This is a genomic window from Bradyrhizobium sp. 191 (assembly GCF_023100985.1).
Lineage (GTDB): Bacteria > Pseudomonadota > Alphaproteobacteria > Rhizobiales > Xanthobacteraceae > Bradyrhizobium > Bradyrhizobium diversitatis.
The window spans coordinates 4,832,336-5,061,895 of record NZ_CP064692.1 but is presented as its reverse complement, the minus strand read 5'-3'; the positions used below and the strand labels follow the sequence as shown (position 1 = coordinate 5,061,895).

Annotated in this window: 196 protein-coding genes, 1 tRNA gene, 4 pseudogenes, 1 riboswitch and 1 other annotated feature (2 of these 203 only partly in view); of the genes and pseudogenes, 93 read left to right on the top strand and 108 right to left on the bottom strand. The window is 64.8% G+C overall.

Annotated features, from left to right (window positions below; genetic code table 11):
* The 4 genes from IVB23_RS23440 to IVB23_RS23425 all read right to left on the bottom strand — a co-directional run.
* A protein-coding gene (locus IVB23_RS23440) for a nucleotidyltransferase domain-containing protein (RefSeq protein WP_247800204.1) crosses the window boundary here: on the bottom strand, positions 1-221 show its 5' portion. Its footprint begins 76 nt before the window's first position; 221 of the gene's 297 nt are visible here — the first part of the coding sequence; its start codon is at positions 219-221; its stop codon lies beyond the left edge, outside the window.
* A 62-nt stretch (positions 222-283) separates the two neighbouring features.
* The gene (locus IVB23_RS23435) at positions 284-796 is read right to left on the bottom strand and encodes a TIGR02281 family clan AA aspartic protease (RefSeq protein WP_247800203.1); all 513 of its coding nucleotides are present in this window, start codon (positions 794-796) and stop codon (positions 284-286) included.
* Between the two features lie 127 nt (positions 797-923).
* Positions 924-3,398 carry an ATP-dependent helicase HrpB gene (hrpB, locus tag IVB23_RS23430; RefSeq protein WP_247800202.1) on the bottom strand — a complete coding sequence of 825 codons (2,475 nt, stop codon included), beginning with the start codon at positions 3,396-3,398 and terminating at the stop codon, positions 924-926.
* A 128-nt stretch (positions 3,399-3,526) separates the two neighbouring features.
* Positions 3,527-4,843: a UDP-glucose/GDP-mannose dehydrogenase family protein gene (locus IVB23_RS23425; RefSeq protein WP_247800201.1), complete on the bottom strand. Its 1,317-nt coding sequence runs from the start codon at positions 4,841-4,843 to the stop codon at positions 3,527-3,529.
* Positions 4,844-5,036: 193 nt separating this feature from the next.
* Between IVB23_RS23425 and IVB23_RS23420 the strand changes: the two genes are divergently transcribed.
* A complete protein-coding gene (locus IVB23_RS23420; RefSeq protein WP_247800200.1) occupies positions 5,037-6,104 on the top strand; it encodes an acyltransferase family protein in 1,068 nt (355 codons plus the stop codon).
* A 5-nt stretch (positions 6,105-6,109) separates the two neighbouring features.
* On the opposite strand, the gene IVB23_RS23415 is transcribed toward IVB23_RS23420, so the two are convergent.
* Positions 6,110-7,081: a quinone oxidoreductase gene (locus IVB23_RS23415; RefSeq protein ID WP_247800199.1), complete on the bottom strand. Its 972-nt coding sequence runs from the start codon at positions 7,079-7,081 to the stop codon at positions 6,110-6,112.
* Between the two features lie 96 nt (positions 7,082-7,177).
* On the opposite strand from IVB23_RS23415, the gene IVB23_RS23410 reads away from it, so the two are divergent.
* From IVB23_RS23410 to IVB23_RS23400, 3 genes are all read left to right on the top strand, one after another.
* Positions 7,178-8,020, top strand: a complete 843-nt coding sequence (locus IVB23_RS23410) for a LysR family transcriptional regulator (RefSeq protein WP_197966470.1) — start codon at positions 7,178-7,180, stop codon at positions 8,018-8,020.
* Positions 8,021-8,118: 98 nt separating this feature from the next.
* Entirely contained in the window at positions 8,119-11,166 is a 3,048-nt protein-coding gene (polA, locus tag IVB23_RS23405) for a DNA polymerase I (RefSeq protein WP_247800198.1), read from the top strand.
* 142 nt (positions 11,167-11,308) lie between these two features.
* Positions 11,309-11,944 carry a LysE family translocator gene (locus IVB23_RS23400; RefSeq protein ID WP_197966468.1) on the top strand — a complete coding sequence of 212 codons (636 nt, stop codon included), beginning with the start codon at positions 11,309-11,311 and terminating at the stop codon, positions 11,942-11,944.
* A 151-nt stretch (positions 11,945-12,095) separates the two neighbouring features.
* On the opposite strand, the gene IVB23_RS23395 is transcribed toward IVB23_RS23400, so the two are convergent.
* On the bottom strand, positions 12,096-12,722 hold the full coding sequence (locus IVB23_RS23395) for a glutathione binding-like protein (RefSeq protein WP_197966467.1): 627 nt from the start codon (positions 12,720-12,722) through the stop codon (positions 12,096-12,098).
* 172 nt (positions 12,723-12,894) lie between these two features.
* On the opposite strand from IVB23_RS23395, the gene pyrE reads away from it, so the two are divergent.
* Positions 12,895-13,458 (top strand): orotate phosphoribosyltransferase, encoded by a 564-nt coding sequence (pyrE, locus tag IVB23_RS23390; RefSeq protein WP_028176382.1) that lies wholly within the window; start codon positions 12,895-12,897, stop codon positions 13,456-13,458.
* Positions 13,459-13,705: 247 nt separating this feature from the next.
* The gene (locus tag IVB23_RS23385) at positions 13,706-14,461 is read left to right on the top strand and encodes a DUF2865 domain-containing protein (RefSeq protein ID WP_247800196.1); all 756 of its coding nucleotides are present in this window, start codon (positions 13,706-13,708) and stop codon (positions 14,459-14,461) included.
* 61 nt (positions 14,462-14,522) lie between these two features.
* On the opposite strand, the gene IVB23_RS23380 is transcribed toward IVB23_RS23385, so the two are convergent.
* From IVB23_RS23380 to IVB23_RS23350, 7 genes are all read right to left on the bottom strand, one after another.
* Positions 14,523-14,954 (bottom strand): hypothetical protein, encoded by a 432-nt coding sequence (locus IVB23_RS23380; protein WP_061879623.1) that lies wholly within the window; start codon positions 14,952-14,954, stop codon positions 14,523-14,525.
* Between the two features lie 117 nt (positions 14,955-15,071).
* Complete coding sequence (pdeM, locus tag IVB23_RS23375) at positions 15,072-15,770, bottom strand: ligase-associated DNA damage response endonuclease PdeM (RefSeq protein WP_247800195.1); 699 nt, start codon at positions 15,768-15,770, stop codon at positions 15,072-15,074.
* A 158-nt stretch (positions 15,771-15,928) separates the two neighbouring features.
* Positions 15,929-18,517, bottom strand: a complete 2,589-nt coding sequence (locus tag IVB23_RS23370; RefSeq protein WP_197966463.1) for a ligase-associated DNA damage response DEXH box helicase — start codon at positions 18,515-18,517, stop codon at positions 15,929-15,931.
* A gap of 255 nt (positions 18,518-18,772) precedes the next feature.
* Positions 18,773-19,138 carry a nuclear transport factor 2 family protein gene (locus tag IVB23_RS23365; RefSeq protein ID WP_061879625.1) on the bottom strand — a complete coding sequence of 122 codons (366 nt, stop codon included), beginning with the start codon at positions 19,136-19,138 and terminating at the stop codon, positions 18,773-18,775.
* 112 nt (positions 19,139-19,250) lie between these two features.
* Positions 19,251-19,601, bottom strand: a complete 351-nt coding sequence (locus IVB23_RS23360) for a RidA family protein (protein ID WP_027575148.1) — start codon at positions 19,599-19,601, stop codon at positions 19,251-19,253.
* Positions 19,602-19,724: 123 nt separating this feature from the next.
* Positions 19,725-20,642: a PHB depolymerase family esterase gene (locus tag IVB23_RS23355; protein ID WP_156505055.1), complete on the bottom strand. Its 918-nt coding sequence runs from the start codon at positions 20,640-20,642 to the stop codon at positions 19,725-19,727.
* A gap of 3 nt (positions 20,643-20,645) precedes the next feature.
* Positions 20,646-22,304: an FAD-binding dehydrogenase gene (locus tag IVB23_RS23350; RefSeq protein ID WP_247800194.1), complete on the bottom strand. Its 1,659-nt coding sequence runs from the start codon at positions 22,302-22,304 to the stop codon at positions 20,646-20,648.
* Between the two features lie 263 nt (positions 22,305-22,567).
* Here IVB23_RS23350 and IVB23_RS23345 point away from each other — a divergent pair, with 263 nt between their 5' ends.
* From IVB23_RS23345 to IVB23_RS23325, 5 genes are all read left to right on the top strand, one after another.
* Positions 22,568-23,089 (top strand): hypothetical protein, encoded by a 522-nt coding sequence (locus IVB23_RS23345; RefSeq protein ID WP_061879628.1) that lies wholly within the window; start codon positions 22,568-22,570, stop codon positions 23,087-23,089.
* A 110-nt stretch (positions 23,090-23,199) separates the two neighbouring features.
* The gene (locus tag IVB23_RS23340) at positions 23,200-23,394 is read left to right on the top strand and encodes a hypothetical protein (protein ID WP_131871839.1); all 195 of its coding nucleotides are present in this window, start codon (positions 23,200-23,202) and stop codon (positions 23,392-23,394) included.
* A gap of 24 nt (positions 23,395-23,418) precedes the next feature.
* The gene (locus IVB23_RS23335; RefSeq protein ID WP_197966460.1) at positions 23,419-24,009 is read left to right on the top strand and encodes an SCO family protein; all 591 of its coding nucleotides are present in this window, start codon (positions 23,419-23,421) and stop codon (positions 24,007-24,009) included.
* A gap of 213 nt (positions 24,010-24,222) precedes the next feature.
* Positions 24,223-25,158, top strand: coding sequence for a transporter substrate-binding domain-containing protein (locus tag IVB23_RS23330; protein WP_247800192.1), 936 nt, complete (start codon positions 24,223-24,225; stop codon positions 25,156-25,158).
* Positions 25,159-25,308: 150 nt separating this feature from the next.
* Complete coding sequence (locus IVB23_RS23325; protein ID WP_247800191.1) at positions 25,309-26,949, top strand: lysine--tRNA ligase; 1,641 nt, start codon at positions 25,309-25,311, stop codon at positions 26,947-26,949.
* Positions 26,950-27,064: 115 nt separating this feature from the next.
* Here IVB23_RS23325 and IVB23_RS23320 read toward each other — a convergent pair.
* Both IVB23_RS23320 and IVB23_RS23315 read right to left on the bottom strand, forming a co-directional pair.
* A pseudogene (locus IVB23_RS23320) lies at positions 27,065-27,818 on the bottom strand (carbonic anhydrase family protein).
* Between the two features lie 138 nt (positions 27,819-27,956).
* Entirely contained in the window at positions 27,957-28,613 is a 657-nt protein-coding gene (locus IVB23_RS23315) for a helix-turn-helix transcriptional regulator (RefSeq protein WP_247800190.1), read from the bottom strand.
* Between the two features lie 275 nt (positions 28,614-28,888).
* Between IVB23_RS23315 and IVB23_RS23310 the strand changes: the two genes are divergently transcribed.
* Together IVB23_RS23310 and IVB23_RS23305 are read left to right on the top strand one after the other, a co-directional pair.
* Complete coding sequence (locus IVB23_RS23310; RefSeq protein WP_061879635.1) at positions 28,889-29,233, top strand: DUF952 domain-containing protein; 345 nt, start codon at positions 28,889-28,891, stop codon at positions 29,231-29,233.
* Positions 29,230-30,327, top strand: coding sequence for a quinone-dependent dihydroorotate dehydrogenase (locus tag IVB23_RS23305; RefSeq protein WP_061879636.1), 1,098 nt, complete (start codon positions 29,230-29,232; stop codon positions 30,325-30,327). Before IVB23_RS23310 ends, IVB23_RS23305 begins: the two co-directional genes overlap by 4 nt.
* A gap of 85 nt (positions 30,328-30,412) precedes the next feature.
* On the opposite strand, the gene IVB23_RS23300 is transcribed toward IVB23_RS23305, so the two are convergent.
* The 5 genes from IVB23_RS23300 to IVB23_RS23280 form a co-directional block, all read right to left on the bottom strand.
* Positions 30,413-31,792, bottom strand: a complete 1,380-nt coding sequence (locus IVB23_RS23300; RefSeq protein WP_247800189.1) for an MATE family efflux transporter — start codon at positions 31,790-31,792, stop codon at positions 30,413-30,415.
* Between the two features lies 1 nt (position 31,793).
* Positions 31,794-32,528: an MBL fold metallo-hydrolase gene (locus tag IVB23_RS23295; protein ID WP_247800187.1), complete on the bottom strand. Its 735-nt coding sequence runs from the start codon at positions 32,526-32,528 to the stop codon at positions 31,794-31,796.
* Positions 32,529-32,549: 21 nt separating this feature from the next.
* Positions 32,550-32,855 carry a DUF6460 domain-containing protein gene (locus IVB23_RS23290; RefSeq protein WP_028181545.1) on the bottom strand — a complete coding sequence of 102 codons (306 nt, stop codon included), beginning with the start codon at positions 32,853-32,855 and terminating at the stop codon, positions 32,550-32,552.
* A gap of 289 nt (positions 32,856-33,144) precedes the next feature.
* Positions 33,145-35,022: a cisplatin damage response ATP-dependent DNA ligase gene (locus IVB23_RS23285; protein WP_247800185.1), complete on the bottom strand. Its 1,878-nt coding sequence runs from the start codon at positions 35,020-35,022 to the stop codon at positions 33,145-33,147.
* Positions 35,019-36,056 (bottom strand): ligase-associated DNA damage response exonuclease, encoded by a 1,038-nt coding sequence (locus tag IVB23_RS23280; protein WP_247804954.1) that lies wholly within the window; start codon positions 36,054-36,056, stop codon positions 35,019-35,021. The genes IVB23_RS23285 and IVB23_RS23280 overlap by 4 nt, the downstream gene beginning before the upstream one ends.
* 65 nt (positions 36,057-36,121) lie before the next feature.
* Here IVB23_RS23280 and IVB23_RS23275 point away from each other — a divergent pair, with 65 nt between their 5' ends.
* Positions 36,122-37,048 (top strand): methyltransferase domain-containing protein, encoded by a 927-nt coding sequence (locus tag IVB23_RS23275; RefSeq protein ID WP_247800183.1) that lies wholly within the window; start codon positions 36,122-36,124, stop codon positions 37,046-37,048.
* Positions 37,049-37,163: 115 nt separating this feature from the next.
* Complete coding sequence (locus IVB23_RS23270) at positions 37,164-38,393, top strand: ABC transporter substrate-binding protein (protein ID WP_061879642.1); 1,230 nt, start codon at positions 37,164-37,166, stop codon at positions 38,391-38,393.
* Positions 38,394-38,814: 421 nt separating this feature from the next.
* Here the strand turns inward: IVB23_RS23270 and IVB23_RS23265 are convergent, their stop codons facing one another.
* From IVB23_RS23265 to IVB23_RS23220, 10 genes are all read right to left on the bottom strand, one after another.
* A complete protein-coding gene (locus tag IVB23_RS23265; protein WP_247800182.1) occupies positions 38,815-39,657 on the bottom strand; it encodes an amidohydrolase family protein in 843 nt (280 codons plus the stop codon).
* Between the two features lie 3 nt (positions 39,658-39,660).
* The gene (locus tag IVB23_RS23260; protein ID WP_247804953.1) at positions 39,661-40,638 is read right to left on the bottom strand and encodes an aldo/keto reductase; all 978 of its coding nucleotides are present in this window, start codon (positions 40,636-40,638) and stop codon (positions 39,661-39,663) included.
* 107 nt (positions 40,639-40,745) lie between these two features.
* Positions 40,746-41,678 (bottom strand): sugar-binding protein, encoded by a 933-nt coding sequence (locus IVB23_RS23255; RefSeq protein WP_061879645.1) that lies wholly within the window; start codon positions 41,676-41,678, stop codon positions 40,746-40,748.
* Positions 41,679-41,772: 94 nt separating this feature from the next.
* A complete protein-coding gene (locus IVB23_RS23250) occupies positions 41,773-42,855 on the bottom strand; it encodes an ABC transporter permease (protein ID WP_061879646.1) in 1,083 nt (360 codons plus the stop codon).
* Positions 42,855-43,613 (bottom strand): ATP-binding cassette domain-containing protein, encoded by a 759-nt coding sequence (locus IVB23_RS23245; RefSeq protein ID WP_247800181.1) that lies wholly within the window; start codon positions 43,611-43,613, stop codon positions 42,855-42,857. The genes IVB23_RS23250 and IVB23_RS23245 overlap by 1 nt, the downstream gene beginning before the upstream one ends.
* A 12-nt stretch (positions 43,614-43,625) precedes the next feature.
* Positions 43,626-44,948, bottom strand: coding sequence for a xylose isomerase (gene xylA / locus IVB23_RS23240; protein WP_247800180.1), 1,323 nt, complete (start codon positions 44,946-44,948; stop codon positions 43,626-43,628).
* Positions 44,945-46,402, bottom strand: coding sequence for a xylulokinase (gene xylB / locus IVB23_RS23235; protein WP_247800178.1), 1,458 nt, complete (start codon positions 46,400-46,402; stop codon positions 44,945-44,947). The genes xylA and xylB overlap by 4 nt, the downstream gene beginning before the upstream one ends.
* Positions 46,403-46,483: 81 nt before the next feature.
* Positions 46,484-47,527 (bottom strand): LacI family DNA-binding transcriptional regulator, encoded by a 1,044-nt coding sequence (locus tag IVB23_RS23230; protein WP_061879650.1) that lies wholly within the window; start codon positions 47,525-47,527, stop codon positions 46,484-46,486.
* Between the two features lie 94 nt (positions 47,528-47,621).
* The gene (locus IVB23_RS23225; RefSeq protein ID WP_061879721.1) at positions 47,622-48,095 is read right to left on the bottom strand and encodes a GNAT family N-acetyltransferase; all 474 of its coding nucleotides are present in this window, start codon (positions 48,093-48,095) and stop codon (positions 47,622-47,624) included.
* Between the two features lie 24 nt (positions 48,096-48,119).
* A complete protein-coding gene (locus IVB23_RS23220) occupies positions 48,120-48,701 on the bottom strand; it encodes an XRE family transcriptional regulator (RefSeq protein ID WP_247800177.1) in 582 nt (193 codons plus the stop codon).
* A 177-nt stretch (positions 48,702-48,878) separates the two neighbouring features.
* On the opposite strand from IVB23_RS23220, the gene IVB23_RS23215 reads away from it, so the two are divergent.
* Positions 48,879-49,871, top strand: coding sequence for an alpha/beta hydrolase (locus tag IVB23_RS23215; RefSeq protein ID WP_247800175.1), 993 nt, complete (start codon positions 48,879-48,881; stop codon positions 49,869-49,871).
* Positions 49,872-49,876: 5 nt separating this feature from the next.
* Here IVB23_RS23215 and IVB23_RS23210 read toward each other — a convergent pair.
* A tRNA-Gly gene (locus IVB23_RS23210) sits at positions 49,877-49,950 on the bottom strand.
* Positions 49,951-50,123: 173 nt separating this feature from the next.
* On the opposite strand from IVB23_RS23210, the gene IVB23_RS23205 reads away from it, so the two are divergent.
* The 4 genes from IVB23_RS23205 to IVB23_RS23190 all read left to right on the top strand — a co-directional run bounded on the left by IVB23_RS23205 (position 50,124) and on the right by IVB23_RS23190 (position 52,590).
* Positions 50,124-50,699: a methylated-DNA--[protein]-cysteine S-methyltransferase gene (locus tag IVB23_RS23205; RefSeq protein WP_247800174.1), complete on the top strand. Its 576-nt coding sequence runs from the start codon at positions 50,124-50,126 to the stop codon at positions 50,697-50,699.
* Between the two features lie 94 nt (positions 50,700-50,793).
* Entirely contained in the window at positions 50,794-51,633 is an 840-nt protein-coding gene (locus IVB23_RS23200) for an AraC family transcriptional regulator (RefSeq protein WP_061879653.1), read from the top strand.
* 57 nt (positions 51,634-51,690) lie between these two features.
* Positions 51,691-52,050, top strand: a complete 360-nt coding sequence (locus IVB23_RS23195) for a VOC family protein (RefSeq protein WP_061879723.1) — start codon at positions 51,691-51,693, stop codon at positions 52,048-52,050.
* Positions 52,051-52,188: 138 nt separating this feature from the next.
* Positions 52,189-52,590, top strand: coding sequence for an SRPBCC family protein (locus tag IVB23_RS23190; protein ID WP_247800172.1), 402 nt, complete (start codon positions 52,189-52,191; stop codon positions 52,588-52,590).
* 15 nt (positions 52,591-52,605) lie between these two features.
* Here IVB23_RS23190 and IVB23_RS23185 read toward each other — a convergent pair whose 3' ends face one another.
* The 4 genes from IVB23_RS23185 to IVB23_RS23170 all read right to left on the bottom strand — a co-directional run bounded on the left by IVB23_RS23185 (position 52,606) and on the right by IVB23_RS23170 (position 57,076).
* Positions 52,606-54,048 carry an MATE family efflux transporter gene (locus IVB23_RS23185; RefSeq protein WP_247800169.1) on the bottom strand — a complete coding sequence of 481 codons (1,443 nt, stop codon included), beginning with the start codon at positions 54,046-54,048 and terminating at the stop codon, positions 52,606-52,608.
* Between the two features lie 165 nt (positions 54,049-54,213).
* Positions 54,214-55,263 (bottom strand): hypothetical protein, encoded by a 1,050-nt coding sequence (locus tag IVB23_RS23180; protein ID WP_197969057.1) that lies wholly within the window; start codon positions 55,261-55,263, stop codon positions 54,214-54,216.
* Positions 55,264-55,368: 105 nt separating this feature from the next.
* Complete coding sequence (locus tag IVB23_RS23175) at positions 55,369-55,782, bottom strand: PAS domain S-box protein (RefSeq protein WP_247800167.1); 414 nt, start codon at positions 55,780-55,782, stop codon at positions 55,369-55,371.
* 187 nt (positions 55,783-55,969) lie between these two features.
* Complete coding sequence (locus IVB23_RS23170; RefSeq protein WP_247800166.1) at positions 55,970-57,076, bottom strand: 2'-deoxycytidine 5'-triphosphate deaminase; 1,107 nt, start codon at positions 57,074-57,076, stop codon at positions 55,970-55,972.
* Positions 57,077-57,186: 110 nt separating this feature from the next.
* Positions 57,187-57,266: riboswitch (SAM riboswitch) on the top strand.
* Positions 57,267-57,341: 75 nt separating this feature from the next.
* Here IVB23_RS23170 and IVB23_RS23165 point away from each other — a divergent pair.
* Positions 57,342-58,529, top strand: coding sequence for an O-succinylhomoserine sulfhydrylase (locus IVB23_RS23165; RefSeq protein WP_247800165.1), 1,188 nt, complete (start codon positions 57,342-57,344; stop codon positions 58,527-58,529).
* Positions 58,530-58,600: 71 nt separating this feature from the next.
* Here IVB23_RS23165 and IVB23_RS23160 read toward each other — a convergent pair whose 3' ends face one another.
* From IVB23_RS23160 to IVB23_RS23150, 3 genes are read right to left on the bottom strand one after another with little or no spacing between them, the layout of a single operon-like run.
* Complete coding sequence (locus IVB23_RS23160; protein ID WP_061879658.1) at positions 58,601-59,593, bottom strand: SGNH/GDSL hydrolase family protein; 993 nt, start codon at positions 59,591-59,593, stop codon at positions 58,601-58,603.
* 12 nt (positions 59,594-59,605) lie between these two features.
* Positions 59,606-60,379, bottom strand: a complete 774-nt coding sequence (locus tag IVB23_RS23155) for a lipolytic enzyme (protein WP_061879659.1) — start codon at positions 60,377-60,379, stop codon at positions 59,606-59,608.
* Complete coding sequence (locus IVB23_RS23150) at positions 60,379-61,635, bottom strand: OpgC domain-containing protein (protein WP_028179013.1); 1,257 nt, start codon at positions 61,633-61,635, stop codon at positions 60,379-60,381. The genes IVB23_RS23155 and IVB23_RS23150 overlap by 1 nt, the downstream gene beginning before the upstream one ends.
* 199 nt (positions 61,636-61,834) lie before the next feature.
* Between IVB23_RS23150 and apaG the strand changes: the two genes are divergently transcribed.
* Positions 61,835-62,227, top strand: a complete 393-nt coding sequence (gene apaG, locus IVB23_RS23145) for a Co2+/Mg2+ efflux protein ApaG (RefSeq protein WP_024337101.1) — start codon at positions 61,835-61,837, stop codon at positions 62,225-62,227.
* Between the two features lie 185 nt (positions 62,228-62,412).
* Here the strand turns inward: apaG and IVB23_RS23140 are convergent, their stop codons facing one another.
* The 3 genes from IVB23_RS23140 to IVB23_RS23130 form a co-directional block, all read right to left on the bottom strand.
* Positions 62,413-63,411 carry an Hsp33 family molecular chaperone gene (locus IVB23_RS23140; protein ID WP_247800164.1) on the bottom strand — a complete coding sequence of 333 codons (999 nt, stop codon included), beginning with the start codon at positions 63,409-63,411 and terminating at the stop codon, positions 62,413-62,415.
* 315 nt (positions 63,412-63,726) lie between these two features.
* Positions 63,727-64,662 (bottom strand): ornithine carbamoyltransferase, encoded by a 936-nt coding sequence (gene argF / locus IVB23_RS23135; RefSeq protein ID WP_061879661.1) that lies wholly within the window; start codon positions 64,660-64,662, stop codon positions 63,727-63,729.
* Positions 64,662-65,870 carry an aspartate aminotransferase family protein gene (locus IVB23_RS23130; RefSeq protein WP_247800163.1) on the bottom strand — a complete coding sequence of 403 codons (1,209 nt, stop codon included), beginning with the start codon at positions 65,868-65,870 and terminating at the stop codon, positions 64,662-64,664. The genes argF and IVB23_RS23130 overlap by 1 nt, the downstream gene beginning before the upstream one ends.
* Positions 65,871-66,328: 458 nt before the next feature.
* Here IVB23_RS23130 and IVB23_RS23125 point away from each other — a divergent pair, with 458 nt between their 5' ends.
* A complete protein-coding gene (locus tag IVB23_RS23125; RefSeq protein WP_061879663.1) occupies positions 66,329-66,838 on the top strand; it encodes a GcrA family cell cycle regulator in 510 nt (169 codons plus the stop codon).
* A gap of 268 nt (positions 66,839-67,106) precedes the next feature.
* Here IVB23_RS23125 and phoB read toward each other — a convergent pair whose 3' ends face one another.
* The 10 genes from phoB to IVB23_RS23075 all read right to left on the bottom strand — a co-directional run bounded on the left by phoB (position 67,107) and on the right by IVB23_RS23075 (position 77,136).
* Entirely contained in the window at positions 67,107-67,814 is a 708-nt protein-coding gene (gene phoB / locus IVB23_RS23120) for a phosphate regulon transcriptional regulator PhoB (RefSeq protein WP_008143479.1), read from the bottom strand.
* Positions 67,815-67,846: 32 nt separating this feature from the next.
* Positions 67,847-68,563 carry a phosphate signaling complex protein PhoU gene (phoU, locus tag IVB23_RS23115; RefSeq protein ID WP_061879664.1) on the bottom strand — a complete coding sequence of 239 codons (717 nt, stop codon included), beginning with the start codon at positions 68,561-68,563 and terminating at the stop codon, positions 67,847-67,849.
* Between the two features lie 11 nt (positions 68,564-68,574).
* A complete protein-coding gene (gene pstB, locus IVB23_RS23110; protein ID WP_061879665.1) occupies positions 68,575-69,396 on the bottom strand; it encodes a phosphate ABC transporter ATP-binding protein PstB in 822 nt (273 codons plus the stop codon).
* A complete protein-coding gene (pstA, locus tag IVB23_RS23105) occupies positions 69,393-70,238 on the bottom strand; it encodes a phosphate ABC transporter permease PstA (RefSeq protein ID WP_061879666.1) in 846 nt (281 codons plus the stop codon). The genes pstB and pstA overlap by 4 nt, the downstream gene beginning before the upstream one ends.
* A 4-nt stretch (positions 70,239-70,242) precedes the next feature.
* Entirely contained in the window at positions 70,243-71,232 is a 990-nt protein-coding gene (pstC, locus tag IVB23_RS23100; protein WP_061879667.1) for a phosphate ABC transporter permease subunit PstC, read from the bottom strand.
* Positions 71,233-71,410: 178 nt separating this feature from the next.
* Positions 71,411-72,424 (bottom strand): phosphate ABC transporter substrate-binding protein PstS, encoded by a 1,014-nt coding sequence (pstS, locus tag IVB23_RS23095; RefSeq protein ID WP_061879726.1) that lies wholly within the window; start codon positions 72,422-72,424, stop codon positions 71,411-71,413.
* 144 nt (positions 72,425-72,568) lie between these two features.
* The gene (locus IVB23_RS23090; RefSeq protein ID WP_061879668.1) at positions 72,569-73,867 is read right to left on the bottom strand and encodes an ATP-binding protein; all 1,299 of its coding nucleotides are present in this window, start codon (positions 73,865-73,867) and stop codon (positions 72,569-72,571) included.
* A gap of 61 nt (positions 73,868-73,928) precedes the next feature.
* Positions 73,929-74,984 (bottom strand): lysylphosphatidylglycerol synthase domain-containing protein, encoded by a 1,056-nt coding sequence (locus tag IVB23_RS23085; RefSeq protein ID WP_028179025.1) that lies wholly within the window; start codon positions 74,982-74,984, stop codon positions 73,929-73,931.
* A 452-nt stretch (positions 74,985-75,436) separates the two neighbouring features.
* A complete protein-coding gene (locus tag IVB23_RS23080; RefSeq protein ID WP_061879669.1) occupies positions 75,437-75,739 on the bottom strand; it encodes a hypothetical protein in 303 nt (100 codons plus the stop codon).
* Between the two features lie 2 nt (positions 75,740-75,741).
* Positions 75,742-77,136, bottom strand: coding sequence for an OmpA family protein (locus IVB23_RS23075; RefSeq protein WP_247800162.1), 1,395 nt, complete (start codon positions 77,134-77,136; stop codon positions 75,742-75,744).
* Between the two features lie 165 nt (positions 77,137-77,301).
* On the opposite strand from IVB23_RS23075, the gene IVB23_RS23070 reads away from it, so the two are divergent.
* From IVB23_RS23070 to IVB23_RS23055, 4 genes are all read left to right on the top strand, one after another.
* Entirely contained in the window at positions 77,302-78,360 is a 1,059-nt protein-coding gene (locus IVB23_RS23070) for a polysaccharide deacetylase family protein (RefSeq protein ID WP_247800161.1), read from the top strand.
* A gap of 282 nt (positions 78,361-78,642) precedes the next feature.
* On the top strand, positions 78,643-79,455 hold the full coding sequence (locus tag IVB23_RS23065; protein WP_061879672.1) for an SDR family NAD(P)-dependent oxidoreductase: 813 nt from the start codon (positions 78,643-78,645) through the stop codon (positions 79,453-79,455).
* Between the two features lie 545 nt (positions 79,456-80,000).
* Positions 80,001-83,336: an adenylate/guanylate cyclase domain-containing protein gene (locus tag IVB23_RS23060; protein ID WP_247800160.1), complete on the top strand. Its 3,336-nt coding sequence runs from the start codon at positions 80,001-80,003 to the stop codon at positions 83,334-83,336.
* 160 nt (positions 83,337-83,496) lie between these two features.
* Positions 83,497-84,882, top strand: a complete 1,386-nt coding sequence (locus tag IVB23_RS23055) for an FAD-binding oxidoreductase (protein WP_246515891.1) — start codon at positions 83,497-83,499, stop codon at positions 84,880-84,882.
* 385 nt (positions 84,883-85,267) lie between these two features.
* Here IVB23_RS23055 and boxB read toward each other — a convergent pair whose 3' ends face one another.
* The 4 genes from boxB to IVB23_RS23035 all read right to left on the bottom strand — a co-directional run bounded on the left by boxB (position 85,268) and on the right by IVB23_RS23035 (position 91,294).
* Positions 85,268-86,719 carry a benzoyl-CoA 2,3-epoxidase subunit BoxB gene (gene boxB / locus IVB23_RS23050; protein ID WP_247800159.1) on the bottom strand — a complete coding sequence of 484 codons (1,452 nt, stop codon included), beginning with the start codon at positions 86,717-86,719 and terminating at the stop codon, positions 85,268-85,270.
* Positions 86,720-86,869: 150 nt separating this feature from the next.
* A complete protein-coding gene (gene boxC / locus IVB23_RS23045; RefSeq protein WP_247800158.1) occupies positions 86,870-88,558 on the bottom strand; it encodes a 2,3-epoxybenzoyl-CoA dihydrolase in 1,689 nt (562 codons plus the stop codon).
* 125 nt (positions 88,559-88,683) lie between these two features.
* Positions 88,684-89,496, bottom strand: a complete 813-nt coding sequence (locus IVB23_RS23040) for an alpha/beta hydrolase (RefSeq protein WP_197969210.1) — start codon at positions 89,494-89,496, stop codon at positions 88,684-88,686.
* A gap of 256 nt (positions 89,497-89,752) precedes the next feature.
* Complete coding sequence (locus IVB23_RS23035) at positions 89,753-91,294, bottom strand: benzoate-CoA ligase family protein (protein WP_247800157.1); 1,542 nt, start codon at positions 91,292-91,294, stop codon at positions 89,753-89,755.
* 121 nt (positions 91,295-91,415) lie between these two features.
* On the opposite strand from IVB23_RS23035, the gene IVB23_RS23030 reads away from it, so the two are divergent.
* The 4 genes from IVB23_RS23030 (at position 91,416) to IVB23_RS23015 (ending at position 94,658) form a co-directional block, all read left to right on the top strand.
* Positions 91,416-92,324, top strand: a complete 909-nt coding sequence (locus tag IVB23_RS23030; protein ID WP_247800156.1) for a helix-turn-helix transcriptional regulator — start codon at positions 91,416-91,418, stop codon at positions 92,322-92,324.
* A 253-nt stretch (positions 92,325-92,577) separates the two neighbouring features.
* A complete protein-coding gene (locus IVB23_RS23025) occupies positions 92,578-92,973 on the top strand; it encodes a group II truncated hemoglobin (protein WP_061879677.1) in 396 nt (131 codons plus the stop codon).
* A gap of 292 nt (positions 92,974-93,265) precedes the next feature.
* On the top strand, positions 93,266-94,093 hold the full coding sequence (locus tag IVB23_RS23020) for a helix-turn-helix domain-containing protein (protein ID WP_247800155.1): 828 nt from the start codon (positions 93,266-93,268) through the stop codon (positions 94,091-94,093).
* Between the two features lie 130 nt (positions 94,094-94,223).
* Positions 94,224-94,658: a VOC family protein gene (locus tag IVB23_RS23015; RefSeq protein ID WP_247800154.1), complete on the top strand. Its 435-nt coding sequence runs from the start codon at positions 94,224-94,226 to the stop codon at positions 94,656-94,658.
* Between the two features lie 91 nt (positions 94,659-94,749).
* Here IVB23_RS23015 and IVB23_RS23010 read toward each other — a convergent pair whose 3' ends face one another.
* Positions 94,750-94,983, bottom strand: a complete 234-nt coding sequence (locus IVB23_RS23010; RefSeq protein WP_247800153.1) for a hypothetical protein — start codon at positions 94,981-94,983, stop codon at positions 94,750-94,752.
* Here IVB23_RS23010 and IVB23_RS23005 point away from each other — a divergent pair.
* A protein-coding gene (locus IVB23_RS23005; protein ID WP_247800019.1) for an IS3 family transposase occupies positions 94,982-96,213 on the top strand; the annotation gives its coding sequence in 2 pieces (ribosomal slippage) (positions 94,982-95,273 and positions 95,273-96,213; 1,233 coding nt in all). The genes IVB23_RS23010 and IVB23_RS23005 overlap by 2 nt on opposite strands.
* Positions 95,266-95,382 (top strand) — a sequence feature (AL1L pseudoknot). Its footprint overlaps the gene before it by 117 nt.
* 38 nt (positions 96,214-96,251) lie before the next feature.
* Here IVB23_RS23005 and IVB23_RS23000 read toward each other — a convergent pair.
* Positions 96,252-96,408: pseudogene (locus IVB23_RS23000) on the bottom strand (PRC-barrel domain-containing protein); the annotation flags it as partial.
* Between the two features lie 74 nt (positions 96,409-96,482).
* On the opposite strand from IVB23_RS23000, the pseudogene IVB23_RS22995 reads away from it, so the two are divergent.
* Both IVB23_RS22995 and IVB23_RS22990 read left to right on the top strand, forming a co-directional pair.
* A pseudogene (locus tag IVB23_RS22995) lies at positions 96,483-96,737 on the top strand (glutamine synthetase); the annotation flags it as partial.
* Between the two features lie 96 nt (positions 96,738-96,833).
* Positions 96,834-97,274, top strand: coding sequence for a hypothetical protein (locus IVB23_RS22990; RefSeq protein WP_247800152.1), 441 nt, complete (start codon positions 96,834-96,836; stop codon positions 97,272-97,274).
* Positions 97,275-97,361: 87 nt separating this feature from the next.
* Here IVB23_RS22990 and IVB23_RS22985 read toward each other — a convergent pair whose 3' ends face one another.
* From IVB23_RS22985 to IVB23_RS22955, 7 genes are all read right to left on the bottom strand, one after another.
* Positions 97,362-98,075, bottom strand: a complete 714-nt coding sequence (locus IVB23_RS22985) for an ABC transporter ATP-binding protein (protein ID WP_247800151.1) — start codon at positions 98,073-98,075, stop codon at positions 97,362-97,364.
* Positions 98,068-98,835: an ABC transporter ATP-binding protein gene (locus IVB23_RS22980; RefSeq protein WP_247800150.1), complete on the bottom strand. Its 768-nt coding sequence runs from the start codon at positions 98,833-98,835 to the stop codon at positions 98,068-98,070. Before IVB23_RS22980 ends, IVB23_RS22985 begins: the two co-directional genes overlap by 8 nt.
* On the bottom strand, positions 98,828-99,772 hold the full coding sequence (locus tag IVB23_RS22975) for a branched-chain amino acid ABC transporter permease (RefSeq protein WP_061879683.1): 945 nt from the start codon (positions 99,770-99,772) through the stop codon (positions 98,828-98,830). The genes IVB23_RS22980 and IVB23_RS22975 overlap by 8 nt, the downstream gene beginning before the upstream one ends.
* Complete coding sequence (locus IVB23_RS22970) at positions 99,769-100,686, bottom strand: branched-chain amino acid ABC transporter permease (RefSeq protein WP_036042790.1); 918 nt, start codon at positions 100,684-100,686, stop codon at positions 99,769-99,771. Before IVB23_RS22970 ends, IVB23_RS22975 begins: the two co-directional genes overlap by 4 nt.
* A gap of 294 nt (positions 100,687-100,980) precedes the next feature.
* Complete coding sequence (locus IVB23_RS22965; protein WP_247800149.1) at positions 100,981-101,199, bottom strand: hypothetical protein; 219 nt, start codon at positions 101,197-101,199, stop codon at positions 100,981-100,983.
* 1 nt (position 101,200) lies between these two features.
* Entirely contained in the window at positions 101,201-101,860 is a 660-nt protein-coding gene (locus tag IVB23_RS22960) for an acyl-homoserine-lactone synthase (protein ID WP_247800148.1), read from the bottom strand.
* An 82-nt stretch (positions 101,861-101,942) separates the two neighbouring features.
* On the bottom strand, positions 101,943-102,671 hold the full coding sequence (locus tag IVB23_RS22955; protein WP_061879686.1) for a LuxR family transcriptional regulator: 729 nt from the start codon (positions 102,669-102,671) through the stop codon (positions 101,943-101,945).
* Between the two features lie 167 nt (positions 102,672-102,838).
* On the opposite strand from IVB23_RS22955, the gene IVB23_RS22950 reads away from it, so the two are divergent.
* The 9 genes from IVB23_RS22950 to IVB23_RS22910 all read left to right on the top strand — a co-directional run bounded on the left by IVB23_RS22950 (position 102,839) and on the right by IVB23_RS22910 (position 112,034).
* Complete coding sequence (locus tag IVB23_RS22950; protein WP_061879730.1) at positions 102,839-103,015, top strand: hypothetical protein; 177 nt, start codon at positions 102,839-102,841, stop codon at positions 103,013-103,015.
* 377 nt (positions 103,016-103,392) lie between these two features.
* Positions 103,393-104,331: a LysR family transcriptional regulator gene (locus IVB23_RS22945; protein ID WP_061879687.1), complete on the top strand. Its 939-nt coding sequence runs from the start codon at positions 103,393-103,395 to the stop codon at positions 104,329-104,331.
* Between the two features lie 132 nt (positions 104,332-104,463).
* A complete protein-coding gene (locus IVB23_RS22940; protein WP_247800142.1) occupies positions 104,464-105,339 on the top strand; it encodes a shikimate dehydrogenase in 876 nt (291 codons plus the stop codon).
* 56 nt (positions 105,340-105,395) lie between these two features.
* On the top strand, positions 105,396-106,526 hold the full coding sequence (locus IVB23_RS22935) for an ABC transporter substrate-binding protein (RefSeq protein ID WP_247800141.1): 1,131 nt from the start codon (positions 105,396-105,398) through the stop codon (positions 106,524-106,526).
* Between the two features lie 178 nt (positions 106,527-106,704).
* Entirely contained in the window at positions 106,705-107,580 is an 876-nt protein-coding gene (locus IVB23_RS22930; protein WP_197969221.1) for a branched-chain amino acid ABC transporter permease, read from the top strand.
* Positions 107,577-108,575 carry a branched-chain amino acid ABC transporter permease gene (locus tag IVB23_RS22925; RefSeq protein ID WP_061879691.1) on the top strand — a complete coding sequence of 333 codons (999 nt, stop codon included), beginning with the start codon at positions 107,577-107,579 and terminating at the stop codon, positions 108,573-108,575. Before IVB23_RS22930 ends, IVB23_RS22925 begins: the two co-directional genes overlap by 4 nt.
* Complete coding sequence (locus IVB23_RS22920; RefSeq protein WP_247800140.1) at positions 108,572-109,315, top strand: ABC transporter ATP-binding protein; 744 nt, start codon at positions 108,572-108,574, stop codon at positions 109,313-109,315. Before IVB23_RS22925 ends, IVB23_RS22920 begins: the two co-directional genes overlap by 4 nt.
* A 113-nt stretch (positions 109,316-109,428) precedes the next feature.
* A complete protein-coding gene (locus tag IVB23_RS22915) occupies positions 109,429-110,166 on the top strand; it encodes an ABC transporter ATP-binding protein (protein WP_247800138.1) in 738 nt (245 codons plus the stop codon).
* Positions 110,163-112,034: a sugar phosphate isomerase/epimerase and 4-hydroxyphenylpyruvate domain-containing protein gene (locus IVB23_RS22910; protein ID WP_247800137.1), complete on the top strand. Its 1,872-nt coding sequence runs from the start codon at positions 110,163-110,165 to the stop codon at positions 112,032-112,034. The genes IVB23_RS22915 and IVB23_RS22910 overlap by 4 nt, the downstream gene beginning before the upstream one ends.
* Positions 112,035-112,283: 249 nt before the next feature.
* Here IVB23_RS22910 and IVB23_RS22905 read toward each other — a convergent pair whose 3' ends face one another.
* Together IVB23_RS22905 and IVB23_RS22900 are read right to left on the bottom strand one after the other, a co-directional pair.
* Entirely contained in the window at positions 112,284-113,555 is a 1,272-nt protein-coding gene (locus tag IVB23_RS22905) for an IS110 family transposase (RefSeq protein ID WP_247799878.1), read from the bottom strand.
* Between the two features lie 378 nt (positions 113,556-113,933).
* Positions 113,934-115,106, bottom strand: a complete 1,173-nt coding sequence (locus tag IVB23_RS22900; RefSeq protein WP_247800136.1) for an ABC transporter substrate-binding protein — start codon at positions 115,104-115,106, stop codon at positions 113,934-113,936.
* Positions 115,107-115,419: 313 nt separating this feature from the next.
* On the opposite strand from IVB23_RS22900, the gene IVB23_RS22895 reads away from it, so the two are divergent.
* Positions 115,420-116,682 (top strand): NAD(P)/FAD-dependent oxidoreductase, encoded by a 1,263-nt coding sequence (locus tag IVB23_RS22895; RefSeq protein WP_247800131.1) that lies wholly within the window; start codon positions 115,420-115,422, stop codon positions 116,680-116,682.
* A 165-nt stretch (positions 116,683-116,847) separates the two neighbouring features.
* Here the strand turns inward: IVB23_RS22895 and IVB23_RS22890 are convergent, their stop codons facing one another.
* Genes IVB23_RS22890 through IVB23_RS22880 form a run of 3 tightly spaced genes read right to left on the bottom strand, consistent with a single transcriptional unit; the run spans position 116,848 to position 119,660 of the window.
* Positions 116,848-118,059: an ABC transporter substrate-binding protein gene (locus tag IVB23_RS22890; protein WP_247800129.1), complete on the bottom strand. Its 1,212-nt coding sequence runs from the start codon at positions 118,057-118,059 to the stop codon at positions 116,848-116,850.
* A gap of 58 nt (positions 118,060-118,117) precedes the next feature.
* Positions 118,118-118,441, bottom strand: coding sequence for a 2Fe-2S iron-sulfur cluster-binding protein (locus IVB23_RS22885; protein WP_247800128.1), 324 nt, complete (start codon positions 118,439-118,441; stop codon positions 118,118-118,120).
* A gap of 10 nt (positions 118,442-118,451) precedes the next feature.
* Positions 118,452-119,660 carry a cytochrome P450 gene (locus tag IVB23_RS22880; protein ID WP_247800127.1) on the bottom strand — a complete coding sequence of 403 codons (1,209 nt, stop codon included), beginning with the start codon at positions 119,658-119,660 and terminating at the stop codon, positions 118,452-118,454.
* Positions 119,661-119,743: 83 nt separating this feature from the next.
* On the opposite strand from IVB23_RS22880, the gene IVB23_RS22875 reads away from it, so the two are divergent.
* Positions 119,744-120,250 carry a MarR family winged helix-turn-helix transcriptional regulator gene (locus tag IVB23_RS22875; RefSeq protein ID WP_247800126.1) on the top strand — a complete coding sequence of 169 codons (507 nt, stop codon included), beginning with the start codon at positions 119,744-119,746 and terminating at the stop codon, positions 120,248-120,250.
* 408 nt (positions 120,251-120,658) lie between these two features.
* Here the strand turns inward: IVB23_RS22875 and IVB23_RS22870 are convergent, their stop codons facing one another.
* Entirely contained in the window at positions 120,659-122,509 is a 1,851-nt protein-coding gene (locus IVB23_RS22870; protein WP_247800125.1) for a feruloyl-CoA synthase, read from the bottom strand.
* A gap of 150 nt (positions 122,510-122,659) precedes the next feature.
* Between IVB23_RS22870 and IVB23_RS22865 the strand changes: the two genes are divergently transcribed.
* Positions 122,660-123,166 (top strand): MarR family winged helix-turn-helix transcriptional regulator, encoded by a 507-nt coding sequence (locus tag IVB23_RS22865; RefSeq protein ID WP_247800124.1) that lies wholly within the window; start codon positions 122,660-122,662, stop codon positions 123,164-123,166.
* A 195-nt stretch (positions 123,167-123,361) separates the two neighbouring features.
* Positions 123,362-125,167, top strand: coding sequence for an allophanate hydrolase (atzF, locus tag IVB23_RS22860; protein ID WP_247800123.1), 1,806 nt, complete (start codon positions 123,362-123,364; stop codon positions 125,165-125,167).
* Positions 125,168-125,370: 203 nt separating this feature from the next.
* On the opposite strand, the gene IVB23_RS22855 is transcribed toward atzF, so the two are convergent.
* The 10 genes from IVB23_RS22855 to ugpB form a co-directional block, all read right to left on the bottom strand.
* Positions 125,371-126,093, bottom strand: coding sequence for a GntR family transcriptional regulator (locus tag IVB23_RS22855; RefSeq protein WP_061879702.1), 723 nt, complete (start codon positions 126,091-126,093; stop codon positions 125,371-125,373).
* Between the two features lie 4 nt (positions 126,094-126,097).
* Positions 126,098-126,490: an oxalurate catabolism protein HpxZ gene (hpxZ, locus tag IVB23_RS22850; RefSeq protein ID WP_061879703.1), complete on the bottom strand. Its 393-nt coding sequence runs from the start codon at positions 126,488-126,490 to the stop codon at positions 126,098-126,100.
* A gap of 1 nt (position 126,491) precedes the next feature.
* Complete coding sequence (locus tag IVB23_RS22845; protein WP_247800122.1) at positions 126,492-127,886, bottom strand: AtzE family amidohydrolase; 1,395 nt, start codon at positions 127,884-127,886, stop codon at positions 126,492-126,494.
* A gap of 7 nt (positions 127,887-127,893) precedes the next feature.
* Positions 127,894-128,085, bottom strand: coding sequence for a DUF4089 domain-containing protein (locus IVB23_RS22840; protein WP_247800121.1), 192 nt, complete (start codon positions 128,083-128,085; stop codon positions 127,894-127,896).
* 98 nt (positions 128,086-128,183) lie between these two features.
* Positions 128,184-130,031 (bottom strand): ABC transporter ATP-binding protein, encoded by a 1,848-nt coding sequence (locus IVB23_RS22835; protein WP_247800120.1) that lies wholly within the window; start codon positions 130,029-130,031, stop codon positions 128,184-128,186.
* A 200-nt stretch (positions 130,032-130,231) separates the two neighbouring features.
* The gene (locus tag IVB23_RS22830) at positions 130,232-131,131 is read right to left on the bottom strand and encodes an ABC transporter permease (RefSeq protein ID WP_247800119.1); all 900 of its coding nucleotides are present in this window, start codon (positions 131,129-131,131) and stop codon (positions 130,232-130,234) included.
* A gap of 9 nt (positions 131,132-131,140) precedes the next feature.
* The gene (locus tag IVB23_RS22825) at positions 131,141-132,154 is read right to left on the bottom strand and encodes an ABC transporter permease (protein WP_061879735.1); all 1,014 of its coding nucleotides are present in this window, start codon (positions 132,152-132,154) and stop codon (positions 131,141-131,143) included.
* 197 nt (positions 132,155-132,351) lie between these two features.
* Entirely contained in the window at positions 132,352-133,974 is a 1,623-nt protein-coding gene (locus IVB23_RS22820; protein WP_247800118.1) for an ABC transporter substrate-binding protein, read from the bottom strand.
* A 381-nt stretch (positions 133,975-134,355) separates the two neighbouring features.
* Complete coding sequence (locus tag IVB23_RS22815; RefSeq protein WP_247800117.1) at positions 134,356-135,315, bottom strand: aminoglycoside 3'-phosphotransferase/choline kinase family protein; 960 nt, start codon at positions 135,313-135,315, stop codon at positions 134,356-134,358.
* Positions 135,316-135,539: 224 nt separating this feature from the next.
* Complete coding sequence (gene ugpB, locus IVB23_RS22810; protein WP_247800116.1) at positions 135,540-136,862, bottom strand: sn-glycerol-3-phosphate ABC transporter substrate-binding protein UgpB; 1,323 nt, start codon at positions 136,860-136,862, stop codon at positions 135,540-135,542.
* Positions 136,863-137,066: 204 nt separating this feature from the next.
* On the opposite strand from ugpB, the gene IVB23_RS22805 reads away from it, so the two are divergent.
* From IVB23_RS22805 to IVB23_RS22760, 10 genes are all read left to right on the top strand, one after another.
* Entirely contained in the window at positions 137,067-138,062 is a 996-nt protein-coding gene (locus IVB23_RS22805; RefSeq protein WP_197968694.1) for a TRAP transporter substrate-binding protein, read from the top strand.
* A 6-nt stretch (positions 138,063-138,068) separates the two neighbouring features.
* Positions 138,069-140,147: an ATP-binding protein gene (locus tag IVB23_RS22800; protein WP_210343556.1), complete on the top strand. Its 2,079-nt coding sequence runs from the start codon at positions 138,069-138,071 to the stop codon at positions 140,145-140,147.
* A complete protein-coding gene (locus IVB23_RS22795) occupies positions 140,117-141,862 on the top strand; it encodes a DUF3369 domain-containing protein (RefSeq protein WP_197968693.1) in 1,746 nt (581 codons plus the stop codon). The genes IVB23_RS22800 and IVB23_RS22795 overlap by 31 nt, the downstream gene beginning before the upstream one ends.
* Positions 141,863-141,872: 10 nt before the next feature.
* A complete protein-coding gene (locus IVB23_RS22790) occupies positions 141,873-142,607 on the top strand; it encodes a response regulator (protein ID WP_061879740.1) in 735 nt (244 codons plus the stop codon).
* Between the two features lie 311 nt (positions 142,608-142,918).
* Positions 142,919-143,530: a sigma-70 family RNA polymerase sigma factor gene (locus tag IVB23_RS22785; protein ID WP_035674686.1), complete on the top strand. Its 612-nt coding sequence runs from the start codon at positions 142,919-142,921 to the stop codon at positions 143,528-143,530.
* Between the two features lie 331 nt (positions 143,531-143,861).
* The gene (locus IVB23_RS22780; protein ID WP_247800114.1) at positions 143,862-144,560 is read left to right on the top strand and encodes a cytochrome c biogenesis CcdA family protein; all 699 of its coding nucleotides are present in this window, start codon (positions 143,862-143,864) and stop codon (positions 144,558-144,560) included.
* A gap of 31 nt (positions 144,561-144,591) precedes the next feature.
* A complete protein-coding gene (locus tag IVB23_RS22775; RefSeq protein ID WP_247800113.1) occupies positions 144,592-145,155 on the top strand; it encodes a thioredoxin family protein in 564 nt (187 codons plus the stop codon).
* Positions 145,156-145,257: 102 nt separating this feature from the next.
* Positions 145,258-146,232 (top strand): hypothetical protein, encoded by a 975-nt coding sequence (locus tag IVB23_RS22770; protein WP_247800112.1) that lies wholly within the window; start codon positions 145,258-145,260, stop codon positions 146,230-146,232.
* Between the two features lie 365 nt (positions 146,233-146,597).
* Positions 146,598-147,191, top strand: a complete 594-nt coding sequence (locus IVB23_RS22765; protein ID WP_131874707.1) for a L,D-transpeptidase — start codon at positions 146,598-146,600, stop codon at positions 147,189-147,191.
* A gap of 130 nt (positions 147,192-147,321) precedes the next feature.
* Positions 147,322-148,359 carry an amino acid ABC transporter substrate-binding protein gene (locus tag IVB23_RS22760; protein WP_061880242.1) on the top strand — a complete coding sequence of 346 codons (1,038 nt, stop codon included), beginning with the start codon at positions 147,322-147,324 and terminating at the stop codon, positions 148,357-148,359.
* A 237-nt stretch (positions 148,360-148,596) separates the two neighbouring features.
* Here IVB23_RS22760 and IVB23_RS22755 read toward each other — a convergent pair whose 3' ends face one another.
* Together IVB23_RS22755 and IVB23_RS22750 are read right to left on the bottom strand one after the other, a co-directional pair.
* Positions 148,597-149,736: an acyl-CoA dehydrogenase family protein gene (locus IVB23_RS22755; protein WP_247800111.1), complete on the bottom strand. Its 1,140-nt coding sequence runs from the start codon at positions 149,734-149,736 to the stop codon at positions 148,597-148,599.
* 128 nt (positions 149,737-149,864) lie between these two features.
* The gene (locus IVB23_RS22750) at positions 149,865-151,064 is read right to left on the bottom strand and encodes an acyl-CoA dehydrogenase family protein (protein WP_247800110.1); all 1,200 of its coding nucleotides are present in this window, start codon (positions 151,062-151,064) and stop codon (positions 149,865-149,867) included.
* Positions 151,065-151,197: 133 nt separating this feature from the next.
* On the opposite strand from IVB23_RS22750, the gene IVB23_RS22745 reads away from it, so the two are divergent.
* The 3 genes from IVB23_RS22745 (at position 151,198) to IVB23_RS22735 (ending at position 154,114) form a co-directional block, all read left to right on the top strand.
* Entirely contained in the window at positions 151,198-151,743 is a 546-nt protein-coding gene (locus tag IVB23_RS22745; protein WP_247800109.1) for a carboxymuconolactone decarboxylase family protein, read from the top strand.
* A gap of 323 nt (positions 151,744-152,066) precedes the next feature.
* The gene (locus tag IVB23_RS22740; protein ID WP_247800108.1) at positions 152,067-152,561 is read left to right on the top strand and encodes a VOC family protein; all 495 of its coding nucleotides are present in this window, start codon (positions 152,067-152,069) and stop codon (positions 152,559-152,561) included.
* Between the two features lie 281 nt (positions 152,562-152,842).
* Positions 152,843-154,114 (top strand): IS110 family transposase, encoded by a 1,272-nt coding sequence (locus IVB23_RS22735; RefSeq protein WP_247799878.1) that lies wholly within the window; start codon positions 152,843-152,845, stop codon positions 154,112-154,114.
* A gap of 122 nt (positions 154,115-154,236) precedes the next feature.
* Here the strand turns inward: IVB23_RS22735 and IVB23_RS22730 are convergent, their stop codons facing one another.
* Together IVB23_RS22730 and IVB23_RS22725 are read right to left on the bottom strand one after the other, a co-directional pair.
* The gene (locus tag IVB23_RS22730; protein WP_247800107.1) at positions 154,237-155,469 is read right to left on the bottom strand and encodes an MFS transporter; all 1,233 of its coding nucleotides are present in this window, start codon (positions 155,467-155,469) and stop codon (positions 154,237-154,239) included.
* A gap of 227 nt (positions 155,470-155,696) precedes the next feature.
* Complete coding sequence (locus IVB23_RS22725; RefSeq protein ID WP_247800106.1) at positions 155,697-156,944, bottom strand: MFS transporter; 1,248 nt, start codon at positions 156,942-156,944, stop codon at positions 155,697-155,699.
* Positions 156,945-157,151: 207 nt separating this feature from the next.
* On the opposite strand from IVB23_RS22725, the gene IVB23_RS22720 reads away from it, so the two are divergent.
* On the top strand, positions 157,152-159,218 hold the full coding sequence (locus tag IVB23_RS22720; protein ID WP_247800105.1) for a prolyl oligopeptidase family serine peptidase: 2,067 nt from the start codon (positions 157,152-157,154) through the stop codon (positions 159,216-159,218).
* A 116-nt stretch (positions 159,219-159,334) separates the two neighbouring features.
* Here IVB23_RS22720 and IVB23_RS22715 read toward each other — a convergent pair whose 3' ends face one another.
* Positions 159,335-160,009 (bottom strand): DUF938 domain-containing protein, encoded by a 675-nt coding sequence (locus IVB23_RS22715; RefSeq protein ID WP_247800104.1) that lies wholly within the window; start codon positions 160,007-160,009, stop codon positions 159,335-159,337.
* Between the two features lie 231 nt (positions 160,010-160,240).
* Between IVB23_RS22715 and soxX the strand changes: the two genes are divergently transcribed.
* From soxX to IVB23_RS22660, 11 genes and pseudogenes are all read left to right on the top strand, one after another.
* Positions 160,241-160,591 carry a sulfur oxidation c-type cytochrome SoxX gene (gene soxX, locus IVB23_RS22710; protein ID WP_061879753.1) on the top strand — a complete coding sequence of 117 codons (351 nt, stop codon included), beginning with the start codon at positions 160,241-160,243 and terminating at the stop codon, positions 160,589-160,591.
* Positions 160,592-160,616: 25 nt separating this feature from the next.
* Positions 160,617-161,108, top strand: coding sequence for a thiosulfate oxidation carrier protein SoxY (gene soxY, locus IVB23_RS22705; RefSeq protein WP_061879754.1), 492 nt, complete (start codon positions 160,617-160,619; stop codon positions 161,106-161,108).
* A gap of 15 nt (positions 161,109-161,123) precedes the next feature.
* Positions 161,124-161,435, top strand: coding sequence for a thiosulfate oxidation carrier complex protein SoxZ (soxZ, locus tag IVB23_RS22700; RefSeq protein ID WP_247800103.1), 312 nt, complete (start codon positions 161,124-161,126; stop codon positions 161,433-161,435).
* A complete protein-coding gene (gene soxA / locus IVB23_RS22695) occupies positions 161,435-162,298 on the top strand; it encodes a sulfur oxidation c-type cytochrome SoxA (RefSeq protein WP_247800102.1) in 864 nt (287 codons plus the stop codon). Before soxZ ends, soxA begins: the two co-directional genes overlap by 1 nt.
* Positions 162,295-162,600, top strand: coding sequence for a hypothetical protein (locus tag IVB23_RS22690; protein WP_247800101.1), 306 nt, complete (start codon positions 162,295-162,297; stop codon positions 162,598-162,600). The genes soxA and IVB23_RS22690 overlap by 4 nt, the downstream gene beginning before the upstream one ends.
* A 54-nt stretch (positions 162,601-162,654) precedes the next feature.
* Positions 162,655-164,406 (top strand): thiosulfohydrolase SoxB, encoded by a 1,752-nt coding sequence (gene soxB / locus IVB23_RS22685; RefSeq protein ID WP_247800100.1) that lies wholly within the window; start codon positions 162,655-162,657, stop codon positions 164,404-164,406.
* A pseudogene (locus IVB23_RS22680) lies at positions 164,403-164,860 on the top strand (hypothetical protein). The gene soxB and the pseudogene IVB23_RS22680 overlap by 4 nt, the downstream one beginning before the upstream one ends.
* Before the next feature lie 291 nt (positions 164,861-165,151).
* The gene (locus IVB23_RS22675) at positions 165,152-166,189 is read left to right on the top strand and encodes an MBL fold metallo-hydrolase (RefSeq protein WP_061879758.1); all 1,038 of its coding nucleotides are present in this window, start codon (positions 165,152-165,154) and stop codon (positions 166,187-166,189) included.
* A 93-nt stretch (positions 166,190-166,282) separates the two neighbouring features.
* On the top strand, positions 166,283-166,441 hold the full coding sequence (locus IVB23_RS22670) for a hypothetical protein (RefSeq protein ID WP_061879759.1): 159 nt from the start codon (positions 166,283-166,285) through the stop codon (positions 166,439-166,441).
* Positions 166,442-166,612: 171 nt separating this feature from the next.
* On the top strand, positions 166,613-167,818 hold the full coding sequence (locus IVB23_RS22665; RefSeq protein WP_247800099.1) for an MFS transporter: 1,206 nt from the start codon (positions 166,613-166,615) through the stop codon (positions 167,816-167,818).
* Positions 167,819-168,015: 197 nt separating this feature from the next.
* Positions 168,016-169,731: an amidohydrolase family protein gene (locus IVB23_RS22660; RefSeq protein WP_247800098.1), complete on the top strand. Its 1,716-nt coding sequence runs from the start codon at positions 168,016-168,018 to the stop codon at positions 169,729-169,731.
* 232 nt (positions 169,732-169,963) lie between these two features.
* Here the strand turns inward: IVB23_RS22660 and IVB23_RS22655 are convergent, their stop codons facing one another.
* Positions 169,964-171,301 carry an MFS transporter gene (locus IVB23_RS22655; RefSeq protein ID WP_247800097.1) on the bottom strand — a complete coding sequence of 446 codons (1,338 nt, stop codon included), beginning with the start codon at positions 171,299-171,301 and terminating at the stop codon, positions 169,964-169,966.
* A gap of 143 nt (positions 171,302-171,444) precedes the next feature.
* On the opposite strand from IVB23_RS22655, the gene IVB23_RS22650 reads away from it, so the two are divergent.
* Genes IVB23_RS22650 through IVB23_RS22635 form a run of 4 tightly spaced genes read left to right on the top strand, consistent with a single transcriptional unit; the run spans position 171,445 to position 176,043 of the window.
* Positions 171,445-172,098, top strand: a complete 654-nt coding sequence (locus tag IVB23_RS22650) for an ABC transporter ATP-binding protein (protein ID WP_247800096.1) — start codon at positions 171,445-171,447, stop codon at positions 172,096-172,098.
* The gene (locus IVB23_RS22645) at positions 172,095-174,557 is read left to right on the top strand and encodes an FtsX-like permease family protein (protein ID WP_247800095.1); all 2,463 of its coding nucleotides are present in this window, start codon (positions 172,095-172,097) and stop codon (positions 174,555-174,557) included. Before IVB23_RS22650 ends, IVB23_RS22645 begins: the two co-directional genes overlap by 4 nt.
* The gene (locus tag IVB23_RS22640; RefSeq protein ID WP_247800094.1) at positions 174,547-175,629 is read left to right on the top strand and encodes a lipocalin-like domain-containing protein; all 1,083 of its coding nucleotides are present in this window, start codon (positions 174,547-174,549) and stop codon (positions 175,627-175,629) included. The genes IVB23_RS22645 and IVB23_RS22640 overlap by 11 nt, the downstream gene beginning before the upstream one ends.
* A 27-nt stretch (positions 175,630-175,656) precedes the next feature.
* Complete coding sequence (locus IVB23_RS22635; protein ID WP_247800093.1) at positions 175,657-176,043, top strand: MAPEG family protein; 387 nt, start codon at positions 175,657-175,659, stop codon at positions 176,041-176,043.
* A 213-nt stretch (positions 176,044-176,256) separates the two neighbouring features.
* Here IVB23_RS22635 and IVB23_RS22630 read toward each other — a convergent pair whose 3' ends face one another.
* The 3 genes from IVB23_RS22630 to IVB23_RS22620 form a co-directional block, all read right to left on the bottom strand.
* A complete protein-coding gene (locus IVB23_RS22630) occupies positions 176,257-177,447 on the bottom strand; it encodes an ABC transporter substrate-binding protein (protein WP_035674734.1) in 1,191 nt (396 codons plus the stop codon).
* 305 nt (positions 177,448-177,752) lie between these two features.
* Positions 177,753-180,917: a multidrug efflux RND transporter permease subunit gene (locus IVB23_RS22625; RefSeq protein ID WP_247800092.1), complete on the bottom strand. Its 3,165-nt coding sequence runs from the start codon at positions 180,915-180,917 to the stop codon at positions 177,753-177,755.
* Entirely contained in the window at positions 180,914-182,119 is a 1,206-nt protein-coding gene (locus tag IVB23_RS22620; protein WP_061879767.1) for an efflux RND transporter periplasmic adaptor subunit, read from the bottom strand. The genes IVB23_RS22625 and IVB23_RS22620 overlap by 4 nt, the downstream gene beginning before the upstream one ends.
* 310 nt (positions 182,120-182,429) lie before the next feature.
* Between IVB23_RS22620 and IVB23_RS22615 the strand changes: the two genes are divergently transcribed.
* From IVB23_RS22615 to IVB23_RS22580, 8 genes are all read left to right on the top strand, one after another.
* Entirely contained in the window at positions 182,430-183,584 is a 1,155-nt protein-coding gene (locus IVB23_RS22615) for an iron-containing alcohol dehydrogenase (RefSeq protein WP_061879768.1), read from the top strand.
* Between the two features lie 18 nt (positions 183,585-183,602).
* Complete coding sequence (locus IVB23_RS22610) at positions 183,603-185,153, top strand: AMP-binding protein (RefSeq protein ID WP_197968668.1); 1,551 nt, start codon at positions 183,603-183,605, stop codon at positions 185,151-185,153.
* A gap of 392 nt (positions 185,154-185,545) precedes the next feature.
* A complete protein-coding gene (locus IVB23_RS22605) occupies positions 185,546-187,144 on the top strand; it encodes an ABC transporter substrate-binding protein (RefSeq protein WP_197968667.1) in 1,599 nt (532 codons plus the stop codon).
* Between the two features lie 42 nt (positions 187,145-187,186).
* The gene (locus IVB23_RS22600) at positions 187,187-188,134 is read left to right on the top strand and encodes an ABC transporter permease (protein WP_247800091.1); all 948 of its coding nucleotides are present in this window, start codon (positions 187,187-187,189) and stop codon (positions 188,132-188,134) included.
* A 199-nt stretch (positions 188,135-188,333) separates the two neighbouring features.
* Positions 188,334-189,227: an ABC transporter permease gene (locus IVB23_RS22595; protein WP_035673039.1), complete on the top strand. Its 894-nt coding sequence runs from the start codon at positions 188,334-188,336 to the stop codon at positions 189,225-189,227.
* Positions 189,227-190,234, top strand: a complete 1,008-nt coding sequence (locus IVB23_RS22590) for an ABC transporter ATP-binding protein (RefSeq protein ID WP_061879771.1) — start codon at positions 189,227-189,229, stop codon at positions 190,232-190,234. The genes IVB23_RS22595 and IVB23_RS22590 overlap by 1 nt, the downstream gene beginning before the upstream one ends.
* Entirely contained in the window at positions 190,231-191,217 is a 987-nt protein-coding gene (locus IVB23_RS22585) for a dipeptide ABC transporter ATP-binding protein (protein WP_247800090.1), read from the top strand. The genes IVB23_RS22590 and IVB23_RS22585 overlap by 4 nt, the downstream gene beginning before the upstream one ends.
* Before the next feature lie 286 nt (positions 191,218-191,503).
* Positions 191,504-193,345 (top strand): tetratricopeptide repeat-containing glycosyltransferase family protein, encoded by a 1,842-nt coding sequence (locus IVB23_RS22580; protein WP_247800089.1) that lies wholly within the window; start codon positions 191,504-191,506, stop codon positions 193,343-193,345.
* A gap of 125 nt (positions 193,346-193,470) precedes the next feature.
* On the opposite strand, the gene IVB23_RS22575 is transcribed toward IVB23_RS22580, so the two are convergent.
* From IVB23_RS22575 to IVB23_RS22535, 9 genes are all read right to left on the bottom strand, one after another.
* Positions 193,471-193,974, bottom strand: coding sequence for a hypothetical protein (locus IVB23_RS22575; RefSeq protein ID WP_247800088.1), 504 nt, complete (start codon positions 193,972-193,974; stop codon positions 193,471-193,473).
* Between the two features lie 291 nt (positions 193,975-194,265).
* On the bottom strand, positions 194,266-195,063 hold the full coding sequence (locus IVB23_RS22570; RefSeq protein WP_247800087.1) for a hypothetical protein: 798 nt from the start codon (positions 195,061-195,063) through the stop codon (positions 194,266-194,268).
* A 170-nt stretch (positions 195,064-195,233) separates the two neighbouring features.
* Complete coding sequence (locus tag IVB23_RS22565; protein WP_247800086.1) at positions 195,234-197,210, bottom strand: acetyl-CoA carboxylase biotin carboxylase subunit; 1,977 nt, start codon at positions 197,208-197,210, stop codon at positions 195,234-195,236.
* Positions 197,207-198,823: an acyl-CoA carboxylase subunit beta gene (locus tag IVB23_RS22560; protein WP_247800085.1), complete on the bottom strand. Its 1,617-nt coding sequence runs from the start codon at positions 198,821-198,823 to the stop codon at positions 197,207-197,209. The genes IVB23_RS22565 and IVB23_RS22560 overlap by 4 nt, the downstream gene beginning before the upstream one ends.
* A 121-nt stretch (positions 198,824-198,944) precedes the next feature.
* On the bottom strand, positions 198,945-199,811 hold the full coding sequence (locus IVB23_RS22555; protein WP_247800084.1) for a 3-keto-5-aminohexanoate cleavage protein: 867 nt from the start codon (positions 199,809-199,811) through the stop codon (positions 198,945-198,947).
* A 193-nt stretch (positions 199,812-200,004) separates the two neighbouring features.
* Positions 200,005-200,805 carry an AraC family transcriptional regulator gene (locus tag IVB23_RS22550; RefSeq protein WP_247800083.1) on the bottom strand — a complete coding sequence of 267 codons (801 nt, stop codon included), beginning with the start codon at positions 200,803-200,805 and terminating at the stop codon, positions 200,005-200,007.
* Between the two features lie 192 nt (positions 200,806-200,997).
* On the bottom strand, positions 200,998-201,654 hold the full coding sequence (locus tag IVB23_RS22545) for a glutathione S-transferase family protein (protein ID WP_061879779.1): 657 nt from the start codon (positions 201,652-201,654) through the stop codon (positions 200,998-201,000).
* A complete protein-coding gene (locus IVB23_RS22540) occupies positions 201,654-202,817 on the bottom strand; it encodes an acyl-CoA dehydrogenase family protein (RefSeq protein WP_247800082.1) in 1,164 nt (387 codons plus the stop codon). Before IVB23_RS22540 ends, IVB23_RS22545 begins: the two co-directional genes overlap by 1 nt.
* Before the next feature lie 126 nt (positions 202,818-202,943).
* Entirely contained in the window at positions 202,944-204,080 is a 1,137-nt protein-coding gene (locus IVB23_RS22535; RefSeq protein ID WP_247800081.1) for an acyl-CoA dehydrogenase family protein, read from the bottom strand.
* Between the two features lie 263 nt (positions 204,081-204,343).
* Between IVB23_RS22535 and IVB23_RS22530 the strand changes: the two genes are divergently transcribed.
* Complete coding sequence (locus IVB23_RS22530; RefSeq protein ID WP_247800080.1) at positions 204,344-205,894, top strand: long-chain fatty acid--CoA ligase; 1,551 nt, start codon at positions 204,344-204,346, stop codon at positions 205,892-205,894.
* A 75-nt stretch (positions 205,895-205,969) separates the two neighbouring features.
* Entirely contained in the window at positions 205,970-207,193 is a 1,224-nt protein-coding gene (locus IVB23_RS22525; protein ID WP_197969659.1) for an ABC transporter substrate-binding protein, read from the top strand.
* Positions 207,194-207,278: 85 nt separating this feature from the next.
* Here IVB23_RS22525 and IVB23_RS22520 read toward each other — a convergent pair whose 3' ends face one another.
* Positions 207,279-208,040, bottom strand: a complete 762-nt coding sequence (locus IVB23_RS22520; protein WP_197965446.1) for a helix-turn-helix transcriptional regulator — start codon at positions 208,038-208,040, stop codon at positions 207,279-207,281.
* Positions 208,041-208,227: 187 nt separating this feature from the next.
* On the opposite strand from IVB23_RS22520, the gene IVB23_RS22515 reads away from it, so the two are divergent.
* The 4 genes from IVB23_RS22515 to IVB23_RS22500 all read left to right on the top strand — a co-directional run bounded on the left by IVB23_RS22515 (position 208,228) and on the right by IVB23_RS22500 (position 214,610).
* The gene (locus tag IVB23_RS22515; protein WP_247800079.1) at positions 208,228-210,492 is read left to right on the top strand and encodes a marine proteobacterial sortase target protein; all 2,265 of its coding nucleotides are present in this window, start codon (positions 208,228-208,230) and stop codon (positions 210,490-210,492) included.
* 172 nt (positions 210,493-210,664) lie between these two features.
* A complete protein-coding gene (locus IVB23_RS22510; RefSeq protein WP_247800078.1) occupies positions 210,665-211,234 on the top strand; it encodes a class GN sortase in 570 nt (189 codons plus the stop codon).
* A 140-nt stretch (positions 211,235-211,374) separates the two neighbouring features.
* Complete coding sequence (locus tag IVB23_RS22505; RefSeq protein ID WP_247800077.1) at positions 211,375-213,591, top strand: acetate--CoA ligase family protein; 2,217 nt, start codon at positions 211,375-211,377, stop codon at positions 213,589-213,591.
* A gap of 197 nt (positions 213,592-213,788) precedes the next feature.
* A complete protein-coding gene (locus IVB23_RS22500) occupies positions 213,789-214,610 on the top strand; it encodes an MlaD family protein (RefSeq protein WP_247800076.1) in 822 nt (273 codons plus the stop codon).
* Positions 214,611-215,021: 411 nt separating this feature from the next.
* Here the strand turns inward: IVB23_RS22500 and IVB23_RS22495 are convergent, their stop codons facing one another.
* From IVB23_RS22495 to urtA, 7 genes are all read right to left on the bottom strand, one after another.
* Positions 215,022-215,399: a zinc ribbon domain-containing protein gene (locus IVB23_RS22495; protein WP_131874440.1), complete on the bottom strand. Its 378-nt coding sequence runs from the start codon at positions 215,397-215,399 to the stop codon at positions 215,022-215,024.
* 195 nt (positions 215,400-215,594) lie between these two features.
* On the bottom strand, positions 215,595-216,824 hold the full coding sequence (gene fmdA, locus IVB23_RS22490) for a formamidase (RefSeq protein WP_131874441.1): 1,230 nt from the start codon (positions 216,822-216,824) through the stop codon (positions 215,595-215,597).
* Positions 216,825-216,852: 28 nt separating this feature from the next.
* Positions 216,853-217,542: an urea ABC transporter ATP-binding subunit UrtE gene (gene urtE / locus IVB23_RS22485; protein WP_061879789.1), complete on the bottom strand. Its 690-nt coding sequence runs from the start codon at positions 217,540-217,542 to the stop codon at positions 216,853-216,855.
* A 222-nt stretch (positions 217,543-217,764) separates the two neighbouring features.
* Positions 217,765-218,520 (bottom strand): urea ABC transporter ATP-binding protein UrtD, encoded by a 756-nt coding sequence (gene urtD / locus IVB23_RS22480; RefSeq protein WP_061879790.1) that lies wholly within the window; start codon positions 218,518-218,520, stop codon positions 217,765-217,767.
* Between the two features lie 10 nt (positions 218,521-218,530).
* Positions 218,531-219,673 carry an urea ABC transporter permease subunit UrtC gene (gene urtC, locus IVB23_RS22475; RefSeq protein ID WP_247800075.1) on the bottom strand — a complete coding sequence of 381 codons (1,143 nt, stop codon included), beginning with the start codon at positions 219,671-219,673 and terminating at the stop codon, positions 218,531-218,533.
* 17 nt (positions 219,674-219,690) lie between these two features.
* Entirely contained in the window at positions 219,691-220,617 is a 927-nt protein-coding gene (gene urtB, locus IVB23_RS22470; protein ID WP_247800074.1) for an urea ABC transporter permease subunit UrtB, read from the bottom strand.
* 127 nt (positions 220,618-220,744) lie between these two features.
* On the bottom strand, positions 220,745-222,004 hold the full coding sequence (gene urtA, locus IVB23_RS22465; protein ID WP_194390427.1) for an urea ABC transporter substrate-binding protein: 1,260 nt from the start codon (positions 222,002-222,004) through the stop codon (positions 220,745-220,747).
* A gap of 169 nt (positions 222,005-222,173) precedes the next feature.
* Between urtA and IVB23_RS22460 the strand changes: the two genes are divergently transcribed.
* Both IVB23_RS22460 and IVB23_RS22455 read left to right on the top strand, forming a co-directional pair.
* Complete coding sequence (locus IVB23_RS22460) at positions 222,174-225,545, top strand: ATP-binding protein (RefSeq protein ID WP_247800073.1); 3,372 nt, start codon at positions 222,174-222,176, stop codon at positions 225,543-225,545.
* Positions 225,535-226,455, top strand: coding sequence for a response regulator (locus IVB23_RS22455; RefSeq protein WP_247800072.1), 921 nt, complete (start codon positions 225,535-225,537; stop codon positions 226,453-226,455). Before IVB23_RS22460 ends, IVB23_RS22455 begins: the two co-directional genes overlap by 11 nt.
* Before the next feature lie 250 nt (positions 226,456-226,705).
* Here the strand turns inward: IVB23_RS22455 and IVB23_RS22450 are convergent, their stop codons facing one another.
* A complete protein-coding gene (locus IVB23_RS22450; RefSeq protein WP_247800071.1) occupies positions 226,706-228,208 on the bottom strand; it encodes an NAD(P)/FAD-dependent oxidoreductase in 1,503 nt (500 codons plus the stop codon).
* Positions 228,209-228,334: 126 nt separating this feature from the next.
* The gene (locus tag IVB23_RS22445; protein ID WP_247800070.1) at positions 228,335-229,093 is read right to left on the bottom strand and encodes a trypsin-like serine protease; all 759 of its coding nucleotides are present in this window, start codon (positions 229,091-229,093) and stop codon (positions 228,335-228,337) included.
* 110 nt (positions 229,094-229,203) lie between these two features.
* On the opposite strand from IVB23_RS22445, the gene IVB23_RS22440 reads away from it, so the two are divergent.
* Positions 229,204-229,560 carry the 5' portion of an HAD-IA family hydrolase gene (locus tag IVB23_RS22440; protein ID WP_247804952.1) on the top strand. It continues 279 nt past the right edge of the window, so only the first 357 of its 636 coding nucleotides appear in the window; it begins with the start codon at positions 229,204-229,206; its stop codon lies off the right edge, out of view.

Here is a 229,560-nt window from a genome sequence, read left to right as displayed (position 1 = left end):
ACGGGCTCGTCAAACAGCTTGGCAATATACTCCTTGAGCTCGACATAATCGAAGACCGTGATCCGCGCATCGGGATCAATCTCGACCATGATATCGAGGTCGCTGCCGGAATGATTTTCATCCCTCGCCACCGACCCGAACAACGCAGCATGCACAACGCCCCGCTGGCGCAGGGCAGGCTCGAACTGTCGCAGAATCGCTATCGCATCGGGGCCGTTCATGGATGGAATATAGCACCCCGCTCGCCCCGGCGGGAGGCCCTCCTTCGGGCGCGACGGCGAGCCTACTGCTCCAGCACCATCTGGCCGTTGGAATATTCGAAGCGCTTCAGGCGCGACAGGAAGGAGAGACCGAGCAGGTTCTCCGACAAGGCCGCGTCCGGCAGCACCATGGCATCGACGTCGCGCACGATGAGGTCGCCGACCTCTAACATGGCGATACGGGTGCGCGCGGCCTTGATGGTGCCGTTGGCCGTGGAGACGGTGGCGGTGTACTCGCCGCGCGAGGGACGCAGGCCGAAGCGGGCGGCCGAGGTCTCGTTCAGCGCAACGACGGAGGCGCCGGTATCGATCATGAAACCGATGCGCTGGCCGTCGATGCGGCCCTCGGTCTGGAAATGACCGCGGCCGTCGCGCGAAATGCTGAGGCTGCGGCCGCCGGCCGGGGCGGTGGAGGCAACGGCCACCGTCGTGCGGGGGACCGAGGTGGCGGAGGCGGAGTTCATCTTGTCCGCCATCTGGGCCATGAAGGTGCCGAGGCCGATCATCACGGCCGCGAAGATCATAATGTTACGCATCACACCACTTCCGAGCCGGAAAGCTCGATTTCATCACGCAGCGTGCCCGGCGGCGAGCGAAGCCGCGGTCAGAGAGCTGCTATTTTGACGAAAAGCATGAGCGGACGGTTAATGCGCGATCGAACTTTCACGTCCCGCGCGGCTTTGCCCGCCGGGTCGGCAGCGCATTGGCAGGGTCGTCCGGCCAGGGGTGGCGCGGATAGCGGCCGCGCAGGTCGGAGCGCACGGCGGCGTAGCTGCCGCGCCAGAAGCCGGGGAGATCACGCGTCACCTGCACCGGGCGCTGCGCTGGCGACAGCAATTCCAGCACCAGCGGCACCTTGCCGGCGGCAATCGAGGGATGGGTGTTGAGGCCGAACAGTTCCTGGAGCCGTACCGCGATGGTCGGCCCCTGCTCGGCCTCGTAATCGATCGCGAGCGCGCTTCCGGTCGGCGCTTCGAAATGGGTCGGCGCCTCGCGATCCAGCCGCGCGCGCATGTCCCAAGGCAGCAGCGCCATCAACGCGTCGGAGAGATCGCCCGCTGAGATATCCTTGAGCGCGATCTTGTCGTAGAGCGCCGGCACCAGCCAATCCTCGCGCCGCGCGATCAGCCCGTCGTCGGAGAGATCGGGCCAGGCCTCGCCCTCGGCCTTGCGCAGGAACATCACGCGGTCGCGCCATTGTTTTGCGGTCTTCGACCAGGGCAGCCGGTCGAGACCGGCCGCAATCAACCCATCGGCAAGGATGCGCGCGGTCTCCTCCGAGGGCGACACGGCAAGTGTCGCCTCGGACAGCGTGATGGCATGCAGCACGCGCCTGCGCCGCGCGCGCAGCGCCATCGCGCCGCGATCGAACGAGATCTCATCGGCGGTCTCGATATGCTCGGCGAAATGCCGCTCGATCTCGTCCTGGGTGATTTGCGCGGCGAGCAGGATGCGTCCGCTCGCCGCCGTCCCCGTCATCTCGCCGATCGCGATGTAGGGCGCGCGGGCGAGCGAAGAGGTCTGCTGGACCGAAGCGCCGCGGCCGTTGGCGAGCACGAAACTGCCATTGCCGCGGTTGCGTGCGACACGGTCCGGAAAGGCATAGGCGAGCATCAGGCCGGTCGAGAGATCTTCCTGCTGCCCGGCTTTCTCCGACGCCGCGACCTGCGAGGCCCAGCGCCGCGCCAGGTCGCGCGCGCTGGACGCACGCGGCGAGCGGTCACGGCGAAACTGGTCGCGCCGGTGTTCGAGATCGACACTGTCGCCCCCTAACCCGCGCTCGGTGATGATGGCGGCGATCTCGGCGGCGGCCTCGCCGCCGCCTGCACGATGCGAATCCACGATCATGCGCGCCAGCCGCGGCGGCAGCGCCAGCGAACGCAGGCTCTTGCCCTCTGCGGTAATGCGGCCGTCGCCATCGAGCGCGTTGAGCTCGGACAGCAGGCTTTTTGCTTCCTTCCAGGCCGGCTGCGGCGGCGGGTCGAGGAACGACAATGCGCCGGGATCAGTGACGCCCCATTGCGCGAGGTCGAGCACCAGCGAGGACAGATCGGCGCTGAGGATTTCCGGCTGGGTGTAGGGCGCAAGCGCGGCCGTCTGCGGCTCGTCCCAGAGCCGGTAGCAGACACCGGGCTCGGTGCGGCCGGCGCGGCCGCGGCGCTGGTCCACCGCCGCGCGCGAGGCGCGCACGGTCTCGAGGCGGGTCAAGCCGATGTCGGGCTCGTAACGCGGGACGCGGGCGAGACCGGAATCGACCACGATGCGCACGCCTTCGATGGTGAGCGAGGTCTCGGCGATCGAGGTCGCCAGCACCACCTTGCGCGAGCCCCTGGGTGCCGGCGCGATGGCGCGGTCCTGCACGGCGGCATCGAGCGCGCCGAACAGCGGCACGATCTCGATGGAGGCGTCGTGCACGCGCTCGCCGAGAAAGTTCTGAGTGCGGCGGATCTCGGCGGCGCCCGGCAGGAACGCCAGCACCGAGCCGCTGTCGGCGCGCAGCGCCGATGCAATCGCGTCCGCCATCTGCCGCTCGATCGGCGCATCGGCCTTGCGGCCGAGATAGCGCGTCTCGACCGGAAACGCGCGGCCCTCGCTTTCGACGACGGGCGCATCGCCGAGCAATTTGGCCACGCGCGCGCCGTCGAGCGTGGCCGACATCACGAGGATGCGGAGATCCTCGCGCAGGCCGGTTTGCGCATCGCGCGCCAGCGCGAGGCCGAGATCGGCATCGAGCGAACGCTCGTGGAATTCATCGAACAGGATCGCGGCGACGCCTGAAAGCTCGGGATCGTCGAGAATCTGGCGGGTGAAGATGCCCTCGGTCACCACCTCGATGCGCGTGGCGCGCGAGATCTTCGAGCCGAAGCGGACGCGATAGCCAACGGTCTCGCCGGCCCGCTCGCCGAGCGATTTGGCCATGCGATCGGCGCTGGCCCGCGCCGCGATGCGCCGCGGCTCCAGCACGATGATCTTCCTGTCCTTCGCCCAGGGCGCATCGAGCAGTGCCAGCGGCACGCGCGTGGTCTTGCCGGCGCCGGGCGGCGCCACCAGCACGGCGGCGTTGTTAGCCTCCAGCGTGCGCGACAGATCGTCGAGCACGGCATCGATCGGGAGGGGCGTGTCGAAGCTGCGGGGCAAGGTCTATCCACTCGTCATGCCCGGCCTTCGTGCCGGGCATCCACGTTCTTTCAGGCGAGAGTGAACAAGACGTGGATGGCCGGGACAAGCCCGGCCATGACGGCTTCTTTCAACGAGAAATGCAGCTATCAGCCCTGCACAGGGGGCCGGCCGACGCTCTCGTAGGTGAAGCCGGCGGCTTCCATGTCTTCGGGGCGATAGATGTTGCGGAGATCGATGAGGACGGGCTGCGCCATGGTCTGCTTCAACCGATCGAGATCGAGCGCGCGGAACTGCACCCATTCGGTGACGATGACGAGCGCGTCCGCGCCTTCCGCGCAGGAATAAGCGTCCTCGCAGTAGGTGATGCTGGGCAGCTCGCTTTTTGCCTGCTCCATGCCGACGGGATCGAACGCCTTGACGGTCGCACCCATGTCGATCAGGCCTGTCACCAGCGGGATCGACGGCGCGTCGCGCATGTCGTCGGTGTCGGGCTTGAAGGTGAGGCCGAGCACGGCGATGGTCTTGCCGCGCAGCGAGCCGCCGAGCGCCTGGCTCACTTTCCGTGCCATCGCGCGCTTGCGGTTCTCGTTGACCGCCAGCACGGATTCGACGATGCGCAAGGACACGTCATAGTCCTGCGCGATCTTGATCAAGGCCTTGGTGTCCTTCGGGAAGCACGAGCCGCCGAAGCCTGGGCCTGCATGCAGGAATTTTGTGCCGATGCGGTTGTCAAGGCCAATGCCGCGCGCGACCTCCTGGACGTTGGCGCCGGCTTTTTCCGAGAGATCGGCGATCTCGTTGATGAAGGTGATCTTGGTCGCCAGGAACGCGTTGGCGGCGTATTTGATCATCTCGGCGGTGCGGCGCTCGGTGAACATCAGCGGCGCCTGGTTCAGCGACAGCGGACGGTAGATGTCGCCCATCACCTTGCGGCCGCGCTCGTCCGAGATGCCGACCACGATGCGATCGGGGAACTTGAAATCGCGGATCGCCGCGCCCTCGCGCAGGAACTCGGGGTTCGAGGCGACCACGACGTCGGCCGCAGGGTTCGTCTCGCGGATGATGCGCTCGACCTCGTCGCCGGTGCCGACCGGCACGGTCGACTTGGTCACCACGACGGTGAAGCCGGTGAGCGCTTGCGCGATCTCGCGGGCGGCGGCGTAGACGTAGGACAGATCGGCGTGGCCATCGCCGCGGCGCGAGGGCGTGCCAACCGCGATGAACACGGCATCAGCATCCGCGACCGGCTTGGTGAGATCGGTGGTGAAGTCCAGCCGCTTGGCCTTGACGTTGGTCGCGACCAGTTCGTCGAGGCCGGGCTCGTAGATCGGGATCTCGCCGCGATGGAGCGCCGCGATCTTCTTCTCGTCCTTGTCGACGCAGGTGACGTCGTGGCCGAAATCCGCAAAGCAGGCTCCGGAAACCAGTCCCACATAACCCGTGCCGATCATCGCGATGCGCATGAAAAATCCTGTCCCAGCTTGGTTAACGGAAGCCCAATTCGCGGCGGTTTAGCATTTTCCCGAGGTCATGGAACAGTCCGGATGCAAAAACCGGCCCGCGATTTGAACGGGTAAAGAAGTCGGAAACCACCGGGCTCCAAACTGCCCCACACCCATACAGGGACGGGCGGAACACGCCTCGAAAGGGGACATCATGGCACGATCAGACACAATCGCGGCGGCCGGGCTTTCCAACGCCCCTTCTGCCGCGCGTGTCGACTGGGTCGACTACGCCAAGGGCATCTGCATCGTCATGGTCGTGATGATGCATTCGGTGCTTGGGGTCGAGCTCGCCGCCGGGCAGACCGGGTTCATGCATGTCGCCGTGGCCTTCGCAAAGCCGTTCCGGATGCCGGACTTCTTCCTGATTTCGGGCCTGTTCCTGTCTGTCGTGATCGATCGGGACTGGCGAACCTATCTCGACCGCAAGGTAGTGCATTTCGCTTATTTTTATGTCGTCTGGGTGACAATCCAATTCGGCTTCAAGGCGCCCGCCTTCGCGGCGGAGACAAGCTGGCGCGACGTCGGCCTCTTGTACCTCGAATCCTTCATCGAGCCGTTCGGCACGCTGTGGTTCATCTATCTGCTGCCGATCTTCTTCGTCGTCACAAAACTGACACGCAAGCTTCCGCCGCTCGCGATCTGGCTTCTCGCCGCCGCGCTGGAGACCGCACGGATCACGACCGGCTGGACCGTCATCGACGAATTCTGCTCGCGCTTCGTCTATTTCTATTCGGGCTACCTGTTCGCGCCTTACGTGTTCGCCGTTTCGGATCGTGCACGAAAGCATCCCGCGCTCGCGCTCGGAGCGCTCGCGGCCTGGGCATTGATCAATGCCGGCCTGGTCGCGCATGGGGCCAGCGAATGGAAGATCGTCTCGCTCGCGCTCGGCTTTGCCGGCGCCTGCGCCATCATCACGACGGGCACGCTGCTTGCGCGCGCGAAGTGGCTCAATTTCCTCCGCTTCTGCGGCGAGCATTCGATCGTGATCTACCTCGCCTTCTTCCTGCCGATGGCGGCGACGCGGACGCTGCTGCTGCGCACGGGCGTCATCCCCGACATCGGCACCGTGTCGCTGATCGTCACCATCGCCGGCGTGCTCGGCGCGCTGGCGATCTGGCAGGTGGCGCTGCGGCTCAATGCGCGCTTTCTGTTCGAGCGGCCGGATGCGTTCTGGATCGCGCCGAGGAAGGCGGCAGCCACGCTACAGCCCGCGGAATAGGCCACTTAGGGACGCAGATACAAAGCTCCCGTCGTCAGACCGGCCTCGAGTTCGGCCTGAGCCAACGCTGCATCCCGCAGACTGTAGGCTTTCCCGCTCACCTGCAGCACGCCATCGGCCATCGCAGCCAGCACACGCTCGGCGGAACGGCGATACGCATCGACATCGTTCATGTGGGCCATGACACTCGGCCGCGCCAGCATCAAGCTGCGTCGCGGCCCGAGATCGTGGACATCGACCAGCGGGATCGGCCCGGCCGACTGGCCAATGCTCGCGACCACGCCGAATGGCCGCACGCAAGCGAGCGTCTTCTGCAACGTCGTCCCCCCAACACCGTCATAGGCGACATCGACGCCGCGCCCTGCAGTGAGATCGGCAACGGCTGCGGCGAAATCGGCGTCGCGCCCGACGATCACGTGAGACGCACCAGCAGCGCGAGCCGCCTCGACCTTCGCCGGTGAACCCACGGTCCCGATCACGACCGCCCCAAACGCGCTGGCCCAGCGCGTCAGCAACTGCCCCAGCCCTCCGGCTGCGCTATGCACGAGAATCGTCGTCCCACGGACGACAGGGAAAACGCGGCTGAGCAGCATGTCAGCCGTGACACCCTTGACGAACGCCGTCGCGACCGTCTCGTCCGGCAAGCCCGCCGGAAGCTTCACGCCGCGCCAGGCCGGCAGATTGCGCTCGGACGCGTAAGCGCCGACGGGCGCACCCGCATAGGCGACACGGTCGCCGACCTCGAGGCAGGTCACCTCCGCACCCAGCGCCGCAACGACCCCGACCGCCTCGACGCCCGGAATTCGCTCGGACGGAAGGGCGTACAGACCCATGCGCTGATAGATGTCGATGGAATTGACGCCGATCGCGGTCTGCCGCAGCCGGATTTCGCCGCGGCCTGGCGGCGGCAGATCGGCGCTCAAGAGTTCGAGTTGGTCTACGCCGCCGGGCGCCTTCAACCTCACGATCACGGCCATGTCGCATTCTCCTGTCGTTAACAGAAGAACTATGGAATGACTTGGAAATCTGCGAAACTGCTCAAAAGTGAGATCTAGTTGTGAGAATTCGCACAGATGGACTGGACGGACCTGCAGCATTTCCTGGCGCTCGCGCGTGAGGGCACCCTGTCCGCCGCAGCAAGGAGCCTCGGCGTCGACCACGTCACCGTGGCCCGCCGTGTCGCCGCCCTGGAAGCGGCCATGTCGCTCAAGCTCGTGGACCGCAGACCACGCAGCTACGAACTCACCGAGGACGGCAAGCGCATCGCCAAGATCGGCGCGCCGATGGCAGAGACGGCGTTTGCACTGGAGCGCGCCGCGCAAGCCTCGAAATCGGAAGTTAGCGGCGAGATCACTATCAGCGCGCCGCCGTCGCTGGCCAACCTCCTGATCGCGCCAAAACTGGTTCTGCTGCGGCAACAGCATCCCGGCATCACGATCAAGCTGATCGGCGAGAAACGCACGGCCTCGCTCAATCGCCGCGAAGCCGACCTGGCGCTTCGCCTGTCGCGCCCGACCGAGCCGGGGCTGATCGCCCGCAAGATCGGCTATTTCGAGTTCGCTCTCTACGGCTCGCCCGGCTATCTGCAGGCGACAGCCCCGCATGCCTTCGCGTTCGTCGCTTATGATTCCAGCATGGACGAGGTACCCCAGCAGCGATGGCTGATGCGCTTCGCCGGCACGCGCGAGATCGTGCTTCGCACCAACGACCTTGAGAACCAGGCGGCAGCCGCCAGGACCGGAATTGGGCTGGCGGCCCTCCCAGAATTCCTGGGCGAGGCCGACCCGCGGCTGCAGCGCCTTGACATCGGTGGCCGTCCGGTCGGGCGCGAGGTCTGGCTGGTGCTGCATCGCGACCTGCGCCGCACACCGGCGGTACGCGCGGTGGCGAGCTTTCTCGAAGACTGCCTGGCCTGATCCCACGCCTTTGCGAGGCCATGAATTGCCTGTGCGAGTCGGCAAAATTGCCGTCTGTCGAGGCTGTCTTTTACCGCAAAAATTCATACATTGCGGCCATGCCAAAAACCTTCCCGAAGAATTCCGCCAAAGCCGATACCAAACAAGCTGCGACAGCTGCTGCCAAACCGGTTGCTGCGAAGGCGGCCGGCAAGGGCGATCATGTGTTCCTGGTCGACGGTTCCTCCTACATCTTCCGCGCCTATCACGCACTGCCGCCGCTGAACCGCAAGTCCGACGGGCTGCAGGTCAATGCCGTGCTCGGCTTCTGCAACATGCTGTGGAAGCTCTTGCGCGAGATGCCCGAGGACAACCGGCCGACGCATCTGGCGATCATCTTCGACAAATCGGAGATCACCTTCCGCAACAAGATCTATCCGGACTACAAGGCGCACCGGCCGCCGGCGCCTGACGACCTGATCCCGCAATTCGCACTGATCCGCGAGGCCGTGCGTGCCTTTGACCTGCCGTGCCTGGAACAGACCGGCTTCGAGGCCGACGATCTCATTGCGACCTATGTGCGACAGGCCTGCGAGCGCGGCGCCAGCGCCACCATCGTGTCCTCCGACAAGGATCTGATGCAGCTCGTGACCGACTGCGTCACCATGTACGACACCATGAAGGATCGCCGCATCGGCATCCCGGAGGTGATCGAGAAGTTCGGCGTGCCGCCGGAGAAGGTGGTCGAGGTGCAGGCTTTGGCCGGCGATTCCACCGACAACGTGCCCGGCGTGCCCGGCATCGGCATCAAGACCGCCGCACAGCTGATCACCGAATATGGCGATCTCGACCAATTGTTGTTCCGCGCCGGCGAGATCAAGCAGCCCAAGCGGCGCGAGGCGCTGCTTGAGAACGCCGAGAAGGCGCGCATCTCGCGGCAGCTCGTGCTGCTCGACGACAAGGTCGACCTGGAGGTTCCGCTGGACGATCTCGCCGTCCACGAGCCCGACGCGCGCAAGCTGATCGCCTTCTTGAAGGCGATGGAGTTCACGACGCTGACGCGACGTGTCGCCGAATATTCGCAGATCGATCCCGCCAATGTCGATGCCGACCCGGGCTATGCCAGCGGCGCCAGCGTATTCACGACGCTGCCGCCCTCGGACGTCGTGCCCACACCGGGAACCGGCACGCCGGCGCAAGCCGCGCCGGGCAAACCCAACAAGTCGGCCGGCAAGGAGGACAAGGCTGCGAGCCCGAAGGGTGCGCCCATCTCGCTCGCCGCCGCGCGCGAAGAGGCGCTGCGCAAGCTTCCGGTCGATCGCAGCAAATACCAGACCATCAAGACGCCTAAGGAGCTCAACGCGTTCATCGCGCGCATCCATGATGCCGGCCATGTCGCGATCGAGACGAGAGCGAACTCGATCGATCCGATGCAGGCCGATCTCTGCGGCATCGCGCTGGCACTGGCGCCGAACGAGGCCTGCTACGTGCCGCTGGCGCACAAGCAGTCCGGCGGCGGCGCCGGCCTGTTCGACGCGGGCCTCGCACCGGATCAGGTCAAGCATGCGGAAGCGATCGAGGCGCTGCGACCGGTGCTGGAATCGTCAGGCATCCTCAAGATCGGCTTCGACGTCAAATTCACCGCCGTGATGCTGGCGCAGCACGGCATCACCCTGCGCAACATCGACGATGCGCTCCTGATCTCCTACGTGCTCGACGCCGGCCGCGGCTCGCAGGCGCTGGAATCGTTGTCCGAGCGCTGGTTCGGCCATGCCATGCTGAAGGAAAGCGAGCTGCTCGGCAGCGGCAAGGGCAAGATCACCTTCGACCAGGTGCCGGTCGACAAGGCCGCGCCACTGTCGGCCGAAGGCGCCGACGTCGCGTTGCGCGTCTGGCGCGTGCTGAAGCCGCGCCTGGTCGCCGAGCACATGAGCGCCGTCTACGAGACCCTGGAGCGGCCGCTGGTCTCCGTGCTCGCCCGCATGGAGCGGCGCGGCATCTCGATCGACCGCCAGGTCCTGTCACGGCTCTCCGGCGACTTTGCCCAGACCGCGGCGCGCGTCGAGGCAGAAATCCAGGAGATCGCCGGCGAGCCGGTCAATGTCGGCAGCCCCAAGCAGATCGGCGACATCCTGTTCGGCAAGATGGGACTGCCCGGCGGCACCAAGACGAAGACCGGAGCGTGGTCGACCACCGCACAGGTGCTGGACGAGCTCGCCGAGCAGGGTCACGACTTCCCAAAGAAGATTTTGGAGTGGCGCCAGGTCTCCAAGCTGAAATCTACCTACACCGACGCGCTGCCGACCTATGTCAACCCGCAGACCCATCGCGTGCACACGACCTATGCCTTGGCCGCGACGACGACGGGGCGGCTATCGTCCAACGAGCCGAACCTTCAGAACATTCCGGTGCGCACCGAGGATGGCCGCAAGATCCGCCGTGCCTTCATCGCCGCGCCGGGACACAAGCTGGTTTCGGCCGACTATTCGCAGATCGAGCTGCGGCTGCTCGCCGAGATCGCCGACATCCCCGTGCTGAAGCAGGCGTTCCGCGACGGCCTCGACATTCACGCCATGACGGCATCGGAAATGTTCGGCGTGCCGATCAAGGGCATGCCGAGCGAGATCCGCCGCCGCGCCAAGGCGATCAATTTCGGCATCATCTACGGCATCTCGGCGTTCGGCCTCGCCAACCAGCTCGGCATCGCGCGCGAAGAGGCCTCCGCCTACATCAAGAAGTATTTCGAGCGCTTCCCCGGCATCCGCGCCTATATGGACGAGACGCGCGATTTCTGCCGCAGCCACGGCTACGTCACCACGCTGTTTGGCCGCAAGTGCCATTACCCCGACATCAAGGCCTCCAACGCCTCGGTGCGCGCCTTCAACGAGCGCGCCGCGATCAACGCGCGGCTTCAGGGCACCGCCGCCGACATCATCCGGCGCGCCATGACGCGCGTGGAGGACGCGCTGGCCGAAAAGAAGCTGTCGGCGCAGATGCTGCTCCAGGTGCATGACGAATTGATCTTCGAGGTGCCGGACGCCGAGGTCGAGGCGACGCTTCCCGTCGTGCAGCACGTGATGCAGGACGCGCCGTTCCCGGCCGTGCTGCTCTCGGTGCCGCTCCACGTCGATGCGCGCGCGGCGAACAATTGGGACGAGGCGCATTGATCTCTTCCTCTCCCCGTAAGAACGGGGCGAGGGAGCGTACCGAATGCGCGGCGAGATACTCAATTGTCCTCCGAGCAATTGCGCGATGGTCCGGCACGGACTCGCATAGTAGAACCAGTTCATCTCCCGCACCGGTTCATCCATGCCCCATGCCTCCGCCCTGCTCGGCTTTGCCCTGGTCAGCCTTGGCCTCGTGCTCACGCCGGGACCGAACATGATCTATCTGATCTCGCGCTCGATCACGCAGGGGCCGGCGGCCGGCATCGTCTCGCTCGGCGGCGTGGCGCTCGGCTTCGTGTTCTACATGCTGTGCGCAGCGTTCGGCATCACGGCGCTCTTGCTCGCCATTCCATTCGCCTATGACGCGCTGCGCTTTGCCGGCGCCGGATATCTGCTGTGGCTCGCCTGGCAGGCGGTGAAGCCGGGCGGGCGCTCGCCGTTCCAGGTGAGGAAGCTCGCGGTCGACAGCCCACGCAAATTGTTCGCGATGGGCTTCGTCACCAATCTGCTCAACCCGAAGATCGCGATGCTGTATCTGGCGCTGCTGCCGCAGTTCATTGATCCCGCCGCCGGCAGCGTGCTGGCGCAGTCGGTGGCGTTAGGAGCGATCCAGATCGCGATCAGCGTCAGCGTGAATGCGATGATCGCGCTCGCGGCGGGATCGATCGCACTGTTCCTGGCCAACCGGCCGAGTTGGATGCTGGTGCAGCGCTGGCTGATGGGTACGGTGCTGGCCGGGCTCGCGGTGCGGATGGCGGTGGAAGCGAAGAAGGTGTGATTTTCACCTCTCCCCGCTTGCGGGGAGAGGTCGGATCGCTCCTGCGATCCGGGTGAGGGGGTACAGGTCTCACGTCGATCTCACACGCCGAGAGATGCCCTTCACCCCAACCCTCTCCCCGTAAGAACGGGGAGAGGGAGAAAAAGAAACCTCAATCCAGCTTGGCTTCCATCCCGCGCTTCACCGCCGGGCGCGCCATCAGGGCCTCGTACCAGCGCTTGACGTTGGGGAAGTCGGCCAGATCAACCTTGTGGCGAGGGTGGCGCCAGGCCCAGCCCAGGATGGCAAAATCGGCAATCGAGAGCTCGCCGGCGACGAAGTCGCGCCCCTCGAGCCGCCGGTCCAGCACGCCGTAGAGCCGGCGCGTCTCCGCCATGAAGCGCTTCAGGCCGTAAGCGCGCTCCTGCTCATTCTCCAGCGCGATGAAATGGTGCACCTGGCCCGGCATCGGGCCGAAGCCGCCCATCTGCCACATCAGCCATTCGTAGACGGGAATCCGCTCGCTCAGCGATTTCGGCAGGAATTTGCCGGTCTTTTCGCCGAGATAAAGCAGGATCGCGCCTGATTCGAAGATGCTGACGGGCTTGCCGTCGGGCCCCTCGGGATCGACGATCGCGGGAATCTTGTTATTGGGGGAGAGCTTGAGGAACTCGGGGGCCATCTGCTCGCCCTTGGTGATGTTCACCGGGATCACCTTGTAGGGCAGTCCCATCTCCTCCAGCGCGACCGAGATCTTGCGGCCGTTCGGCGTGTTCCAGGTGTAAAGCTCGATGGTCATTCCGTTTCCTTCCCCAGGAGGCTTGCCCCCTCACCTACTCCAGAAGGTTGCGCCCCCACAACCGGCGGTCCGGGATGGCCGATCCCTGTTGACGGGAGACGCCCCCTCTGGAATGTCGCGACTGTGCCGGATAAATTCCGCCTCCACCAAAGACGCTGTTCGAGGGACCGCCGTGTCGAAATCTGCCTCCCGCGCCCGCCTGTTCGAAATCATCCGCCGGCGCTCATTCGGCCGCGGCGAGGTGACGCTCGCGTCGGGCCGCAAGAGCGATTTCTATTTCAACCTCAAGCCGACCATGCTCGACCCTGAAGGCGCGACGCTGCTCGCCGAGCTGACCTATGAGGCGCTCAAGGACGATCAGCTCGACTTCATCGGTGGGCTCGAGATGGGCGCCGTGCCGCTCGCCGGCGCGCTGGCTCAGATCTCCTGGATCAAGGGCCATCCGATCGCGGCCTTCTTCGTGCGCAAGAAGCCGAAAGAACACGGCGCGAAGCTCGCGATCGAAGGCCTGCCCAAGGGCGAGACGCTGGCGGGCAAGCGCGTCGTGATCGTCGAGGACGTCACCACCACGGGCGGTTCGGCGATGAAGGCGGTGGAATCGGTGCGCGAGGCCGGCGCCAATGTGGTGCTGGTGCTCACCATGGTCGACCGCGAGGAAGGCGCCACCGACACCTTCGGTGCGGCCGGCCTGCCGTTCCGCTCGCTGTACAAGGCGTCGGAGTTCCTGAAGGCGTAAGAGAGGACGATAGATTCTCCGTCGGCATGCCAGAGCGTGCCCCGGGAGCAACGCCGTCCGTGAAAGCTGCGCGCGGCCATAAAGAGATCACCGCCTCGTCTTGAAACCGCCGCCACGCAACCGCTCATTTACCATCGCGGATTACGGTGAATCGTGTGCTGGAGACCTCGAACGGTCCTGACCGGTTCCGTAGTGTCGGGTGGAGTGAGCTGTGCGTACAAAGTTGTCCCATACGCAGCGTCGCGCAATGCTCGCAGCCGTCATGGTTGCGGTTCCCATGCTTGCGGCCCCGGCCCCGGTTTCGGCCGAAGGCCTGTTCGACTTCCTGTTCGGCGGAATGCAGCGGCCGCAACCACAGCAGCCGAACTCCTCCTCCGATCCCTTCACAGGCCAGCAGAATCCGCAATATGTGCCGCCGACACGCTCGGCCGCAGCCGGTGGCTCAGGCCCGGCTTTCTGCGTGCGCAGCTGCGATGGCAAGTATTTCCCGCTGATGCGAGGCATGGTCTCACCAGCGCAGATGTGTCAGGCCTTCTGTCCCGCCACCGCCACAAAGATCTATTTTGGATCCAGCATCGACGGTGCCTATTCGCAGACCGGCGAGCGCTACGCCGACAGCGAGAACGCGTTCGCCTATCGCAAGGCGCTGCGCCCCGACTGTACCTGCAACGGCCGCGATCCGGTCGGCCTCGCCCCGGTCGATCTTGCGCTGGATTCGTCGCTGAAGGCCGGCGACGTGATCGCCACCACCGACGGCCTCGTCGCCTATACCGGCATCCGCGTCGGCAATGACCAGGCTGCGGACTTCACCCCGGTTGCCTCCTATCCCGGCCTCACCGCCCAGGTCCGCGCGCGCCTCGGCGAGATGAAAGTGGCGCCGGTGCGGGCAGAGACGGTGTCGACGGACGCTCCGGCCCCTGCCGAGATCGTGCGCGAGGTGCTGCCTGACGTGACGGTGCCGAAAACGGCCGCCAAGCCCGCCAAGCGCGCGGGGCTGGATTGATCTCGTGTCCCGGACGGCGGCGCATCGCGTGGCGCGCTGCGCTTTGTCCGGGGCACGGCCGTCACCTCCCGATAATCACCCCGATCACGTTCGGCGCCGCCAGATATTTCTCCTCGATCGCCGCGCGCGCGGCGGCGCGGTTTTCCGGCGTCAAGAGGCCGCGCTTCTCGGCCAAGATCATCCAGCAAAAGCCCCACCAATCGGTCAGCATGCCCGCTTCGTCGACAAGGTCGTAACCCTGCTCGGCCGCGAAGATGCGCGCATGAGCCTCGTCCAACGTGTCGAGAAACTGATGATCCTCGGTCGAGAACAGATCGTCGCTGATGTCGTCTATGGTGTAGCCCCAGATCGACTGGCACACCGCGTTGAATTCGCGATCGAACTGGTCGTCATCGACGGCATAGCGCCGGGCCGCCTGGTGCAGCCGTGACAGCGAGCGCGCGAAATCGGCGATCCGGGTAAGGGCAAATTGGTCGAAGGCAACGGTGGACATGTAGTCCTCGCAAAGTCGGACAGACGCTAGATATTGTGTCGGCAAAGCACCGAATCACAATGATATATCAAAGACTTGCTAAAGTGTTCTTAATTTGTTCCGAGGCGCGACGACGTCTCAATAGCAGCGCGAGGCCGCGATGGCATGGACCCGACGGTCGCCGAGCAGATGGGCGACGAAGCCGTTCTTCGGAAAGATTCTGGCGAAGGCAGCGTCGCGGATGCTGAGGCCGCCGGCATAGGCGCCGAAGGCGGGCATCACGGCACGCATCCCGTCACTGGCAAAACAGCGGCGCTCCATCGAGCGACCGCGCGCGGAGACGCGCGCCTTCGGATGCAGATGGCCGGCGATCTCGCCACTTGCGCCGGTCGGCTCGTGGCGGAAGGTGATCGGGCCGATCGTGACCTCGTCCGCGACGGTGCCGCCGAGATCACGCGGCAGCATGGGATCGTGATTGCCTGAGATCCAGATCCAGTCGCGGCCGCCCTGGAGCGCCGCGACGGCATTGCGATCGTCGGGCGACAGGCGCTCATGCGCGGTGCGGTCATGAAAGCTGTCACCGAGCGCGACGACGATCCGCGGATCATGGCGGGCGATGACGGCGGCGAGCCGGCCGAGCGTCGCGAAGGTATCGTAAGGCGGCAGCAGCACGCCGCGCATAGCGAAACTCGAACCCTTTTCCAGATGCAGGTCGGAGACGACGAGCAGGCGATGCTCTTCCCAGAACAGCGCGCCGGAGAGATCGGCGTGCAGCGCGATGCCTGCGACGTCAACGTGCCGCGTCGAAGTTATCGATACCGCCACATTCTCCGTCATGGCCGGGCTTGTCCCGCCTGCGCGGCCGAAGCGGCTTCGGCGCGGCGAAGGCCCGGCCATCCACGTTCTTGCCGCAGAGACAAGGACGTGGATGCCCGGAACAAGCCCGGGCATGACGTGGAGAGAATTGAGCCCCCAAAAAACATCGCTACAGCAGTCTACGACATCGCCTCTTTGACGAGTTCGTCGGCCGCTTCGGCCAGGAGCTCGTCTGCAGCTTCGCCATAGACTGACTCGCGGCCGATTTCCAGCATTACGGGAACTGCCAGCGGGGAGACGCGGTCGAGTTCCCAGTGCGTGATGCGGCCGTGGATTCGGGCCAGCATGTCGCCGAGACGGCGCAGGTCGAGCAGGCCGGTGGCGGCATCGGCACGCGCGGCGCGCAGCAGCACGTGGTCGGCCTGGTGCTTGCGCAGCACGTCGTAGACGAGGTCGGTCGAGAACAGCACCTGACGGCGGCTCTTCTCTTCGCCGGTGTGGCGGCGCGCGATCAGGCCGGAGATGATGGCGCAGTTGCGGAACGTGCGCTTCATCAGCGCGGATTCGGCGAGCCAAGCCTCGAGGTCGTCGCCGAGCATATCAGGGTCGAACAGCGCGTCGAGGTCAATCCGGCCGTCCCGGATCATGAAGGAGAGATCGCCGAGCGCCCAGATCGCCACGGCATATTCGTTGGCGACGAAGCCGAGCGGCCGCGCGCGGGCGCGCTCCAGCCGGCGCGTCAGCAGCATGCCGAGGGTCTGATGCGCGAGACGCCCCTCGAAGGGATAGCAGACCAGATAATGCTTGTTGGCGCGTGGGAAGCTCTCGACCAGGAGCTCGCGCACCGCCGGCACGCGCGAGACGTCCTTCTGCAGCGACAGCCAGTCGCGCACCTGCTCCGGCAAGCCGCCCCATGCGCGGCCGTCGTCGAGCAGCCGGCGCACGCGCTCGGCGAGATAGGTCGAGAGCGGAAACTTGCCGCCCATATAGGACGGCACCTTCGGGTCCTTGTCGTGCGCGCGCGAGACATAGACCTGGTCCTCGACCAGGGCCTCGTAGCGCACCACCTCGCCTGAGAACACGAAGGTATCGCCGGGGCTGAGGCCCTCGATGAAGGCTTCCTCGATCTCGCCGAGCAGCCGGCCACCGCGCGCGATCACCCCGGTCGAGCCGCCTGCCTTTCCCTGGCCGCCGCCGCGCGAGCGCACCAGCCGCACCTTCAGCATGTCGTCCTCGACGATGGTGCCGACATTCATGCGGTAGCTCTGCCGCACCTTTGGATTGGCGACGCGCCAGCGCCCCTCCTTGTCCTGCTTGATGCGGGCGAAGCGCTCATAGGTCTTCAACGCGTAACCGCCGGAGGCGACGAAATCGACGACATCGTCGAAATCCTGCCGCGACAGGTCGGCGTAGGGCGCGGCGGTGCGCACTTCGGCATACAGATCATCGCTAAGGAACGGCTCCCCGCAGGCACAGCCCAGCACATGCTGAGCCAGCACGTCGAGGGCGCCCGTGCGCAAGGGCGGCGTGTCCTGCGCGTTCTCCGCAATGGCATCGATGGCGACGCGGCACTCCAGCACCTCGAAGCGGTTGGCCGGCACCAGTACCGCCCGCGAGGCTTCGTCGAGTCGGTGATTGGCGCGGCCGATGCGCTGCATCAGGCGCGAGGAGCCCTTGGGCGCCCCGATATTGACGACGAGATCGACATCGCCCCAGTCGACCCCGAGGTCGAGCGAGGAGGTGCAGACCACGCCGCGCAGTCTGCCCGCCGACATGGCGTCCTCGACCTTGCGGCGCTGGGCGACGTCGAGCGAACCGTGATGCAGCGCGATGGCAAGGCCGTCGTCGTTCATGCTCCAGAGATTCTGGAACAGCATTTCCGCCTGGCTGCGGGTGTTGACGAAGACCAACGTGGTCTTGTTCGCCTTGATCAGCTCGTAGATTTCAGGGAGCGCGTGCCGCGCGCTGTGGCCGGCCCAGGGCAGCCGCTCGCGCGTATCGAGCATCTCGACCACGGGCGGCGCGGCACCGCCGGCGACGACGATGTCGGCGGCGGCTTCCTTGCCGTCGGGCTGCGGCACCAGGAAGCGCGCGAGCTGATCCGGCTCGGCCACGGTCGCCGACAGGCCGATCGCGCGCATCTGCGGCGCAAGGCGCCAGAGCCGTGCCAGCCCGAGCGAGAGCAGATCTCCGCGCTTGGACGTCACCAGCGCATGCAGCTCGTCGAGCACAATGCGCTTCAGGGAGGAAAACAGGAACGGCGCGTCGTCGGAGGAGAGCAGCAGTGCGAGCTGCTCGGGCGTCGTCAGCAACACGTCCGGCGGATAGCGCCGCTGCCGCTGCCGCCGCGACACCGGCGTGTCGCCGGTGCGGGTCTCGACCTTGATCGGCAGCGCCATCTCCGCGATCGGCCGCTCCAGATTGCGCGCGATGTCGACGGCAAGCGCCTTGAGCGGCGAGATGTAGAGGGTGTGCAGGCCGCCGGCGCGCTGCACGCTGCGGCCGGTGGAGACGAGGTTGTTTTTCGAGCCCGCGTCTCGTTTGACCGACTGCGCCGACAGCTCCACCAGCGTCGGCAGAAATCCGGCGAGGGTCTTGCCGGCGCCGGTCGGCGCAATCAGGAGCGCCGAGCGGTCCTCGCGCGCCTTCTCCAGCAGCGCCAGCTGATGCGCACGCGGCGACCAGCCGCGGGCTGCGAACCACGCCTGGAAGCGATCCGGCAGCAGCGCGGCCGGCTCGGCCGATGTTTGGAGGATACGGGGCGGCACGGCATGACAGGTAAGCCGTAGGGGTGGCTTCGTCGAGGGGTAGCCCTCCCCGCCCGCGGCAGGGCAATCGTAGATGCGCTGTCCATTTGAGGCACGCTGGTCTCCACATCGTCATGGCCGGGCTTGTCCCGGCCATCCACGCCTTGCACACAGCACGAAGAACGTGGATGCCCGGGACAAGCCCGGGCATGACGACCTCCTGTGAAAGTCCGAATGCAATTCCCCATCCGCCTGTGGCGAGAAGGGCACGAGGTCTCACGCCCCAGCCGGAACTTGGTCCAGAAATCCGGTCACGCTTCTGATGCGGCCGTCCTTCAGCACGGCAAAATCGGTGCCCTTGATCGGGCTGTCGGCGCCATCGGGACCAAGTCCCCACGAAAAGCGGATGTGATCGCCATAGCCGTCGGGCTCGCCAATCAGCTTGAATCTGAAATCGGGAAAGCGCTGCTGCACACCCGCGATCAGCGCCTCGATGCCGTCCCGGCCGTCGCCCTTCATCAAGGGATCGACATAGCGCGCATCCGTCGTCCAGTCTTCGCTGAGCAACTCGCGGCGCCGGCCGGCCGTGCGCTCGTTCCAGAGTTCGATGTAGCGGTGGGCGATGGTGACGGGGTCGGTCATGCTGCTCTCCTTCGATGGCGCCGTGTTGTCCGGCTGACCGCGACTATCGAAGGTTCACGCGCGTTGATCGATTACCTCGGAGGTCATCAACGCGCGTGAGGTTTTCGCAAAATTACTTCGCCGCCGTCACCATGATCTCGACGGTGTATTGCGGGGCAGCCAGCTTGGCTTCGACGGTGGCGCGCGCCGGGGTGTTGCCGGGCGACACCCAGGCGTCCCACACCGCGTTCATCTCGCCGAAGGTCTTCATGTCGGTGATGTAGATCGTTGCCGACAGCAGCTTCGACTTGTCGGTGCCGGCCTTGGCGAGGTGGCCGTCGATGGTCGCCAGGATGTCCTGGGTCTGCTTCGTCACGCTTTCGCCGGCCGCCTTGTTCGCGACGACGCCGGCGAGATAGACGGTGTTGCCGTGCACGACGACCTGGCTCATGCGCGGACCGGTTTCAAAACGCTGAATGCTCATTGGGATCTCCTGGTGGAATGGCGGCCCTGTCTAGCCCAGCACCTCGCGCTCTGCCACCCCGGGCACGCATGCGTGGCCGGGCACGCATGCGGCGGATGGGTCGCCGCCGATGCAAGCGTCGCTTTACGGAAACCGGCTGAAGAACGTCCAGATCGTCTCGGCAGCGTCGATGTCAGCGTTCTGCGGCCCCAGCAGGCCGGCGGCGACCTTCGGGAAGCGGGCATCCGGAGAAAATCCGGGCACGCGATGGCCGCCATGGTTGACACGATAGAGCACGACGTCGTGCCCCCGGGGACAGCGTGAGGAGATCCGCGTGACCGTGGAATGGTCTGCGGGCGCCCTGTCCGGCAAATCAGTCGTCTCGGCGTCGTCGGTCTCGCAGCCATTGAGCCTGCGCCAGAACGCCAGCGTCTCGTCGGTCGACCAGAATCCGTCTGCGGCAAAATAGCTCGTTCCGTGTCCACCGCCGTAGGGGACCAGCAGGTCGGCGGTGCCGTTCATGAGCAGCATCGGGACCGGCCGCGACGGATGGCACGTGACGGCGGCCTCGTCGGTGAGATTCATGATCACACTCGCAGCTGCCGCAAACAAATCGGCGCGCGCACAGGCCATGGTCATCGCCATGGCGCCGCCATTGGAGATGCCCGCGATGAAGACGTGCCTTGCATCGGCCGTGCCGTCGGCCACCAGCTTCTCGACGAGCTTTGCGATGAAGGCGACGTCATCGGTCCCTGCCGGCGGTCCACGCAGGGCGGGCCCGGCCTTCGTTCGCGCGTCCGCCCACGCATTGTTGAGCCCGTCCGGAAAGACCACGGCCAGGCCCTCGCGCTTTGCAACCTGCGGCCAGGCCGTCCGCGTGATCATGTCGGCACCGCGCTGGGTCTTGCCATGCAGCACGATCACGAGCGGTGCAGGCCTCTTGGCCGGCAGTTGCGCGGTGTAGGACCGCTTCACACCGTTGACGTCGATCGTAACGGCGGATGCAGATGAAGCTGCCGCCAATGAAGCGGCCAGCGCCGCGATGCGCATCCATCGCAGCATGATCTAATCCACCGCCTTGGCGGCGGCACGGCCCGCATTGCGGCCCGAGAACAGGCAGCCGCCAAGAAAAGTGCCCTCCAGCGAGCGGTAGCCATGCATGCCGCCACCGCCGAAGCCGGCGGCCTCGCCGACGGCGTAGAGGCCGGGAATGACGCGGCCCTCCTCCCCGAACACGCGGGAGTCGAGATCGGTTTCGAAGCCGCCCAGCGTCTTGCGGGTGAGGATGTTGAGCTTCACCGCGATCAGCGGCCCATGCGCGGGATCGAGGATGCGGTGCGGGGAGGCGGTGCGGATCAACTTGTCGCCGATGTAGCGGCGCGCATTGTGGATGTTCATGACCTGCGCGTCCTTGACGTAGGGATTGGCCATCTCGCGGTCGCGCGCCTCGATCTGCATCTTGATGTGCTCGAGCCTCAGGAGATCGCTGCCGGCGAGCTTGTTCATGGCCGCAACGAGGTCATCGAGCTTGTCGCGGACGATGAAGTCGATACCATGGCTCTTGAACGCCTCCACCGGCGCCGGAGCGCCCTTGTTGGTGGCACGGCGCAAGGTCATGCGCCAGCTCTTGCCGGTCAGGTCGGGGTTCTGCTCCGAGCCCGACAGCGCAAACTCCTTCTTGATGATGCTCTGGGTCAGGATGAACCAGGAATAATCATACCCCGTGGACATGATGTATTTGAGCTGGCCGAGCGTGTCGGAGCCCGGGAACAGCGGCGCCGGCAGCCGCGTACCCGTGGCGTCGAACCACATTGAGGAGGGACCGGGCAGGATGCGGATACCGTGGCGCGGCCAGATCGGATTCCAATTCTGGATGCCCTCGACATAGTGCCACATCCGGTCGCGATTGATCAGCCGCGCGCCGGTCGTTTCCGTGATGCCGATCATGCGGCCGTCGACATGCTCGGGCACGCCGGAGATCATGAATTTCGGCGGCTCACCCAACCGCTTCGGCCAGTTCTGCCGCACCAGCTCATGATTGCCGCCGATGCCGCCGGAGGCGACGATCACCGCCTGCGCCTTCAGTGCAAACTCCCCGACGACGTTGCGGGAGGAGCTCTTGCCGCGCTCGATCGTGTCGGGCGCAAGGACGGCGCCGCTGACGCCATCCACGGTGCCATTGGTGATCGAGAGCGCATCGACACGATGGCGGAACCTGAAGCTCAGCCGGCCGCCCTTGGCAGCCTCGCGCGCGCGGCGCTCGAACGGCTCGACGATGCCGGGGCCAGTGCCCCAGGTGACATGGAATCGCGGCACCGAATTGCCGTGGCCCATCGCGTCATAGCCGCCGCGTTCGGCCCAGCCGACCACGGGGAAGATGCGATGGCCCATCGCGCGCAGCCAGCCTCGCTTCTCGCCGGCCGCGAACGCCACATAGGCCTCGGCCCATTTTCGCGGCCAGAAATCCTCGTCGCGGTCGAAGCCAGCGGTGCCGAGCCAGTCCTGCATGGCCAAGTCGAAGGAATCCTTGATGCCGAGCCGGCGCTGCTCCGGCGAATCGACCAGGAACAATCCGCCGAACGACCAGAACGCCTGCCCGCCCAGCGATTGCTCGCCTTCCTGGTCCACGACGATCACGCGCTTGCCCGCGTCGGCGATCTCGGTGGCGGCAACGAGGCCCGACAGTCCCGCGCCGACGACGATGACGTCCGTTTCCTCAGCCATGCATGTCCCCTCCATGAGTTCCCCCCTGTAGTTGCCCGGGATTGAAGCCAGCGGTTGCAACTGAGATCAAGGGTGCGGCGCGTAAGTCCTCATTAACTTGTTCCGCTTTGGGATAGAGACCGGCCGAGTGCAGCGCGGACGCAACACTGGATTTGAATTTGTTTTGATCGCGCCGGGCTGCCTAGACAAAACCTTGGTTACGACAGACGCTAGCTGTGCATCACCACCTGACACGCAGATTCGAATTCGCTGGGGCGGGGACAATGAAGTTTCTGACGGGATTGCTTGCGGCGGTTGTCCTGATCGCGGGCATGGGGGCTTCTCACGCGGTGGTTCGGATCGCGGATGACCGCGGCGGCCGGATTGGAACCTACGTCGACAAATACCAGGACCTCAGGCAATCGGGCGAGACGGTCATCATCGACGGCCTCTGCGCCTCCGCCTGCACCATCGTCCTCGGCGCAATTCCGCACGACCGGATCTGCGTGACCTCGCATGCGACGCTCGGCTTCCACGCCGCCTGGGATTTCGGCTCCAACGGCCGCGCCATCACCAATCCCGAAGCAACCCAGATGCTCTATGCGATGTATCCCTCGCAGGTGAAGCGCTGGATCGGCCAGCGCGGCGGGCTGACCCCACGCATGCTCTTCCTGAGGGGCAAGCAGCTCGAGGCCATGTACAAGCCCTGCTACCTGGACGCGCAGGCCTCGACGGCCAGGCCCTCGCGCCGATCGCTCCCAAAAACCGAGCAGCTCGAATCCGCTCGGGGTCAGATCCTTCACTGATATTCGCAGCCTGACGGGACCCTTTTGCACCGCCGGCGGCGGCTTGCCCGCAGGCGGCACAACGCCTATCTGAAAGCCTGGGAACCGGGACCGTCGTCCCGATCGTTGTCATGGCTCAACCACTGCATCCAGCGCATCGGCTATCGGACAATTCGCCCACTGCCGGCCGGATGCCATCCGTGCTGCTGTGGGCTGGCGCGGCAATCGGCAGTCTCGTCATGATCGGCGCGCTGGCGCTCTGGTTCCACTATGGCAGCCAGGTGTTCTTTGAAATGATCCGGACCGGCTTTGCCGCCTGCTTCTGACTTGCGATAGGAAGTTTTCCGCCCATGAGTTCCGCCACCCGTCCGCTGGTGATCGCGACCGCCTTCGCTGCAAGCCTCATTGTCGGGCTCCTGATCATGTTCTGGGCGATGGGCGGGGTCAGCAAGGTGGCGCAGCCGGCCGCGATCGGCGGCCCGTTCCAGCTGACCGACCAGAACGGCAAGGCCGTCACCGACAAGAGCCTGAAAGGCAAGCCGACCCTGATCTTCTTCGGCTACACCCATTGCCCCGACGTCTGCCCGACCTCGCTGTTCGAGATCTCGGAAGTGCTGCGCGTGATGGGCAAGGATGCCGACAAGGTCAATGCCATCTTCATCTCGGTCGATCCCGAGCGTGATACGCCGGCGACGATGAAGGACTACCTGTCGAGCTTCGATCCGCACCTCCAGGGCTTGTCCGGTGACCCCGCCGAGACCGCCAAGGTCGTCACCTCCTACCGGGTCTATGCCAAGAAGGTCCCGACCAAGGACGGCGACTACACCATGGACCACACCGCGCTGATCTATCTGATGGACCGCGACGGCCGCTTCGTCTCTCCGTTCAATTTGAAGCGGACGCCGGAAGAGGCGGCGGCGGATTTGAAGAAGTATCTTTGAAGGCTGCGTTCGGGCCCAACTGCTTCCACACCGTCATGGCCGGGCTTGATCCGGCCATCCACGTTGGGCGCGACGGCAAAGTACGCGGATGCCCGGGACAGCCCGGGCATGACGGCCGAGGGACCTTCACCCAGCCACATTCCGCGCTCGCGTTCCCGGCGGGATGGTCTATAAGGCCCTCCGATCCCAACGAAATTCGTTCATCTCCGGCCGATGGCTCCATCGCAACAGGCGAAATCGTCTAAATCTGCCCGTAGCTTGCTGACGGGGCTGGCCGTCGGCGCGTGCCTGCTCATCGGCCTACCGGCCGCGAATGCCCAGGCGCCCGCCAAGCGGCCCCCGGCGGCCCCTCAGGCCACGCCGCAGGTCGTGCCTCAGGCAGCCCCGCAGGCCGTGCCCAGCTTCTGGGACCCGCGCCGGCGACCGGAGCGGCCGGACCTGTCGCGCCTGACAGTGATCCGCTTCCTGACCGAGACCGACTATCCGCCGTTCAACTACACTGGCGCAGACGGCAACCCGGCCGGCTTCAACGTCGATTTCGCCCGTGCGCTTTGCGAGGAGATCAAGGTCACCTGCACGGTGCAGATGCGCCGCTTCGAGACGCTGGTGGACGCGCTCACCTCCAACCGGGGCGATGCCATCATCGCCTCGATGGCGGTAAGCCCGCAGTTGCGCGCCCGCGTCGACTTCACCGATCCCTATTACCGCGTGCCGGCGCGCTTCGTCTCGCGCAAGGACGCGGTGATGCCGGAGATCCGGCCCGAATATCTCGAGGGCAAGAAGGTCGGCGTCATCGCCGGCTCCGCGCATGAGGCCTACCTCAAGGCGATGTTCACCGACGCCGAACTGCATGCCTATCCCAGTGACGATGCGATGCGCGCGGCTTTGCGCAGGGGCGAGGTCGATTTCATCTTCGGCGACGCCATCTCGCTGGCGTTCTGGATCAACGGCACGGATTCCGGCGATTGCTGCGCCTTCTCCGGCGGCCCCTTCGTCGAGAGCCGCTTCTTCGGCGAAGGCATCGGCATCGCCGTGCGCAAGGGCAACGACGTGCTGCGCCAGGCCCTGAACTGGGCGATGTTCCGCGTCTGGGAAAAAGGCCGCTATACCGATCTGTGGCTGCGGTATTTCTCGGTCAGCCCGTTCTAACCATCGATCGTCATTCCCGGGCGCGCGACGCGCGAACCGGGAATCTCGAGATTCCGGGTTCGATGCTGCGCATCGCCCCGGAATGACGACCAAGACCATTTTTGCATTCTGCCGGGAAATCGCTATTTTCCGCGGCCCGGAGGCCCCCTGATGTCCGTTATCGATCTTGCCGCGAACCCGAGCGACCTGCGTGCGCTCGCCGAACAATCCAACGCCTGGCCGTTCGAGCAGGCGAAGGCCATCGTCGCGCGGCTGAAGAAGAGCCCGAAGGACGAGGTGCTGTTCGAGACCGGCTACGGTCCCTCCGGCCTGCCGCATATCGGCACGTTCGGCGAGGTCGCACGCACCTCGATGGTGCGCCATGCCTTCCGCGTGCTGACCGAGGACAAGATCAAGACCCGCCTGCTCGCCTTCTCCGACGATATGGACGGTCTGCGCAAGGTGCCTGACAACGTCCAGAACAGAGCGCCGCTGGAAGCCAATCTCGGCAAGCCGCTGACGCGCGTGCCTGACCCTTTCGGTACGCATGACAGCTTCGGCGCGCACAACAATGCGCGGCTTCGCGCCTTCCTCGACCATTTCGGCTTCGATTACGAGTTCGCGAGCTCGACCGACTACTACACGTCGGGCCGCTTCGACGCGACGCTGCTGAAGATGCTCGCCGCCTACGACAAGATCATGGCGATCATCCTGCCGACGCTGGGGCCCGATCGCCGCGCCACCTATTCGCCGTTCCTGCCGATCAGCCAGACCACCGGCATCGTGCTGCAGGTGCCGATGATCCGGCGCGACGTCGCGGCCGGCACAGTGACCTATGTCGACCCCGATACGAACCAGGAAGTCGAAACGCCGGTCACCGGCGGCAACGTCAAGTGCCAGTGGAAGGCCGACTGGGCGATGCGCTGGGTCGCGCTCGGCGTCGACTACGAGATGGCCGGCAAGGACCTGATCGATTCCGTGAAGCTGTCCGGCGCAATCGCCAGGGCGCTCGGCGCCACGCCGCCGGAGGGTTTCAACTACGAGCTCTTCCTCGACGAGAAGGGCCAGAAGATCTCGAAGTCGAAGGGTAACGGCCTCACCATCGACGAATGGCTGCGCTACGCCTCGCCGGAATCGCTGTCGCTGTTCATGTATCGCGAGCCGAAGGCGGCCAAGCGGCTGTATTTCGACGTCATTCCGCGCAACGTCGACGACTACCAGCAATTCCTCGATGGCTTTGCCAAGCAGGACGGCAAGCAGCAGCTCGGCAATCCGGTCTGGCACATCCACAACGGCAAGCCGCCGAAGGGCGACATGCCCGTGACCTTCCAGCTGCTTCTGACGCTGGTGTCGTCGTCGAACGCGGAGAATGCCGAGACGCTGTGGGGCTTCATCGGTCGCTATCGTCCCGGCGTGAGCCCGCAGACGCATCCGAAGCTCGACGCGATGGTCGGCTACGCCATCAACTACTATCGTGACTTCGTCGCGCCGACGAAGCAGTTCCGGGTGCCGACAGACAGCGAGCGCGCCGCGCTCCAGGATCTACGCGATGCGCTGTCGCAGTTGGCGCCGGACGCTTCGGCCGAGGACATCCAGAACGTCGTCTACGAGGTCGGACGCCGCGAGCCGTTCCTCGATCAGGTCAAGAAGGGCAAGGACGGCCGCCCCGGCGTCACGCTCGACTGGTTCAACATGCTCTACCAGGTTCTGCTCGGCCAGGAGAAAGGTCCGCGTTTCGGCTCCTTCGTCGCCGTGTACGGCGTGCAGAACGCGGTGAATATGATCGACGGCGCGCTGGCGCGGAGCGCGTGACGTAAGTCGCGGACGTGTAGCCCGGATGAGCGCAGCGACATCCGGGTCTGTGCATGCCGCACAAGCAGTCCCGGATGTCGCTGCGCTCATCCGGGCTACGGGCCTCCGCTTTTGCTCAGGTCGACCTCAGCACGTAGCGGCGATTGTCCTTCTGCACCGGGCGCGCGTTCATTGGATAGAGCTTTGCGAACGCCGCGACGTCGGCGCTGGCGACCTGGATCGGGTCGGTCAGCAGCAGCCATTCGACGACCTCCGAGCAGGGCGGCGTCGTCAGCGAGCCGGGATAGCGGAAATAGCTGAGCTTCTGTGGCAGCATGGCGTGAGGATCGATGGTCGCGTCGGCCTTCACGGCAGGCCCTTCCGCCGCCGGCATGGTCTTGACGACCTTGCCGAAGGCCGGGTTCGGTCTGCCCTCGGTCATCAGCACGCCGACCACGGCGAGCCAGCCCGGCCTCGTTGCGATGGACGAAATGCGCCTCCATCGGAAAATTCTTGCCGCCGATCATGTGCTCGCTCGGCCGGTGGAAGTGCACCTGAAGCAATTTGTACTTGACGTTGCCGAGCATCAAGCTGCTGCCTTCGGCGAAGTTGAGCTGGATCGTGTGCCCGTTGTTGACGATGGTGTCGGCGCTCTTGCCCCAGTTCAGCTTCAGAACGGGCAATTGCGACTTGATCGTCGCCTCGATGTCGATCGGCGACTGTTGCAGGCCGACCGCGCAGGCCTGGTTGGCCGCATCGAGATCGCCCCATTTGGCCGGACCGCCGACGCCCTCATAACTCCAATGCGTGCCTTCGGCGGCGAAAGCCGGCTTGCAGAGCGGACATAGCGCAAGACCCGCCAGGGCCTTCAATGCGTGACGGCGATTCATCTTTATCCCCCAAAGACTAACTGGATCGACAATATCGGCTGCAGCCTATGCAAGAGGAGCGGTGAGTCGCAAGGTCGCTGGCTGCAGGCTGCGGCGCGGTGGTGTCACCGCACCTGGCACCATGCCGACGGAAGGCAATCACTGGCTCGCCCACAGGATCCGCGCAATCCACGCCACATCGCTCGCCGCCATCGCGCGTTCGACCGGTGTCCCATCGAGCGGCTGAAGCTCCAGCACCTTTGCAGTGCGGCGCTTCAGCGTCGCGACCGTCACCTCACCCGCTTTGCTTCTCACCACCACGCGATCGCCTTTGCGGATCTGCGCGCCGGGCGAGACCAAGACGATGTCGCCGTCGCGATAGACGGGTGCAAGCGCATTGCCCGAAATCTCCAGCGCAAAGGTGTGGCCGTCCTCAGTGGCGGGAAGCGCGATCTCGGTCCAGCCCCTGCCTGATGGTAGGCCGGCCTCGTCGAAGGCGCCGCTCATCCCGGCCTGCGCGAAGCCGAGCAGCGGCACCGAGCGCCCGTCGCCCGCGCCGTCATGGTCGATCAACTTCGCAAAGCTGTCGATCGAGGCGCCGGCCGCGGCCAGCGCCTTTGCGATCGATTCGGTCGAGGGCCAGCGCTCGCGCCCGTCGGCGGTGATGCGCTTGGACCTGTTGAAGGTGGTGGGGTCGAGCCCGGCACGCTTGGCAAGCCCGGACGGCGACAACCCGGCGCGCGCCGCCAACCGATCCAGCGCGGCCCAGATCTGGTCGTGAGTCAGTATCCTCTGCGCTTTGGCTTGTCTGACCATGGCAGGTCCAGCCCGTCGCAACTCAGGAAAACTATCCTCAAATCAACCGGTTTTCCGTTTTTCGCGCAAGAGGTGGCGAAGTGGTACCGGTTCGCGTCACGAAAACGCGTCAAAACAAGGATCCAGAGCCCCGTTCCGATTTCATCGGACCGGAAAAGACTCTAGGTCTTGAGTTCGGAAGGGACGGCCTTTACGGTCGCGCCCGGGGTTTTGCGGACCCGCGTGAGACGAAAAAACCCAAAGAACTCAAAGAACAAACAAGGCCTGCGAAAGCGGTGGTCAAGATCTACAAAATCTGTCCGGCCTCGGCCTGGCGCGAGGCGGAACGGCAGGGTGTCTACCGGGGCAGCGCGGATGACGCGCGCGACGGATTCATCCATTTTTCGACCGCTGCCCAGGTTCCCGAGACCCTGCGCAAGCACTATTTCGGGCAGCGCGCGCTGTTCCTGGTCGAGGTCGACGGCGACGTGCTCGGCAGCGAGCTGCGCTGGGAGCGCTCGCGCAACGACGAGCTGTTTCCGCATCTCTATGGCGAGCTCGATGTCGGCGCGGTGATCGCGGTGATCAACCTCAACATACGCTCCGACGGCGGTCACGATGTTCCGGAGCTGCTGCCGTGATCCGCGCGTTCGACGCCTTTTCTCTGCCGGTGCTGCGCTGGCTCGATCCCGAGGATGCGCATCGCCTCGCGATCCAGGGCCTGCGCTTCCTGCCGCCGGCCAAGCCGCGTGCCGATGATCCCAAGCTCGCGGTGCGCGCCTTCGGGCTGAACTTTCCCAATCCGATCGGCATGGCCGCGGGCTTCGACAAGAGCGCCGAGGTTCCGGACGCACTGCTGCGACTCGGCTTCGGCTTCGTCGAGATCGGCTCGGTGACGCCGAAGCCGCAAGAAGGCAATCCGCGGCCGCGGCTGTTCCGGCTCGAGCGCGACGAGGCGATCATCAACCGGATGGGCTTCAACAATGACGGTGCGGAGGCGGCTCTGCGCCGGCTTGCAGCGCGTGCGCAGCACGGCGGCATCGTCGGCGTCAATGTCGGCGCCAACAAGGATTCGCCGGACCGTGTCGCCGACTACGTCAAGCTGATCGAGACCTTTGCGCCGGTGGCGAGCTATTTCACCGTCAACGTCTCCTCGCCGAACACGCCGGGCCTGCGCAACCTTCAGGAAGGCGCGCTGCTCGACGATCTCCTCGCACACGTGATTGACGCCCGCGAGCGGGTGCGCCAGAAGGCGGGCGACACGCCGGTGCTGCTCAAGATCGCACCGGATCTGAGCCTTGCCCAGCTCGACGACATCGTGCAGGTCGCGCGTTCGCGCCGAGTCGACGGCATGATCGTGTCGAACACCACGATCGCACGGCCAAGCACGTTGCGCGAGCAGGTGCGGGCGAAGGAGCAAGGCGGCCTGTCCGGCCGACCGCTGTTCCGTCTGTCGACGCGCATGGTCGCGGAAACCTATGTGCGCGTCGAGGGTGCGTTCCCGCTGATCGGCGTCGGCGGCGTGGACTCGGGCGGCGCCGCGCTGACGAAGATCCGCGCCGGCGCCAGCCTGATCCAGCTCTATTCGTCGCTGGTCTACAAGGGTCTCGGCCTCGTCGACGAGATCAAGCGCGACCTGACCTCGACGCTGCTCCGCACGGGGCGGGACTCGCTGGCCGAGATCGTCGGCGCCGACGCGGCGACGCTGACGGCGGAAGACTGGCCGGGGATGTAGTTCTTCGCCTCTCCCCGCTTGCGGGGAGAGGTCGGAATTTGCGAAGCAAATTCCGGGTGAGGGGGACTCTCCGCGCGTCCAACTCTCACCGTCCTTGCGGAGACTCCCCCTCACCCCAACCTTCTCCCCGCAAGCGGGGAGAAGGAGAAGAAAACGTCGCCCGATACAGCACCGGATAGCGCGCCCCCTGCAAGCCGCCGCGGGCGACGTAGAACGCGATCAGCGCGCACCACAATCCGGCATTGCCGAACGATTGCAGCGCCAGCCAGACGCCGAAAAAGATCGCGAGCGACAACAGCATCAGATTGCGCATCTCGCGCGCCCAGGTCGCGCCGACATAGATGCCGTCGAAGCCGAAGGCGAACACACCGGGGATCGGCGCAAGCACGATGAACGGCAGAAACTCGCGCGCGGCGCGGCGAACGTCCTCACTGGCCGTCATGACATTGATCAGGTTGGGGCCGAACAGCGCGAACAGCACGGCGACGACCAGCGCGAAGCCGAGGCCCCAGAGCAGCACCAGCCTGGTCGAATCCGCAAATCCCCTGGCGTCGCGCGCGCCAAAGCTGCGGCCACAGAGCTGCTGGGCTGCGTTGGCGAGGCCGTCGAGGAAGAAGGCGCTGACCAGGAGGAAATTGTTGAGCACGGAATTCGCCGCCAGCGTGACGTCGCCGGCGCGCGCGCCCTTGGCGGTGAAGAACAGGAACACGGCGATCAGCGCCGCCGTGCGGATCATGATGTCGGAGTTCACCGCCAGCAGACGCATCAGTTTTGCGCGATTGAACAGCGTAGCCCTGGGCACCCTGAAGCCACCGTCCGCATAGCGGCGGCAGACGACCACGCCCAGCACGAAGCCGATCGTCTCCGAGAGCAGCGCGGCGACCGCCGCGCCGGCAATGCCGGTGTCGTAGACCAGCACCAGCAGGATCGTCGCCACCATGTTGATGAGGTTGATGACGACCTGAAGCGCAAGGGCGGGATTGGCGCGGGCCTGCCCGACCAGCCAGCCGAGCACGACGTAATTGGCGAAGGCGAATGGCGACGACCAGATCCGGATCATGAAATAGGTTTTCGCCGCGCGCGTCACGCCTTCGCTGCCGCCCATCAGGTCGAACAGTGCGCCGGCCAGCGGAAGCTGCAGCGCGATCAGCGCCGCGCCGATCAGGCCGGCGACGATGAAGCCGCGTACCAGGATCGCGGTCTGCTCGCGCGTCGCGCCGGCGCCCAGCGCCTGTGCGGTGAAGGCGAGCGTGCTCATGCGCAGGAAGCCGAACAGCCAGAACAGGCAGTCGAAGATGACGGAGGCCATCGCGACGCCGCCGAGCAGCGCGGCATCGTCGAGCCGTCCGATCGCGGTGGTCGAGACCACGCCGATCAGCGGCGTGGTCAGGTTCGCGACCATCGCCGGTCCCGCGATGGAGAACACCTGTCGGGAACTGATGCTGGGATGAACCGGCGCGTGCATGTCAGAACACGAGCACCATGCCGTCCTCTGCAGCGAGATGCGGCACTTCGCCCAGACGCGACAGCATGTCCTCGCTCATATGGGTGAGGACGAGCCGCTTGGCGCCGATCGCGGGCAGGTGCTGTTCCAAGGTCTTCAGGCTGAGATGGTTCTTGACCACCTTCTCGTACATGTAGGCTTCCGCGATGAAAAGGTCCGCGCCATGCGCCAGCGGAATGAGCGTCTCCGTCCATTCGGTATCGGCGCTGTAGGCGAGCGTGCGGCCCTCGGCCTCGACGCGATAAGCCAGGAAAGGCCCGCCGGATTCGCCGTGCACGACCGGATAGGGTGTCACCGTCACCGCGCCGAAGCTTCGGCCTTGCTCGGGGGCGAGTTCGACCACGTTCAGCTCGAACCGCTGTTGGGTGCTTGAGGAATGCTCGAACAGCGCTTCCATCACCTGGGCAAGCCGCGCCGCGATGCCTTTCGGACCCGCGATCGTCAACGGCCGCGACCGCCGCGAGAATTGCGCGTCGAGCAGGACAAACGGTAGCCCGCCAAAATGGTCGCCGTGGAAATGCGTGATCAGGATCAGATCGATCTCGTTGCAGTCGATCTCGAGCCGCTTCAGCGCCGGCAGTGCCGACGCGCCGCAATCGATCAGGAAATTGGCCTCGCGCCCGGAGACGTGGAAGCAGGTGTTGAGCCTGCCGCCGGAGCCGAAAGCATCGCCGCAGCCGACAAAGCGCAATTGCATCGGCCGCGAGCCTTCAAAATCTCACCGGCCGCGCGGCGCGCCGAAGACGCGCGAGAGCAGCCAGATCGGGATGACGATGACGGCGCCGAGCAGGAAGTAGCGCCACAGCCAGTTCACGGCATCGAAGCCGAGATCCCAGAGACGCTGGAACAGGAGACGAATGCTGGTGATGATGTTCCAGGGGTCGAAGCCGATCGCGGCCAGCACGACGCCGACCAGGATCGAGAGCAGGACCAGGCGAAACGCGACCGCCAGCGGGGAGCCGCCGAGAAAGCGGTGCAGGCCGTCGCTGCGGCCGGCCGGCAAATCTCTGACGTCTTGGACCATCGCAAACTCCTCAGGGGATTCGACCCCATTATAGGGCACGGCGAGGCACATGGGGAACCCGCAAGCGAGCGTCAATCGGGTTACCAGGGTTTAATTCGGGCAAACGTGTGCCGCGAGCTCCCTGTAACCTTTCCCGCTTGCGGAAGAGGTCGCGCCGAAGGCGCGGGTGAGGGTTCTCGCCTTGGGGGAATCCCACTGCGGAGACAGCCCTCTCCCCACCCCTCTCCCGCAAGCGGGAGAGGGAGCGGACTGCGTTCGCAGCGGCGATCGAACCTGACCTCAGAACGCTTCACATTTCGATCTCCGCCGCTTCCGATTTCAACATCTTCTCCAGCGTTTCCAGCCGGTCGGCCTCGCGCGGCGGCTTGTCCCAGCGCAAGCGGCTGATGCGGGGAAAGCGCATGGCGACGCCGGACTTGTGTCGTGGCGAACGTTGCAGACCCTCGAACGCGACCTCCAGCACGAGCCCCTTGTCGCCCTCGTGCACGACATGACGCACGGGGCCGAACTTTTCCGTGGTGTTGCGGCGGACGAAGCGGTCGATCTGGAGCAGCTCCTCGTCGGTGAAGCCGAAATAGGCCTTGCCGACCGGCACCAGTTCGTCACCGCCATCGCCCTCGGTCCAGACGCCAAAAGTGTAGTCGGAATAATAGGACGAACGCTTGCCGTGGCCGCGCTGCGCATACATCAGCACGGCATCGATGATGTGCGGGTCGCGCTTCCACTTCCACCATTGGCCCTTCGGCCGCCCGGGCAGATAAGGCGCATCGCGCCGCTTCAGCATCACGCCTTCGACGGCGTCCGCATCCTCGCCGGCACCTGCGCTCGCCGGATCAGCGCGCGCGGCGGTCAGCGCGTCCCAGCTTGTAAAAGGGACCGTGGGCGACAGGTCGATCCGGGGATCGTCGAGCTTCCCAACGAATCTCTCCAGCCGTTCGCGTCGCTCGACAAAAGGCAGCTCGCGCAGATCATTCTCGTCGTAGCCAAGCAGATCGTAGGCGCGAAGGTGGATCGGAAACTCCTTGATCAGCTTCGGCGAGACGACCTTGCGATTGAGGCGCTGCTGCAGGACGTTGAAACTCTGCACGCGGCCCTCGCGCAGGATCAGGAGCTCGCCGTCGATGGCGCCGGGCAGGTGCAGCGACGGCACGAGGTCGGGAAAGCTCCCCGTGATGTCCTCGCCGGTGCGCGAATAGAGCCGCGCCGTGATGTGGCCGCGATCGTCCCGCCCCGCGACCGCCTGCACGCGGATGCCGTCCCACTTCCATTCGGCGATGTAGTCGGCGGGATCGAGCGCGGCGAAATCCGTGTCCTCGATCGCATGCGCCAGCATCACGGGCCGGAACGGCGCGGGATCGCGATTGACGGGCTTTTCGGCGCGTCCCTCCAGCCAGGCGAACAGGTCGAGATAGGGCGGGATGAGGCCTGGCCAGATCAGCTCGACCTCATGCGGATCCTTGTCGCCGAGTGCGGCAGCCGCGGTCTTGGCGAGGCGCGCGGAGATGCCGATGCGCAGCGCGCCGGTGACGAGCTTGAGCAGCGCCCAGCGGCCGGTCTCATCCAGCTCGTCAAGCCAGCGCTCGAGCTGCTTCGGCAACTCGGTCTTTCCGAGCGTGCGCAGCGTGGAGACCACCTCGGTCAGGGTCGGTGGTGGCGGGTTGTTGTGGTTGCTTGGATGGAGCGCATCATTGCCATCTCGCCCGCGGTACCCCCCTCCCTGCCCCTCCCCCACAAGGGGGGAGGGAACGGAAAGAGTTTTGCCTCCATCACTCGCTAAACAATTCTCAGCTGTGGTTCTCACTGAAAGCGCGGCACTCCGCTGCGCTCCCTCCCCCCTTGTGGGGGAGGGCGGGGGAGAGGGGTAGCCCGGAAAAGATTCGCTATTGTTTGCGTCGCGCCGAGGCCACATCAGCGCCACCGTCTCCGAGAGGTCGCCGACATAGTCGTAGCTCAGCCCGAACAGCACCGGGTCGGTGCGCGCCGCGATGAGATCGCGGATCAGCGCGGGCTTGGCATGCTTGAAGCTGAGCGCGCCGGTCAGCGCGGCCAGCGCATAGCCGCGGTCGGGATCGCCGACCTCGCGGAAATAGCCGGTGATCAGCCGCAGCTTGTTGTTTCGGCCGGGCTCGTAAGCGAGGCGGTCGAGCAGTTCGGCGAAGCGATTCATGCTTCGGCCTCGTCTGGAATCGGCGTCTCGCTCTCCTCCTCGTCGCCATAGCCGACGAGATCGAGCGGCCGCGCTTTCAGGCCTTTGCTCCGGCACCAATGCACCAGCGCATCTTCCTGGCCGTGAGTGACCCAGATCTCGCCCGCGCCGGTCGCGGCGATCGTCGAGGTAAGGCCGTCCCAATCGGCGTGGTCGGAGATCACCAGCGGCAATTCCACGCCGCGCTGGCGCGCCCGGGCGCGCACGCGCATCCACCCTGACGCGAAGGCGGTGACGGGATCGGGAAAACGCCGCGTCCAGAGATCGGAAGTCGCCGAGGGCGGCGCCAGCGTGATGGTGCCGGCAAGGGCCGACTTCTTCACGCCCTTCACCGGCCTCAGCTCGCCGAGCGCGATCCCGCGGCTCCGGTAGTAGTGCGTGATCTTCTCCATGGCGCCATGCAGGTAGATCGGGGCGTCATAGCCGGCCTGCCGCAGCAGCGCGATCACGCGCTGCGCCTTGCCGAGCGAATAGGCGCCGACCAGATGCGCGCGCTCCGGAAACAGCGCAACGGAGGCCAGCAGCTTCTTCACCTCGTCGGCGGCGTCGCCATGGCGGAATACCGGCAAGCCAAAAGTGGCCTCGGTAATGAAGACGTCGCAGGGCACCAGCTCGAACCGGGCACAGGTCGGATCGGCCGCGTCCTTGTAGTCGCCGGAGGCGACGATGCAGGTCTCCTGGCACGTCACCGCGACCTGCGCCGAACCCAGCACGTGGCCGGCCGGGTGAAATCTGACGCGGACGTCGCCGAGCCGGATCTCCTCGCCATAGCGGATGGCTTGCGTCGAGCCGGCAAAGTTCTCGCCGTACCGCAGCCGCATCATGTCGAGCGTTTCCTGCGTCGCCAGCACCGCGCCATGGCCGGCACGGGCATGGTCGGAATGGCCGTGGGTGATCACGGCGCGCTCGACCGGCCGGACAGGATCGATATGAAAGCCGCCGGGCTTGCAGCACAGGCCGGCAGCAGTTGGCAGCAGGATGTCTTGCGGACGCATGCCTGCTATATAGGTCGCGTCACCGCATCTTCGAGTCATCACCGCTTCGTTCCCCCGGTTCCTCAATGCCCCTGCGCCTGTTCCTGTCCTCCGGCGATCTCATGGCCGATCGCCGTTTCGAGTTCGCGCGCGATCTCCAGCTCAAGGATGATCTGCCCGCGGCCGCGGACCTGCTGGAGCAGGCGATCGAGCTTGCGCCGAACTTCACCTCCGCCTGGTTCACGCTCGGCGAGATCCGTCGCCAGCTTGGCGAGCGCGACAAGGCGATCGCGGCTTTTCGCAAGGCGCTCGACTCCGATCCCGAGGACCGGCACGGCGCCGGCCTGCACCTGATGCGGCTCGGCGACGCACAGATGGCGGAGATGCCCAAGGCCTATGTGCAAACGCTGTTCGATCAATACGCGCCGCGCTTCGAGCACACGCTGATCAACGATCTCGGCTATCGCGGCCCGAGCCTGATCTTCAAAGCGGTGCTGGCCGCGCGCGGCGCCGCCAAGAAGCCGGCCTACTTCAAGCGCACGATCGATCTCGGCTGCGGCACCGGGCTTGCGGCCGCCGCCTTCGCCAAGCAGGTCGACCACTTCATCGGCGTCGACCTGTCACCGCGCATGATCAAGGAGGCTCGCGCGACCAACCTCTATGCCGAGCTCGAGATCGCCGACATGATCGAAGGCTTGCGCACCAAGGCGGACGCGAGCGCAAATCTCGTCGTCGCTGCGGACGCCTTCGTGTATCTCTCCGATCTCGCACCGGTGCTGACCGAAGCTAGGCGCGTGCTCGCGTCCAGCGGCGTGCTCGCCTTCACGCTGGAGACTCATGACGGCGGCGGCATCGTGCTAGGCGAAGGCCTGCGCTATGCCCATTCCGCGGAATATGTCCGCGACGCGATTGCCAAGGCCGGCCTCGAGCTGCTGACACTGGAGCTGGCTTCGCCGCGCATCGAGAACAACGAGCCGGTGCGCGGCCTCGTCGTCGTCGCCGAGAAAACTTGAGTCTAGGCGCTAGCACCGCGCAATTTGAGCGTCATTGCGTCGCAAAGCTGCGACTTCCCACTTGCGAGCTGCGCTGCGATGTCAGCACAATGCCCTCGCTAGGGAGAAACAAATAATGACGAAGAATCCATCGCGGCGCGATTTCAGCGCCGCCGCGCTCGCCACCATCGCCGCATCCACCTTGCCCGCGCCTTATGTCTGGGCCGCAGAGAAGAAATACGACGCGGGCGCCAGCGACACCGAGATCAAGATCGGGCAGACCGTGCCGCATTCTGGCCCCGGCTCGCTCTATGGCGTGCTCGGGCGCATCGGCGAAGCCTACTTCCAGATGCTGAACGAGAAGGGCGGCATCAACGGACGCAAGGTCAAGTTCCTCACCATGGATGACGCCTACAGCGCGCCGAAATGCGTCGAGGCGACGCGGCGCCTGGTCGAGCAGGAGGAAGTGCTGGCGCTGTATGGCTCGCTCGGCACCGCGCCGCAGACCGCCGTGCACAAATACCTGAACTCCAAAGGCGTGCCGCAGCTCCTGCTCAACACCGGCGCGTCGAAGTGGAACAACCCGAAAGAGTTCAAATGGACGATGGCGGGGCTGCCGCTCTATCCGACCGAGGCGCGCATCCTGGCCCGGCACGTCGTCAGCGTGAAGCCGAACGCGAAGATCGGCATCCTCTACCAGAACGATGATTTCGGTCGCGACTTCCTGGGGCCGTTCAAGAAGGTGCTGGCCGATGCCGGCGGCACCGCTCAGGTGATCATGGAGCAGACCTACGATCTCACCGAGCCGACCGTCGATTCCCAGCTCATCAACCTCTCGAAATCGGGCGCCGACGTCTTCTACAACATCTCGACCGGCAAGGCGTCGTCGCAGTCGATCCGTAAAGTGGCCGAGCTCGGCTGGAAGCCGCTGCAGCTTCTTTCCGCCGGCTCGACCGGCCGCTCGATCCTCAATGCCGCGGGCCTCGAGAACGCCACCGGCATCGTCGCCATCCGCTACAACAAGGAGGTCGGCCTTCCCAAATGGGAGAAGGACCCCGACGTGATGGCGTTCGAGGAGCTGCGCAAAAAGTACACGCCGGCGATCGACCCCGACAACACCATCGCCTTTGCCGGCTACGGCCAGGCCGCGACCATGGGCGAAATCCTGCGCCGCTGCGGCGACGAGCTCACCCGCGCCAACGTGCTGAAGCAGGCATCGACGCTCGCGGGCTTCCACTCGCCCTACTTCCTCGACGGCGTCACCTACAGCTACACGCCCGAGAACTACACGCCGATGAAAACGCTGTTCATCTCCACCTTCACTGGCAAGGACTGGGACATCTCCGACAAGCCGATGTCGGAGTAGGCCTGGGGCACGAGGCGAGCGCCGCCGTCTCTTCCCTTCTCCCTTTATGGGAGAAGGTGGCAGAGGCGGCCTTCGGCCGCCGTTATTTACAACGCCGAAGCGAAGCTTCGGCTATGGCGCCGGATGAGGGGCTGCTTCGGCAAACTCACATGTGAAGGTGCTCGCGGAGAGACACCCCTCACCCGTCTCGCCGCTGTGCGGCGAGCCACCCTCTCCCACAAGGCTACGAGATGCACACACCTTTGGAGCGGTCTTTTGCGGCGGGCAAAAAGCCGAGTCTCTTCAATGACCGCTGAGCCGAGGACGTACCTATCTTTCGGTGACCGGGGGTCATCTAAGTCCTTGTCTTTGAGTCGGTTTTCGAGACGTGTGAATCTCGTAGCCCACAAGGGGAGAGGGGAAAAGCGTGCATCCACTGCAATTAGCCCAACCTATACGCAGCCTTGGCATTCACGCCAAACGCCTTGTCCCGCACACGCGGGCCGAGCCTCGCAAGGCAGGCCTCCAGCGCACTCTTGATCTCGCCGTAACCTCCCGCAAGCAGGCACACTGGCCAGTCCGAGCCGTAGATCAGCCTGTCCTCCCCGAAACATCTTGCGGCGTGCTCGACGAACGGAAACAGCCGCTCCGCATCCCAGTCATTCCAGACCGCCTCGGTCGCCAAGCCTGAGATCTTGCACCAGACGTTGCCGCAAGCCGCCAATCCTGCGATACCGTCGGTCCATTCGGCGCTGCCGCCGTCGGCGATCGGCGGCTTGGCAGCGTGGTCCAGCACGAAGCGCGCCTGCGGAAAGGCCTGCGCCGTTGCGATCGCGGCCGGCAGCTCGCGGGTGCGGACGAGAAGATCGTAGGCGAGATCGCGGGCGAAAACAGCCGTGAGGCCGCGCTGCACATCCTCGCGGAGCAGCCAATCCGGATCGGCCTCGTCATGGACCTGGTGACGAATCCCCACCAGCCTGCCGCCGCCAGGCAAAGAGCGCAGGCGATCAAGCGTTTCGTCGAGGGCGCCATCCGTCAGATCGGCCCAACCAACGACGCCGATGACGAAGGGATTTTCGTGCGCGATGTGCAGGAACTGCTCGGTCTCCTCCAGCGCGGAGCGGCATTGCACCAGGATGCTTGCGTCGATGCCGTTGGCCTTCATGAGCGGCGCGAGATCGGCGGGACCGAAGGCGCGGCGGATCGGGCCGAGCTCGTCCGCCTCCATCCAGGGATAGTCGGCGCGTGCCGGGTCCCAGAAATGCTGGTGGCCGTCGATGATCATGCCTTACACTCCGCCCGGCAGCGGCGCCCGGACGTCGACGGACTTACTCGCACGCAGCTCCTGCCAGAACGCGGCCGGCACCGCTTTCTCCGACATTGCGATGTTGTCGCCCACTTCCACGGCATTGCGCGCGCCCATCACGGCGACCGTCACGGCCGGATGCGCCATGCAGAACTGGAGCGCGGCGGCTTTCAGCTCGGTGCCGTGCCTGCGGCAGAGCGCGTCGAGCTCGAGCGCACGCGCGACGAGCGCCGGATCGGCGTCCTGATAGTTGAATTTCGCGCTCGTGTGGGGATTGGCCAGGATGCCGCTGTTGTAGATGCCGCCGAGCAGAATGCCGATATCCTTCGCCTGACAGACCGGAAACAGCGCATCCAGCGCGCCCTGGTCGAGCAACGTGTAACGCCCGGCGAGCAGGAAGCAGTCGACCGGCACGGCCTCGGCGAAGCGCACCAGCATCTCCGACTGGTTCATGCCGGCGCCGATCGCCTTGACCGTGCCGTCCTCGCGCAGGCGCTGCAGCGCGCAGAAGGCGCCGGCGACGGCGGCGTCGTAGTGGTCGTCGGGATCATGCACGAGCAGGACGTCGACGCGGTCGAGCCCAAGGCGCACCAGGCTCTCCTCGACCGATCGCATCACCCCGTCATGGCTGAAATCGAACACCGGCCGCTCCCGCGGCGTGCCCTTGTAGTGCTCGTCCTCGGCGGCAGCGCCATCCGGTGCGCGCAGCAGACGGCCGACCTTGGTCGAGATGACGTAGGAGTCGCGCGGCTGCTGCCGCAGGAATGCGCCCAGCCGCCGCTCGGCAAGGCCAAAGCCATAGAGCGGCGCGGTGTCGAAGAAACGGATGCCGGCCGACCAGGCGCGCGCGATCGTCGCCTCCGCATCGGCATCGCTGACGGGAGTGAACAATCCGCCGAGCGGAGCGGAACCGAGACCGATTGAAGTAACGTCGAGGGAGCCGAGCCGCGAGCGTTTCATTCCCATTTGCCTTCCAGCAGTCTTCTTCCAACAATCCGGATCATCTCTCCCGCTTGCGCAAACCGCAAGCGGGAGAGGCATGCAGGAGCGCTGGGCCGGCGGCGCGCCTACTTCAACATCTGTGCGACGTTGTCCTTGGTGACGAGATCGAGGCCGGTGTAGACGATCTCCGGCACTTTCTCGCCCTTCTTGATGGCGAGCAGCGTGTCCATCGCCTTCTCGCCCATCTCGAACGGACGCTGACCGACCAGTGCATTGGCATAGCCGTCGCGCAGCAGCTCGAGCTGCATCTTCAGCGTATCGGCCACGACCAGCGTGAACTTGCCGGAATCGATGTCCTTCTTGTTCCTGGAAGCGAAGGCCTTGAAGCCCTCGGGAGCGAACATCGGCCAACCGCCGATCGGAACGATGGCGGCAAGGTCGGGCGTTGCGGTGCGCATGTCCGTCATTTGCTGGACCGCGAGCGCGGGATCGTCGTTGCAGAAGGTCGGGGAGCCCGCGACCTCGGTCCATTTCGAGCCCTTCAGTGCCTCGCGCACGCCATCGACGCGCTCGGCGAGGTTCTTGGCGCCGGGACCGCCCGAGACCATCGCGTATTTGCCGCCATCGGGCCGCATCTTCAGGAGCTGCTTGCCGAGAGCCAGGCCGAACTCCTTGTTGTTGGTGCCGATATAGGCGATGCGCTTGGAGCCCGGTGCGTCAGCATCGAAGGTGATGACGGGGATGCCGGCCGCGGTTGCCGCCTCGATCGACTTGGTCATGGCAGCGACGTCGGCGACCGAGATGGCGAGGCCGTCGACCTTCTGGGTGACGAAGTCCTGGATGATCTGGGCCTGCGTCGCAGGCTCATGCTCCACCGGCCCCTTGTAAATGCACTCGATGTTGCCGAGCTCCTTGGCGCGCTTCAGGCAGCCGTCGCGTGCAAAGTCGAAGAACGGATTGTTCATCGCCTTCGGCACAATCACGAAGCGGTAGTTCGCGGCAAATGCCGGCGTTGCCATCATCGCAACGGCGATGCCGGCAAGAAGAAGTTTCCTCATTGTCTCCTCCACCCTTCTCTAGCGCCCGTCCTGTCAGAAGCGTCCGGGAAGCGGACGGGCGGCATCTTGGTTGCCCTCCCGGAACGACGTCACGTCAATTCATCCGCGAGCGGATACGGTCGACCAGCACGGCAAGGATGATGATCACGCCCACCAGCGTCTGCTGCCAGTAGGAGCTGACCTGCGCCAGCACGAGACCGTTGCGGATCACTTCCAGCAGCACGCAGCCGACGATGGCCCCGAGCGGGCCGCCAATGCCGCCGGCGAGGTTGGCGCCGCCGATCACGGCCGCCGCGATCACGTTGAGCTCGTAGGATGTCGCCATGTTGGCCGGCGCCGACCCGAGCCAACCGGAGATGATGATGCCCTGGAGCCCCGCAGCGAGCGCGCAGATCACGTAGACCTCGATCTTCACCCGCACCACCGGAATGCCGGTGAGCTCGGCCGCCTTCTCGTTGCCGCCGAGCGCGAAGACGTGGCGGCCGAACGAAGTGTGGTGCAGCACCACGGCCATCGCCAGCGCGAGGATCACGAGATAAATGAAAGGCACGGGTACGCCGAGCACATCGCCCGAGGTCGCTGCGTAGAAATAGTCGGCGTCCGGTCCACCCGGAAAGCTGCCACGGCCGTTGGATACGACGTAGCCGAGCCCGCGCACGATCGAGAGCATGCCGAGCGTGGTGACGAAGGGCGACAACCCAAGCACGGCGATGCAGAATCCGTTGACGAGGCCGGCGATCAGCGCCACGCCGAGGCCGGCGACGATCGAGACCAGCAGGATCAGCCCGGGCACATTGGCGAGCACGGTCTTGCCGTCGGCCGCCATGTGCACGAACAGCGCGCCCGCGGGCGAGCCGGGCGTCGACAGCTCGGTCATCACCATCGAGGTGATCATGGCGGAGAAGCACATCATCGAGCCGACCGAGAGGTCGATGCCGCCGGTGATGATCACGAAGGTAACGCCGAGCGTCGCAATGGCGATGAAGGAAAAATTCTTCGCCACGTTCTGCATGTTGCCTTGCGTGAAGAAGTAAGGGCTGGCGAAATGCATGATCACCAGCAGCACCGCCAGCGCGAGCAGGACATAGCCGGTCTGGGAGGCGAAGATGCCGCGCTGCCACCACCTGATCTTGCCGACATTGGTGAAGGTGATCGGGGATTCCATGGGCATGGCCATCATGCCGCCTCCTTCGCGCCGGTGATGAGAGCGGTGACTTCCTCCGGTGAGGTCTGGTGGATCGGCTTGTCGGCCCGCTTCTCGCCGCGACGCATGACGATGACGCGGTCGCACACCGCGAACACGTCGGGCATGCGATGCGAGATCAGCATCACGGCGCCCCCCTGCTCCTTCAGCCGGTGAATCAGGCCGAGCACCTGCTCGACCTGGCGCACCGAGATGGCGGCGGTCGGCTCGTCCATCATCACGAGTCTGGCGTTGGACAGCCGCGTCCGCGCGATCGCGACCGCCTGGCGCTGGCCGCCCGACATCTGCTTGACGAGATCGTCGGGGCGCGTCTCCGAGCGCAGCTCGCCGAACAGCTCCAGCGCGCGCGCCGCCATGGCCTTGTGATCGAGCAAGGCGATGGGTCCGAATTTGCGCTTCAGCTCGCGGCCGAGGAAGACGTTGGCTGCGGCCGTCAGATTGTCCGATAGTGCGAGGTCCTGATAGACCACCTCGATGCCGACAGCGCGGGCATCGACCGGGCGGTTGAAGTGGACCGTGCTGCCGGCAAAGCGGATCTCGCCGTGGGTGGGGCGAAAATTGCCGGCGATGATCTTGACCAGCGTCGACTTGCCTGCGCCGTTGTCGCCCATCAGCCCGACCACCTCGCCGGGGCAGACCTGCATGTCGACGTCGTGCAGCGCGCGGATCGCACCGAACTCCTTGCCGATGCCGGTCAGCTCGAGGACCGGTGTTGCGTCGGACTTTGCCATCAGCGGTCCTCCTCAGACGTAGCGGTTGACGAGGGATTCCAGGTATTCCTGCCGGCCCGAGCGCGGCTGCGGGTCGAAGCCGGGGCTCATGGCACGGTCGGCGAGATCGGCGAGCGAGCGCTGGCCGCCGAGAATGGCGCGCCCCTCGGGGCTGGCCCACCCGTCGTAACGCCTGGCAAGCGGCTCAGTGAGAACGGCGGCATCGATCATGTCGGCGGCGGCGAGGAAGGCACGCGCGCAGGCATCCATCGAGCCGACATGGGCATGGATCAAATCGTCGGGGTCAATAGACTGACGGCGGATCTTGGCGTCGAAATTGAGTCCGCCCGAGGTGAAGCCGCCGCGGTTCAGGATCTCGTGGAACACCAGCGCAAGCTCGCCCACGTTCATTGCGAACTGGTCAGTGTCCCAGCCGAGCAGATCGTCGCCGCGGTTGATGTCGAGCGAGCCGAAGACACCGAGCGCCTCGGCGAGCGCGACCTCGTGATGGAAGGAATGGCCGGCGAGGATGGCGTGGTTCTGCTCGATGTTGAGCTTGACGTCGTTCAGGAGATCGTAGCGCTCGAGAAAGCCGTAGCAGGTGGCGACGTCGAAATCATATTGATGCTTGGTCGGTTCCTTCGGCTTCGGCTCGATCAGGATCGGTCCCTTGAAACCGATCCTGTGCTTGTGCTCGACGACGAGCGAGAGGAAGCGGCCGAGCTGGTCGAGCTCGCGCTTGAGATCGGTGTTCAGCAGCGTCTCGTAGCCCTCGCGCCCGCCCCACAGCACGTAGTTCTCGCCGCGGAGCCGGTGCGTCACCTCCAGCGCGGCGCGGACCTGGCCCGCGGCATAGGTGAAGATATCAGGGTCCGGATTGGTCGCCGCGCCCGCCATGTAGCGGCGGTGTGAGAAAAGGTTTGCGGTGCCCCAGAGCAGGCGCACTTTTGCCGAGGCCATCTTCTGTTCGAACAGATCGGCGATCGCATTGAGGTTGGCGACCGATTCCGCGAGCGTGGCGCCTTCCGGCGCCGCATCGACGTCGTGGAAGGTGAAGAACGGCACGTCGAGCAGGCGGAACAGCTCGAAGGCGACGTCAGCCTTGGCGCGTGCCATCGCCATCGCGTCGGTGCCGTGGTGCCAGGGCCGCAGGAACGTCTCGCCACCGAAGGGATCGCCGCCCGGCCAGCAGAAGGAATGCCAATAGCAGACTGCAAAGCGCAGATGATCCTCGAGCCTGCGGCCATGCACGAGCCGGTCCTTGTCGTACCAGCGGAAGGCGGGCGCGTTTGCGGCTTCCTTGCCGGCAAAGGCGACGGGTGCGCTTGCATCGAAGAATTTGGCTGACGCGTTCACTTAACGGACTCCTTCAATGCTGGATAAAGCGCGCGCCACCGCCGATAGGCCTCGTCATAGGCCGAAACGACGGATGCACGGGGCGTGAAGGTCGCGAGCCGCCGCGGACGGGTGCAGACCTCCGCTGCGGCTTCGCCGGTGGCCGCGATGCGGGCGAGCCGTGCAGCGCCGAGCGCGGCTCCGACCTCGCCTTCCTCGACGCGGTGAACGGGAATGCCGAGCACATCGGCGCAGATCTGCGCCCACAGCGCTGAGCGCGAGCCGCCGCCGACGAGATCGACTTCGGCAATCGGCCCGCTCGCCGCGCTCAGCGCCGCCAGATTGTCGCGCGCGGCAAAGGCGACGCCCTCGAGCACGGCCTGGACGATCTGGCTCCGGCCGGTCGCACCGCGCAAGCCGACAAGGGCGCCGCTGGCTGCGGCATCGTTGTGCGGCGTGCGTTCGCCATCGAGATAGGGCAGGAATCTGATCGGGCTTGGTCCATCGACGCGCTCGCCGAGCGGCGCCAGCAGCGCTGCAGCCGGCGTCTCCATCACGCCAGACAGCCAGGCCAGCGACGCTGCCGCCGACAGCATTACGCCCATCTGGTGCCAGAGGCCGGGCAGCGCGTGGCAGAAGGCATGCACGGCCGAAGCGGGCGCCGGGGCGAAGCGATCGGTGACGCGGAACAGGACACCCGACGTGCCCAGCGACAAGAAGGCGTCACCCGGTGCGATGGCGCCGAGCCCGATCGCGCTGGCCGCATTATCGCCAGCGCCGCCCGCGACCACGACATCCTTCTGCATGCCCCAGCGCCGCGCGTAATCAGGCGCGAGCACTGCGCTCACCTCACTGCCCTCGACCAGGCGCGGCATGTGGTGAAGATCGAGCCCGGTGGCATGCAGCAGCAGGGCCGACCAGCGACGCAGGCCGACATCCAGCCACAGCGCGCCGGCCGCGTCCGACATGTCCTCGACCATCTCGCCGGTGAGGCGATAGCGGACATAGGCTTTCGGCAACAGCACCTTCGCCACGCGGTCGAAGATTTCGGGTTCATGCCGCGCGACCCATAGCAATTTCGGGGCGGTGAAGCCGGGCATCGCCAGATTGCCGGTGATCGTGTGCAGCGAGGGACAGCGCCGCTCCAGCGCGACGCATTCGGCCTGCGAGCGACCATCGTTCCAGAGAATGGCCGGACGCAGCGGCCGGCCATCCTTGCCGAGCAGCGTCGCGCCATGCATCTGACCTGACAGCCCGATGCTACGAACCTGCGCAACCTCGCGCGGCTGGCGCGCAGCGAGATCGTCGATGGCGCCGATGGCCGCATCGACCCAGGCGTCGGGATCCTGCTCGGACCACAGCGGTGCGGGGTGCGACAGCGCAAGCTCGCGCGTTCCCGTCGCGACGACCGCGCCGGCTTCGCTCACGAGCACCGCTTTCACACCGGACGTGCCGATGTCGATCCCGAGATACACGTTATCCTCCCTTTTGCCTGCGGCGGTGCGCGATCTTGCGTCGCTTTCCCCGCAACGGGCCGTTCCGAAATCCGCCTGCCGCTAAGGCAGATTGTCCCGCATCACGATGTCGATCCTGATCTTCTCCTGTTCGCGCAAGATCGGCTCGCCGCGGGCGAGCGCCAGCAGCACGCGCACGGCCGCGCGCGCTTCATGTCCGGGGTTCTGCGAGATCGCAGCATCCATCACGCCCTGCAGCAGCAATCGGCGCGTCAGCGCCGTGACGTCGTGTCCGACGAACACCACCTGCTTGTCGCGGCCGGCCTCGCTCAACGCTTTGGCGACGCCTTGCGTGCCGGCGCCGACGTTATAAAGACCGACAATGTCGGCATGGCTGCCGAGCAGCTGCCCCAGCAGTTGCTCCGAACGGTCGTCCTCGTCGCGCCCTTCCAGTACGGGCAACACGCTGAGATCGGGGAATTCCGTCGCCATCACCTGGTTGAAGCCGAAGATGCGCTCGGCATGATCGCGCAGGCCCTGCGAGCCCGCGACGATCGCGACCTTGCCGGACCTTTGGCCGACCAGCCGCCCGACCAGCGCGCCGGCGGTGCGCCCCGCCGCGATATTGTCGATGCCGACATAATGGTGCCGGCGCGAGGACGGTACGTCCGAGACCAGCGTCACGACCTTGGTGCCGGCATCGACGAGATCGTTGATGGCGGCACGCACGGCGGGATGATCCAGCGCCACCACGGCAACGCCGTCGCAATCGCCCGACAATGCCTCCAGCGAGGCCGCGAGCGCGGAAGCGTCGAACACGTCGGTTGCGACCGTCTCGACGCTGAGGCGGCGGGCCGCCAGCCAGGCTGACATCTCGCCGAGATAGGCCTCGATCTGCTGCATGAACGGGTTTGGCCCCGACGGCATCACAAAGGCGAAACGGCGGGCGCGGCCGCGGGCGAGCTCGGCGGCGGCCACATGCGGCTGGAACGAATTGCGCTCGATCGCCGCCTTGACGCGCTGCACCGTGTCCGGCCGCACGCCCGGACGATTGTGCAGGACGCGGTCGACCGTCGCGAGGCTGACGCCTGCCTCGCGGGCGATGTCCTTCAGGGTCAGCGCGGTCGGGGTGAGCGTCTCGGCCATGGCTGAAGGCTAGCAGAGGTGTTTTGAGGTACGCAACTCATTTTGAGGCGACCTCGCTGATTTGCGTACCTTTGCGAGGAAGCGCGCTCCTGAGCTAACGGCGCGCCGGCGCCGACAGGTCGAGCGCCAGGAACAGGCTGTTGGGATCTTCGACATAGCCCTCGAACGGGCCACAGACGATGAAGCCGTGCGCAAGGTAGAGCGCGTGGGCCGGCTTGAAATAGTCCCACGACCCGGTCTCGAGGCTGAGCCGCGTCATGCCGCGCGCGCGGGCTTCCGCGATGATGTGGCGCAGCATCCGGCCGCCATAGCCGCGCCGCCGCGTGGTCTGCAGCGTGTGCATCGACTTGACCTCGCCGTGGCTCGCCGAAAGCATCTTCAACGCGCCGGTGGTGACCAGTGTCTCGCCGTCCCAGCCTGTCCAGAACGCGACATCGGGTGCACGCAAGCCCGCGAGATCAAGCGCATGGGCGCTGCCCGGCGCCGTCTGCGCCCGCGCGGCCGTGACGTGGTGATCGAGCAGCGCGACGACGCGGGGATCATAGGTGTCGCCGGTGCGGATCTGCATCGTGCTCGTCTCCATGCCCTGCCCTCACATCTTGCCGTAGGACGCGCCGCGCCTGATGATGATGACGTAGCGCGCGTCCTGCCTGGTTTCGTTCTCGAAGATCACGGCGCGCATCACGTCGAAATCCAGACAATCGCCCTCGCGCAGCCGCACCGCCTTGGCATCGATATGCACGGCGATCGCGCCCTCCAGCATCAGCAGCTGCTGGGTGAAGGCGTTGCGGCCCCAGGGGCTGTAGGAGACGCGGGCGCCGGCCGGAAGGTCGACGACGATGATCTCGATGCCGCTGGCCGCATCCGGCGGCGAGGCATGACGCCGGCGATAGCCGCTGTCGGGATCGCGCCAGAGCGGCTGGTCCGCAAGTCGCACCAGGCGCTCCGGCGGCTTCTCCGCCAGCGCGACGACATCGCTGAGCGTGACATCGAGCGCCGCGCAGAGCTTGTTCAGCAGCGCCGCCGTCGCACTGCTCTGCGCCCGCTCCACCCGCCCGATCATGGCCCGGCTGACGCCGGAGCGTGCCGCGAGTTCGTTCAGCGTCATGCCTGCCTGCGTCCGCAGCGTCTTCAGACGCCGACCGATCGCGCGATCGAGTTTCTGCTGGTCCATGGCCTTCATCCGAACATCACCCGACACGAGGACCGCACCCATCGGCGCAAGAGCAGCCTAGCGCGCACAGAGGCAAGCGCCGGGAGCGGGAAGACCAATATATTAGAATCTTTGCTGAGCACGTTGGGCCGATTAGGATGGGCACCAACCACACAATCACCAATCGGAGGCGACGATATGGGCGAGCCGACGCAGCGGACGATCAAAACCAACGGCATCAGCCTCAATGTCGCCGAGCAGGGTGAGGGGCCAATGGTTCTGCTCTGCCACGGCTTTCCGGAAGGCTGGTACTCCTGGCGGCATCAGCTCGAGGCGTTGGCTGCGGCCGGCTACCACGCGGTTGCACCCGACATGCGTGGATACGGAAAGAGTGACCGGCCCGAAGCAATTGATCAATACACGATCCTCCACATGGTCGGCGACCTCGTCGGCGTGCTCGAAGCCTTCGGGGCGAAGGATGCCGTCATCGTCGGCCATGACTGGGGTGCGACGATCGCCTGGCACACGGCGCGCCTGCGGCCCGATCGCTTCCGCGCCGCCGCTATCCTCAGCGTACCCTATCGACCGCGCAGTCCAGTGCGGCCGACGAGCGTCATGCCGCAGACGGCGGATGCGCAGTTCTATCAGCTGTACTTCCAGGAGCCGGGTATCGCCGAAGCGGAGTTCGAACGAGATCCTCGCGCAACGCTCCGTGCCATGCTCTTTGGCGGTTCCGGCGAAGGAGCCGCGGCGATCCGCGCCAATGCCGAGCGTCAGGGACGGACCGTTGGCGTCGGCATGGTTTCGCGCAAGGACGGAATGTTGCCGAAGATGCAGGTGCCGCTGCCCTCGTGGCTGAGCGCCGCCGATCTCGACTATTATGACGCCGAATTTACGCGCAGCGGCTTTCGCGGGCCACTCAATTACTACCGCAACATCGATCGCAATTGGGAATTGATGGGGGCCTTCGAGGGCGTGAAGGTGGTGGTGCCGTCGCTTTTCATGGCAGGCGACCACGATATGGTCATCGCCTTCCCCGGTGCGGCCGATCATCTCGCCCACATGAAGCAATGGGTGCCGCAGCTCCGCGAGATCATAATGCTGCCCGGCTGCGGACACTGGACGCAGCAGGAGCGGCCGGCGGAGGTAAACGCGGCGATCGTGGAGTTTCTGCGAAGGTTGCCGGGCTAAAGTCTTGGAGCGGGCGAAGGGAATCGAACCCTCGTATGCAGCTTGGGAAGCTGCCGTTCTACCATTGAACTACGCCCGCTTATGCGCGCTTCGCGCCCCTCCTGATTAGCCGAGACGGCGCCTCCCGCCAAGCGCTTTGGCGCGCCCGGCCCGACGGTTGTTAACGTCCTGACAAGATTCCAGATGCGCCGGATTGTGGCGGTGTTATGATTTCGTGTCTGGGGCGAAACGTGCACTGAGTGGGGCGTGTGCATGGCAGGGCGTGCTTACGCGATATTCGATACGGCGCTGGGGCGCTGCGGCATCATCTGGAGCGGCACCGGCGTGGTCGCCGTGCAATTGCCGGAGGCGCGGGAGATCGACACCCGCCGCCGCATTTTCCTGGCCCATCCCGAGGCCCGGGAGCAGCGGCCCTCCGAGAACGCCGAGCTGGCGATCGAGGGAATCGTCGGCCTGCTGCAAGGCGGCGAGCCGGATTTCTCCGACGTCAGCCTGGACGCCGGCGGGGTGCCCGGCTTCAACCGGCGGGTCTATGAGTACACCTGCACGATCCCGCGCGGGGAAACGCGCACCTACCACGAAATCGCCAAGGCACTGGGCGCCTCCGGCGCCGTACACTCGGTGGCGCAGGCGATCGCCAAAAATCCCTACATGCTGATCGTGCCCTGTCACCGGGTGCTGGAGGCCGGCAATTACACCGACCGGCTTTCCCCCTATGCCGGCATGATCTCCAGGCGGCGGCTGCTGGCGCTCGAAGGTGCCCAACCCGTCGCCAGCAAGACGCTGTTCGAGGTGCTGCTGCCCGTTGCTCCGCCCCGCGCCAGCTAAGGCGCGATCCTGATCGCACCTTAGCTTTGTTTTTTGGCATGATCTCGTCGGAAAACCGCTACACACTTTTCCGGATCATGCCTAGATAGGCCGGATGGATGCGACCACGCTGCTGACGACGCCATCGATGACGGTCTCCGAATTTCGCTGCGATGCGGGACCGGACGATACGCCGTTTCCCGAATGCCGCACCGGCCATTCCATCGCCTATGTCCGCGCAGGGAGCTTCGGCTGCCATTGCCGCGCCGGTTTCTTCGAGCTGGTGGCAGGCTCGATGCTGGTCGGCGCCCCCGGCGAGGAATACACCTGCACGCATGAGCACGTGTCCGGCGACGTCTGCCTGTCGTTCTTTCTCAGCGAGGATCTGGTCGAGACTCTCGGTGGGCAGCGTGAGGTCTGGCAGGTCGGCGCGACGCCGCCGCTGCCCGAACTGATGGTGCTGGGCGAGCTCGCTCAGACGGCAGCAGATGGCAACAGCGACCTCGGCCTCGACGAGATCGGCCAGATCCTCGCCGGCCGCTTCATTGACGTCGTCTCGGGCAAGGCGCGCAAGCCAGCCACCCCCACCGCGCGCGACCGCCGCCGCGCCGTCGAGGCTGCGCTGTGGATCGACGACAACTCGCATGCCGAACTCGACCTCGAGCAGGCCGCGCGTCAGGCGGGCCTCAGCCCATTCCATTTCCTGCGGTTGTTCTCGAGCGTGCTTGGCGTCACCCCGCATCAATATCTGGTGCGCTCGCGGCTGCGGCACGCGGCGCGGCTGCTGACTGACGACGACATCGCGGTCACCGACATCGCCTATGACGTCGGTTTCGGCGATCTCTCCAATTTCGTCCGCACCTTCCACCGCGCTGCCGGTGTATCCCCGACCAAATTCCGCCAGGCCTCGAAGGGACAGCGCAAGATTCTCCAAGAGCAGCTTGCCCTCAACTAACTAGGGTCGTCTCCGGCGCGTGCCCCCTCTCGGCACGCTTCTGCAATGGAGACGAATATGTACGACCACATCGGATTGCGTGTTGCGGACCTCGACGCTGCGACACACTTCTACACCGCAGTGCTCGCGCCGCTCGGCTATGTCCTGTGCTCGAGCGGCGACGGTTATGCCGGCTTCGGGCCGAAGGGCCAGCCGGCGCTGTGGCTGCACCTGAACAAGGGCCGGACGGCCGACGGCGCCCATATCGCCTTCCGCGCCAAGGATCATGACGCCGTCAAGGCGTTCCATACCGAAGGGCTGAGGAGCGGAGGCCGCGACAATGGCGGCGCCGGGCCGCGCAAGGACTACAGCCCGACCTATTATGCGGCGTTCTTGATCGACCCCGACGGCAACAATGTCGAGGCGGTTTGCGTGTGAGCTCTCTCCTTCGTCATTGCGAGGAGCTCTCGCGACGAAGCAATCCAGGCTGTCCCCGCGGAAACATTTCTGGATTGCTTCGCTACGCTCGCAATGACGATGCCCGTGGCACCACTTATCACAATCAAGGATACGTTCATGGCTTCCATCCGCAACGACATTCCCCTCCCCGCCTCCGCACACGATGTCTGGGACGCGGTGCGCGATTTCGGCGCGCTGCACCAGCGGCTGGTGCCGGGCTTCGTCACCGCCTGCACGCTCGACGACGATGCGCGCATGGTCACCTTTGCCAATGGTTCGGTCGCACGCGAGGTGCTGGTCGATTGCGACGATGCGCGACAGCGCCTCGTCTATGCGATCAGCAACGAGCGGCTGAAGCATTACAGCGCCTCCGTGCAGGTGATTGCCGAGAGCGATACGCGCTGCCGGCTGGTCTGGATCATCGACGTGCTGCCGAACGAGCTCGCGGCCTACATTGAAGGGCAAACGAAGGAGGCCGTCGGCGCGATCCACAGGGCATTCCCGCCCGCGGCTGCATGATTTTCGCATCGCGCATCAGTCGGCAGTCGAAAGCGCCGGCCTGATCGCAGCTTTCGCCTTGCGCGGCCCCCAGCGTGTCAGCACGACGCTGGAGCACGACAGCACGCCGAGCACGACCATCGAGCTTGCGGCCAGCCAGAAGAAGCTCTGCGCGCTGGCATCGTGCGTCGACAGCCACCAGCCGACAGCGGCGATATAGATCAGCCGCGCCGTCTGCGCCAGCACCGGGCCGATCACCTTGGCGGCGCCTTGCGAGGAGAAATACATCGTCGTTGCAAGGCCGAAGAAGGCGTAGAACGGCCCAACGGTGGAGAGATATTGATGGCTCGCCGCGCGCACGGCCACGCTGTCGGTGAACATGTTGACCCAGAGATCCGGGAACATCGCAACGAGGCACGCAGGCGCGCCGACCGCCACGAAAGCGGCCGCACTGGCGATCCAGGTGATGCGCCGGGCGCGTGCGATGCGGCCTGCGCCGATCGCCATCCCGACCATCGGCACACAGGCGATGCCGAACGAGAACGCGATCGAGGTCAGCAGAAACTCGAGCCGCGCGCCGATGCCGTAACCGGCGAGGATCGCGGTGCCGAACTTCGCCAGCATGTGAGTGAAGATCGAGATCGTCAGCACCGATTGCAGCGGCGAGAAGCAGGCGATGGCACCGACCTCGAGGATGTCGAAGAACATCGCCCATCGGATGCGCAAGCCGCGCAACCTCAGTACGATCCGCGCGCGGCCGGAGAACAGGTACCAGCCCATGATGCAGATGTTCATGGAATAGGCGATCAGCGCGCCGGCCGCGACGCCGCGCATGCCCAGCTGCGGCACCGGTCCGAGCCCGAGACCCAGCGTGCCGCCGAGCACGATCTGCCAGGCCGCGGAGTTGAGGATGAGGAACGACGGCAGCTTCATGTTGCCGGTGCCGCGCAGGACGCCCGCCATGGTGTTGAGCAACCAGGGCAGCACGGCGCCGCCGAAAAACACCTGCGTGTAGGCGATCGCATGCGTCAGCACAGCGCCGCGGCCGCCAAGTATTTCGAGCACCCTCGGTCCGAAGATCAGCATGCCCAGCATGAAGACCAGGCCGAAGCTGATGCCGATCAGCATCGCATGCACGGCGAGCGTGCCAGCGCGTTCGCGATCACCGGCGCCGAGCGCACGCGCGATGGCCGAGGCCACCGCGCCGCCCATGGCGCCGCCCGACATCGTCATGGTCAGGATCACGGTCGGAAACACCAGCGCCATCGCCGCCAGCGCCTCGACACCGAGCCGACCGACATAAGAGGTCTCCGCGATGACCACGCAGATGCCGGCCGACAAGCCGATCACGTTCGGCCAGGCGAGCGAGAGCAGCGTGCGCAGGATCGGCCCGTCGGTCAGCGCGCTCTTAACGGAGCGCGGCGGCGGCGGCAACGGGCGCTCCTGTTCACCGACCGGGATCTCGGCGATGTCCGTCATGTCCTCTCCCGGGCAGAAGCGCCATTTGCGGCGCGGCAATGAAAAGGTGTGCCAATCAATCTATTCGCGCGCAGGGCGCGGCGGGGACTTGTTAACACGGGGCGCGCCGATTCCTCCTGCGTCGGGTGCAGGCGTGCCCTGCGGCAGCGCTCCCAATCGGTGAACTTACCCGATCGTCCAGACCAGGGGCGGACGGCCAGCGGCCGCAGAGCGCATCTGCACGCCAATGTGCCGTCCGCAACCCGCGGCGAGCCCCTCGAACAATCCCGCCAGCACCTGCGCACAAGCGGGGTGATGGTCGGCGACATCGTCCATCAGCTTCCAGCTCTGCTGGTGGATTTCAAACGTGGCTTCTGATTGCGTGGTCTCGGCCGCATCATCCTGCGCGGCAAACAACGCGCTCAGGAACGATGCGAACTCGCTCGCGCCGCCGCGGGGCATCGCCAGCGCCGAGGCAACCTCGTCGAAATATTGCATGCCGATCAGCTTGCCGGTGAGATGCAGGAGATAGCCGGCATCCTCCGGACCGAACAGCTGCACCATCACGGGCGCGGCGGTGCGGACATATTCCATGGCGTAGTTGCGATAGGCTTTTTCCAGCCGCGGCTTCGGCCAGCTCGCGACCGGCAGCGCCGGTGCGGTCTTCGCATCGAACAATGGAGCTTCCAGATGCCGCGCGAACACCAGGCGCTGGTCGAGCTCGAGCGGATCGTCGTATTGATGATAATAGCCTTCGAGCCCATCCTGGCCGTCGACGCTCTGCTTGGTGCAGACGAAGCCGAGCCTGAGATCACCAAGCGCAACGCCGTTGTTGGCGTGCCAGCCGCGCAGCATCGCGCGGCTGACCTCGCCCGGCACGCCGCAGATCGCGGTGCCTTTCCAGATCCAGCGCGGCGGCGGATAGCGGATCCAGGCCTTGGTGTCGCTCTCGTACATGTATTCGACATGCACGCCGCCGATCCAGTTGGAGAGATAGTGATATTGCGCCGCAGCCACCGCGGGCGGCAGACCTTTAAGCCCGAGCTTCTCGAGCCCGGGCAGGAAACGCTCCTGCTGCTGGCGGCGGAACACACGGAAAACGAACTCGGCGGCGTCAGCGGTACCGCGCCGCGTCACGACCGTGAGAATCAGACCGGTGAAGTAGGCGTGATAGAGATCCGCGACCGCGCGCCAGCGCTTCCATTGAGCTTCCCGTGCGGCGTCAGCTTGAGCCATGTTCGCTCCCCGATCATTGTTGTGATCGAGTGTGTCACCGCCCCCGGGGACAGGCAACCTGACGCTCGCGCAGGGCGCCCTGCACGCCGGCCCGTCAATTCCGCATCACGAATTTTGCGCAAGCTTCGCCGCGCGCTCGCGCTCGACGCGCTCGGTGACGTCGCGCGCCATCGCGACCGATCCCTGCACGGACCTGCCGGCGTCACGCACCAGCGCGAAGGTCATCTCGATGTAGAGCTTGCGCCCGCTCTTGTGCAGCGCGCGGGTCAGTGTCGGCTTGCCCGCCAGCTTCATCACCCCGCTCGCCAGCGCGGCCTCGAAGCCTTTCCAGTGCGCGGCGCGCAGATGCTCGGGAATGATCAGGTCGAGGTTCTGGCCCAGCGCGTCCGCGGCGGAGAAGCCGAACAGGGCGGCGGACGCGCGATTCCAGCGCATGATCGTGCCGGAGCGATCCGAATAGATCAGCGCGTCCGCAACGTCTTCGATGATGCTTGCGTCGAGATCGGATGGATTGCTCATCTCGTCACCTCGCATGGGGCCCTGATTTGCGTCGCGTCCTGACACACATTCGGTGTCATCGGTCGCCTTGTGCGCACCTGCGCACTGCGGCGGGCGATCCAGCATTCCGAGGCGTCAGTGATCAAATCGAGAGGCTGCGGCGTACTGATGCCCCGGTCAAGCCGAGGCATGACAGTAGAGGGTGTCGTCACACCCGGAAATGCTTCGATAGTTTGAGGCCCTGCGCCTGGTAGTTGGAACCGATGCGCTGGCCGTACATCGCGTCGGGGCGGGCGAGCATCTTTTCATAGACGAGGCGGCCGACGATCTGGCCGTGCTCGAGGATGAACGGCACTTCGCGCGAGCGCACCTCAAGCACGGCGCGCGCGCCCTGCCCGCCGGCGCCGGCATAGCCGAAGCCGGGGTCGAAGAATCCGGCATAGTGCACGCGGAACTCGCCCACCAAAGGATCGAACGGCACCATCTCCGCGGCGTAGTCGGGCGGCACCTGCACAGCTTCCTTGGAGGCGAGGATGTAGAACTCGCCGGGATCGAGGATGAGGGTGCCGTCGGGGCGGGCCGAGATCGGCTCCCAGAAGTCTTCGACCGCATAGCCGGAGCGGCGATCGACGTCGACGACACCGGTGTGGCGCTTGGCGCGATAGCCGACGAAGCCGCTCGCCTTCTCGCCGGAGAGGTCGACGGAGACGGCGACACCGCCGGAAAGGTCGGCATCGTCGATGTCGACGAGACGCTCGCTGGCGTGCAGCGCATCGAGCTCGTCGGCATTGAGGATGGCATCGCCGGTGCGGAAGCGCACCTGCGACAGGCGCGAGCCTTCGCGCACCAGCACCGGAAAGGTCTTCGGGCTGATCTCGGCATAAAGCGGGCCATGATAGCCGGCGCCGATCATGTCGAAGCGGCGGGTGCCGTCGGCGATCACGCGCGTGAAGACGTCGAGCCGGCCGGTCGAGCTTTTCGGATTGGCGGCAGCGACGATCTCCGGCGGCAGCGCCAGGCTTTCCAGCAGCGGCACGATGTAGACGCAGTTGGTCTCCAGCACCGCGCCGTCGGCGAGGCTGAACTCGTGCAGCTTCAATTCATCGATGCGTTCGGCGACCGTGGCGCCGGGACCTGGCAGGAAGCTGGCGCGGACGCGATAGGCGATATCGCCCAGACGTAAATCGAGGCTCGCCGGCTGGATCTGGCTTTCGACGAAGTCGTATTCGGGCAGGATGAGGCCCGCTTCCGCCATCGCCGCGATCATGCGGTCGGGCAGGATACCATTGGCGTCGGCGGCGACCGTGAACGTCAACCGGGGGTCCTCATCAGGGCTCGCTTGCATCCCAACATGCGGGAAATATCAGCCTTTTACGGCTAGCCGATGGATGTCTTGACGGAAAGGGCATTGCGGAATATGAGCATCACTTATCCCGTGGTGATTTGAGCCGGCCGGCTTGCAGCCACGTTAAATAAATCGCTAAACAGGCCGGGGACCTCTGTGATCCCGGCCAGTGGAGATATCCAGGCCGGTTTTTTTGTGACCGTTTGCGTGTCGAATGGTCATGTCGGAGGGTCCTATGTCGAAGTCGCCTACCAACTACCGTCCCGAAACCCGCCTGGTCCATTCCGGGACCCTGCGCTCGCAATTTGGCGAGACGTCGGAGGCGCTGTTCCTCACCCAAGGCTACGTCTACAACAGCGCCGAGGAGTGCGAGGCGCGGTTCAAGGGCGAGGACCCCGGCTTCATCTATTCGCGCTACTCCAACCCCACCATCGCGATGTTCGAGCGCCGCATGATCGAGCTCGAGGGCGCCGAAGCCGCCCGCTCGGCGGCGACCGGCATGGCCGCGGTGACGACCGCGATCCTCGCACCGCTCAAAGCCGGCGATCACGTCGTGGCTTCGCGCGCCCTGTTCGGCTCGTGCCTCTACGTCATCCAGGACTTGTTGCCGCGCTACGGCATCGAGACCACGCTGGTCGACGGGCTCGATCTCGACCAATGGCAGCGCGCGCTGAAGCCCAACACGAAAACGTTCTTCCTGGAGAGCCCGACCAACCCGACCCTCGACGTGCTCGACATCCCCGGAATCGCCGAGATCGCGCACAAGGGCGGCGCGCGTCTCGTGGTCGACAACGTGTTCGCGACGCCGATCTGGCAGAGCCCGCTCGCGCTAGGGGCCGACGTCGTGGTCTATTCCGCGACCAAGCATATCGACGGCCAGGGCCGCTGCCTCGGCGGCATCATCCTGTCGTCGGAAGCCTTTATCGCCGAGCACATCCACAATTTCATGCGCCAGACCGGCCCCTCGATCTCGCCGTTCAATGCCTGGGTCCTGCTCAAGGGCCTGGAGACGCTGGGCGTGCGCGTGCGCGCGCAGACCGAGACCGCAGCGCGCATCGCCGAGGTGCTGGCGAGCCATCCGAAGATCTCGCGGCTGGTCTATCCCGGCCGCGCCGATCATCCGCAGGCAGCTTTGGTGAAGAAGCAGATGCGCGGCGGCTCGACCCTGGTCGGCTTCGAGGTCAAGGGCGGCAAGCAGGCCGCGTTCCGCGTGCTCAACGAATTGAAGCTGGCGAAGATCTCGAACAATCTCGGCGACGCCAAGAGCCTCGTCACGCATCCGGCGACGACGACGCATCAGCGCCTGAAGCCGGAGGACCGCGCCGCCCTCGGGATCAGCGAGGGGTTCATTCGCCTCTCCGCGGGGCTCGAACATGCCGACGATCTGATCGAGGATCTGACGGCGGCGCTGGAGAAGGCGTGAATGGCGAATGGCGAATAGTGACTGGCGAATAGGTCGATCTATTCGCTACTCGCCATTCCCTATTCGCCCTCTCACATCGGCCGGTACGTCCGCACGTCCGCGGGCACGTTCACCCCGAGCTTGATCTGGCCGACGGAACGAATGATGTCGTCACCCAGCAGCTGAGCGAAGCAGGCATAGCCCCAATCGTTCATGTGCAGGCCATCGGCGATCACGAAGCCCTCGACCGGAATGGCCTGCTTCTCATGCCAGTCGCGCATCACCTCGAAGCGTGGGAAGATTCCGACGTGACGGAGCTCGGCGACCTTGCCGAGCAGCTTCACCATCTTGCCTGCGCTCTCGGCGCGCTGGTTGACGGCCGGCGAGTATTGCGGATCGACCAGCACGATGTCGGCGCCGCCCGCGGCCTGGATGCGGCTGATGCCGTCCTCCACCATCTTGGCGGTTTCGCCGGGATCGAGATTGCGCAGCACGGCGTTGGTGCCGACCTGCCAGATCACGAGATCCGGATGCCTGTCGATCACCTGCGTCTGGAGGCGCTTCATCATCTCGGGGGCGTCCTCGCCGCCGACGCCGGCATTGATGACGCTGATGTCGGCGGTCGGATAGTGCCGGCGCAGCTGCGCGGCGAGACGATTGGGGTAATTGAACTCCGGCGAGCTCGCGCCGAACCCTTGAGTGGACGACGAGCCGAACGCGACGATGACGACGGGCAGGCCGGCAACGAGCTTGCCAGCAACGTGCGGCAGCGAGCCCATCGCCTTCGAACCGTCCTTTGGCGGCTGGCAGGGCACACGGTTGAAGATGTCGCTGGCGGATTTGGCGGCCTGCTTCACCTTGTCGATGGCGCGCGCCGTGATGCCGCGCTGCTCGGGCGACGTCGCAGCGACGGTGGTCTGGGAGGGCGAAGTGGAAGCGGGATCAGCCGACTGCGCGGGGGCGGGTGTTGCCTGGGCGGCTGGCGTCTGGGCATGCGATTGCAGGGCCGGCGTCAGCAACAACAGCGCTGCGGCTGCGGGCGCGGCCAGCCATGTCGTCAGGCAAAAAGGGCGGAGAGAACTCATTAACGCTAGACCTCAATTCTGCTGCTGGGCCGGCTCGAGACGGGCTGCGTCGAACACGAACTGTGCCAACGCCCGGCCAAGGCAATCATGGACCTGTTTCGCCAGTTCGGGCCCGCGGGACGGGCTGAACAGGTCGAACTGCCCCTGATCATTCCACTGCCGCATGATCGCGAAACGATCGAACAGCGGAATACCGTGCTCCTGCGCTACCACCCGCATATTATCGAGAAAAGGCTGCGCCGAGATCATGGTTTCAGTGCGTGGACTATACTGCAGATTCATCAAGACGACGTCAGCCCCCGCATTTTGCAACGCAGCAACCCCTTCGGTGACGGCACTGCGAAACTCGTCGGGATCGCTGGCGCGGATAGCGTCCACGGTCCCAGTCTGCCAGATGACCAACGTAGGTGTTTTTGCTTCCATCAGCTTAACGAAAGTGGAGGCGGTCTCCTCTGCCGTTTTCTTGCTCTGTATTTCTACGGAGACATGCACCACCTCCGGCGGCGGCAGCTTCTCCTTGAGGATCGCCTCCATGCGCGCCGGGTACGAGCTGTTTTCCGAAGATGGAATGGTCGTCGAGCGGCTGCCGATGACCAGGATCTCGAGCGGCTTGCCGGCCTTGACGGCAGCGGCGACCCTCGGCAGCGGGCTTTCGCTGGTCAGCAGATAGGCCGGCAATTCGCAGGAAGGGGGCGCGGGGGGAGCCGTGGGCGCAGCATCGCCCGCGCGCGCCACAGGCGCGGCGACGCATAGCAGGATCAGGCTCAGGAGAACCTTCGCCTTCATCAGCCCCCTCCCGCCAGATCGGCGTTGCCGACGGCGTTTTTGGTCTTCGCACCGCTCTTGTCAGCCACGCGCTTGTACCACGAAATGACCCAGGCCACCCCCCACATGATCAGGACTCCGGAGAGACTAATCAAGGCATGCATGGCTGCACCGCCTGAGACTTCGGCCAGGATGAAGTGGCCGGCGAAAGCAAGGAAGACGCCGAGACAGAAGATCTCGAGGGAATGCTGGCCGCACAGGATCAGCGGCCGCAGCCAGGGCGACTTCAGGCCCGGCCAGTCCCGCGGCAGGAAGCGCACCGTGAGCGCGGCCAACGCCAGGAAATGCGTGAAGCGCAGCACGTCGAGATCGGTCTTGTTGATCGGATACATCCATTGCTCGATCAGCTTCGGCATGAACTGGGAAAGCTGCGGCACATACCAGGTCAGCGTCACGTAGAACGACGCGACGAGATAGGCGATCGCCAGCCACATCGTGACGCGTGACGACAGAATACGCGACATGCGGCGCGCACCTCCGAGCGCGCACCATGCACCGAACACGAACAGCAATTGCCAGGCAAAGGGATTGAAGGCCCAGAAGCCGTTCGGATAGGCCGACAGATAGAGATCGTACTCCCAGGTGACCGCGTAGAGCAGGACCGAAAGGCCGAGGGTGACGTCGGGCCGCCATTTCATCGACCACAGGATCAGGGGCAGCGCCAGCATCAGCACGATGTAGAGCGGCAGCACGTCCATGTTGACGGGACGGAAGCGCAGGAGCAGCGCCTGCACGATGGTGACGTCAGGCTGCTTGAGGAAGTCCATGATGCCCATCTCTTCGGTGTAGAGCGGGTTCTCGAACCTGGTCGCTACATAGGAGATTTCGGCAAGGAAGATCGTGAACAGGAAGACGTGGGCAACGTAGATCTGCCAGACCCTGCGCAGGATACGCGCGGTGGCGATGACGACGCCGCTCTCCAGCATCGCGCGGCCGTAGACGAAGGCGGCGGTGTAGCCGGAGATGAAGATGAATATCTCCGTAGCGTCGCTGAAGCCGTAATTGCGGATCGTGAACCAGGTCAGCAGACTCGGCGGCAGGTGGTCGATGAAGATCAGCCACAGCGCGAGCCCGCGGAACAGATCGAGCCGGAGCTCGCGCTCGCCGATGGCGGGCAGTGTGATGGCCGGTGCGGCAGCGCGCGGCTTGGTCCCTGCGGGTCTGGCCTCCGCGGTCCCCGCGATCGTCGATCCGGTCACTTGGTCGGCAATGGTCATGGGGGGCCTAAGAACCCTTCGGCAAAACGCCACGTTGAAAGAATGTAAGGGTCCCGCCGTCGTCTCGCAAAGCGGCCCGGATCGTACACGGGAATCTCCCTCTGGGGGGTGTCCTTCCCTTCGAATTCTGGCGGGACGATGTCGCCAAAGCCGTCTGTGGCGTTTGGTTCCGGGGACGGATTTGGCTATTATAGCAGCCATGTACCGCGCCGTGACCCGCCAGATCGAAGTGACCGTCGAGCCGAACTTTGTTCCGGAGCAGTCGTCGGCCGACCGCTCGCGCTATTTCTGGTCCTACACCATCGTCATCACCAATTCGGGCGAGGAGACCGTGCAGCTCAAGACGCGGCACTGGATCATTACCGATGCCTCCGGCCGCCAGCAGGAGGTGAAGGGCGAGGGGGTGGTCGGCGAGCAGCCGATCCTGGCCCCCGGCGAGCGCTTCGAATACACCTCCGGCGTGCCGCTCTCGACCGCCTCGGGCTTCATGACCGGCCGCTACCAGATGGTCAGCGAAACCGGCGAGCGCTTCGAGATCGACGTGCCGACGTTCTCGCTCGACAGTCCCGACAACAAGCGGGTTTTGAATTAGGGGGCGAGTTCGCGGCAACACTCACAACTGTCATGCCCCGGCTCGACCGGGGCATCCAGTACACCGCGGCCTCTCGCTTCGATTAGCATCGTCTCGGAGTACTGGATCGCCCGATCAAGTCGGGCGATGACACCGCGCGTGGGGCACTGCTCCACTCGTCAATTGCGAGTTCAGCGACGGAGACGCTACGCGCCCTCCACGCCCGCCTCGTGCGGCGTGAACTGGTACACCGACGAGCAGAACTCGCAGGTGACGACGACCTTGTCGTCCTTGACCATCGCGGCGCGGTCGTCGGGCGAGAAGCTCTTCAGCATCGCGGCGACCGCATTGCGCGAGCAGGAGCACTGCGCCTTGAGGACCTGCGGATTGAACACGCGCACGCCGCGCTCGTGGAAGAGACGGTAGAGCAGCCGCTCGCCCGAGAGTTCGGGATCGATCAGCTCGACGTCTTCGACGGTCTCGATCAGCGAACGCGCCTCGACCCAGGCGTCGTCTTCGGCCACACTGTGCACTTCGACACCTTCAGGCGCATCGCCGGGATGCAGATCGGCCTGACGGGCGCGCTCCGGCGCCTTCGGCAGAAACTGCATCAGCATGCCCCCGGCCCGCCAGCGATGTTTGCCGCCGTCGCTCGAGCGCCACTCCTCGCCGACCGCAAGTCGCACGCGCGTCGGGATCTGCTCGGAGCGGAGAAAATATTCGTGCGCGGCGTCTTCCAGGCTGCCGCCGTCGAGCGCAACCAGGCCCTGGTAGCGGCTCATGTCGGGGCCCTGGTCGATGGTCATTGCGAGATGGCCGCGGCCGAGCAGCGCGCCGGACTGCATGCCGGCGTCCCTGGCCTCGCCGAGGCGCTCGGCGTCAAAGCGCGCATAGGCGCGCAGGCGATCCGGCGCCATGTAGTCGACGACCAGGAACGACACCGGACCGTCGGTCTGGGCCTGAAGAATGAAGCGACCTTCGAATTTCAGCGCGGTGCCGAGCAACGTCGTCAGCACGATGGCTTCACCGAGCAGCTTGCCGACGGGTGCGGGATAATCGTGCTTGGTCAGGATATCGTCGAGAGCCGGGCCGAGCCGCACCAGCCGCCCGCGCACATCGAGCGCGTCGACCTCGTAAGGCAGCACGGCATCGTCGATCGGAACCGCCGATGGTGCGCGAACCGGGCCTTCTGGCCTGGTTTTCATGTCAGGGGATTGGGAAACCATGGCGCTCTATCTGGGGTCGGAGAGTGGGGATTGGAAGGGGCACGGAGATGGTGTGTTCCGGATGCGGATTGAACGGTAACAAGCCGCCTCAAATTCGGTGTCGTCCCGGGGCGCGCGAAGCGCGCAGCCGGGACCCATAACCACAGGATGACGTTGTGACCGGCGATGACAACTCCGAGTCTTCGCCAAACTCAATCCTGTGGCTATGGATCCCGGATCGGCGCGCCGCTGCGCGGCGCTTGTCCGGGATGACAGCGGAGAATGGGGCCATCAAGGCCGGCCCCACCACCGCAATTACTTCACCGCGTCGAAGCACCAGGCCAGAATGCCCTTCTGCGCATGCAGGCGGTTCTCGGCCTCGTCGAACACGACCGATTGCGGACCGTCGATCACGTCATCCGTGACCTCCTCGCCGCGATGGGCCGGCAGGCAGTGCATGAACAGCGCATCGGGCTTGGCCAGCGACATCAGCTTGGCATTGACCTGGTAGGGCTTGAGCACGTTGTGGCGATGCTCGCCCTCTTTGTCGCCCATCGACACCCAGGTGTCGGTGACGACGCAATCGGCGCCGCGCACGGCCGCTTCCGGATCGGTGCCGAGCACGATCGGCGCGCCTGACGTCTTGATCCAGTCGCGCATTGCCTTCTTCGGCGCGAGCTCCGGAGGCGTTGCGACGTTGAGCTGGAATTTGAAGCGCTCGGCGGCATGCGCCCAGGACGCCAGCACGTTGTTGTCGTCGCCGGTCCAGGCCACCGTCTTGCCCTCGATCGGGCCGCGATGCTCCTCATAGGTCATGAGGTCGGCCATCACCTGGCAGGGATGCGACCGCCGCGTCAGGCCGTTGATCACGGGCACAGTCGCATAGGCCGCAAGCTCCAGCAGCGCCTCGTGATTGAGAATGCGGATCATGATGGCATCGACATAGCGCGACAGCACCCGCGCGGTGTCGGCGATGGTCTCGCCGCGACCGAGCTGCATCTCGGCGCCGGTGAGCATGATGGGCTCGCCGCCGAGCTGGCGCATGGCGACATCGAACGACACCCGCGTCCGCGTCGATGGCCGCTCGAAGATCATCGCCAGAGTCTTGCCTTCGAGCGGCCTGACCGGCTGGTGCGCCTTCTGCTTCGCCTTCATGGCCGACGAGGCGGCGAGCATGCTCTTGAGCTCCGACAGCGGCAGCTCGTTGATGTCCAAAAAGTGCTTTGGAGCTTTATTGGGCGTCTTGCTCATCAGCTTGCCGCCCGCTTGGTCTGGCTGGACAAGATTGCAGCGCAGGCGCGTTCGAGCCGCCCGACGCTGTCTTCGATCTCCGCCTCGGTCACGATCAAGGGCGGCAGGAAGCGCACGACATTGTCGCCGGCTCCGACGGTGAGCAATTTCTCGGCGCGCAGCGCCGCGACGAGATCGCCCGAGGGCACCACGGCCTTGATGCCGATCAGGAGCCCCTCGCCGCGCACCTCGCTGACGACATCGTGATGGCGATCGATCACGGAGGCGAGCTTCTGTTTCAGCAGCAGCGACATTTTCTGCACGTGGTCGAAGAAGCCGGGCTTGAGCATGACGTCGAGCACGGCGTTCGCAGCGGAGATGGCGAGCGGATTGCCGCCGAAGGTCGAACCGTGCGAGCCCGGCCCCATGCCGCGCGCAGCGTCGGCGGTGGCGAGCACTGCGCCGATCGGGAAACCGCCACCGAGCGCCTTCGCAAGCGACATCACGTCGGGCACGACGCCGGTGCGCTTGTAGGCAAAGAGTTCGCCGGTTCGGCCCATGCCGGTCTGCACCTCGTCGAAGGCGAGCAACAGGCCGCGCTCGTTGCAGAGCTCGCGCAGCGCCTTCAGGAACGCGGGAGGCGCAGAACGAACGCCGCCCTCGCCCTGGATCGGCTCGATGAGAATGCCGGCGGTGTGCGGGCCGATCGCCTTCTTCACGGCCTCCAGGTCGCCATGCGGCACCTGGTCGAAGCCGTCCATCGGCGGACCGAAGCCCTCGAGATATTTTGCAGAACCGGTGGCGGCCAGCGTCGCCAGCGTGCGGCCATGGAAGGCGCCCTCGAATGTGATCATGCGATAGCGCTCAGGGTGCCCCTTGGAGAAGTGATGGTGGCGCACCAGCTTGATCACACCTTCCAGCGCCTCGGCGCCGGAATTGCAGAAGAACACGAAGTCGGCAAAACTTTCATTGCACAGACGCGCCGCGAGCTTCTCGCCGTCCGGGCTCTGGAACAGGTTCGACATGTGCCAGAGCTTCGTCGCCTGCTCCTGCAACGCCTTGACCAGCGTGGGATGCGCATGACCGAGCGCATTCACCGCCACGCCGGAGGTGAAATCGAGATAGCGATCGCCATTGGTCGCGATCAGCCAGCAGCCTTCTCCGCGCTCGAAACCGAGGTCGGCCCTGGCGAAAACGGGGAGCAAATGCGGCGCGGCGCTGTTGGTCATGACGTCACTTGAATGTTGCGGACGGTGTGACGCGTGCATTGCGCAACGCACCATTGACCGGCCCGGAAAACGAAACGTGCCGCCTTTTAAGGGCGGCACGCAGGACTATCTTATGCCTGGCAAGACGGGTGTCAATGCCGCCCGGAAAGCCCCGCGAAACGCTGAATCCGTAGTCTTGCGGTGCCGATTTTGCGGGATTTTCACCACGGAACATGTGGACGCGAGTCGGCGGACTCTTGCGCGGGAGTCACGCCATATTGTAGCGTTTGGACTGTCAGATACGACATCTCGTGCAGCAGTTCTGATCCCTTAAGTCCTCATGTACCGGCGTAAACGTTCGGGCGTCTTGAGCGCGCCCGGCGAGCCTTAAGGGATTCTGGCGGCACGGGTTTTTCAAGGCTTAGGCAATCGCTGCGAAGGCCCCAGGATGGCAGGCGCGCAGCGAGGGAAAGGGTGCAATGACGGTTTTGACCTGGTCCGATGATCGCGTCGAGCAGCTGAAAAAGCTCTGGGAGGCCGGACTTTCGGCCAGCCAGATCGCGGCGGAGCTCGGCAATGTGACCCGCAATGCCGTGATCGGCAAGGTGCACCGGCTCGGCTTGTCCGGCCGCGCCAAGAGCCCTTCGTCGGCAGCGCCCCGGCCGCGCAAGGCGCGCCCCGCGCAGCACATGATGCGGGTGACCCGCCCCGTTGCCCGCGGCAACACCGCGCTGGCGCAGGCCTTCGAGGTCGAGGTGGAGGCCGAACCCGTCACCTACGACAATGTGGTGCCGATGAGCCAGCGGCTGTCGCTGCTGGAGCTGAACGAGGCGACCTGCCACTGGCCGGTCGGCGATCCCTCGAGCCCGGATTTCTTCTTCTGCGGCGGCAAGGCGCTCTCCGGCCTGCCCTACTGCGCCCAGCATTCGCGCGTGGCGTATCAGCCGGCGGCGGATCGCCGGCGCGCACCGGCGAAGCCCACGCGGTGAGTTTGCGGATTTAGTTGGCTGACTGCAAAGTCGGCAGCCGTCGCACGACGGTGCCTCAACACATCCGATGTCGTCCCGGACAAGCGCGCCACAAGCGCACGCAGATCCGGGACCCATAGCCACCGCAAGATGTGGTTACGGGGACTCGGAGTTACCCTTTCGCAAGACAATCGCGCGCTGTGGTTATGGATCCCGGATCTGCGCTTTCGCTTGTCCGGGACGACACTGAACGTGTGGCGATAGCTCGCTAAACCAGCGCCTGCAAACCTTACGTCTGCTCCGCCTTCGCGAACCGATCGTCCAGCGCATAGCCGGCGCCGCGGACGGTGCGGATCGGATCCTGCTCGCGGCCGAGATTGAGCAGCTTGCGCAGGCGGCCGATGTGGACGTCGACAGTGCGCTCGTCGATGTAGATGTCACGGCCCCAGACGCTGTCGAGCAGCTGCTCGCGCGAGAACACGCGGCCGGGATGCTCTAGAAAGAACTCCAGCAGACGATATTCGGTCGGGCCGAGATCGATCGGCCGGCCCGAGCGCGCCACGCGGCGCTTGTCGCGGTCGAGCTCGATGTCGCCATAGGCGAGCACGGTGGCGAGCCGCTCGGGGCTGGCGCGCCTGAGCAGGCCCTTCACGCGGGCCAGCAGCTCCGGTACCGAGAACGGCTTGACGATGTAGTCGTCGGCACCGGTCGCAAGTCCCCGCACCCGCTCGCTCTCCTCGCCGCGCGCGGTGAGCATGATGATCGGCAGCTGCTTGGTTTCGGGACGGGTGCGCAGCCGCCGGCACAGCTCGATGCCCGACAGGCCCGGCAGCATCCAGTCGAGCACGATCAGATCGGGAATGTGCTCCTTGAGGCGGGTGTCGGCATCATCGCCGCGCATCACCGTCTCAACGTCATAGCCGTCGCCTTCGAGGTTGTAGCGAAGAAGCTCGGTGAGAGCTTCCTCGTCCTCAACCACCATAATGCGTGCGCCCATGTTGTCGTCGCTCCTTGGGTATTCGGCGCCGCTTAGGTATTCGGCACCGTCGTGGCGAAGGTCGTCATGTCGCCCTTCGGCCGCTTGTCGGTGATCGCCTGGCCCTCGATCATGTAGAACACGGTCTCGGCGATGTTGGTGGCGTGGTCGCCGATCCGCTCGATGTTCTTGGCACAGAACATCAAATGGATGCAGAACGAGATGTTGCGCGGATCCTCCATCATGTAGGTGAGGAGTTCGCGGAACAGCGAGGTGCAGATGGCATCGACTTCCTCGTCGCCCTTCCACACCGCCATTGCTGCCGGCAGATCGTGCGCGGCATAGGCGTCCAGCACCGACTTGACCTGCTGCTGCACGAGGTCGGTCATGTGTTCCAGGCCGCGGAACAGTTTCAGCGGATGAAAATCCGTCTCCAGCGCCGCGACGCGCTTGCCCATGTTCTTGGCGAGGTCGCCGATGCGCTCGAGATCGGTCGCGACGCGCATGGCGCCGACGATCTCGCGCAGATCGACGGCCATCGGCTGGCGGCGGGCGATGGTGAGCACGGCGCGCTCCTCGATGCGTTTCTGCAGCGTGTCGAGTTCGGCGTCGGTGGCGACGACGCGCTGACCGAGCGCGACGTCGCGGCGGATCAGCGCGTCGACGGAATCGACGATCATGCGCTCGGCGATGCCGCCCATCTCGGCGACCAGGCGCGTGAGTTCCTGGAGGTCGGTATCGAAAGCCTTTGCGGTATGTTCAGAACCCATGTTCCGTCTCCTCAGCCGAACCGGCCGGTGATGTAATCCTGCGTGCGCCGGTCGCTCGGCGACGTGAAGATCTTGCTGGTGTCGTCGAACTCGATCAACTCGCCGAGATACATGAAGGCGGTCTTGTCGGAGACGCGCGCCGCCTGCTGCATGTTGTGCGTGACGATCGCGATCGTGTAGTTCTCGGACAATTCCTGGATCAGCTCCTCGACCTTGGCGGTCGAGATCGGGTCGAGCGCCGAGCACGGCTCGTCGAACAGGATCACCTCGGGTCGCACCGCGACGGTGCGGGCAATGCAGAGGCGCTGCTGCTGGCCGCCGGAGAGCGACAGGCCGGAGGCGTTGAGCTTGTCCTTGACCTCGTTCCACAGCGCGCCGCCGCGCAGCGCCTTCTCCACGCGATCGTCCATCTCGGACTTCGAGATCTTCTCGTAGAGGCGGATGCCGAAGGCGATGTTCTCGTAGATCGTCATCGGGAACGGGGTCGGCTTCTGGAACACCATGCCGACCCGGGCGCGCAGCAGATTGAGGTCGAGCTTGGGGTCGAGCATGTTGGTGTGGTCGAGCAACAGCTGGCCTGTGGCGCGCTGGCCCGGGTAGAGGTCGTACATCCGGTTGAAGATGCGCAGCAGGGTCGACTTGCCGCAGCCGGACGGGCCGATGAAGGCGGTGACGCGATTGGTGCCCAGCGCCAGATTGATGTTCTTCAGCGCATGGTGCTCACCGTAGTAGAAATTGAGGTTGCGCGCGGTGACCTTGGCAGGCGCCTCGGGCAGCGGCTGCGAGCCGGGATGAACGGTCGGCGCGCTTACGGAAATAGACATTTCACTCATTTTGCGGTCCTCTCGGCACCAAGGATGCGGGCGCCAATGTTCAGGGCAAGCACAGTCAGGGTGATCAACAGCGCCCCGCTCCAGGCGAGTTGCTTCCAGTAGGCGTAGGGGCTTTGCACGAAGTTGTTGATGGTCACCGGCAGGTTGGCCATCGTCTTGTCCAGGCCGAGGCTGAAGAACTGGTTGGACAGCGCGGTGAACAGCAGCGGCGCGGTCTCGCCCGCGACGCGAGCCGTGGCCAGCAGCACGCCGGTGATGAGGCCCGAGCGCGCCGCACGGTAGGCGATGCGCTTGATCACCAGCGAACGCGGCAGACCGAGTGCGCTGGCGGCTTCACGCAGCGGGTTCGGCACCAGCAGCAGCATGTCCTCCGTGGTGCGCACCACGACCGGGATCACGATCACTGCGAGCGCGAGGCTGCCTGCGATTGCCGAGAAGCCTCGCATCGGCACCACGACCGCACCGTAGATGAACAGGCCGATGATGATCGAGGGCGCCGACAAGAGGATGTCGTTGATGAAGCGGATCACTGAGGTCAGCTTGTCGTTGCGGCCGTACTCGGCGAGATAGGTGCCGGCGAACAGGCCGAGCGGCGCGCCAATGCCGACGCCGATCACGGTCATGATCAGCGAGCCGACGATGGCGTTGCGCAGGCCGCCCTCGGTCGATCCGGGCGGCGGCGTGTCTGCGGTGAAGACTTGAAGGTTGAGCCCGGCCAGACCGTTGTACAGCAGCGTGATCAGGATCAGCGCGAGCCAGGTAACGCCGAAGGCGGCGGCGGCGATGCAGAGCCCGCGGATGATGACATCCCAGCGGCGGCGGCGTGAATAGATCGGGTTCATGGCTTCACTTCCCCGCCTTGGTTTCCAGGCGCATCAGCATCAGCCGCGCGGCTGCGAGCACGAAGAACGTCAGCACGAACAGGAGCAGGCCGAGCAGGATCAGGCCGGACTGGTGCAGGCCGTCGCTCTCGGCGAACTCGGATGCGATCGCCGCCGAGATCGTGGTGCCCGGGGCGAAAATCGATGAAGAGATGCGGAACGAATTGCCGATGATGAAAGTCACCGCCATCGTCTCGCCGAGCGCGCGGCCCAGCGCCAGCATGACGCCACCGATGATGCCGACGCGGGTATACGGGATCACCACGCTGCGCACGACTTCCCACGTGGTGCAGCCGACGCCGTAGGCGGCTTCCTTCAGCACCGGCGGCACCGTCTTGAACACGTCGACCGAGATCGAGGTGATGAAGGGCAGCACCATGATGGCGAGGATCAGCGCGGCATTGAACAGGCTGAGATAGGACGGGGGACCTGCGAAGATCGCGCCGAGCACGGGCACGCCGTCGAACACCCGGATCATGAAGGGCTGGAAGGTGTTGGCCAGGAACGGGCCCAGCACGAAGAAGCCCCACATGCCGTAGATGATCGAAGGAATGCCGGCGAGCAGCTCGATCGCCATGCCGATCGGGCGGCGCAGCCATTGCGGACAAAGCTCGGTGAGGAAGATCGCAATGCCCAGACCGACGGGAATGGCGATCAGCATCGCGATGAAGGAGGTGACGAGCGTGCCGTACATCGGCCCGAGCGCGCCGAGCACGGGCGGATCGGCCGAAGGGGCCCAGCGCTGCGTCCACAGGAACGACAGGCCGTATTCCTTGATCGCCGGGAAGGCGCCCACAATCAGCGAAATGATGATGCCGCCGAGGATCAGCAGCACCGAGATCGCGGAAAGCCGCGTGATCCAGTAGAAGGTGACGTCACCGAGCTTGAACGCGCCCAAGGCCTTGGCGCGATCATAAGGTCCGGCATCGTCGATTACATCGCTCTGAACGGCCATCTCTGCCACGCCGATCCCCTGTTTTGCCTTACGCCATCTGCATGCCGCCAAAGGCGGTCGTTTTCGACGGTTTGCCCGCGTCGTTCCGGGTGGTCTCAAGGACCCGGAATCCTGGGATTCCGGGTCGCTCCTTCACTCGCGCCCGCCGAGGCGGAGCGCGAGTTTCAGTATGCTGCAATCAGCTCTTGATCTCGGCAGCCCACGTCTTCTCGATCTGCTTCACGACCGTGTCGGGCATCGGGATGTAGTCGAGCTCCTCCGCCATCTTGTCGCCCTTCTCGAACGCCCACTTGAAGAACTTGATGGCTTCCTGGGAGGCCGCCTTGTCGGTCGCATCCTTGTGCATCAAGATGAAGGTCGCGCCGGTAATCGGCCACGACGTCTCACCGGGCTGGTCGGTCAGGATCACATAGTAGTTCTTGGAGCCGGCCCAGTCGGCGTTGGCGGCTGCCGCCTGGAAGGCCGCAACAGTCGGCTGCACGGTCTTACCAGACTTGTTGATCAGGGCGCCGTAGGTCAGCTTGTTTTGCTTGGCATAGGCATACTCGACATAGCCGATCGAGTTCTTGGTCTGGCTGACATTGCCCGCGACGCCTTCATTGCCTTTGGCGCCAACACCCGTTGGCCACTCGACCGCGGTACCAGCACCGACCTTCGTCTTCCACTCGGCATTGGTCTTCGTAAGGAAATCGGTCCAGATGAACGTGGTGCCGGAGCCGTCCGACCGACGCACGACGGTGATGGCGTCCGAGGGGAGCTTCACCTTGGGATTGAGCTTGGCGATCGCCGGGTCATTCCATGTCTTGACCTTGCCCAGATAGATGTCGCCCAGCAACTCGCCAGAAAACACCAGCTCGCCCGACTTGATCCCTTCGAGATTGACGACTGGCACCAAGGCGCCCATCGCCTGCGGCCATTGGATCATTCCGTCCTTTTCAAGTTGCTCGGGCTTGAGGGGCATATCGCTCGCGCCGAAGGTCACGGTCTTGGCCTGGATCTGCTTGATGCCGCCGCCCGAACCGATCGACTGGTAGTTCAGACCGTTGCCGGTCTCCTTCTTGTAGGCGTCAGCCCACTTGGAATAGAGCGGGAACGGGAACGTCGCGCCGGCGCCGGTGATGTCGGCCGCAAAGGCTGCCGTCGTCGATGCGGCGACCAAGCCAGCAGCGACCATGGTTTTGAGGAAATTCATGCTGGTCTCCATACAGGGGAGCGAAGCGCCATCCGCGCCCGATCGCGCTCCCCGCGCCGTCCGTTTAGGAGCGGTCGGCTGTGCTTTTACGAAGGTTTCGTGACAGCTGGATGACGCAGCCAAGCGATTGAATTCGCTTGATTTTTAGGCCGAAGCCGAAATCTTCGCCTGGGGAAAACACGCCGTGAAAGTCGCGCCATGCCTGGGCACGCTCTCGATCAGAAGCCGCCCGCGATGACGGTTAAGAATATGTTTCACCAGCGATAATCCGAGCCCGGTCCCGCCTTGCGAGCGGCTGTCGCCGACGTCCACCCGGTAGAAGCGCTCGGTCAGCCGCGGCAGGTGCTCGGGCGCGATGCCGGGGCCGAAATCGCGAACCAAGACCCGGATTTCCGGAGTTCCATCAGTGGCGACGCTTGGTGTCAGCGACACGATGACGCGTCCGCCGGAGGCGCCGTATTTGAGCGCGTTCTCGATCAGGTTCTCGAACAGGCGGAGCAGTTCCTCGCGGTCCCCCGCGATCATCACCGGCAGCTCCGGCAGTTCGATCTCCACCTCGACCTGGCGCTCGCGCGCCAGCGGCTCGAGCCCGTCGGCGACCTGGCGGATGATCGGTATGAGGTCGACCAGGGTGTCGGGCCGGACATGGGCCGACAGCTCGACCCGCGACAGCGACAGCAGATCGTCGATCAGGCGCGCCATGCGCGTGGCCTGGTTGTGCATGATACCGAGGAAACGCTCCCGCGCCTTGGGATCGTCCTTGGCCTGGCCCTGCAGCGTGTCGATGAAGCCCGACAGCGCGGCCAGCGGGGTGCGCAGCTCGTGGCTGGCATTGGCGACGAAGTCGGCGCGCATCTCCTCGACCCGGCGCAGCGGGGTCTGGTCGTGGAAGGTCATCAGCATGCATTTATCGGCGCCGCCGAAGCTGGTCGGCACCGGAACCGGCGTGATCATGAGCTCCATCCAGCGATCGACCGGAACATGGTCGAGATAGGTCGCGCGCCGCGGCTCGGTGGTGGCGATCGCCTCGCGCAGCGCCGTGATGATCTCCGGTGAGCGCAGCGCGAACTGGGCAAGTTCGTTCCGGCGCAGCGCCGGCGCGAGCTGGGCGGCCGCGGCGTTGAGATGGATGACGCGGCCGGCGCGGTCGAGCAGCACCGCCGGATCCGGCATGCCGGCGACCACCGCAGCCACCGCCGCGCTCTCGACCGGGTTGATCCGCCTGACATCATCGCGTGAGGCGGCGGTATCGTGCAGCCTCCACGGGATCAGGGCTGCCGCCGCGATGCAGAGGAACACAATCGCGGCGTGCAGCGCGGACAATTCGCCGAGCGAGACCACGACGGAGAGCGCCAGCGCCGCGGCGATCAGGATGATGGTCGAGTGCCGCAGCCGGTCGGACCAGGGCTGGGCGGGGGGAGAAGATGGGGCGTCGATCGCCATCGGGACGGGCTTCTCCTGGGGGACTTGTCCTAACGACCTTGTCTTAAGGGCCTGGCACCGGTCAGGCGCCGCTGTCGCTACGCTCTCGCACATAGGCGGCTTCGCGCGCCGGGCCGGGGTCCAGCTTGAGCGCCGCCTGATGCAAGCGCTTCGATCGCGCGCCGATGATAACTTCGCGAAGCGTCAGCAAGATTACAGATAGGACGAAGGGAGACAGATAATAGAGGACGCGGAACAGCAGCATGCCGCCCAGAAGCTCCTCCCGGTCCATCTGCCAGAGGCCGACCAGCATGGCGGCGTCGAACACGCCGAGCCCCCCCGGGGAATGGCTGGCAAAGCCGAGCAGGGTGGCCGAGACGAAGATCACCGCAACCACGACGAAGCCGACATGGGGCTCGTCCGGCACCAGGACATACATCGCCAGTGCGCAGAAGCCGAGATCGACGATGCCGATCGCGATCTGAAGCAGCGTCAGCGGGCCGCCCGGCAGCACCACGGTCCAGGGGCCGCGGCCGACCACCCGCGGCTGGGTCCAGACCCAGACCACATAGCCGATCAGCGCCACGATGATCATCAGCGCCAGCGTCCGGTTCAGCCAGGGCGGAAGCTGGTCGATCGAGGCGGCGGCCTCCGGATGATAGGCGATGCCGAGACCGAGCACGGCGGCATTGCCCAGCCAGAAGGTCAGGCCGGCGAGAAAGCAGATTTTTGCGACGTCGATCGCGTTCAGCCCATAGGCCGAATAGATGCGGTAGCGCACCGCGCCGCCGGTGAAGACGCTCGCGCCGACATTGTGGCCGATGGAATAGCTGGTGAAGGCCGCGAGCGCGTTGATGCGATAGGGCACATGGGCGTGGCCGATCGCGCGCGTGGCGAAGAGGTCGTAGAATGTGAGGGTGAAATAGCCCGCAGCGACGAACAGCGCCGCCATCGCAATCTGACTCGGCTCGGTGCTCTTGATCGCCTCGAGGACCTCGTTGAAATCGATGCCTCGCAGCATGTGGTAGAGCACATAGCAAGCGATGCCGATGACCGCGATGCTGATCACAACTCCAAGCTTATGCAGGACTTGCTTCTGGCGCAGAAACGACATCGCCCTGCGTATGGCTTCCAGCATCTAGACCTCGAACAACAACGCTTCGGCGGCCAGGGTGGCCGGCGGACAGGCGGACGAAGCACAGGCACCCAGCGAACCCTCGCCGTCGGCTCCGGCATCGCGCATACCCCCTGCCCCTCCACTAGCGCGTTTTCGGGCGGAGTGGAATTCGCCAATCCGAACAAAAACACGTGCCTTCAATATTTTAGGCAGGGTTACGGCTCCTGATGCACGATTTGGCGCTTTCGGCGGCAAGGCTTGACGCGAATCTCCATGGCAATCCTGCGCAGGCGCCATGAAGTTTTGATGATTTCGGCCGCACAATGTTCCGTCACGCCTTAAGCCAACATCAATCTATGGGGCAGGCCTGACTGTTGAAAGAGGAGGATCAAAGCGGCCAGTTGACGCGTTCTGAGGCGCCGGAAGGCCGCGGCGGACGCCCCCCGTCCCTTCAGTGAGGGTGCACAGCAACATCACAGAGCGGCCGGTGGCGCGGTGCGCGAGACCACGCGGTCGCGCAGCCATGCACCGATGGTGCAGCCGACGAGGTAGCAGGCGAACATGATCAGGCCGAGGTCGAGCCAGTAGCCGAAGCGGCCGGGGACCACATGGGCGAGCGAGGCCGCGACCAGCGCGGCGGTGAGCGCGGCGAGCCAGCGCGCCGTCACCTTCGAGGTGCCGTTGCCGCGCTGGACCACCGAGATCCAGCCCATGCAGAAGCCCAGCAGCAGCGAGCCGATCAGCCAGCCCAGATGGAACGAGACGAGATAGGGCATCGTCACCTCACCAGAAATTCGATACGGCGGTTCTGGGCCTTGCCTTCATCGGTGTCGTTGCCGGCGAGCGGCTGCGTGCTGCCATGGCCAACCGCTGTGAAGCGGCTGGCGGGCAGGCCGGCCTTGACCAGATAGTCGATCACCGCCTGCGCCCGCTTTTCCGAGAGAGCCTGGTTGAAGGAATCCTCGCCGTCGGCGTCGGTATGCCCGGCAATCTCGATATTGGTGGTGGGGCAGCGCAGCGCCGTCTCGATCAGACGATCGAGGATGCCGGCGGAGTCGGGATCGATGTCCGCACGCCTGGTCGCGAAACGGATCTTGCCCTTGGTCAGAAGCTCCGAGAATAATTGCTGGCACACAGTACCGTCGACCGGGCCTGCCGCAGGCTTCACCGTGATCTCCGGCTTGTATTGCCAGTTTTTCGGGAAGTCCTTGCCAAGCCCTGCGCGGATATCGTTGGCGGCGCCTTCGTAGAGCGCATCGCCCGACAGCTTCACCTCGCGGTCGGAGACGACAAGCGTGCCGGTCGAGAGCCGCGACAGCGCGCCGAGCGCTGGGACCACGGCCGCGCTGAAGGAGCCGGGTGCCCCGATGCTGGCCTTGAGGTTGTCGACGACCTTCTCGGTGAAGAACTTTCGCGCGGCGCTGGTGGCGATCGCCGCATGGACATTATTGTCGGGAACATAGCCGGTCAGCGTCACGGTCGCGGCCACCGGATCCTTGTAGGCCTGGAAGATGTAGGGCGGCGCCTTGATCTCGTTGGCGGCGATCGAAAAACCCTCGGGCAGGTTCTTCAGCGCGGCCGCGATCGCCTCGCGGCCGCCGAGCTCGCGCGCCATGCCCGACAGATTGACCTTGGTGTCGGTTATCGTGATCTTGCCGTCCTTGAGCTTGCCGATCTGATCCAAGAGCAGCATCGCGGCAGCCTCGAAGCGTGGCGGCGCACCGCGCGCCAGCCCCATCTGGTCGGCCACCTCGACACCGCCGACCTCCTTGCGGGCGGCCTCGGTCAGCCGGGCCTTCATCGACGGCAGGGGCGCGGAGCCCGACAGAGTCACCCGCACCACGTCGCGCTCGGCGTTCCAGACGAAGGGCTTGGCTTCGGGAACAAGGCGGGTCCGATCGTCGACCAGACGGACGCCGGGGACCGTCTCGACCGCCATCACGGCGTCGCGGCGACCCTCCTCGGAGAAGGCGTCTGCGGCCAAGCCGACGTCGCGGCCATCGACCACGATCCGTGTCTTGTCCAGAACGGTATCCTTCAGCGCCGCCGAGCTGCGCGCCGACAGATCGGCCTCGACCGGTAAGGTGTTATTCCAGGCCGCAAATCCCCACATGGCGGCCAGGGGGATCAGCCCTGGCCACCATTTGCTGGCCCACCTGAAAAGCTTCTGCATTCGACGACCCGAACTCTGGAAACGGAGACAAAACAAACCCTTGGCAGGCTGTCAAACCGGAAATGCTGCCGATCCAGGGACCCCGCATGGACAATCGGAATAACTTTTTCTTCAAGGGTTCTTCCGTAAGTTGAGGACGGAATGCCAGAGTCCCCCCAGCCGTTCATGAAACAACTGCGTAACAACGTCATCCGCGCCGGGCTGGGAGCACTCTATTTCAGCGGAGCGCACCACCTGTTGCGCCCACTTTTGTCGGGCGTCGGCGCCATCTTCATGCTGCACCATGTGCGGCCCGCCCGCGAGGCTGCGTTCCAGCCGAACCGGCATCTCGAAGTCACGCCCGAATTCCTGCGGGCGACGCTGTGCCATTTGCGCTCGCGCGACATCGACATCGTCAGCATGGACGAGCTGCATGAGCGGCTGGTGCAGGGCCGGTTCGACCGCCGCTTCGCCGCCTTCACCTTCGACGATGGGTATCGGGACAATCTGGACCATGCATTGCCGGTGTTGCGCGAATTTGACGCGCCGCTGACGGTCTATGTCGCGAGCGATTTTGCGGAAGGGACCGGACGATTGTGGTGGACGGCGCTGGAGGCCGTGATCGCCAAAGCCGAGCAGGTCGACATCAGGATCGGCAACTCCGTGCTGCGGCTCGATGCCACCACGCCTGCCGCCAAACAGGCAACGTTCGATCGCCTGCACGACTGGCTGCGCGCGCTGCCGGGCGAGCACGACCTCAAGCGCGAGATCGAAGCGCTCTGCACGACGTACGACGTCGACATGGAAGCGCTGTGCCGCAGCCTGTGCCTGTCCTGGGCAGAGGTGAAGACATTTGCCGCCGATCCGCTGGTCACGATCGGCGCGCATAGTGTCAGCCATTGCAACCTCGCCAAGCAGGCGGAAGACATCGCCGCGCAGGAGATGGCCGCGAGCCGCGCGCGGATCGAGCGAGTGTTGGAGCGCCCCGTGTTGCACCTCGCCTATCCTTATGGCGATCGCGAGGCCGCGGGGATGCGCGAATTCGCCCTTGCCGCATCCGCCGGCTTCAAGACCGCGGTGACGACACGGCCCGGCATGCTGTTCGCGGAGAATGCCGGCCACATGACCGCGCTGCCCCGCGTCTCGCTCAATGGCAACTACCAGGACGCGCGCATCCTGCCGGTGCTGACCTCGGGCGCCGCAACCGCGATGTGGAACGGTTTTCGCCGGATCGCGGCGGCGTAGCTGCAAACTCCGCTGTCGTCCCGGACAAGCGCGCCCTCAGCGCGCGCAGATCCGGGACCCATACCGCGTGATCTCTCAATTGATGTTGATAGAAGTACCGGACGACGAGCCGTCGCCAAATTGCGCCCTGTAGCTATGGGTCCCGGATCTGCGCTTACGCTTGTCCGGGACGACACCGAGTTGGTCGACCCGCTGTCATGCCCCACTCCGATGCCATCCCCAGCGCGTTCCTTGACTCCCCTTCCCGCCCCGCCCAAAACAGCGCCAACCAAGGGAGGAACCATGTTCAACGATCTGTTCTCGCTCAAAGGCCGTGTCGCGCTGGTGACCGGCGGCTCGCGCGGCATCGGCAAGATGATCGCGGCTGGATTTCTCAGCGCCGGCGCGGCAAAGGTCTACATCACCGCGCGCAAGGCTGGGCCGTGCGAGGAGACCGCCAAGGCGCTCACCGCACAATATGACGGCGAATGCATCGCGCTGCCGATCGACATGTCCACGGTCGCCGGCTGCGATCTGCTGGCGAGCGAATTTAAGAAGCGCGAATCCAGGCTCGACATCCTCGTCAACAATGCGGGCGCGGCCTGGGGCGCGGCGTTCGACGAATTTCCGGAGAGCGGTTGGGACAAGGTGATGAACCTGAACGTCAAGGCGCCGTTCTTCCTGACCAAGGCGCTGGCGCCGATGCTGCGCGCGGCAGCAAGCGCGGAGCAGCCGGCGAAAGTGATCAACATCGCCTCGATCGACGGCATCTTCGTCAATCCGATGGAGACCTATTCCTACGCCGCGAGCAAGGCGGGGCTGATCCATTTGACCCGCCGCATGGCGGTGAAGCTCATCTCCGACCATGTCGTGGTCACGGCCATCGCGCCGGGCCCGTTCCAGTCCGACATGAACCGTGCCGCGCGCGACCATGGCGACGAGGTCGCAACGCGCGTGCCCGCGGGCCGCATCGGCACCGACGAAGACATGGCGGGCGCCGCGATCTATCTCGCCTCGCGCGCCGGCGACTACGTGGTCGGCGCGACCATCGCGGTCGATGGCGGCATCGTCTATGCGAATGCGGGGATCAAGGGCAGCGGGTGGGATAGCGACTGATCCGGCGGGGCCCCGAACCAAAACGTCGAAAACAACCCCATGCACAGTAGAATGCGCCTTGATCGGCAAGGGATTTTCGAGCGGCACGGTAACGACAATTGCAGCCGCGATCAGCTTGACACGTCGGGCAAAACACGTGTCGAGCTGAGGCGTGTGTACTCAGAATCCATCAGTGTCGATGGAGGCACGGCGACGTCCGCTTTCCGCTCGAAGACGTGCATTGGCTGCCCCAGCGGTCGAATCGCGTGGGTTTGGCTCCCTGGCGACGACTTCCGTTCTCCAGAGGCGAACACCGTCGCGCCCACTCGGCACGTCTCGAACGGGCCCAGCCGGCAACATACTGTTGTTGCTTAAAGTAAAAGGCCCAACTGAGCGGCCTTTGTGTCAGAGAACCTGACGGTATTGCTCCGATTCAGCGCAGGCGCAATCGCGTCTAGACGCCCTGGGCACGTTCACGGCGCGCTGAAATTTCCCAGCACCTGTCGCGAAATCCTAGGGTAGACTGGTTGGGGTGCTCTTCGGAGGGATGCGGCCAGGAGGCGCCCATGAATGTTACAGCTTGGCTGCACGGTCTAGGGCTGGGGCGATACGAACAGGCGTTCCGGGAGAACGACATTGACGCTTCGGTCCTTGCCCGCCTCACGGGCGACGATCTAATCGGGATTGGCGTCGCCTCGGTGGGTCACCGCCGCAAGCTGCTTACCGCTATCGCGGAGTTGCGTGACGGACCGACGCCGACGCCGCGCCCTGTCCCAAGCGCACCCGCCGCGACACCGAGGTTGGCTTCGCCGCTTCCGGATGCTGAGCGGCGGCAGGTGACAGTGCTATTCGCTGACATCGCCGGCTACACGAAACTCGCCGACGAACTCGACGCTGAGGAAGTCCACACCCTCCTTGAAAGCTTCTTCGATCTTGCCGACGCAAGCGTCGTCGATCACGGTGGTACTGTTGACAAGCACATCGGTGATTGCGTGATGGCTGTCTTCGGTGCCCCGGTAGCATATGGCAACGATCCTGAGCGATGCGTCCAGGCGGCCCTCGATATCGGAAGCCGCATGCCGGTGGTCGCGGCCGATCTTGCCCGCCCTATTAGCGTGCACATCGGCATTGCCAGTGGCGAAGTCATGGCCAGCGATACCGGCAGCGCACGCCACGTTGAATACACTGTCACCGGCGAATCCGTAAACCTCGCCTCACGACTGAAGGATATGGCGCCCCCGGGCGAAATCTTCATTTCAGATTCGCTCTACCGTGCCCTGGCCGAACGGGTCGACTGCTCCGACGTCGGTGAGCTCACCATCAAAGGGCTCGCAAAGCCGGTAAGAGTGTGGCGACTGCACGCCCTTCGCAAACCGGCCCGCTCCAGCCGCCAAGCCTTTGTTGGACGGCACCGCGAACTAAGGGAACTCGAAGCGGCGCTCGTCCGGTGCCGGAACACGCTACACGGCCGGACCATCTACATCCGCGGTGAGGCTGGCATCGGCAAGACCCGCCTGCTCGAGCAGTTTCGGACAACCGCCGAGAGGCAGAACTTCGCCTGCCACGGCGGGCTGGTGCTCGACTTCGGAATGGGCTCCGGCCAGGACGCAATCCGCTCTCTCGTCCGCAGCCTGCTCGGTTTGTCGGGCGAGAGCAGCGAGGAAGAGATCTCTGTTGCTGCTGAGAAGACCATTGCGGATGGCATGCTCGCTAACGAGCGACGAGTGTACCTGAATGACCTCCTCAACCTACCGCAGCCGACTGGACTACGTACGCTATATGACGCCATGGATAATCCCGCCCGCAACCGCGGTAAGCGGGCGACCGTCACCGAACTTGTCACCAACGCGAGCGGCCATCGTCCTCTGCTGCTGGCAATTGAGGACGTGCACTGGGCTGATCAGATGACCCTCGCTCATCTGTCGAACCTCGCTGAGACCGTCGCTGGATGTCCGGCGCTTCTGGTCATGACCTCGCGGCTCGAGCGCGACCTGCTTCAAGAGGCTTGGGTACCGACGATTGCCGGCCTGCCAATGGTGACGATCGACCTCGGCCCGCTTCAGCCAACCGAAGCCAACCGGCTCGCCGAGGCCTATTTCGGCGAAGTAGGCGAGCTCGCCCAGCGTTGTGTCGAACGGGCCGACGGGAATCCGCTGTTTTTGGAGCAACTGTTGCGGCACGCCGAGGAAAGCGCCGAGGGCAACGTCCCGGGGTCGATCCGGAGTCTGGTACAGGCGCGCTTAGATCGGCTTCCACTCTCCGACAAGCGGGCGCTGCAAGCAGCCTCGGTTCTCGGCCAGCGCTTTACTGCGGAAGCGTTGGCCGCCCTACTCGACCAGCCTGGCTGGAGTTGCGCCGGCCTGATGCGGCATCTCCTGGTGCGCTCGCAGGGCGATCACTTTCTTTTCGCCCACGCGCTGATTCAGGAAGGAGTCTACGACACCCTGCTCAGGAGCCGGCGCCGCGAGTTGCACCGCAAGGCGGCAGATTGGTTCAGGAGCCGTGACCTGATGTTGTGCGCACAGCATCTCGATCGAGGGGACGACGATGGCGCTCCGCGTGCCTTCCTGGAGGCAGCACGAGCGCAGGCTGCGGAGTACCGGACCGAACGGGCCCTACGTCTCGTCGAGCGCGGAGTAGCCTTGGCTAACAACCGGGCCGATCTAAGCGCACTGCATCTGCTTCGGGGCGAAATCCTGCATGACCTCGGTCTAATCCCAGAATCGATTGCTGCTTTTGAGCAGGCCCTGGCAGTGGCCGATGCTGACATCGAGAGGTGTCGAGCCTGGCTCGGGCTCGCTGCCGGCCTGCGCGTGACCGATCGTTTTGACGAGGCTTTTGCGATGCTGGACAAGGCCGCGAGCGCGGCTATGGACGATCTTTCGGCGGCGGAGCGCGCGCGGATCCACCATCTGCGTGGCAATCTCTGCTTCCCCCTCGGAAGGCTCGTCGAGTGCTTACATCAACATGAGCGCGCTCTCGACTGCGCCCGGATAGCCAGTTCGCCAGAGCTGGAGGCGCGCGCGCTTGGCGGGTTGGGCGATGCTGAATACGCGCGCGGCCGAATGGCCAGCGCTCATCGGCACTTCAGCGGATGCGTGGAGCTGTCGGGCGGGTCTGGCCACGGGCGCATCGAAGTCGCCAACCTCAGTATGGTCGCGCATACCCAGGTGTACCTCAACGATTTCTCCGAAGCACTCGCGACGAGCCAGATGGCAATTGAACTGGCAGCGCGGGTCGGGCATCACCGCGCGGAAATCATCGCCCATAACGCGGCGTGCAACGTGTTTCGCACGACAGGCGAGTTTGCGCGTGCGAAGATTCATGCCGATCGGGCGCTGCTCCTCGCTCAATGTCTTGGCGCCAAACGGTTTGAGGCTGTAAGCCTCAACGATCTAGCGATGGTCGCCCGCTCAGAAGCGAGCAAGGCGGAGGCGATGGATTTGCTGCGCCGCGCCTTGATGATCGCCCGGGAGACCGGAATGACTTTTGTGGGTCCGTGGATCCTGGGCCATCTCGCGGTCACAACTGATGATTCCGTTGAGCTTCAAACGGCGCTGGCAGAAGGCGAGGATATTCTCCGCAAAGGCGCTGTCGCCCACAATCATCTGTGGTTCTTCCGATACGCGGTTGAAGCATCGCTGCACTCTCAGGATTGGAAAGGCGCGGAGCGCTATAGTGCTGCCCTGGAGGATTTTACCCGGGCAGAGCCGCTACCCTGGGCCAACTTCTTTGTTCGATATGGACGCACTGTTTGTGCACTTGGTCGGGGTCGTTCCGAACAGGTAACGACATGGCAACTTCGGGACCTGTTGGTAGAAGCCGAGCGCCTAGGCATCGGTCCTGCGCTTGGGCCGCTGGCTTTGGTCGAACGGCCCCGCCAGCAAGACAGTCTGACGTGAATGTAGACAGAGCTGCTAGCGGAAGTCCGAGGCACATCATGAGACGTCATTTGTGCGATGACGTCCGCGATCACTGGTTTGCTAACGAACATCGGAAGACCCCACGATAGGAGCAACCTCAGACCTCATTGACGATCGCTGTGTGCAAGAGGAGGAGATCATGCATGCCATTGCCATCGAAACTTTTATCGGCAACATGCGCGGCCCCGTCATCAGGCAAACGGACGCCGATTATGACGGCGTGCGAAGCCTCTACAACGGGATGATCGATAAGAGACCCGTGATGATTGCGCGATGCACCGATGTCGCTGATGTTGTCACTGCGGTCAATTTTGCGAGGCAGAACGATCTCGCGGTCGCGATCCGCGGAGGCGGCCACAACGGACCAGGCCTTGGCAGTGTCGATGACGGGCTGATGATCGACATGTCGATGATGAAAGGCGTGCGGGTCGATCCCACTGCACGTACCGTCCGCGTCGGTCCCGGCTGCACGCAGGGCGACGTGGATCACGCCACGCATGTTTACGGACTCGCTGTGCCGGCCGGCATCGTCTCTACCACGGGTATCGCCGGCCTCACGCTCGGCGGCGGCACCGGATACCTCACCCGGAAGTATGGCCTGACCATAGACAATCTGCTTGAGGCGGATGTCGTGCTTGCCGACGGCCGTATTGTCACCGCGAACAAATCAGAGAACGCTGACCTCCACTGGGGCCTGCGCGGAGGCGGCGGCAATTTCGGTATTGTTACGAGCTTCCTGTTCCAGGCTCATCCGGTGACCATGGTCTATGCCGGCCCAATCTTCTGGGATCTCAAGGATGCCCGGACCGTCATGCAGACGTACCGGCATTTCCTGCCTAGGGCGCCTGAAGAGCTTGCGGTCTTTGTCGGGTTAAAGACCGTTCCGCCGATGGAGCCGTTCCCGGCGGAGCATCAGGGCAAGCGCGCCTGCGCGATCATAGCCTGCTACAACGGCGCGACAGCAGACGGCCAGGCTGTCATGGCTAAATTGCTCTCTGAACTCCCCGCGCCGCTCTTCAACTGGATGGGCGAGATGTCCTATCCGGCCCTCCAGTCCATGTTCGATCCGTTCTTGCCGAAGGGCCTGCAATGGTACTGGCGCGGCGATTTCGTGAAAGAACTGACTGACGAAGCGATTGACGCCCATATCGCCCAGGCACACAAACTACCGAGTCCGCTCTCACTCATGCATCTTTACCCGATCGACGCTGCAGTCCGTCGTGTCGGCAAGAGCGACACCGCCTGGAGCACGCGCGATGCGACCTGGTCGATGGTTATCGCCGGGATCGATCCCAATCCGCAAAAGGCGGGCGAGATCACCCGCTGGACCAAGGGATACTGGGAGGCGGTGCATCCCTACTCGGCTAACGGTGGCTACGTGAACTTCATGATGGACGATGGAGATGACAACAGACTCAAGGCCACCTACGGGGACAATTACGATCGTCTCGTCGCCTTGAAAGCCAAATACGACCCGACGAATTTTTTCCGCGTGAATCAGAACATCAGACCGCTGCACTTGTAGACGGTGGCTGCGCGGTTGAGGCGTGCAAAGTCTTGTAAGAGCGTTCTTTTCGCCTTCATGGTTCGAAAGAACGCTCTACCATCATTTGCGTTCGCCGCTCTTGCCGTCCCTTCCGCTTCGGGTCCACAAGCCGACGTTCTCGCACCTTTCGGGAGAGAAGGCGCTGTCATGCCCCGGCTTGCCGCCTTCGCTGAAGCTTCGGCGGCCGAGCACCTTGTGGCCCGGCGGAGCCGGGACAGGGGCATCCAGTACGCCGCGGCGCCTCGATTTCGTCACAACCGTCTTTGGAATATTGGATCGCCCGGCTCAAGCCGGGCGATGACGGCTAGGTGTGTGGCGCGATCTCTGCATCTTGGCGAAGATCGCGCCGTCTCGTGAAGAGTGCTTACGACTCGATCTTCACATACTCGAAATCGCCGGGCTTGTTGTCGATGCCGACCTTCGGCGGCGAGATCCAGGATGCGTACTTGCCGGTTTCGGTGACGGGCTGCATCAGGGAGGTGATGAAGTCGCCGTCGCTCGCCGACGGCAGCCATTCGTCCTTGCGCCTGGCCCAGGTGGCATCGTCGATCAGGATGCCATCGGGCGTCGCGTGCACGTCCTTGAACTCGCCGATGTGGCGGTGGAAGGCGACGTTGGGCAGCTTGAGCTGGAAATCATAGCCCGCGGTCGAGATCACCTTGTTCCAGCGCAGCATGCCCTTGACGCAATCCTGGCTGTAATCGTCGCGCAGGCGCATGTTGAGCGCGGTCAGCGCCGGCTCGTCGACCAGCTTGATCTCGCCGTTGATCAGCTTGAGCACCGGATAGGTCGAGTTCTTGAGCTGGTGGTCGTCCTCGATCTGGGTCTCGTGGTAGCGGCCCTTGATGCCGGCGTTGAAGGCGTTGGCCGCGTTGGTCGAGACTTCCGAGCCGAACAGGTCGAGCGACAGCGTGTAGTGCAGGTTCAGCTTCTTCTGGATGGTCGGGAGATCGATGACGCCGAGCGAGCGGACCTTGGCGATGTCGGTGGGATCGGTGATGCCGGCCGCCTTCATCGCATCGCAGGTGCGCTGCACGACGCGAGTGATGCCGGTCTCGCCGACGAACATGTGGTGCGCTTCCTCCGTCAGCATGAAGCGGCAGGTGCGCGACAGCGGATCGAAGCCGGACTGCGCCAGTGAGTGCAGCTGCATCTTCCCGTCGCGGTCGGTGAAATAGGTGAACATGAAGAAGGACAGCCAGTCCGGCGTCGCTTCGTTGAACGCGCCCAGCATGCGCGGCGCGTCGGCATCGCCGGAGCGGCGGCGCAAGAGATCGTCGGCCTCCTCACGTCCGTCGCGGCCGAAATATTTCTGCAGCAGGTAGACCATCGCCCAGAGGTGACGGCCTTCCTCGACGTTGACCTGGAACAGGTTGCGCATGTCGTAGAGCGAGGGCGCGGTCTTGCCGAGATGGCGCTGCTGCTCGACCGAAGCCGGTTCGGTGTCGCCCTGGATCACGATCAGGCGGCGCAGCATGGCGCGATGCTCGCCCGGGACTTCCTGCCACGCCGGCTCGCCGTAGTGCTCACCGAACGGCACGACGCGGTTCTCTTCCTGCGGCGCAAGGAGAATGCCCCAGCGATATTCGGGCATGCGGACGTAATCGAACTTGGCCCAGCCGCGCGGATCGACCGAATAGGCGGTGCGCAAATACACCAGCGACTCCTGGAAGCCCTCAGGCCCCATGTCGCTCCACCAGTCCATGTAACCGGGATGCCAGCCCTCCAGCGCTTTCAGCACCTGGCGGTCTTCGGCGAGATTCACGTTGTTCGGAATCTTGGTCGAGTAGTCGACGTTCATGATGTTCATGTTCATGGCCGTGCTCTCCTTGCGATCTCGTTCCGTCATGCCCCGCCTTGTGCCGGGCATCCACGTTCTTGCTTCCTTGAGCGAAGGACGTGGATGGCCGGGACATTTGTGCGAAGACGCGCTTCGCGCTTCTGCCCGGCCATGACGCGGTGAATGTCAGACTCGCGTCATATCGAATTTCGGTTTCTGGCCGCTGCCGTAGCGGCGCAACGCGCCTTCCTCGCCGACCGCGTTCGGGCGCTGGAAGATCCAGTTCTGCCAGGCAGTGAGGCGGGCGAAGATCTTCGATTCCATCGTCTCGGGGCCGACGAAGCGCAGGCTCGCTTCCATGCCGGTGAGGCTGTCGGGCGAGAAGCTGGCGCGCTCCTCGAGAAACACGCGGACCTCGTCGTCCCAGTCGATGTCGTCGAGCGCGAAGGTGACGAGGCCGAGTTCCTCGGCCTCCTCGGCATCGAGGCTGGTGCCGATGGTCGCTTCCGCGCGCTCCACATCGGACGGATCGGCCTGGAAGCGCGACTGCAGCCGCGTCAGGCCGTGGCTCATCGGATACGGACCGAAATTCATGGCGGACAGTTCGATCGACGGCGGCGGGCGGTTGTCGCCCTGGCGCGTGCCGATCAGCATGTAGGAGCGGTCGGCGGCGAACACGAGCTCGGCCAGCGTGCCGGCAAAGCAGGAGCCGGGCTCGACCAGCGTCACCAGCGTGCGCGAGGTGACGTCGACGCGCTTGAGCACGCGCTTCCAGTAATGCCTGATCTCGTTGACCAGCCAGTTCGCCTTGTTGGCTTCGAGGAAGGCATCGCAAGCGAGCACATGGGCGCGGTCGCCATGGCTCTTGAAGACGAGCATGGCGATCTCGAGCTCGTTGATGCGCAGATGCAGGATGGCGTCGTCGAGCTCGCGCGCGACCTGAAGCGGCCAGAACGAGGCGCCCAGCGCCATCATGCCGTCGATGTCGGCCGGCGGTGCGGCCTCCGGCGCCTTGATCGAGATGGTGGCGATCCGCGCCGCGCGATCGATATCGACGGTGACGAAGCCGTAACGGATGCTGGTCTCATCGATCACGCGATCGAGCGGCGTCAGTGCGATGCCCTTGCCGCTGCCGGTGCGTTTCGAGGCTGCCGCGAACTCCCTGGCGCGCTCGGCGATCTTGGCTTCCAGCTTGGAATTCGGCGCGATCTCGTCGACGAGACGCCACTGGACCGCGCGCTTGCCCTTCACACCCTCTTCGATGGTGCAGAAGAAATCGGCGTGATCGCGGCGCACCTTGCGCTTGTCGACAACGCGCGTGAGACCGCCGGTGCCGGGGAGCACCGCGAGCAGCGGCACCTCGGGCAGCGCAACGGCGGATGATCCGTCATCGGCGAGGATGATGTGATCGGTCGCAAGCGCCAGCTCATAGCCGCCGCCGGCGGCCGAGCCGTTCACGACGGTGATGAAGCGCTGGCCGGAGTTCTCCGAGGAGTCTTCCATGCCGTTGCGGGTCTCGTTGGTAAACTTGCAGAAGTTCACCTTGTGCGCATGCGTCGAGCCCGCCAGCATGCGGATATTGGCGCCGGCGCAGAACACGCGGTTCTTGGCCGAGCGCATCACTACGACCTTCACCTCGGGATGCTCGAAGCGCAGGCGCTGAACCGCGTCGGCAAGCTCGATGTCGACGCCGAGATCGTAAGAGTTGAGCTTGAGCAGGTAGCCCTCGAACAGGCCGCCGTTCTCGTCGACGTCCATGGTCAGGGTCGCAACATCACCCTCGACCGCAAGCTTCCAGTGCTTGTAGCGGGACGGTTCGGTCTGGAAATCGATGAATGTCGCGCCGCCTGCGAGGCGCCGATCTTCCCCGGCCATGAGCCACCCTTAAGCTTGCTTATGCGTTTTGGAGCGTTAGATGCACAATAGTGCATCTAACTAGGTTAGTCCAGCCCGAATCTCGGCGTCATATGCACTTTGCTTCATCTAAGCGTGCATTCGCCTTATGCGGCCTGAAGTCCTGGATCGTCCCGCAAGGCGGCCTTTGCGAACTGCACGATGGCATCGAGGGTCGGCCCCGCGGCCTCGCGATGCGGCGAATGCGCCGCGCCGGCAATGATCTTCAGATCGACCGGGCAGTAACATTCCTCCTGCGCGATCTCGACTTGCCGCAGCGTCCCGTATTGGTCGTCCGCGCCCTGCACGATCATGACGGGCACGCGGATGTAGGCGAGGTATTCCGAGATATCCCAATCGCGGAATTTTGGATCGAGCCAGGCGCCGTTCCAGCCATGGAACGCGTTGTCGACGTCCTTGTGCCAGCGCGCCAGTTTCGTCCTGAGATCGGTGGTCTCGAACGTCGTCTTGATCGCGGCGATGGATTTGATCGAGATGTCCTCGACGATGAAATGCGGCGCGATCAGCACGAGGCCGTTCAGCCGATGATCCTGATGCGCGCCGGCATAGATGGTCGCGATCGAGGCGCCGTCGGAATGGCCGAGCAGGAGGCCGCGCTTGAAGCCGATCGCATCGAGCAGTTTCGGCAGCACGTCCAGCGCCTCGCGCTGCATGTAGTCGAGTGGCCGCGGCAACGCGACCGGGCTGGACTGGCCGTAACCCGCGCGCGAATAGGCGAAGATACCGGCGCCGGTCGCCTGCTGCAGCTCTTCCGGGAAGTCGCCCCAGAGCCCGACGCAGCCGAGGCCTTCGTGCAGCATGACGATGGTCGGCGCATCGGCCGCCTGCGGCGCGAGCCATTTGTATTCGAGGCTGGCGCCATCGATGCTGAGGAATCCGGTGGGGGTGAGATTGGTCATGATGTCACTCTTCTTCGCGCAATGAGCAGAAGGTGCTTCCGCGCACTCAGGCGTTCCCTCCCCCCTTGTGGGGGAGGGTCAGGGAGGGGTGCTACACGGGGATTCTCTCGAAGGCGCGGGCGCGGCGTGCGCCGCTCACCAACGACCGCGGCACCACCGCTGAGGCTACCCTTCTCCCCCGCCCTCCCCCCCAAGGGGGGAGGGAGCGCAGCGGTGCTTGAGGCGATAGAACGCGTCATATGACACACCATGCCGTTCAATTCGCGCCCTCGCGCAGCTTGAATCGCTGGATCTTGCCCGTCGCGGTCTTCGGCAGCGAGTCCACCACGTCGATCCAGCGCGGATATTTCCACGGGCCGATCTTCTGCTTGACGTGGTCCTTGAGCGTCTCCTGCAAGTCCGTCGTTGTCACGCCCGGGCGCAGCACGACGAAGGCCTTCGGCTTCAGCAACCCTTCCGGATCGGCTTCGGGCACGACGGCGGCCTCGAGCACGGCCGGATGCGTGATCAGCGCGCTCTCGACCTCGAACGGTGAGACCCAGATGCCGGAGACCTTGAACATGTCGTCGGCGCGGCCGCAGAAGATGTAGCGGCCATCCGCATCACGAACATATTTGTCGCCGGTTCGCGTCCATGGTCCCTCGAACGTGCGGCGGCTCTTGTGGCGCTGATTCCAGTAGCCTTCGCCGGCCGAGGGAGCATCGACCAGCAGTTCGCCGACCTCGCCGTCGGCAACGTCCTGCCCGGCCTCGTTGACGAGCCGCACCGCATAGCCCGGCACCGGCTTGCCGGAGGAGCCGTACTTGATGTCGCTGGGGGCGTTCGACAGGAAGATGTGCAAGAGCTCGGTCGAGCCGACGCCGTCGAGGATGTCGACGCCGAAGCGCGCCTTCCAGCTGGTGCCGACCGATTCCGGCAGCGCCTCGCCGGCCGAGGTGCAGATGCGCAACGCCTTGCCGCAGCGCTCGCTTTTCATCGTCTCGTCGTTGAGCATCGCCGCGAACAGCGTCGGCACGCCGTAGAAGATCGACGGGTTGTAGCGGTTCATCAGATCGAACATGCGGGCCGGCGTCGGACGCTCGCTGTTGAGGATGACGCTGGCGCCGACCGACATCGGGAAGGTCAGCGCGTTGCCGAGACCGTAGGCGAAGAACAGCTTTGCCGCCGACAGACAGACATCGCTCTCGCGAATGCCGAGCACCTGCTTGGCGTAGGTGTCCGCCGTCGCCTGCAAATTCGAGTGCAGATGGCGCACGCCCTTGGGCATGCCCGTTGACCCCGACGAATAGAGCCAGAACGCCGGCTCATCCGGGTGGGTCGCCGCGGTGGTGAACTGATCGCTCTCGCCGGCCATCTCTTCGGCCAGTTGCTTGTGGCCGTTCTGCTTGGCACCGGAGACGACGACATGCTCGAGATCCGGCATGCGGCCGACGACGTCCCTGATGACGGGATAGAGCGCTTCGGACACGAACAGCACCCGTGCGCGGCAATCGGCGAGGATGTAGGCGTACTGGTCCGCGGTCAGCAGCGTGTTGAGCGGCACCGGCACGACACCGGCGCGGATCGCGCCCAGGAATACGATCGGGAAATCGATCGTATCCAGCATGATCATCGCGACGCGCTCCTCGCGGCGGACGCCGAGCCGGCGCAGCATGTTGGCGGCGCGCCGGGTCTGTTGCTGGAGCTCGCCATAGCTGAGCCGCGAGACGGTGTCGTCGAAGGCGAGCTTGTCGCCGCGGCCCTCTTCGACGTTACGGTCGAGCAGCCAGGTCACCGCATTGTAGGATCCCTCGCTCACGGACATCTCCCCCGAATTTAGAATTATAATTCATAGAAAGACACCGCGACGGCTTGCTGTCAATGCCAGCAGGCACTATGTTTCATTAAAACGCGCCGCAGGACCCCTGTAAAGAAGACTCATGAGCGAAAGTCCCGACGCCGAATCCCGCTTCCTCGAACAGCTCGGCCAACGTGTGCGCACCATGCGCGCATTGCGCGGCATGTCGCGCAAGGTGCTCGCCAAGGTCTCGGGGATCTCGGAGCGCTACATCGCGCAGCTCGAAAGCGGCAAGGGCAATGTCTCCATCGTGCTGCTGCGCCGCGTCTCGGACGCGATGGGCGCCCATCTCGAAGATTTGCTCCCCTCGGCCGATCCGACGCCGGACTGGCAGATGTTTCGCGATCTCCTGCGCAAGGCAACGCCGGCGCAGATCGCGCAGGCCAAGGATCTGCTCGCCGGCGGCAGCGCGTCCGCGCCGCGGCGCGCGCCATTCTGCGGCATCGCGCTGATCGGCCTGCGCGGCGCCGGCAAGTCCACACTCGGCAGGATGCTGGCGAAGAAGATCGGCTGGAGTTTCGTCGAGCTCAACAAGGAAGTCGAGCAGCAGAACGGCCTCTCGGTCGCCGAGATCATCGCGCTCTACGGCCAGGAAGGCTTTCGCCGCATGGAGCAGGCGGCGCTGCAACAGCTGCTCGCGCGCAACGAGCTGATGGTGCTGGCAACCGGCGGCGGCATCGTCTCCGAGCCCCTGACCTTCGACCAGGTTCTGACCTCGTTCTACACGATCTGGCTGAAGGCCGAGCCCGAGGAGCACATGGCTCGCGTCCGCCGCCAGGGCGATCTGCGCCCGATGGCGGATGACCGCTCGGCGATGGCCGAGCTGCGCAACATCCTCTTGAGCCGCGAGCCGCTTTATTCGCGCGCGACGGCGGTGGTGGATACGGCCGGGCTTTCGGTCGGTGCAGCTGCTGCACGGCTGATCGATGCGGTGCGGCCAGTGCTGCAGAACGAAGCCCGCAGCTTCGGGCTGCGCAGCGTGGCGCTGTAGGGCGAGCTGTATCCAATTGCTCCGCTGTCGTCCCGGACAAGCGCGCCACAAGCGCGCGCAGATCCGGGACCCGTATCCCCAGGAAAGAGTCGTTGCGCGGGATGGCAACCACGAGTCTTCGCCAAACATCTCCCTGTGGTTATGGATCCCGGATCGGCGCTCGCTAAGGCTCGCTTGTCCGGGACGACGGCGGAGTTTGTGGGCGCGCCACAATGTCACTATATGCGAGCCCAATAGACAGCTTGGAACAACCATGACCTCCACCGACGTCAGCACCTCCATGTTCGAGCGGATCGGCGGCAGCGCCACGATCGATCGTCTGGTCGACCGCTTCTACGACCGCATGGACACGCTGCCGGAAGCGAAAGTCATCCGCGCGATGCATGCGGACGACCTCGGTCTGATCCGGGTCGTCTTGAAGCGCTATCTCACGGAATGGACGGGCGGCCCGAAGCTCTATTCCCCAGAGAAGGGCCATCCGCGATTGCGGCAGCGGCACATCGGCTTTGCCATCGGTGATGCCGAGCGCGATGCGTGGATGCTCTGCATGCGTGGAGCGCTGGAGGAGACGGTGATTGATATCGCCGCGCGCCAGGATCTCGACCGCGCAATGTCGGGCCTTGCTGACTGGATGCGCAACCGGCCTTGATACGGCAGCGCCTCGTCGCAAATCGAGGACGCGCCCATGCTCTCGCGCAATGCGCCATGCATTGCTTGAATTGAACTCCGGACAAATCGCACCGATGCGCTGCTGCCCCCCTTCGACGGCGAAGGCCGCGCCCATATGCAATATGTCAATGACCGCGGCACCTATCACGACGTCCCGGCAAAGTTCCTGATGCGCGAGATGGCGGAAGCGCGGCAGGGCACGGTGCCGTAGCGATAGACTTGGATGGGCGCCATCGCGACGCTATGCTGGGCGCGAACGAGCGAGACGCGCGATGGACGCAACCGCCGATGTCATCCGTCGATCTGCCTCCCCCCGCCTTGCGCGGCTGGTCTCCAGCATCTCGTTCTACCGCGAGCGCGGCCTCGGCCTGGCCGCCTTCCGCCACGCCGCGCCGCTTGCGCTTCCTCTGCTGGTGAACCTGGGAACGCCCTTCCGTATTGCGCTCGGGCACCAACCGGATGCTGCCGACGCTCGACCGAGTTTCGCGGCGGGTCTCTTTCCCGGGCCGGTCCTGATCGAATCCGACGGCCGCGCCGAATGCGTTCAGGTCGATTTCACGCCGCTCGGGGCGTATCGCTTCTTCGGAGGAGCCGTGCCCGATTTGACCGCCCGCATGGTCGGCCTTGACGACATTCTGGGACGCGATGGTGAGAACCTCCGCGCCAGGGTGGCCGAGGCGGTCGGCTGGCGGCGCCGATTCGAGATCGTGGAGGATTTCGTGCTTCGCCGCGCCGTCCACGAGCCTTCGCCGGCGGTCGCTTTCGCCCTGGAGACGCTCTGGGAACGCGCAGGCGCGATCAGGATCGCCGCCATCGCCTCCGACATCGGCTGGAGCCGCAAGCATCTCACGCGTCGCTTCCACAACGAGATCGGCGTTCCGCCAAAGACGCTGGCCCAGATGCTGCGTTTTCATCGGGCCTGTGCGCTGGCCCGGACGAACGGCGCAGGCGGCTGGGCCACAATTGCAGCAGACGCCGGCTATGCGGACCAGGCGCATCTTGCTCGCGATTTCCGGATATTCAGCGGCGAGACGCCGACCGGATGGGCCGCGCGGCTCGATGTCGTCGATCCACGCCTGATGCGGGACGGCGGCGGCTAGCGCCAGGACGGCGCGAGGCAACGGTCAAGTCCCATTTGTTCAAGCCTGCCGCCATGATCCGAACTAGGGTCGGCGTCGCAACAAGCTTGCAAGGACTTGCGCCGAACTTGCACCGAACTTGGAGGGTTTCATGAACCAGCCGAACGGCTACGAAGCGCCGCGCCTCTACCACACGATGCGCTGCAGGGATGCGGAGGCGATGATCGCCTGGCTGAAGAACGTTCTCGGCTTCGCCGAACACGTGGTGTACCGCAAGGAGGGCACGATCATCCACGCCGAGCTGGCGTTCGGATCGTCGATCCTCATGCTGGGCGCGCATCGCGACGATGCCTACGCCAAGCGGGTTGGTGACATCAGCGGCCGGCGGACAGATGCCGTCTATCTGGCCGTTGATGATCCAGACGCGCTCTATGAGAAGGTGAAAGCCGCCGGCGCAAAGATCGAAATGGAGCCCTACACAACCGATTATGGCAGCCGCGATTTCGCCGCGCGCGATCCGGAGGGCGGCCTCTGGAGCTTTGGCACCTATTGGCCCAAAGTCGGCGAACAGCCGCTCGCCGGATAGCCGGACGATCCCGTCAGACGCGGCTCGGTGGCCGCGGCTCGGGCCCAGCCAGTCCGGTGCCGAGAATGCGGCTGCCAGGCCGGCTTACTCGCTAGACCGACCAGTAGTGCGGATGCGGGTAGGACCGCGAACGGTCGCCCCAGTCGAACGCATCGCCATCGAACTCGCACGGGCCGCTACTGAGTTCGTCCAGCGTCAACTCGATCTGGAACGCCTCGCGGCTGGGGTCGTATTTCAGCGCGTTCCACTGGAGAGGGTAGTGATGATGGGTGCTGAACCGCCCCGGGTTTGCCGGAGGCTCCAACTCCTGAGAGGATGGAGCCATGACGAGCAAGACAACGAACAAGTTTTCACCCGAGGTCCGGACCCGAGCGGTTCGGATGGTTCTGGATCACGCCGGCGAGCACCCGTCGCGCTGGGCGGCAGTGACGTCAATCGCGGCCAAGATCGGCTGCACGCCGCAGACGCTGCATGACTGGGTCAAGAAGGCCGAGGTCGATAGCGGGCAGCGGACCGGCGTTCCGACCGATACGGCCGAGAAGCTGAAGGCGCTCGAACGGGAGAACCGCGAGCTTCGGCAGGCCAACGAGATCCTGCGCAAGGCAAGCGCCTATTTTGCGATGGCGGAGCTCGACCGCCGGTCCAAGCCATGATCGCCTTCATTGACGATCATCGTGGGGCGCATGGGGTCGAGCCGATCTGCAAGGTGTTGCCGATTGCCCCCTCGACCTACCACGCCCATGTCGCGAAGCGGCGCGATCCGGCCACGCGGTCGGCGCGCGCCAGGCTGGACGCCGCGCTGAAGATCGAGGTTCGGCGCGTCTTCGATCAAAACTTCTCCGTCTACGGCGTGCGCAAGGTCTGGCGGCAGCTCAAGCGCGAAGGCTTCGATGTTGCCCGTTGCACGGTGTCGCGACTGATGCGGGACATGGGTTTGCAAGGGGTCATCCGCGGCAAATCCGTCAAGACCACGATCAGCGACAAGGCCGCGCCATGCCCGATGGATCACGTCAATCGCCAGTTCAAGGCACCAAGGCCGAACGTCCTCTGGCTCTCCGACTTCACCTATGTCGCGACCTGGACCGGCTTCGTCTACGTCGCCTTTGTGATCGACGCCTATGCCCGCAGGATCGTGGGCTGGCGGGCCTCCCGCACGGCGCACGCAGGCTTCGTGCTCGATGCGCTGGAGCAGGCCCTGCACGATCGCCGACCGGTCCATCGCGGCGGGCTCGTGCATCATAGCGATAGGGGCAGCCAATACGTCTCTATCAAATACACCGAACGCCTGGCTGAAGCTGGCGTCGAGCCTTCTGTCGGCAGCGTCGGAGATTCCTATGACAACGCTCTCGCCGAAACCATCAACGGTCTCTACAAGGCCGAGGTGATCCATCGGCGCGGACCATGGCGCAGCTTCGAGGCCGTCGAGTTCGCGACGCTGGAATGGGTGGACTGGTTCAACAACCGGCGGCTCCTGGAGCCCATCGGCAACATCCCGCCGGCCGAAGCCGAGCAACGCTACTACGCCATGCTGGAACAACCGGCCATGGCGGCATAACTTAAACCAAATGGCCTCCGGCAAACCCGGGGCGGTTCAGTGCCAAGCAGTCCGCCGGTCTTGATCACGGCATAGGCAACCGTTCCACTCATCTTGTCGAGCATCAGCCGTTCGATTGTGCCGAGCTTCGTACCGTCGCGTCCATAGACGGCGACGCGCTCCACGCGATCACTGGGAAACCATGGTATGATGCATGGCGTCCTCCCTGTTCTCTCATGCCTTAAGTCCATTATAGCACCGGCTTCGAGATAACGGGAATGCAGCTATAGATTCTCTCAGGTCTCGACGGCGTCGACCGCAAGCTCGACCCCGGCCCCTCGGCGGACACGCCCTACGAGACCAAAGCGCTGCCATTGCCGAAATCGCTGCGCGATGCGGTCGCCGCGCTGAAGGACGATCCGTTCCGCGACAAGCTCGGGGCCGAATTCGTCGACTACTACACCCACATCAAGAACGCCGAGATCGATCGCTTCCTGTCCGAGGTGACGGACTGGGAGCATCGCGAGTATTTCGAGATGTTTTGAGCAAGTCCGGCCCGATCCGGCACCGATGGTCACTTCAGCCGAATCGTGTCGACGCGCCGGCACGGAATACAATTGTAGGCGTGCTCCGAACGGAGCATGACGATTCCCGGCAGCGTCGCCAGGAACTTCATTGGCCGCCTGCATCTCGAGCAGATGAGGATCGGCGGATCATCTTCACGATCGGAACTCATTCGACAACCAAGTCTGGAGCGCCGCACGATACTGCCTCGCCGCGCGCGCTTCATCTCGGGAGAACTACCGGCTTCTATCGGAATCCGGGCCGGCCTCACGCCGGGCGCGTTGCTTCACGCTCCCGTGAGGCGACTTCTTCCGGAAAGTTCCGACGACATTGCGCCACTCCGGGACGAAGCCATTTCCTCATTCCGCGAAAAACGCCGGAAGGACACGCGGCCTATAATTTCCGTCCATGATCAACAACGGAGTTCGGTCATGTGGGATCAATTTTTCAGCCTGATCTATCGCTTGTCCTGTCGGACCACCCTGATCGAGATCGGCGCGCACCGCCTCGCACGTTAGCCGGGCGCTGCATCCGAATTGGGTAAGGTCGATTGACGGGGAATGCGAGGCGCTGGCATTCCGCTGCTCACATCGCGCGAGGAAGCGCTAAATTCCCAGATATTTGTGCTGCAGATCCGGCTCGGCCACGAGTTCGTCGGACGTGCCGCTCCACACCGTCCTGCCGCGCTCGATGATGTAGTGGCGGTCGCAGATGCGGGCGAGGTGGTCGACATTCTTGTCGACGACCAGGATCGACTGTCCCCGGCTCTTGAGCAGCGACAGGCAGCTCCAGATTTCCTCGCGGATCAGCGGCGCAAGGCCCTCGGTTGCCTCGTCCAGGATCAGGAGTTTTGGATTGGTCATCAATGCGCGGCCGATGGCGAGCATCTGCTGCTCGCCGCCGGAGAGCTGGTTGCCCATGTTGGAGGCACGCTCGGCGAGGCGCGGAAACATCACGTAGATCGCTGCCAGCGTCCACGGATTGCTGCTGCCGAAGCGGTCCGCGGCGGCGGCCACCAGGTTTTCGCGCACGGTGAGGTTCGGGAAGATCTGGCGCCCCTCCGGAACGAGGCCTACGCCGAGCTTTGCGATCCTGTAGGACGGAAGCTGTCGCACCTCGGCGCCAGCGAAACGGATCGCGCCTGCGCGCGCGGGCGTCAGGCCCATGATGGAGCGGATGGTGGTGGTCTTGCCCATGCCGTTGCGACCCATCAGCGAGACCATCTCGCCCGGCTTGATCGACAGCGACAGGCCGAACAGCACCTGGGACAGGCCGTAACAGGTCTCGATGCCGTCGACCTCGAGCAATGTGTCAGCCATGATGCGTCACCACATGCTGATCACCGAGATAGGCGCGCTTGACGTCCTCGTTCTGGCGGATCGCGGCAGGATCGCCGGAGGCGATGACGCGGCCATAGACCAGCACCGAGATGCGATCGGCCAGCGCGAACACCGCCGGCATGTCGTGCTCGACCAGCACGATCGACACTTCCTTGCGCAGCTCCTGGAGCAGTTTGACCATGCCCTGGGACTCGGTGACGCCGAGGCCGGCCATGGGCTCGTCGAGCAGCAGCAATTTCGGCTTGCTGGCCAGGGCGACCGCAAGCTCGACCTGGCGCCGCTCGCCATGGCTGAGCTTCGACACCAGAACATCGGCGCGATGCGCCAGCCCGACGCGGTCGAGCGCGGCACGCGCGGCATCGCGCAGGCCTTTTTCCTTGCGCGCGTTGGCGAAGAAGCGGAACGAGGTTCCGGCATGCGCCTGCGCCGCCAGCGCGACGTTGTCGGCGGCGGTGAAGTCGAGCAGCAGCGAGGTGATCTGGAACGAGCGCGCGAGCCCGAGCGCACAGCGGCGATAGGCCGGCAGATCGGTGATGTCGCGGCCGCCGAGCAAAACGCTACCGGAATGCGGGGAGAGATGTCCGGTGAGCTGACTGATCAGCGTGGTCTTGCCGGCGCCGTTCGGGCCGATGATGGCGTGCAGCTCGCCTTCCGCGACGTCGAGCGAGACGTGATCCGTCGCGATGATGCCGCCGAAGCGACGCACCAGCTTTTCGACGCGGAGCAAGGGTTCAGCCACGGCCAGCCCTCCCCAGCGCGCCCATGATGCCGCCGCGGCCGAACAGGACGATCAGCAGCAGCAGCGGACCCATGATCAGCGCCCAGTATTCGGTGATCTGCGACAAGAACTCTTCCAGCAGCAGGAACACCACGGCGCCCATGACCGGGCCGAACAGCGTGCCCATGCCGCCGAGGATCACCATCACCATGAGGTCGCCGGAACGCGTCCAGTACATCACGGCCGGGCTGATGAAATCGGTGTTGTTGGCGAGCAGCGCCCCGGCAAGGCCGCACATGGTGCCTGATATGACGAAGCAGACCAGCTGGTAGCGCTTGGCCGGGAAGCCGATCGCCTGCATGCGCTGCTCGTTGGAACGCAGGCCCTGCACGACGAGGCCGAAGCGCGAATTGACGATGCGCCAGATCAGGAAGATGACGCCGAACAGGCAGGCAAGGCAGAGATAGTAGAACTGCACGCGATTGCCGAGATCGATCAGGCCGGAGAAGTCGCTGCGCTTGTAGATGGTGAGGCCGTCGTCGCCGCCGTAACGCGCCAGCCCCGAGGCGACGTAATAGGCCATCTGGGCGAAGGCAAGCGTGATCATGATGAAATAGACGCCGCGCGTGCGAAGCGAGAGCGCGCCGATCACGAGCGCGTAAATGGCGGAGGCGGCGAGCGCGACCGGAAACTGGATGAAGCCGCTTCCCACGCCTTCCTGAGCGAGCATGCCGACTGCGTAACCGCCGATGCCGAGATAGGCGGCGTGACCAAAGCTCATCATGCCGCCAAAACCCATGATCAGGTTGAGGCTCGCAGCCGCCAGCGCCAGGATGATGATGCGGGTGAACAGCGTCAGGATGAAGATGTTGCCGGAGAGCTGCGAATAGAGCGGCAGCAGCACGAGGCCCGCCAGCATCAGGGCCGTGACGGCCTTGCTCACCGTGATAGCCTTCATCGACGATTGGCCGGAAACAGCCCCTCCGGGCGCACCACCAGCACGATCGCCATCAGCAGGTAGATCAGCATGGACGACAGCGCCGGCGCGGCGGTGGAAGCAGCGGCACCGCTCAGCACCTGCCGCAACAGGTTCGGCAGGAAGGCACGGCCGAGCGTGTCGATCATGCCGACGAAGATCGCGGCGAGGAACGCGCCGCGGATCGAGCCGATGCCGCCGATCACGATGATGACGAAGGCGAGGATGAGGATATTCTCGCCCATGCCGATCTGCACGGTCAGGATCGGCGCCTGCATCAGGCCGGCAAGGCCCGCGAGCGCGGCTCCCAAACCGAACACCAGCGTATAGAGCAGCTTGATGTTGATGCCGAGCGCACCGATCATCTCGCGATTGGAGGCGCCGGCCCGGATCAGCATGCCGATGCGGGTGCGCATCACGCCGAGATAGAGCAGCAGCGCGACCAGCAAGGCCACCACGATGATCGCGAGGCGATAGGCGGGATAGTGAATGCCGGGCAGGATCGGCACAGGTACGGTGAGCCAGGCCGGCAGCGGCAGCGCAAGACCGGCCGGGCCCCAGATCAGCCGCACGGCTTCGTTGAAGAACAGGATCAGGCCGAAGGTCGCGAGCACGTGGTCGAGGTGGTCGCGGCCATAGAGATGCCGCAGCGCCGTCACCTCCAGCACGATGCCGAGCACCAGCGTGGCCCCGAGCGCCATCAGCGCGCCGAGCAGGAAGCTGCCGGTCCAGGCGGCAAAGGTCGCGGCGAAGTAGGCCCCCATCATATAGAGCGAGCCGTGCGCGAGGTTGACGAGATCCATGATCCCGAACACCAGCGTCAGGCCGGCGGCGAGCAGGAACAGCAGCAGGCCAAACTGCAATCCGTTCAGGAACTGTTCGACGACAAGCAGCATCAAGACTCTTTCAGGCGCACGCAGCGTCGCGCCGATGTTCGAGCAATGTCGCCATCAGTGAAAGAGCTCCCCCTGCCTCTTCAAGGCCGAAAAATGGGTAATGGCAGTATCGTTCCGAGGCAAGAGCGATTCGACACCAAACATGCACTTTGTTGCATGCCGATGCATGCGATCGAGATCGACCCTAGCAAGAAGGCTGCCGTGCAGGCTGGGGCAACCTGCCGCACCCATGCGATCACCCTCTCGCCGGCGAACGGACGAGAGGGTGCAAATTTGTCGGAGTTCTGGGGAAGTCTAGTGCGACGTCATCTGCCGGGGTAGATCATCGGGTTCGGCGAGCCCGCTGTTGGCCGTCGTGGCTTCGAGCGCTGCCATCCGGAACAGATAGGCGAGCGTCGCCAACCCGGCGTCGTCCGCCATCTGCGCCAGCTCGAGCGCCATATCGGACATGTAGCCGAGATTTTCGTCGTTCGTTTGCGCCATGATCTGGCTGTCCCGCATCATGTTCGACATCTCAGGCGCTCTTTCGTTGCGCGGCAGCGAAGCCGCAGAGGTTGGCACGGGCGACGGCATCCAGTCGCGGGCCGTCTTGCTGCACGACGGAAGCCATGCCGATTCGATCGTGCAGGGCATCGAGTGTCTCGCGGCGAATGTCGATGGTCGCCGCCATGGTCCATGCGTTCTCCACCAGGGCCGGCAGGCCGAGCGGCGTGACGACGAACCCGGCCTGGTGGAAGCGCGGCAGCCACCACGTCTCCATGATCGCGCTGACCTGCGCGATTCCCTGATCGAGGCAGAACTCCTGCACCGCCGCCATCAGTTGCAGGTTGAGCGCGCCGTCGCGGCGATCGCGCACGACGAAGTAGCGCGACCATTCCCAGACCAGCGGATCGGCCGGGCAGCCGCGTACCGCCGCCAGATGCGGGAACACCTCGCTCATCATCGAAGGCTTGGTGGTCGGGTAGAGCCGATGACCGCCGACGACGCGACGCTCTTCCAGCGCCAGCAGATAGACGGTGTCCTCGTCATCATAGGAATCGATCTCGCGGCCATCCGGCCTGCGCAGCGTCTCCCAGCGCCGCTCCTCGACGAAAATGTCGTGACGTAGCCGGAAGTGCTGCTCGATCACGTCTTCATAAAGGTGGCGATTTACCGCGGAAATTGCGTGAATCATGAAAACCCCCATTCATTATCAATGGAGGCAGACTCCGCGAAAAGACGCAGATCCGATATTGGGAAATTTCCCAGTGAGGCGGCTAGGGAGCGATGATCTTGTTGCGAATCGCCAGCGCTACCGCATGCGTACGGTTGACGGCACCGAGCTTGCGCGCGGCGGTTGCAAGATGCTCTTCGGCGGTGCGCTGCGTGATGTGCAGGATCTCGCCGATCTCCCAGGCCGATTTCCCCTGCGAAGCCCAGGCGATCGCCTCGCGCTCGCGCCGAGTGAGGTGCGTCGACGGGTGCGGCACCGGCTCGAGCAGACGGCGAATGTGGTCGAAGCCATACATGGCCATCAGGTGCAGCGCCGGCTTGCTGCGGGGATTGAGGTCGAGATGGACGCCGCCAAGCGAGACCGCGGCCTCATAGCCCGTGAGCCCGTGGATCGGCACGATGAAACCGCGCGACATGCGAAACTCGCTGGCGCGATTCATCACCTCGGCTGCGCTCGGCTCGAGCTCGGCATCATAGGGGGCTTCCGACCACTCGAACGGATTGACCGATTGCCGGCAGAGCCGCACCACGGGATCGTAGCGGTCGTAATTGTTCTCGGTGTAGAGGCTGAACCATCCCGCCGGCCAGCGCTTGGCAAGCACCATCTGCGCGAACCGCTGGTCGGGATTCGGCAATCCCGTCACGATGATGGTTTCGAAGCCGAAGCGACCAAAGGCCGCTTCGAGCGCATTCATGGCTTCTGGAACCTTGCGGTAGGCCTGCAGGCCTTCGATGAAGTCGAGCGCCTCCCGGCCATAGTCTACGGCGGACATCGGTGCGTTTCCTGACCCTCGCCGCTTCCGTATAGCACGTATCTGCGAACTGCCTCAAATGGCTGTGGCCGTAGTTTCCCGGTGCCGATCTGCTCTGAAGATTTAAACTACTTGTGGCAGAATTTACGCCGCGATACACCTGAAATGTCTGAAGCGGGAAACCAATGATGGAAGACGAGGACATTGCCCTCAACAGCGTGCTCGGACTGGAATTGAACCGCGTGTTTTTTGCCGTCCGCGAAACGGCGAACAAGCAGAAGATCATCGAGTTCGCGCGCAAGGTGCTGCAAAGCGAGCACGCGGAGGCGGCCGAGAACGTATCGCCCGAGGGCCCGGCGAGCTAGCCATCGCAGTTGCAACAAACGACGCCGATGCAACAGATCGCGCGGCGACGCGGCCCTTCCATTTGAGCGCGCAGATTTTAGTCGAAACTCTCTGGCTGAAAATTTGGTTTCCCTTCTCCCCTTGTGGGAGAAGGTGGCGCGAAGCGCCGGATGAGGGGTTCTCTCCGCGAATCCAACTCCCATTTGAAGTCGCGGAGAGAGACCCCTCACCCGTCTCGCCGCTACGCGGCGAGCCACCCTCTCCCACAAGGGGGAGAGGGCAGAGTCTGCCGCCTCCGTCCACATCGACACCCCACTTGCCGCTGGATGACATCACGGCTCTCGTGAGATGATCGCCGCCACGATCGTCTTTCGGATGCCAAGGACATTTCAAGGCCATGATGACGCTGCGCCAGGTTGAAGTGATCCGTGCCGTGATGGTGACGGGCACCATCGGCGGTGCGGCGAAGCTGCTCAACGTGTCGGCGCCGGGGATCAGCCGTCTGGTCAAATACACCGAACGCTCGCTCGGCATCCGCTTCTTTCAGCGCCAGAACGGGCGCTACTTCCCGACGCCGGAAGCCGAGAACATCTTCGAGCAGATCAACGGCGTCTACAAGAAGGTCGACGATCTCTCCGAGATCATCTCCAAGATCGGCCGCGGCGGCCTCTCGGAGCTGCGCATCGGCTCGGTGCCGAGCATCTCGCAGGTGATGGTGCCGCGCGCGATCGAGCGCGTCCGCCGCCGCTATCCCGATCTCGGCATCGACATCAACATCCTCAAGCTCGAGGAAGCCATCGACTATCTCCTGCTCGGCCGCGGCGAGTGCGTCGCGATGAGCTACCGGCTGGAGCACTCCGGGCTCGACTTCATGCCGCTCGCCTCGGGCGAGCTCTATTGCATCGTTCCGCCCGGCCATGAGCTCGCCGGCCGCAAGCAGGTCTCCGCCGCCGAGATCACCCGCTATCCGCTGATCGGCATCGACCCGAACGATCCCTATGGGCGGATCATGGCCGAGATCTTTGCGCGCAACCGGCTCGACTACAACATCACCATCCGCGCGCGCTTCGGCACCACGGTCTGCGCACTGGTGAAGGCGGGGCTCGGCATCGCCATCATCGACCAGTTCACGGTGGCCCATGGCGGCTATCCGGGGATCGAGCTGTTGAAGATCACCGAGCCGACACGGTTCGATACCTACGTCGCAGTGAAGCGCGGCGCGCCGCTGTCGCTGCATGCCGAGTATTTCATCGAGTCCCTGCGCACCGAGATGCGCGCGGTCGAGCCGTCGCGCGGCAACGGCAAGACCGTTTCGGCACGGGGCCGGAAGAAATAACATGATGTTAGGTTTGCCGGATAAAAGGGTAATTGTGTTAGGCGGAGGAAAGGCTATCGTCGCAGCTGGAATTGCGCGGTTTTCCCCGCTAATGGCCGGGACCGGACGCTCCCAACGAGACGATGGCGAACCATGTCGAAGCGATACGCCGCCAGCAAGAAGCTTCTCACCGGCCTGATCGGCGCGCCGATCGCGCATTCCGCGTCCCCCGCCATGCATGAACGCGCCGCCGAGGCGCTTGGCCTGCGCGGTCACTACCAACTCATCGAGGTCGCCGGCGCCGACGCGGCCGGGCTCCGCATGATGCTCGAAGGCGTGCGGCGGCTCGGCTTCGTCGGCGTCAATGTCACCTACCCCTACAAGGAGGCCGTGGTCCCGCTGCTCGACGCGCTGGCGCCGGGCGCAGCCAGCATGGGCGCGGTCAACACCGTCGTGGTCAGGGATGGCCGGCTGACCGGCCACAACACCGACACCACGGGTTTCGCGCGGGCGGTGGCGCCACTGCTTGCACCGTCCGGCAATGCCGTCGCGGTGATTGGCGCCGGCGGCGTTGGCAAGGCCATCGCGTTCGCGCTGGCGAGCCTGAAAGTCGCCGACATCCGCATTTTCGACAGCGAGCCGGCGCGCGCTGAGAAACTCGCTGGGTTGCTCGCCGGGCAAGGCGGCGCGAGGGTGGCTGGAAGCGTCGAGGACGCGCTCGTTGGCGCGACCGGCCTCGTCAACGGCACGCCAGTCGGCATGCTGCCGAGCCGTGACACGCCGGTACCGGCGGCGCTGCTCAGGGCGGACCTGTGGGTCGCCGACGCCGTCTATTCGCCGCTGATCACGCCGCTGCTTGCCGCAGCGCGAGAGAAAGGCGCCCGGACCATGACCGGGCGCGAGCTCGCGATCTACCAGGCCGCGGACGCCTTCGAACTGTTCACCGGCCTTGCCCCATCGACCGAGATCATGGGAGAGGCTTTTGATGCCGTGATGGCTGCGCGCAGTGCCGCCTATCAGGCAGCTTGAGGCAAAGCGGCCGGACACAAGGCCGCTTGCAAGATTCGAAACGGGAGGAGAGGACGATGAAACCAACGCTATTGGTGGGCGCGCTGTTCACCATCATGACCGCAACCAGCGCCTACGCCCAGGCGATCAAGCTCGCCGACGTCGCCGAGCTGTCCGGCGGCGGCGCCACCGTCGGCACCAACTGGAAGAACGGCATCGACCTCGCGATCGAGGAGATCAACGCCAAGGGCGGCGTGCTCGGCCGCAAGCTGGAGGTCACCCACGCCGACTCGCAGTCCAACCCCGGCGTCGCCCGCGCGCAGGTGCAGAAGGCGCTCGACGCCGAACCGTATGTGCTGCTCGGGCCCGGCTATTCCGGCTCGGTGAAGGTCACCGCGCCGCTCGCCGCCGAGGCCGGCATCGCGCAGATCATGGGTGGCGAGGCCGCCGAGCTGACGCAACAAGGTAACAAGTACCTGTTCCGCACCTCGTTCGGCCAGCAATCCTCGATGCCGAAGGTCGCAAAGTACATCCACGACGAGATGAAGGCGAAGTCGGTGGCCGTGATCTGGGTCAACAACGATTTCGGCCGCGGCGGCCGCGACGTCGTCATCAAGGAGCTCGACCGGCTCGGCTCGAAGGTGGTGGCCGATCTCTCGACCGAGGCGGGCCAGGCCGATTTCGCGGCCGACGTCGGCAAGATCAAGGCCGCCAACCCCGACGCCGTGTTCGTGTATCTCAACGAAGAAGAGAGCGCGCGCATCCTCAAGGAGCTGAAGCGGCAGGGCGTCACTGTGCCGCTGATGGGCGAGACCACGCTGATCGGCCAAAAGGTGATCGAGCTCGCCGGCGATGCCGCCAACGGCGCGCGTGGCCATGTCGGCCTCACCACGGATGCCCCGGTCGATCTGATCAAGGCGTTCCGCGAGAAGTTCTCCAAGAAGTACAATTACGTGCCGGACCACAACGGCCTGAAGGGCTATCTCGCCGTCTATATGGTGAAGGCCACCACCGAGAAGATGGGCAAGGTCGACCCCAAGAAGTTCGCCGACACGCTGCACGGCCTGACCATCAAGGCCGCCGACGAGCCGGGCATCCTGATGGACGTCACCTTCAGCGATACCGGCGACATCGATCGTCAGAGTTTCCTGGTCGAGGTCGTCGAAGGCAAGCAGGTCGTGAAGCAGGTGCTGCCGAAGGTGAAGTGAGGCGCTCTCGCCCTTCTTCTCCCTCGCCCCGCTCTTCGCGGGGAGAGGGTTGGGGTGAGGGGCTGCTTCCGCAGTCACGGTGACAGTTGAGTTCGCGGAGACAGCCCCTCACCCCGCCCTCTCCCCGTAAGAACGGGGAGAGGGAGACGATAGAGCGGAGTGAGATAAAGAGGGGAACATGTCCAACCTGTTCGATCTTCTGGTCGCGGGACTTGCCACTGGCGCGATCTACGCGCTCGTCGCGGTCGGCTTCACGCTGCTGTGGCAGACCTCGCAGACCATCAATTTCGCCCAAGGCGAGTTCGTGATGCTGCCGGCGTTCCTCATGTTGGCGGCCATGCATGTGGGCGCGCCGTTCTGGCTCGCCATCATCCTCGGGATCCTGCTCTCGATGATCCTGCTCGGCCTCGCCTTCAAGCTGCTTCTGGTCGACCCGATGATGCGCCATGGCGTGCTGCCGCTGGCGATTGCGACGATGGCGCTCGCGATCGGCATCAAGGAGGCCGTCAAGCAGTTCTACAGCGCGGAAGCCTCACCCTTCCCCTCGGTCGTGCCGACCGGCGACATCTCCATCCTCGGCCACGCCGTCTCGCTGCAGAGCATCGGCGTGCTCGTCGTCGCCATCCTCGCCGTGCTTGGACTGACGACGCTTCTGAACCGTACCTCGCTCGGCCACCAGATGCAGGCGGCGGCGCAGAACCCGACGGTGGCGCGCATCATTGGCGTCCCGGTCGAGCGCATGATCCTGCTGACCTTCCTGATCAACGCCTTCCTGGTCGCGCTGGCTTCGCTCCTGATCACGCCGATTTACCTCGCCAAGTTCTCCTCCGGCGAGGTGCTGGGCCAAGCCGCCTTCATCGCCGCAATCGTCGGCGGCTTCAACCAGGTGCGCGGTGCGATCGCCGGGGGCCTGTTGATCGGCGTGCTCGACAATCTCGCGGCCGCCTATGTCTCGACGCAGTACCGCGCCGCCGTGCCGATGATCTTCCTGATCGCAGTCATCCTGTTCCGGCCGCAGGGCTTGCTTGGCCGTGCCGAGGAGCGCACCGTATGAGCGGCTTCGCCAAACCCCTGAAGATCGCGCTCGGCCTTGCCGTCATCGCCGCGCTGATCATCGTCCCCATGAACTTCAACCGCTACGGCCTGTTCATCCTCAGCCAATGGGCAGTGATGAGCATCGCCGCGATGGGCCTCAATCTTACGCTCGGCTATGCCGGCCAGGTCTCGCTGGCGCAGGGTGCCTTCGTCGGCATCGGCGCTTATGCGGCGGCGATCATGACGACGCATGGTTGGCCCCTGCCGGCGGCGATCGTGGTCGCGATCGTCCTGAGCTTCGCGGTCGGCTGGGTGCTCGGCTATCCCGCGCTGCGCGTGCAGCACCACTATCTCGCCTTCGTCACGCTCGCCTTCTCCACGCTCGCCTTCCTGGTGTTCCGCAACGAGAGCTGGCTGACCGGCGGCATCTACGGCATCTCCAACATCCCGCGCCCGCACATCTTCGGGCTGGCAACCAACAAGCCGCTGCCGTTCTACTATGTGTGTCTCGCCTCGCTTGCGATCGTGTCGCTCGCGATGTGGTGGTTGATCCGCTCGCCGTGGGGCCGCGCCTTCATGGCACTGCGCGAAAATCCGCTGCGCGCGCAATCGCTCGGCATCGACACACGGCGCTACACGCTGATGGCGTTCGCAATCGGCTCGGCACTCGGCGGCGTCGCCGGCGCGCTCTACGCGCCGCTGACGCAGTATATCGACCCTGTTCCGTTCAACCTGTCGCTCTCGCTCGACCTGCTGATGATGGTGATCGTCGGCGGCGCCGGGTTCTATTTCGGCCCCTTCCTTGGCGCCATGATCGCGGTGCTGTTGCCGGAATGGCTGCGCTTCACCGAAGGCTATTATCTGATGCTCTACGCCGTCGCCGTGATGCTGCTGCTGATCTGGTCGCCGACGGGCATTCTGGGACTCCTGGACCGTTATCTCGCCGAACGCCGTACCAAAGCGGCTTCCGCGCTACGTGCCGTCGCGAAATCCCGCCTGGAGACGGCGCAATGAGTGCGGTCCTCGAAGTCACCGACATCAAGAAGAACTTCGGCGGCATCAGCGCCGTCGGCGGCGTCTCGTTCGACGTGCGCGAGGGCGAGATTCTCGGCCTGATCGGCCCGAACGGCTGCGGCAAGTCGACCCTGTTCAACTGCATCCTCGGCCAGCTCAGCCCGAGCGGCGGCGAAGTGAAGCTTGACGGGCGGGTCGTCACCGGCCTGCGTCCGTCCGAGCTCAACAGGCTCGGGGTCAGCCGCACCTTCCAGCTGTTGCAGGTGTTCCCAAAGCTCTCGGTGCGGGAAAACCTGATCCTCGCCGGGCAGGAGCACCAGGGCAACATGGCCTCGCGCCTGGTCGGCCGCTCCGATGCGGGGCTGACCGACGCCGCCAACCAGATGATCGGCTTCTTCAAGCTCGATCATCTCGCCGACGAACCGGCCGGTGGTCTCTCCTATGGCCAGCAGAAGCTGCTCGATGCCGCCATGGCCTTCATGGGCGGACCACGCCTGGTGCTGCTCGACGAGCCCGCCGGCGGCGTCAACCCGTCGATGCTGGCTGACCTGAAGGAGCGCCTGGTCGCGATCAACCGCGAGAAGAACGCCACCTTCGTCGTGATCGAGCACAACATGGAGTTCGTGATGTCGCTGTGCTCGCGCGTGATGGTCATGGCGGAGGGCAAGGTGCTGGCGATGGGACGGCCGGACGAGGTCCGCAAGAACCCCGCCGTGATCGACGCCTATCTCGGACACTAAAGCGCGATGGAGATTAGAATGAACCGGCATCGCGCTTTAGCCTTGTTGTTTGAGCATGATCTTGTCGGAAAACCGCTGCGCACTTTTCCGGATCATGCTGTAGGGAGCGAGTGATGAGTGACCCGATCCTCTCGGTCCACAATCTCGTCGGCGGCTACGGCAAGATGACGATCCTGAACGGCACGACCTTCGCCGTGCCGCAGGCGACCATCACCACCATCATCGGCCCGAACGGCGCCGGCAAGTCGACCGTGTTCAAGGCGATCTTCGGCCTGCTCAGGCTGCGCGAGGGCAAGATCAGCTTCGCGGGTCGCGATGTCACGAATTGGAGCCAGCGCGCGCTGCTCAACGCCGGCATCTGCTACGTGCCGCAGGGGCGCAACATCTTTCCCGAGCTGTCGGTGCGCCACAACATCGAGCTCGGCGGCGTCGCCGCCGACAAGGGCCTCGACCTGCCCAGGCGGATCGAGGCGGCGCTCGACCTCTTCCCCGCGCTGCGCCGCAAGTCTACGCAGCAGGCCTCGACGCTGTCGGGCGGCGAGCAGAAGCAGCTCGAGATTGCCCGCTCGCTGCTGCTCGAGCCGAAACTCGTGCTGGTCGACGAGCCCTCGATCGGCCTGTCGCCGCTGATGGTGCAGCAGACCTTCGACATCCTGAAATCCCTGCGCGACCGCGGCGTCACCATCCTGATGATCGAGCAGAACGCGCGCTCGGCGCTGGAGATCTCCGACATCGGCATCGTGCTCGAGCTCGGCCAGACCCGCATGGTCGATGACGCCAGGCGCATTCTGAACGATCCGCGCATCGGCCAGCTTTTCCTCGGCGGCGCCATGGAGGAGAGCGCGGCATGAACAAGCGCTCGATCGCAACGGTCTCCCTCTCTGGCGCTCTCGACGAGAAACTCCGCGCCATCGCGGCCGCAGGTTTCGACGCGGTCGAGATTTTCGAGAACGATCTGCTGTCGTTCGGCGCAGGCCCGCGCGACATCGCAAAGCTCTGCCGCGATCTCAATGTCGAGATCTGCGCGTTCCAGCCGTTCCGCGATTTCGAAGGCATGCCGGAGCCCCAGCGCGCGCGCAACTTCGGCCGCGCGGAGCGGAAGTTCGATCTGATGCAGGAGCTCGGCACCGAACTGCTGCTGATCTGCTCCAACGTGTCGCCCGCCTCGCTCGGCGGCATCGACCGCGCCGCGAACGACTTTCGCGAGCTTGGCGAGCGAGCCGCCAGGCGCGGCTTGCGCGTCGGCTACGAAGCGCTGGCCTGGGGCCGCCATGTCAACGATTATCGCGACGCCTGGGAGATCGTGCGCCGCGCCGATCATCCCGCGATCGGAATCATCCTCGACAGTTTTCACGCCCTGGCGCCGGGCTTTCCGACCCGTGTGATCGCTTCGATCCCCGGCGACAAGATCTTTCTGGTGCAGCTGGCGGACGCGCCGAGGCTCGAGCTCGACATTCTCTCCTGGAGCCGGCACTTCCGCTCCTTCCCCGGCCAGGGCGACCTGCCGATCGGCGAGTTCATGGCCGCGATTGCGGCGACCGGCTACGCCGGGCCGCTGTCGCTGGAGATATTCAACGACCAGTTCCGCGCCGGCTCGGCGGCGCAGACTGCGATCGACGGGCTACGCTCGCTGATCCTGCTGGAGGACCAACTCGCGCCGGACTGGCCGAAGCTTGCCGGCGAGCCGCTGGCACCGAAAGCCAGAAGTCGCGGCATCGGCTTCATCGAGTTCGCCGTCAACGAGACCAAGGCGAGCGAACTCGGCCGCCTGTTTTCGCAGCTCGGTTTCCGCAAGACCGGCCGGCACCGCAGCAAGGCTGTCGAGCGCTGGTCGCAGGGCAAGGTCGAGCTCGTCATCAATTGCGAGACCGACGGCTTTGCCCATTCGCACTACGTCACCCATGGTCCCGGCGTCTGCGCGATTGCGCTCGATGTCGACAATGCCGGCCTCGCCATGCAGCGCGCCGAGACGCTGAAGGCGCGGACCTTCTACCAGCCGGTCGGGCCGGGCGAACTCGAGATCCCCGCGATCCACGGCGTCGGCGGCAGCCTGCTCTATTTTCTCGATCAGGCCGGCAAGAACTGGGGTACCGATTTCGAGCCGGTTGCAAGCGATGCAAGCGGCGATGCACTGCTCGCGGTCGATCACATCGCACAGTCGATGCCCTATGACGAGATGCTGTCCTGGCTGTTGTTCTACACCGGCATCCTCGATCTGAAGCGGCGGCCGCAGATGGAGATCGTCGACCCCAGAGGCCTCGTGCAGAGCCAGGCCATCATCAACGGCGACGAAAGCCTGCGTTTCGTGCTCAACGGCTCCTCGGCCAATCGCACACTGCCGGCGCGCTTCATTTCCGAGTTCTTCGGCTCGGGCGTGCAGCACGTCGCGTTCGCATGCCGGGATATCTTTGCGACCGTTGCCGCGATGCGCAAGCGCGGTGCGGACTTCCTGGACATCCCCGAGAACTACTACGACGATGTCGAAGCCAAATACGACCTCGCGCCCGAGCTGATGGCGCAGCTGCGCGCCAACCACATCCTCTACGACCGCGAGGGCGACGGCGAATTCTTCCAGGTCTACACCCACATCTTCGACGAGCGCTTCTTCTTCGAGATCGTCGAGCGAAGGAGCTATCAGGGCTTTGGCGCGGCCAACGCCGCCATCAGGCTCGCAGCGCAGGCCCGCGAGGTGAGGCCGATGAGCATGCCGCGGGTGTAGTTCTTCGCCTCCCCCGCGCTTGTCCGCCGAAGCTTTGGCGAAGGCGGATGCGGATGCGGATGCGGAGAGAAGCCGGAATTTACGAGAGCAAATTCCGGGTGAGGGGGACTCTCAGCGAGTCACATTACAATCAAGAGCAACGCTCCCTCAACTCGTCATTGCGAGCGCAGCGAAGCAATCCAGAATCCCTCCGCGGAAAGAGACTGGATTGCTTCGCTGCGCTAGGAAGAAACTGCTGGTTGTTTAGGGTCAGGCCGCCTCCGCGATGTGCTGGAGTTGGACGGTGAAGCCGAGCTTTTTGAGGCGCGCGACCAAGCGGCTTGCCTTGACCTCGGTGGGCCGACGGTCGAAGTAGGCGGCGCCGAGGTCGTGGTGCTCGGTGCCGTTTTTGAGGATGTGGTAGATGGCGGTGAGGAGCGAGGCGGCGACAGCGCAGATGGCTTTTTGAGGTCCGCGTCTGGCCTGCAAGCGGAAGAACTGCGCTCGGTAGTAACTGTTCTTTGAGCGCTTGGCGGCCCAAGCACATTGAACGAGCATCGTCTTGAGCCACGGCGCCCCCTTGCGCAGGCGCGAGGACTTGCGCTTGCCGGCGCTCTCGTTCTGCCCGGGGCACAGGCCGGCCCAGGCAACGAGATGGCCGGCAGTCTCGAAGCGGCTCATATCGGCGCCGATCTCGGATAAAATTGCCGGCGCTGCCACCGCGCTGATCCCGGGGACCGTGGTCAACAATCCGATCAAGTGGCGAAAGGGGATCTTGCCACCGCCTGCCTCCGCTTCCATGCCCTCGATCCGCTGAGCGATTTCGACATCAAGCTTGCGGATCGTCTCATCCAGACCATCGCGTTGCTTCAGGTGAAGCGCGAGCAGAAAGCGATGGTGATCCGTCAGGCGCCCGTGCAACGCATCGTAAAGCTCCTTCGGCGACGCCTTGAGCTGCTTGCCGGCAAGCTCGGCCAGCTTGTTCGGCTGCCGGACGCCGTCGATCATCGCCTGGATGATCCGCCGGCCGCTCGCGCCCATGATGTCGGAGATCACCGAGCCGAGCTTGATGTTGGCTTCCGCCAGCGTCTTGTCGATCCGCTGCACGTGCCGCGCCTGCTCGCGCACCAGTTGCTTGCGCGTTCGCGTCAGCGCGCGCAGCTCCTGTACCTTCTCCTCGGGAATGAAGCTGCCTTTGATCAGCCCGCAGGCCAACAGATCGGCGATCCACATCGCATCGTTCATGTCGGTCTTGCGTCCCGGCACATTCTTGATATGCGCCGCATTGGCGACGATCAATTCAAAGGCGCCTTCGCCCAGGATCCGGAACACCGGCATCCAGTAGACGCCCGTCGCCTCCACCGCCACATGCGTGCACCGGCTTTCTTCCAGCCACCTTCTCAGCTCCACGAGCGGGTCCGTCGTGGCCGCAAAAGTCCGGCACTCCCGCTGCGCCTTGCCATCGACCATGATCCGCACGCAGGCCACGACCGTGTCCCTGTGTACATCCAGCCCCGCCACCCGCTCATACAAAATATCCATGCTCCTCTCCTCAACAGTTAGCGCCGGCGGCATAGGCGCCTGTCAGAAAAGAATGCTAGGAAGCGTGCTCGAGGGCCATGCAGCCCCTCCGCGCCAGTGTGGGTTATCCAGGCAACCCGGGTCCAACTCGCAACCGGGCTCTCGCGCACCAGAGAGTAATCGACCTCTTTGCCGACGGCCTCTCAAAATACCGCATTTGCCCACGCTCCGACAGTTTCATCCAGCGCGCGTCGGCTCCTCAATGCCGGTCCCAACTCGCAATGACGATGTGGTGAATAGTTGCGAACTCAACGTCTACCGCCCCCGCGGAAACTCCCCTCACCCTGTCCCTCTCCCCGCAAGCGGGGAGAGGGGAAGAGGCAGCTGGGAGCACCAACCTTACTTCATCTTGCACTTGTCGTGGAAGCGATCCTGGTCGTTCTCGACGATGGTGGCGACGGTCTTCAGCGCGAGCTGGCCTTCGGAATCCTTGACCACGTCTTGCAGGTAGAAGTTCTGGATCGGGATGTGGTTGTTGCCGAACTTGAACGCGCCGCGCACCGACTTGAAGTTGGCCTTCTCCATCTCGGCCTTCATCTCGTCCTTCTTCGAGGTGTCGCCGTTCACGGCGACGACGGCGCTGTTGATCAGGTTCGCGGCGTCATAGGACTGCGCACCGTAGAAGGTCGGGCGCAGGCCGGTGTACTTCTTGCGGTAGTCGGCGACGAAGCGCTTGTTCTGCTCGTTGGGGAGGTCGTTGACCCATTGCTGCGCGCCGGGCACCCCGAGCGCGTTCTCCTTCTGGAGCGGCAGCGATAGCTCGTCGATGGTGAAGGCGGTGTAGAGCGGCATCGTGCTCTTCAGCCCGGCCTGCGCATATTGATTGAGGAATTGCACGCCGGCGGCACCGGGGTAGAACACGAAGATCGACTCGGCGCCGGAGGCGCGCGCCTTGGAGATCTCGGCGGAGAAGTCGAGCTGGCTCGGCCACACCGTGTATTCCTCACCCACGACCTGCCCCTTGAAGGTGCTCTTGACGCCGGCCAGCATGTCCTTGCCGGCGGCGTAGTTCGGGCCGATCAGGAACACCGACTTGACGCCCTTCTGGTTCATATAGGTGCCGACCGCCTGCGGGGTCTGGTCGTTCTGCCAGGAGGTCGAGAACACGTAAGGCGAGCACAGCTCGCCCGCGAGCTGCGACGGACCGGCATTGGCCGAGATCAGGAAGGTCTTCGAATCGACCGCGGTCTTGAGCGAGGCGAGCAGCACGTTCGACCAGATATAGCCGACGATGAAGTCGACCTTGTCCGACTGCACCAGTTTCTCGGTCTTCTGCTTGCCGACATCGGGCTTCTGCCCGTCGTCCTCGTAGAGCACCTCCACCGGCTTGCCGCCCATCTTGCGGCCGAGATGATCGAGCGCGAGCTCGAAGGAATTGCGCATGTCGTTGCCGATCACGGCGGTCGGGCCGCTGAACGTCGAGACGAAACCGATCTTGATCGTGTCGCCGGCGAATGCCTGATTTGCCAGCACCAGCGCCGCTGCGCCCGCCAGCCAAAATGCCGTCCTCATAACCACTCCCTCCATATTATCTTATCGGTCCCGGAAACGGGGTGATCGCCGCCCCGGGCCTGTTTCTATTGAACGCAAAATCTGTCGAGCCGCCAATGGCTCAGCGCCCGCCCTGCACCATATTTCGCCTCAATCGGCGATGGCAAGAAATATAATTCTACTCACTTCGGCCAAGGCTTGGTCAAGGCTGCGACGCTTTTTCGCGCCAGATCGATACATCAGGCCTATGCAGCGATTGATGACGGCTATTGGACCGCGGCGCCCAATCCGCACTTAAATGAAGGTGAGCAGCAGCGAGATTCGAAGGTGCATCATGGCCGCAAATCCCCATCGCGTCGTCATCGTCGGCGCCGGCTTCGGCGGGCTGGAAGCGACCTACCGGCTTGCGGGCGCTCCCGTCGAGATCACGCTGATCGACCGCCGCAATCATCATCTGTTCCAGCCGCTGCTCTACCAGGTCGCGACCGCCTCGCTCGCAACCAGCGAGATCGCCTGGCCGATCCGCCATCTCATGCGCGATCGCCGCGATGTGACGACGCTGTTTGCCACCGTGAGCGGCGTCGACACGGCGCGTCGCTGCGTGCTGATCGACGACGGCAGCGAGGTGCCCTACGACACGCTGGTGCTCGCCACCGGCGCGCGGCACGCCTATTTCGGCCACGACGAGTGGGAGCAGTTCGCGCCCGGCCTGAAAACGCTGGAGGATGCGACCACGCTGCGCCGGCACATCCTGGTGGCGTTCGAACGCGCCGAGCGCGAGACCGATCCGGAGAAGCGCGCGGCGCGGCTGACCTTCGTCATCGTCGGGGCCGGCCCGACCGGCGTCGAGCTCGCCGGCACCATCGCCGAGATGGCGCATCACACCCTGCCCGGCGATTTCCGCAATATCGACACGCACAAGGCGCGCGTGGTGCTGATCGAGGCGGGCCCGCGCGTGCTCGCAGGCTTTCCCGACGACCTCTCGGCCTATGCCCAGGCCTCATTGGAAAAGATCGGCGTCGAGGTCGTGCGCGGCCAGGCCGTTACCGAGATCAATCGCGAGGGCGTCGTGTTCGGCGGCAAGCTGCTCGAGGCGAAGACCCGAATCTGGGCCGCCGGCGTGCGCGCTTCGCCCGCGGCCGAATGGCTGGGCGCCCCCAGCGACCGTGCCGGGCGCGTGCAGGTCGAAGCCGACCTGACCATCCCCGGCCATCCGGAGATCTTTGCGATCGGCGACACCGTCAGCATCAACGCCTGGAACGGCAAGCCGGTGCCCGGCATCGCGCCGGCCGCCAAGCAGCAGGGCCGCCACGTCGCCGACACCATAAGAGCGCGCCTGCGCAGCGCGGCGACCGGCCCGTTCCGCTACAAGCATGCCGGCAGCCTCGCCCAGATCGGCAAGCGCCTGGCAGTGATCGATTTCGGCCGCATCAAGCTGCGCGGCGCCATCGCATGGTGGATCTGGGGCATCGCCCACATCTACTTCCTGATCGGCCTGCGCCACCGCCTCAGCGTCGCGCTCAGCTGGCTCTGGATCTACGCCCGCGACCAGCGCGCCGCGCGGTTGATCACGCAGGGATCAAGCAAGGTGGTGTAGTTTTTTCCTTCTCCCCTTGTGGGAGAAGGTGGCGCGAAGCGTCGGATGAGGGGCTCTTTCCACTCGCACGATTGCCCATGAGGAGAGAACCCCTCACCCGCCTTCGCTTCGCGAAGCCACCCTCCCCCACAAGGGAAGGGGGTGCAGTTGCGCGCTCGGCTATAGCTACTTCACCAGCTCACATCCGCCTTCCGTCAGCGGACGGAAGGCCTGGTCGGCGGGAATCGTCGAGACCAGCTTGTAGTAATCATATGGATATTTCGACTCCTCCGGCTTCTTCACCTCGAACAGGTACATGGGGTGCACGACGCGGCCGTCCTGGCGGATCGTGGTGTCGCCGAAGAGCTTGTCCTTGCCCTGGAACTTTTTCATCTCGGGCACGACCTGCTTGGCACTGTCGCTGCCGGTGACGGCGACCGCATTGAGATAGGCGAGCGTGGAGGCGTAAACGCCGGCCTGGTTGCCGCTCGGCATCTTGCCGTTCATGCCGGGCCGGGCGGCAAAACGTTTTGCGAACGCGCGGGTGTCGTCGTTCATGTCCCAATAGAAGGCCTCCATGAGCTGGAGCCCTTGGGCGACCTTGATGCCCATGCCGTGGATGTCGTTGATGAAGAGCAGGAAGGCGACGAGCTTCTGGCCGCTCTGCTGGATGCCGAACTCGGCCGCCTGCTTCACAGCGTTGATGGTGTCGCCGCCGGCATTGGCGAGCCCGATCACCTGCGCCTTGGAGCTCTGCGCCTGCAACAGTAAGGACGCGAAGTCGGAAGTGCCGAGCGGATGCTTCGAGGAGCCGAGCACCTTGCCGCCGTGTCCTTCGATGTATTTCTGCGCCTCCGCCTCGATGCCCTTGCCGAGCGCATAGTCCACCGTGAGGAAATACCAATCCTTGCCGCCGCGCGACATCATCGCGGCCGCCGTGGTGTTGCCGGTTGCCCAGGCGTCATTGACCCATTGGATGGTGTTGGGCGAGCAGGCCTTGCCGGTGAGATCCGAGCTTGCGGTCGACGACGCCAGGAACGTCATGCGGCTGTCGCGCAGCAGGGCATTGATGGAGAGGCCGACCGCCGAGTTCGGCACGTCGACGATGGCATCGACGCCCTCGACGTCGAGCCATTTGCGGGCGATGGCGTTGCCGACATCGGCCTTGTTCTGGTGATCGGCATAGACGATCTCGACCTTGATGCCCTTTCCACCGCCGTTGAAATCCTCGGCTGCCATGCGCGCGGCTTCCACCGAACCCATGCCGTTGGTGTCCTGGAAGATGCCGGAGATGTCGTTGAGCACGCCGATGCGCACGACGTTGTCCGATATCTCGGCATTCGCCGCGCCAGTTACCAGGCTCGCGGCCAGCGCGAGCGTCCACTTCAGACGTTTCATCATTTCCCTCCCCTGTTGGTCGATTGGCGCGCCGGTCTCTGCCGACGCGTTTGAAAAGTCAGACCTGCCGTTCGGGCAGTCTCAGCACCAGCCCATCAAGTGCGGGCGTGATCTTGATCCGGCAGGACAGCCGGCTGTTCGGCCGCCGCTCGCTCGCGGTGCCGTCGAGCAGCGCGTCTTCGTCATCGGCCATCGCGGGCAAGAGTGCGAGCGAACCGTCGTCGACATACACGTGGCACGTGGCGCACATGGCGTTGCCGCCGCATTCGGCCAGGATGCCGTCGAGGCCGTGGCGGGTCGCGGCCTGCATGGCACTCTCGCCGTCGCCGGTCTCGACGCGGTCGGACTTGCCGTCGGGATGGATGAAGGTGATGGCGGGCATGAGCTCCTCGTCAGGCCGGAGTGATGGTGACAGGCAGGCTGTCGAGCCCGCGCAGCGTGTTGTTGAAGCGGCGCTTCGGCTCGCCCGTGATCTCGATCTTTTCGATGCGCCGGGCCAGCGCCGTCAGCATCACCTCGCCTTCGAGCCGGGCGACAAGCTGACCGACGCACATGTGGATGCCGGAGCCGAAGCCGACATGGCCGGAGGTGCGGCGTGTGATGTCGTAGCTGTCCGGCTTGTCCCAGCGACGGGGATCGCGATTGGCTGCGGCCAGGAACATCAGCACCTTCTCGCCCTCGCCGATCCGCGCGCCCGACAACTCGACCTCGCGCGAGGTGGTGCGGAAGAAGGTCTGCACCGGACTTTCGAAGCGCACGGCCTCCTCGAAGGCGCCACGCGCGAGCGTAAGATCCTGGCGCAGGCGCTGCCATTGATCCGGGAAACGGGCGAGGCAATAGACCGCGGCCGCTATGCCGTTGACGGTGGTGTCGAGACCGGCCGACAGCAGCGAGCGCACCAGGAGCGGCGCTTCGGTTGCCGTGATGGCGCCTTCGTCGACCTGTGCATGAATGCAGGCCCCAAAGCCATCCGGCGCCAGGTTCTCGCGCTGGCACTGCTCGGTGACATAGGCCTGGTGCGGTGCCGAGCGTTCGATCGCCTCCTGGCGCAGCTGGTTGGGCGGACCGAAGGCGTTGAACACCACGCTGGCATAGGGAATCAGATGCTCCCGCCCCTCGGGCTTCAAGCCGAGCGCATCCGGAAAGATCGAGAGCGGATAGGCTTCCGCAAGATCCGTGATCGCATCGAAGCTGCGCGTCTCCAGCAGCGCATCGACCCGCGCCTCGGCCGCCGCGGCAAAGCGATCGCGGACCTGCTTCATCACGGTGGGCGACAGCACCTTCGACAGCACGGCGCGGGTGCGGGTGTGCGCCGGCGGATCGGCCTCGAGGATCAGGCTCGGCGGCCGCCACGGCGTCTCCTTCTTGAAGTCGGACAGCCCGACGCCGCGGCTCGAGCAGAAGGTCGCGGGATCGTTGAGAACGGCATGGACCTCGGCGTAGCGCGCGACGGCGTACACGTTCCATCTGTCGAGATAGACCACGGGGCCCGCTTCCCGCAGCAGCTCATGCGTGGGGTAGGGGTCGGCAAAAAACTTCATGTCGAAGGGATCGACGTCGAGATGCGGAATGCCTGATCCAGCGGGGCTGGATACGGTCATGGAAGACCTCCCTCATTTTGATCTTGTGAAAGGGGAGCGCATGCCCTTAGGTCAGCGGGCCCGCCGCGAGTCAGAAACCCGATATGCCGCCGTCTTCGACCAGAGTCCGCCAGAAGCCCGCGCCCAATGATGTGGGACCGACGCTCGATCTCGACCGTTACGTCCCGGCGTTCATCACCTTCATCGCCAACAAGCTCTCGAACAGCGCGACCGCGTTCTATCAGAAGCAGTTCGGCGTCAACGTCACGGAATGGCGGATCATGTCGCTGCTGGCGATCGAACCCGGCATTCCGGCGTCGCGAATCTGCCACGTCATCGGCTTCGACAAGGGGCCGGTGAGCCGGACACTGGCAGGACTGGAGAAACGCGGGCTGGTCTCGATCCGCACCGATCCCAATGACGGCCGCACGCATTCGATCTCGCTGACGGCGAAGGGGCGCGCCACCCACGACAAGGTGATCGTCGCTGCGTTCGAACGTGAGAGACGCCTGTTGTCCTGCCTGAGCAAGGACGAGCGCGAGGTGCTGATCGACCTGCTGCGCCGGCTGCACGAAAATCTCGGCGCGGTGACCGGCGGCACTGAGGTCTGACGGGTCGCGCCTCAGGCAGCACCTTCCGACAGTTCCAGGCATGCGCCGGCGTTTGCCGGCGGCACCATTCGTGCCGAGCATTGTTTCCTCCAGGATCGGACGCGGCGGTTCCCCCGCCGTCATCCGCGCCTGGAACGGTTCGCATAAATTAGTTGCTTAGGCAACAAAAGAATCGGCAAGATATTGCGGCAGGGATGCTGGGCTAGTTTACGGGCCTGGATCCCGTGTCCCGGACGCGCTGCTGCGTGAAACGCTGCTGCGCAGAGCCGGGACCCATGCGGCCACGCTGCACTCGGATAGATGGGCCCCGGCTCTACAGCGCATCACACCGGACGATGCTTCGCATCGCCGGGGCGCTGCGCTGCGTCCGGGGCACGAGAGCTTACGAGTGGAGAGAACCTCTACTCCTTACGGACCGACCCACTCCGCCGACGCATCATCATTCAGCCGCGCCACTGCATCGGCACGGCGCGTCAATACGGCGCGCTGATTGATGTAGCCCTTGTCGGTGATCTCGCCGCCATCCACCGATGGCGGCTCGGCGAGAAGCAGCGCGCGCGTGGCATGGCCGGAGGAGTTGGGGCCCTGCAGTTTCAGCCTCGCCAGGCCTTGCGCGATCGCGGTTCTGATCAGGTCATGCGCGAGCACGTCGTTCACAGCCGCTGTCTCGGGCAGACCGGCATGGGCGCGGCAAGCTGCGTTGTTTGGAAATACCAGGAAGCGCACCTCGTCGCCGCCATGACCGGTGACGACGATGTCCTGCGCGAGCGGCGCCAGCGCGGCGATGCCGGCAACGCGCAACGTGCCGACGCTGACCCATGTGCCTGAGTTGAGCTTGAAGTCTTCGGCAACGCGGCCGTCGAAGAACAGGCCGCGCTCCGGCCGCGCGCTGTCAGCAAGCTTCACCGCGTCGCCGATCAGGTAGAAGCCCTCCTCGTCGAACGCTTGCCTGGTCAGCTCCGGCGCCTTCCAATAGCCGGGCGTGACATTGGGGCCGCGCACCCGCACCTCCAGCTTGTCGCCGGAGCCGACGAGTTTCAATTCGGTGCCGGGAATGGGCACGCCGATGTTGCCGGAGCGCTCGGCGAGGAAATGACAGTCGGTGGCGAGCGGTGAGGTTTCGGTCGAGCCCCAGGCCGAGACCATCGGCAACGCACGGCCGACGGTCTCGATGGAGAGCTGCTCCAGGGCATCCCAGAGATTCTGCGGGAGCGCAGCGCCGGCATAGAAGGCGAATTTCACCTCGCCGAAGAAGCGGCGGCGCAGTTCCTCGTCGCTGCGCAGCGCCGCGATCAGCATGTCGAAGCCGCGCGGCACGTTGAAATAGACCGTCGGCATCACGCTTTTCAGATTGGCGAGCGACGTCGCGAACAGGCCGGGGGCAGGCTTGCCGCCGTCGATATAGAGCGAGCCGCCATTGCGCAGCACGAGGTTGAAATTGTGGTTGGCGCCGAAGGTGTGACTCCAGGGCAGCCAGTCGAGGATGACGAGATTGCCGGGGCCCTCGTCGAGAAAGGTCCAGGTCTGCGCCTTCGCTTGCTGACTGGAGGTCAGCATGCGCTGGGTGTTGATGACCGCCTTGGGCGTGCCGGTCGAGCCTGACGTGAACAGGAGTTTTGCGATCGTGTCCGGCGTGAGCGCGGCAAAGGCCCTTGCGACGTCGGGCGTCTCGGGCGTTGCCGCAACGGTGCAGAAGGCGAGTACGCCATCGTCATCGGCATTGCCACTGATGATCTGAGCCTGGTGCAGCGGCTCGATAGCTGCCAGCGCTGCCGCGAATGGCTTGGTCGCGGAGACGTAGATCGCGCCCGGCTCGAGCAGCGCAATCATGCTCTTGAGCTTGTCGAAGTCTCTCGACATCAGCGAATAGGCGGGCGAGATCGCGGCCGAGGGCACGCCCACATGCTGGGCGGCAAGCGCGAGCAGCGCGTGATCAATGCTGTTGTCGGAGAGGATCGCGAGCGGGTGCTCTGCGGAGAGGCCTTGCGCCAAGATCCAGGACGCGGCGGCGCGCACCTTCCGCAACGCCTCGGCATAGGTGACGGTGGTCCAGGGCGCTTCGACAGTGCCGCGTTCGGCCAGGAAGATCGCATCCGGCGTTCGCCGCGCCCATTGCTCCAGCCAGTCGCCGACGCAACGGGCGCCATTGCGCAACGGATCGGGCGATCGCAGCATGATGCTGCCGTCGGCGCGTTGCTCTGCGATCGTCCTTGGCGTTGCGAACAGGCCTGCAACGTCACCATCTGGGGCGACTGTCATGTGTTTCCTCCTCCGCCCGGATATGGGATCGGCCGCAGCCTCGTCCGGGCCGCTTTGGTCATAATGTTGGGCATGGCAATTGTTGTCGTCAACAACAATCTTTCGCTCAGGCCCACGAGGCGCTAGGGTTGCGCGACAGGAGAGACCGACGTGACAGCCAGTGCAGCCCGGGTCGACAGCCGCCACACCCCGCGAAAGCGCGCCGGCAACGGCGCAGCACCACGCGATGTCGCCGACGACGTCGGCCTCGACGCACTGGCCGGCCATGCCGGCTATGCGGTGCGGCGTTTCCAGATCTGGATCTTTCAGGACTTCATCAAGACGCTCGGCGAGGTCGACATCCGGCCGACGCAATATTCGGTGCTGACGGTGATCGGCGCCAATCCGGGCCTGTCGCAGATGGCGGTGGCCAAGCGCCTCGGCATCGAGCGCGCCCGGCTGGTGCACCTGCTCGACAGCCTCGAACAGCGCAAGCTGGTGAAGCGAATCAAGTCGAAGGAAGACCGGCGCTCCCACGCCTTGCACCTCACGGCGCTGGGCGAGACCGCGCTGGCGAAATTCAAGCGGCTCGCGGCCGAGCACGAGCGGCACGTCGAGGCGAAGATCGGCAGGGAGAACAGGGCGCAGTTGCTCCGGATCCTCGCCGGCTTCACCTGACCTCGATCTGCCCATGATTTGGGCAGATGCACGTCACGGGTCGCCGGCGCGCCCGCTCGCGCCCCTGCCGAAATATCCCCCAACCCACTGATCTCACGATAATATCCTGGGTAATTGTCCTGCCCGGATAATGTACACAATGGCACATCGCTTGCTTCACTCCGGGTGAGGACATGTTGCCGGAGTTTTGTCGCCATGGGGGCTGAGCAGCCTGAAACGATCGCCGCGATTGTGGCCGCGCACCGCGCGGGCCGGCTTTCGCCGGCGCAGACGGTCGCGCGGACCTATCAGCGCATCCGCGACCACAATGACCCCGCCGTGTTCATCAGCCTGCGCGACGAGACGGACGCGATCGCAGAGGCCGAACGTCTCGCCACGAAGGGCGCCGCCGGCCTGCCGCTCTATGGCGTGCCGGTTGCGGTGAAGGACAATATCGACGCGCTGGGCTTTCCGACCACGGCCGCCTGCCCGGCCTTCTCGTACACGCCGGCGCACGATTCGACCGCCGTGGAGCGCCTGCGCGCCGCCGGCGCCATCATCATCGGCAAGACCAATCTCGACCAGTTCGCGACCGGCCTCGTCGGCGTCCGTTCGCCCTACGGCATCCCCAAAAACTCGATCCGCGAGGATCTCATTCCCGGCGGCTCGAGCTCGGGCTCGGCTGCCGCGGTCGGCGCCGGGCTGGTGCCGCTGTCGCTCGGCACCGACACCGCCGGCTCCGGCCGCGTGCCGGCGATGCTCAACAACATCGTCGGGCTGAAGCCGAGCCTCGGCATGATCTCGACGGCGGGCCTGGTGCCGGCCTGCCGCACGCTCGACTGCATCTCGGTGTTCGCACTGACGGTGGACGACGCCGCCCTCGCGCTGTCGGTGATGGCGGGACCGGACCAGGCCGATCCGTTCTCGCGCGACCGGCCGCTTGGCGCGATCACGCCGATGCCGCCAAACTTGCGCCTGGGCGTGCCGCGCAACGGGCAGTTGATCTTCTTCGGCGACAGGAAAGCGGAAGCCGCTTACGGCGATGCGCTGAAGCGATGGACTGCGCTTGGGGCGACATTGGTCGAGTTCGACCTCGAACCGTTCTACGAGACGGCGCGGCTGCTGTATGAGGGGCCCTGGGTCGCCGAGCGCTATCTCGTGATCAAGGACCTGCTTGCCTCCGCGCCCGACACGATCCATCCCGTGACGCGCGAGATCACCGCCGCCGGCGCGCGGCTGACCGCGGTGGAAACCTTCTCGGCGCTCTATCGTCTGCAAGGGCTGCGCAAGATCGCCGAGCGCACATTCGCCAATATTGACGCGCTGGTGCTGCCGACGGCGCCGACGGCCTACACGACCGCACAGGTGCTCGCCAACCCGATCGAGCTCAACAGCCGTCTCGGCACCTATACCAATTTCGTCAACCTGCTCGACCTCTGCGGCCTCGCCTTACCCGCATCGATGCGCAGCGACGGCATTCCGTTCGGCATCACGCTGCTCGCGCCCGCAGGACGCGATGCGCTGCTCGCCAGCATCGGCCGCGTCTTCCATGCAGATACCCAGCTGATCGTTGGCGCGAGGGGGGTGGCGCAGCCGCCGCTCGCAGCGCTCGCCACCAGCAGCAGCGACGAGATCCCGATCGCGGTCGTCGGCGCGCATCTCTCCGGCATGGCATTGAACGGCGAACTGACGACGCTCGACGGCCGCCTGATCGAGGTCACCAAAACCGCGCCGGATTACAAGCTCTATGCGCTGCCGACCACGCCGGCCAAGCCGGGCATGCTGCGTGTCGCAGCCGGCGAGGGCACCGCGATCGAGCTCGAGATCTGGTCGCTGTCGCCGTCCGCCTTCGGCAGATTCGTCAACGCGATCCCGGCACCGATGGCGATCGGCACCGTTCGCTTGGCGGACGGCCGCAGCGTGAAGGGGTTTCTCGTCGAGCCGGAGGTGCTGGACGAAGCGCGAGACATCACTGCGTATGGCGGCTGGCGGAAATATATGGCGGAAGCCGCGAAGGGGTGAATTCACGCCGCTGTCGTCCCGGACAAGCGCAGCTCCGGACAACGCGTAGCGTTGTCTAGAGCGGAGCGCAGATCCGGGACCCATACCCACAGGGAGCGGCTTTGGGAAGACTGGGAGTGGGAGCTTTGCCTCGCACTGCTCCCTGTGGTTATGGGTCCCCGCGTTCGCGGGGACGACACCGAGGGTGTGGCGGCGGACGGTGGCTACACCGACACCGCGTAGATCTCGTACTCGCCGCGCACCAGCTCGATATGCGCGCGCATCGCCGCTGCGGCACCTTGCTTGTCGCCGCGCATGATGGCGACGACGACGCGGTCGTGCTCGGCGTGCGACTTGGCGAGGCGGCCGAGATTGCGGAACTGGGCGCGGCGGAACGGCTGCACGCGGACGCGGGTGGCGAGCGTGATCTCGGCGATGTAGCCGTTCTGCGAACCGGCATAGATCGCGTTGTGGAAGCGCTCGTTGACCTCGTGGAAGCGCTCGGGATTGCCGGTGTAGCTCAGCACCCGCAGCTCCTCGTGGATGGCCTCCAGGCCGTGACGCTCGGCCGCCGACATGCGTTCGGCGGCGAGGCCTGCGCACAAGGCCTCGAGCTCCGCCATCGCCTCGAACATGCCTTTCAGCCGCTCGACGGATGGCCGCGCCACCACCGCGCCGCGATGGGGCCGTGCCTCGACCAGCCCGCTCGCCACCAGCTGGCGCAGCGCCTCGCGGACCGGGGTGCGCGAGACGTTGAAGCGCCGCGCGATGTCGGTCTCGTCCAGCGGCGCGCCCGGCGCCAGCATCCCGCGCACGATCTCGTCGGCAAGCTGAAGCCGCAGTTCCTCGGCGCGCGTGACTTTCTGCAGCGACGGAAGTGCCCGGTCGACGCGGGGCACCACCGGCTCGGCCGGCAATGTCCCGGGCGGAAGATCGTCAAGCGTCATTCGGTCAGGTCTCTTTCGGCTCGTCGATGATGCTGACATGAGCCGCGACGACGCGCCAGCCCTCCGGGAAGCGAATCCACGTCTGCATCTGCCGGCCGACCTTGCCGGGCGCCGTGTCGCGATAGAACAGGGTGGAGGCCACGGCCGTGTCGCGGCCGTAGCTGGTGATCACCGTCCTTGCGGTGCGCCGGTTCAACCCGACCGGCGAGCGTGCGGCGCGGAAGCCGGAGATCGCCTCATAGCCGTAGAGGTTCTCGCCGATGCCGTAGCGCAGCGTACGGGGATCGTTGCGAAAGAGTTCGCCGAGCGCGGCGACGTCGTTGCTCACGAGGGCCTGCTCATAGCGCTCGAACGCGGCTTTGACTTCCGCGATCACCTCGGGGAGATCGATCTCCATCTCAAAATCCTCTTGGCGTGGGCGCAACAACGACGCCCATCTTCTCCAACGCGTGCGCGACGCGCAGCGCTATGTCCTCGCGCCAAGGCGCGCAGATGATCTGCACGCCGATCGGCAGCGGCTCGAGCGGCACCGGCACTGCAACGACCGGCAGGCCGATGAACGAGATCGGCTGGGTGTGGATGCCGATATTGGCGCGCACCGGCAGCTCGACGCCGTCGAGGTTGAAATTCACCTGGCCGAGCTTTGGCGCGGTGCAGGGCGTCGCCGGCGCCAGCAGCACGTCGACCGATTTGAAGATCTCGGCAAGCTGCGCGCGATACCAGCGGCGGAATTTCTGCGCGCGATCAACCAGCGGCGCCGGCACCATGGCGCCCGCGATCAGCCGGTCGCGTACGGCCGGATCGAAGTCGTTCGGGCGCTTGCGTAGACGATCGAGGTGCAGCGAGGCGCCTTCGGTGGTGGTGATGACGTAGGCGGCCGCGCGGGCGCGCGAGGCTTCAGGCAGGTCGATGACCTTCGTCGCACCAAGCGCCTTGGCAACGCGGCTGACGGCTTCGACCGCTTCCGGAAAGACGTTCTTCTGGAAGTGACCGCCGGCAACGGCGATGCGTAGATCCGAAACCGGATTGGCGAGCAGCGGCAGCGTCGGTTCCAGGCCACGCGTGGTGCACGCGGCATCGTCCGCATCCGGCCCTTGCATCACGTCATAGGCGAGCGCGAGGTCGGTGACGGAGCGCGCGAACGGACCGAGATGATCGAGGCTCGCCACGAACGGGAACGACCGCGCCCGCGACAGCCGGCCATACGTCGGCTTCAGGCCAAAGATGCCGCAGAACGACGACGGCACGCGGATCGAGCCGTTGGTGTCCGAGCCGAGCGCGAGCGGCACCAGCGCGCCGCCGACGGCGCTGCCCGAGCCGCCCGACGAACCGCCGCTCATCCGCGTGGTGTCGTGCGGATTGCGCGAGGGGCCGTCGTGGATGTTCTCGCCCGTGAAGTCGTAAGCGTATTCGCCCATGTTGAGCGCGCCGACGAGAACGGCGCCGGCCGCTTCCATGCGCTCAATCAGCACCGCATCGCGCTTGGCGGATGCGAGGTCGCGGTTGATCTTCGAGCCTGCGCGGGTGGGCAGGCCCGCGACGTCGAACAGGTTCTTCACCGCGAACGGCACGCCGGCGAGCGGGCCGACGGGCTTGCCGGCGGCGATGTCGACGTCGACCGCGCGCGCTTTCGTGCGGGCACGATCGGCGGTGATGTCGGTGAAGGAATTGAGCACACCGTCATGCTGCTGGATGCGCGCCAGCGCGGCTTCCGTGGCATCGAGCGCGGACATCTTCCGGCTTGCGACCGCGCTTGCGATCTCGGAGGCCGTCATCTCTGGCTTGGCGGTCATGGCAGCATCAGGCCGTAAAGACGGGCGCCGGCTCGGTCTCGTCCGGCAGCGCGAATTCGTCGACGAGACGGGCGAGCCGCAGCGAGACCTCGAGGTTGGCGCGCACCGCGGGCCTCCAGGCCTCCTCGAGCGGCAGCGCCAGCGCTTTCGATACGGCGTCGATATAATCGTCCAGGGGTTCGCGTTTACTCGCAGTCACTTTTATCTCCATCTTCGTCATCGCCCGCGAAGGCGGGCGATCCAGTACACACCAACGCTGGTGATTACTGGATGCCCCGCCTGCGCGGGGCATGACACCTAGGCCGGCAACGGCGGATGCGGGATCGCCGTCAGCAGCTCCTTGGTGTAGTCGTCCTGCGGATCGCTCAAGACCTTCTCGGAAGAGCCTTCCTCGACGATTCGACCCGTCCGCATCACAATGACACGATCGCACAACAAGCGCACCACATTCAAATCATGCGAGACGAACAGATAGCTCATACCTAGCCGCGCCTTGAGATCCTGCAGCAGATTGAGCACCACGGCCTGCACCGAGACGTCCAGCGCCGCCGTCGGCTCGTCCAGGATGACCAGCTTCGGATGCAGGGCAATGGCCCGGGCGATGCCGACGCGGGCCTTCTGGCCGCCGGACAATTGGTGCGGGAAGCGGTCGAGCAGGTTGTGCGGCAGGCCGACCATGGTGGCCAGTTCCTCGCAGCGGGCGCGGAGCGCATCGCGGCCCTTGACGTCGCCGAGTTGCATGATGGGGTCGGCGATGGCGCGCGCGGCGGTGAAGCGCGGGTTGAGGCTGTCGGTCGGGTCCTGGAACACCATCTGGATGCGGCTGCGCTGCGGCAGGCGGGCAAAGGCCGATGGCGCGATGCCGGAGATCGCCTCGCCATCGAACTCGATCAGTCCGGAGGTCTGATCGAGGAGACGCATCACCATCATCGACGTCGTCGATTTGCCGCAGCCGGATTCGCCGACGAGGCCGACGCTCTCGCCATGGCCGATCGCAAAGCTGATGCCGTCGACGGCGCGGAACACGTCTGGCTCGACCGGCGGCTTGCGGCCGAACAGTTTGCCGAGCACGGCGGTGGCGCCCTGGCGGGGATATTCCTTGACGAGCTTGTCGACGAGGAGGAGGGGCGCCTTCTCCCCGCTTGCACTGCTCTGCTCCCTCTCCCCGTCCTTCACGGGGAGAGGGTTGGGGTGAGGGGCTACATCTGCGAGCACAATACGCGGAGGCTCCCCCTCACCCGCCGCGCTCTGGGGCGCAATTGTGCTCCCGAGCGCGTCGGCCTCTCCCCGCACGCGGGGAGAGGCGAAGGCAGCGCCCTCCTCCTCTGGCAGCAGATCCCGCAGGCTCACACCCAGCCGCGGCGTCGCGCGCATCAGCTTCTTGGTGTAGGGGTGCTGCGGGTTGGCGAAGATGTCGGCGGCTTTCGCGGTCTCGACGACGCGGCCCTTCTCCATGACGACGACGCGGTCGCAATAGGCGGCAGCCAAGCCGAGATCGTGCGTGATCAGGATGGTCGACATCGCGCGGCGCCTGGTCAGCTCGACGATCAGGTCCATCACCGCCTTCTGCGTGGTGACGTCGAGGCCGGTGGTCGGCTCGTCCGCGATGAGGAGCTGCGGATTGCAGGCGAGCGCGAGCGCGATGACGACGCGCTGGCACATGCCGCCGGAGAGCTCGAACGGATAGGCGTGGTAGCGCTCGCGCGGGCGGGCGATCTTGACCTGCTCCAGCGCCTCGATCGCCTTCTCGCCGTGATCGGCCACCTGGGCCTGCTGCACATGGGTGCGCAGCACGTCCTCGATCTGGTCGCCGACTTTGCGGATCGGGTTCAGCGCGGCGCGCGGGTTCTGGAAGATCATCGAGACCTCGCGGCCGCGCAGGTCGCGCATCTGGTCTTCGGTCGCGGCCTTGACGTCGATGCCGGAGAACATCACCGAACCCTCGGCGATCCGCCCCGCGCGATCGAGGATGCGCATCACGGCATAGGAGGTCACCGACTTGCCGGAGCCGGACTCGCCGACGATGGCGAGCGTCTCGCCCTTGGCCACGGAGATGTCGACGTGCTGCACCGCTTTCACGATGCCGCGACGGGTGGTGAACTCGACGGTGAGGTCCTGAACGTCGAGCAGCGGCTGGGCGGTCATGGACGGCTCCCGTCACTCAAACATTCGAAAACAACCCCATGCACAGTAGAATGGCGACTGAAATCATTGGAGAATTTCCGATGGGCCTTTGCGCGTGAGGGAGGCACCGACCTCTCGCTCCCTCCCCCCTTGTGGGGGAGGGAATGAGAGAGCAGTGCCCTCCTCACATGCACAATCCAGGAGCCCAAACCCAATCATCATCACGTCCTCCGCTGGGGATCGACGATGTCGCGCAGGCCGTCGCCGAGGAGGTTGAAGCAGAACACGGCGATCATCAGCGCGAGGCCGGGGAAGAGCGCGATCCACCATTCCCCTGACACCATGAAGCCGGCGCCCTCCGCGACCATGATGCCCCATTCAGCCGTGGGCGGACGGACGCCGAGACCGATGAAGGACAGGCCCGCGGCATTGAGGATGGCATAGCCCATGGTCAGCGACATCTGCACGATCATGATCGGCATGATGTTCGGCAGGATGTGCACGAGGAGAATGCGGAATTCGCCGTTGCCCGACAGCCGCGCCGCCTGCACGAAGCCGGCATTGCGGCGGACATTGGCTTCGGCACGCGCGACACGGGCGTAGAGCGGGAAGTTCACGATGGCGGTGGCGAGGATGATGTTCTGCACGGTGTTGCCGAGCGCGGCGACGATGCCCATCGCGAGCACGAACAGCGGGAACGCCATGATGGTATCGGCGATGCGGCCGACGATGCGATCGGTCCAGCCGCCGAAGTAACCCGCCGCGATGCCGGCGAGCCCGCCCATCAGGAACACCAGCGCGACGGATGCGACCGCGATGAAGACGTCGAGCCGGGTTGCGACGATGACGCGGCTGAAAATGTCGCGCCCGAGCTGGTCGGTGCCGAACCAGTGCGCCGCCGACGGGGGCTTCAGCGCAGCCACGGTGTCGGAGGCGAGCGGGTCATACGGCACCACATAGGGGCCGAAGATCGCGGCGGCGAGGATCAGGATCAGCAGCGCGAAGGCGAAGCCCGTGACCTTGTTCTCGCTGAGGACGTAGCGAGTCTGTTCGAGGATCGCGACGAGGCCAGAGGTGCGGGCGGGACCGGCAGGTTCGACGGCAGGCGCAACGGAGCTCATGTGGTCCCCCTAGCCTTCAAGTCTGACGCGCGGATCGATCACGCCATACAAGATGTCGATCACGAGGTTGAGCAGCACGTACATCACCGCCATGGTCAGCACGAAGCCCTGCACCGGCGCGAAGTCCGACGAGATCAGCGCTTCCACCGCATAGGAGCCGATGCCGGGCCAGGCGAAGACTTTCTCCACCAGCACGTTGGCCCCCAGCAGGAACGAGAACACCATGCTGAGCGTGGTGATGACCGGCAGCATCGCGTTGCGGAAGGCGTAGGTGACGATCACGGTAGCGGGCGACAGGCCGCTGGCCCGCGCGGTGCGGACGAATTCGGATGCGAGCACCGCCAGCATCGAGGCGCGCGTCATGCGCGCGATCGGCGCCAGCGAGAAGATCGCGAGCGTCGTCGCCGGCAGGATCAGCTGGCTCAGCGCCGAGCGGAATGCCTCGACGTCGCGCGCGAGCAGAGTGTCGATCAGGTAGAAGCCGGTCACCGTCGGCGGCGCGCTGTAGAACACGTCGAGACGGCCGAGCGGCGCGGGCGACCAGCCGAGCCGGAAGTAGAACACATAGACCAGCACGAGGCCGGTGAAGAACACGGGCAGCGACACGCCGGCCGTCGTGGTGACCCGGCAGAGATGGTCGATCCAGGACCCCGGCCGCGTCGCCGCGAGCACACCGAGCGGGATCGCGATCACAACCGAGACGATGAGGCCGAGCAGCGTCAGCTCGGCCGAGGCCGGCAGGCGATTGCGGATCTCGGTGGCGACGGGCTGGCCGGTCGTGAGCGAGTTGCCGAAATCGCCATGGGCGAGATCGTTGGCATAGCGGAAGAACTGCTCGACCAGCGGCTTGTCGAGGCCGAGTTTCTTGCGGATCTGCTCGACCGCTTCTTTCGTTGCGGCAGGGCCGGCGAAGTACGCCGCAGGGTCGCCCGGCAATGCGCGCGTCAGCAGGAAAGTGACGATGACGACGCCGATCAGCGAGGGAATCGCGAACATCAGGCGCTTGCCGATCATGGTCAGCATGGGGACGACCTCTCGCGCTTTGCTTTGAAACGAGATCGCGCTCCGTGAGCCGCTGCGTTCCCTGCCCCCTTGTGGGGGAGGGCTAGGGAGGGGGGTGGCCCCGGGAGAGGTCGGAGTTCGTGGCTACCCCTCTCCCCAACCCTCCCCCACAAGGGGGGAGGGAGTCTGAAGAGCGTGCTCACCTCACCCATGTCCCCTCACCCCTTCGCCATCGCGCGATAGTCGAGCCTGCGGTGGAACCAGTACTGGTAACCGCTGATGTTCTTCTGCATCGCGACGTTGACGAAGGGCTGATACAGCGGGATGCGCGGCACGTCGGTGAAAGCGAGATCGACGAAGCCCTTCACGTCCTTGTCGTAGGTCGCCGTGTCGCCGGTTGAAGCAGCGGTGCGCGCGCCATCGATCAGCTTGTCCATCTCCGCCGACTTGTAGCTCATGGTGTTGAAGACGGAATTATTGCCGTGATAGCACCAGTAGAAGAAGTATTCGGGATAATCGAGCCAGCCCGAGAACACGTTGGTGAAGAGCGGCATCTCCTTCTTGTTGAGCTCGGTGCGCCAGTTGGCGCCGGGCACCTTGTTGATGGTGGTCTTGATGCCGAGCTGAGCGAGACTCTCCTGCACCAGCACGCAGAGCGGCTCGTTGACGCCGGCAAAGTTGAGGTCGAACGAGATCGTGGTCTCGAAACCGTTGGCATAGCCGGCCTCGGCCAGCAGCGCCTTCGCCTTCTCCATGTCGGTGTTGTACTTGTGCGGCTGCGGCCAGGCGACTTCGGTCGGCTTGTCCTTCGGCGCACCGAACATGGGATTGCCAAGGCCGAACAGCACGGCGTCCATGATCTTCTGATACGGCATCGCATAGGCGATCGCCTGCCGCACCTTCGGATTGTCGAACGGCGGCTTGGTCACGTTCATGCCGATATACTGGATGCCGTTCGAGAACGGCAGCGACACCACGTTGAGCTTGCCGTTCGCCTTCATCTCCTGGAAATCCTTGAACGGCAGCTCATAGGAGATGTCGGCGTCGCCGCGCTCGAGCAGCGCGCGGCGGTTGCCGGCCTGCGGCACTATGCGCCAGATCACGCGCTTGATCTTCGGCAGGGGACCGCCGACCCAGTCGTCGTTGCGCTCCATCACCACTTCGGTGCCGGCGGTCCATTTCACCACCTTGTAGGCGCCGGAGCCGGCGGTCTGCTGTTTCGTGAACTCGAGACCCCAGGGATCCTTTTCGCTGGCGTTCTTCTTGACCAGCTCGGAATTGACGATGCAGGGCACGATGACGGCAAGATCGGGGATCGTCAGCCTGTCCTTCTTCAGGAAGTCGACGCGCACCGTATGATCGTCGATCACGACGAACTGCTCCGGCTTGGTCAGCGAACCCGCGCTCATCTGGAAAGTCGGGAAGCCGCCGACGCTGACGGCGCGGTCCAGCGACCACTTGACGTCCTTGGCGGTAACAGGCGCGCCGTCGTGGAATTTGGCGTTCTTCTTGAGCTTGAAGGTCACCGACATGTCGTCGATCTTGAAGTCCTCGGCGAGTTCGCCCTTGAACTTGTCGCGATCGTAATAGGGCACGCCACCGGGGCCGCTCTTCATCTCGTGGCTGATCAGGCGGTCGTAGCAATTCCAGGACACCTCGTAGCCGGGCACGTTGGTGCCGACGCCATGGATGTCGAGATTGTTGGGGCCGCCCTCCGAGACGATCAGCAGCGTCTCCGAGCGGGCATCGGCCTTGGCGGAGGAGATCACGGACGGCATGGCCGGAAGCGCCGCTCCGGCGGCCAACCCGGAAACGGATTTGAGGAAATCGCGGCGTTTCATGAAATGGCTCCAACACAACGTTTTGGTTGGAACTGACTTCGCAAGGTTCGTGCCAGAGCTTAACGAGGTATTACCCGCGGATTAACATACTGATTCCAATCATGTCTGCCATTTCTGGCGGAAGTTGGAGAGAGCGATCACGCCTCGTATTGCATACAAAGAGAGGCAAATGCTTAAAATATAGGCCAACAAATAGAGGAGCCCATTCGGAAGGCGATGGCACGAAAATCCTTCAAGCCACGGTATAACGGTACGATCCCCGCCGTCATTCCGGGCGATGCGCGGCATCGAGCCCGGAATCCATCGGGCCGCAACATGCGCGGAACAATGGATTCCGGGCTCGCCGCTCCGCGGCGCCCCGGAATGACGGGGGGCCGGCGCTCACCCCGCCCAGATCAGCTCCTGCAGCTCAACCAGATCGTCCGCCTTGTCCTGCCAACCCGCGATGCAGATGTGGCTGTTGAGGTCGCTGGCGCGGTGCAGCAGCATCAAGGCCATCAAGCGGCGCTTGAGCGCGAAATCGAGCTTCGTATAGCCAAAGCCTTCGAGCAGGCTCTTCACCCGGCCCGGCCGTCCCGCCGCCATGAAGGCGGCGGGGCCGAGCAGGTCGTAGTCGCGCCATCCCGCGAGCACGTCGCCGAAGTCGAACAGGCCCTTGAGCGACCATTGGCCGTCATCGCAGGCGAGCAGAAAATTCTCGGGGATGTATTCGCCGACCAGGATCACCGGCGGCGCATCCATCGGAATCAGCTGAGCTGCATCGTGGAGGAGATCGTCGAGACCGGCGAGGAATTTCGGCGCAAGGCCGAGACGTGTGTGCCTGGCGCGGCAACCCTGCATCTGCCGGCGCATGAAGTCGTCCCAGCGCGGCTCGATCTGCGCGAGCTCTCCAAGAGGGACGCGCTGCACGGAAGCGATGGTCTCGCCGATCTGGCGCAGCACGCGCTCCTTCTGGTCTTCCGGCAGGGACGGCCAGACCTCCGAGCCGAGCGTGCCGGCAAGGCGCGTGATGACGAGATAGGGCCAGCCGTCGCGCTCACCTTCGGCGACGATCTCGGGAATCGGCAGATCGAGATGGCCGGCGAGCTGCGTCAGCGAACCGCGCTCGGAGATAAACTGCGCGCGCAAGAGCGGCGGGAAGATTTTCAGGATCAGCGTTTCACCCAGGCCGACCACGAGATTGGTGCCAGTCGCAAACACATGCGGGGCGCTGACATCGAGACCGTGTCCGCGCGCGATGTCGAGCGCGATGGGGAGCCATTGTGAGGGAGCTGAGCGAAAGGCGCGGAAGCTTTCCACATCGGTGAGGTCGGGAAGTTGTTGCGATGGCGCAAGGCTCATCCGCAATCGCTCGCGCGAAATTGCTTTGTTTGATTCAGTGCCGGCCCAGGAAATGGTGCACCTCTCCCGCTTGCGGGAGAGGTCGGCACGTAGTGCCGGGTGAGGGTTTTCTCCTCTTGGGGATTGTCCCATTGCGGAGACACCCTCTCCCCAACCCTCCCCCGCAGGCGGGGGAGGGAGCGCACCGTGCCCGCGGCGACAGCCAGGCTCATTCGCAAACGCCCCTACCTGTCCGGGCTTGCGCGTTCGAACTGGCGCAGCAGCTTGTTGCCGCGCTCGACGGCGGAATCCAGTGCGGCTTGCGCGCTCTTCTGGCCGGCAAAGGCCTGCTCCAGCTCGTCCTCGATGGCGCCGCGGATCAGGATGAAGGAGCCGAGCCGGATGCCCTTGGAGTTCTCCGTCGGCGGATGCAGCGTGATCTGCTCGAACGAGATCGCCGAGCCCGGATTGCGCTCGTAGAAGCCCTGCGACCGCGTCAGCTCGAAGGCGGCGCGGGTCACAGGCAGATAGCCGGTGTTCTGGTGCCAGGCGGCCTGCACGGCGGGTTGCGACAGATAGGCAAAGAACCGCGCGACGCCCTTGTATTCCTGGCGGGGACGGTCGCGCAGCACCCAAAGCGTGGCGCCGCCGATGATCGAGTTCTGCGGCGCGTCCTTCACGTCCGGCCAGTACGGCATCATGCCGTAGCCGATCTCGAATTTCGAATTCGCCTTGATGTCGGCACGCGTCGCCGAGGAGCCAATGAAGATGCCGCATTCGCCTTTCTGGAAGCGCGGCTCGGCTGATTGACCGCGGCCGCTGTAGTCGAACAGCCCGGTCTTCTGCCACTCCGCGAGCTGGGCAATGTGCTTGACGAGAAGCGGATTATTGATGGTCAATTCGGCATCAAGCCCGGCAAAGCCGTTCGCCCGCGTCGCCAGGGCCAGATTGTGGAAGGCGGAGAAATTCTCGACATGGATCCAGGACGGCCAGGACGTGGTGAAGCCGCAAGGAGCACCACGGTCGCGCAGGCGCTTCGCGGCCGCTCCCAATTCCGGCCAGGTCTTCGGCGCCGCCTCCGGATCGAGGCCCGCCCCACGGAACATGGTCTTGTTGTAATAGAGGATCGGGGTCGAGGAATTGAACGGGAAGGACAGCAGATTGCCGGCCGCATCGGTGTAGTAGCCGGAGACCGCGGGCAGGTAATCGTCCAGCGAGAACGGCTCGCCCTGGTCCCGCATCAGGCTGAACACCGGATAGATCGCGCCCTTGGCCGCAGTCATGGTTGCGGTGGCGACCTCGTTGACCTGGACGATCGCCGGCTGGCTGCGCGAGCGGAAGGCGAAGATCGCGGCCGTCACCGTCTCGGTGTAATTGCCCTTGTAAGCGGGCACGATCCGGTAGTCGGACTGCGAGGCGTTGAAGTCGGAGGCGAGCTTGTCGAGCTGCCGGCCGAGCTCGCCGGACATGGCGTGCCACAGCGCGATGTCGGTGGCGGCACGCGCAGGCGCGGCCAATGAGAGAGCCGCAAGGGCGGCGACGAGCTGCAAAAGGCGCAGTGCTGACATCACGGTGGCTCTTCCCTTGCCGCACGCCGGAAGACGGCTGCCTTGCTTAAGGCGCGGCATTGGCGGTTTCAACCGGGAATGAGCGCCGGCCGCGCCGCACAATTCTGCCCTGCGGAACCGGCGGGATGGCCTTCCCATGACCATCTGTTAGATTGCATTGAACCTTTTCCTTCTACCATAGACTCCACCACTGAGGGGTCGAGTGTGCCAGTGTTGAACCGTGCCGAATCTTCGCGGACCGGGGTGATCTTCGTCGCGCTTCTGCTTACCGTCTGGACGACGGGCGCCGTTGCGCGCGAATTTCGCGCCGCCGACACTCAGGCCGAGAACTACCCGACCGTCCAGGCGCTGCGCTACATGGGCGCCTTGATCGCCGAGCGCAGCGGCGGCCGGCACGAGATCAAGGTGTTCCACTCCCGTCAGCTCGGCGAGGAAAAGGAGACCATCGAGCAAACCCGGGCCGGCGCGATCGACCTCAACCGGACCAACGTGGCGCTGATCGGTAATTTCGTCCCGGCGATGAACGTGCTCGCGATGCCGTTCCTGTTCCGGTCCATCGAGCACATGCAGAACGTGCTGGACGGGCCGATCGGCAGCGAGATCTTGAACAGTTTCGAGCCCTACGGATTCGTGGGACTCTGCTTCTACGATTCGGGCGCGCGGTCGATCTACAATGGCGTCCGCCCGGTCCGAAGCGTCGCAGATCTCCGGGGATTGCGGATCCGGGTGCAGCAGTCGGAGTTGATGAGCCAGATGATGCGCGCGCTCGGCGCCGAACCGGTCGAGCTGCCCTACGGGCAGGTGCTCACCGGGCTTGCCAACCACCTGATCGACGGCGCCGAGAACAACTGGCCATCCTTCGTGACGACGGACCATTACAAGCATGCCGGCCACTACACGCTCACCGAGCACACGATGAGCCCGGAGGTGCTGGTGATCTCGCTGAAGGCCTGGCAGAGCCTGTCGCCGGACGACCGGATCATCTTCAGGGAGGCCGCGCAGCGCTCGAGCCGCTTCATGCGCGAGAAGTGGCGCGACCTCGAGGAGCAGTCGCAGCGCAAGGCGCAGGACGCGGGCGTGACCATCGTCAAGGACATCGACCGCAAGCCGTTCGAGGAGGCGATGGCCGCAATCTACGCCAAGGCCGGACGCGATCCTGCGGCGGCCGCGCTGATCGAACGCATTCGCAAGGTGGAGTGAGGCCTGTTGGCTGCACTTGGACATCACGAACACGCGGACAGGCCGCCCGGCCCGATCGGGCAGCTGCGCGCGCGGCTCGTCGGCGTGCTGCGGGCGGTGCCGATCCGCTGGCGCATCCTGTCGATCGCCGCGCTGAACTCCGCCGTGGTCGTGGTGCTGGTGGCGATGATCTGGAACGGCGCGCAGGTGCTGGGCTCGGCCTGGCACGACGTGCGCCAGGTGCGCGAGTCCGACCGGATCCTGGCGCTGCTCGAAAGCGAGACCGGGCGGCTGCAAAACCTGATCCACCGCTACATCAACCAGCCGAGCCCGGACCTGTTCGCCGAGATCCTCCTGCTGCGCGAGGCGGTGCTGGGCACGCTGACCAACCGCGCCGCCAAGGACCCGATGCTGTCGGGCTCGGTCGAGGAGCTGGAGCGCACCACCGATCGCTTCCTCAACGGCTTCGGCGAGCTGCGCAGCGTGCAGGCGACGATCGCCAAGACCTATGAGGAGCAGGTGCAGGGCCCGGCCAGGGACATGGCCGGCCTCTATTCCATCATCGAGGGCGCCACCGGCCATCGCGACGCGCTGATCTGGCCCTCGCTCGGCAAGTCCCGCGAGGCCTTCACCGCGATGCTGGTGGCGGCCAATTCCTACTACCTGTCGCAGTCATCGGGCGCCGCCGACGACGCGCGCCGCAACACCGAGACGATCGAGAAGACCATCCCGGTCATGATCGATCTCGCCGACAACGACCTCCAGAAGATGGCCCTGCGGCGGCTTGCGGCCCGCACCATGGCGCTGCGGGAGGGCTTTGCCAAGCTCTCCGAGCAGCTTGCGAGCCGCACCGAGCTGCTCCGCAACACCATCGACGCCAGCCAGGCCGAGGCGATCGGCGCCATCGACGACCTCTCGAGCAAGATGCGCCAACGCGAGCAGAAGGCGCAGGAGACCTTCGACCGCACGCTGGGAGATATTTCCCGGCGGGTGCTGTCGATCGCGGTCATCTTCCTCGGCATCATCCTCACCGCGGGCGTCTTGATCGCACTGTCGATCCGCCTGCCGCTGCAGCAGATCATGACCGCGATGCGTGCGATCACGCTCGGCGACCTCGATCGCGAGGTGCAGGGCACCAAGGCGCGCGACGAGGTCGGCGCCATGGCGCGCGCGGTGGAGGTGTTCCGCGAGAACGCGATCGCCAAGCGCGAGACCGAGGACGAGCTGCGCGCGTCCAAGGAGAAAGCCGAGAGCGCGCTGCTCGAGCTCAATGCCGCGCAGCAGAATTTGATCGATGCCGAACGGCTGGCGGCGCTCGGCGGCCTGGTTGCCGGCGTCGCGCACGAGGTCAACAACCCGATCGGCATCAGCCTCACGGTGGCCTCCAGCCTGGCCCGGCGCACCGAGATCTTCGAGGCCCAGCTCAGGGGCGAGGGCGGCCTGCGCCGGTCGCAGCTGGAGGAATTCGTGCAATCCTCACGCGACGCCTCGCAGCAGCTCGTCGCCAACCTCCAGCGCGCCGGCGAGCTGATCCAGTCGTTCAAGCAGGTTGCGGTGGATCGATCGCATATCGAGCGGCGGCAATTCTCGCTCAGCGAAGCCACCGAGCAGATCATCGCCAGCCTGCGCCCGGTGCTGAAGCGGTCGCCGATCACGCTTCAGGTCGACGTGCCCGAGGGGCTGCTGCTCGACGGCTATCCCGGCTCCTACGGCCAGATCCTGACCAACCTGTTCCTCAACGCCGCCAACCACGCCTTCGCCGATGGGCGCGCCGGCACGATCGCGATCTCGGCGCGGCCGCGCGGGACCGACGACATCGAGATCAGCTTCGCCGACGACGGGGCCGGCATGACCCCCGACGTGCAGCGCCAGGCCTTTGACCCTTTCTTTACCACCCGGCGCAATGAAGGCGGCACGGGACTTGGCCTCCATATCGTCTATAACCTCGTCACCCAGCAGCTCGGCGGCCGCATGGTGCTGGAATCCAAGCTGGGACAAGGCACTACTTTTCGCATTATCATGCCCCGCGTCGCCAAGGGCGGCACGCAAAGCACAGAAAGTGACGGATCTTCGCAATGGCCGAACAGGACGATGTCCTCCACCTGATCGACGATACCGGTACCGCGTCGGAGGATAGTAACGCCCGGAAGTGGAAGATCGCCGTCATCGACGACGATCCGGCCGTGCATGACGGCACCCGTTTCGCGCTGTCGGACTACAGCCTCAACGGCCAGAGCCTGGAGATCCTCTCGGCCCATTCCGCAGCGGAAGGCCGCAAGCTGATGGCCGAGCACGGCGACATCGCCGCCGTGCTGCTCGACGTCATCATGGAGACCGACGTCGCCGGCCTCGAACTGGTCGAGTTCATCCGCAACGAGATCAGGAACGAGACCGTGCGCATCATCCTGCGCACCGGCCAGCCCGGCCAGGCGCCGGAGCGGCGCGTGATCGTGCAGTACGACATCAACGACTACAAGGCCAAGACCGAGCTCACCGCCGACAAGCTGTTCACCTCCCTGACCGCGGCGCTGCGCTCCTATCAGCAGCTCGAGCGCATGGTGCAGACACGGCGCGGGCTGGAGATCATCATCGATGCCGCCTCGACGCTGTACGACTTCAAGTCGATGCAGCGGCTCGCCGAGGGCGTGCTGACCCAGCTCGCCTCGCTGCTCAACGTCGATTGCGCCGGCATCCTGGTCCTGCGCGACAATGGCGGCGTCGACCCCGAGCTCTCGGTGCTCGCCGGCAGCGGCTGCTACAGCCGCTTCATCGGCACCACCACGTCGAAGGCACTCGATCCCGACCTGCGCGAGATGGTCGAGGCCGCGTTCCAGCGCCGCAAGAACGAATTCGCCGACCACCGCAGCGTGATCTATCTGCGCACCGGAAGCGGCCGCGAGGTCGTGGTGCTGCTCCAGGCCGAGCGCGAGCTGTCGGAGACCGACCGGTCGCTGGTCGAGATCTTCTCCAGCCGGCTCTCGATCGCCTTCGACAACGTGATCCTCTACCAGCAGCTCCAGGACGCCAACACCCAGCTCGAGGACCGCGTCGCCCAGCGCACCCGCGCGCTGATGCAGGCCAACCGCCGGCTCTCGGCGCAATGGCTGCGGCTGCAGCGCGCCAACGGCTTCAAGAACGAGATTCTGGGCACCGTCGCGCACGACCTGAAGAATCCGCTCGGGGTCATTCTCGGCCGCACCGAGATGCTGAAGGAGCTGATCTCGACCGGCGCCTCGGAAAGCGGCGTGGCCGCCCAGGTCGACCACATTCGCGACGCCACCAAGCGCCTGACCACGATGGTCGACCATCTGATCTCGGATGCGATGGCCGATGCCTTCGACATCACCATCCGCCGCGAGCCGGTCGACGTCGCCGCGCTGGCCAAGGAGGTTGCCGACGCCAACCAGCCGCTCGCGGTCAACAAGCAGCAGGCGATCAGCGTCACCGCGCCGCCCAACATCGTCACCATGTGCGACACCGACCGCATCCGCGAGGCGATCGACAATCTCATCAGCAACGCAATCAAATACTCTCCGATCGGCGGCAAGATCGACGTGGCCGTCAGCCATGAGGGCAGCGACACCATCGTCCGCGTCAGCGACGAGGGCGCCGGCCTGTCGCCGGAGGATCTCGGCCGCCTGTTCGGCCGGTTCCAGCGGCTGTCGGCAAAACCGACCGCCGGCGAGAGCTCGACGGGGCTTGGGCTCTCCATCGTCAAGCGTATCATCGACATGCATGGCGGCGAGGTAACCGCCGACAGCGAGGGCCCCGGCAAGGGATCGACCTTCACCATCACCCTCCCCGCGACTGAAACGCCGTGATGGAGAGCCCATGACCCAAAGCCAGCACATCATGATCGTCGACGACGAGGCCCCGGCCCGGGAGATGGTCGGCGATTACCTCAAGATGCACGGCTTCACCGTGACGCTGTGCGACGGCGGCAAGAGCCTGCGCGCCGCGATCCAGGGCAGCATGCCCGACCTCGTCGTGCTCGATCTCAACATGCCCGAGGAAGACGGGCTCTCGATCATTCGCGACCTCAAGAGCCGCATCAACGTGCCGGTGATCATGCTCACGGCGACCGCGAGCCCGATCGATCGCGTCGTCGGACTCGAGCTCGGCGCCGACGATTACGTGGCCAAGCCCTGCGAGCTGCGCGAGCTGATGGCGCGCATCCGCTCGGTGCTGCGGCGGAGCGTGCCGGCCAGGGCAGCAGTGCCCGAGGCGGCGGCGAAATCGGACAAGGAGCAGCTGGTGCGCTTCGGCACCAAATGGCTCGATCTCGAGGCGCAGGCGTTGCGCGACGACGAGGGCAACGAGCATCCGCTGACGGCCTCCGAGTTCGGGCTCCTCAAGGTGTTCGCGGCCAATCCGAAACGCGTGCTGTCGCGCGAGCGCCTGCTGGAATTGGCCAATGCGCGCGACGCCGAGGCCTTCGACCGCGCGGTCGATCTCCGCATCATGCGCATCCGCCGCAAGATCGAGCCCGATCCGGCCAAGCCCGCCGTGATCCGCACCATTCGTGGCGGCGGCTATCTGTTTTCGCCGGCCGGCGAGAAGGCGTAGGGACGTCATTCCGGGGCACTCGCAGGGCGACCCCGGAATCACGGCGCGGGCGGACGACACCGAACGCAACAGCCAGAAATACGTTCCCGGCGCCTCCGCTCAGCCCCAAATCCCCGCCCCCGTATTTTCCGTACATTGAAATTCCACGCCTTTTTGCCCCGAATGTTTCGTCGCGGCCGCTGCGACGAAACAATTTGGCGGCGCACGAAACCATTTTCGCCTTTTCGTGCAGACATCCCGAAACGTTGGCTCATTAACACTTCAGCCTAAGGAAACGCCGCTTGGTCGCGGCGCTACGGGGAGCCAAGTCAATGCCGAACGTCATCGCCATCAACGCCCAAGCCAGCCAGAGCATCATCGCCGCTCAGGCGACCTCGGACGACATGCTCCTCGAGAGCATTGCCGACGGCAACCGGACGGCCATGCACATTCTCTATTGCCGACACAATGTGCGGGTGTACCGCTTCATCCTGCGCATCGTGCGCGATGCCACCACGGCGGAAGACCTGGTCAGCCAGGTGTTTCTGGATGTGTGGCGGACCGCCGGCCAATTCCAGGGCCGCTCGCAGGTTTCGACCTGGCTGCTCTCGATCGCCCGCTTCAAGGCGCTGACCGCGATGCGCCAGCGCCGCTTCGAGGACATCGACCAGGAAGATGTGCGCCAGATTGCCGATGGTGCCGACACGCCGGAGACTTCGCTCGACCGCAGCGACACCAGCGCCATCCTGCGCGCCTGCGTGCAGAAGCTGTCGCCTGCGCATCGGGAGATCATCAACCTCGTCTACTATCACGAGAAATCGGTGGAGGAGGTCGGGCAGATCATCGGCATCCCCCAGAGCACGGTGAAGACGCGGATGTTCTATGCCCGCAAGCAACTGGCCGATTTGCTGAAGGGTGCCGGCGTCGATCGTTTCGCCGCCTAACTCCAATCAATTCAACGGGGTAGGACCGCATCGCAGGCCCCGCCCCCGGACACGGAAGTGTTACCGCCGACGAAACAATTGAAACAAAGCGCAACATCAGGCGGAAAAACTTCCCTCCTATAAAGTCCCCATACGGTTTCGTTAAGCCTCCCAAGGACCTCCAGCGACCCGGACGATGCCCCGTCCGGGTCGTTTTGTGTTTGGGGGTGAAGCGGCCTCGAGAGGGCCATGACGACCTCCCCACCGACTGCGCCGTCACGACCGCGTGACGTCGCGTAACGTGCGACGCTCCGGACGCGAACTGCCCTCGTGACCCCATCCACGAGGGCCAATGCTCGACCTCCTCTTCGCCGTCCTTGCCGGCCTCCTTACCGTTGCCGCGCCATGCACGCTGCCGATGCTGCCGATCCTGCTCGGCGCCTCGATCGGGCGCGTCGGGCATCTGCGGCCGGCGATGATCGCGCTCGGCTTCGTCATCTCGTTCTCCGCAGTCGCGCTGCTGCTCGGTGCGATCACGCGGCTGTTCGATTTCGACCCGAACGTGCTGCGCGAAGCCGCATCGATCCTGCTGCTCGGATTCGGCCTGCTGATGCTGTGGCCGGCGCCGTTCGAGTGGCTGTCGGCACGGCTCAATGGCTGGCTCGATCTCGGCAGTTCGAACGGCGCGCAGCGCGAGGGCGCGCTCGGTGGCCTCGTGCTCGGCACCACGCTGGGCCTGGTCTGGACGCCCTGCGCCGGCCCGGTGCTCGGCTCGATCCTGACGCTGGTCGCGACCTCGAAGGATGCTGCCTGGGCCGGCACGCTGCTGGTCGCCTACGCCATCGGCGCGGCGATCCCGATGCTGGCGATCGCCTATGGCGGACAGGCCGCGACCACGCGCGTGCGCAGCCTCGCGCGCATCTCGCCGCGGCTGCAACAGGGCTTTGGCGTCGTCGTGATCGGCTTCGCGGTCGCGGCTTATTTCCAGTACGACACGCTGATCGTGGCGTGGCTCACCCGCTTCTATCCCACCGGCCAGATCGGCCTCTGACCGTCGAAGATTTCACCCGGAGGACGCTTCCATGACTCTCAAACTGCTCGCTGTTTCCGCCGCACTGATCGCCTTCACCGTCACCGGCGCCGTCATCCCCGGCGTCTGCGACGAGGTTTCCCGCGCAAGCCCCGTCCGCGTCGCCGCCGCAAGCCAACAGGCCGCGCCCGACTTCACCGGCATCAACAACTGGTTCAACTCGAAACCGCTCAGCATCGCCGACCTCCGCGGCAAGGTCGTGCTGGTCGACTTCTGGACCTATGGCTGCGTCAACTGCGTCAACACGCTGCCGCACGTCACCGGCCTCTATGCCAAGTACAAGGACAAGGGCCTCGTCGTGGTCGGCGTACACACGCCGGAATTCCCGTTCGAGCGGTCGGCCGCGAACGTGCAGGCCGCGCTGAAGCGCCACGGCATCACCTATCCGGTGGCGCAGGACAATGATTCCAAGACCTGGAACGCCTATCGCAACCAATATTGGCCGGCGCAGTACATCATCGACCGGAGCGGCAAGATCGTGTTCCAGCACGCCGGCGAAGGCAGCTATGACCAGATCGACCGCACCGTGGCAAGGCTGCTGAACGTCGACAGCTGACGCCGCGCGGCCGTCGCGGGGCGGGTTTCAGTTGTCGCCCTTGTTGCTTGACTCCACGGACCCGTCCGTGGAGTTTCGCGAGCGAAGCAATCAGCCGACGCGATGGACGACGCGACCACCAGCACCGACATCCGCCTTCGTGAGGGCGCCTCGATCGCGCAGCGGCTGGTGATGTCCGGCTTTGCGGCCGCGGTTGCGCTGTGCTTCACGCCGGGCCTGTTCACGCGCGACATCCTGGAAATCGCGATCTCCGTGGTCGCGCTGCTCGTGGGGGCGGGCTTCGTCGTCGGCATCATGATGGCGCCAGCGGTGGTGTGGATCATCACACCGAGCGAGATCCTGATCGGGCAGCAGCGCCCGTTCGGAAAGCTCCGCACGCGGGTCGTGCCCAAGGACGACATCAGGGAATTGCAGGTTCCCGGCAACAAGAGGGTGAAAGCGCGTTTCCAGCTGGCCTTCACGCTGGCCTCGGGGGAACGCCTGACGTCCCCGCCGATCTCGGACGTCACGCATGTGCATGACACCGTGACCCGGATCGCCACGCAATTCGGCGTTCCCAATGTCGAGGCACCTCGCAATCCGCTCGATGCCAGCAATCCCGAGATGCATCTCGGCGAACCGATCGAGCCGTTTCCGGCGCGGGACATCTACATCGTTGCACTGATCGCGGTCGTTGTGAGCGCCGTTCCCTATGCCTACAAGCTCTGGCGCGGCCTGCCGCCGGGCCCGATCGACATCGCGCTGTTGCCCGTCGGCGCGATCGCGGCGTTCGTCGTCTACAGATACGCCAACCTGGTCACCGGTGCCTTCTGGATCATCCGGCCGGCCGACATTCGCATCGAGCGCCTATGGGGCGATGGCAGCCTGCGCGCCGACCATATCGAGGGACGCGACGTGAAGACGATCTCCGTCGAGCGCCGCGGCCGGTCCGAGGACGAGCACTGCATCGTCGTGATCCGGTTGCACTCGAGGCGGCGATTTCGCAGCCCCCGCATCGGGTCGCGTGCCGAGGCGCGCGCCGTGGCGGTCGAGATCGTTCGGCGCCTCGGAATTGCGGCGGAGAGCAACAAGATTTAGCTGGCATTCAGTGCCACTTGTCGAAGCTTGACGTTTCGGCGAACTCGGTCTGAGCCTCTCCCGCTTGCGGGAGAGGTCGCGCCGAAGGCGCGGGTGAGGGTTCTATCCTCTGGGGGAGCGTCCCGTTGTTGAGAAACCCTCTCCCCAACCCTCCCCCGCAAGCGGGGGAGGGAGCCGACTACCACCGCCGCGACAATCACTGCTTTTCGCGCCATCCCCTGTTCGTGGCATTGCTCCGGCCCGTCAAAAAGCCAAAGTATTCTCGTGACATACCAGGGCGGCGCGCCATCAACTTGCCATGAACTTGCCCCTCAGGTTTGATGGTTCATGATTGATTTGCGCTGTGGCAGCGGGGAGAGCTTTACATGACGGATTTTCGTCGCCTGACCGGGATGTTTGTGGCTGCGATGGGACTGATCCTGTCCGCGCCGCAGGCCTTCGCCCAGCAGCCGGACCGCGGGGACGAGCCGGGCCTGATCGCCGATGACGGCTACCAGCTCGATCCGGAATGGCAGAAGCAGGTGGTCTACTTCCGCACCACCGAGCCGCCCGGAACGATCATCGTCTCGACCGCAGAACGGCACCTCTATCTGGTGCAGCCTGGCGGGCGCGCGATCCGCTATGGCATCGGCGTCGGCCGCGACGGTTTCCAGTGGCAGGGGCTGGTGACCATCACCAACAAGAAGGAATGGCCGGACTGGACGCCGCCGCCGGAGATGATCCAGCGCCAGCCCTATCTGCCGCGCTTCATGGCCGGCGGCCCCGGCAATCCGTTGGGGGCCCGTGCCATGTATCTCGGCACCACCGTCTACCGCATCCACGGCACCAACCGCCCCGACACGATCGGCACCAAGGTGTCTTCCGGCTGCTTCCGCCTCGTCAACAATGACGTTGCCGATCTCTATGATCGCGTTCCTGTTGGCACCAAGGTGGTCATCCGGCAGAAGCCCGAGCTTTAGAGCTTATGGTTCGAGCATGATCTTTTCGGACGGCCGCTTCGCGCTTCGCGCTCACGCGGCCCTCCGGATCCGGATCATGCTCTCCGTCCTCGCCTGATTCCTTTTCCCGGTTTTTCGAGAGAACAACATGATGCGCACTTTTCGTGGCGGCCTGCTGATCGGGCTTGCCGTCGCCGTGCTGGTCGCCGTCCTGGCCATCATCTATGAATTCTACGACACCCGCACCTTGAAGCGCACCGTTCGCCGCGGCGAGGTGCTGTGCGGCGTCAACAAGGGCCTGCCGGGCTTCTCGATCCCCGACGACAAGGGCAACTGGACCGGCTTCGACGTCGATTTCTGCCGCGCGGTCGCCGCAGCGATCTTCGACGATCCAGGCAAGGCGAAATTCGTTCCGCTCGACGCCAATGAGCGTTTCAAGGAGCTGCAGAGCCGCAAGGTGGACATCCTCTCGCGCAACACGACCTGGAGCATGGCGCGCGAGCTCGACTACGACCTGTATTTTCCGGCGGTGGCCTATTACGACGGCGTGGGCTTCATGGTGCCGCGCACGCGCAACAAGGAGACTTCGCTGGACCTGACCGGCAGCAAGGTCTGCGTGCAGAGCGGAACCACGACGACACTCAACGTCGCCGATTACTTCCGCATCAACAACATGAAGTATGAAGAGGTGAAGTTCGATAACCTCAACGATGTCGTGAAAGCCTACGACACCGGCAGGTGCGACACGCTCTCGGCCGACGTCTCCCAGCTCTATGCGCTGCGGCTGAACCTCACGAAACCCGGCGACCATATGATCCTGCCGGACATGATCTCCAAGGAGCCGCTCGCCCCCGTGGTGCGTCAGCGCGACGACGACTGGATGATGATCGTGAAGTGGACGCTGTACGCCATGATCAACGCCGAGGAGCTCGGCGTCACCTCGGAGAACATCGACGAGGCCCTGAAGTCGAAGAAGCCGGAAGTAATGCGCCTCGTCGGCACCGAAGGCCGTTACGGCGAGCAGCTCGGCCTCACCAAGGACTGGGCGGCGCGCATCATCCGCCACGTCGGCAATTACGGCGAGATGTATGACCGAAACATCGGCGAGAAGTCCAAGCTGAAGATCCCCCGCGGCATGAACCAGCTGTGGAACGCGGGCGGCGTGCAGTACGCACCGCCGATGCGGTAGGGCGGTCTAACGTCCGTCATTGCGAGCTTGAGCCAAGGCTCACGCTTCGCTCTCAATCGTCATGCCCGGGCTCGTCCCGGGCATCCACGTTTTTGGGCACCGCAAGACCGTGGATGGCCGGGACAAGCCCGGCCATGACGGCTTGCATTACTGCCGTAGCCCGCATGAGCGAAGCGATATGCGGGGCCGGTGCCCGCGACATTCCCGGATGTCGCTTCGCTCATCCGGGCTACGGGATCAATACCCCCGCGCCCTCGCCAGCTGCTCGGTGTGGTAGTTCGCATCGCCGAACAATTCCTCGCAGACCCGGGCGCGCTTCATGAAGAAGCCGATGTCGAACTGGTCGGTCATGCCCATGCCGCCATGCATCTGCACGCCTTCCTGCACCGCGCGCGTGGCGGTGGTGCCGGCGCGCGCCTTGGCGACTGCGACGGCTGAGCCGGCCTTGGCAACGTCGGCATCCAGGGCCTGCAGCGCCTTCATCACTGCGGCGCGGGTGATCTCGATGTCGACATAGAGCTCGGCGGCGCGGTGCTGGAGGGCCTGGAATTCGCCGATCAGCTTGCCGAACTGCTTGCGGCTCTTCAGGTACTCGACGGTGCGGCCAAACACCTCCTCGCTGAGGCCGACCATTTCGGCGGCGACCGCCCCGCGGCCGATATCGAGCACGCCATCGAGCAGGCCGGCCGCCTGATCGACCTCGCCGAGCACGCTGTCGGCATTGACCTCGACATTGGCGAATTCGATCCGCGCTGCATTGTGCGCATCGACCATGATGGTGCGCTCGATCGCGACGCCCTTCGCCGCAGGGTTCACCAGGAACAGCGTCAACCCCTCACGCTCGCCGGCGGCGCCCGTCGTGCGCGCGGCGACGATCAGGAGATCGGCGACGTGACCGTCGACCACCAGCGCCTTGGCACCGCTGAGCTTGAACCCGTTGCCGGCGCGCACGGCCTGCAAGCCGGTGTGGAGCGGACGATGCTTGGCGCCCTCGTCGATTGCGAGCGTTGCGAGCAGCGACCCGCTTGCGATCTTCGGCAGATATTCCGATCTCTGCGCGGAATTGCCGCCGCGGTTCAGCGCCGAGGCCGCGACCACGCTGGTGGCAAGGAAGGGCGATGGCATCAGGGTGCGGCCGATCTCCTCCATGACGACGCCGGCTTCGACATGGCCGAGGCCACTGCCGCCGAACTCTTCCGGCACGAGTAGACCGGCAAAACCCATCTCGGCAAAGGAATGCCAAAGCTCCTTGGAGAAGCCGGTGGGGTCCTTGCTGTCGCGCAAATGACGCAGGTGCGACACCGGCGCCTTGTCGCTGATCAGCCCGCGCGCGCTGTCGCGGAGCATCGATTGTTCTTCGGTGAGGACGAGGGCCATGTGCTTGAGTCTCTAACGTCTGGTGGAATGCGTGTTTGTTGCTGTCATTCCAGGGCGCGTGATAGCGCGAACCCGGAATCTCGAGGTTCCGGGTTCGGTCCTGCGGACCGCCCCGGAACGACGGTGAATTACGCCCCCGGCAGATCCAGGATGCGCTTGGCGACGATGCCGAGCATGACCTCGGACGTGCCGCCCTCGATCGAGTTGGCCTTGGTGCGCAGCCAGGCGCGAGGGCGCGCGCCCTGCCTGGAGCGCTCGCTCTCCCATTCCAGCGCATCGACGCCGCCGGCCGACATCAGGATCTCGTGGCGGCGCTTGTTGAGCTCGGTGCCGTAATATTTCATCGCCGACGAGAACGCCGGATGCGCCTGCCCGGCCTTGGCGAGATCGACCGCGCGCTCGGCGCAGGCAGCCAGCGCGGCTTCATCGACATCGAAGCGCGCGATCTGGCCGCGCAGCATGGCATCGTCGAGCCGCCCCAGCGCATCGGTGCCGACGGAGTCCGCCGCGATCTGGCCGAGCGGCCGGCCGACGCCGCGCTCGCCCATCCCTGAGATCATCGCGCGCTCGTGCTGGAGCAGATATTTCGCGACGTCCCAGCCGCGGTTGATGGTGCCGACCACATGCGACTTCGGCACGCGGACATTGTCGAAGAAGGTCTCGCAGAACGGCGAATAGCCGGAGATCAAAAGGATCGGCTTGGTCGAGACGCCCTTCGAGGTCATGTCGAACAGGATGAAGCTGATGCCGTCATGCTTCTTCGCAGTGGGATCGGTGCGCACCAGGCAGAAGATCCAGTCGGCGTAATTGGCATAGGAGGTCCAGATCTTCTGGCCGGTGATGATGAAGTCGTCGCCGTCGCTCTCGGCGCGGGTCTGGAGCGAAGCGAGATCGGAGCCGGCGTTCGGCTCGGAATAGCCCTGGCACCAGCGGATCTCGCCCGCGGCGATCTTCGGCAGATGCTCCTTCTTCTGGGCGTCGTTGCCGTATTTCAAGAGCGCCGGTCCGAGCATCCAGATGCCGAAGCTCGACAGCGGCGGGCGCGCGCCGATCTTCGCCATCTCGGCGCGCAGCACCTTGTGCTCGGCCGCGCTCAGGCCGCCGCCGCCATACTCCTTCGGCCAGTCAGGGACGGTCCAGCCCTTGTCGCGCATCCGCTCGAACCAGATGCGCTGCGGCTCGGACGAGAATTTTGCGTTGCGCCCGCCCCAGAACACGTCGGCATCCGATGTCGCGGGCTTGCGCATTTCCGGCGGGCAATTGGCTTCGAGCCAGATGCGCGCCTCATCGCGGAATGTTTCGAGATCGGCGGTTTCAGTGTCGCTCATGGTCGTTTCCATCAATCAAAAGACTTGTTGGGCACGACTCTGGGCCAAGCCCCCGCGGAATTCAACCACTTCCGCGAGCCGCATTCGGCTATAGTCGCGCCAAGACGGTGCTTGAAACAAAGAGGAAACGACAATGCGCCTGAAGCTTCTTTCGCCTGGCGAAATGAACGAGAGCCAGCGGCAGACCTACGACGAGTCGATCGCGGGCAAGCGCGGTAAGCCGCCGCCGCCGATGATGGCCTGGCTCAACAGCCCGGAGATGGCGCGTCACGCGACGCGGCTCGGCGAGGTCATGCGCTTCGACACGATATTCCCAGCCAGGCTTTCGGAGATCGCGATCCTGGTGACGGCGCGGCACTGGACGGCGCATTACGAATGGTACGCACACAAGCGCCTCGCGCTTGCGGGCGGCATGAAGGGCGAGATCATCGATGCGATCCGCGACCGCCGCACGCCCGAGTTCGACGATCCCAAGGGGAAGATGATCTACGATCTCGCGAAGTCGCTGCATGAGGGCCACGGCGTCGAAAAGGGCTTGTATGATGAGGCGGTGAAGCTGCTCGGTGAGCGCGGCGTGGTCGAGGTGATCGGGCTGTGCGGCTATTACACGCTGGTATCGATGACGCTGAACACGTTCGCGTTCGGCCTGCCCGAGGGCGAGGTGTCGGAGCTGGCTTAGACGTGATGTGATCAGGCCTGATTGCGGCAAGGGAAGTGCGCTCCCTCTCCCGCTTGCGGGAGAGGGTTGGGGAGAGGGTGTTTCCGCAATGGGACAATCCCCAAGAGGAGAAAGCCCTCTCCCGGCGCGCGGGACGATGCTGCGCATCGCCCGAATGCGCCGACCTCTCCCGCAAGCGGGAGAGGTGAACAACCGATCGTGGACTCGATTCAACCTAAAGCAATTGCGCTCCAGTTTCCCATCGGGAAACGATGGGTTTCGAGATGAGCAATGGCGCTGTCCCGAGGGCCACCCTATTTGGAGTTCAGCAACGGAGCATTTCCATGTCGCAAAGCCTCGCCGTCTCCGCCGGCACCAGGATCGGCCACATCCACCTCAAGGTCGCCGATCTCGACCGCGCGCTCGGCTTTTACTGCGGCGTGCTCGGCTTCGAGCTGATGCAGCGCATGGGCTCGGGCGCGGCCTTCATCTCGGCCGGCGGCTACCACCACCACATCGGGCTCAACACCTGGGAAAGCAAAGGCGGCTCGCCACCACCGCCCGGCACGACCGGGCTGTTTCACACCGCAATCCTCTACCCGACGCGGGCGGCGCTGGGCGATGCGTTACACCGCGTGCTCACGGCTGGCATTGTGCTGGATGGGGCGAGCGATCACGGCGTCAGCGAGGCGCTGTATCTGCGCGATCCCGACCAGAACGGCGTCGAACTGTACTGGGACAGGCCCAGGGAGCAATGGCCGGTCGGGCCGGACGGGAAGCTGGCGATGTTCACCAAGCGGCTGGATGTGGAGGCGTTGCTGAAGCAGCGGGAGGGGTGAACTCTGCTCTCTCCTCGTCATTGCGAGTTGGGACCGGCATTGAGGAGCCGACGCGCGCTGGATGAAACTGTCGGAGCGTGGGCAAATGCGGTATTTTGAGAGGCCGTCGGCAAAGAGGTCGATTACTCTCTGGTGCGCGAGAGCCCGGTTGCGAGTTGGACCCGGGTTGCCTGGATAACCCACACTGGCGCGGAGGGGCTGCATGGCCCTCGAGCACGCTTCCTAGCATTCTTTTCTGACAGGCGCCTATGCCGCCGGCGCTAACTGTTGAGGAGAGGAGCATGGATATTTTGTATGAGCGGGTGGCGGGGCTGGATGTACACAGGGACACGGTCGTGGCCTGCGTGCGGATCATGGTCGATGGCAAGGCGCAGCGGGAGTGCCGGACTTTTGCGGCCACGACGGACCCGCTCGTGGAGCTGAGAAGGTGGCTGGAAGAAAGCCGGTGCACGCATGTGGCGGTGGAGGCGACGGGCGTCTACTGGATGCCGGTGTTCCGGATCCTGGGCGAAGGCGCCTTTGAATTGATCGTCGCCAATGCGGCGCATATCAAGAATGTGCCGGGACGCAAGACCGACATGAACGATGCGATGTGGATCGCCGATCTGTTGGCCTGCGGGCTGATCAAAGGCAGCTTCATTCCCGAGGAGAAGGTACAGGAGCTGCGCGCGCTGACGCGAACGCGCAAGCAACTGGTGCGCGAGCAGGCGCGGCACGTGCAGCGGATCGACAAGACGCTGGCGGAAGCCAACATCAAGCTCGGCTCGGTGATCTCCGACATCATGGGCGCGAGCGGCCGGCGGATCATCCAGGCGATGATCGACGGCGTCCGGCAGCCGAACAAGCTGGCCGAGCTTGCCGGCAAGCAGCTCAAGGCGTCGCCGAAGGAGCTTTACGATGCGTTGCACGGGCGCCTGACGGATCACCATCGCTTTCTGCTCGCGCTTCACCTGAAGCAACGCGATGGTCTGGATGAGACGATCCGCAAGCTTGATGTCGAAATCGCTCAGCGGATCGAGGGCATGGAAGCGGAGGCAGGCGGTGGCAAGATCCCCTTTCGCCACTTGATCGGATTGTTGACCACGGTCCCCGGGATCAGCGCGGTGGCAGCGCCGGCAATTTTATCCGAGATCGGCGCCGATATGAGCCGCTTCGAGACTGCCGGCCATCTCGTTGCCTGGGCCGGCCTGTGCCCCGGGCAGAACGAGAGCGCCGGCAAGCGCAAGTCCTCGCGCCTGCGCAAGGGGGCGCCGTGGCTCAAGACGATGCTCGTTCAATGTGCTTGGGCCGCCAAGCGCTCAAAGAACAGTTACTACCGAGCGCAGTTCTTCCGCTTGCAGGCCAGACGCGGACCTCAAAAAGCCATCTGCGCTGTCGCCGCCTCGCTCCTCACCGCCATCTACCACATCCTCAAAAACGGCACCGAGCACCACGACCTCGGCGCCGCCTACTTCGACCGTCGGCCCACCGAGGTCAAGGCAAGCCGCTTGGTCGCGCGCCTCAAAAAGCTCGGCTTCACCGTCCAACTCCAGCACATCGCGGAGGCGGCCTGACCCTAAACAACCAGCAGTTTCTTCCTAGCGCAGCGAAGCAATCCAGGCTCTTTCCGCGGTGGGATTCTGGATTGCTTCGCTGCGCTCGCAATGACGGAGTGTGTGGAGGCGCCATCGCGCGTCTATGTCATCTTCGCCCGTGGCCTCCCCCGCACCATGATCAGCGCCGCGGCTATCACCTCCAGCGCGATGCAGAGATAGAACGGCAGCGCGTAGCCACCGGAGAGATCGCGCAAGGCCCCGACGACGCCCGGGCCGAACGCGTAGGTCACCTGGTTGATCGCGGTATTCAAGCTGATCAGCACGCCGAACGCGGCGCTGTCGAACTCCTGCTGCACGATCAGCGACGGCAGCGTAATGAGGTTGCCGACCGAGAAGCCGAACACCGCGCAGGCCGCGATCAGCACATAGTCATCGTGCAGATTGATGACGACGAGAAGCGCAGCCGCCTGGCTGAGGAACGACAGCGCGGAGGCAAGGCGCTGGTCGAGGCGGTCGATCACCAGCGAGAACAGCACGCGGCCGACCACGGCCATCGCCGTCAGCACCGCGACGGCGACGGCGGCGCGCTCCCGACCGATCACGGGATCGAGGAACGAGATCAGGTGCACGATGAAGCCCACCTGCGCGAACAGCACCAGGGCAAAGGCGACCGTCACCGTGAGGAAGCCGACGTCACGCAGCGCCCATGCGCGGATCTGCGTCGAGGATTGCGGCTTCGCCTTCGCCGTCGCGTGCCAGCCATGACGATCGGGCGGATGGCCGACGAGAAGCAGGATGACCGGCAGCAGCAGCACCAGCATGGCGCCGGCGGCGGCATACATCGCGCTGGCGAAGCCGACATGGCCGATCAGCGTCACCAGCAGCGGCACGCCGACGATGCCGCCGAAGCTTGCGCCGTTCAGTGCCAGGCTGATCGCCATGCCGCGCTTGTGGTCGAACCACAGGCTGATCGTGTTGGTGATCATGGCGAGACTGGTGCCGGCCCAGCCGAACGCGAGCACGGCGTTCGCGAGATAGAGCTGCCAGGGCTCACGCACCGCGCCGATCGCGACCGCGGCCGCCGCCATCGCCAGCGTGCCGGCAATCAGGCAGATACGCGGGCCGTATGTCCGCACGGCTTCGCCGACGAAGACGACCAGCAGCGCGCCGAACAGATAGAAGAACGTCGTCCCTGCGGAGATCAGCGTCGTTGGCCAGCCCCGCGCGCGCTGGAGTTCGGCGACATAGACGCTCTGGCCGTAGAAGCCGAGACCCCAGCCGAAGGTGGCGAGCAGGAAGCAGACCGCAACGATACGCCAGCCTTCGTAGCGGGGGGAGGATTCGTCGATCGTGGCGGGCCTTGATGTGTCCACTCGTTCTTCTCGTTATCGCCTCTTCCGTCATTCCGGGGCGCCCGAAGGGCGAACCCGGAATCTCGAGATTCCGGGTTCGATGCTGCGCATCGCCCCGGAATGACGGCAAGAACTGAAACACGCGCCGGCCAGGGACAAGCCCGGCCATGACGACATCTAACTAACCCTCACCAGAAAATCACTTCGACGGCGATCGAAGCATCAACGCTGCTGACAGCCTCCCGCCATCAGACAGCGTCCGGAAACTCGCCCATGGCCGCATCCAGCCGCGCCCTGCGGCGGCGGGCCCAGGAGACCAGCGAGAGCACGGCAAGGCCCAGTACGACAGGCGGGAACACCACCAGGTTCACCGCCGACCAGCCGTAATTGGCGAGCAGCTGGCCGGAGGAGAACGAGCCGATTGCCATCATGCCGAACACCAGGAAATCGTTGAAGGCCTGCACCTTGTTGCGCTCCTGCGGCCGGTGCGTCTCCAGCACCAGCGCGGAGGCGCCGATGAAGGAGAAATTCCAGCCGACGCCGAGCACGACCAGCGTCGCCCAGAAATGCATCGCGGTGAGGCCGGAGAGACCGATGCCGGCGGCGCCGGCTTCCAGCAGCAGGCCGGCGGCCACGACCTTCGGGGCGCCGAAGCGCGAGATCAACGAGCCCGTGAAGAAGCTCGGCCCATACATGGCGACTATGTGCCACTGAATGCCGAAATTGGAATCGGACACGCTGAGGCCGCACAGCTTCATGGCGAGCGGCGCCGAGGTCATCACCAGGTTCATCATGGGATAGGAGATGACGCCGCACAGCGCCGCCGCGATGAAGCGCGGCTGGGTCACGATGGTGAGCAGCGGCCGGCCGCCGTGCAGATCGGCCGGCGCGGGCTTGGGCATGTCGACGCCGGCGACGATGCCCATCGCGACCAGCGCGACGGCGGCCTGCACCAGGAAGCTGAAGGCGAACAGATAGGGTTGCCAGACATCCATGGTCCATTGCACGAGCTGCGGACCGAGCACGCCGGCGAACACGCCGCCGGCCATCACCCACGACACCGCCTTGGGCCGATAGGCCGCACTGGCGCCATCGGCGGCTGCGAAGCGATAGGACTGCGCCACCGCGCCGTAGAGGCCGCCCAGGAAGGTCGCGACACAGAACAGTGCGAACGAGCCGTGCAGGATCGCGACCGAGCCGAGCAGGCCGGTGAGCGTGCCGAGGCCCGTGCCGATGACGAAAGCCGCGCGGCGACCGAAGCGGCGCGAGATCGCGCCGGTCGGCAGCGTGCCCGCAGCGAGCCCCACCACATACATAGAGATCGGCACGGTCGCGAACGACATGTCGGGCGCGAGCGTGGCGCCGACGATTGCACCGGTGGCGAAGATGACGGCCGAGTTGGCGCCGGTCAGCGCCTGCGCGGCGGCAAGGCGGATAACATTGGCACGCGCGCGGGCATCGTCGGCGATCTCATCGACAGCAGTTACGTCCAGCATCGGCACTTCCGCCCCAAGGGGCTTTTTAGGCTTTCAAGGGGCCTTGTTGATTCCCGGCACTATGGAGGGGCGCGGAAGGGCAGACAACCGGCGCAAACGGGCGCAGGCCATGCCTCTGACGCAATCGGACTGATGATAGCGGGCCGCGCCCTTGACGGCTTGCGCTCGATCAAATCCTATCCGCCGCGAGTTTTTGGAGTTTCGCTCATGTCCGTCGATGACAGGCCCACGATCAACGCTCCCGACGACGATCCCTGGCTGTGGCTGGAGGAGATCGAGGGCACGCAGGCGCTGGATTTCGTGGAGCGGCAGAACAGCCTGACGCTCGCCGCGTTCGGCGGAGCGGCTTTCGCCCGCGACCGCGATCTGCTTGCCGCAATCTACGACCGCCCCGACAACATTCCCTATGTCAGCCGGCGCGGCAACGATCTGCACAACCTCTGGAAGGACGCCAGCAACCCGCGCGGCCTGTGGCGGCGCACGACGCTGGCGGAATTTCGCAAGGCCGATCCGGCATGGGAGACCATGCTGGATATCGACCGGCTCGCTGCGAGCGAAGGCGAGGACTGGCTGCTCGGCGGGATCGCCACAATGCCGGGAAGCTCGCGGGCGATCCTGAGCCTGTCGCGCGGCGGCAGCGACGCCGTCACGCTTCGCGAGTTCGACCTCGCCACGAAGAGCTTCGTGGCGGACGGCTTCACGCTGCCGGAGGCCAAGGGCAGCGTCGACTGGCTCGATGCCGACACGCTGCTGCTGTCGAGCGCGCACGGCGAGGGCATGGCGACGAGCTCGGGATATGCGCGGACGGTTCGCCTGTGGCGGCGAGGCCAGCCTGTCGATCAGGCGCAGGTGATCATCGAGACCGCGGCCGATCACATGACGATCTATGGCAGCGCCGACGACACCGGCGCGGCGCCGCGGGTGTGGATCGTCGACCAGATCGACTTCTTCAATCACGCGATCCGGCTGCGCGATGCGGCGGGCACGACGACGAAGCTCGATCTGCCGACCGGCATCTGGATGCAGGCGCATGGCGACTGGTTCGCGATGAAGCTGCGCAAGGACTGGCAGGTCGACGGCCGGACCTATGCCACCGACACCGTGCTCGGCATCTCGCTCTCCGCCTTCCTCGCAGGCAGCCGCGATTTTGTCGTCCTGTTCGAGCCCGCACCGCGGCGCGCGCTGCAAGGGTTGTTCTGGACTGCCGGAAAGCTGGTGCTCTCGATCCTCGACGAGCTCAAGCCTCGCTTCGAGATCTGCACGCCATCCGCCACGAGCTGGAGCCGCGAGACGCTTGGCGGCCTGCCGGGAATCGGCGTCGTCGACGTCTGGCCGCTCGATCGCCATGCCTCCGAAAGCAATGGCGACCTGCTCGCCAATGTGCAGGATCCGCTGACGCCGCCCTCACTGCTGCTGATCGAGCGCGATATCGCAAGCCCGACCGTGCTGAAGCAGGCGCCGAAGACGTTCACCGCCGACGGTCTCGTGGTGACCCAGCACGAGGCGATCTCGATCGACGGCGAGCGTATTCCCTATGTGCAGACCGGCCCCGCCGGGGAGACCGGCGACGCGCCGGTCTATATGAGTGCCTATGGCGGCTTCGGACTTGCCGTGAAGCCGTACTACAATGCCTCGCTCGGCAAGCTGTGGCTGGAGCGCGGCGGCACGACGGTGCAGGCGAATTTGCGTGGCGGCGGCGAGTTCGGCACGCGCTGGCACGATGCCGGACGGCTGGCCGGCAAGAAGCTGTCGCACGACGATTTCGCCGCGGTCGCGGCCGATCTGGTCCGCCGCGGCGTGACGCAGCCGAAGCGCATCGCGGCGCAGGGCGGATCGAACGGCGGTATCCTCATCACCAACATGCTGGTGCGCTACCCCGAGCGCTTCGGCGCGCTGTTCTGCACCATCCCGCTGATCGACATGCGCCGCTACACGAAGCTGCTCGCGGGCGCGAGCTGGATCGCCGAATATGGCGACCCCGACAAGCCCGAGGAATGGGAGTGGCTGAAGACCTACTCGGCCTATCACAACGTGAAGGCCGGCAAGGCCTATCCGCCGATCCTGATCGCAACCACGCGGCGCGACGACCGCGTCCATCCCGGCCATGCGCGCAAGATGGCCGCAAAGCTCCAGGCGATGGGCTTTGAAGCCTGGTTCTACGAGCCGGCTGCCGGCGGCCACGGCTACGGCAAGGACAACAAGGAGCGCGCCGGCTTCGAGGTGCTGGGTTTTCGGTTTCTGAAGGAGAGGATCGGGTGGAAGGATGAAGGCTAGCGTGGGTGCGCTGACGTCTCCACATCGTCATGGCCGGGCTTGACCCGGCCATCCACGCCTTGCCCTCCGGCACAAAGAACGTGGATGCCCGGGACAAGCCCGGGCATGACGACCTCCTAGCCTCGCGCAAACACCAGCGTGAGATTGTTCGCGGGCATCTCGATCGTATCGACGAGGCCAAGGCCTGCCGCCTTCGCCAGCTTCTCGACATCGCTGATATCGCGCACGCCCCAATCGGGATTGCCTTCGCGCAAGGAGGTGTCGAACACCGCATTGCTGAGAGCGGTGTGCTTGCCGTCGCGCTTGAAGGGGCCGTATAGGAACAGCTTGCCGTCGGCGCGCAAGTAGCGACCGGCGCCGGCGATCAGGCCTTCGGCCACGGCCCAGGGCGCGATGTGAATGACGTTGGCGCAGAACACGGCGGCAAGGCTCGTCGGCCCCTGCCCGCTCTTCATCTCCGGGCACCAGTCGGGATCGGTGAGATCGATCCGCAGGGGCGAGCGGATGTTCGGCAGGCCCGCATGCACGCGCCAGGCTTCGATGCTCTTGAGATGGCGCTGGTTGAGGTCGCTCGGCCACCAGATCAGATCGGGCGCGTGGCGGGCGAAATGAACCACGTGCTGGCCGGTTCCGCTGCCGAGTTCCACCACATTGCCGGTGCAGCCCGCGAGATACTTTTCCAGCGCGGCCCAGATCGGTTCGTGGTTGCGATGAAAGGCCGGCGCATCGAGCCGGCCATCCGGCTCGACCCGTCCGCCATCCCTGCCAAATTCGACGACATATTCAGCCAAGTGACGTCCCCAATAATGTGAAACAGAAAACACGGTTTCAGGGCCAGAACGGCCGCGAGAATAATTTGCTAATTCCAGTCGATCCGATGAACGAACTATCTCATCGGTTGCAATGCGCGGGATATTAACTCCATTTTGCCGCGTGCATAGTCTTGATTGTCAGGCTCTCGCCTTTGTGCTTTTGAACCATTCCGCAAACGACATCATCGACATACCGCTCCGGACGATGCCTTGACCGTCTTTCCTTGCAAGCCCGCCCTGCTGATTGCGCTGGCCCTTATCGCCGGCGCGGCCCCGGCGCGGGCGCAGTCCAACGTGGCCGCGGGCGAGAAGCTCGCCTTCGACCGCGGCAAGGGCAATTGCCTGACCTGCCACGTCATCAAGGGCGGCGATCTGCCGGGAACGATCGGGCCGGAACTGAAGGACATCAAGGCAAAATACCCCGATCGCGACGAGCTGTTCGCCATCATCTTCGACGAGACCAAGCGCAATCCGCAAACCATGATGCCGCCGTTCGGCCGGAACCGGATTTTGACCGAACAGGAGATCAACGCGATCGTTGATTTCCTGCAGACCCTGTAACGGCCGGCTGCCCAGGAGACTTGAGATGACCACGACCACCGGCGCTCATCCGACGCGGCGCCTGATCCTTCAGGGCGCAGCCTCCGTCGCGCTGCTCGGCCTCGGCAATCTGCCGTTCGGCGCCGCTCCCGCGCGCGCCGCGGCCAACGACAAATATCCGGAAGAGGCGTTCAAGCAGAAGAACGAGGCCGACGCGATCAAGGCCCTCTATGGCAGGACCGCGGAGCCGTCCGACAAGGTCAAGCTCGACGCGCCGGAGATCGCCGAGAACGGCGGCGTGGTGCCGATCTCGGTGACGACGTCACTCGACAAGGTGACCTCGATCTCGTTCTTCGTGGCCGAGAACCCGAACGCGCTCGCGGCAAGCTACAGGATTCCCGAGGGCACGATCCCTGCCGTCGCCAACCGGCTGAAGATGGCCAAGACCACCAGATTGACCGCGATCGTGGAAGCCGACGGCAAGCTCTACAGCGCGACCAAAGAGGTCAAGGTCACCGTCGGCGGTTGCGGCGGTTAAGCGAGGCATTTCGACATGGCATCCAGCATTCGCGTGCGCGCGACATCCAACGGCGACATCACCGAGGTGCAGACGCTGATCCAGCACCCCATGGACACCGGCCTGGTCAAGGATTCCAAGGGCGAGCCGATTCCAGCGCACTTCATCCAGGAGCTGAAATTCGAATGTAACGGCAGGGACGTCTTCGTCGCCGATTGGGGCACTGCGGTCTCCAAGGACCCCTACGTCAAGTTCAGCTTCAGGGGCGCCAAGAAGGGCGACGAGCTCAAGATCTCCTGGACCGACAACAAGGGTGCGTCGGATACGACGACCGCGAAGATCGCGTGATGAAACAGCGCGCCACTGTTCTGCTCGGCTCAGCGTTCGTCGCGCTCGCGGCGCTCGCTTTCGCCGCAACGCGCGTCATCGCAGCGGACAAGGTCGATCCCGTCGCCGATGCCAAGGCGTTCCAGAATTTCTTCTTCCAGAAGTTTCCGAACGTGAAGCACGAGGACTTCGTCAACGGTCCTTATTCCATGAACGAGGACATGAAGCGGCAGTGGCAGGAGAAGGAGGAATTCCCGCCCTACGAGTTCGCGCTCGATGCCGGCAAGGAGATGTTCTCGACCCCTTTCAAGAACGGCAAGACCTACGCCGACTGCTTCCCGAACGGCGGCATCGGCATCCGACAGAACTATCCCTATTTCGACGAGAAGGACGGCAAGGTCGTCACGCTGGAGCTCGCACTCAACCGCTGCCGCGAGGCCAATGGCGAAGCGCCCTATTCCTACGTCAAGGACGAGATGGCCTCGCTCACCGCCTACATGGCCTATACCTCGCGCGGCAAGCCGATGGACATCAAGATTCCCGACGATCCCCGTGCGCTGGCGGCGTACGAGAACGGCAAGCGCTATTTCTACACCCGGCGCGGCCAGATGAATTTCTCCTGCGCCAGCTGCCATGTGCAGAGCCCGGGTGAGCGCATCCGCGCCGAGACCCTGGCACCGGCGCTCGGCATCCTCAACGCGATGCCGATCTACCGCTCCGAATGGAGCGGCATGGGCACCACCAGCCGCCGCTTCGTCACCTGCAACAGCCAGACCCGCGCGGTTCCGCTGGAGCCGCAATCGGACGAATATCGCGACGTCGAATATTTCCTGTCCTACGTCGCCAACGGCCTGCCGATCTCGGGACCGGGAGCACGGCCATGAAGCGGTCACTTGCTCTCACCATGCTGCTCGTCATGAGCCTTGCGCCATCCGCGCGCGCGGCGAACGAGGCGGACTACAAGGCGGCCTATGCCGCCGCCGAAGCCGCCTCCAAGGAGGCGGCCGGCATGCGCAATCAATGGACCGTGACCGTATCTGCGCTGGCGGCCGCGAAGAAGGCTGCCGACGGCGGCGATTTCGACCGTGCGGTTGCCGCAGCCAGGGAGGCCGAGGCGCTGGCGAAGGCATCGATCTTCCAGGCCACGTCCGAAAAAGAAGCCTGGAAGGCAATGGAAATCCGCTAAACTGCGCCTGAGTGGAATAGTCCGACGATCACGAGAGGCGCGGAGAATTCTTGGATGGCGATCCGCCGCCGCGATTTCCTGAGAAGTGCAGGCCTTGCCGCCGCGACGCTCGGCCTGCCGCGGCTGGCCCGCGGCACCGAGACCGCTGGCATCTACGACATCGAGCGGTTCGGCAATGCGCGGATCCTGCACATCACCGACACGCACGCGCAGCTCAATCCGGTCTATTTCCGCGAGCCCAGCGTCAATATCGGCATCGGTGAAATGGCGGGACGGCCGCCGCACCTGGTCGGCCGCGCCTTCCTGGATCGGTTCGGCATCCGGCCCGACAGCGCCGATGCCTATGCCTTCACCTGCTTCGAGTTCGAAAAGTCCGCAGGCCGCTTCGGCAAGCTCGGCGGCTTTGCCCACCTGAAGACGCTGGTCGACCGCTTGCGCGCCGATGTCGGCGAGAGGCGCTCGCTGCTCGTCGACGGAGGCGATCTCTGGCAGGGCACCGGGCTTGCCAATGTCATGCAGGGCCGCGACATGGTCGAGGTCGCCAATCTGCTCGGCATCGAGGCGATGACCGGACATTGGGAATTCACCTATGGCGAGCAGGCGCTGCGCGACAATCTCGAGCGCTTCAAGGGCGAGTTCCTGGCGCAGAACGTGTTCCTGACCGAGGAAGCCGCGTTCAACGACGCCCCCGCCTTCGACAAGGCCACCGGCCGCGTGTTCAAGCCTTCGATGATCAAGGAGATCGGCGGGCATCGCGTCGCGATCGTCGGCCAAGCCTTCCCTTACGTTCCGATCGCGCATCCCAAACGGTTCACACCGGACTGGAGCTTCGGCATCCGCGAGGAAGAATTGCAGAAGCATGTCGACACCTTGCGCGGCACCGACAAGGTCGATGCCGTCGTCCTGCTGTCGCACAACGGCATGGATGTGGACCTCAAGCTCGCAAGCCGGGTCACCGGCATCGACGTCATCCTCGGCGGCCACACCCATGATGCCGTACCGCAGCCGGTTTCCGTGAAGAATGCAGGCGGCACGACGCTCGTCACCAATGCCGGCTCCAACGGGAAATTCCTGGCCGTGCTCGATCTTGCACTCGACAGGGGCAAGGTCAGCGACGTCCACTATCATCTGCTGCCGGTCTATTCCGAGCTGCTGAAGCCCGACCCTGCCATGGCCGAGCTGATCGGCCGGCTGCGCGCGCCGCATGTAAGCGACTGGTCGGAGAAGATCGCAACACCGGATCACCTGCTCTATCGCCGCGGCAATTTCTCCGGGCCCGTCGACGAATTGATCTGCACCGCGCTGCGTGCCGAGCTCGACGCCGAGATCGCGCTGTCTCCGGGATTCCGCTGGGGCATCACCGCGCTATCCGGCCAGGCGCTGACCATGGAGGATCTGCTCGCGGAAACCGCGATCACCTATCCCGAGACCTATGTGCAGGACATGACGGGAGCCCAGATCAAGGACGTGCTGGAAGACGTCTGCGACAATCTCTTCAACGCCGATCCCTATTACCAGCAGGGCGGCGACATGGTGCGCGTTGGCGGGCTCAGCTATACCTGCACGCCGACAGCCGCGATCGGCAGCCGCATCTCGGAGCTGAGGCTTGGCAGCGGCAAGGCGCTCGGCGCCAGACACCGCTACAAGGTCGCGGGCTGGGCTTCGGTCAACGGCCAGCAAGGCGCGCCGGTGTGGGACGTCGTCGGCAAGTATCTGCGCTCGGGCCGGATGCTCCAGGAGCGGCTCGGCTCCGGCGTGACGCTGAAGGGAGTCGAGGGCAATCCGGGCATTGCAGGACAGGGATGATGCGATCGCAGCTCTTGTCCGCGATGATGCTGGCACTGCTCGTCTGGGCGACGGCCCCGCCCGCTCTGGCACAACAGGTGCCGCTCCAGGACAAGCCGTTCGCCGAGCACAGGATCGTGCTGCAGCTCTCCGACGGCGATGCGAGGAAGCAGGCGCTGGTGCTGAGCGTCGCCAACAACCTGCTGAAGGCCTACGATCCCGACAAGATCGCGATCGAAGTGGTGGTATTCGGTCCCGGCATCGACCTGCTTCTTGCCGGCAGCGAGCGCCGCAAGCAGGTCGAGAGCCTGATCGCACAAGGCGTTCGCTTCGACATCTGCCTCAACACCGTCGATACGATCGAGCGGGAAACCGGCAGGCGGCCGGAGTTCATCCCCGCTGCAACGCCGGTGCAGGTGGGGTCGGGCAGATCCTGTTCCTGGCGGAGAACGGGTACACATTGGTGAGGCCGTAGGACTATTCCGTGCCACGGCGCCCCACGCGCTCAGTGTCATTCCCCGCGAAAGCGGGGAATCCAGTACTCCGCAGCTTCTCCGTATCTCACTTCGGCCTCTGGAGTACTGGATCGCCCGCCTTCGCGGGCGATGACGGCTGGGCGTGAGGCAATGGCATGGCCGACCATCTCCCGTACCCGCACCGCAACAAAAATCTTCCAAATTCTCTCGCGCGCACAGTGAATTGCTTCTCTTTTTTGCCCGGAACGTAGTAGAATCCTCGAAACGAGTTCCACGCCGGACTTCCCGCCATGATCTTCCGCCAGCTCTTCGACAGCGTTTCGGGCACCTACAGCTATCTCCTGGCCAGCCGCGCCGGCGGCGAGGCTCTGATCCTGGATCCCGTGTTGGAAAAGGTCGACCGCTACTGCCAATTGCTGCGCGAGCTCGACCTCAAGCTGGTGAAGGCGGTGGATACCCATCTGCATGCCGACCACGTCACCGGCCTCGGCGAACTGCGCGACCGCACCCATTGCATGACCGTGATGGGCGACCAGACCAAGGCCGACGTGGTTGCGATGCGGGTGGCCGACGGCGACAAGGTGACGATCGAGGGCCTGTCGCTCGACGTGATGTACACGCCGGGTCACACCGACGATTCCTATTCCTATCTGATGGGAGACCGCGTCTTCACCGGCGACACGCTCCTGATCCGCGGCACCGGCCGCACCGATTTCCAGAACGGATCCTCGCGCGCCCAGTATGATTCGATCTTCAACCGCCTGCTCAAGCTGCCGGACGAGACGATGGTGTTCCCGGCGCATGACTACAAGGGCGATACCGTCTCCACCATCGGCGAGGAGAAGCGCTACAATCCGCGGCTCCAGGTGCGCTCGGTGGACGAATATATCGAGCTGATGGCGAACCTGAAGCTGCCCAATCCGAAGATGATGGACGTGGCGGTGCCCGCCAACATGCATGTCGGCCTGCATCAGGAGGAGCTGGAAAAGGAAGGCCGCGCGCTGAGCGCCGTCGAGGCGATCCGCGCGCTCGGCCGGCCCGACATCCTGCTGGTCGACCTGCGCGAGACCAACGAGCGGCTGAAACACGGCACGCTCGAAGGCGCGCTGCACACGCCCTATCCCTCCGTCGAGGAGAGCCTCAAGCCCGGCGGCATGCTGCGCGAGGTCGCGGCCGCCACCGGCCGCCGTGTGGTGTTCTTCTGCGCCTTCGGCGAACGCTCGGCGATGGCCGTGGCGGCTGCGAAGAAAGCGGGACTTCTCAACACCGCCCATATCGCCGGCGGCATCGATGCCTGGAAGAAGGCGGGCGGACCGATGCTGCACTGACGGCCTCGTCGCGAGCCTTGAGTTGGGCCAGGAACCGCACATATTGGGCGGATAGATTCATTCGGATGCAGCATCACCCATCCGGGACCAGCCATGGCCAAGACCGTAAAACCGAGCGAACCGCCGAAGCAGGCGCAAGACAAGGCAAAGAAGCCCTCACCCCGGCGCGAGATTGACGACGACGATTACGAAGACGGCGACATCGCAACGCCGAAGCGTGATCGATATGGCCCGGATGACGAGCCGTTGTGAGTAGCCCGAACTCCGTTGTCGTCCCTGCGTGCGCAGGGATGACGGCGTGGAGGCACACCCGATGCCCCTCACTTCCCCCGCCCGCGCTAGCTGCCATGCGCCTGCGTTCATGGACAAATAACCGCCCTCCCCGATAGTTTGCGCCTCCATCGGGAGTGAAACGGAACTGCAATGGTCGACGTTCTCGCCGCACCGCAGCATGGCAAGGCGGACAATGCGCTGCGCACGCTGACCGGAATCTCCATCGCGCATTGGGTCAGCCATTTCCACCTGCTGGTCCTGCCGATGCTGTTTCCGTTCCTGAGGGAAAAGCTCGGCGTCGGCTATGTCGAGCTCGGCTTCGCGCTTACCACGCTTGCCGTCGTATCGGGTCTGACGCAGGCGCCGACCGGCTATCTCGTCGACCATTTTGGCGCGCGCAAAATCCTGCTGGCCGGGCTGACGCTCGGCGGGCTCGCGCTGATCCTGCTCGGACTACACCTCAGCTACGCCTCGCTGATCGCCTGCGCCGTGCTGCTCGGCCTCGCCAACAGCGTCTATCATCCCGCCGATTACGCGATCCTGGCCGAGCACATGGACGAGGCGCGGATGGGGCGCGCCTTCTCGGTCCACACCTTTGCCGGCTATCTCGGCGGTGCGGTGACGCCGGCGATCGTTGCCGCGCTGGTCACCCTGTCCGGCGGCGTCGGTGCGCTGATCGCGTCGGGCGCGATCGCGATCCTGGTGGCGTTGCTGCTGATCGCCATGGGCATTCCCGAGGCCGGCGCGCACAAGAAGAAGCCGGGCGGCGAAAGCGCGCCGAAGCAGGCGGTGATCACCCCAGCGTTGATCACGTTGACCGCGCTGTTCATGCTGCTCAGCCTGTCGGTCGCAGGTATCAACAATTTCGGCGTGGTCGCGCTGATGAGCGGGTATGGTGCCTCTTATTCGATCGCCAACGTCGCATTGACCGCATTCCTCGCCGCCAGCGCCGCGGGCGTGCTCGCGGGCGGCTTCCTCGCCGACCACACCGAGCGTCACGGCTATGTCGCGGCGGCCTGCTTTGCGGCGAATGCGGCAATCGTGCTGCTGATCGCGCTGGTGACGCTGCCGGGCTGGGCGCTGACCGCCATGATGGCGACCGCGGGCTTCCTCTCCGGCGTGATCGCGCCCTCCCGCGACATGCTGGTGCGCAATGCGGCGCCCGCCGGCGCTGCGGGGCGTGCCTTCGGCATCGTCTCGACCGGTTTCAATCTCGGCGGCATCGTCTCACCGCTGCTGTTCGGCTGGATCATGGACCAAGGCGCGCCGCATTGGGTGTTCGGCGCGTCCGTGATCTTCATGCTCGCGACGGTGGTGCTGTCGCCGTTCACGGAACGGAAGCCGGCCAAGGCTTGAGCCACGAATTCAACTGTCGTCCCTGCGAATGCAGGGACCCATAACCACAGGGAGAAGTTGCGGCGCGGGACTGGTCACTCCGAGTCTTCGCAAAACATTTCCCTGTGGTTATGGGTCCCGGATCTGCGCTTCGCTTGTCCGGGACGACAGCTGAAAGAGGCGCGTACAACAACAAAACAAATCGGGAAGAAACACCAATGAGCACCCCTGATCTCATAATCCGCGGCGGCACCGTCGCGGACGGCAGCGGCGGCGAGCTGTTCGAGGCTGATGTCGCCATCACCGGCGGCAAGATTAGCGAAGTCGGCAAGGTTGCGTCGAAGGGCCGCGAGGAGATCGACGCGCGCGGAAAACTGGTGACGCCGGGCTTCGTCGACGTGCATACCCATTACGACGGGCAGGTCACCTGGAGCCAGGACATCACGCCGTCCTCACAGAACGGCGTCACCACGGCGATCATGGGCAATTGCGGCGTCGGCTTTGCGCCGTGCAAGCCTGCTGACCACACCCGCCTGATCCAGCTCATGGAAGGCGTCGAGGATATTCCGGAGCCGGTGCTGAGCGCCGGCATTCCCTGGGCCTGGGAGAGTTTTCCGGATTACATGGACTGGCTCTCCGGGCGCGATTTCGACATCGATGTCGGCGCGCAACTGCCGCATGCGGCGCTGCGCGTCTACGTCATGGGCGAGCGCGGCGCGCGCCGCGATCCCTCGACCGCGGAGGACAATGCGGCGATGGCGAGGCTCGCGGGCGAGGCGGTACGCTCGGGAGCGCTCGGCTTCTCGACCTCGCGCACGCTCAATCATCGCACCTCGACCGGCGATTTCACGCCGACGCTGAAAGCAGGCGAGGACGAGCTCACCGCGATTGCCGGCGCGATGCACCGGCAGGGCCGCAGCGTGCTGCAATTCGTGCTCGACCTCTCCACCCTCCACGAAGACCTGCCGATGATGCTGCGGGTCGCAGACTCGACGAAATGCCCGATCTCGTTCTCGATCACGCAGAACGACAAGGCACCGCAGCGCTGGCGCCAGACGCTGGACGAGATCAATGCGGCAGCACGGCGCGGCCTCTCCGTCACCGCGCAGATTGCGGCGCGCCCTGTCGGGCTCCTGCTCGGGCTCGAGCTCTCGCGCAACCCTTTCCAGACCCATCCGAGCTACAGGGCGATTGCCCATCTGCCGCTGCAGGAACGGCTGGCGCGGCTGCATCAGCCTGATGTGCGCAAGGCAATCCTGAGCGAGACGGCGACCGCGACCGACGATCCGCTGTTCTTCCGTCCCGACTACGACAAGATGTTCCTGCTCGGCGATCCCCCCGATTACGAGCAGCCGCCGGAGAACGCGCTGGGACCGCTGGCGCGCAGGCAGGGGCGTCGGCCGGAAGAGCTCGCCTATGACGCCATGCTGTCGGACGATGGCCGCGGCATGCTCTACGTGCCATTCCTCAACTATTCCGACGGCAATCTCGATGCGACGCGCGAGATGCTGCTCGACCCGCAATCCGTGCCAGGTCTGTCCGACGGCGGCGCGCATTGCGGCATCATCTGCGATGCGAGCTTCCCGACCTATCTGCTGACGCACTGGACGCGTGACCGCAAGCGCGGCGAGAAGCTCACGATCCCGTTCGTGGTCGCGGCGCAGTCGCGCAAGACGGCGCTCTCGGTCGGTCTCACCGACCGCGGGCTTATTGCTCCGGGCTATAAAGCTGACGTCAACGTGATCGACTACGACCGCCTGCACCTGCATCCGCCGAAGGTCCATTACGATCTGCCGGTCGGCGGGCGGAGATTGCTGCAGGATGTCGACGGCTACGAGGCGACCATCGTGTCGGGCGTGGTGACGCGGCGACAGGGTGAGGCCACGGGACGGCGGCCGGGGAGGCTGATTCGTGGTGCGCAGGGGGTGAATTAGGGGACATCCATGTGTGAGACGCCAAAGCGTCTCAACATCGTCGCTGTCATCCCCGCGAAAGCGGGGATCCATAACCACAGGGAGACGTGTGGTGCGAAGCTGTCAACTCCGAGCCTTCGCCAAACCACTCTGTGATTATCGCGACGAGCGCAAGCGCTCGCGCGGGGGTCCCGGATCTGCGCTTACGCTTGTCCGGGACGACAGTTGTGGTTGGGGCGGCTAACCGCTTCCCTTACCCCGGCGACACCGCGCCTTTCAGCGCAGCTGCCTGCGGAGTGGCACCGCGCGTCAGCCTGGTCCTCTCCGTGTTCGGCCAGAGCAGCAGCAGACCGAGCAGGCCGGAGCCGACCATGATCACGGCGTTGATGGTGAAGCCGGTCAGGTAGCCGTCGAGCGTGCTGCCGGCGCGCTGGATCGTGGCGCCCATCACGGCCGGCGCGATGATGCCGGCGAGCGTGTAGAGCGCACCGTAGATCGCGAGAATCGCGCCGCGCTGCGACGTCGGCGTGAATTCGCCGAGCATGGGCGGGCAGACGACGTAGATCGCCCCGCACAGGCCCGAGCCGACCACAAGCAGCGCGATCTGAAGGCCCGCGCCCTGGACATGCGGCATCATCGCCAGGATCAGCCCGCCGATCACCAGCGGCACCGAGCCGAGAACGCCGCGCGCCGCACGGGTGTTGTAGCCGCGCGCCATCATCACCTGCGAGATCCAGCCGGTCAGCATGACGATGGTGGCGCCGAACACCCAGGGCAGGATCGAGATGAAGCCGGCCTTGCTCTGCGAGAACCCGAGCCCCTTGACGATGAACGGCGTGAACCAGGTCAGGCCGAGCGACAGCGCCCAATAGGCGCCGAAGGTTGCGGCGACGCACCCGATGAAGGTGCGCGAGGTGAGAAGCTGCAGGTAAGGGATCTTCGGCTCGACCGCAGCCGAGACTTGCGTGTCTTCCAGCGGCCCTTCCTTGCCGAGCGTGAGCCAGGCCGCAACCCAGATCAGGCCGACGATTCCGAGCGCGCCGAAGGCATAGTGCCAGGAATGATTGACGATGATCCAGTTCAGCGCCGGCACCGCGAGGATGACACCGAAGGCCGAGCCCTGCGACAGGATCGCGGTCGGCAGCGTGCGCTTCTCGTCGGGGAACCATTTGTAGATGGCGTGCGCGGCGACCGAAAAGGCCGGGCCTTCGCCGGCGCCCAGCACGATGCGGCAGATCAGGAGCGTGGTGAAGGAGACGGTGCCGACCATCGGAAATTGCGCCAGCGCCCAGATCACGGCCAGAGCAAGCAGCACCCAGCGCGTCGGCACCTTGTTGACGATGAAGCCGACCACGATGGCAGAGATCGAGAACAGGAAGAAGAACGAGGACCCGAGCAGGCCGAACTGCTCGGCGCTGAGCTTCATGTCGGTCATGATCGGCACGCCGGCGAGACCGACGACGATCTTGTCTGCGAAGTTCACCACCATGAAGAGAAAGAGGAGAAATGTAATGGTCCAGGCGCCCTTCGGCGTTGCCTTGGATTGCCCTGCCGTCCTGCCCGCCGCCGCCGGCGTTCCCTGAGCGCTCATGAATCTCCCCGTATGTCTTTTTGGCACTTTTTGATTTGGCCGTCTTGGAAGCTAACAACGGCTTCAAGACCAACGCAACCCGGCATTTCCGCAGCAAGTGTGCTACGGAGCAATTGTGTCAATTCCGTCCGGCGCCATTCATCGTGCTGAGCATCCGAAATCTGTCCAAGACGTTCTCCTCGGCCGGCGAGCCGGTCCATGTGCTGCGCGGCGTCGATCTCGACCTCAGGCACGGCGAGCGCGTCGCGCTGACCGGCGAGTCTGGCAGCGGCAAGAGCACATTGCTGCATCTGATCGCGGGGCTCGATGCCGCCGACGGCGGCACGATCCAACTGGAGGAGATCGAGGTCACCAAGCTGTCCGATGCGGGACGCGCCAGCCTGCGGCGGGACCGCATCGGGCTGGTCTTCCAGCAATTCAACCTGGTCCCGAGCCTCTCGGTCGCCGACAATCTCGCCTTCCAGGCGCGGATCGCCGGCCGGCATGATGCGGCCTGGATCAAGGAGCTTGTCGAGCGGCTTGGGCTCGGCAGCCTGCTCAAACGTTATCCAGAGCAAATATCGGGCGGCCAGCAGCAGCGGGTCGCGATCGGCCGGGCGCTGGCGACAAAGCCCTCGCTGCTGCTCGCGGACGAGCCGACCGGCAATCTGGACGAGGCCACCGCCGAGGACGTGCTGGCGCTGACGCGCGACCTGGTCGCGCGCACCGGCTGCGGCTTCCTGATGGTGACGCACAGCCTGCATCTGGCTGCGACGCTCGACCGTCACCTCACCCTGCATGCGGGGCGCATCGCATGAGGCGCGCACTGTGGATCCTCGCCGTGCTGCTCAGCCACTGGCGGCGCCACAAGATGCAGTTCGCCACGCTGCTGATCGGGCTGATCGCGGCGACCGCGCTGTGGAGCGGCGTGCAGGCGATCAACCAGCAGGCCCGCAATGCCTATGACCGTGCCGCGGCAACATTCGGCGGCGCGCGCACGGCGATGCTGGTGGCGCCAAAGGCGGCGACGTTTTCCCAGGAGCTGTTCGTCAAGCTCCGGCGCGCGGGCTGGCCGGTCTCGCCGGTGCTGGAGGGGCGGGTCCAGATCAACGGCCGCTCGGTGCGGCTGCTCGGCATCGAGCCGGTGACGCTGCCGGCCGATGTCGGCAACGCGCCGCGGCTCGGCGCCTCGGATCTGAGCAGCTTCGTCGCGCCGCCGGGCCAGACGCTGGTGGCGCGGGAGACGCTGGCCGACTTGCATGAGGCGGAAGGCGCGGCGCCGGCCATCAGCGATGGCGCAAAGCTGCCGCCGCTGCGCGTGCTGCCGCAGCTCGTGCCCGATGTGCTCGTGGTCGATATCGGCGTGGCACAGGGCCTCCTCAACAAGCCGGATCAGGTGTCCCGGCTCCTGATCGGCAAGGCGAGGGGCAAGCCGGCGCCGCTGGCCAGCGTCGTTGGCGAGCAGTTGCAGCGGGTCGAGCCGGATGCCGAGACGGAGCTGGAGCATCTCACCGACAGTTTCCATCTCAATCTCACCGCGTTCGGCCTGTTGTCGTTCTTCGTCGGCCTGTTCATCGTCAACTCGGCCGTCGGCCTCGCCTTCGAGCAGCGTCTGCCGATGCTGCGGACCTTGCGCGCCTGCGGCGCCTCGGCGCGGCTGGTCAACACGGTGCTGGTGATCGAGCTCGTGGCACTGGCGCTGATCGCCGGGCTGATCGGGCTCGCTTGCGGCTATTTCATCGCGGCTGCCCTGCTGCCCGACGTCGCCGCATCGCTACGCGGGCTCTATGGCGCGCAGATTCCGGGGCAGCTCAGCCTGCGAGGCGAATGGTGGCTCGCCGGCATCGGCATCAGCGTGGCGGGCGCGCTGGTGGCGGCCGCAACGAGCCTGATCAAGGCGGTCAGGATGCCGGTGCTGGCAACCGCCCAGCCGCGCGCCTGGCAGCAGCGGCAACGCCGCTGGCTGGTCCTTCAGAGCTGTGCGGCCTGCGCCGTGTTCGCGGTCGCCCTGTTGCTGCTCCAGTACGGTCAATCGCTGATCACAGGCTTTGGCGTGCTCGCGGCCCTGATGTTAGGTGCGGCGCTGATCCTGCCGGTCTTCCTCGACATCATCCTGCTCGCCGGCCAGCGCGTCGCGCGTGGCCCGCTTGCGCTGTGGTTCTGGGCGGACAGCCGTCAACAGCTGTCCGGATTGTCGCTCGCGCTGATGGCGCTGCTGCTCGCGCTTGCCGTCAATGTCGGCGTCTCGACCATGGTGGAGACCTTCAGCCGCACGTTCATCGGCTGGCTCGACGGGCGGCTCGCCGCCGACGTCTACATCAGCGCGTCCGACAATGCGCAGGGCGTTGCGATCCGCAACTGGCTGAAGGAACGCAGCGACGTCCAGGCGATCCTCTCGGGCGGACGTGCGGAAGCGCAGATTCAAGGCCAGCCGGTCGAGCTGCTGGGCCTGCCCGATCATGCGCTCTATCGCGAGCGCTGGCCGCTGCTGCAAGCCGCACCCCGCGCCTGGACCCGTCTGGTGCCGGGCAATGCCGCCTTCATCAGCGAGCAGTTGAGCCGCCGGCTGAATGTGCGCCTCGGTGACGTGATCGATGTGCCGGCGCCGGGCGGCACCTGGGAGCTCGACATCGTCGGCATCTATGCCGATTACGGCAATCCCAGGGGGCAGCTGGCCGTGAATGTCGCAGCGCTGATCCGGCAGTTTCCGCAGACGCCGCAGACGCGGATGGGCCTGATCGTCGCCAAGGAACATATCCCCGGCCTGATCGCGGCCCTGCAGAAGCAGTTTGCGCTCGACGACCGCAGCGTCGCCGACCAGGCGACGGTGAAGGCGGAATCGATCCGCATCTTCAACCGCACCTTCGCCGTGACCTCGGCGCTGAACGCCTTCACGCTCGGCGTCGCCGGCATCGCGCTGCTGACCAGCCTGCTGACACTGGCGAACTCCCGCCTGCCCCAGCTCGCGCCGCTGTGGGCGATCGGTGTCACGCGGCCGCGCCTTGCCGCGATCGAGCTGACCAAGACGCTCTCGGTCGCACTGTTCACGTCCCTGCTGGCGGTGCCGCTCGGCCTGCTGGTGGCGTGGTGCCTGATTGCGATCGTCAATGTGAAGGCATTCGGCTGGCGGCTGCCGTTCCACGTGTTTCCGCTGCAATTGGTCGAGCTGGTCGTGGTTGCACTGCTTGCTTCGCTGGTGGCCGCCTTGCTGCCGATGCTGCGGCTGGCGCGGATGCAGCCGGCGACCCTCGTCAAGGTGTTTGCCAATGAGCGCTGACCGGATCTCGCGGCGCGCCTTCGCCGCCGGCATCGCCGCCCTCGCTCTCGCGCGGCGCGCCGGCGCGCAGGGCTATGCCGGGCTCGGCGAGACCGCCGACGGCTTTGCCAAGGTCACGCCGGGAAAGACATTCACCTTTCCCGCCGATCACGGGCCGCATCCGGAATTTCGCATCGAGTGGTGGTATCTCACGGCGAACCTGGTCGATGGCGGCGGCGCGGCTTGCGGCCTGCAATGGACGCTGTTCCGCCAGGCCGCGCAGCCGGGCCCACAAGGCGAAGGCTGGGCCAATCAGCAGGTGTGGATGGCGCATGCCGCGGTGACACGGGCCGACACCCACCGCTTCAACGAAACGTTTTCGCGCGGCGGCGTGGGACAGGCCGGCGTGACGGCCAAGCCGTTCGATGCCTGGATCGACAACTGGGAGATGAAGGGCCTCGAGCGCACCGACGATCACACACTGGCACCGCTGACACTGAAGGCGTCCGGCACCGATTTCAGCTATGCGCTGACGCTGGAGGCGGACCGGCCGGTGGTGTTGCAGGGCGATGGCGGCTACAGCCGCAAGTCCGAGCGCGGTCAGGCGTCCTACTATTACAGCCAGCCGTTCTATCGCGCGCGCGGCAATCTCACGATCGATGCCAAATCCGTCGATGTCACCGGCCAGGCCTGGACGGACAGGGAATGGAGCAGCCAGCCGCTCGATGCCGACCAGACCGGCTGGGACTGGCTCTCGCTGCATCTCGCATCCGGCGACAAGCTGATGCTGTACCGGCTGCGGCAGAAGGACGGCAAGGATTATCCGTTCGGCAACTGGATCAGCGCCACCGGCGAGACGCAGATGATCTCGGGAGGCGACATCCAGATGACGCCGAAGGCAACCGCGGATGTCGCGGGACGCAAGCTGCCGGTGGAGTGGCAGATCGCGATCCCCTCGCGATCGTTCTCGATTGCTTGCAAGCCGCTCAACCCCAAGGCCTGGATGGGGACCGGCTTCTCCTATTGGGAAGGACCGATCAGCTTTGCCGGCTCGCATGACGGCGTTGGCTATCTCGAGCTGACCGGCTATTGAGACGCGATCTCCTCCAAGGGACTAGCGATGTATCATCTCACCGCCCTCGTCACGCTGCTCGCGATTGCGTTCTACTTCTTCACCTGCATCAACGTGTCGCGCTCGCGTACCGCGACCGGCGTCAAGGTGCCGGCGATGTCGGGCCATCCGGATTTCGAGCGCGCGTTCCGCATCCAGATGAACACGCTGGAATGGATGCCGATCTTCCTGCCGGCGCTTTGGCTGTTCGCGATCTACATCAGCGACGCCATCGCGGCGGGCATCGGTGTGGTCTGGATCGTCGGCCGCATCGTCTATTTCGTCGGCTATTCGAAGGCGGCAGCCAAGCGCGGCACCGGTTTCGCGATCCAGGGCATCGCCGCCATGGCGCTGTGGGTTGGAGCGCTGGGCGCGGTGGTGTTGCGGTTGGTGTGAGAGGCGGGAGGCCGCAACATACTCGGTGTCGTCCCGGACAAGCGAAGCGCCGATCCGGGACCCATAACCGCAGGGAGTAATTGTGATGCGAGCTGGCAACTCCGAGTCCCCGTAACCACGCCCGCCTGTGGTTATGGGTCCCGGATCGGCGCGCGCTTGGGCGCGCTTGTCCGGGACGACGGCGGAGTGCACAGTGGCAGCCTTGCCTCTTCCCTACTTCGTCAGCGGACAGCCGCTTTCCTTGGCGGTGAAGAAGGCCTTGTCGCCGGGGACGGTGGCGAGCAGCTTGTAATAATCCCACGGCTTCTTCGACTCCGACGGCTTCTTGACCTCGAACAGATACATGTCGTGGACCATGCGACCGTTCTCGAGCACCTTGCCGCCTTGCGCGAAGTCGTCGTCGACCGGCAGTTCCTTCAGCTTCTTGGCGACGGCATCCGGATCCTTGGTGCCGGCGGCCTTGACGGCCTTCAGGTAGCTCAGCGTCGCCGAATAGGTGCCGGCATGGATCATGCTCGGCATCCGTCCGGTGCGCTTGAGGAAGCGCTCGCCGAGATTGCGCGTCTTGTCGTTGAGATCCCAGTAATAGCCTTCGGTGAGCACCAGGCCTTGCGCGGCCTGAAGGCCGAGGCCGTTGACTTCGGCGAGCGTCATCAAGAGGCCCGCGAGCTTCTGGCCGCCGGAGACGATGCCGAACTCGGACGCCTGCTTGATCGAGTTGGTGGTGTCGAGGCCGGCATTGGCGAGGCCCACGATCTTCGCCTTCGAGCTCTGCGCCTGGAGCAGGAAGGAGGAGAAGTCCGAGGAGTTGAGCGGCACGCGCACCGAGCCGACTACCTTGCCGCCATTGGCCGTGACGATCTCGCTGGTGTCCTTCTCCAGCGCATAGCCGAAGGCGTAATCCGCGGTCAGGAAGAACCAGGTGTCGCCGCCGGCCTTGGTCAGTGCACCGCCGGTGCCGACGCCGAGCGCGTGGGTGTCGTAGGCCCAGTGGAAGCCGTAGGGCTGGCAGGCGTCGCCGGTGAGGCGCGAGGTTGCGGCGCCGACGACGATGTCGATCTTCTTCTTTTCCTTGGAAAGCTCGTGGATCGCGAGCGCAACCGAGGAGGTCGTCAGCTCCGTGATCATGTCGACGTTCTCGACGTCGTACCAGCGCCGCGCGATCGAGCTGGCGAGATCCGGCTTGTTCTGGTGGTCGGCGGTGATGAGCTCGATCTTCTGGCCGAGTACCTCGCCGCCGAAATCCTCGATCGCCATCCTGGCCGCTTCGACCGACCATTTGCCGCCGTAGTCTGCATAGACGCCGGACTGATCGTTGAGGATGCCGATCTTGACGCCTTGTGCGGAGGCCGGCGCGGCGAGCAATACGGCCGACGCTGCGGCGACCAAAAATGCTGATTTCATTCGTTAAGCTCCCAGTAGTTTTCTGTTTTGAAATCGCGCGGATACTAGTGAAGAACCCCGCGCGTGCCCATCCGTTTCACGTTGGTCGTTAGTATGGGTGGCGGTGCGCCAAACAACCGGTGTCGTCCCGGACAAGCGCGCCAAAAGCGCGCGCAGATCCGGGACCCATAGCCCCAGGAAGGGTTTTGGCGAAGACTCGGAGTTGCCGCTGCCCGCGCCAAACCAACTCCCTGTGGCTATGGATCCCCGCGTTCGCGGGGATGACAGCGATGGGTGTGGAGACGGCTATGACCATAGAGGCAGCGTCAGGCCACCACCTCCGGCTTCTTGTCCCGCCGTCCCTCCGCGAGGTTCCGCACCACCACGTAGAAGATCGGCGTGAACAGAAGCCCGAACAGGGTGACGCCGATCATGCCGAAGAACACGGCAACGCCCACGGCCTGCCGCATCTCCGAGCCGGAGCCGCTGGAGATCACCAGCGGCAGCACGCCGAGGATGAAGGCGAATGACGTCATCAGGATCGGCCGCAGGCGCAGGCGGCAGGCCTCGATCACGGCCTCGAGCCGCGGCTTGCCCTCGTTCTCGATGTCGCGCGCGAACTCGACGATCAGGATCGCGTTCTTCGCCGCCAGTCCCACCAGCACGACAAAACCGATCTGGGTGAGGATATTGACGTCCTGGCCCATGATACGCACGCCGATGGTGGCAGCGAGCAGGCACATCGGCACGATCAGGATCACCGCGAAGGGCAAGGTCCAGCTGCCATATTGCGCTGCGAGCACGAGATAGACGAACAGCACGCAGATCGGGAACACGTAGAGGCCGGCGTTGCCGCCAGTGATCTGCTGGTAGGACAGGTCCGTCCACTCGAAGGTGAAGCCGCTCGGCAAGGTATCGTCCGCGAGCTGCTTGATGGTGTTCAGCGCGGTGGTCGAGCTTACGCCCGGTGCCGGTTCGCCCTGAAGTTCCGACGCCGCATAGAGATTGTAGCGCGCGACGCGGTCGGGACCCGAGACGTCCTTGAACTCGACCACGCTGCCGAGCATCACCATGTCGCCGGAAGCGTTGCGGGTGCGCAGGCGCGCAAGGTCGCTTGATTCCTTTCGGAACGGGAAATCGGCCTGCGCGGTGACGTGGTAGGTGCGGCCGAACAGGTTGAAGTCGTTGACATAGGTCGATCCGAAATAGGTCTGGATCGTGTCGTTGATGTTGGAGATGGGCACGCCCAGCTTCTGCGCCTTGGTGCGGTCGATGTCGACGAAGAGCTGCGGCGTGTTGGCGCTGAACGGCGAGAACACCGACGGAGCGAGCAACAAGGGCGATTTGCGCGCCGCGGCGACGAGCTCGTCGGTGGCCGCGGCGAGCAGCTCAGGCCCGCGACCCTGGCGATCCTGGATGCGAATGGTGAAGCCGCCGCCGGTACCGATGCCGGGCACGGCCGGCGGCGGAATCACGATGATGAAGGCGCCCTGGATCGCGGCCAGGCGCTTGCGCAGTTCGACCGTGATGGCGTTCGCAGACAATCCCTTCTTCATCCGCGCCTCAGGCTCGTCGAACACCGGAAACAGCGCGGCCGCGTTGCCGGCCTGCGTGCGCGTAGCGCCGGAGAAACCGGCGAAAGCGGCAACGCGGATGATGCCCGGCGTATCCAGCGAGATGCGCTCGATCTCGCGGACCACCTCGGTGGTGCGCGCCAGCGAAGCGGCGCCCGGCAATTGCACCGATATGATGACATAGCCGCGATCCTGCGCGGGGATGAAGCCCTGCGGGGTGGTCACGATCAGCCAGCCGGCGCTGCCGATCAGCACGACGTAGATCAGAAGCATCACGACGGAGTGGCGGATCACGAAATTAGCAAGGCCCGCATAGCCGTGCGCCAGACGGTCGAATACGCGGTTGAACACGCCAGTGAAGGCGTTCCAGCCGCGCGCGATGACATTCCAGGCGGCCGGCGGACGCTTCTCCTCGTGCGGCGTGAGGATCTGCGAGGCCAGCGCGGGAGACAGCGTCAGCGAGCAGAAGCAGGAGATCGCGGTCGCAACGGCAATGGTGACGGCGAACTGCTGAAAGAACTGTCCGGAAATGCCGCCGAGGAACGCGGTCGGGACAAACACCGCACACAGCACCAGGGCGATCGAGACCAGCGCGCCGCCCACCTCTTCCATCGTCTTCAGCGCCGCATCGCGACGACTGAGGCCGTGCTCGAGATGGCGCTCGACGTTCTCGACCACGACGATGGCATCATCGACCACGATGCCGACGGCGAGGACGAGTCCGAACAGGGTCAGATTGTTGATCGAGAATCCAAGCGCCGCCATCACCGCGAAGGTGCCGACCAGCGAGACCGGGATCGCGATGATCGGAATGATCGCGGGCCGCCATCCTTGCAGGAATACCAGCACCACGACGACCACAAGCAGCATGGCTTCGTAGATTGTCTTGATCAGCTCGTGGACGGACTGGGCGATGAACTCGGTCGGATTATAGCCGATGTTGTAGTCGAGACCTTTCGGAAAGCTCTCCTTGAGCTTCGTCATCGTGTCGGAGATGCTCTTTGCCGTCGCGAGCGCGTTCGATCCGGGCCGCTGGGTCACCAGCATGGCGACGGCCGATTTGCGCAGCAGGAAGCTGTTGGTGGAATAAGCGAGTGCGCCGAGCTCGATCCGGGCGACGTCGCGCAGCCGTACCGTGCGGCCGTCGGAACCGGCCTTGATCAGGATGTCCTCGAACTGCCTCTGGTCCTTCAAACGTCCGGTAAAGGTGAGATTCGGCTGAAAGGCTCGGTCCGCGATCGGCGGCTCGGCAATCTGGCCGCCCGCGATCTGCACGTTCTGGGCGCGGATCGCTGCCAATACCTCGGTCGAGGTAAGGCCGAGATTGGCGATTCGATCGGGGTCGAGCCACAGCCGCATCGAATAGTCGCGCGCACCGAAAATCTGGATGTCGCCGACGCCGTCGATGCGCAGCAGCTGGTCGCGGACCTGAAGCAGCGCGTAGTTGGAGATGTAGAGCTGGTCGAAGGTGTCGTCCGGCGACAGCATGAACACGACCATCAGGATGTCGGGCGAGTTCTTGCGGGTGACGACGCCGTTTCGCTGCACCTCGTCCGGCAGTTGCGGCTGTGCAATCGCAACGCGGTTCTGCACCAGCACCTGGGCCTTGTCGAGATCGGTGCCGAGCTTGAAGGTGACGGTGATCGTCAACTGTCCGTTTGAGGTCGCCTGGCTGTAGAGATACAGCATGTCCTCGACGCCGTTGATCTGCTGCTCTATGGGAGCCGCGACCGTATCGGACACGGTCTGCGCCGAGGCGCCGGGATATTGCGTGGTGACGACCACGGTGGGCGGCACCACTTGCGGATATTCGGACACCGGCAGCGTGGTGTAGGCGAGCGCGCCGACGATCAGCAGCACGATCGACAGCACCATCGCCAGGATGGGCTGGTTGATGGAGAGGCGGCCGAGATTCATGACTTGCCACCGGCCGGGGTTTGCGCGGTCTGCGGGGCGACCTTGGCACCGACGCGGGCGCGCTGGATGCCGTTGACGATGACGCGATCGTCCGGCTTCAGCCCTTCACGGATCACCCGCAGGCCCTCGTCAAGCGGCCCGAGCACGACAGGGCGCGCCTCGACCGTATCGTCAGGCTTCACCACGAAAACGATCTTGCGGGACTGGTCGGTCGCAACAGCGGCGTCCGGAATCAGCAGTGCCTCATAGGGCGCGCTGGCGATCAGGCGGACGCGGCCGAACTGACCGGGCAGGATCGACAAATCGGTGTTCTTGACCACCGCGCGGCTGCGCAGCGTTCCCGTGGAGACGTCGAGGCGATTGTCGAGGAAGTTGATGGCGCCTTCGTGAGACGGCTTGGTCTCGCCGGCGAGAGACACCTGCACCGGGTTTGCCGTGTCGCGCGAGCTCGGGCGACGACCTTCGAACCACAGCTTGCTGTATTTGATGAATGTCGCCTCGTCCATGTCGAAATAGATGTAGATCGGATCGAGCGTCACGATGGAGGTCAGCAATGTCGATGTTCCGTTGTCGCTGCCCTGCACGAGATTGCCCGGGCTGACGAGATGGCGGCTGACGCGGCCGGTCAGCGGCGCCGTCACATGCGTGAACTCGATGTTGAGCTTGGCGGCCTTCAGCGCGCCTTCCGCCTGCGTCTCGGCCGCGTGCGCGGCCTGCAAGGCCTGGCGGCGCTGATCGACGACCTGCTCGGAGACGGCGCTGGTCTGCACCAGGCTGAGGCCGCGGTCGAGCTCGCGCTTGGCAAGCTCCACCCGGGCACGCGCGTCGGAGAGCTGCCCTTCCGCCTGCGTCGCCACGGCCTCGAACGGGCGCGGGTCGATCACGTAGAGCAGATCGCCCTGACGCACGATGGCGCCGTCCTGGAACTCGACCGAGTTGACGAAGCCGCCGACACGGGGGCGTACCTGGACCTCCTCGACCGCCTCGAAGCGGCCGGTGAACTCATCCCAATCGGTGACGGTGCGCTTGACCGGCTGAGCCACTGTCACCGGCGCCGGCGGTGGAGCCGCGGCCTGTGAGGCCGGCCTGTCGCAGCCTGCGAGTGCGAATGCTGCAATGAGGAGCCCGGCAAGGGCGCCCCGCCTCAACTGAACGAAATCGTGCTTTTTGACAAGTCGCTCGCTTCCGTCCGGTCCGCCCATCCCAGTCCTCGCATCAAAAAGCCGCAGCAAATGCAGGGTAACCGCCTGCCCGCGGGCGAAACAAGATGGGCGGCAATGTTGAACTCTTCAAGACCAATGCGCGTGCAATGCCGAGCCGGAGGCCCTGACCGGATGGCGGGTTGACAGGTACAGATGGTCGCAGGTGGGTGTGCGATCGTTCACGAAGAGAACACTCGCCACCCTCCCCTTGGAGAGTGCAAAGCGGCCAGCGTCTTCGCGCATGACGGGGACAGCAGGCTCGGCTAGATTACCCCTACAATAACAAGACGAATAGTCCGGGAGGACAGGCGTGCACCAGGGACGTGTCGTTTTCGGCGCGATCGAGGAGGTCGTGTTCGGCCATCCCGCAGCCGGCGCCATCGTCGCGCAGATGGACCGGTTGGGAACGCGCCGCGCGTTCCTGATGGTTTCGGGCACGCTGAACCGGCAGACCGACGAAATTGCGAAGATCACGCAGGCGCTCGGCGAGCGCTGTGCCGGCCTGTTCGACGCCATGCCGGCGCATACGCCGCGTGAGGCGGTGATCGCGGCGACAGAGGCGGCGCGCGAGGCGGACGCCGACCTCATCGTCACCGTGGGCGGCGGCTCGATCACCGACGGCGCCAAGGCGGTGCAGCTCTGCCTCGCCAACGACATCGGTGATATCGAAGGCATCGAGCGCATCCGCGTGCACAAGGGTGTCGCGCCCAAGATGAATGCACCGACCGTGCGGCAGATCAGCGTGCCGACCACCATCGCCGGCGGCGAGTTCAGCGCGACCGCCGGCGTCACCGAGCGCAGTAAGCATGTGAAGCAGATGCTGCGGCATCCGCTCATCGTGCCGCGCGCGACCATCCTCGACCCCGCCATCACCGTGCACACGCCGGAATGGCTGTTCCTGTCCACCGGCATCCGCGCCGTCGATCATTGCGTCGAGGCAATCTGCTCGCGTGAGACGCATCCCTATGCCGACGCGCAATCGGTGAAGGGGCTTGCCATGCTCGCCGACGCGCTGCCGCGGGTGAAGGCCGATCCTGCCGACCTCGATGCGCGGATGGACGCGCAGATCGGCACCTGGCTGTCGATGGGCGCGCTCGCAGCCGGCGTGCCGATGGGCGCGAGCCATGGCATCGGCTACGTCCTGGGCGCGGCCTTCGACGTACCGCATGGCTACACCTCGTGCATCATGCTGCCGGCGGTGATGCGATGGAACGCGCGCGACAATGCCGAGCGCCAGATGATCGTCGCGGCCGCCATGGGCTATCCCGGCCACGACGCCGCCGATGTGCTCGATGCCTTCATCCGCTCGCTCGGCATGCCGCGCAGCCTCGCTGACGTGCGGGTGTCGCCGCAGCATTTCGACGCCATCGCCGAGCAGGCGATGCGTACGAACTGGATTCCGCGCAACCCACGCAAGATCGATGGCCCCGCCGACGTGCGCGAAATCCTGCTTCTTGCCGCCTGATCGAAAGCCGGAGGATCGATGTATACTGGTACGCATGCCCGCCTGCGCCCGCTCCAGCCCGCCTTCATCATGGCGGCAACGGGCGAGACCGTCACCTATCGCGAGCTCGAGGCACGCAGCAGTCGGCTGGCGCATCTATTCCGCAGGCACGGCTTGAGGCGGCTCGATCACTACTCGATCTTCATGGAGAACAATTCGCGCTACCTGGAAGCCTGCGGCGCGGGTGAACGCGCCGGGCTCTACTACACCTGCATCAACTCCTTCCTGACGCCGGGCGAGCTCGCCTATCTCCTCGTCAACAGCCAGTCGAAGATCCTGATCACGTCCATGGCCAAGCTCGACATCGCGCGCGAGGCGATCAAGGCCTGCCCCGACGTTAAGCTCTGCATCGTCGCCGATGGCCCGGGTGAGAGCGAACGTATCGTCGGACTTGCGGAGGTGACTGCCGAGCTGCCCAGGACGCCGATCGCCGACGAGTGGCTCGGTACCGCCATGCTCTATTCGTCCGGCACGACGGGACGGCCGAAGGGCATCTTGCGGCCCCTGCCGGAAGAGCCGCCGAGGCACAGTCTGCCGCTGTTCGATTTTCTGACGAAGCTTTGGCACTACCGGGAAGGGATGGTCTATCTGTCGCCCGCACCGCTCTATCACTCCGCCCCGCAGGCTGCCGTGAACCTCACGATCCGCATGGGCGGCACCGTGATCATCATGGAGAGTTTCGATGCCGAGCGTTACCTCCAGCTCGTCGAGCAATGGGGCATCACCCACACCCAGCTGGTGCCGACGATGTTCTCGCGCATGCTGAAGTTGCCGGAGGAGGTGCGTGGCCGCTACGACCTTTCCTCGCTGGAGATCGCGATCCACGCCGCTGCGCCCTGCCCGGCCCTGGTCAAGGACGACATGATCAAATGGTGGGGACCGATCATCCACGAATATTACGGCGCGACCGAAGGCCTCGGCTTCACCGCCTGCAACAGCGAGGAATGGCTCGCCCATCGCGGCACGGTCGGCAAGGTGCTGCTCGGCGATCTCCACATCCTGGATGAGAACATGCGGGAATGCCCGACCGGCACACCGGGTCAGGTCTGGTTCAAGACGGCAACGCCGTTCGAATATTTCAACGATCCGGAGAAGACCAAAGAGGCGCGCTCGGCCGACGGCAGCATGAGCACGGTCGGCGACGTCGGCTATGTCGACGCCGACCGATTCCTGTACCTGACCGACCGCGCGACCTTCATGATCATCTCCGGCGGGGTGAATATCTATCCGCAGGAATGCGAGAACCTGCTCATCACCCACCCGAAGGTGGCGGATGCCGCCGTGTTCGGCGTGCCCAATGCCGATCTCGGCGAGGAGGTGAAGGCGGTGGTGCAGCCGATGCCCGGCGTAGTGCCGGGGCCGGCCCTCGCCGAAGAGCTGATCGCGTTCTGCGCCAAATCGCTGTCGCGGCAGAAGGTGCCGCGCTCGGTCGATTTCGAGAAGGAATTGCCGCGGCTGCCGACAGGGAAGTTGTACAAGCGGCTGCTGCGGGATCGGTATTGGGGGAACAAGTCGTCCCGGATCGTGTGAGGGTCGTGCTGGATAGCGCGCACAGGCAGGCGCCACAAACTCTGCTGTCGTCCCGGGCAAGCGTAGGCGCAGACCCGGGACCCATATTCCCAGGAAGGAGTTCCGGCGCGAACTGGCAACTCCGAGCCTTCGTCAAACCACGTGCTGTGGTTATGGATCCCGGATCTGCGCGCGCTTAAGGCGCGCTTGTCCGGGACGACGGTGGAGTTTGTTGCGGCAGTCGAGACCAACACCCGCGCAGGAACCGTTCGCACCTGCACTCTCACAGTGTGCGGCCTTACATCATCCAAATTGCCAAGAGAATGAACGGCCTTGCGGGTTGCCTCGCTGCACGCGCCTCGCTATCGTCTGACAAACAGGCCGCAAAAGGCCGTTGTCCAGGGAGGATGAGCATGCGGAGCGTGTGGGCGCTCGCCGCAATGGCGGCGCTATCTGTGCTGACGGCCTCAACCTCCACGCTCGCCGGCGAGCCCAAGCAGGGCGGCGTCCTGCGGATGTATCACCGCGACAGTCCCGGCAATGCTTCGATCCACGAAGGTGCGACCTACTCCCTCAACGTTCCCTTCATGCCGGTGTTCAACAACCTCGTCATCTACAAGCAGGACGTGGCTCAGAACAGCATGGACAGCATCGTCCCCGAGCTCGCCGAGAGCTGGGCCTGGGTGAACGACAACAAGACGCTGACTTTCAAGCTGCGCCAAGGCGTGAAATGGCACGACGGCAAGCCGTTCACCTCGGCCGACGTCAAATGCACCTTCGACATGCTGATGGGCAAGGCGCAGCAGAAGTTCCGGCAGAACCCGCGCAAGTCCTGGTACGATCAGGTCGTCGACATCTCGACCAACGGCGACTCCGAGGTCTCCTTCAATCTGAAGCGGCCGCAGCCCTCGCTGCTGGCACTGCTCGGCTCGGGCTACACGCCGGTCTATCCCTGCCACGTCTCGCCGGCGGAGATGCGCACCCATCCGATCGGCACCGGCCCGTTCAAGTTCGTCGAGTTCAAGGCCAATGAGTCCATCAAGCTGACCCGCAATCCCGACTATTGGCGCAAGGGCCGGCCCCATCTCGACGGCATCGAATTCACCATCATCCCGAACCGCTCGACCGCGATCCTCGCCTTCGTGGCCGGCAAGTTCGACATGGCCTTTCCGACGGAGGTGACGATCCCGCTGGTGAAGGACGTCAAGTCGCAGGCGCCGAACGCGATCTGCGAGATCGCGCCGACGAACGTGTCGACGAACATCATCGTCAACTCGTCTTCGCCCCCGTTCGACAATGTCGACATCCGCCGCGCCATGGCGATGGCGCTCGACCGCAAGGCTTTCATCTCGATCATGTTCGAGGGCCAGGGCGACATTGGCGGCACCATGCTGCCGCCGCCGAACGGCCTGTGGGGCATGCCGAAGGAGATGCTGGAGACCATTCCGGGCTATGGCCCCGACGTGAAGGCCAACCGCGAGGAGGCGAAGAAGCTGATGCAGAAGGCCGGCTACGGGCCGGACAAGCATCTCGCCGTGAAGGTCTCCACGCGCAACATCCCGATCTATCGCGATCCCGCGGTGATCCTGATCGACCAGCTCAAGACCATCTACATCGACGGCGAGCTCGACGTGGTCGAGACCGCGAACTGGTTCCCGAAGGTCGCGCGCAAGGACTACATGATCGGGCTCAACCTCACCGGCAACGCGGTGGATGACCCCGACCAGTCGTTCTACGAGAACTATTCCTGCGGCTCGGAGCGCAACTACACCAATTACTGCAACAAGGAGATCGAAAAGCTGTTCGATGTGCAGTCGCAGGAGACCAATGTCGAGAAGCGCAGGAAGCTGGTCTGGGACATCGACAAGAAGTTGCAGGAGGACGTCGCACGGCCCATCATCTTCCACAGCCGCATGGGCAGCTGCTGGCAGCCCTACGTCAAGGGCATCACCGTCATGACCAACAGCTCCTACAACGGCTATCGCTACGAGGATGTGTGGTTAGACAAGTAGCGCAGGCCGCGCGCGGCTGACGGGTTCGACGGGAGGCTGTGCATGTTTGCCTATCTGGTGCGGCGCCTGTTCCTGATGTTCGTGACCCTGTTCGGGATCTCGATCGTCATCTTCTTCCTGCTGCGCATCGTGCCCGGCAACATCGTCGATATCCTGTTCGCCGCCGCCGGCTATGTCGATCCCGCCGACAAGGCCAATCTGGAGAAGGAGCTCGGCATCGACCGGCCGCTGATCGTGCAATATTGGCACTGGATCAGCGGGTTCCTGCGCGGCGATTTCGGCTTCTCCTACGTCTCGGAGAAGCCGGCGCTGCAGGAGATCCTGCCGCGGATTCCGATCACGGCACGCCTTGCGGGCTTTGCGCTCCTGTTCTCGGCATCGATCGGCATTCCGCTCGGCGTCATCAGCGCGGTGAAGCAGGGCACGAAGCTCGATTACGCACTTCGCGTCGTCAGCCTCAGCGGATTGTCGCTGCCCTCGTTCTGGCTCGGACTTTTGATCCTCACCGCATCGGTGGCGATGTTCGGCCAGATGCCGATCTTCAATCCGAATCCGCAGACCTGGCTCGAAGCGTTCGCGACCTATGCCGTGCCCGCGGCCGCGGTTGGCTTCCGCAGCGCAGCGCTGACCATGCGCATCACCCGATCCTCGATGCTGGAGGTGCTGCGGCAGGACTATATCCGCACCGCCCGCGCCAAGGGCGCCTCCGAAGCGGCGGTGAACTATCATCACGCGCTGAAGAACGCGATCTTGCCCGTCATCACCGTGATCGGCATCGAGGCGGCGTTCCTGATCGGCGGCCTGATCGTTACCGAGACCGTGTTCAACATTCCCGGCGTCGCGCGCTTCCTGGTCGAGGCGATCCGCTGGCGCGACTATCCGATCGTGCAGAATCTCGTGATGCTCATCGCGGTCGTGGTGGTGTTCGCGAATTTCACCGTCGACATGCTCTACGCGGTGTTCGACCCGCGCATCAGATACACGGATTAGCCGCATGATTGTCGTCCGCGCCGGGCTCGCGCGTTCCTTCACCTCTCCCCGCTTGCGGGGAGAGGTCGAATTTGCGCGAAGCGCGAATTCGGGTGAGGGGGAGTCTCCGCGAGTCCAACTCTCACCTCCCCCGTGGAGAGAGCCCCCCTCACCCCAACCCTCTCCCCGCAAGCGGGGAGAGGGGGAAGATAGAGCTCACATGGCCGCGATCGACTTCGACGTTGAACTGAGGCGGGCCGGCGCATATGCGACCGGCGGCTGGCGGCGCGTGCTGTTCATGGCGCAGCGGCATGTGCTGGGCGCGGCCGGCCTCGTCATCATAACGGTGTTCGTGCTGACCGCGATCTTCGCCGACTTCATCGCGCGCTACGATCCGCTGACGGTCGATTCCGCCCGCGCACTGGCCCGCCCGAGCCTCGCGCACTGGATGGGCACCGATTCCTTCGGCCGCGACGTGTTCAGCCGCATCATCCACGGCGCGCGGATCTCGCTCGCGGTCGGGCTCGGCTCGACCGCGCTCGGCGGCACGATCGGCGTCATCGTCGGCCTCACCTGCGGATATCTCTCGGGCTGGGTCGATCTCGTCTTCCAGCGCGTCTCCGACGTTCTCCAGGCGCTGCCACTTCTGGTGCTGGCCCTGGTGATGACGGCGGCGCTCGGCCCTTCGCTGCCCAATGTGATCATCGCCATCGCCATCCCGCTGATCCCGACGGTCGCGCGCGTCATCCGCGCCAATACGCTGGCGCTGCGCGAGCAGCCCTTCGTCGAAGCCGCCAAGTCGATCGGCATGAGCGAGATGCGGATCGCGCTGCGCCACGTGCTGCCGAACACGCTGGCGCCGCTGATCGTGCTGGCGACCGCGCAGCTCGGCTCGACCATCCTCACCGAGGCCTCGTTGTCCTTCCTCGGCCTCGGCATTCCCGAGCCTTATCCGTCATGGGGGCGCATGCTGTCGGAATCCGCCGCCGAATATGTCCGCACCGCGCCGTGGCTGGTGATCTTCCCGGGCATCGCGATCAGCCTCGCCGTATTCGGCGCCAACCTGTTCGGCGACGCCCTGCGCGACATCCTGGATCCGAGGCAGCGCGGCTGATGGCAGACACATCCGATCTCGTGCTCGACGTCAGGAACCTGAAGACGGTGTTCTTCACCAATTCCGGCCTGTTCAAGGCCGTCGACGATCTCTCGTTCAATGTCAGACGCGGCGAGACGCTGGCGATCGTCGGCGAATCCGGCTGCGGCAAGAGCGTCACAGCGCTGTCCTTGATGCGGCTCGTGCCCGATCCGCCCGGCCGCATCGTAGGTGGTTCCGTCACGCTCGAGGGCACCGAGCTGCTGTCGCTGGATGAAGCGCAGATGCGCGCGGTCAGGGGCAACCGCATCTCCATGATCTTCCAGGAGCCGATGACATCACTCAATCCGGTGATGCGAATCGGCGACCAGATCGTCGAGGCGGTGCGGTTGCACCGGAGCATCACGGCGAAGGAGGCCCATGACATCGCGATCGAGATGCTGCGGCTGGTGCGCATCCCCGAACCGGCACGGCGGGCGCGGGAATATCCGCATCAGCTGTCCGGCGGCATGCGCCAGCGCGCGATGATCGCGATGGCGCTGGCCTGTCGGCCGGCGCTGCTTATCGCGGACGAGCCGACCACTGCGCTCGACGTCACCATCCAGGCGCAGATCCTGGCGCTGATCCTCGACCTTCAGAACGAGCTCGGCACCGGCCTCGTGCTGATCACACACGATCTCGGCGTCGTCGCGCAGACGGCGCAGCGCGTGATCGTGATGTATGCAGGGCGAAAGGTCGAGGAGGCCAGCGTCGAGGCGCTGTTTGCCTCGCCAATGCATCCCTATACGCGCGGGTTGATGGCCTCGATCCCGGCCGTCCCGGCATCCGGTGTCCCGGCGCAGGCGCGGCTGAACGAGATCCCCGGCACGGTGCCCTCGCTGGTGGGGCTGCCGAAGGGCTGCGCCTTCGCGCCGCGCTGCAAGCTCGCCATCAAACGCTGCGAGGCCGAATATCCGCCGCTGGCCGACTGGGGCGGCGGCCATCTCGCTGCCTGCTGGCGCGCGGAAGACGTCGCGGAGGTGGCATGACCGAAGCGCTGCTCGAAGTCACCGACCTCAAGAAGCATTACCCGGTGCGCGCCGGCGTGTTGCGAAGACAGGTCGGCACCGTGCATGCGGTCGACGGCGTCTCGTTTGCGCTTGGCACCGGCGAGACGCTCGGCCTCGTCGGCGAATCCGGCTGCGGCAAGTCCACGGTGGCGCGGAGCGTGCTGCGGCTGGTCGAGCCGACCTCGGGCCAGATCCGGCTCGACGGCGAGGACATCACCCATCTGTCGAAGACGGCGCTGCGCCCGCACCGGCGTTCGATGCAGATCGTGTTCCAGGACCCGTTTGCCTCACTCAATCCGCGCATGACGGCGGGCGACATCGTCGGCGAACCCATCGCCGTGCATGGCCTTGCAAGCGGCAAGGCGCTGGAGGCGCGCGTCGCACAGCTGTTCGAACAGGTGGGCCTGCGGCCCGACCAGATGCGCAACTTCCCGCATCAGTTCTCCGGCGGCCAGCGCCAGCGCATCTGCATTGCACGGGCCCTGGCGCTGGGGCCGCGCCTGATCGTCTGCGACGAGCCGGTCTCCGCGCTCGACGTCTCGATCCAGGCGCAGGTGATCAACCTCCTGATCGACCTGCAACGCCAGCATGGCTTCTCCTACCTCTTCATCGCTCACGACCTCGCCGTGGTCGCCCATATCAGCCACCGCGTCGCGGTGATGTATCTCGGCCGCATCGTCGAGATCGCCGACAAGGACGAGCTGTTCCGCAACCCGCGCCATCCCTATACGCAGGCCCTGCTCGCTTCGGTGCCCGTCGCCAACCCGCTCGCGAAGAAGCTCGCTCCGCTGGTCGACGGCGACGTGCCGAGCCCGGTCAATCCGCCTTCAGGCTGTGCGTTTCACACGCGCTGCCGGTTCGCGATGGAACGCTGCAAGTCGGAGCGGCCGGCGCTGGTGGACGCCGGCGACGGGCACCAGGTGGCGTGCTTGCTGAACGAGGGGACGGGGCGGGGCCGCTAGGGCGCGTACTCGGAAAAGCAATGTCGGCTCCTGAGGGAAGAGCGGAGTCTTCTGCCCGGCAGAGCGTTATTGCTTTTGACCCATTGCGGGCATTGCAGCCTGCGAACAAGGCCCCGCTTCGCCCAACATCAAACCAAAGGTCCCGCTTGCAGTCGATGGAATAGGCGGACATGAAAGTTTGCTAGGGCAGCCTCTCGTTTTATGCATACGTTAGGCTGATGTAGCGATCCATTACTCGTTAACAGCGAATCACCTAGAGATTGTGCAAGCCACTCGTGGAGTTGCAATGGCACATTCTGACCGTCAAATCGTCCAGAAGAAATCCGAGGTGCTCGATAAAGATCACCCTCCAGCGATGCGCCTTGAGGAACTTCGTGCCGAAGCGATCGAACATTTGCGTGGTGGTCAAGTACTGAAGGCTCAATCTCGCGTCAAAGAAGCGTTCAAGCTGGATGCGGAGAGCGCTGAAAACCTGCACCTCATGGCCGTTGTAGACGCCGCCGCCGGCCGCGCAGACAGAGCGGTAGATTGGGCCTCCCGTGCGATCCGGAAAGCCCCCCAGCCGGCCTACTTGGCCACGCTGGGCAATGCGCTTGCGAGTGCTGGCCGTCTGGACGAGGCTTTGAGAGTCTTTGACAAGGCTATTCAGCTCAAGCCGAGCGATGCCGAGCTTTGGCGGCAGATGGGAGACGCGCTGATCCAGGCGCGAAGAAACAGCGAAGCTCTCCTCTGCTTTCGTCGCGCGTTCGAACTTGATTCGGGGCATGCTGATGCTGCGTATAAGGCAGGTCATCTTCTGCATGGAGCGGGTCAACTTGCGGAAGCACTCGTATATTTGAATCATAGCGTCAATTTGCGGTCTGATAATTCGCAGGCTCTGCACACGCGTGCACTCACCTTAAACGGCCTCGGAAGGATCGAAGAGGCGACGGCAGATTGCAGGCGCGCAGTCCAACTGGATCCCAAGAACGCTGATACGCTGGGCAACCTTGGTGCTCTGCTGCGAGCGCAGGGCCATTTGGAAGAGGCTTTGTCTTTCTTCGACCGGTCCTTGAAGATCAAGCCCAATGCAGGAAAGACCATTGTCGGCCGGGCAAGCGTACTTGCCGAGTTGGGGCGAGTCGATGAAGCAATGACTGCTTACAAGCGATCGGCAGCCATTCTCTCCGAGCATTCGAGGTCCGTCTGGAATCTTGCTTTGCTTCAGATGCTCACTGGCGATTTTAAACGTGGCCTGAAGGGGATGCAGGCGCGTTGGGACGTTCCGGGCTTGCCGAACGGGTATCCGCCGCTTCCTGGACCTAAATGGCTTGGTGACGGAGACATTGCGGGGAAGACGTTACTGGTCTGCGCCGATGAGGGTCTTGGGGATGCCATTCAGCTCGTGCGCTACATTCCGCTGCTTGCTGGCCGTGGTGCGCGCGTCGTTCTAATAGTGCAGGACGCATTGTGGCCGCTACTCTCAAAAATGGAGGGCGCCTCGGAATGCTTGCCGGGGTCATCGGGGGCTCGCTTGCCCCCTTTCGATCTTCATTGCCCTCTCAGCAACCTGCCGCTCATCTTTGGAACCAGACTGGAGTCCGTTCCGGCGGCCGTGTCCTATTTGCCGCCGCCCTCTCGAGAGCGTGTTCAAGCTTGGGAGAGTCGGCTTGGTCCGCGTGCTCGATCACGCGTGGGGCTTGTCTGGTCAGGTAATCCCGAACATTTGAACGACCACAATCGGTCCATTCCATTTCGTATGCTGACGGGCCTTTTGGATGACAAGGTGAGTTTTGTCAGTCTTCAGAAAGACGTCAGGCCGAACGACCGAGCTGAACTGCTGGCTCGAACCGATATCTTCGATCCCGCCCAGCATCTTACTGATTTTGCCGAGACGGCAGCTCTGATTTCTTGCCTTGATCTTGTCATCACTGTTGATACGAGCGTTGCTCACCTTTCGGCCGCCCTTGGGAAACCGACCTGGATTTTGCTACCTTTTATGCCGGACTACCGTTGGCTCCGCCACCGCGAAGACAGCCCCTGGTATCCAACCGTTCGCCTCTTCAGGCAAAACGAGGGTCGGGAGTACGGCAGCGTCATCGACCGTGTGCGTCGAGACTTGCAAAATTTTGATCGGCAAAGAACTTGATCGGGCACAACAGAGAGCCGGCGCCGGTTTCTGAACCGTTGTGAACCTCATTAAGTGGGGCCGCTGAGAACGCTTGTGACCCCAAAGCGGACAGTTGGGATTACGCCTGCTACTCTCGATTTTGCTCAAAGGTTGTCTCGATGGAAATCGCGCGCACTCAGCTCGTTAGCAAGCGTGCTTCGCGAATGATATTGATCGCCGTCAAGATGAGTTTTCATGGTCTTGAGCCACGGCAGCTTCACTTCAATACCCGTAGTCAATGGGGCCTCCGTCACCTCGATGACTGCGTCGCGGAGCGCAATCCCAGATCCGAATGTTGCGGCTAGATTTCCGGGTTCAATTTGTTCAACCGACTTCGGGTCATCAAGATCACGAAATTTGACCAACATCGGAATTTCGTCGACCTCCAACACTCGACGCGGATGATGCTCTCTCAATAGCCGCATTTGCGGTAGGGGATCGGTCTCAATCTTGAGCAAGTCGGCAAAGGCATGAAACAGCATCCATGCAGGACCACCCAAATCTCCGTATCCAGCTTTCGGCCCATGCGGAAGCGCAAAAAGCACACCGTGCGGGCCGAGATCAACCACAATAGCTTCGCCGCTAACCTCGTTGCCGAAGCCTCCCATGGAGCCGAAGAGACCTCTGGTGTCGGACTGCTTGACTTGAATGACGCCAGAACCACTGACGAGCTTTCCATCAACTTCTACGTTGATTGTTAAGCGGTATCTGATGGTCTCGCTCAGGGAACCGCAACCTGTTAGGAGGCTCCCCAAAATCTAAGGTTCGTAAATTGTGTTGATCGACAGAAGGGATCGATAGCTGCACGGCTCCGCTTCTGGCCCTTCAGCGGCATTGGAAGATTGCTGCTTCCCCGCCGGTGTTGGGGCTTAAGCCGACATCAGGCGGCGGTCAGCCGGTTAATGCGTACTCGATCCCAGCGCCCGGATCACCGGCCAGGCTGCGAGCGCAGCAGCGAGATGCTTGAGCGTGTGGCCCGAGACGATGTGCCCGGTCGCTTCGAAAATGAGCGCGTCGCCGAGTTCGAGAAGCTTGGCCAGCACATAAAACAGGATCACGCCGCCGAGCGGCACGCCGAGTGCGCCGGGCCGCGGTCGTGTGAACGCGAGGCCCACGGCCAGCGCCATGCCGCCGAACTGCACCACCACCCAGGGCGTGAGATTCTCGCGTGCCACCCAGGCAGCGAGCAGGCCTGCGACCATCGCCAGCACCAGCACCGCTTCGCCGGCGCGCGTGCTGATGCGCTCGCTGGCCGCGATGCCCAGAAAGCCTGCGAATGCCACCGCCATGCCGAGACGATCGGCCACGAGCCGTTGCGGCGCGTCGGGGTCGAGATGATAGAAGCCCGAGCCCAGGCAAGTGAGGATCAGTCCGACGAAGAACCAGCTCGCACCGACCGGCGCATCATGGCGGGCGCGCAGCCGCTCCGAGCCCCACACGCCCATGGCGAGAAAGGCGAGATTGCTCAGCACATCGCCGGCGTTGGGCACGCCGAGCCAGGTGCGGCCGTCGATATAATGCGGGATGTGCCAGGCCGAGGCAGGCAGCACTGGCGCCAAAAGCGCGGTCAGCGTCAGGCCGATGAGCGCGCCGCCCAGGTATTTTTCGCGGGCATCCAGCCGGCCGAACGCGAAACGGCGCACTGCTGCAGGCAGCTTGGCAGGGGTCGCTCGAGCGGGATTGTCGACGTGCAGCATGCGCAACCTCCAATATTGAACATCGTTCAATATTGGTAACGCATGATTGAACAATGTTCAATACAATCGCCAAGAAGTTTTTGTGAACCCATAACTACTGGAAATAACTTGGATTTCGTTCGAGGCGGGTCCGCGTTTTGCTTCGCGCCTCGCAAATGACGGCGGAGCGACTACCCCGCCCCGACCTCCGCCAAGATCCGTCCCGTCGTGACCTGATCGCCTTCGGCGACGTCGATCGCGCCGACCACGCCGTCGATGCCGGCCTTGTGGACGTGCTCCATCTTCATCGCCTCCAAGGTCAGCACCGGCTGGCCGGCGGAGACGCGGTCGCCAGGCTTGACGAGGACAGCGACGACGCGGCCGTTCATGGCGGCGCGAACCTTGCCATCACCACCGTTGCTTGCGGCCGCCTTCGGCGCGGCGAGGGTGAGATCGGTGACGGCGAGCGGGATGCCACGATGCTGCAGATAAAGCCGATCGCCATCGCGCAGGAATTTTGCGCTGTCCATCACGCCGGCGTGGCGGAAGCGGATGGCGTCGGGATCGAGCTGGTCGATCTCGAACTTATGCTGGCGGCCTTCGGCGACGACGGTGTAGCTGCCGTCGCGTTCGCGTGTGATGTCGAGTTCGTGCGCATCGCCGGCGATCTCGATTTTCGCCGGCAGCGGAAAGGTGGCGGCGAGGCTGCGCCCGCCCTGCCACGACGGCGCGCGCGGGTTGGTGACGTAGAGCAGCAGGCCTGCCAGCGCCGTCTCGAACGCCGCGTCCGCACGCGGCGCGAGCAGCTCGTCGCGATGGGTGCCGATGAACGCCGTCGTCGCCCCGCCCCTGGCAAAGCCGGGATGACGCAGGCAGGACATCAGGAACGCCTGGTTCGTGGTCACGCCGAACGCCGTGAGCTGCTCCAGGCCGACGATCAGCCGTCCCCTCGCTTCCTCGCGACTTGCACCATGGCTGATGATCTTGGCGATCATGGAATCGTAGAACGGTGGAATCTCCGAGCCCGATCGCAGCGCGTGCTCGACGCGGATGCTTTCCGGCACCTGCCAGCGCGCCATGCGGCCGGACTGCGGCATGAAATCCTGCGCGGCATCTTCCGAACAGAGCCGCACCTCGATGGCGTGGCCGGAGAATCTGATGTCCTGCTGCTTCATCGGCAACGCCTCGCCGCGGGCGACGCGCAGCTGCAGCTCGACGAGATCGAGCCCGGTGACCGCCTCGGTCACGGGATGCTCGACCTGGAGACGCGTGTTCATCTCCATGAAGTAGAACTCGCCACGTTCGTCGAGCAGGAACTCCAGCGTCCCAGCCCCCTCATAACGCAGCGCCTTTACCGCGGCGACCGCGACCTCTCCCATCCTCGCGCGCAACTCGGGCGTGACCGCGGGCGACGGCGCCTCCTCGATCAGCTTCTGGTGCCGCCGCTGCACCGAGCAGTCGCGCTCGCCGAGATGGATGGCGTTGCCGTGGCTGTCGCCGAACACCTGGATCTCGATATGGCGCGGGTTCTGGATCGCGCGTTCCAGGATGACGGTGGGGTCGCCGAACGCGGCCTTCGCTTCCGAGCAAGCACTGCGCAGCGCGTCGGGGAACGAGGCCGCATCGGCCACGAGCCGCATGCCGCGCCCGCCGCCTCCGGCGACCGCCTTGATCATCACGGGAAAGCCGATCTTTCTGGCTTCCGCAAGCATCACCTCGTCGCCCTGGTCTGCGCCCTGATAGCCGGGCACGATGGGGACGCCGGCCTTCTTCATGATCTCCTTGGCGCCGGCCTTGTTGCCCATCGCCGCGATCGCCTGCGGCGACGGCCCGATGAAGACGAGACCGGCCTCCTTGCAGGCGCGGGCGAACTCCTCGTTCTCGGCGAGGAAGCCGTAACCGGGATGGACGGCGTCCGCGCCGCTCGTCTTTGCGGCTGCGATGATCGCGGGAATGCTGAGATAGGATTGCGCCGGAAGCGCTTCGCCGATGCGCACGGCCTGATCGGCGTGCTTCACGTGGAGCGCATCGCGGTCGGCATCCGAGTAGACGGCGACGACGCCGAGACCGAGCCGGCGCGCGCTACGCATGACGCGCAATGCGATCTCGCCGCGATTGGCGATCAGGACCTTGAAGAACGGCCGGTGCTGCGCTGATCCGTTCCTCATGGCCTGGCCACCGAAAACTGCATCCGCTGGGGTGTGCGCGCATCGCCCTCGCGGCAGATCGCGAGCACTTCCGACAGCACTGCGCGGGTGTCGCGCGGGTCGATCACGCCGTCGTCGAGCACGCGTGCACTGGTGGAGAACACGTCCATCTGGCCGTCGAACACAGCGACGATCTGCGCCTTCATGGCGTCCAGCCTGTCCTTCTCGATCGGCGTGCCGCGGCGTGCCGCGGCCGCTTCAGTCACGATCGCCATGGTCTCGGCCGCCTGCTCGCCGCCCATCACGGCGGTCTTGGCATTGGGCCAGGAGAAGCAGAAGCGCGGATGGAAACCGCGGCCGCACATGCCGTAATTGCCGGCACCGAACGAGGCGCCGCAATAGATGGTGATCTGCGGCACCGTCGCCGAGGTCACCGCCTGGATCATCTTGGAGCCGTGCTTGATCATTCCGGCTTCTTCATAGGCCTTGCCGACCATGTAGCCGGTGGTGTTGTTCAGATAGAGCAGCGGTGTACGGGTCTGGCAGCAGGCCTGGATGAAATGCGTCGCCTTGTTGGCGCCGGCGGGATCGAGCGGGCCATTGTTGGTGATGATGCCGATGGCCTGCCCTTCGATGCGGGCGTGGCCGCAGACCGTGGCGGGACCGTAGTTCGGCGCCATCTCGGTGAAATCGGAATCGTCGACGATGCGCGCGATCACTTGCTTCATGTCCACGGGGCGCTTGTGGTCCATCGGCATGATGCCGAGCAGCTCGTCCTGGTCGTAGCGCGGCGGCTTGAATTCTGGCGTCGCCCTGCCTGGCCGCTCCCATTGCAGCGCCGCCATGATCTCGCGCGCGATGCGCAGGGCGTCGCGGTCGTCCTCGGCGAGATAGTCGCCGAGACCGGATACCTGTGTGTGCATCTCGGCGCCGCCGAGCTCTTCCTCGGTCGCAACCTCGCCGGTCGCGGCCTTCAACAACGGCGGACCCGCAAGGAAAGCACGGGTGCGGCCACGGACCATGACGATGTAGTCGGAGAGACCGGTCTGGTAGGCGCCGCCGGCCGTGGACGAGCCGTGCGTGACGGTGACGACCGGAAGGCCGGCGGCCGAGAGCCGCGCGAGGTTGCGAAAGATGTTGCCGCCGCGGACAAAATCCTCGACGCGGTAGCGCAGCAGGTTTGCGCCGGCGCTTTCGACGAGCTGCACGTAGGGCAGCTTGTTCTCCAGCGCAAGCTCCTGCACCCGCAGCGTCTTGTCGAGACCGTAAGGCTGCAACGCGCCGGCATCGATGCCGGCGTCGTTGGCGCTGACCATGCAGCGGATGCCCGAAACGAAACCGATGCCGGCGATGACGCCGCCGCCGGGCACGCTCTTGTTCGGATCGGGCACGTCGAACATGTAGCCCGCGAGCGTCGACAGCTCGACGAACGGCGCACCGGGATCGAGCACCAGGGCGACGCGTTCGCGCGGCAGCAATTGTCCGCGCTTGTGGAAGCGATCCTTGGCCGCGGCCGACGCCGCCCGTGTACGCTCTTCCAGCGCGCGCATGCGGTCGATCAGCGCGAGCATGCCGTCCCGGTTGGCGTGGTAGGCGGCGCTGCCGGGGGAGATGGTGTTTTCGATGGTCGACATTAGTGCTCCTGGCCGTCATTCCGGGGCGCGCGGAGCGCGAGCCCGGAATCCATAACCACGATCGGGAGTATGGATTCCGGGCCTGGCCCTTCGGGCCATCCCGGAATGACGGAGTGTGTGACTACCTGTTCGTCCCAAAGATCTTCCGCGCCTCGGCCGGGCTCGCGATCTCGCGGCCGGCACGCCGCGCACAGGCGGCGACCGCTTCGATCAGCTGGCCGTTCGAGGTCACCTTCGTGCCGTCGGCGAGATAGAAGGTGTCCTCCAGCCCGGTGCGGAGATGGCCACCGAGCTCGGCGCAGCGCTGGTGCAGCGGCCAGATCTCCTCGCGGCCGATCGCGGTGACCTGCCAACGCGCCTCGGGGCGCTTCAGCTTGATCAGGATCGGCAGCAGCTCGGGATCAGCAGGCATGCCGGAGGCGACACCCATCACGAAATTGTACTCGAGCGGGCCGTTGTACATGCCGACCTGGCGATACATGCCGACGCAGCGGACGATGCCGACATCGAAGCACTCGAACTCGGGGATGGTGCCGACCGCGTTCATGACGTCGAGATAGTCCTTCACCTTCTCGACCGCATTGTCGAACATCATCGGCGGCCAGGCCCAGGTATTGTCGGCCTTCACTTTCAGGTAGTTCAGCGAACCGGCGTTGCAGGCAGCGATCTCCGGCCTGGTCTCGCGGATGCAATCGAGCGCGCCGCTGTAGTTCGGCCCCGACACGCCCGAAGTGTGGTTGATGATCACGCCAGGGCACGCTTCGCGGATCGCCTGCTGGATCTCCTTGCTGACACCGACCTCCCAGGACGGCAGGTGCCCCTTGTTCGGCGCCTGCTGGCGCAGATGGATATGCATGATGGACGCACCGGCGTCGAACGCAGCCTTGGCCTCGCGCGCCATCTGCTCGGGCGTCACGGGCACGTTGTGCTGCTTCGGGTCGGTGAGCACGCCGTTCAGCGCGCAGGTGATGACGGCCTTGTCGCTCATGCCACTAATGTCTCGCACGTTGAGAATTCAACGCTTGCGATCATGTGACGCGCGACATGCTTCTTCTTGCGCGGAGAAGCTGGGAAAAACGACGAATTCGTAGGGTGGGTTAGCCGAAGGCGTAACCCACCTCTTTAGCTTCCGCGGAGACAGAAGCGGTGGATTATGCCTTCGGCTAATCCACCCTACGAAGCTAGCTCGCCTCCGCCAGCCGCACCGTCTCGGTGCTACGGTAGATCGCAAGGTCGCGCGAGCCGACGAAGATCGCACGCGGTTTCAATCCGTAGAAGCGGCGGATCGAGTGACTGAAATGGGTCGAGTCGGGATAGCCGATGTCCTGCGCGAGATGGGCGAGGTTGAGGTCCTGGTTGGCGAAGTGCAGCAGATGCCGCGCGCGCTTCCAGGCACGGAAGGAGCGGAAGGAGATGCCGGTCTCCTCCTTGAACAGATGCAGGAAGCGCGATGCCGAGAGGCCCGCTTCTGCCGCACACGTATCCGCCGTCACCGGCTCGCCGGAGAAACGCCCGATGCGGGCGACCGCGCGCATCACGCGCGGGTCGAGCACGCGGCGTGGCAGCGCCTCGCCAAAGCACATCTCGTCGAACTCGGCGGTGGTGATGTCGCCATAGCGGCGCTGGCGCAGCAGCCCGTAGGCGGCGAGGATCTTGCGGGCGTAGGCGGCCTTGTCCGGACCGCGCAGCCGCTCGGCCAAAGCCTCGATCACGCCATCCGGCATGCTCTCCGGCTCCAGCGTCACGCTGACGACGGTGCGATAGTCGCTGGCGATGGTGTGCCGCTGGTTCGGCAGGGTCACGACCAACTCGTCCGAGGTCTGGACGTCGTCGATCGTCAGATGCAGGCTGCCCTTCACCGCGACATAGACATGGCAGCTACCGGGGGTGCGCTTGCGGGGCCGGCCGAGCAGCCCGGCATAGAATACCCGCTCCGGCGTGATCAGCATCAGATGGTCGGATTCGCGACCTTTATCTTCCATTGGGGTCCTCCTCGCGCGGCTCTCTGGCCGCTGCGGATGGAGGTCACCTTAGCGGAAATTTGGGCGCTGTCACGATAGGATAGCGCTGTCATGAAACATGCATCGTCGTTCCGGGGCGGTCCGCAGGACCGAGCCCGGAACCTCGAGATTCCGGGCTCGATGCTGCGCATCGCCCCGGAATGACAGCCTCCCTTACGCCCTCACCCTCGCTGCCACATTCTGCTCGGCGCCGGCCTTCTGTTCCGCAGCAACTGCGCGCTTGAAACCGTCGCGCTGCTGCAGGCGAGCCCAATAGGCTGCGACATTTGGCCCAAAATCCTTGGCGAGCCCGATGTTGTTCGCCAGGCGGAGCGCGTATCCGATGACGACGTCAGCGGCGGTGAAGCGGCCCGCGCACAATGTTTCGGCATTCGCCGTGGCTGCCTCGACGGCGCGCAGTCTCCCCAGGAACCATTTTGCGTAGTCGGTGGCGACTTGCGGGTTGCGGCGCTCCTCCGGCTCGAGCTGGGTGTATCGGAGCACCAGCGTCTGTGGGAAGGTTAACGTGGCGTCGCTGAAATACATCCAGTTCAGGAAGGCGCCATAGGCGGGATCCTCCGGTCCGACCATCAACGGCGTCGGGCCGTATTTGACACCGAGATAGTGGCAGATGCCGGAGGACTCGGTCATCTTCGTTTCGCCATCCACCATGAAGGGAATCGTGCCCAGCGGATTGAGCGCAAGATATTCCTTGGCGAAGACGCGCGGCGGGAACGGCAGCATCTTCAGCTCATAGGGCAGCCCCATCTCCTCCAGCATCCAGAGCGGGCGAAACGAGCGCGCGGCGTCGCAGTGATAGAGCGTGATCATCAGGCACTCCCTTTGCTGCCCGGCAGCGTACCCATCATCTTGCACAGGACCATCAGCATGACCTCGTCGGCGCCGCCGCCGATCGAGGTCAGGCGGCTGTCGCGGTAGGCGCGGCTGACCGGCGTCTCGTTGGTAAAGCCCATTCCGCCCCAATATTGCAAGCAGGCGTCGGTGAGCTCGCGACCGAGGCGGCCGGCCTTCAGCTTGGCCATGGTCGCAAGCCTCGTCACGTCTTCGCCCGCCACCAGTTGCTCGGCGGCACGATAGATCAGCGCGCGCAAAAGCTCGACCTCGGTCTGCATCTCCGCGAGCTTGAAGTGAACCACCTGGTTGTCGAGAATCGACTTTCCGAAGGCCTTGCGGTTGCGCGTGTACTCGATCGTCTGGTCGATGATGTATTCGTGCGCCTTGAGGCAGGCTGCCGCGCCCCACAAGCGCTCCTCCTGGAACTGGATCATCTGGTAGGTAAAACCCTTGCCCTCCTCGCCGATCCGGTTGCGCTTGGGCACGCGAACATTGTCGAAGAAGATCTGTGCCGTGTCGGAGGAGCGCATGCCCATCTTGTCGAGTTTTCGCGCGACGGTGACGCCCTTGCTCTTCATGGGCACGCAGATCAGCGACTTGTTGCGGTGAACGGGACCATCGCCGGTGTTGGCGAGCAGGCAGATCCAGTCGGCCTGCGTGCCGTTGGTGATCCACATCTTGCCGCCATTGATGACGTAGTCGTCGCCGTCGGAGCGCGCCTGGGTCTTGATCGAGGCGACATCGGAGCCCGCGCCGGGCTCGGAGACGCCGATGCAGGCGACGTAATCTCCGGCAATCGAGGGGGCCAGAAATTCGTGACGAACCTCGTCCGAGCCGAACCGTGCCAGCGCGGGCGTCGCCATGTCGGTCTGCACCCCGATCGCCATCGGCACGCCACCGCAGGTGATGGCCCCTAACTCCTCCGCCATCATCAGCGCGTAGGAGTAGTCGAGGCCGGAGCCGCCGAACTCGACCGGCTTGTTCAGGCCGAGGAAGCCGAGGCTGCCCATCTTTTTGAACAGCTCGTGCGCCGGGAAGATGTCGGCCTTCTCCCATTCATCGACGTGAGGATTGATCTCGTTCGCGATGAACTTCTGCAGGCTGCGGCGGATGTCGTCGTGGTCGGCGGTGAATAGCATTTCATCCTCTCGTCATTCCGGGGCGCGCGTAGCGCGAACCCGGAATCCATTTCTCTACGGTGTCTGCGGTCCGATGGATTCCGGGCTCGCTCCGCTACGCTTCGCGCCCCGGAATGACAGAAGTGGTCACAACCCCATCTGCCTGGACGCCAGATCCTTCATGATCTCCTCGGTGCCTCCGCCGATGGCGTTGACCTTGACCTCGCGGTAGATGCGCTCGGCCTTGATGCCGCGCATGAAGCCGGCGCCGCCGAAGATCTGCACGGCTTCCGAGGCGCAGAAGGCCATGGTCTGCGTCGCCTGGTTCTTCATCATGCAGATTTCCGCGACCGGGCTCTCGCCCTGCTCGAGCCGCCAGGCCAGCATCTCCAGCATCGCCTGGGATGCCGCGACCTTCTGCGCCATGTCGACGATCTTGTGGCGGATCACCTGGTGCTGGGCGAGCGGCTTGCCGAAGGTCTTGCGCTCTTTCGCGTAGGCGACCGCCTCGTCGAGACAGACCCGGGCGAAGGCGGTGCAGCTTGCCGCCATGCCCATGCGCTCGCTGTTGAAGTTCTGCATGATGATCTTGAAGCCCTGCCCTTCCTCGCCGATCAGGTTTTCGACCGGCACGCGGCATTCGTCGAAATGTAGCGTGGCGGTGTCCGACGCCCACCAGCCCATCTTCTTCAGCTTCGTCCGCGACAGGCCGGGCGTGTCGCCTTCGATCAGGAGCAGGCTGACGCCGCCGGCGCCCTCGCCACCGGTGCGCACTGCAACAGTCAGATAGTCCGCACGCATGCCTGAGGTGATGAAGGTCTTCTCGCCGCTCACGACGTAGTGATCGCCGGCGCGCCGGGCCCGGGTGCTGAGATTCGCGACATCGGAGCCGCCGCCAGGCTCCGTGATCGCGAGCGCAGAGATCTTCTCGCCCGAGAGCACTTGCGGCAGCACGCGCGCCTTCACCTCCGGCCGGGCCGCGCGCGCGATCGGCGGCGAGCCGATGGTGTGGCTCATCAGGCTGGCACTGACACCGCCGGCGCCGGTGCGCGCCAGCTCCTGGCTGGCGACGATCTTCATGAACTGGTCGGCGGTGATCCCGCCATATTCCTCGGGGAAACCGAGCCCCAGGAGACCGATCTCGGCCGCCTTGCGATAGAGCACGCGCGGGAATTCACCGGCCTCGTCCCACTCGTGGGCGAACGGGGCGATCTCCTTCTCGACGAAACGGCGCATGACGTCGCGGAAGGCGTCGTGCTCGGCGGTATAGAACGGGCTCTTCATTGGTCTCGCCCTGCTGGCGGATTCGCTCGTCCACCATGGCTGGAACATTTGCCATTCACTTGCGCGGAGTGGCTGACCATGGGAGCCGCTCCGCCGCGGCCTATGGCCTAGCAACTCCACGCAAGACGATTTTCGTCCCGCACAGGCTAACTCTGGCTCAAAAAAACGTTGCTGCACAGACTCCGGCTGGCGCCAACGCCACGCCGGGCATCGCGCGCGGGCAGCAAAGAGGAGGGCGGCACCGACCGCCGAGGGAGGAATTCTTGGCCGTTCGCTACTACGATTGGATCGCCCATCATGGCCGCCGCACGCCGAACAAGGTTGCGGTGATCGACCTCGCAAGCGAGCGCCGCTTCAGCTACGCGCAGCTCGACGCCCGCGTCTCGCGCCTCGCCTCGTTGCTGCGTCACACGCTGAAGGTCTCGCGCGGCGACCGCGTCGCCGTGCTGGCGCTGAACACGACCGATACGCTGGAGGTGCAGTTCGCCTGCGGCCGGCTGGGTGCCATCTTCGTTCCGCTGAACACGCGCCTCACCGTTCCCGAGCTCCAGTTCATCACTGCCGATTGTGCGCCGAAGGTGATGATCCACGATGCCGACCTCGCCGAGACGGCGCTCGCCGTCGCAAAGCTCTGCAACGTTGCGACCAGCCTGCTGCTCGGCCCCGGCGGCACCTATGAAGCCGGTATCGCCGCCGCGAAGCCGCTCGACCGCGCCGAAGAAGTCACGCTCGATGACGTCTCCACCGTCATGTACACCTCGGGCACGACGGGTCATCCGAAGGGCGCGACCATCACGCATGGCATGACCTTCTGGAACTGCGTCAATCTCGGCGGACCCGCCTGCATCGGGCCGGCCTCGGTGCTGCTCACCGTGTTGCCGCTGTTCCACACCGGCGGGCTCAATTGCTACACCAATCCGGTGCTGCACGCCGGTGGCACGGTGATGATCATGCGCGTCTTCGATCCCGGCACGGCGCTCGGCCTGATCAACGATCCCGCGCAGGGCATCAACGTGTTCTTCGGCGTGCCCGCGATCTACCAGTTCATGGCGCAGCACCCGGCCTTCGCGGCGACCGATCTCAGCCGGCTGATCGTCGGCGGTGTCGGCGGCGCTCCGATGCCGGTGCCGCTGCTGAAAGTGTGGGAGGCGCGCGGCGTCGCGCTTCAGCAGGGCTACGGCATGACCGAGACCTCGCCGGCCGTGCTGGTGCTCGATCGCGAGGATGCTGCGCGCAAGGCCGGCTCCGCCGGCAAGCCGGTGCTGCACACGGAAGTGCGCATCGTGCGTCCCGACGGCAGCGACGCCGATGTCGGCGAACTCGGCGAGCTCTGGGTCAAGGGCCCCAACATCACGCCCGGCTACTGGAACAGGCCGGAAGCGAACAAGACGTCCTTCACCGACGGCTGGCTGCACACCGGCGATGCGACCCGCGTCGACGAGGAAGGTTTCTACTACATCGTCGATCGCTGGAAGGACATGTACATTTCCGGCGGCGAGAACGTCTACCCGGCCGAGGTCGAGAACGTCCTGCACCAGCTCACGGCGATCGCGGAGGCTGCGGTGATCGGCATTCCCGATCCGCAATGGGGCGAAGTGGGTCTTGCCATCGTCGCGGTCAAGCCGGGACAAAAGCTGACGGAGCCCGAGGTCTTCGCGCATTGCGCGGCCAATCTGGCGCGTTTCAAATGCCCGCGTCAGATCCGCTTCGTCGAGGCGCTGCCGCGCAACGCCACCGGCAAGATCCACAAGCCAACCTTGCGCAAGGAGTTCTCGGTCGCTTCCGAAATCGACAAGAAGGTCGCCAATGCCTGACCAAAGCGCCCCTCGCGGGCGCTTTTCCTTTTTGAAAGTGCCTGCCCTACCAACAAGAAACTCCAGGGAATTTCCATGAAGAACAAAAAAATCACGTTACTCGCCGCAGCAGCGGCCCTGACCTTGCTTTCAGTTCAAGGCGCTTTCGCACAAAAGAAATACGACACCGGCGCCAGCGACACCGAGATCAAGATCGGCAATGTCGAGGCCTATTCGGGTCCCGCTTCCGCCTACGGCATCATCGGCAAGACCGAGGAAGCCTATTTCAAGATGATCAACGACCAGGGCGGTATCAACGGCCGCAAGATCAACTGGATCTCCTATGATGACGGCTATTCGCCGCCCAAGACCGTGGAGCAGGTCCGCAAGCTGATCGAGAGCGACGAGGTGTTCCTCGTCTTCAACGCGCTGGGCACGCCGACCCAGACCGCCGTGCAGAAATATCACAACGCCAAGAAGGTCCCGCAGCTCTTCCTCGCAACCGGCGCCAGCAAATGGAACGACCCCAAGGGCTTTCCCTGGACCATGGGCTTCCAGCCGAGCTACCGGGTCGAGGCGCGGATCTTCGCCAAGTACATTTTGCAGGCGAAGCCCGACGCGAAGGTCGCGATCTTCTATGCCAATGACGATTTCGGCAAGGACTACGTCGCCGGCATCAAGGAGATCTTCGGCGACAAGGCCTCCTCGCTGATCGTGGCGGAAGAGAGCTACGAGACCACCGAGCCTTCGATCGATTCCCACATCGTCAAGCTGAAGGGCACCGGCGCCAACGTTTTCGTCAACATCTCGACACCGAAATTCGCGGCACAGGCGATCAAGAAGATCGCCGAGCTCGAATGGAGGCCGATGCATGTGATGACCGACGTGTCGATCTCGATCGGCGCGGTGATGAAGCCGGCCGGGCTCGATGCGTCGGAAGGCGTGCTGTCGGCGAGCTATCTGAAGGACGCATCGGATCCGCAATGGAAGGACGACGAAGGCATGAAGAGGTTTCTCGCCTTCATCGACAAATACATGCCGGGCGCCAACGTCTCCGACACCAACATCGTCTACGGCTATGCCGCCGCGCAGACACTGGTTCAGACCTTGAAGCAGTGTGGCGACAACCTGACGCGGGAGAACGTGATGAAGCAGGCCGCGAGCCTGAAGGATTTTGCGCCCGATACATTGATCCCCGGCATCAAGATCAACACCGGCGCCAACGACTTCGCGCCGATCGAGCAGCTCAAGATGATCCGCTTCAAGGCCGGTCAGTGGGAGTTGTTCGGCGACATCATCAGCGCCGAGACCGGGGGCTAGCTCGCATCAGCTGAAACACGCCCCCAACCCCGATAGCGGCCGAAAAGCCGCTATCTTCTTGTGTGCGAGCGACGTCGAAGCGAGGCTACGCCGGCAGGAAGAGCGCAAAAGGCTCTTCCACCGTGCGACGCAGGTGCTTTCGGTAAACGGCGTAGTTGCCGTCGTCGGGCGCAACCCGCCCCAGGGACGGCTTTGGAATATTCCTAAGCGGCACATAGGCGATGGGCGCGGCGATCGGCGTGAGCTGCGAGCCGGGGCCGGCGCGGAGCGTCGAAATGATGCCGTACATCTCGCCGGCAACGGTCGGCCGCGACACCGTGATCACGCGATGCTGGCCGTGCTTGATGATGACAAGATAGATGAAGCCGGACTGATGGGGAACGGCGACCTCGCCGGTGTGCTCGTAGGCGGCATCTGTCCGATCGCCCTCGCGGAAGACCAGTGAAGAGACTTTCGGCTCCCAGGTGATCTCGGTGCGATAGGCGAAGATCGCATCCTTGTCGCCGAACGACGGGCGCAGGGTGATATAGACGTCCTCGAGCCAGGTCACCGCGCGATGCGCATAGGAGCCGAGGCTGTCGGGCGCGACGTCATTTGCCGCCGGAGGCGTCACCACGATGGCACTTTTGCGCAAGGAGACGCCCAGCGCCTGCTCGAGCCGGACCGTCGTCGCCAGCGTGAACGGCCGGCGGCCGCCGAGCACCTTCTCCAGCGTCGACAGGCTGAGCTTGGCCTGCTCGGCCAGGGCCTGTCGGGAGATCCGGCGTCTGGCCAACTCTTCGCGAATGGTCTCCGCGATCTCGCGGCTCTGCTCGTCCGAAAGCTGCTTGTCGGCCTGCATTTGCATCATCAACCCTGCCCTGGGAGCGCCATTCTAGCAGGGCGGACAAACCAGCACAAAACCGCACAGGGCCGCCCGACGGCGGCCTGCTCGCGCCGGCCGCGGCGGAACATTGCCGATCATTCTGCTCGCGACATCAGCCTCTCCAGGCCGATCCTGAGGGCCGGCAAACAGCCAACAGGAGCAGGCCAAAATGGATACCTACGACACAGCCGACGGCGACGAACACCCCGTGCTGGGCCGGCTGATCAAGCTCGGATTATTCCTTCTCGCGCAGGGCGTCGCGGTGATGCTGGTGGCCTTCGTGGCCCTGCTGGTGAGCTTCGGGACGGGCTGGTCGGCAACGGCGGAGCACGCCAGCCTCCTCCAACCTGGCGAGGCACGGTCGGGCAGCCTGCTCCTGAAGGAAGACGGCGCCTATACCGAGGCGGTCCGCCTCGGCACCGACATCGAGATCACCGTATCGGGTCCGACGCTGCGCGCCCGCGTCACGCAACTGTTCCGCAATCCGACCAAGGACTGGGTCGCGGCCACCTATGTCTATCCGCTCGCAGCCAATGGTGCCGTCGACACACTGAAGATGGTGGTCGGCGACCACGTCATCGTCGGCGACATCAAGGAGCGGCAGCAAGCCCGCGTGATCTACGAACAGGCGCGAAGCGCCGGGCAGAAGGCCGCTCTCACCGAGCAGGAGCGCCCCAACATCTTTACCAACTCGGTCGCCAATATCGGTCCCGGCGAGACCGTGCTGGTGCAGATTGAGTATCAGGAGCCGGTGCATCAAACCGGCGACGAATATTCGCTCCGCGTGCCGCTGGTGGTCGCCCCGCGCTACAATCCGGCGCCGATCGTGCAAAGCGTCGACTTCCGCAAGGACGGCTCCGGCTGGGGCGCAGCGACGTCTGATCCGGTTCCGGATCGCGACCGCATCTCGCCGCCTGTGCTGGATCCCGCCAGACATGCGCCGGTCAACCCGACCAGCATCACGGTGCGCCTGAAGGCCGGGTTTGCACTCGGCGAGGTCAGGAGCCACCACCATAACGTCAAGGTCGAGAGTCCGGACGACACGACGCGTATCGTCACGCTCGCTGATGGCGCTTTCGCCGCCGACCGTGATTTCGAGCTGACCTGGAAGCCGGCCGCCGGGATGGCGCCGTCGGTTGGTCTGTTCCGCGAGCATGTTGGCGATTCCGATTACCTGCTCGCCTTCGTCACTCCGCCCGGCGTCGAGCAGGCAACGCAGAAGCCGCTGCCCCGCGAGGTCGTGTTCGTGATCGACAATTCCGGATCGATGGGCGGCACCTCCATCGTGCAGGCCAAGGCGAGCTTGCTCTATGCCCTCGGCCGGCTGCAGCCAAATGACCGCTTCAACGTGGTCCGTTTCGACGACACCATGGACGTGCTGTTTCCGGCCTCGGTGCCGGCAGATGCCGCGCATGTCAGCGAAGCGACCTCGTTCGTCAGCGCCTTGCAGGCGCGCGGCGGCACCGAGATGGTACCGGCGATGCGCGCTGCGCTCGCCGACAAGCTCGGCGACAGCAGCATGGTCCGCCAGGTCGTGTTCCTGACCGACGGCGCGATCGGCAACGAGCAGCAGTTGTTCGAGACGATCACAGCCATGCGCGGCCGTTCGCGCGTGTTCATGGTCGGCATCGGCTCGGCGCCCAACACCCACCTGATGACGCGCGCCGCCGAGCTCGGCCGCGGCGCCTTCACCCATATCGGCTCCGTCGAGCAGGTCGAGGAGCGCATGCGCGGCCTGTTCGCCAAGCTGGAGAATCCGGCGGTGACCGGCCTCACCGCAAGATTCTCCGACGCCAAGGCCGACATCACCCCGGCGATCATTCCGGACGTCTATCGTGACGAGCCGCTGGTGCTGGCGGCCAGGCTCGACAAGCTTGCGGGCTCCCTCGAAATCAGGGGACGCGTCGGCGATCGCCCGTGGTCGGTGACGCTGCCGCTGCAGAGCGCCGCTGAAGGCATGGGCCTGTCGAAGCTCTGGGCCAAGCGCAAGATCGGCGATGCCGAAGTGGCGCGCGCCATGCGCGAGATGACGCCCGAAGAATCCGACAAGGCGATCCTGGCGCTGGCGCTCGATCATCAGATCGTCACGCGGCTCACCAGCCTCGTTGCGGTCGACAGGACGCCGAGCCGGCCCGAGGGCGAGCCGCTCAAGCTCAGCGACCTGCCGATCAATCTTCCGGCCGGCTGGGATTTCGAGAAAGTGTTCGGCGAGCGGCCGCATCTGACGCCGACCCAGCTGCGCGAACGCCATGCCGACGCGCGCAACCAGCCGTCAGCGAGGCAACCGAAGCCCGCGGCACCCGACACGATTCGCCTGCCAAAGACTGCAACCTCGGCCGAGCTCAAAATGATCGCAGGCCTGATCCTGATCGTGCTCGCCCTGATCCTGTTCGTGTTCAACCGGCGTCGGCCCTTGCTCACCGACGCCGCTTGAGAGAGGAGCCTCCCGAACTCCTCTGTTAGCGCGCGCGGCTGCCCGTCCCTATCAACGGCCGCGCGCGCTTTTTTTCCCACTGTCATTGCGAGCGCAGCGAAGCAATCCAGGCTGCCTCCGCGGAAAGATTCTGGATTACTTCGCTTCGCTCGCAATGACGATCGTGGATAAAATGCCCCGCCTCATCTCTCCCCTGGTACTGGCACTGATCGGCCTCATCCTGTTCGGCGACGGCGCCTATATCCACGCCAAGGCGTGGCTGGCTCAGGTGCTGCTGGAGCGCGCTTTCGACCGAAGCATTGCGACGGGACAGGCGGTGAAGCCATGGTCGTGGGCCGACACCTGGCCGGTCGCGCGGATCGAGGTCAAGCGGATCGGCGCCAGCGTCATCGTGCTGGAAGGCGCGAGCGGACAGGCGCTCGCTTTTGGCCCCGGCCATATCCACCAAACGGCTGATGCGGGTGAACGCGGGATTGTGGTCTATGCCGCCCATCGCGACACTCATTTCCGCTTCCTGCAGCATGTCGTCATTGGTGACATCATCGATGTCACACGTCGCGACGGTCGACATTTCAGCTATCGCGCGGATTCCTCGGCCGTGGTCCGTTTCGATGCATCGGGCATCGACGCCACGACACAGGGCTTCGAGCTTGTTCTCGCGACCTGCTGGCCATTCGACGCCGTCACCTCCGGCCCCGAGCGCTATATCCTTCATGCAACATTGGTTGGAGCCGACAGGTAGATCACTCACCGAGCCGACGACACACGCCAGCGTCGCTCATTCCACCGTACGGCATACCACCCCCAAGGTTGCCACTCCGAAGGACTCGCCATAGAACGGAGCGGCACTCGACCAAGAAGAACAACAGGAGAGCTCACGGCATGGAAGCCCAGGTGTCTGCTGCGTCCGCGTTCCATCCATGGTCTCCACCGTCCGATGCCAGCGACATCGTCAAGGGCATCCACGCCATGCTGCATCCGCGCAACATCGTGCTGGTGGGTGCAACCGACAAGCCAGGCAATTATGCCGAGCGCATCTGGAACAATCTGGTCAAATACGGTTTCGAGGGCGGCCTCTATCCGGTCAACGCCAAGCGCGACGCCATCTGGGGCGTTCCCTGCTACAAGAATTTTGCGAGCCTTCCCGAGAAGCCCGATCACGTCCTGGTGCTGGTGCCGGCGCGCTTTGCCGTGCAAGTGATCCGCGACGCCGCCGCAGCCGGCGCGCGATCGGCCACCATCGTCACCTCGGGATTCAGCGAGTTGCAGGACGACGAAAGCCAGAAGCTTGCCGCCGAACTGCAGGCGGCCGTGCGCGAGACGGGCCTTGCCGTCACCGGCCCGAACTGCCTCGGCAACTTAAGCGCCGGCGAAAAGCTCTTCACCAACATCGACGATCGAATCGTCACCATGGAACAGGGCGCGGTGGCGATCGCCGGTCAATCCGGCGCGATCGTCATGGCGATCCGCCAGGCGCTCGAGGATCGCGGCGTCGGTGTCGGCTACATGGTGACGACAGGCAACGAGGCCGGGCTCGAGACGCCAGACCTGATGCGCTATTTCGCCGAGGATCCGAGCATCAAGGTGATCGTCGTCTACCTCGAAGGCGTGCGCAACACCAAGGCCTTCCGTGACGCCTGCAAGGCGGCGCGTGCGGCGAGCAAGCCCGTGATCGCGCTCAAGCTCGGCGCATCCGAGGGCGGCCGCGCCGCGGCGATGGCGCATACCGGAGCGCTCGCTGGCTCGATCGAGACGTTCGACGCCATTGCAACGCGTGAAGGCGTCATCCGGGTCGGCGGGCTCGACGAGCTGATCGAGACCACCGAATGCTTCGTGCACGCTGCCGTGCCCAAAGGCGGCCGGCTTGCCGCCGTCACGCTCTCAGGCGGCAAGCGCGGCATGCTGATCGACGCCTTTGACGCCGCGGGTCTGAACTTCGCGCCGCTGAGCCCGCATGTCAGCTCGGAGCTGGCGAAAATGCTCGGCCCCGGCTCGATCGTCGGCAATCCGCTCGACGCCGGCTTTGCCGCGGTCGTCGATCCCACCGTCTACATGAAGTCGATCAAGCTGATGATCGACGACCCCGATATCGACATCGTCATCGTCGATGCCGAACTGCCGAAGGCGCCGCACGAGCTGCGCGAGCGCAATCTGCGCATCGTCAACGAGATGGCGGGGCAGGTCGGCAAGCCGGTGATCTATATCAGCGCGATGTCGATCGGCTTCACCGAGTTCACCAAGGACTTGCGCAAGTCGCTGCCGCATCTTGCGGTCATGCAGGGCATGGACCGCGCGGTGACCGCGATCAAGTCGCTGCTCGACTACGCGAAGCTGCGCAAGGAGGTGCCCGACATCGTCTCGAGCTCGAAGCCCGCCGCCCGCGCCGTGCTGGAGAAGACGTTGAAATCGGCGACCGGCGCCGCGCTCGACGAGGTCGCCTCGAAGAAGCTTCTCAAGGCTTACGGCATCCCGACCTCGAAGGAGGCGATCGCGCAGACGGCGACCGAAGCGGTGAAAGTTGCGAAGCAGATCGGATTCCCGGTCGTGGCAAAGGTCGTCAGCGCCGAGATCCTGCACAAGTCCGACATCGGCGGCGTGGTGCTGAACCTCAACAGCACGGCCGAGGTGAAGAAGGCGTTCGGCGACATCACCGCGCGGGTGGCGAAGCTAAAGGGCAAGCCGAAGCTCGACGGCATCCTGATCGCACAGCAGGTCAAGGCCGATCTCGAACTCGTGGTGGGCGCCTCACTCGATGCCGAGATGGGACCTGTCGTGCTGTTCGGCACCGGCGGCATCGACATCGAGCTGATGAAGGACGTTGCCCTCGCCGGCGCGCCGCTGGACGAGGACGAGGCGCGGCTCCTGATCGGCCGCACCAAGGCCGGCATCAAGCTGCGGGGCTATCGCGGCAGGCCGGCCTTGCACGAGGCCTCGGCGGTGAAGGCGCTGGTCGGCCTCTCCAACCTGATCGCGGATGCGGGCGATCGCATCGCCTCGGTCGACATCAACCCATTCCTGATCAACACCAGGACGGGTGTTGCCGTCGATGCCCTGATCGTGCTGAACAATGCTGCGGCAAAACGCGCGGCTGGACATTGAAGCACCGCAGGGTGGATCAGCGCAGCGTGATCCACCAAATCGGCCCATCCGCACGCAAGGCGTCGGCGGGTTACGCTTCCGCCTCGCTCTTCGAGTGGCGGCCGACCAGTCGTTAACCCGCCCGCTCTAATTTGACGGCCAAAGCTCCATCCAGGCTCCTTCCAACTTCACCGCTTTGGCCGTAGAATCGTCCCTGCATGGCGCGCGCGAGCAATCTTGTGATCGGAACGGCAACGCTGGCGGCGATCGCCGTGGCGTTCGGTGGCCTGCTCGGCGTGCAGAAATGGCGCACCGTCCAGAGCCGCAGCCAGTTGCGCGTGGTATTCGAGGGTGGTTCCGCCAGCGGCCTGCGCCGCGGTGGGCCGGTCAATTTCGACGGCGTGCCCGCCGGCCAGATCCTGTCGATCAAGCTGGATAGCCCCCGCAGAATCGTGGCGCTGGTGATGCTCGACAACACCGCACCGATCCGCAAGGACACCGTGGCAGGCATCGAGTTCCAGGGCCTCACCGGCGTTGCCGCGATCTCGCTGATCGGCGGCGCGCCCTCTGCGCCGCCGGTGCCGCTGGACACGGACGGCATTCCCGTGCTGACGGCCGATCTCAGCGACGCAGAATCCATCGTCGAAACGCTGCACAGCGTCGACCGCACGATCGTGAACAACGCGCCGGCGATCAAGGATGGCCTGCGCACGTTCGAGGGCCACACTGCCGACCTCAGGAGCAAGGGCGCGGAAATCGATTCGGTCATGGCCAAGGTCGACAGCGCCTTTGCCGGATTCGACAAGGCGGTCGCCAAGATCGAGAGCGCGGTGCCGGGCTTCGTCGATGGCAAGGCCGACGAGCTCCTGGAGAAGATCAAGGGATTGCACGAGCTTGCCGACACCATGAAGAAGAAGTCGGCGACCTACCTCGAAGACATCCGCCGCTCGCTGCTCGACGTCAGCGAGACCGCCAACAAGATGAGCGGGACACCTGCGCCCCCGCGTCCACCGCGCAGGCCCACGGAGCAGAAGCGGTGATGCTCTTTCTTACCCTCCCCGGCAAGCGGAGGGCGATCGCATATGGATTTCAGGAGAATTGTCGGCGGGCTTGCTTCGCCTCTCCCGCTTGCGGGAGAGGCCGCCGCGCTCGCAGAGTGCGGCGGGTGAGGGCTCTTGCCACCGAAGGATAACCTCCGCATATCTCGACAGTCCCGCCGCGGCGATACCCCCACCCCACCCCCCCCCCGCAAGCGGGAGAGGGAGCCCAGTCCCGACGCCGAAGCATCGTTCACGCCATCTGCAATAGCCCTGCCCTCCGGGACATCTTGTAATTGACCACTGCAACGCCGACCGTGTCGTTGCTGCTGGAGATATCGCCGTGAAGCTTGTTGACCGCTCCTGTACTTCACTCGTTGTTCTGGGTCGCCGCCGATCAGGCAGTCGCGCAGGTTAGTGGCTGATCATCCAGGGCCGCGCCGTCGGAAAACCCTTGGCGCCGCTCCTGGTCTTGGTCATCAGCCGCGCCGGCTTCTTCCTCTCCGTCGCGCCCTTGTCCTTCACGGTCTTGCCGGAGGAGCAGCAGCCGCAGCCCGGGCCATGCGAGGCCTTGTATTGCGCCAGCGTCTGCGGCGCGTGCGTGCTGCGTTCGTTGACGGCGTGCGCCTTGCGCTTCTCCGCCGGCATGCAGAAGAAGTTCGGCGCGGTCAGGATGACGCGGGGCGCCAGCGTCTCGCAGTGCGGGCAGCTTTGCGGATCGTCGCACTCCGCCATCGGGCGAAGGTCCTTGAACGGACCGCAGTCGTCACAGAGATATTCGTAGACCGGCATCTTGTGCCCCTTCGCGTTCGGTCATGGCGGAGCGTCCGCTTCACCTCGCCCCGCTTGCGGGGAGAGGTCGGAACGCATCGCAAGATGCGTTCCGGGTGAGGGGGAGTTTCAGCAGACTCACTGTCATCGTTCGTGCGGAGGCAGCCTTTCACCCCAACCCTCTCCCCGTAAGAACGGGGAGAGGGAGCGCAAGCGTCACTTGTCAGGCGAGATCGGCATTTGGATGTCGCCGGTGATGTGCTTTATGGGACCGGCCGCCGACGGCATCACGTCGAAGTCGAAGATCTCGGTCGGCAGCCACAGCGTGGCGCAGGCGTTGGGCACGTCGACCACGCCGGAGATGTGGCCCTGGCACGGCGCGGTGCCGAGGATCGAATAGGCCTGGGCGCCGGAATAGCCGAACTTCTTCAGATACTCGATCGCATTCAAGCAAGCCTGACGATAGGCGATGTGGACGTCGAGATAGTGCTGCTTGCCGGCCTCGTCCACCGAGATGCCTTCGAAGATCAGATAGTCCTTGTAGTTCGGCGTGATCGGCGACGGCTTGAAGATCGGGTTCTTGATGCCGTATTTCGACATGCCGTCCTTGATCACCTCGACCTTCAGGTGCAGCCAGCCGGCCATCTCGATGGCGCCGCAGAAGGTGATCTCGCCGTCGCCCTGGCTGAAGTGCAGGTCGCCCATCGAGAGACCGGCGCCGGGAACATAGACCGGGAAGTAGATCTTCGAGCCGCGCGAGAGATCCTTGATGTCGCAATTGCCGCCATGCTCGCGCGGCGGCACGGTGCGCGCGCCCTCTGCGCCGATCTTCGCTTTCACATCGCCCTTGGCGCGGCCGCCATGGGCGGTCGGCGCGAAAGGCGGATTGGCAAGGCCGGGCACGCGGGTCGGATTGGTCGAGATCAGCTCGGCCTCGCGCTTGTTCCACATGTCCAGCATCTTCGGATCGGGCAGGCAGCCGATCAGGCCGGGATGGATCAGGCCGGCGAAGTTGACGCCGGGCACGTGGCGCGACGAGGTGTAGAGGCCCTTGATGTCCCAGATCGACTTCTGCGCCAGCGGGAAATGATCGGTCAGGAAGCCGCCGCCGTTCTGCTTGGAGAAGAAGCCGTTGAAGCCCCACAGGCTCTCCTTGAGCGGACCGACGTCGAGCAGGTCGACGACGAGGAGGTCGCCGGGCTCGGCGCCCTTGACGCCGATCGGTCCGGAGAGGAAGTGCACGATCGACAGGTCGATGTCGCGCACGTCGTCGGCAGAATCGTTGTTCTTGATGAAGCCGCCGGTCCAGTCATAGGTCTCGATGATGAAATCGTCGCCGGGATTGACCCAGGCCACGATCGGGATATCGGGGTGCCAGCGGTTGTGCACCATGTCATTTTCATAGGCCGACTTGGTGAGATCGACCTTGATCAGTGTCTCTGGCATCGAGATGCTCCCCTTTTACTACGGTTGGTTAGACGGACAGATATTTCGAGACCTGCGCGGCATCGACGGCATCGCGCCGATCGTCGCGCACGATCTCGCCGTTCTCGATCACCAGGACGCGGTCGGCGATATCGAGCGCAAAGCTCAGGACCTGCTCGGATACGACGATCGAGAGACCCTTCTCGTCGCGGATGCGCTTCAAGGTGCGCGCCATCTCCTTGATGATCGACGGCTGGATGCCTTCGGTCGGCTCGTCCAGCAGCAGCACTTTCGGCTTGGTCGCGAGCGCACGCGCGATCGCGAGCTGCTGCTGCTGGCCGCCGGAGAGATTGCCGCCGCGGCGATCCTTCATCTCGAGCAGGACCGGAAACAATTCGTAGATGTCGCCGGGCACTTCGGAGCCGCCGGAGACGACGAGCCCGGTCTCGATGTTCTCCTTCACCGTCATGGTGGAAAAGATCATGCGGCCCTGCGGCACATAGGCGATCCCCTTGGCGACGCGCTCGTAGCTCTTGAGGCTGCCGAGCTCGGTGCCGTCCATGGACACCGAGCCGCTTTTGGCCGGCAGGATCCCCATCAGCGACTTCATCAGCGTGGTCTTGCCCATGCCGTTGCGACCCATGATCGCAACGATCTCGTTGGGCGCGACCTTGACGTTGAGGCCGTGCAGCACCTCGCTCTGCCCGTAGGCGACGTGGAGATCGGAAATTGCCAGCATCGATTGCTCCTAAGCTCGGCATGCCTTCCTTCTCCCCTTGTGGGAGAAGGTGGCGCGGACGAAGTCCGCGACGGATGAGGGGTGTGCATCGGCGGGTGCGAATGGCAATTTGACTCGCGGAGAGATACCCCTCACCCGGATCGCTTGCGCGATCCGACCTCTCCCACAAGGGGAGAGGTGCACCGGCGTTGCCGAAACAGGCTCGCTTGACGTCATCATACGCTAGTGCCCCAGATAGACTTCGATGACCTTGGGATCGTTCTTGACCTTCTCCATCGTTCCTTCCGAGAGGATCTGACCCTGGTGCAGCACGGTGACCTTGTGCGCGATGTCCTCGACGAATTTCATATCGTGCTCGATCACCAGCACCGAACGGTTCTTGATGATGCGGTTGAGCAGCTCGGCGGTCTTGGCGCGTTCGGATACGCTCATGCCGGCGACGGGCTCGTCGAGCATCAGCAAGTCGGGATCCTGGATCAGCAGCATGCCGATCTCGAGCCACTGCTTCTGGCCATGGCTGAGCTCGTCGGCATAGGTGTTGAGCTTGTCCTTGAGAAAGATCATCTCCGCGACCTCCTCCACCCGGTCCTTCACCGGCTGGTCGCGCTGAAAGGTCAGCGAGCCGAACACGGTGCGACCGCGCGGAAACGAGATCTCGAGGTTCTCGAACACGGTGAGATCCTCGAACACCGACGGCGTCTGGAACTTGCGCCCGACGCCGGTCTGAACGATCTCGTTCTCCTTCATCTTCGTGAGCTCCTTGCCACGAAACTGGATCGACCCCGACGTCGCCTTGGTCTTGCCGCAGATCAGGTCAAGCACCGTGGTCTTGCCGGCACCGTTGGGACCGATGATGACGCGGATCTCGTTCTCCTCGACGTAGAAGGAGAGATCGTTGACCGCCTTGAACCCGTCGAACGAGACGGTGAGGCCGGACACGGCAAGCAGGAAGTCCTTGGGTTGGTGTCCAACGAGCATGCTGATCTCCTCACTCTGCCGGTGCGCCGTCGGCGACCGAACTGCCGTTCCAGCCCGTCTTCGCCTTGCGCGAGGCGAACAGCCGGTCGATGCGTGGCTGCACGTAATCGGCCCAGAGCCCGGACAGGCCGTTCGGGAAGGCAAGCACGACCGCGATGAACAGCGCGCCGAGGCCGAACAGCCAGAGCTGCGGGAAGGATTCCGACAGGCTGGTCTTGGCGAAGTTCACCAGGATGGCTCCCCAGATCGCGCCGAAGATCGACGTCCGCCCGCCGACGGCTGTGTAGATCACCATCTCGATCGACGGCACGATACCGACGAAGGACGGCGACATGAAACCGACATTGAGCGCGAACATGGCGCCGCCGATCGCGGCGAAGATCGCGGCCATGCAGAAGGCGAAGATCTTGAAATTGGCGACGCTGTAGCCGGAGAAGCGGACGCGGTCCTCCTGCTCGCGCATCGCCACCAGGATGCGGCCGAGCTTGGTCAGCCGGATGAACTGTGCGATGCCGATGCAGGCGAACAGCAGCACCACCTCGACGAAATACAGGATGACCTTGGCGTGGTCGGGCCGGATGTCCCAACCCTTGAGCGTGCGCAAATCGGTCATGCCGTTGATGCCGCCGGTGTAGCCCTGCTGCCCGACGATCAGGATGGTCAGGATGGCGGCGACCGCCTGGGTGATGATCGCGAAGTAGGTGCCGCCGACGCGGCGCTTGAACATCGCGGTGCCGATGATCAGGGCGAAAAGACCGGGCACCAGGATGATGGCGAGGATGGTGAAGGTCAGGCTGTGAAACGGTTGCCAGAACAACGGCAGCGACGTGATCTGATTCCAGTCCATGAAGTCGGGAATACCGGGCGTCGACTGGATCTTGGTGTTCTCGACGCTGGAAGCCTCGAGCTTGAGGAACATCGCCATGCAGTAGCCGCCGAGGCCGAAGAACACGCCCTGCCCCAGGCTCAGAATGCCACCATAGCCCCAGCACAGCACGAGGCCGAGCGCAACGAAGGCGTAGGTCAGGTACTTCGCGACGAGGTTGAGGCGGAATACGTCCAGCGACAGCGGCAGGATCACGAACAACACGGCGGCCAGGACGATGAAGCCCGTGAGTTCGGAGCGATTGAAGAAGCGTGAGTTGATGATCATGGCTTGCCTGCTTCTCGTTATTTGCGGACTTTGAGGGCGAAGAGACCCTGCGGCCGCAGCATCAGGATGCCGACGACGGCGAGCAGCGTGAGCACCTTGGCCATCGAGCCCGACATGAAGAACTCGAGGGTCGATTGCGTCTGCGAGATCGAGAAAGCCGAGGCGATGGTGCCGAGCAGGCTGGCGGCGCCGCCGAACACGACGACCAGGAAGGTATCGACGATGTAGAGCTGCCCGGAGGTCGGACCAGTGGAGCCGATCATGGTGAAGGCGCTACCGGCGACGCCCGCGATGCCGCAGCCGAGGCCGAAGGTGTAGCGATCGACCTTCTCGGTGTTGATGCCGACCGCACCGGCCATGATGCGGTTCTGCACGACCGCACGCACCTGGCGGCCCCAGCGCGACAGGTAGAGAACGTAGGCAACGGAAACGGTGATCAGCAAGGTGAGACCCATCACGAAGACGCCGTTGATCGGCACTTCGATGCTCTCGGTCACGTGCAACGAGCCCAGCATCCACTGCGGCAGCTCGACGCCGACCTCACGCGCGCCGAACACGGAGCGATAGGCCTGCTGGAGCATCAGGCTGAGGCCCCAGGTGGCGAGCAGCGTGTCGAGCGGGCGCTTGTAGAGGTGCCGTATCAGCACCCACTCCACCAGCATGCCCAGGGCGCCGGATGCGATGAAGGCCAGGATCATCGCGAGGAAGAAGTAGCCGCCGAACAGGCTCGGCATGTAGGCCTGGAAGACGTTCGAGGTCATCCAGGTGACGTAGGCCCCGAGGATCATGAACTCGCCATGGGCCATGTTGATGACGCCCATCTGGCCGAAGATGATGGCAAGCCCGAGGGCCATGAGGACATAGACGGAGAACAGGATCAGTCCGGCAAAACCCTGCATGACGAAGATCGAGCCAAGGTCGCCAATCGAATAATCGCCGAACATCTATGTCCTCCGTCGAGATGGGATCCCGCGTCGCGAGCAGGTTCGCGACGCGGGGGCTTGAGGCATGGACTTGCGATCCACGCCAGGGAGCGGCTTGGTATCGGGGAGAAAGCGCGACGGATGCCGCTTACTGGTAACCCTTCGGGAACGGATCGGGCTCGACGAGATCGGCGGTCTCGTAGATCAGCTCGAACTGGCCATCCAGCTTGGCGCGACCGACCCGGGTCTTCGACCAGAGATGATGGTTCTCGTGGATGCGGACGTAACCTTCCGGGGCCCCCTTGAACTCGACACCGGGCGAGGCCGCCGCGATCTTGTCGACGTCGAAGGAGCCGGCCTTCTCGACCGTCAACTTCCACAGCCACGGTCCGAGATAGGCAGCCTGGGTGACGTCTCCGATCACGGTCTTCTCGCCCCACATCTTCTTGAAGGCGGGCACGAAGGCCTTGTTGTTGGGGTTGTCGAGCGACTGGAAGTACTTCATGCAGGCGTACGCACCGGCAATGTTCTCGCCACCGATGCCGTCGATTTCGTCCTCGGTGACCGAGATCGTCAGCAGCGGCTGCTTGGCGAGGTCGATGCCGGCGGCCTTGAGCTGCTTGTAGAAGGCGACGTTGGAGCCACCGACGACGTCGGTGAAGATCACGTCGGGCTTGGTCAGCTTGATCTTGTTGATGACCGAGTTGAACTGAGTGCTGCCGAGCGCATAGTACTCCTCGCCGACGACCTTGCCCTTCAGGACGTTCTCGACGTGCTTGCGCGCGATCTTGTTCGAGGTGCGCGGCCAGATGTAGTCGGAGCCGATGAAGAAGAAGGTCTTCGCGCCCTTCTCCTTGGCAATCCAGTTCAGGCCGGCGAGAATCTGCTGGGTCGCCTCCTGGCCGGTGTAGATCACGTTCTTGGACTGCTCGAGGCCTTCGTAGAAGGTCGGGTAATAGAGCATGCCGTTATACTGCTCGACGACCGGCAGCACCGCCTTGCGCGAGGCCGAGGTCCAGCAGCCCATGATGGCCGCGACCTTGTCGTTGACCAGCAGCTTCTTGGCCTTTTCGGCGAAGGTCGGCCAATCGGAGGCGCCATCCTCCTGGATGAATTTGATCTTGCGCCCGAGGACGCCGCCGGCCGCGTTGATCTGCTCGATCGCGAGCTTTTCGGCCTCGATCGAGCCGGTCTCGGAGATCGCCATGGTGCCGGTCGCCGAGTGCAGGATGCCGACCGTCACCTCGGTGTCGGTGACCGCGAGACCCGTGGTGTTGACCGCCGAGGTCGCCGGGGCCTGCGCAAAGGACGCCCGCGGCAGCATCGTGATAGCAGGCACGGCCGCCATCCCCATCAACAATTTGCGCCGAAGCGGCGACAATAGGCCCTTGTTTGCTTCGTCTGACATGAGCACCCCACTTTTGTTCGAGAACGCGCTATTGGTGCCGTGAGGATGGCTCGAATTTATGCAGCGCAAGCATACGCAAGATCGCGTATACTGCACCGCAAAATGCCGACGTAGGCTTCTGGTACGGAATTTGCGAGGGGTCCGGGTCCGTATCGGGAGTGGGGATTCAGTGGCAGGGCGGCAGCGAATAGACCGCGTCAGGCGCCAGTACAACCAGTGGGTCGCCAACCAGACTCTGGAAGACTACGCCCTGCGCTTCACCGCCAAGAGCGCACGCCGATGGTCCGCCGCCCGCGTCGCCAACACGGCGCTGGGCGCGATCTCGTTCCTGGCGATGGAGGCGATTGGCGGCACCATCACGCTGAACTATGGCGTCACCAATGCGACTGCCGCCATCCTCGTGGTCTCGATCATCATCTTCTGCTGCGGGGTGCCCATTGCGTATTATGCGGCCAAGTGCGGCATCGACATCGACCTGCTGACGCGGGGAGCCGGCTTCGGTTACATCGGCTCGACGGTCACCTCGCTGATCTATGCGTCCTTCACCTTCATCTTCTTTGCGATCGAGGCCGTGATCCTCGCGTCCGCGCTCGAAATGTGCTTCGGGATTCCGCGGCCGGTCGGCTATCTCATCAGCGCCGTCGTCATCATCCCGCTGGTGGCCTACGGCATCACGCTGATCAGCCGCTTCCAATTGTGGACGCAACCGCTGTGGGTGATCCTTCACATCATTCCGTTCGCGGCGATCGCCTGGCACAACCCGCACTCCTTTACGGAGTGGCGCAAGTTCTCGGGCGAGCACGGCGACCTCAACGGACATTTCGATCTGTTGCTGTTCGGCGTTGCGGCCTCGGTGGTGTTTTCCCTGGTGGCGCAGATCGGCGAGCAGGTCGACTTCCTGCGCTTTCTCCCCCGCGACCGCCGCGCCTCGAGGGTTTCCTGGTGGATTGCGCTGATGAGCGCAGGACCGGGCTGGATCGTGCTCGGCGCGCTGAAGCTCCTGGCCGGCTCGTTTCTCGCCTTCTTTGCGCTTCGCCACGGCGTGCCGCCCGAGGAGGCCGCCGAGCCGGCGCATATGTATCTCGAAGCGTTCCGCTATGTGCTCTCGCAACCTGAGCTCGCACTGGCGTTGACCGGCACCTTCGTGATCCTGTCGCAGGTCAAGATCAACGTCACCAACGCCTATGCCGGCTCGATCGCCTGGTCGAACTTCTTCTCGCGTTTGACCCACAGCCATCCCGGGCGCGTGGTCTGGCTGGTCTTCAACGTCATCGTGGCACTGCTGTTGATGGAGATCGGCGTCTACAAGGCCCTGGAGCAGACGCTGGCGCTCTATTCGAACGTCGCGATCGCCTGGGTCGGCGCGCTGGTCGCCGATCTCGTCGTCAACAAGCCGCTTGGATTGCGACCGCAGCAGATCGAATTCAAGCGCGCGCATCTCTACGACGTCAATCCGGTCGGCGTCGGCGCAATGACGATCGCAACCATCGTCTCCATCAGCGCCTTTTACGGCCTGTTCGGACCTACCGCGAAGGCGCTGTCGGCCTTCATAGCACTCGCCGTGGCCTTCCTCGCCGCGCCGTTGATTGCCTGGGCCACGGACGGCAAGTACTACATCGCACGCAAGCCGAAGCGGAGCTGGCAGAACCTCGAGGCGATCCAGTGCTGTATCTGCGAGCACGCGTTCGAGCCGGAGGACATGGCCTCCTGCCCCGCCTACGCCGGCCCGATCTGCTCGCTCTGCTGTTCGCTGGACGCGCGCTGCCACGATCTCTGCAAGCCGCATGCTCGAATTCAGGCGCAGGTCTCGGAGACGCTGGGCAAGCTGATGCCGCAACCGATCTACGCCCGCATCAACTCGCAGCTCGGCCACTATATCGGCGTGTTCGTGGTCTCTGCGGGCCTCGTCGCGCTGGTGCTGGGCCTGATCTATCTGCAGACGTCGGCGAGCGTCCATGGCGAGAACGAGCTCGTCTCCGACGTGCTGTGGAAGGTGTTCTTCTCGCTCAGCATCATCATCGGCGTGGTTGCCTGGCTGTTCGTGCTGGCGCAGCAGAGCCGCCGCGCCGCCGAGGCCGAGACGCGGCGGCAGACCACGCTGCTGATCCAGGAAATCGACGCACACAAGCGCACCGACGCCGAGCTCCAACGTGCCAAGGAGGTCGCCGAATCCGCCAATTTGGCCAAGAGCCGCTACGTGGTGGGCCTGAGCCATGAGCTGCGCTCGCCGCTGAACGCGATCAGCGGCTATGCCCAGCTGCTCGAGCAGGATACGACACTGGGCCCGAAGCCGCGCGACCAGGTCCGCGTCGTCCGCCGTAGCGCCGACCACCTGTCCGGCCTGATCGACGGCATCCTGGACATCTCCAAGATCGAGGCCGGGCGGCTGTATCTGTCGCGCGACGAGGTGCGTCTCGGCGAATTTCTCGAGCAGCTCGTCGGCATGTTCCGCCTTCAGGCCGCGGCCAAGGGCATCGATTTCGTGTTCAGGCGGCCGGCGTCGCTGCCGCTCGTGGTCTATGCGGACGAGAAGCGGCTGCGTCAGGTGCTGATCAACTTGCTCTCGAACGCCATCAAGTTCACCCAGTCAGGCAGCGTGCAGTTCGTCGTGCACTATCGCAGTCCCGTCGCCGAGTTCGAGGTGATCGACACCGGCCCGGGCATCCGGGCCGACGATCTCGAACGCATCTTCGCGCCGTTCGAGCGCGGTGCGCTCGGCGTCTCGCAGCCGCAGACCGGCACTGGCCTCGGCCTCACCATCAGCCGCCTGCTCGCCGGCGTGATGGGCGGCGATATCAAGGTCGTGAGCACGGTCGGCACCGGCTCAACGTTCAAGGTCAAGATCCTGCTCTCGGAGGTCACTAATCCGCAGCGCATCGCGCCGGTCGAGGCCCCGGTCTCCGGCTATCACGGCACGCGCAAGACCATCCTCATCACCGACGACGACCCCGTGCACCGCGATCTCCTGCGCGAGGTGCTGACGCCGCTCGGTTTCATCCTGCTCAGCGCGCCGGACGGCGCCGGCTGCCTCGCGCTGGCACAGCATTGCCGGCCCGATCTGTTCCTGCTCGACATCTCGATGCCTGCCATGGACGGCTGGACCGTGGCCGAGGCATTGCGCGCGAGCGGCCATCACCAGGCGCGCATCCTCATGGTGTCGGCAAGCGCGTTGGAGGCCCACGGCGCTCCGCTGGCGCAACCCTTCCACGACGGCTACCTGATGAAGCCGATCGACATCCCCCGTCTCCTGGAGACGATCCGCCAGCTGCTCAAGATCGAATGGCAATACGGTTCGGACGAGATCGCGGTGCCGTTCTGGCGTCCCGAGACCGGATCAAAGCCGCCGGTGCGACACATCGAGGCGCTGATCGGGCTCGGCCAGATCGGCTACGTCAAGGGTATCCAGTTGAAGCTGGACGAGATCGGCAGCGAACATCCCGAGCATGCCGACTTCGTCGCGCAGATGCGGTCGCTGGTCGATCGCTTCGATCTCGACCAGTACATGGCCACATTGAAGACGTTGCACGCGTATGAACATTGAGTCGAAGAAGCGCGACGTCGCGCTCGTTGTCGATGACTCTCCGGAGACGCTGCGGCTGCTCACCGACGCGCTCGACGGCGCCGGCATGACGGTCATGGTGGCGCTCGACGGCGCCGCGGCGATGCGCATCATCGACCAGATCACGCCCGACATCATTCTGCTCGATGCCGTGATGCCCGGCATCGACGGCTTCGAGACCTGCCGCCGGCTCAAGCGCGATGCCGGTCTCGCCAACGTCCCCGTGATCTTCATGACGGGCCTTGCCGAGACCGAGCACATCGTGCGCGGGCTTGAAGCTGGCGGCGTCGACTACGTGACCAAGCCGATCGTGATCGAGGAAATGCTGGCGCGCATCCGCGTCCATCTCGGCAATGCCCGGCTGACCCAGAGCGCGCGCACCGCGCTCGACGTCTCCGGCCGGTTCCTGTTCGCGGTCAACCGCCAGGGCAACGTGCTGTGGGCGACGCCGCAGGCGCAGAAATTGCTGACCGACCATCACGGCGCGCAGGCCGACGATTTCGTCCTGCCGCCAGCGCTGCTGCAATGGCTGGAACAGGCCAAGGCCAAGGGCAGCTCGAAGTCGCAAGGAGCTTCCTTGCCAGACAATCCGCAACTTCGGCTCTTCTACATGGGTGAGACCGCGCCGAACGAGTTCCTGCTGCGGCTCTCCAGGGAGTCCGGCACCGCGCTGCCACCCGAATTCACCAGCGAGCTCGGCCTCACCACCCGTGAGGGAGAGGTTCTGGCCTGGCTCAGCAAGGGCAAGACCAACCGCGACATCGCGCAGATTCTGGGCCTCAGCCCGCGCACGGTCGACAAGCATCTGGAGCAGATCTACGCCAAGCTCGGCGTCGAGAACCGCACCGCCGCGGCCGCGATTGCCACGAATGCGACGCGGAGAAATTCGTGAGTGCGGTGCGAATGAGTTGGAACGCCGCTAGCCCAGCTGACAGTGTCGTCCCGGACAAGCGCGCCTCAAGCGCTCGCCGATCCGGGACCCATAACCACAGGGAAATGTTTGGCGAAGGCTCGGAGTAACTCGCTCCATAACCACTCCCTGTGGTTATGGGTCCCGGGTTCGCTTCGCGCCCCGGGACGACAGCGGAGTGTGTGGCGAGCGTCGCGCCGCCCTCGACGCGACCTCTCGCCTACGAACGTCCTCACCCATAGACGAACGCCTTGTCGTCCAGATCCGTCTTCGGGATCTCGTCCTTCTCGGTCCAGTAGTCCTGGCTGTGCTGCCATTCCGGCTTGTCGCCGCGCTTGGGCAAGAGGTCCATGTTGCGCATCATGTAGCCGGGGTTGAAGTTCTCCGGATCGATCCAGGGCAGGATCGGCATGTTGTGGTCCTCGGGACGCAGCTTGATTTCGACCTTCTTGGCCCCTTTCGCCTTCATGTGTCCGAGCAGCCGGCAGACGAAATCAGCGACGAGATCGACGCGCAGCGTCCAGCTGGCACGGAAGTAGCCGAACACCCAGACCATGTTGGGCACGCCGGTGAACATCATGCCGCGATAGGTGACGGTGTCGCCAAAAGCGAGTGGCTTGCCGTCGATCTCGAATTCGATATCGCCGAGCGCGGCGAGGTTGAACCCGGTCGCGGTGACGATGATGTCGGCCTCGAGCACCATGCCCGATTTGAGCTGGATACCGTTCTCGACGAAGCATTCGATCTCGTCGGTCACGACCGAGGCCTTGCCGCTGGCGATGCCCTTGAACAAATCGGCATCCGGCACGAAGGCGATGCGCTGCCGCCACGGCCGGTACTTCGGCGTGAAGTGGGTCTCGACGTCGTAGTCGGGACCAAGGATGGCGCTGATCTGGCCGATCAGCTCCTTCTTGACCTGCTCGGGCTTGGACACGCAGAGCTTCGTGAACGCATCCTGCTCGAACAGGATCTTGCGCCGCACGATCTCGTGGATCCAGGTCTCATCGACCTGAAGCCGGCGCAATTCTTCCGCGATCTCGATGGCGTTGCGGCCCAGGCGGAAGTAAGTGGGCGAGCGCTGCAGCATGGTGACATGCGCGCATTGGTCCGCGATGTTCGGCACCAGCGTTGCCGCCGTCGCGCCCGAGCCGATCACGACGACCTTCTTGTTGGCGAGGTCGATATCATCGGGCCAGGTCTGGGGATGGACGATGCGGCCCTTGAAGCGGTCCATGCCCCTCCATTGCGGCGTGTAGCCTTCGGAATGGCGATAATAGCCCTGGCACATCCAGAGGAAGTTGGCGGTGAAGATCTTCGGCTCGCCGGTGTCGGTTGTCACCGCCTCGATGGTCCAGAGATTCTGCTCGCTCGACCAGCTCGCTGAATTGATCTTGTGCTTGTAGCGGATGTGCCGCGCGATATCGTTGTCGTCGATCACCTCTTTCATATAGGAGAGGATTTCCTCGGCGGTCGCGATCGGCGGGCCGACCCACGGCTTGAAGCTGTAGCCAAAGGTATGGAGATCGCTGTCGGAGCGAATGCCGGGATAGCGATGTGTGCTCCAGGTGCCGCCGAATGTTTCCTGCGTCTCCAGGATGACGTAGCTCGTGCCCGGAAGCTGCTTCTGGATGTGATAGGCGCTGCCGATGCCGGAGATGCCGGCGCCGACGATCAGCACGTCGAAATGTTGAGAAGCCTGTTTGGTCGTGGCGTGACTGCGAACAGCGACATTCATTGTTGTTTCTATGCCTTGCTTGTTTTTTGTGGCCGCCCTTGACCGGACGGCGCGTTTCCTCCGCGCCGGGCAGTTTCGCCCGCCGCGCTTCCGCTACAAAATGACATAGATCAAGTCGCGGTCAAATCACAGCGCCGCACCCCAGCTCCGCGCGGTCTGCAAAATCCAGTCGCGATAGAGCGTGAGCGGCGTGACGCCCGTCAATCCGCCGCAACCGGCGGCGCCGTTCGGCCCTGTCGACCAACTGATGAGCCCGACGAGCACGGGACCATTCGGCCTGTCCTCGAACACGGGGCCGCCGGAATCGCCGGTGCAGGCGCCAATTCCGTCGCGAACACCGTTGGTTACGGGATCAACCAGGCGAATCTGGAGCGTGCCGGGCTGCCCGGTCGTAACGAGGCCGGCCACGCGCGTCGTACCGCCGCTCTTGCCGTCGCCGCGCACGGTGACGCCGATGCCGGCGATGACGAAGCGGCTGCCGACCCGTATCGGAATATTCGGCATGCCGACCGTCACCGTGGATTTTCCTTTGAGTGGAATTTCCAGCTGCAGCAGCGCCACATCGGCGGTGGCGCGATGCGCCTGCATTGCCTGGATGTTGAAGTTCGGATGGATCGCGATGGTGCGGACGTTCAGCAATTGCGGCTGGCCGTCCGCGCCGCGATCGACGATCTTGTAGTCGGCGCCGGGCTGCACGCAATGAGCGACTGTCAACACCAGCCTCGGGGCGATCAGGCTGCCGGTGCAGAAATTGCCCCGCGATCCGACGATGGTGACGACCGCACGCGCGACACCATCGGCCTGCGGCGTGCCGCCGCCGACGATGGCGTGGGCAGGCGTGGTGAGCAGCAGCGCTGCTGCGATGAACGTGGCGAGCTTCTTCATGGGAACACGCTTTGGCGTCAGCATCGGTGAAGGAGGGAGACGGCCTCAGACTGGCTCTTGCCGATAGCGCATGCTAGCCCTCTTGGAAAGGAATTGACGAGGGCATGACATTGACCATCGAGGCTGTGATCTTTGATTTTGGCGGCGTGCTGACGAGCTCACCATTCGAGGCGTTCACGCGGTTCGAAACCGAGCGCGGCCTGCCCATCGACATCATCCGGCGCACCAATGCCGCCAACCATCTGGAGAACGCCTGGGCCAGGTTCGAGCGGGCCGAGGTGGACATCGACACCTTCGACGAATTGTTCGCCGCCGAATCGCTCGCGCTTGGCGCAGAAGTGCGCGGCCGTGACGTGCTGCCGCTGCTGCAGGGCGATCTGCGCCCGGAGATGGTCGAGGCTCTGAAGCGTATCAAGGCGCAGTTCAAGACCGGCTGCATCACCAACAATTTGCCGGCGAACGCCATC

Bases quoted from the DNA above. Each gene is read 5' to 3' on its own strand.
- IVB23_RS23435 (WP_247800203.1), bottom strand. From the start codon at position 796: ATGCGTAACATTATGATCTTCGCGGCCGTGATGATCGGCCTCGGCACC.
- IVB23_RS23425 (WP_247800201.1), bottom strand. From the start codon at position 4,843: ATGCGCATCGCGATGATCGGCACGGGTTATGTGGGACTGGTTTCCGGA.
- IVB23_RS23420 (WP_247800200.1), top strand. From the start codon at position 5,037: ATGGCACGATCAGACACAATCGCGGCGGCCGGGCTTTCCAACGCCCCT.
- IVB23_RS23415 (WP_247800199.1), bottom strand. From the start codon at position 7,081: ATGGCCGTGATCGTGAGGTTGAAGGCGCCCGGCGGCGTAGACCAACTC.
- IVB23_RS23410 (WP_197966470.1), top strand. From the start codon at position 7,178: ATGGACTGGACGGACCTGCAGCATTTCCTGGCGCTCGCGCGTGAGGGC.
- polA (WP_247800198.1), top strand. From the start codon at position 8,119: ATGCCAAAAACCTTCCCGAAGAATTCCGCCAAAGCCGATACCAAACAA.
- IVB23_RS23400 (WP_197966468.1), top strand. From the start codon at position 11,309: ATGCCCCATGCCTCCGCCCTGCTCGGCTTTGCCCTGGTCAGCCTTGGC.
- IVB23_RS23395 (WP_197966467.1), bottom strand. From the start codon at position 12,722: ATGACCATCGAGCTTTACACCTGGAACACGCCGAACGGCCGCAAGATC.
- IVB23_RS23385 (WP_247800196.1), top strand. From the start codon at position 13,706: ATGCTCGCAGCCGTCATGGTTGCGGTTCCCATGCTTGCGGCCCCGGCC.
- IVB23_RS23380 (WP_061879623.1), bottom strand. From the start codon at position 14,954: ATGTCCACCGTTGCCTTCGACCAATTTGCCCTTACCCGGATCGCCGAT.
- pdeM (WP_247800195.1), bottom strand. From the start codon at position 15,770: ATGACGGAGAATGTGGCGGTATCGATAACTTCGACGCGGCACGTTGAC.
- IVB23_RS23365 (WP_061879625.1), bottom strand. From the start codon at position 19,138: ATGACCGACCCCGTCACCATCGCCCACCGCTACATCGAACTCTGGAAC.
- IVB23_RS23360 (WP_027575148.1), bottom strand. From the start codon at position 19,601: ATGAGCATTCAGCGTTTTGAAACCGGTCCGCGCATGAGCCAGGTCGTC.
- IVB23_RS23355 (WP_156505055.1), bottom strand. From the start codon at position 20,642: ATGCTGCGATGGATGCGCATCGCGGCGCTGGCCGCTTCATTGGCGGCA.
- IVB23_RS23350 (WP_247800194.1), bottom strand. From the start codon at position 22,304: ATGGCTGAGGAAACGGACGTCATCGTCGTCGGCGCGGGACTGTCGGGC.
- IVB23_RS23345 (WP_061879628.1), top strand. From the start codon at position 22,568: ATGAAGTTTCTGACGGGATTGCTTGCGGCGGTTGTCCTGATCGCGGGC.
- IVB23_RS23340 (WP_131871839.1), top strand. From the start codon at position 23,200: ATGGCTCAACCACTGCATCCAGCGCATCGGCTATCGGACAATTCGCCC.
- IVB23_RS23335 (WP_197966460.1), top strand. From the start codon at position 23,419: ATGAGTTCCGCCACCCGTCCGCTGGTGATCGCGACCGCCTTCGCTGCA.
- IVB23_RS23330 (WP_247800192.1), top strand. From the start codon at position 24,223: ATGGCTCCATCGCAACAGGCGAAATCGTCTAAATCTGCCCGTAGCTTG.
- IVB23_RS23325 (WP_247800191.1), top strand. From the start codon at position 25,309: ATGTCCGTTATCGATCTTGCCGCGAACCCGAGCGACCTGCGTGCGCTC.
- IVB23_RS23315 (WP_247800190.1), bottom strand. From the start codon at position 28,613: ATGGTCAGACAAGCCAAAGCGCAGAGGATACTGACTCACGACCAGATC.
- IVB23_RS23300 (WP_247800189.1), bottom strand. From the start codon at position 31,792: ATGCACGCGCCGGTTCATCCCAGCATCAGTTCCCGACAGGTGTTCTCC.
- IVB23_RS23295 (WP_247800187.1), bottom strand. From the start codon at position 32,528: ATGCAATTGCGCTTTGTCGGCTGCGGCGATGCTTTCGGCTCCGGCGGC.
- IVB23_RS23290 (WP_028181545.1), bottom strand. From the start codon at position 32,855: ATGGTCCAAGACGTCAGAGATTTGCCGGCCGGCCGCAGCGACGGCCTG.
- IVB23_RS23285 (WP_247800185.1), bottom strand. From the start codon at position 35,022: ATGAATCGCTTCGCCGAACTGCTCGACCGCCTCGCTTACGAGCCCGGC.
- IVB23_RS23280 (WP_247804954.1), bottom strand. From the start codon at position 36,056: ATGCGTCCGCAAGACATCCTGCTGCCAACTGCTGCCGGCCTGTGCTGC.
- IVB23_RS23275 (WP_247800183.1), top strand. From the start codon at position 36,122: ATGCCCCTGCGCCTGTTCCTGTCCTCCGGCGATCTCATGGCCGATCGC.
- IVB23_RS23270 (WP_061879642.1), top strand. From the start codon at position 37,164: ATGACGAAGAATCCATCGCGGCGCGATTTCAGCGCCGCCGCGCTCGCC.
- IVB23_RS23265 (WP_247800182.1), bottom strand. From the start codon at position 39,657: ATGATCATCGACGGCCACCAGCATTTCTGGGACCCGGCACGCGCCGAC.
- IVB23_RS23260 (WP_247804953.1), bottom strand. From the start codon at position 40,638: ATGAAACGCTCGCGGCTCGGCTCCCTCGACGTTACTTCAATCGGTCTC.
- IVB23_RS23255 (WP_061879645.1), bottom strand. From the start codon at position 41,678: ATGAGGAAACTTCTTCTTGCCGGCATCGCCGTTGCGATGATGGCAACG.
- IVB23_RS23250 (WP_061879646.1), bottom strand. From the start codon at position 42,855: ATGGCCATGCCCATGGAATCCCCGATCACCTTCACCAATGTCGGCAAG.
- IVB23_RS23245 (WP_247800181.1), bottom strand. From the start codon at position 43,613: ATGGCAAAGTCCGACGCAACACCGGTCCTCGAGCTGACCGGCATCGGC.
- IVB23_RS23230 (WP_061879650.1), bottom strand. From the start codon at position 47,527: ATGGCCGAGACGCTCACCCCGACCGCGCTGACCCTGAAGGACATCGCC.
- IVB23_RS23225 (WP_061879721.1), bottom strand. From the start codon at position 48,095: ATGCAGATCCGCACCGGCGACACCTATGATCCCCGCGTCGTCGCGCTG.
- IVB23_RS23220 (WP_247800177.1), bottom strand. From the start codon at position 48,701: ATGGACCAGCAGAAACTCGATCGCGCGATCGGTCGGCGTCTGAAGACG.
- IVB23_RS23215 (WP_247800175.1), top strand. From the start codon at position 48,879: ATGGGCGAGCCGACGCAGCGGACGATCAAAACCAACGGCATCAGCCTC.
- IVB23_RS23205 (WP_247800174.1), top strand. From the start codon at position 50,124: ATGGCAGGGCGTGCTTACGCGATATTCGATACGGCGCTGGGGCGCTGC.
- IVB23_RS23200 (WP_061879653.1), top strand. From the start codon at position 50,794: ATGGATGCGACCACGCTGCTGACGACGCCATCGATGACGGTCTCCGAA.
- IVB23_RS23195 (WP_061879723.1), top strand. From the start codon at position 51,691: ATGTACGACCACATCGGATTGCGTGTTGCGGACCTCGACGCTGCGACA.
- IVB23_RS23190 (WP_247800172.1), top strand. From the start codon at position 52,189: ATGGCTTCCATCCGCAACGACATTCCCCTCCCCGCCTCCGCACACGAT.
- IVB23_RS23185 (WP_247800169.1), bottom strand. From the start codon at position 54,048: ATGACGGACATCGCCGAGATCCCGGTCGGTGAACAGGAGCGCCCGTTG.
- IVB23_RS23180 (WP_197969057.1), bottom strand. From the start codon at position 55,263: ATGGCTCAAGCTGACGCCGCACGGGAAGCTCAATGGAAGCGCTGGCGC.
- IVB23_RS23175 (WP_247800167.1), bottom strand. From the start codon at position 55,782: ATGAGCAATCCATCCGATCTCGACGCAAGCATCATCGAAGACGTTGCG.
- IVB23_RS23165 (WP_247800165.1), top strand. From the start codon at position 57,342: ATGTCGAAGTCGCCTACCAACTACCGTCCCGAAACCCGCCTGGTCCAT.
- IVB23_RS23160 (WP_061879658.1), bottom strand. From the start codon at position 59,593: ATGAGTTCTCTCCGCCCTTTTTGCCTGACGACATGGCTGGCCGCGCCC.
- IVB23_RS23155 (WP_061879659.1), bottom strand. From the start codon at position 60,379: ATGAAGGCGAAGGTTCTCCTGAGCCTGATCCTGCTATGCGTCGCCGCG.
- IVB23_RS23150 (WP_028179013.1), bottom strand. From the start codon at position 61,635: ATGACCATTGCCGACCAAGTGACCGGATCGACGATCGCGGGGACCGCG.
- apaG (WP_024337101.1), top strand. From the start codon at position 61,835: ATGTACCGCGCCGTGACCCGCCAGATCGAAGTGACCGTCGAGCCGAAC.
- IVB23_RS23140 (WP_247800164.1), bottom strand. From the start codon at position 63,411: ATGAAAACCAGGCCAGAAGGCCCGGTTCGCGCACCATCGGCGGTTCCG.
- argF (WP_061879661.1), bottom strand. From the start codon at position 64,662: ATGAGCAAGACGCCCAATAAAGCTCCAAAGCACTTTTTGGACATCAAC.
- IVB23_RS23130 (WP_247800163.1), bottom strand. From the start codon at position 65,870: ATGACCAACAGCGCCGCGCCGCATTTGCTCCCCGTTTTCGCCAGGGCC.
- IVB23_RS23125 (WP_061879663.1), top strand. From the start codon at position 66,329: ATGACGGTTTTGACCTGGTCCGATGATCGCGTCGAGCAGCTGAAAAAG.
- phoB (WP_008143479.1), bottom strand. From the start codon at position 67,814: ATGGGCGCACGCATTATGGTGGTTGAGGACGAGGAAGCTCTCACCGAG.
- phoU (WP_061879664.1), bottom strand. From the start codon at position 68,563: ATGGGTTCTGAACATACCGCAAAGGCTTTCGATACCGACCTCCAGGAA.
- pstB (WP_061879665.1), bottom strand. From the start codon at position 69,396: ATGAGTGAAATGTCTATTTCCGTAAGCGCGCCGACCGTTCATCCCGGC.
- pstA (WP_061879666.1), bottom strand. From the start codon at position 70,238: ATGAACCCGATCTATTCACGCCGCCGCCGCTGGGATGTCATCATCCGC.
- pstC (WP_061879667.1), bottom strand. From the start codon at position 71,232: ATGGCCGTTCAGAGCGATGTAATCGACGATGCCGGACCTTATGATCGC.
- pstS (WP_061879726.1), bottom strand. From the start codon at position 72,424: ATGAATTTCCTCAAAACCATGGTCGCTGCTGGCTTGGTCGCCGCATCG.
- IVB23_RS23090 (WP_061879668.1), bottom strand. From the start codon at position 73,867: ATGGCGATCGACGCCCCATCTTCTCCCCCCGCCCAGCCCTGGTCCGAC.
- IVB23_RS23085 (WP_028179025.1), bottom strand. From the start codon at position 74,984: ATGCTGGAAGCCATACGCAGGGCGATGTCGTTTCTGCGCCAGAAGCAA.
- IVB23_RS23080 (WP_061879669.1), bottom strand. From the start codon at position 75,739: ATGCCCTATCTCGTCTCGTTCCATCTGGGCTGGCTGATCGGCTCGCTG.
- IVB23_RS23075 (WP_247800162.1), bottom strand. From the start codon at position 77,136: ATGCAGAAGCTTTTCAGGTGGGCCAGCAAATGGTGGCCAGGGCTGATC.
- IVB23_RS23070 (WP_247800161.1), top strand. From the start codon at position 77,302: ATGAAACAACTGCGTAACAACGTCATCCGCGCCGGGCTGGGAGCACTC.
- IVB23_RS23065 (WP_061879672.1), top strand. From the start codon at position 78,643: ATGTTCAACGATCTGTTCTCGCTCAAAGGCCGTGTCGCGCTGGTGACC.
- IVB23_RS23060 (WP_247800160.1), top strand. From the start codon at position 80,001: ATGAATGTTACAGCTTGGCTGCACGGTCTAGGGCTGGGGCGATACGAA.
- IVB23_RS23055 (WP_246515891.1), top strand. From the start codon at position 83,497: ATGCATGCCATTGCCATCGAAACTTTTATCGGCAACATGCGCGGCCCC.
- boxB (WP_247800159.1), bottom strand. From the start codon at position 86,719: ATGAACATGAACATCATGAACGTCGACTACTCGACCAAGATTCCGAAC.
- boxC (WP_247800158.1), bottom strand. From the start codon at position 88,558: ATGGCCGGGGAAGATCGGCGCCTCGCAGGCGGCGCGACATTCATCGAT.
- IVB23_RS23040 (WP_197969210.1), bottom strand. From the start codon at position 89,496: ATGACCAATCTCACCCCCACCGGATTCCTCAGCATCGATGGCGCCAGC.
- IVB23_RS23030 (WP_247800156.1), top strand. From the start codon at position 91,416: ATGAGCGAAAGTCCCGACGCCGAATCCCGCTTCCTCGAACAGCTCGGC.
- IVB23_RS23025 (WP_061879677.1), top strand. From the start codon at position 92,578: ATGACCTCCACCGACGTCAGCACCTCCATGTTCGAGCGGATCGGCGGC.
- IVB23_RS23020 (WP_247800155.1), top strand. From the start codon at position 93,266: ATGGACGCAACCGCCGATGTCATCCGTCGATCTGCCTCCCCCCGCCTT.
- IVB23_RS23015 (WP_247800154.1), top strand. From the start codon at position 94,224: ATGAACCAGCCGAACGGCTACGAAGCGCCGCGCCTCTACCACACGATG.
- IVB23_RS23010 (WP_247800153.1), bottom strand. From the start codon at position 94,983: ATGGCTCCATCCTCTCAGGAGTTGGAGCCTCCGGCAAACCCGGGGCGG.
- IVB23_RS22990 (WP_247800152.1), top strand. From the start codon at position 96,834: ATGACGATTCCCGGCAGCGTCGCCAGGAACTTCATTGGCCGCCTGCAT.
- IVB23_RS22985 (WP_247800151.1), bottom strand. From the start codon at position 98,075: ATGGCTGACACATTGCTCGAGGTCGACGGCATCGAGACCTGTTACGGC.
- IVB23_RS22975 (WP_061879683.1), bottom strand. From the start codon at position 99,772: ATGAAGGCTATCACGGTGAGCAAGGCCGTCACGGCCCTGATGCTGGCG.
- IVB23_RS22970 (WP_036042790.1), bottom strand. From the start codon at position 100,686: ATGCTGCTTGTCGTCGAACAGTTCCTGAACGGATTGCAGTTTGGCCTG.
- IVB23_RS22965 (WP_247800149.1), bottom strand. From the start codon at position 101,199: ATGTCGAACATGATGCGGGACAGCCAGATCATGGCGCAAACGAACGAC.
- IVB23_RS22960 (WP_247800148.1), bottom strand. From the start codon at position 101,860: ATGATTCACGCAATTTCCGCGGTAAATCGCCACCTTTATGAAGACGTG.
- IVB23_RS22955 (WP_061879686.1), bottom strand. From the start codon at position 102,671: ATGTCCGCCGTAGACTATGGCCGGGAGGCGCTCGACTTCATCGAAGGC.
- IVB23_RS22950 (WP_061879730.1), top strand. From the start codon at position 102,839: ATGGAAGACGAGGACATTGCCCTCAACAGCGTGCTCGGACTGGAATTG.
- IVB23_RS22945 (WP_061879687.1), top strand. From the start codon at position 103,393: ATGATGACGCTGCGCCAGGTTGAAGTGATCCGTGCCGTGATGGTGACG.
- IVB23_RS22940 (WP_247800142.1), top strand. From the start codon at position 104,464: ATGTCGAAGCGATACGCCGCCAGCAAGAAGCTTCTCACCGGCCTGATC.
- IVB23_RS22935 (WP_247800141.1), top strand. From the start codon at position 105,396: ATGAAACCAACGCTATTGGTGGGCGCGCTGTTCACCATCATGACCGCA.
- IVB23_RS22930 (WP_197969221.1), top strand. From the start codon at position 106,705: ATGTCCAACCTGTTCGATCTTCTGGTCGCGGGACTTGCCACTGGCGCG.
- IVB23_RS22925 (WP_061879691.1), top strand. From the start codon at position 107,577: ATGAGCGGCTTCGCCAAACCCCTGAAGATCGCGCTCGGCCTTGCCGTC.
- IVB23_RS22920 (WP_247800140.1), top strand. From the start codon at position 108,572: ATGAGTGCGGTCCTCGAAGTCACCGACATCAAGAAGAACTTCGGCGGC.
- IVB23_RS22915 (WP_247800138.1), top strand. From the start codon at position 109,429: ATGAGTGACCCGATCCTCTCGGTCCACAATCTCGTCGGCGGCTACGGC.
- IVB23_RS22910 (WP_247800137.1), top strand. From the start codon at position 110,163: ATGAACAAGCGCTCGATCGCAACGGTCTCCCTCTCTGGCGCTCTCGAC.
- IVB23_RS22905 (WP_247799878.1), bottom strand. From the start codon at position 113,555: ATGGATATTTTGTATGAGCGGGTGGCGGGGCTGGATGTACACAGGGAC.
- IVB23_RS22900 (WP_247800136.1), bottom strand. From the start codon at position 115,106: ATGAGGACGGCATTTTGGCTGGCGGGCGCAGCGGCGCTGGTGCTGGCA.
- IVB23_RS22895 (WP_247800131.1), top strand. From the start codon at position 115,420: ATGGCCGCAAATCCCCATCGCGTCGTCATCGTCGGCGCCGGCTTCGGC.
- IVB23_RS22890 (WP_247800129.1), bottom strand. From the start codon at position 118,059: ATGAAACGTCTGAAGTGGACGCTCGCGCTGGCCGCGAGCCTGGTAACT.
- IVB23_RS22885 (WP_247800128.1), bottom strand. From the start codon at position 118,441: ATGCCCGCCATCACCTTCATCCATCCCGACGGCAAGTCCGACCGCGTC.
- IVB23_RS22880 (WP_247800127.1), bottom strand. From the start codon at position 119,660: ATGACCGTATCCAGCCCCGCTGGATCAGGCATTCCGCATCTCGACGTC.
- IVB23_RS22875 (WP_247800126.1), top strand. From the start codon at position 119,744: ATGCCGCCGTCTTCGACCAGAGTCCGCCAGAAGCCCGCGCCCAATGAT.
- IVB23_RS22870 (WP_247800125.1), bottom strand. From the start codon at position 122,509: ATGACAGTCGCCCCAGATGGTGACGTTGCAGGCCTGTTCGCAACGCCA.
- atzF (WP_247800123.1), top strand. From the start codon at position 123,362: ATGGGGGCTGAGCAGCCTGAAACGATCGCCGCGATTGTGGCCGCGCAC.
- IVB23_RS22855 (WP_061879702.1), bottom strand. From the start codon at position 126,093: ATGACGCTTGACGATCTTCCGCCCGGGACATTGCCGGCCGAGCCGGTG.
- hpxZ (WP_061879703.1), bottom strand. From the start codon at position 126,490: ATGGAGATCGATCTCCCCGAGGTGATCGCGGAAGTCAAAGCCGCGTTC.
- IVB23_RS22845 (WP_247800122.1), bottom strand. From the start codon at position 127,886: ATGACCGCCAAGCCAGAGATGACGGCCTCCGAGATCGCAAGCGCGGTC.
- IVB23_RS22835 (WP_247800120.1), bottom strand. From the start codon at position 130,031: ATGACCGCCCAGCCGCTGCTCGACGTTCAGGACCTCACCGTCGAGTTC.
- IVB23_RS22830 (WP_247800119.1), bottom strand. From the start codon at position 131,131: ATGAGCTCCGTTGCGCCTGCCGTCGAACCTGCCGGTCCCGCCCGCACC.
- IVB23_RS22825 (WP_061879735.1), bottom strand. From the start codon at position 132,154: ATGCTGACCATGATCGGCAAGCGCCTGATGTTCGCGATTCCCTCGCTG.
- IVB23_RS22820 (WP_247800118.1), bottom strand. From the start codon at position 133,974: ATGAAACGCCGCGATTTCCTCAAATCCGTTTCCGGGTTGGCCGCCGGA.
- IVB23_RS22815 (WP_247800117.1), bottom strand. From the start codon at position 135,315: ATGAGCCTTGCGCCATCGCAACAACTTCCCGACCTCACCGATGTGGAA.
- ugpB (WP_247800116.1), bottom strand. From the start codon at position 136,862: ATGTCAGCACTGCGCCTTTTGCAGCTCGTCGCCGCCCTTGCGGCTCTC.
- IVB23_RS22795 (WP_197968693.1), top strand. From the start codon at position 140,117: ATGGCCGAACAGGACGATGTCCTCCACCTGATCGACGATACCGGTACC.
- IVB23_RS22790 (WP_061879740.1), top strand. From the start codon at position 141,873: ATGACCCAAAGCCAGCACATCATGATCGTCGACGACGAGGCCCCGGCC.
- IVB23_RS22785 (WP_035674686.1), top strand. From the start codon at position 142,919: ATGCCGAACGTCATCGCCATCAACGCCCAAGCCAGCCAGAGCATCATC.
- IVB23_RS22780 (WP_247800114.1), top strand. From the start codon at position 143,862: ATGCTCGACCTCCTCTTCGCCGTCCTTGCCGGCCTCCTTACCGTTGCC.
- IVB23_RS22775 (WP_247800113.1), top strand. From the start codon at position 144,592: ATGACTCTCAAACTGCTCGCTGTTTCCGCCGCACTGATCGCCTTCACC.
- IVB23_RS22770 (WP_247800112.1), top strand. From the start codon at position 145,258: ATGGACGACGCGACCACCAGCACCGACATCCGCCTTCGTGAGGGCGCC.
- IVB23_RS22765 (WP_131874707.1), top strand. From the start codon at position 146,598: ATGACGGATTTTCGTCGCCTGACCGGGATGTTTGTGGCTGCGATGGGA.
- IVB23_RS22760 (WP_061880242.1), top strand. From the start codon at position 147,322: ATGCGCACTTTTCGTGGCGGCCTGCTGATCGGGCTTGCCGTCGCCGTG.
- IVB23_RS22755 (WP_247800111.1), bottom strand. From the start codon at position 149,736: ATGGCCCTCGTCCTCACCGAAGAACAATCGATGCTCCGCGACAGCGCG.
- IVB23_RS22750 (WP_247800110.1), bottom strand. From the start codon at position 151,064: ATGAGCGACACTGAAACCGCCGATCTCGAAACATTCCGCGATGAGGCG.
- IVB23_RS22745 (WP_247800109.1), top strand. From the start codon at position 151,198: ATGCGCCTGAAGCTTCTTTCGCCTGGCGAAATGAACGAGAGCCAGCGG.
- IVB23_RS22740 (WP_247800108.1), top strand. From the start codon at position 152,067: ATGTCGCAAAGCCTCGCCGTCTCCGCCGGCACCAGGATCGGCCACATC.
- IVB23_RS22735 (WP_247799878.1), top strand. From the start codon at position 152,843: ATGGATATTTTGTATGAGCGGGTGGCGGGGCTGGATGTACACAGGGAC.
- IVB23_RS22725 (WP_247800106.1), bottom strand. From the start codon at position 156,944: ATGCTGGACGTAACTGCTGTCGATGAGATCGCCGACGATGCCCGCGCG.
- IVB23_RS22720 (WP_247800105.1), top strand. From the start codon at position 157,152: ATGTCCGTCGATGACAGGCCCACGATCAACGCTCCCGACGACGATCCC.
- soxY (WP_061879754.1), top strand. From the start codon at position 160,617: ATGACCACGACCACCGGCGCTCATCCGACGCGGCGCCTGATCCTTCAG.
- soxZ (WP_247800103.1), top strand. From the start codon at position 161,124: ATGGCATCCAGCATTCGCGTGCGCGCGACATCCAACGGCGACATCACC.
- soxA (WP_247800102.1), top strand. From the start codon at position 161,435: ATGAAACAGCGCGCCACTGTTCTGCTCGGCTCAGCGTTCGTCGCGCTC.
- IVB23_RS22690 (WP_247800101.1), top strand. From the start codon at position 162,295: ATGAAGCGGTCACTTGCTCTCACCATGCTGCTCGTCATGAGCCTTGCG.
- soxB (WP_247800100.1), top strand. From the start codon at position 162,655: ATGGCGATCCGCCGCCGCGATTTCCTGAGAAGTGCAGGCCTTGCCGCC.
- IVB23_RS22675 (WP_061879758.1), top strand. From the start codon at position 165,152: ATGATCTTCCGCCAGCTCTTCGACAGCGTTTCGGGCACCTACAGCTAT.
- IVB23_RS22670 (WP_061879759.1), top strand. From the start codon at position 166,283: ATGGCCAAGACCGTAAAACCGAGCGAACCGCCGAAGCAGGCGCAAGAC.
- IVB23_RS22665 (WP_247800099.1), top strand. From the start codon at position 166,613: ATGGTCGACGTTCTCGCCGCACCGCAGCATGGCAAGGCGGACAATGCG.
- IVB23_RS22660 (WP_247800098.1), top strand. From the start codon at position 168,016: ATGAGCACCCCTGATCTCATAATCCGCGGCGGCACCGTCGCGGACGGC.
- IVB23_RS22655 (WP_247800097.1), bottom strand. From the start codon at position 171,301: ATGAGCGCTCAGGGAACGCCGGCGGCGGCGGGCAGGACGGCAGGGCAA.
- IVB23_RS22645 (WP_247800095.1), top strand. From the start codon at position 172,095: ATGAGGCGCGCACTGTGGATCCTCGCCGTGCTGCTCAGCCACTGGCGG.
- IVB23_RS22640 (WP_247800094.1), top strand. From the start codon at position 174,547: ATGAGCGCTGACCGGATCTCGCGGCGCGCCTTCGCCGCCGGCATCGCC.
- IVB23_RS22635 (WP_247800093.1), top strand. From the start codon at position 175,657: ATGTATCATCTCACCGCCCTCGTCACGCTGCTCGCGATTGCGTTCTAC.
- IVB23_RS22630 (WP_035674734.1), bottom strand. From the start codon at position 177,447: ATGAAATCAGCATTTTTGGTCGCCGCAGCGTCGGCCGTATTGCTCGCC.
- IVB23_RS22625 (WP_247800092.1), bottom strand. From the start codon at position 180,917: ATGAATCTCGGCCGCCTCTCCATCAACCAGCCCATCCTGGCGATGGTG.
- IVB23_RS22620 (WP_061879767.1), bottom strand. From the start codon at position 182,119: ATGGGCGGACCGGACGGAAGCGAGCGACTTGTCAAAAAGCACGATTTC.
- IVB23_RS22610 (WP_197968668.1), top strand. From the start codon at position 183,603: ATGTATACTGGTACGCATGCCCGCCTGCGCCCGCTCCAGCCCGCCTTC.
- IVB23_RS22605 (WP_197968667.1), top strand. From the start codon at position 185,546: ATGCGGAGCGTGTGGGCGCTCGCCGCAATGGCGGCGCTATCTGTGCTG.
- IVB23_RS22600 (WP_247800091.1), top strand. From the start codon at position 187,187: ATGTTTGCCTATCTGGTGCGGCGCCTGTTCCTGATGTTCGTGACCCTG.
- IVB23_RS22595 (WP_035673039.1), top strand. From the start codon at position 188,334: ATGGCCGCGATCGACTTCGACGTTGAACTGAGGCGGGCCGGCGCATAT.
- IVB23_RS22590 (WP_061879771.1), top strand. From the start codon at position 189,227: ATGGCAGACACATCCGATCTCGTGCTCGACGTCAGGAACCTGAAGACG.
- IVB23_RS22585 (WP_247800090.1), top strand. From the start codon at position 190,231: ATGACCGAAGCGCTGCTCGAAGTCACCGACCTCAAGAAGCATTACCCG.
- IVB23_RS22580 (WP_247800089.1), top strand. From the start codon at position 191,504: ATGGCACATTCTGACCGTCAAATCGTCCAGAAGAAATCCGAGGTGCTC.
- IVB23_RS22575 (WP_247800088.1), bottom strand. From the start codon at position 193,974: ATGGGAGGCTTCGGCAACGAGGTTAGCGGCGAAGCTATTGTGGTTGAT.
- IVB23_RS22570 (WP_247800087.1), bottom strand. From the start codon at position 195,063: ATGCTGCACGTCGACAATCCCGCTCGAGCGACCCCTGCCAAGCTGCCT.
- IVB23_RS22565 (WP_247800086.1), bottom strand. From the start codon at position 197,210: ATGAGGAACGGATCAGCGCAGCACCGGCCGTTCTTCAAGGTCCTGATC.
- IVB23_RS22560 (WP_247800085.1), bottom strand. From the start codon at position 198,823: ATGTCGACCATCGAAAACACCATCTCCCCCGGCAGCGCCGCCTACCAC.
- IVB23_RS22555 (WP_247800084.1), bottom strand. From the start codon at position 199,811: ATGAGCGACAAGGCCGTCATCACCTGCGCGCTGAACGGCGTGCTCACC.
- IVB23_RS22550 (WP_247800083.1), bottom strand. From the start codon at position 200,805: ATGGAAGATAAAGGTCGCGAATCCGACCATCTGATGCTGATCACGCCG.
- IVB23_RS22545 (WP_061879779.1), bottom strand. From the start codon at position 201,654: ATGATCACGCTCTATCACTGCGACGCCGCGCGCTCGTTTCGCCCGCTC.
- IVB23_RS22540 (WP_247800082.1), bottom strand. From the start codon at position 202,817: ATGCTATTCACCGCCGACCACGACGACATCCGCCGCAGCCTGCAGAAG.
- IVB23_RS22535 (WP_247800081.1), bottom strand. From the start codon at position 204,080: ATGAAGAGCCCGTTCTATACCGCCGAGCACGACGCCTTCCGCGACGTC.
- IVB23_RS22525 (WP_197969659.1), top strand. From the start codon at position 205,970: ATGAAGAACAAAAAAATCACGTTACTCGCCGCAGCAGCGGCCCTGACC.
- IVB23_RS22520 (WP_197965446.1), bottom strand. From the start codon at position 208,040: ATGCAAATGCAGGCCGACAAGCAGCTTTCGGACGAGCAGAGCCGCGAG.
- IVB23_RS22515 (WP_247800079.1), top strand. From the start codon at position 208,228: ATGGATACCTACGACACAGCCGACGGCGACGAACACCCCGTGCTGGGC.
- IVB23_RS22510 (WP_247800078.1), top strand. From the start codon at position 210,665: ATGCCCCGCCTCATCTCTCCCCTGGTACTGGCACTGATCGGCCTCATC.
- IVB23_RS22505 (WP_247800077.1), top strand. From the start codon at position 211,375: ATGGAAGCCCAGGTGTCTGCTGCGTCCGCGTTCCATCCATGGTCTCCA.
- IVB23_RS22500 (WP_247800076.1), top strand. From the start codon at position 213,789: ATGGCGCGCGCGAGCAATCTTGTGATCGGAACGGCAACGCTGGCGGCG.
- IVB23_RS22495 (WP_131874440.1), bottom strand. From the start codon at position 215,399: ATGCCGGTCTACGAATATCTCTGTGACGACTGCGGTCCGTTCAAGGAC.
- fmdA (WP_131874441.1), bottom strand. From the start codon at position 216,824: ATGCCAGAGACACTGATCAAGGTCGATCTCACCAAGTCGGCCTATGAA.
- urtE (WP_061879789.1), bottom strand. From the start codon at position 217,542: ATGCTGGCAATTTCCGATCTCCACGTCGCCTACGGGCAGAGCGAGGTG.
- urtD (WP_061879790.1), bottom strand. From the start codon at position 218,520: ATGCTCGTTGGACACCAACCCAAGGACTTCCTGCTTGCCGTGTCCGGC.
- urtC (WP_247800075.1), bottom strand. From the start codon at position 219,673: ATGATCATCAACTCACGCTTCTTCAATCGCTCCGAACTCACGGGCTTC.
- urtB (WP_247800074.1), bottom strand. From the start codon at position 220,617: ATGTTCGGCGATTATTCGATTGGCGACCTTGGCTCGATCTTCGTCATG.
- urtA (WP_194390427.1), bottom strand. From the start codon at position 222,004: ATGTCAGACGAAGCAAACAAGGGCCTATTGTCGCCGCTTCGGCGCAAA.
- IVB23_RS22455 (WP_247800072.1), top strand. From the start codon at position 225,535: ATGAACATTGAGTCGAAGAAGCGCGACGTCGCGCTCGTTGTCGATGAC.
- IVB23_RS22450 (WP_247800071.1), bottom strand. From the start codon at position 228,208: ATGAATGTCGCTGTTCGCAGTCACGCCACGACCAAACAGGCTTCTCAA.
- IVB23_RS22445 (WP_247800070.1), bottom strand. From the start codon at position 229,093: ATGAAGAAGCTCGCCACGTTCATCGCAGCAGCGCTGCTGCTCACCACG.